178 protein-coding genes and 1 riboswitch (1 of these 179 running past the window's edge) are annotated in these 230,686 nt (G+C 37.4%); of the genes, 78 read left to right on the top strand and 100 right to left on the bottom strand.

Annotated elements, in window-relative coordinates; all coding sequences use genetic code 11:
- Positions 1-93 precede the first annotated feature (93 nt).
- Together MUB18_RS11480 and MUB18_RS11485 are read right to left on the bottom strand one after the other, a co-directional pair.
- Entirely contained in the window at positions 94-585 is a 492-nt protein-coding gene (locus MUB18_RS11480) for a hypothetical protein (protein WP_248753165.1), read from the bottom strand.
- A 68-nt stretch (positions 586-653) separates the two neighbouring features.
- On the bottom strand, positions 654-1,634 hold the full coding sequence (locus MUB18_RS11485; protein WP_248753166.1) for a hypothetical protein: 981 nt from the start codon (positions 1,632-1,634) through the stop codon (positions 654-656).
- Positions 1,635-1,927: 293 nt separating this feature from the next.
- Between MUB18_RS11485 and MUB18_RS11490 the strand changes: the two genes are divergently transcribed.
- Together MUB18_RS11490 and MUB18_RS11495 are read left to right on the top strand one after the other, a co-directional pair.
- On the top strand, positions 1,928-2,977 hold the full coding sequence (locus MUB18_RS11490) for an alpha-L-fucosidase (protein WP_248753167.1): 1,050 nt from the start codon (positions 1,928-1,930) through the stop codon (positions 2,975-2,977).
- 350 nt (positions 2,978-3,327) lie between these two features.
- Positions 3,328-6,462: a GH92 family glycosyl hydrolase gene (locus MUB18_RS11495; RefSeq protein WP_248753168.1), complete on the top strand. Its 3,135-nt coding sequence runs from the start codon at positions 3,328-3,330 to the stop codon at positions 6,460-6,462.
- 98 nt (positions 6,463-6,560) lie between these two features.
- Here MUB18_RS11495 and MUB18_RS11500 read toward each other — a convergent pair whose 3' ends face one another.
- Complete coding sequence (locus MUB18_RS11500; protein WP_248753169.1) at positions 6,561-7,439, bottom strand: AraC family transcriptional regulator; 879 nt, start codon at positions 7,437-7,439, stop codon at positions 6,561-6,563.
- A 182-nt stretch (positions 7,440-7,621) separates the two neighbouring features.
- Here MUB18_RS11500 and MUB18_RS11505 point away from each other — a divergent pair, with 182 nt between their 5' ends.
- Positions 7,622-9,112: an alpha-L-fucosidase gene (locus tag MUB18_RS11505; protein ID WP_248753170.1), complete on the top strand. Its 1,491-nt coding sequence runs from the start codon at positions 7,622-7,624 to the stop codon at positions 9,110-9,112.
- A gap of 62 nt (positions 9,113-9,174) precedes the next feature.
- The gene (locus MUB18_RS11510; RefSeq protein WP_248753171.1) at positions 9,175-10,191 is read left to right on the top strand and encodes a zinc-binding alcohol dehydrogenase family protein; all 1,017 of its coding nucleotides are present in this window, start codon (positions 9,175-9,177) and stop codon (positions 10,189-10,191) included.
- 87 nt (positions 10,192-10,278) lie between these two features.
- Here the strand turns inward: MUB18_RS11510 and MUB18_RS11515 are convergent, their stop codons facing one another.
- Both MUB18_RS11515 and MUB18_RS11520 read right to left on the bottom strand, forming a co-directional pair.
- Positions 10,279-11,943, bottom strand: coding sequence for a RagB/SusD family nutrient uptake outer membrane protein (locus tag MUB18_RS11515; protein ID WP_248753172.1), 1,665 nt, complete (start codon positions 11,941-11,943; stop codon positions 10,279-10,281).
- A gap of 12 nt (positions 11,944-11,955) precedes the next feature.
- Positions 11,956-15,105, bottom strand: a complete 3,150-nt coding sequence (locus tag MUB18_RS11520; protein ID WP_248753173.1) for a SusC/RagA family TonB-linked outer membrane protein — start codon at positions 15,103-15,105, stop codon at positions 11,956-11,958.
- Positions 15,106-15,421: 316 nt separating this feature from the next.
- Here MUB18_RS11520 and MUB18_RS11525 point away from each other — a divergent pair, with 316 nt between their 5' ends.
- On the top strand, positions 15,422-17,665 hold the full coding sequence (locus tag MUB18_RS11525; RefSeq protein WP_248753174.1) for an alpha-L-fucosidase: 2,244 nt from the start codon (positions 15,422-15,424) through the stop codon (positions 17,663-17,665).
- Positions 17,666-17,811: 146 nt separating this feature from the next.
- On the opposite strand, the gene MUB18_RS11530 is transcribed toward MUB18_RS11525, so the two are convergent.
- Positions 17,812-20,055, bottom strand: a complete 2,244-nt coding sequence (locus MUB18_RS11530; RefSeq protein WP_248753175.1) for a glycosyl hydrolase family 95 catalytic domain-containing protein — start codon at positions 20,053-20,055, stop codon at positions 17,812-17,814.
- Between the two features lie 131 nt (positions 20,056-20,186).
- Complete coding sequence (locus MUB18_RS11535) at positions 20,187-21,053, bottom strand: AraC family transcriptional regulator (RefSeq protein ID WP_248753176.1); 867 nt, start codon at positions 21,051-21,053, stop codon at positions 20,187-20,189.
- Positions 21,054-21,295: 242 nt separating this feature from the next.
- On the opposite strand from MUB18_RS11535, the gene MUB18_RS11540 reads away from it, so the two are divergent.
- The 7 genes from MUB18_RS11540 to MUB18_RS11570 all read left to right on the top strand — a co-directional run bounded on the left by MUB18_RS11540 (position 21,296) and on the right by MUB18_RS11570 (position 32,790).
- Positions 21,296-24,259, top strand: coding sequence for a glycoside hydrolase family 2 protein (locus MUB18_RS11540; RefSeq protein WP_248753177.1), 2,964 nt, complete (start codon positions 21,296-21,298; stop codon positions 24,257-24,259).
- 18 nt (positions 24,260-24,277) lie between these two features.
- Positions 24,278-25,909 carry a sodium:solute symporter family transporter gene (locus MUB18_RS11545; RefSeq protein WP_248753178.1) on the top strand — a complete coding sequence of 544 codons (1,632 nt, stop codon included), beginning with the start codon at positions 24,278-24,280 and terminating at the stop codon, positions 25,907-25,909.
- A 32-nt stretch (positions 25,910-25,941) separates the two neighbouring features.
- Complete coding sequence (locus tag MUB18_RS11550) at positions 25,942-26,649, top strand: RraA family protein (protein ID WP_132770214.1); 708 nt, start codon at positions 25,942-25,944, stop codon at positions 26,647-26,649.
- 84 nt (positions 26,650-26,733) lie between these two features.
- Positions 26,734-29,634, top strand: coding sequence for a glycoside hydrolase family 2 protein (locus MUB18_RS11555; RefSeq protein WP_248753179.1), 2,901 nt, complete (start codon positions 26,734-26,736; stop codon positions 29,632-29,634).
- Between the two features lie 158 nt (positions 29,635-29,792).
- Positions 29,793-30,959 (top strand): mandelate racemase/muconate lactonizing enzyme family protein, encoded by a 1,167-nt coding sequence (locus tag MUB18_RS11560; protein WP_248753180.1) that lies wholly within the window; start codon positions 29,793-29,795, stop codon positions 30,957-30,959.
- An 8-nt stretch (positions 30,960-30,967) separates the two neighbouring features.
- Entirely contained in the window at positions 30,968-31,756 is a 789-nt protein-coding gene (locus tag MUB18_RS11565) for an SDR family NAD(P)-dependent oxidoreductase (protein WP_248753181.1), read from the top strand.
- Between the two features lie 194 nt (positions 31,757-31,950).
- Positions 31,951-32,790, top strand: coding sequence for an SMP-30/gluconolactonase/LRE family protein (locus MUB18_RS11570; protein WP_248753182.1), 840 nt, complete (start codon positions 31,951-31,953; stop codon positions 32,788-32,790).
- Between the two features lie 86 nt (positions 32,791-32,876).
- On the opposite strand, the gene MUB18_RS11575 is transcribed toward MUB18_RS11570, so the two are convergent.
- Entirely contained in the window at positions 32,877-33,776 is a 900-nt protein-coding gene (locus MUB18_RS11575) for an AraC family transcriptional regulator (protein WP_248753183.1), read from the bottom strand.
- 295 nt (positions 33,777-34,071) lie between these two features.
- Here MUB18_RS11575 and MUB18_RS11580 point away from each other — a divergent pair, with 295 nt between their 5' ends.
- The 9 genes from MUB18_RS11580 (at position 34,072) to MUB18_RS11620 (ending at position 45,538) form a co-directional block, all read left to right on the top strand.
- A complete protein-coding gene (locus MUB18_RS11580; RefSeq protein ID WP_248753184.1) occupies positions 34,072-34,980 on the top strand; it encodes a helix-turn-helix domain-containing protein in 909 nt (302 codons plus the stop codon).
- Positions 34,981-35,046: 66 nt separating this feature from the next.
- The gene (locus MUB18_RS11585; RefSeq protein WP_248753185.1) at positions 35,047-36,357 is read left to right on the top strand and encodes a sugar porter family MFS transporter; all 1,311 of its coding nucleotides are present in this window, start codon (positions 35,047-35,049) and stop codon (positions 36,355-36,357) included.
- A gap of 115 nt (positions 36,358-36,472) precedes the next feature.
- On the top strand, positions 36,473-37,261 hold the full coding sequence (locus MUB18_RS11590) for an SDR family NAD(P)-dependent oxidoreductase (RefSeq protein ID WP_248753186.1): 789 nt from the start codon (positions 36,473-36,475) through the stop codon (positions 37,259-37,261).
- Positions 37,262-37,264: 3 nt separating this feature from the next.
- The gene (gene dgoD, locus MUB18_RS11595) at positions 37,265-38,413 is read left to right on the top strand and encodes a galactonate dehydratase (RefSeq protein ID WP_248753187.1); all 1,149 of its coding nucleotides are present in this window, start codon (positions 37,265-37,267) and stop codon (positions 38,411-38,413) included.
- Positions 38,414-38,431: 18 nt separating this feature from the next.
- Positions 38,432-39,193 (top strand): HpcH/HpaI aldolase family protein, encoded by a 762-nt coding sequence (locus MUB18_RS11600; RefSeq protein WP_248753188.1) that lies wholly within the window; start codon positions 38,432-38,434, stop codon positions 39,191-39,193.
- 727 nt (positions 39,194-39,920) lie between these two features.
- Positions 39,921-43,103, top strand: a complete 3,183-nt coding sequence (locus MUB18_RS11605; RefSeq protein WP_248753189.1) for a SusC/RagA family TonB-linked outer membrane protein — start codon at positions 39,921-39,923, stop codon at positions 43,101-43,103.
- A gap of 44 nt (positions 43,104-43,147) precedes the next feature.
- Entirely contained in the window at positions 43,148-43,705 is a 558-nt protein-coding gene (locus MUB18_RS11610) for a RagB/SusD family nutrient uptake outer membrane protein (protein ID WP_248753190.1), read from the top strand.
- Entirely contained in the window at positions 43,698-44,972 is a 1,275-nt protein-coding gene (locus tag MUB18_RS11615; protein WP_248753191.1) for a RagB/SusD family nutrient uptake outer membrane protein, read from the top strand. The genes MUB18_RS11610 and MUB18_RS11615 overlap by 8 nt, the downstream gene beginning before the upstream one ends.
- Positions 44,973-44,995: 23 nt before the next feature.
- Positions 44,996-45,538 carry a DUF5018-related domain-containing protein gene (locus MUB18_RS11620; protein WP_248753192.1) on the top strand — a complete coding sequence of 181 codons (543 nt, stop codon included), beginning with the start codon at positions 44,996-44,998 and terminating at the stop codon, positions 45,536-45,538.
- 330 nt (positions 45,539-45,868) lie between these two features.
- On the opposite strand, the gene MUB18_RS11625 is transcribed toward MUB18_RS11620, so the two are convergent.
- From MUB18_RS11625 to MUB18_RS11675, 11 genes are all read right to left on the bottom strand, one after another.
- On the bottom strand, positions 45,869-46,597 hold the full coding sequence (locus MUB18_RS11625; protein ID WP_248753193.1) for an HAD hydrolase-like protein: 729 nt from the start codon (positions 46,595-46,597) through the stop codon (positions 45,869-45,871).
- Complete coding sequence (locus tag MUB18_RS11630; RefSeq protein ID WP_248753194.1) at positions 46,590-47,843, bottom strand: MFS transporter; 1,254 nt, start codon at positions 47,841-47,843, stop codon at positions 46,590-46,592. Before MUB18_RS11630 ends, MUB18_RS11625 begins: the two co-directional genes overlap by 8 nt.
- 6 nt (positions 47,844-47,849) lie before the next feature.
- Entirely contained in the window at positions 47,850-48,935 is a 1,086-nt protein-coding gene (locus tag MUB18_RS11635; RefSeq protein WP_248753195.1) for a zinc-binding dehydrogenase, read from the bottom strand.
- Between the two features lie 193 nt (positions 48,936-49,128).
- Positions 49,129-50,691, bottom strand: a complete 1,563-nt coding sequence (locus tag MUB18_RS11640) for an ABC transporter permease/substrate-binding protein (RefSeq protein ID WP_248753196.1) — start codon at positions 50,689-50,691, stop codon at positions 49,129-49,131.
- The gene (locus MUB18_RS11645) at positions 50,688-51,605 is read right to left on the bottom strand and encodes an ABC transporter ATP-binding protein (protein ID WP_248753197.1); all 918 of its coding nucleotides are present in this window, start codon (positions 51,603-51,605) and stop codon (positions 50,688-50,690) included. Before MUB18_RS11645 ends, MUB18_RS11640 begins: the two co-directional genes overlap by 4 nt.
- Before the next feature lie 10 nt (positions 51,606-51,615).
- Entirely contained in the window at positions 51,616-52,803 is a 1,188-nt protein-coding gene (gene egtB / locus MUB18_RS11650; protein WP_248753198.1) for an ergothioneine biosynthesis protein EgtB, read from the bottom strand.
- Between the two features lie 11 nt (positions 52,804-52,814).
- Positions 52,815-53,804 (bottom strand): L-histidine N(alpha)-methyltransferase, encoded by a 990-nt coding sequence (locus tag MUB18_RS11655; RefSeq protein WP_248753199.1) that lies wholly within the window; start codon positions 53,802-53,804, stop codon positions 52,815-52,817.
- Positions 53,805-54,005: 201 nt separating this feature from the next.
- Entirely contained in the window at positions 54,006-55,172 is a 1,167-nt protein-coding gene (locus MUB18_RS11660; protein WP_248753200.1) for a PepSY-associated TM helix domain-containing protein, read from the bottom strand.
- Between the two features lie 2 nt (positions 55,173-55,174).
- Positions 55,175-57,520, bottom strand: coding sequence for a TonB-dependent receptor (locus MUB18_RS11665; protein WP_248753201.1), 2,346 nt, complete (start codon positions 57,518-57,520; stop codon positions 55,175-55,177).
- Positions 57,521-57,735: 215 nt separating this feature from the next.
- Positions 57,736-58,431, bottom strand: coding sequence for a hypothetical protein (locus MUB18_RS11670; RefSeq protein ID WP_248753202.1), 696 nt, complete (start codon positions 58,429-58,431; stop codon positions 57,736-57,738).
- Entirely contained in the window at positions 58,412-58,561 is a 150-nt protein-coding gene (locus tag MUB18_RS11675; protein ID WP_248753203.1) for a hypothetical protein, read from the bottom strand. The genes MUB18_RS11670 and MUB18_RS11675 overlap by 20 nt, the downstream gene beginning before the upstream one ends.
- 528 nt (positions 58,562-59,089) lie before the next feature.
- Here MUB18_RS11675 and MUB18_RS11680 point away from each other — a divergent pair.
- Positions 59,090-60,454, top strand: a complete 1,365-nt coding sequence (locus MUB18_RS11680) for a sulfatase-like hydrolase/transferase (protein ID WP_248753204.1) — start codon at positions 59,090-59,092, stop codon at positions 60,452-60,454.
- A 401-nt stretch (positions 60,455-60,855) separates the two neighbouring features.
- Positions 60,856-62,328, top strand: a complete 1,473-nt coding sequence (locus MUB18_RS11685) for a glycoside hydrolase family 76 protein (protein ID WP_248753205.1) — start codon at positions 60,856-60,858, stop codon at positions 62,326-62,328.
- Positions 62,329-62,378: 50 nt separating this feature from the next.
- Here MUB18_RS11685 and MUB18_RS11690 read toward each other — a convergent pair whose 3' ends face one another.
- Both MUB18_RS11690 and MUB18_RS11695 read right to left on the bottom strand, forming a co-directional pair.
- Positions 62,379-63,155 (bottom strand): response regulator, encoded by a 777-nt coding sequence (locus MUB18_RS11690; protein WP_094772470.1) that lies wholly within the window; start codon positions 63,153-63,155, stop codon positions 62,379-62,381.
- A complete protein-coding gene (locus MUB18_RS11695) occupies positions 63,152-66,310 on the bottom strand; it encodes a sensor histidine kinase (RefSeq protein ID WP_248753206.1) in 3,159 nt (1,052 codons plus the stop codon). Before MUB18_RS11695 ends, MUB18_RS11690 begins: the two co-directional genes overlap by 4 nt.
- Positions 66,311-66,538: 228 nt before the next feature.
- Between MUB18_RS11695 and MUB18_RS11700 the strand changes: the two genes are divergently transcribed.
- The 8 genes from MUB18_RS11700 to MUB18_RS11735 all read left to right on the top strand — a co-directional run bounded on the left by MUB18_RS11700 (position 66,539) and on the right by MUB18_RS11735 (position 81,867).
- Positions 66,539-67,699, top strand: a complete 1,161-nt coding sequence (locus MUB18_RS11700; RefSeq protein ID WP_248753207.1) for an aldose epimerase family protein — start codon at positions 66,539-66,541, stop codon at positions 67,697-67,699.
- A 300-nt stretch (positions 67,700-67,999) separates the two neighbouring features.
- On the top strand, positions 68,000-70,048 hold the full coding sequence (locus MUB18_RS11705; RefSeq protein ID WP_248753208.1) for a beta-L-arabinofuranosidase domain-containing protein: 2,049 nt from the start codon (positions 68,000-68,002) through the stop codon (positions 70,046-70,048).
- Positions 70,049-70,078: 30 nt separating this feature from the next.
- Positions 70,079-71,929, top strand: a complete 1,851-nt coding sequence (locus MUB18_RS11710) for a glycoside hydrolase family 2 protein (protein ID WP_317233161.1) — start codon at positions 70,079-70,081, stop codon at positions 71,927-71,929.
- Positions 71,930-72,162: 233 nt separating this feature from the next.
- Positions 72,163-73,260 carry a family 43 glycosylhydrolase gene (locus MUB18_RS11715; RefSeq protein WP_248753209.1) on the top strand — a complete coding sequence of 366 codons (1,098 nt, stop codon included), beginning with the start codon at positions 72,163-72,165 and terminating at the stop codon, positions 73,258-73,260.
- A gap of 893 nt (positions 73,261-74,153) precedes the next feature.
- Positions 74,154-75,617 (top strand): IPT/TIG domain-containing protein, encoded by a 1,464-nt coding sequence (locus tag MUB18_RS11720; protein WP_248753210.1) that lies wholly within the window; start codon positions 74,154-74,156, stop codon positions 75,615-75,617.
- A 15-nt stretch (positions 75,618-75,632) separates the two neighbouring features.
- Complete coding sequence (locus tag MUB18_RS11725; protein WP_248753211.1) at positions 75,633-78,779, top strand: SusC/RagA family TonB-linked outer membrane protein; 3,147 nt, start codon at positions 75,633-75,635, stop codon at positions 78,777-78,779.
- 11 nt (positions 78,780-78,790) lie between these two features.
- Positions 78,791-80,845, top strand: coding sequence for a RagB/SusD family nutrient uptake outer membrane protein (locus tag MUB18_RS11730; RefSeq protein ID WP_248753212.1), 2,055 nt, complete (start codon positions 78,791-78,793; stop codon positions 80,843-80,845).
- Between the two features lie 38 nt (positions 80,846-80,883).
- Positions 80,884-81,867: a DUF4973 domain-containing protein gene (locus MUB18_RS11735; RefSeq protein WP_248753213.1), complete on the top strand. Its 984-nt coding sequence runs from the start codon at positions 80,884-80,886 to the stop codon at positions 81,865-81,867.
- A gap of 245 nt (positions 81,868-82,112) precedes the next feature.
- On the opposite strand, the gene MUB18_RS11740 is transcribed toward MUB18_RS11735, so the two are convergent.
- Positions 82,113-83,090, bottom strand: coding sequence for a hypothetical protein (locus MUB18_RS11740; protein WP_248753214.1), 978 nt, complete (start codon positions 83,088-83,090; stop codon positions 82,113-82,115).
- 352 nt (positions 83,091-83,442) lie between these two features.
- On the opposite strand from MUB18_RS11740, the gene MUB18_RS11745 reads away from it, so the two are divergent.
- The gene (locus tag MUB18_RS11745) at positions 83,443-85,899 is read left to right on the top strand and encodes a mechanosensitive ion channel family protein (RefSeq protein WP_248753215.1); all 2,457 of its coding nucleotides are present in this window, start codon (positions 83,443-83,445) and stop codon (positions 85,897-85,899) included.
- Between the two features lie 104 nt (positions 85,900-86,003).
- Here the strand turns inward: MUB18_RS11745 and MUB18_RS11750 are convergent, their stop codons facing one another.
- Positions 86,004-86,747, bottom strand: a complete 744-nt coding sequence (locus MUB18_RS11750) for a DUF1080 domain-containing protein (RefSeq protein ID WP_094772479.1) — start codon at positions 86,745-86,747, stop codon at positions 86,004-86,006.
- 589 nt (positions 86,748-87,336) lie between these two features.
- On the opposite strand from MUB18_RS11750, the gene MUB18_RS11755 reads away from it, so the two are divergent.
- Together MUB18_RS11755 and MUB18_RS11760 are read left to right on the top strand one after the other, a co-directional pair.
- On the top strand, positions 87,337-87,987 hold the full coding sequence (locus tag MUB18_RS11755; protein ID WP_248753216.1) for a DUF2625 family protein: 651 nt from the start codon (positions 87,337-87,339) through the stop codon (positions 87,985-87,987).
- Between the two features lie 403 nt (positions 87,988-88,390).
- Positions 88,391-89,017 carry a methyltransferase gene (locus MUB18_RS11760; RefSeq protein ID WP_248753217.1) on the top strand — a complete coding sequence of 209 codons (627 nt, stop codon included), beginning with the start codon at positions 88,391-88,393 and terminating at the stop codon, positions 89,015-89,017.
- Between the two features lie 21 nt (positions 89,018-89,038).
- Here the strand turns inward: MUB18_RS11760 and MUB18_RS11765 are convergent, their stop codons facing one another.
- A complete protein-coding gene (locus tag MUB18_RS11765) occupies positions 89,039-89,806 on the bottom strand; it encodes a methyltransferase domain-containing protein (RefSeq protein ID WP_248753218.1) in 768 nt (255 codons plus the stop codon).
- Positions 89,807-90,219: 413 nt separating this feature from the next.
- Between MUB18_RS11765 and MUB18_RS11770 the strand changes: the two genes are divergently transcribed.
- A complete protein-coding gene (locus tag MUB18_RS11770; protein WP_094772482.1) occupies positions 90,220-90,663 on the top strand; it encodes an Hsp20/alpha crystallin family protein in 444 nt (147 codons plus the stop codon).
- Between the two features lie 50 nt (positions 90,664-90,713).
- On the opposite strand, the gene MUB18_RS11775 is transcribed toward MUB18_RS11770, so the two are convergent.
- Entirely contained in the window at positions 90,714-91,154 is a 441-nt protein-coding gene (locus MUB18_RS11775) for an acyl-CoA thioesterase (protein ID WP_248753219.1), read from the bottom strand.
- Positions 91,155-91,291: 137 nt separating this feature from the next.
- Between MUB18_RS11775 and MUB18_RS11780 the strand changes: the two genes are divergently transcribed.
- The 4 genes from MUB18_RS11780 (at position 91,292) to MUB18_RS11795 (ending at position 95,009) form a co-directional block, all read left to right on the top strand.
- Positions 91,292-91,798 carry an RNA polymerase sigma factor gene (locus tag MUB18_RS11780; protein ID WP_094772483.1) on the top strand — a complete coding sequence of 169 codons (507 nt, stop codon included), beginning with the start codon at positions 91,292-91,294 and terminating at the stop codon, positions 91,796-91,798.
- Complete coding sequence (locus MUB18_RS11785) at positions 91,788-92,438, top strand: hypothetical protein (RefSeq protein WP_248753220.1); 651 nt, start codon at positions 91,788-91,790, stop codon at positions 92,436-92,438. Before MUB18_RS11780 ends, MUB18_RS11785 begins: the two co-directional genes overlap by 11 nt.
- A 97-nt stretch (positions 92,439-92,535) precedes the next feature.
- Positions 92,536-94,191 (top strand): ABC1 kinase family protein, encoded by a 1,656-nt coding sequence (locus tag MUB18_RS11790; RefSeq protein WP_248753221.1) that lies wholly within the window; start codon positions 92,536-92,538, stop codon positions 94,189-94,191.
- Positions 94,192-94,220: 29 nt separating this feature from the next.
- Entirely contained in the window at positions 94,221-95,009 is a 789-nt protein-coding gene (locus tag MUB18_RS11795) for an SDR family oxidoreductase (RefSeq protein WP_248753222.1), read from the top strand.
- Positions 95,010-95,070: 61 nt separating this feature from the next.
- On the opposite strand, the gene MUB18_RS11800 is transcribed toward MUB18_RS11795, so the two are convergent.
- From MUB18_RS11800 to MUB18_RS11815, 4 genes are all read right to left on the bottom strand, one after another.
- Positions 95,071-95,664 (bottom strand): YceI family protein, encoded by a 594-nt coding sequence (locus MUB18_RS11800; protein ID WP_248753223.1) that lies wholly within the window; start codon positions 95,662-95,664, stop codon positions 95,071-95,073.
- A gap of 134 nt (positions 95,665-95,798) precedes the next feature.
- Entirely contained in the window at positions 95,799-96,380 is a 582-nt protein-coding gene (locus tag MUB18_RS11805) for a Crp/Fnr family transcriptional regulator (RefSeq protein WP_094772487.1), read from the bottom strand.
- 24 nt (positions 96,381-96,404) lie between these two features.
- Positions 96,405-97,112: an FkbM family methyltransferase gene (locus tag MUB18_RS11810; protein ID WP_248753224.1), complete on the bottom strand. Its 708-nt coding sequence runs from the start codon at positions 97,110-97,112 to the stop codon at positions 96,405-96,407.
- A gap of 70 nt (positions 97,113-97,182) precedes the next feature.
- Positions 97,183-97,827 (bottom strand): YiiX/YebB-like N1pC/P60 family cysteine hydrolase, encoded by a 645-nt coding sequence (locus MUB18_RS11815; RefSeq protein WP_248753225.1) that lies wholly within the window; start codon positions 97,825-97,827, stop codon positions 97,183-97,185.
- 59 nt (positions 97,828-97,886) lie between these two features.
- Between MUB18_RS11815 and MUB18_RS11820 the strand changes: the two genes are divergently transcribed.
- The 6 genes from MUB18_RS11820 to MUB18_RS11845 all read left to right on the top strand — a co-directional run bounded on the left by MUB18_RS11820 (position 97,887) and on the right by MUB18_RS11845 (position 102,496).
- Positions 97,887-98,405, top strand: a complete 519-nt coding sequence (locus MUB18_RS11820) for a hypothetical protein (RefSeq protein WP_248753226.1) — start codon at positions 97,887-97,889, stop codon at positions 98,403-98,405.
- A 176-nt stretch (positions 98,406-98,581) separates the two neighbouring features.
- Positions 98,582-98,875 carry a hypothetical protein gene (locus MUB18_RS11825; protein WP_248753227.1) on the top strand — a complete coding sequence of 98 codons (294 nt, stop codon included), beginning with the start codon at positions 98,582-98,584 and terminating at the stop codon, positions 98,873-98,875.
- Between the two features lie 2 nt (positions 98,876-98,877).
- Positions 98,878-99,252, top strand: coding sequence for a hypothetical protein (locus MUB18_RS11830; RefSeq protein ID WP_248753228.1), 375 nt, complete (start codon positions 98,878-98,880; stop codon positions 99,250-99,252).
- Positions 99,252-100,394 carry a glutathionylspermidine synthase family protein gene (locus MUB18_RS11835; RefSeq protein WP_248753229.1) on the top strand — a complete coding sequence of 381 codons (1,143 nt, stop codon included), beginning with the start codon at positions 99,252-99,254 and terminating at the stop codon, positions 100,392-100,394. The genes MUB18_RS11830 and MUB18_RS11835 overlap by 1 nt, the downstream gene beginning before the upstream one ends.
- 261 nt (positions 100,395-100,655) lie before the next feature.
- Positions 100,656-101,549 carry a Fic family protein gene (locus tag MUB18_RS11840; protein WP_045754166.1) on the top strand — a complete coding sequence of 298 codons (894 nt, stop codon included), beginning with the start codon at positions 100,656-100,658 and terminating at the stop codon, positions 101,547-101,549.
- A 500-nt stretch (positions 101,550-102,049) separates the two neighbouring features.
- Entirely contained in the window at positions 102,050-102,496 is a 447-nt protein-coding gene (locus MUB18_RS11845) for a DoxX family protein (RefSeq protein WP_248753230.1), read from the top strand.
- Between the two features lie 106 nt (positions 102,497-102,602).
- On the opposite strand, the gene purL is transcribed toward MUB18_RS11845, so the two are convergent.
- Positions 102,603-106,277 carry a phosphoribosylformylglycinamidine synthase gene (gene purL / locus MUB18_RS11850; protein WP_248753231.1) on the bottom strand — a complete coding sequence of 1,225 codons (3,675 nt, stop codon included), beginning with the start codon at positions 106,275-106,277 and terminating at the stop codon, positions 102,603-102,605.
- 377 nt (positions 106,278-106,654) lie between these two features.
- On the opposite strand from purL, the gene pheT reads away from it, so the two are divergent.
- From pheT to MUB18_RS11885, 7 genes are all read left to right on the top strand, one after another.
- Entirely contained in the window at positions 106,655-109,051 is a 2,397-nt protein-coding gene (pheT, locus tag MUB18_RS11855; protein ID WP_248753232.1) for a phenylalanine--tRNA ligase subunit beta, read from the top strand.
- Between the two features lie 36 nt (positions 109,052-109,087).
- Positions 109,088-109,396, top strand: a complete 309-nt coding sequence (locus MUB18_RS11860) for a hypothetical protein (protein ID WP_045754170.1) — start codon at positions 109,088-109,090, stop codon at positions 109,394-109,396.
- Positions 109,397-109,451: 55 nt separating this feature from the next.
- The gene (locus MUB18_RS11865) at positions 109,452-109,742 is read left to right on the top strand and encodes a cell division protein ZapA (RefSeq protein ID WP_045754171.1); all 291 of its coding nucleotides are present in this window, start codon (positions 109,452-109,454) and stop codon (positions 109,740-109,742) included.
- 247 nt (positions 109,743-109,989) lie between these two features.
- On the top strand, positions 109,990-111,543 hold the full coding sequence (rny, locus tag MUB18_RS11870) for a ribonuclease Y (protein WP_045754146.1): 1,554 nt from the start codon (positions 109,990-109,992) through the stop codon (positions 111,541-111,543).
- Positions 111,544-111,682: 139 nt separating this feature from the next.
- Positions 111,683-112,207, top strand: a complete 525-nt coding sequence (locus MUB18_RS11875; protein ID WP_248753233.1) for a hypothetical protein — start codon at positions 111,683-111,685, stop codon at positions 112,205-112,207.
- Between the two features lie 988 nt (positions 112,208-113,195).
- On the top strand, positions 113,196-113,669 hold the full coding sequence (gene rlmH, locus MUB18_RS11880) for a 23S rRNA (pseudouridine(1915)-N(3))-methyltransferase RlmH (RefSeq protein WP_045754144.1): 474 nt from the start codon (positions 113,196-113,198) through the stop codon (positions 113,667-113,669).
- Between the two features lie 621 nt (positions 113,670-114,290).
- The gene (locus MUB18_RS11885; protein WP_248753234.1) at positions 114,291-114,692 is read left to right on the top strand and encodes a hypothetical protein; all 402 of its coding nucleotides are present in this window, start codon (positions 114,291-114,293) and stop codon (positions 114,690-114,692) included.
- An 869-nt stretch (positions 114,693-115,561) separates the two neighbouring features.
- Here the strand turns inward: MUB18_RS11885 and MUB18_RS11890 are convergent.
- The 4 genes from MUB18_RS11890 to MUB18_RS11905 form a co-directional block, all read right to left on the bottom strand.
- A complete protein-coding gene (locus tag MUB18_RS11890; RefSeq protein ID WP_108158941.1) occupies positions 115,562-116,014 on the bottom strand; it encodes an NUDIX domain-containing protein in 453 nt (150 codons plus the stop codon).
- An 11-nt stretch (positions 116,015-116,025) separates the two neighbouring features.
- On the bottom strand, positions 116,026-116,826 hold the full coding sequence (locus MUB18_RS11895; protein ID WP_084405338.1) for a DUF1080 domain-containing protein: 801 nt from the start codon (positions 116,824-116,826) through the stop codon (positions 116,026-116,028).
- A 2-nt stretch (positions 116,827-116,828) separates the two neighbouring features.
- Positions 116,829-117,575, bottom strand: a complete 747-nt coding sequence (locus MUB18_RS11900) for a hypothetical protein (RefSeq protein WP_248753235.1) — start codon at positions 117,573-117,575, stop codon at positions 116,829-116,831.
- A gap of 86 nt (positions 117,576-117,661) precedes the next feature.
- Positions 117,662-118,840 (bottom strand): DEAD/DEAH box helicase, encoded by a 1,179-nt coding sequence (locus MUB18_RS11905; protein WP_248753236.1) that lies wholly within the window; start codon positions 118,838-118,840, stop codon positions 117,662-117,664.
- A gap of 212 nt (positions 118,841-119,052) precedes the next feature.
- On the opposite strand from MUB18_RS11905, the gene MUB18_RS11910 reads away from it, so the two are divergent.
- Complete coding sequence (locus MUB18_RS11910) at positions 119,053-121,467, top strand: thiamine pyrophosphate-dependent enzyme (RefSeq protein WP_045753816.1); 2,415 nt, start codon at positions 119,053-119,055, stop codon at positions 121,465-121,467.
- Between the two features lie 21 nt (positions 121,468-121,488).
- Here MUB18_RS11910 and MUB18_RS11915 read toward each other — a convergent pair whose 3' ends face one another.
- The 5 genes from MUB18_RS11915 to MUB18_RS11935 form a co-directional block, all read right to left on the bottom strand.
- On the bottom strand, positions 121,489-122,349 hold the full coding sequence (locus MUB18_RS11915; RefSeq protein ID WP_248753237.1) for an ROK family protein: 861 nt from the start codon (positions 122,347-122,349) through the stop codon (positions 121,489-121,491).
- A complete protein-coding gene (aroC, locus tag MUB18_RS11920) occupies positions 122,339-123,442 on the bottom strand; it encodes a chorismate synthase (RefSeq protein ID WP_248753238.1) in 1,104 nt (367 codons plus the stop codon). The genes MUB18_RS11915 and aroC overlap by 11 nt, the downstream gene beginning before the upstream one ends.
- A 68-nt stretch (positions 123,443-123,510) precedes the next feature.
- Entirely contained in the window at positions 123,511-124,758 is a 1,248-nt protein-coding gene (gene aroA, locus MUB18_RS11925) for a 3-phosphoshikimate 1-carboxyvinyltransferase (RefSeq protein WP_248753239.1), read from the bottom strand.
- Positions 124,758-125,864, bottom strand: a complete 1,107-nt coding sequence (locus tag MUB18_RS11930; protein WP_045753820.1) for a chorismate mutase — start codon at positions 125,862-125,864, stop codon at positions 124,758-124,760. Before MUB18_RS11930 ends, aroA begins: the two co-directional genes overlap by 1 nt.
- A gap of 128 nt (positions 125,865-125,992) precedes the next feature.
- Complete coding sequence (locus MUB18_RS11935; protein ID WP_045753821.1) at positions 125,993-126,817, bottom strand: prephenate dehydratase; 825 nt, start codon at positions 126,815-126,817, stop codon at positions 125,993-125,995.
- A 539-nt stretch (positions 126,818-127,356) separates the two neighbouring features.
- Here MUB18_RS11935 and MUB18_RS11940 point away from each other — a divergent pair.
- Genes MUB18_RS11940 through MUB18_RS11955 form a run of 4 tightly spaced genes read left to right on the top strand, consistent with a single transcriptional unit; the run spans position 127,357 to position 130,170 of the window.
- Positions 127,357-127,845 carry a thermonuclease family protein gene (locus MUB18_RS11940; RefSeq protein WP_248753240.1) on the top strand — a complete coding sequence of 163 codons (489 nt, stop codon included), beginning with the start codon at positions 127,357-127,359 and terminating at the stop codon, positions 127,843-127,845.
- Positions 127,842-128,705, top strand: a complete 864-nt coding sequence (locus MUB18_RS11945) for an EamA family transporter (protein WP_248753241.1) — start codon at positions 127,842-127,844, stop codon at positions 128,703-128,705. Before MUB18_RS11940 ends, MUB18_RS11945 begins: the two co-directional genes overlap by 4 nt.
- The gene (locus tag MUB18_RS11950; protein ID WP_045753824.1) at positions 128,702-129,319 is read left to right on the top strand and encodes an IMPACT family protein; all 618 of its coding nucleotides are present in this window, start codon (positions 128,702-128,704) and stop codon (positions 129,317-129,319) included. The genes MUB18_RS11945 and MUB18_RS11950 overlap by 4 nt, the downstream gene beginning before the upstream one ends.
- Positions 129,316-130,170 carry a nucleoside phosphorylase gene (locus tag MUB18_RS11955; protein WP_248753242.1) on the top strand — a complete coding sequence of 285 codons (855 nt, stop codon included), beginning with the start codon at positions 129,316-129,318 and terminating at the stop codon, positions 130,168-130,170. The genes MUB18_RS11950 and MUB18_RS11955 overlap by 4 nt, the downstream gene beginning before the upstream one ends.
- 21 nt (positions 130,171-130,191) lie before the next feature.
- Here the strand turns inward: MUB18_RS11955 and rodA are convergent, their stop codons facing one another.
- The 13 genes from rodA to MUB18_RS12020 all read right to left on the bottom strand — a co-directional run bounded on the left by rodA (position 130,192) and on the right by MUB18_RS12020 (position 146,688).
- Positions 130,192-131,457, bottom strand: coding sequence for a rod shape-determining protein RodA (gene rodA, locus MUB18_RS11960; protein WP_248753243.1), 1,266 nt, complete (start codon positions 131,455-131,457; stop codon positions 130,192-130,194).
- Positions 131,450-133,426, bottom strand: coding sequence for a penicillin-binding protein 2 (gene mrdA, locus MUB18_RS11965; protein ID WP_248753244.1), 1,977 nt, complete (start codon positions 133,424-133,426; stop codon positions 131,450-131,452). Before mrdA ends, rodA begins: the two co-directional genes overlap by 8 nt.
- A 33-nt stretch (positions 133,427-133,459) precedes the next feature.
- Positions 133,460-133,975, bottom strand: coding sequence for a rod shape-determining protein MreD (locus MUB18_RS11970; protein ID WP_248753245.1), 516 nt, complete (start codon positions 133,973-133,975; stop codon positions 133,460-133,462).
- On the bottom strand, positions 133,968-134,810 hold the full coding sequence (mreC, locus tag MUB18_RS11975) for a rod shape-determining protein MreC (RefSeq protein ID WP_248753246.1): 843 nt from the start codon (positions 134,808-134,810) through the stop codon (positions 133,968-133,970). Before mreC ends, MUB18_RS11970 begins: the two co-directional genes overlap by 8 nt.
- Before the next feature lie 89 nt (positions 134,811-134,899).
- A complete protein-coding gene (locus tag MUB18_RS11980; protein WP_021191193.1) occupies positions 134,900-135,925 on the bottom strand; it encodes a rod shape-determining protein in 1,026 nt (341 codons plus the stop codon).
- A 171-nt stretch (positions 135,926-136,096) separates the two neighbouring features.
- On the bottom strand, positions 136,097-137,755 hold the full coding sequence (locus MUB18_RS11985) for a M1 family metallopeptidase (protein ID WP_248753247.1): 1,659 nt from the start codon (positions 137,753-137,755) through the stop codon (positions 136,097-136,099).
- 85 nt (positions 137,756-137,840) lie between these two features.
- Positions 137,841-139,496, bottom strand: coding sequence for a DNA polymerase/3'-5' exonuclease PolX (locus MUB18_RS11990; protein ID WP_045753880.1), 1,656 nt, complete (start codon positions 139,494-139,496; stop codon positions 137,841-137,843).
- Position 139,497: 1 nt separating this feature from the next.
- Entirely contained in the window at positions 139,498-140,817 is a 1,320-nt protein-coding gene (locus MUB18_RS11995) for an NAD(P)/FAD-dependent oxidoreductase (RefSeq protein ID WP_248753248.1), read from the bottom strand.
- Positions 140,818-141,083: 266 nt separating this feature from the next.
- Positions 141,084-141,413, bottom strand: coding sequence for a 2Fe-2S iron-sulfur cluster-binding protein (locus MUB18_RS12000; protein ID WP_248753249.1), 330 nt, complete (start codon positions 141,411-141,413; stop codon positions 141,084-141,086).
- A 2-nt stretch (positions 141,414-141,415) separates the two neighbouring features.
- Positions 141,416-142,420 carry an NAD(P)/FAD-dependent oxidoreductase gene (locus MUB18_RS12005; RefSeq protein WP_045753877.1) on the bottom strand — a complete coding sequence of 335 codons (1,005 nt, stop codon included), beginning with the start codon at positions 142,418-142,420 and terminating at the stop codon, positions 141,416-141,418.
- A 1-nt stretch (position 142,421) separates the two neighbouring features.
- A complete protein-coding gene (locus tag MUB18_RS12010; RefSeq protein ID WP_045753876.1) occupies positions 142,422-142,862 on the bottom strand; it encodes a MarR family winged helix-turn-helix transcriptional regulator in 441 nt (146 codons plus the stop codon).
- A 146-nt stretch (positions 142,863-143,008) separates the two neighbouring features.
- A complete protein-coding gene (gene secDF, locus MUB18_RS12015) occupies positions 143,009-145,975 on the bottom strand; it encodes a protein translocase subunit SecDF (RefSeq protein WP_248753250.1) in 2,967 nt (988 codons plus the stop codon).
- 239 nt (positions 145,976-146,214) lie between these two features.
- Positions 146,215-146,688, bottom strand: coding sequence for a hypothetical protein (locus MUB18_RS12020; RefSeq protein WP_045753874.1), 474 nt, complete (start codon positions 146,686-146,688; stop codon positions 146,215-146,217).
- Positions 146,689-147,343: 655 nt separating this feature from the next.
- Between MUB18_RS12020 and guaB the strand changes: the two genes are divergently transcribed.
- Positions 147,344-148,819 (top strand): IMP dehydrogenase, encoded by a 1,476-nt coding sequence (guaB, locus tag MUB18_RS12025; protein ID WP_045753873.1) that lies wholly within the window; start codon positions 147,344-147,346, stop codon positions 148,817-148,819.
- Between the two features lie 50 nt (positions 148,820-148,869).
- On the opposite strand, the gene ppk1 is transcribed toward guaB, so the two are convergent.
- The 6 genes from ppk1 to MUB18_RS12055 all read right to left on the bottom strand — a co-directional run bounded on the left by ppk1 (position 148,870) and on the right by MUB18_RS12055 (position 159,833).
- A complete protein-coding gene (gene ppk1 / locus MUB18_RS12030; RefSeq protein ID WP_248753251.1) occupies positions 148,870-150,939 on the bottom strand; it encodes a polyphosphate kinase 1 in 2,070 nt (689 codons plus the stop codon).
- 130 nt (positions 150,940-151,069) lie between these two features.
- Positions 151,070-157,009, bottom strand: coding sequence for an alpha-2-macroglobulin family protein (locus MUB18_RS12035; protein ID WP_248753252.1), 5,940 nt, complete (start codon positions 157,007-157,009; stop codon positions 151,070-151,072).
- A 224-nt stretch (positions 157,010-157,233) separates the two neighbouring features.
- Positions 157,234-157,611: a hypothetical protein gene (locus MUB18_RS12040; protein WP_248753253.1), complete on the bottom strand. Its 378-nt coding sequence runs from the start codon at positions 157,609-157,611 to the stop codon at positions 157,234-157,236.
- Positions 157,612-157,625: 14 nt separating this feature from the next.
- Positions 157,626-158,204 carry a DJ-1/PfpI family protein gene (locus tag MUB18_RS12045; protein ID WP_045756135.1) on the bottom strand — a complete coding sequence of 193 codons (579 nt, stop codon included), beginning with the start codon at positions 158,202-158,204 and terminating at the stop codon, positions 157,626-157,628.
- Positions 158,205-158,277: 73 nt separating this feature from the next.
- The gene (locus tag MUB18_RS12050; RefSeq protein WP_045756136.1) at positions 158,278-158,841 is read right to left on the bottom strand and encodes an NADPH-dependent FMN reductase; all 564 of its coding nucleotides are present in this window, start codon (positions 158,839-158,841) and stop codon (positions 158,278-158,280) included.
- Between the two features lie 86 nt (positions 158,842-158,927).
- The gene (locus tag MUB18_RS12055) at positions 158,928-159,833 is read right to left on the bottom strand and encodes a 1-aminocyclopropane-1-carboxylate deaminase/D-cysteine desulfhydrase (RefSeq protein ID WP_248753254.1); all 906 of its coding nucleotides are present in this window, start codon (positions 159,831-159,833) and stop codon (positions 158,928-158,930) included.
- Between the two features lie 55 nt (positions 159,834-159,888).
- On the opposite strand from MUB18_RS12055, the gene MUB18_RS12060 reads away from it, so the two are divergent.
- Together MUB18_RS12060 and MUB18_RS12065 are read left to right on the top strand one after the other, a co-directional pair.
- Positions 159,889-160,932: an RluA family pseudouridine synthase gene (locus MUB18_RS12060; RefSeq protein ID WP_094772498.1), complete on the top strand. Its 1,044-nt coding sequence runs from the start codon at positions 159,889-159,891 to the stop codon at positions 160,930-160,932.
- Positions 160,933-160,949: 17 nt separating this feature from the next.
- Positions 160,950-161,807, top strand: coding sequence for an aminotransferase class IV (locus tag MUB18_RS12065; protein WP_045752983.1), 858 nt, complete (start codon positions 160,950-160,952; stop codon positions 161,805-161,807).
- Positions 161,808-161,948: 141 nt separating this feature from the next.
- Here MUB18_RS12065 and MUB18_RS12070 read toward each other — a convergent pair whose 3' ends face one another.
- The 4 genes from MUB18_RS12070 to MUB18_RS12085 all read right to left on the bottom strand — a co-directional run bounded on the left by MUB18_RS12070 (position 161,949) and on the right by MUB18_RS12085 (position 166,169).
- On the bottom strand, positions 161,949-163,376 hold the full coding sequence (locus tag MUB18_RS12070) for an amino acid permease (protein WP_045752982.1): 1,428 nt from the start codon (positions 163,374-163,376) through the stop codon (positions 161,949-161,951).
- 285 nt (positions 163,377-163,661) lie between these two features.
- Complete coding sequence (locus tag MUB18_RS12075; protein WP_248753255.1) at positions 163,662-163,823, bottom strand: FeoB-associated Cys-rich membrane protein; 162 nt, start codon at positions 163,821-163,823, stop codon at positions 163,662-163,664.
- 6 nt (positions 163,824-163,829) lie between these two features.
- Entirely contained in the window at positions 163,830-165,929 is a 2,100-nt protein-coding gene (gene feoB / locus MUB18_RS12080) for a ferrous iron transport protein B (RefSeq protein ID WP_248753256.1), read from the bottom strand.
- Positions 165,930-166,169: a ferrous iron transport protein A gene (locus MUB18_RS12085; RefSeq protein ID WP_045752980.1), complete on the bottom strand. Its 240-nt coding sequence runs from the start codon at positions 166,167-166,169 to the stop codon at positions 165,930-165,932. It lies immediately after the preceding gene.
- Between the two features lie 106 nt (positions 166,170-166,275).
- Between MUB18_RS12085 and MUB18_RS12090 the strand changes: the two genes are divergently transcribed.
- Entirely contained in the window at positions 166,276-166,752 is a 477-nt protein-coding gene (locus tag MUB18_RS12090; protein WP_045752979.1) for a MarR family winged helix-turn-helix transcriptional regulator, read from the top strand.
- Here the strand turns inward: MUB18_RS12090 and MUB18_RS12095 are convergent.
- Positions 166,749-167,570 (bottom strand): ZIP family metal transporter, encoded by an 822-nt coding sequence (locus tag MUB18_RS12095; protein ID WP_248753257.1) that lies wholly within the window; start codon positions 167,568-167,570, stop codon positions 166,749-166,751. The two genes, MUB18_RS12090 and MUB18_RS12095, sit on opposite strands and share 4 nt — an antisense overlap.
- Complete coding sequence (locus tag MUB18_RS12100) at positions 167,567-168,151, bottom strand: phosphatase PAP2 family protein (RefSeq protein WP_045752977.1); 585 nt, start codon at positions 168,149-168,151, stop codon at positions 167,567-167,569. The genes MUB18_RS12095 and MUB18_RS12100 overlap by 4 nt, the downstream gene beginning before the upstream one ends.
- A 205-nt stretch (positions 168,152-168,356) precedes the next feature.
- Between MUB18_RS12100 and glmM the strand changes: the two genes are divergently transcribed.
- Positions 168,357-169,739 (top strand): phosphoglucosamine mutase, encoded by a 1,383-nt coding sequence (glmM, locus tag MUB18_RS12105; protein WP_045752976.1) that lies wholly within the window; start codon positions 168,357-168,359, stop codon positions 169,737-169,739.
- 128 nt (positions 169,740-169,867) lie between these two features.
- Here glmM and MUB18_RS12110 read toward each other — a convergent pair whose 3' ends face one another.
- Together MUB18_RS12110 and MUB18_RS12115 are read right to left on the bottom strand one after the other, a co-directional pair.
- Positions 169,868-170,551 (bottom strand): potassium channel family protein, encoded by a 684-nt coding sequence (locus tag MUB18_RS12110; protein ID WP_045752975.1) that lies wholly within the window; start codon positions 170,549-170,551, stop codon positions 169,868-169,870.
- 3 nt (positions 170,552-170,554) lie between these two features.
- Positions 170,555-171,949 (bottom strand): TrkH family potassium uptake protein, encoded by a 1,395-nt coding sequence (locus MUB18_RS12115; RefSeq protein ID WP_262917494.1) that lies wholly within the window; start codon positions 171,947-171,949, stop codon positions 170,555-170,557.
- Between the two features lie 199 nt (positions 171,950-172,148).
- Between MUB18_RS12115 and MUB18_RS12120 the strand changes: the two genes are divergently transcribed.
- Positions 172,149-173,444, top strand: a complete 1,296-nt coding sequence (locus MUB18_RS12120) for a DUF389 domain-containing protein (protein ID WP_248753259.1) — start codon at positions 172,149-172,151, stop codon at positions 173,442-173,444.
- A gap of 168 nt (positions 173,445-173,612) precedes the next feature.
- Here MUB18_RS12120 and MUB18_RS12125 read toward each other — a convergent pair whose 3' ends face one another.
- On the bottom strand, positions 173,613-173,882 hold the full coding sequence (locus tag MUB18_RS12125) for a hypothetical protein (RefSeq protein WP_045756159.1): 270 nt from the start codon (positions 173,880-173,882) through the stop codon (positions 173,613-173,615).
- An 86-nt stretch (positions 173,883-173,968) separates the two neighbouring features.
- Entirely contained in the window at positions 173,969-175,291 is a 1,323-nt protein-coding gene (locus tag MUB18_RS12130) for a mechanosensitive ion channel family protein (protein ID WP_248753260.1), read from the bottom strand.
- Positions 175,292-175,597: 306 nt separating this feature from the next.
- Here MUB18_RS12130 and MUB18_RS12135 point away from each other — a divergent pair, with 306 nt between their 5' ends.
- A complete protein-coding gene (locus MUB18_RS12135) occupies positions 175,598-177,022 on the top strand; it encodes an alanine/glycine:cation symporter family protein (RefSeq protein ID WP_248753261.1) in 1,425 nt (474 codons plus the stop codon).
- Positions 177,023-177,426: 404 nt separating this feature from the next.
- Here MUB18_RS12135 and MUB18_RS12140 read toward each other — a convergent pair whose 3' ends face one another.
- The 3 genes from MUB18_RS12140 to MUB18_RS12150 form a co-directional block, all read right to left on the bottom strand.
- Positions 177,427-177,765: a DUF1801 domain-containing protein gene (locus tag MUB18_RS12140; RefSeq protein WP_045752325.1), complete on the bottom strand. Its 339-nt coding sequence runs from the start codon at positions 177,763-177,765 to the stop codon at positions 177,427-177,429.
- 6 nt (positions 177,766-177,771) lie between these two features.
- Complete coding sequence (locus tag MUB18_RS12145) at positions 177,772-178,230, bottom strand: GyrI-like domain-containing protein (protein WP_248753262.1); 459 nt, start codon at positions 178,228-178,230, stop codon at positions 177,772-177,774.
- Between the two features lie 61 nt (positions 178,231-178,291).
- A complete protein-coding gene (locus tag MUB18_RS12150) occupies positions 178,292-179,005 on the bottom strand; it encodes a helix-turn-helix transcriptional regulator (protein ID WP_248753263.1) in 714 nt (237 codons plus the stop codon).
- 219 nt (positions 179,006-179,224) lie between these two features.
- Between MUB18_RS12150 and MUB18_RS12155 the strand changes: the two genes are divergently transcribed.
- Positions 179,225-180,064, top strand: coding sequence for a universal stress protein (locus tag MUB18_RS12155; RefSeq protein WP_248753264.1), 840 nt, complete (start codon positions 179,225-179,227; stop codon positions 180,062-180,064).
- Positions 180,065-180,117: 53 nt separating this feature from the next.
- Here MUB18_RS12155 and MUB18_RS12160 read toward each other — a convergent pair whose 3' ends face one another.
- The 3 genes from MUB18_RS12160 to MUB18_RS12170 all read right to left on the bottom strand — a co-directional run bounded on the left by MUB18_RS12160 (position 180,118) and on the right by MUB18_RS12170 (position 182,968).
- On the bottom strand, positions 180,118-180,798 hold the full coding sequence (locus MUB18_RS12160) for a potassium channel family protein (protein ID WP_045752322.1): 681 nt from the start codon (positions 180,796-180,798) through the stop codon (positions 180,118-180,120).
- Between the two features lie 40 nt (positions 180,799-180,838).
- Positions 180,839-182,023, bottom strand: a complete 1,185-nt coding sequence (gene nhaA, locus MUB18_RS12165; protein WP_248753265.1) for a Na+/H+ antiporter NhaA — start codon at positions 182,021-182,023, stop codon at positions 180,839-180,841.
- Positions 182,024-182,125: 102 nt separating this feature from the next.
- Positions 182,126-182,968: a helix-turn-helix domain-containing protein gene (locus MUB18_RS12170; RefSeq protein WP_248753266.1), complete on the bottom strand. Its 843-nt coding sequence runs from the start codon at positions 182,966-182,968 to the stop codon at positions 182,126-182,128.
- Between the two features lie 308 nt (positions 182,969-183,276).
- Between MUB18_RS12170 and MUB18_RS12175 the strand changes: the two genes are divergently transcribed.
- Positions 183,277-184,092, top strand: coding sequence for an undecaprenyl-diphosphate phosphatase (locus MUB18_RS12175; protein ID WP_248753267.1), 816 nt, complete (start codon positions 183,277-183,279; stop codon positions 184,090-184,092).
- Positions 184,093-184,180: 88 nt separating this feature from the next.
- On the opposite strand, the gene gltS is transcribed toward MUB18_RS12175, so the two are convergent.
- The 6 genes from gltS to MUB18_RS12205 form a co-directional block, all read right to left on the bottom strand.
- Positions 184,181-185,380, bottom strand: a complete 1,200-nt coding sequence (gene gltS, locus MUB18_RS12180) for a sodium/glutamate symporter (protein WP_094772517.1) — start codon at positions 185,378-185,380, stop codon at positions 184,181-184,183.
- A gap of 441 nt (positions 185,381-185,821) precedes the next feature.
- Positions 185,822-186,880 (bottom strand): ArsO family NAD(P)H-dependent flavin-containing monooxygenase, encoded by a 1,059-nt coding sequence (locus MUB18_RS12185; protein ID WP_248753268.1) that lies wholly within the window; start codon positions 186,878-186,880, stop codon positions 185,822-185,824.
- A gap of 216 nt (positions 186,881-187,096) precedes the next feature.
- The gene (gene arsB, locus MUB18_RS12190) at positions 187,097-188,128 is read right to left on the bottom strand and encodes an ACR3 family arsenite efflux transporter (protein WP_248753269.1); all 1,032 of its coding nucleotides are present in this window, start codon (positions 188,126-188,128) and stop codon (positions 187,097-187,099) included.
- Positions 188,129-188,137: 9 nt separating this feature from the next.
- Complete coding sequence (locus tag MUB18_RS12195) at positions 188,138-188,746, bottom strand: low molecular weight phosphatase family protein (RefSeq protein ID WP_248753270.1); 609 nt, start codon at positions 188,744-188,746, stop codon at positions 188,138-188,140.
- 13 nt (positions 188,747-188,759) lie between these two features.
- Positions 188,760-189,215 carry a DUF6428 family protein gene (locus MUB18_RS12200; protein WP_094772521.1) on the bottom strand — a complete coding sequence of 152 codons (456 nt, stop codon included), beginning with the start codon at positions 189,213-189,215 and terminating at the stop codon, positions 188,760-188,762.
- 101 nt (positions 189,216-189,316) lie between these two features.
- The gene (locus MUB18_RS12205; protein ID WP_248753271.1) at positions 189,317-189,643 is read right to left on the bottom strand and encodes an ArsR/SmtB family transcription factor; all 327 of its coding nucleotides are present in this window, start codon (positions 189,641-189,643) and stop codon (positions 189,317-189,319) included.
- Between the two features lie 135 nt (positions 189,644-189,778).
- Positions 189,779-189,846, top strand: a riboswitch (Fluoride riboswitch).
- A 396-nt stretch (positions 189,847-190,242) separates the two neighbouring features.
- Here MUB18_RS12205 and MUB18_RS12210 point away from each other — a divergent pair.
- Together MUB18_RS12210 and MUB18_RS12215 are read left to right on the top strand one after the other, a co-directional pair.
- Positions 190,243-191,628 carry a voltage-gated chloride channel family protein gene (locus MUB18_RS12210; protein WP_248753272.1) on the top strand — a complete coding sequence of 462 codons (1,386 nt, stop codon included), beginning with the start codon at positions 190,243-190,245 and terminating at the stop codon, positions 191,626-191,628.
- Between the two features lie 90 nt (positions 191,629-191,718).
- Positions 191,719-192,570, top strand: coding sequence for an AraC family transcriptional regulator (locus MUB18_RS12215; RefSeq protein WP_248753273.1), 852 nt, complete (start codon positions 191,719-191,721; stop codon positions 192,568-192,570).
- Here the strand turns inward: MUB18_RS12215 and MUB18_RS12220 are convergent.
- The gene (locus MUB18_RS12220; RefSeq protein WP_248753274.1) at positions 192,567-195,011 is read right to left on the bottom strand and encodes a TonB-dependent receptor; all 2,445 of its coding nucleotides are present in this window, start codon (positions 195,009-195,011) and stop codon (positions 192,567-192,569) included. The two genes, MUB18_RS12215 and MUB18_RS12220, sit on opposite strands and share 4 nt — an antisense overlap.
- Before the next feature lie 508 nt (positions 195,012-195,519).
- Between MUB18_RS12220 and MUB18_RS12225 the strand changes: the two genes are divergently transcribed.
- Positions 195,520-197,715, top strand: a complete 2,196-nt coding sequence (locus tag MUB18_RS12225; protein ID WP_248753275.1) for an inorganic phosphate transporter — start codon at positions 195,520-195,522, stop codon at positions 197,713-197,715.
- Between the two features lie 206 nt (positions 197,716-197,921).
- On the opposite strand, the gene MUB18_RS12230 is transcribed toward MUB18_RS12225, so the two are convergent.
- The 9 genes from MUB18_RS12230 to MUB18_RS12270 form a co-directional block, all read right to left on the bottom strand.
- The gene (locus MUB18_RS12230; protein ID WP_248753276.1) at positions 197,922-199,508 is read right to left on the bottom strand and encodes a M60 family metallopeptidase; all 1,587 of its coding nucleotides are present in this window, start codon (positions 199,506-199,508) and stop codon (positions 197,922-197,924) included.
- 179 nt (positions 199,509-199,687) lie between these two features.
- Positions 199,688-202,858, bottom strand: coding sequence for an efflux RND transporter permease subunit (locus MUB18_RS12235; RefSeq protein ID WP_248753277.1), 3,171 nt, complete (start codon positions 202,856-202,858; stop codon positions 199,688-199,690).
- Between the two features lie 33 nt (positions 202,859-202,891).
- A complete protein-coding gene (locus MUB18_RS12240) occupies positions 202,892-204,037 on the bottom strand; it encodes an efflux RND transporter periplasmic adaptor subunit (RefSeq protein ID WP_248753278.1) in 1,146 nt (381 codons plus the stop codon).
- A gap of 25 nt (positions 204,038-204,062) precedes the next feature.
- Positions 204,063-205,391, bottom strand: a complete 1,329-nt coding sequence (locus tag MUB18_RS12245) for a TolC family protein (RefSeq protein ID WP_084405238.1) — start codon at positions 205,389-205,391, stop codon at positions 204,063-204,065.
- 4 nt (positions 205,392-205,395) lie between these two features.
- Positions 205,396-205,983: a TetR/AcrR family transcriptional regulator gene (locus MUB18_RS12250; RefSeq protein ID WP_045752154.1), complete on the bottom strand. Its 588-nt coding sequence runs from the start codon at positions 205,981-205,983 to the stop codon at positions 205,396-205,398.
- Between the two features lie 297 nt (positions 205,984-206,280).
- On the bottom strand, positions 206,281-206,706 hold the full coding sequence (locus MUB18_RS12255; RefSeq protein WP_045752155.1) for a c-type cytochrome: 426 nt from the start codon (positions 206,704-206,706) through the stop codon (positions 206,281-206,283).
- A 1-nt stretch (position 206,707) separates the two neighbouring features.
- On the bottom strand, positions 206,708-207,355 hold the full coding sequence (locus MUB18_RS12260; protein ID WP_248753279.1) for an SCO family protein: 648 nt from the start codon (positions 207,353-207,355) through the stop codon (positions 206,708-206,710).
- Between the two features lies 1 nt (position 207,356).
- Positions 207,357-207,785 carry a hypothetical protein gene (locus MUB18_RS12265; protein WP_045755817.1) on the bottom strand — a complete coding sequence of 143 codons (429 nt, stop codon included), beginning with the start codon at positions 207,783-207,785 and terminating at the stop codon, positions 207,357-207,359.
- 61 nt (positions 207,786-207,846) lie between these two features.
- On the bottom strand, positions 207,847-208,326 hold the full coding sequence (locus tag MUB18_RS12270) for a DUF4442 domain-containing protein (RefSeq protein ID WP_045755818.1): 480 nt from the start codon (positions 208,324-208,326) through the stop codon (positions 207,847-207,849).
- A gap of 90 nt (positions 208,327-208,416) precedes the next feature.
- Between MUB18_RS12270 and MUB18_RS12275 the strand changes: the two genes are divergently transcribed.
- Positions 208,417-209,649: an MFS transporter gene (locus tag MUB18_RS12275; RefSeq protein ID WP_248753280.1), complete on the top strand. Its 1,233-nt coding sequence runs from the start codon at positions 208,417-208,419 to the stop codon at positions 209,647-209,649.
- 237 nt (positions 209,650-209,886) lie between these two features.
- Here MUB18_RS12275 and purN read toward each other — a convergent pair whose 3' ends face one another.
- Complete coding sequence (gene purN, locus MUB18_RS12280) at positions 209,887-210,459, bottom strand: phosphoribosylglycinamide formyltransferase (RefSeq protein ID WP_248753281.1); 573 nt, start codon at positions 210,457-210,459, stop codon at positions 209,887-209,889.
- Between the two features lie 147 nt (positions 210,460-210,606).
- On the opposite strand from purN, the gene MUB18_RS12285 reads away from it, so the two are divergent.
- Both MUB18_RS12285 and MUB18_RS12290 read left to right on the top strand, forming a co-directional pair.
- The gene (locus MUB18_RS12285) at positions 210,607-211,104 is read left to right on the top strand and encodes a TlpA family protein disulfide reductase (RefSeq protein WP_248753282.1); all 498 of its coding nucleotides are present in this window, start codon (positions 210,607-210,609) and stop codon (positions 211,102-211,104) included.
- Positions 211,105-211,202: 98 nt separating this feature from the next.
- Positions 211,203-213,113 (top strand): class II glutamine amidotransferase, encoded by a 1,911-nt coding sequence (locus MUB18_RS12290; protein ID WP_248753283.1) that lies wholly within the window; start codon positions 211,203-211,205, stop codon positions 213,111-213,113.
- A 75-nt stretch (positions 213,114-213,188) separates the two neighbouring features.
- Here MUB18_RS12290 and MUB18_RS12295 read toward each other — a convergent pair whose 3' ends face one another.
- From MUB18_RS12295 to MUB18_RS12320, 6 genes are all read right to left on the bottom strand, one after another.
- Positions 213,189-214,400 carry an MFS transporter gene (locus MUB18_RS12295; RefSeq protein WP_094773401.1) on the bottom strand — a complete coding sequence of 404 codons (1,212 nt, stop codon included), beginning with the start codon at positions 214,398-214,400 and terminating at the stop codon, positions 213,189-213,191.
- Positions 214,401-214,465: 65 nt separating this feature from the next.
- Complete coding sequence (locus MUB18_RS12300; RefSeq protein WP_045755824.1) at positions 214,466-215,425, bottom strand: metallophosphoesterase; 960 nt, start codon at positions 215,423-215,425, stop codon at positions 214,466-214,468.
- Positions 215,400-216,164, bottom strand: coding sequence for a 5'-nucleotidase C-terminal domain-containing protein (locus tag MUB18_RS12305; RefSeq protein ID WP_248753284.1), 765 nt, complete (start codon positions 216,162-216,164; stop codon positions 215,400-215,402). The genes MUB18_RS12300 and MUB18_RS12305 overlap by 26 nt, the downstream gene beginning before the upstream one ends.
- Positions 216,165-216,253: 89 nt before the next feature.
- Positions 216,254-217,321 carry an EamA family transporter gene (locus MUB18_RS12310; RefSeq protein WP_248753285.1) on the bottom strand — a complete coding sequence of 356 codons (1,068 nt, stop codon included), beginning with the start codon at positions 217,319-217,321 and terminating at the stop codon, positions 216,254-216,256.
- Between the two features lie 20 nt (positions 217,322-217,341).
- Positions 217,342-217,815, bottom strand: a complete 474-nt coding sequence (locus tag MUB18_RS12315; RefSeq protein ID WP_045755826.1) for an Lrp/AsnC family transcriptional regulator — start codon at positions 217,813-217,815, stop codon at positions 217,342-217,344.
- A 207-nt stretch (positions 217,816-218,022) separates the two neighbouring features.
- A complete protein-coding gene (locus tag MUB18_RS12320) occupies positions 218,023-218,541 on the bottom strand; it encodes an FUSC family protein (protein WP_045755827.1) in 519 nt (172 codons plus the stop codon).
- 161 nt (positions 218,542-218,702) lie between these two features.
- On the opposite strand from MUB18_RS12320, the gene MUB18_RS12325 reads away from it, so the two are divergent.
- From MUB18_RS12325 to MUB18_RS12330, 3 genes are all read left to right on the top strand, one after another.
- Positions 218,703-220,874, top strand: coding sequence for an FAD-binding and (Fe-S)-binding domain-containing protein (locus tag MUB18_RS12325; RefSeq protein ID WP_317233162.1), 2,172 nt, complete (start codon positions 218,703-218,705; stop codon positions 220,872-220,874).
- A complete protein-coding gene (locus MUB18_RS21915; RefSeq protein WP_317233163.1) occupies positions 220,858-221,622 on the top strand; it encodes a hypothetical protein in 765 nt (254 codons plus the stop codon). Before MUB18_RS12325 ends, MUB18_RS21915 begins: the two co-directional genes overlap by 17 nt.
- An 89-nt stretch (positions 221,623-221,711) precedes the next feature.
- Positions 221,712-222,347, top strand: a complete 636-nt coding sequence (locus tag MUB18_RS12330; RefSeq protein WP_045755829.1) for a hypothetical protein — start codon at positions 221,712-221,714, stop codon at positions 222,345-222,347.
- A 51-nt stretch (positions 222,348-222,398) separates the two neighbouring features.
- Here MUB18_RS12330 and MUB18_RS12335 read toward each other — a convergent pair whose 3' ends face one another.
- Positions 222,399-224,990 (bottom strand): DUF5686 and carboxypeptidase-like regulatory domain-containing protein, encoded by a 2,592-nt coding sequence (locus tag MUB18_RS12335; protein WP_094773335.1) that lies wholly within the window; start codon positions 224,988-224,990, stop codon positions 222,399-222,401.
- A gap of 313 nt (positions 224,991-225,303) precedes the next feature.
- A complete protein-coding gene (locus MUB18_RS12340; RefSeq protein WP_248753286.1) occupies positions 225,304-227,013 on the bottom strand; it encodes an RluA family pseudouridine synthase in 1,710 nt (569 codons plus the stop codon).
- A 144-nt stretch (positions 227,014-227,157) separates the two neighbouring features.
- Here MUB18_RS12340 and MUB18_RS12345 point away from each other — a divergent pair, with 144 nt between their 5' ends.
- The 3 genes from MUB18_RS12345 (at position 227,158) to MUB18_RS12355 (ending at position 229,315) form a co-directional block, all read left to right on the top strand.
- A complete protein-coding gene (locus MUB18_RS12345) occupies positions 227,158-227,628 on the top strand; it encodes a Dps family protein (protein ID WP_248753287.1) in 471 nt (156 codons plus the stop codon).
- A gap of 125 nt (positions 227,629-227,753) precedes the next feature.
- Positions 227,754-228,509, top strand: a complete 756-nt coding sequence (locus tag MUB18_RS12350; protein ID WP_045755832.1) for a hypothetical protein — start codon at positions 227,754-227,756, stop codon at positions 228,507-228,509.
- 5 nt (positions 228,510-228,514) lie between these two features.
- On the top strand, positions 228,515-229,315 hold the full coding sequence (locus MUB18_RS12355; protein ID WP_094773404.1) for a zinc-dependent peptidase: 801 nt from the start codon (positions 228,515-228,517) through the stop codon (positions 229,313-229,315).
- Positions 229,316-229,505: 190 nt separating this feature from the next.
- On the opposite strand, the gene MUB18_RS12360 is transcribed toward MUB18_RS12355, so the two are convergent.
- Positions 229,506-230,686, bottom strand: partial view of an ABC transporter ATP-binding protein gene (locus MUB18_RS12360; RefSeq protein ID WP_094773337.1) — the 3' portion only. It continues 595 nt past the right edge of the window; only the last 1,181 of its 1,776 coding nucleotides appear in the window; its start codon lies beyond the right edge, outside the window — the gene reads right to left on this strand; its stop codon occupies positions 229,506-229,508.

Consider the following 230,686-nt stretch of genomic DNA (forward strand, 5'->3'; position numbering starts at 1 on the left):
GTTGAATAGTGTATGAAAAAGCGACAGGATTTTTTATAAAAAAGAGAGCGGAATGAAATAACTCCATCCCGCTCTCTTTTTACAGAAGTTATCTTACTTAAGACTATCAACTTGTGTCGCATCTAATGCTTCAGCAATCCTTTTATAAGTGCCTGCTAGCGATCCGCCACCCGAGCAGTAATAATTTAAAACTCCATCATCTTCAGATTTTTCTGGTGCTATCGTTAAAGAAGTACCATCGAAAGTAAATAATACATTCTTTCCTTGAAGTGAGGCCTGATAAACTCCCTCTTTCACTTTGGTTGCATTTTTATCAAGTGTACAAGTCGGTTTTTTCTTGTCAGCACGAGATCTCACCTGTATCGTGATACTGCTGTCCTGTTCGCTTTTAATCGTGACACCAACCCAGTCAAACCCCTCTCTTCTTTTATCATATTCAGCAGTTACATAATTACCGTCTATGGTTAATGCAGGAGCCGTTTCAGTCGCTGCTGCCGGTGCTTGGGTTTTGGAAGTTGGTTGATTACAGCTGCTGAGTGTCAAAAGGAAAAATCCGGACACAATCATGCTTTTTAGAATATACATTTGAAGTGATTTTATAGTTGCTTTAGTAAAACAAAAGGCCGACCAAACTACGTCTAAATGAAAAAAAATTAAAATTCGCTAACCTTCTTGACTACCAATTTTCGGGAAGCCTCTCCATCTTTTAGTTCATACTCGATTTGACGTGTTTTACCTGTTGGTTTTGCGTTTGTATCACCATCTTTATATATCGGGAAACGCTGTGCCAGAGATGTTTCTACCATAGCGAACTCATCATGCCCTTGATAACCTTGATTTATCTTCGAATTTTCTGATACTGGTGGAAAGAATATTTGACTAATCGATTTACCATTGTTAACGGAATAAGCAATCACATTTCCGTAACTTCCGCTACCGTGAGATTGCGTATAAATAAGTAGCTCTGGATATCCATCTTGATTCATATCCTCAATTTCAGCATTGATAATCGTTTCTCCTGTTATATCATGGTTAAGCATTTTATTGTCAACACTAAGACCTGCAGGAGTAATACTTAATTGTTCTTTTCCAGCTTTCTTGATACTTTGTATATAGAAGGTGATACCTTGAAGACTTAAAGTTTTTTGATAGGAGGTTTTATCTATTTGCGTTGGATCAAGTGCTTCAGCATTTTTCTTGTATGTTCCAGCTAAAGATCCTCCGCCCGAACAGTAGAACTTTAATATTGCTGCATCAGCAGGATTTTCTGGTTTAATCGTCAAGCTAGTTGCATCAAATGTAAACAAGACCGCTTTTCCCTCTAAAGTTGCTCTGTATATGTTCTCAGTAGTTTTTGTTGCTTTTGCATCAAGTGTACAAGTTGGTTTTTTCTTGTCAGCACGCGATCTGACTTGTATTGTGATACTGCTGTCCTGTTCGCTTTTAATAGTTACACCAACCCAGTCAAATCCCTCCGCTCTTTGATCATAGTCGGCAGTCACATAATTGCCATCTATGGTTAATGAAGCTGCAGTTTCAGTTTCTTTAGCTTGAATTTTGGAATTTGGTTGGTTACAGCTGTTAAGTGTCAAAAGAAAAAATCCAGACACAACGATGCTTTTTATAATATACATTTAAAGTGATTTTATAGTTCTATATTATATAGCAAAAGACCTACCAGAAATAAAAAGTATGTAGGGTAAAAGGAGAATATCTTCATAGTACTACTTTTTTTTAATAGCCGAGGTAATATAGTGTCAAATCGGGTTAGTATTGTTGCAGTAAGTTGTTTTATATCCCATTAACTTTATGATCAATTCAATGATTATCTGTAAGCATAAATCTGTACAGATCGTATTCGTATTGTTGTGTATTGTTTTTTAAAGGTCTAATTGCAGATTGTATTGATTAAATATTAAAATAAGCTATGATTAATAAAAGTAAAGTACTGGTCACGATGCTATGGATCATGGGTTTTTCGGTTTTTGCACAAACGAAGGTATATTTACCGGCATCATCTACACAACCTAGTAAATATCAGCTGGAACAAATCAAACGTCAATATGGTATGTTCGTCCATTTTGGAATCAATACCTTTCATAATGAAGAGTGGACAGACGGATCTAAACCCGCTTCCTCCTATAATCCGACTGCTATTGATGCTAAGCAGTGGGTAGCTACCGCTAAAAATTCAGGAATGAAATATATAATCCTGGTAGCGAAACATCACGATGGTTTCTGTTTATGGGATAGTAAATATACCGAGTACGATGTTGCTAATTCAGGAAATAAGACAAACGTAGTAGAAGAAGTAGCCAAAGAATGTGAAAAACAAGGAATACGATTGGGACTTTATTATTCTTTATGGGATCGCAAAGAAAATGGAGATGTTAAAGATGTAAAAGCAGATTTTGCTTACAATAAATATATGCTGAACCAAATCAATGAACTATTGAATTTGGCACAAAAGCATACCAAGGTGGTCGAATTATGGTTAGATGGGGGCTGGGAAAAGGAGAACTACCGCTGGCCAGTACAACAGATCTATTCTAATGTAAAAGAGCGGGCACCTCAATGCCAGGTAGGGGTGAACTGGACTGTCGGTTCTCCACAAAATGTTGACCAACATCCTATACTTCCAGATGATCAGCAGGAATATTTCCCTATCCGTTATTTTCCAAGTGACTTCCGCTTAGGTGATCCGTATCTCCCAAAAAATCCAGATCCAAAATTGTTTGTTAATCAGTGTCAGGTATATTATATGCCATTCGAGACAACTGTAGTTTTAGGGAAGAGATGGTTTTATCATACTGATGATAATACGCCACGCCCTGTTACTGAGCTCGCTGATCTTTATCATAAAGCAACGGCTCAGCATAATATTTTGATATTAAACGTAGGACCTAATCGTGCAGGTCAGATTAAAGATTCGGATGTAGCAGTACTACAGCAATTAAAAGTAAATTTGGGTATATAACCAATCTATTACTTTTCACTATACATTCAATATTTCCAGTACAAAAATCAATCTTAATAATGAAATGTGTATTTTTATTAAATGCTAACATTATAAATACTGAATCATATTATTTTAGAATAACTTAACGTCAAATTAAATCTGGAGATCAGATTCTATTTTTAAATTCATGACTAAATTCTTGTAATAATAGGATGTAAGTGTATCTATTTTTATTATCAGAGTTAAAGTCTGTAGGTGGATGCAATTGCTGAAAATAGATTGATTGTTGGGTATTTCAATATTAAAATTGAATAAGAGCAAATTATGTAATCGTACTGTTATAGAAAGAAGCCAATAAATAAAGCTATATGACCAAACTAAATAAATTCTTCGTGACGGTGTGCATACTTATCCTTTTACTAGGACGATCTGCCGTCGCACAGGAAAACGTTATTTGGCAATTGGGTGTTACTGATGGATCGAGTGATGAGTTTGCCCTATCACCAAATGATTTTAAAAAGTTTTTAGCCTATGATATGGGTTATGAAGATAAACAATTCATTATCAGTAAAGATCAGACTGATGCTATACCCTATGTTTTACCTGGACCTGCAAGCGAATGGGGAGGCACTGGGCCAACCTCTGGTTTGCGAACTCATTTCTTAAATTTATATTATTGTTTGGATAAATCAACTGGTCAAACCCCCTATACACTAGAAGTTGATCTTGTCAATTCTGATCCAAAAAATCATCCAACCATTCAACTCTCGATTAATGGGAAAAACTATAATTATGATATTAACGGTGGCGCAGGATCTGGCGACCCTGGAGTAGGCGCTCTGGGTAAGAAGAAAATTATCATCGATCTCGATCCAACTCTATTAAGACAAGGATTTAATGGTGTAACCTTAACAGTCCTGAAAGGAGGTTGGGTTGAATTTGATTCTTTTCGCTTATTGGGACCTTTGACCACGAAACTTCTTAGTGATTTTGGAGCATTGGTAAAACAGGTAAAATTAGCAGATTTTGAATCAAACAGTCAGATGGGTCGGACTCAACAGGTTCTAATTGAAGTATTACGTTTTTATGATGCTCAAAATGTAAAAATATATATTGATGGGAAGGTTATATTTCAAGAAAAACTAGATCAGGGATTATCAACATTAGAGGTGCCCATTTCAGCAGTAAGTAAGCGCAAGAAAAGTATTTGTGAAATTTACATAAATGGAAAATTGACTGATCGTTTGCAACTGATTAGGGAACCAAAGCGTTTAGGTGGAGTATCAGATTATGTGAATACGATGATTGGGACTGCGCATTCACGTTGGATGATTGCCCCTGGTCCATGGATGCCATTTAGTATGGTCAAGATTAGCCCCGATAATCAAAATATAGGCTGGCAGGCCGGATATGAACCATCGATGGAATCGATCGGTACATTTAGTCACATTCACGAGTGGACGATGGCAGGGTTGGGAATATTTCCAACTTCGGGAATATTAGAAACGAAAGTGGGCGATCAGTATAATCCAGATTCTGGATATCGATCTCGAATTGATAAAATGACTGAACGTGCGCCACTAGGATCTTATCATGTGAAGTTGACTGACCATGATATAGATGTTGATATAACACAAACTACCCGTGCAAGTTTTCAGCGCTATACTTTCAATCAATCAGATACCGGACGAGTCATGATCGACCTGAAAGTCAATGGAGAGTATCAATATCAAATTTTAGATTACAAGATAAAAAAAATCTCAGATACTAAAATTATAGGATACAGCAGTCAGCTTTCAGAGAATGTGTGGTCTTCAGATGCCAAGCAGGATTATATCGTTCATTTTGCAATTGAATTTGATCGTCCTATCCTCAATTTTGGGACCTGGCAAGGAGACAAGAATAAGCTTGGACAGGATGGTGAGGGTTATCATGTCAATGAAGCCGGTATGTTTGTCGAATTCGATGTTCATAAGGAAAAATCAGTACAGTTGCGTACCGGTATTTCTTATATAAGCATCGAAAATGCTGAAGAAAACTTACGTGAAGAAATCAGTAAACCATTTAATTGGTCTTTTGATAAGATTGTTGCTCATCAGCATGAAGTCTGGAACGAATTACTCGGTCGATTACAGATATCTTCAACTGACTATCTGGAGAAAGAAAAATTCTATACAAATATGTATCGGGCATTAGCAAGTCGTAATACCTTTAGTGACATCAACGGACAATGGCGCGATTCACGTGAAGTCGTTCGCACGCTGAGCAATAAGCATGATTTAGCTTTAGGTTGTGATGCCTTCTGGAATACCTTTTGGAATCTGAATCAATTTTGGAATCTTGTCACCCCTGAGTGGTCAAGTAAATGGGTTAAGTCACAGCTAGCCATGTATGATGCTGATGGTTGGCTCGCCAAAGGACCCGCTGGTATGGAATACATCCCAGTGATGGTCGCTGAACATGAAATTCCATTAATAGTAGGAGCCTATCAAATGGGCATCCGCGATTATGATGTTGAAAAAGCCTACGAAGCGGTAAAAAAAATGCAAGTTACCAGTCCATCTAAGTTTGAAGGAGGTTTCGCTGGAAACCGCGATTTAGACGTCTATTTGAAATATCGGTATGTTCCCTCAGATTTGGGAAGATTTTCTAATTCAATGGAATATAGTTATGACGATTGGACAGTTGGTCAATTTGCTAAATCACTCCATAGAAAATCTGATTACGAATATTTCAATGATCGGGGCACATGGTGGAAAAATGCCATTGATACGGTAACGGGTTATGCGCGTATGAAAGATTCAAATGGCGATTGGTTAAAAGATTTTGATCCGTTCAAATCGGGAGCAAATCATCACTATGTGGAGGGAAATGCTTGGCAATTGACTTTTTTTGTACCACAGGATCTACCCGCACTTTCAAAATGGATTGGAGAAGATGTCTTATTAAAGCGTTTGGAATGGGGCTTCAGTGAAAGTGGAAAATGGCGATACAATGGTCCAAATGATCAATATTGGGATTATCCTGTTGTCCAAGGTAATCAGCAATCGATGCATTTTGCTTATATTTTTAATTATATGAACAAGCCTTGGTTAACTCAGAAATATAGTCGTTCCATCGCCGAACGTTATTACGGACAAGGAGTGTCTAATGCATATCTAGGAGATGAGGACCAAGGACAAATGAGTGCGTGGTATATCATGACAGCGATTGGTCTATTCCAAATGGACGGGGGCACCCGTAGTAATCCCATTTACGAAATTGGAAGCCCGATGTTTAAAGAAGTGAAAATTAAGTTGGATAATCAATATGGTAGAGGAAGTCAATTTTTGATTAAGGCCAATCATGCTAGCAAGAAAAATATCTATGTACAAGGAGCTATATTGAATGGGAAAAAACTAAATACCTTTTATTTTGATGCTTCAGAATTATTAAAAGGAGGGGAGTTAATTTTAGAAATGGGACCGCAGCCAAATAAGAAATGGGGGCTCATGAAATTTTAACATCATATTTTTTTTCATGCAGTAATCAAAATTTAGACATCGAGATGTGGGATTTGGATCGAGATGGTTTTTAATTTTTGCAGATTATAGTCTTTTATCTAAGATAATATTAATTTATTACGATATTCACGAGGTGTTGAGCCTTTAATTTTTTTAAAAAATTTGTTAAAATTTGATAGACTATTAAATCCGCAGTCATAAGCTAAATTGCTAACCCTATATTCTTCCTGAGTAAGTAATTTACAAGCATGACCGATGCGAACTTCATTAACAAATTCAACAAATGTTTTTTGTGTTCTGCTTTTGAAATATCGGCAAAAAGATTGTTTATTCATATGGATCATATCTGCTACATCTTCTAATAGGATTTCTTTAGAAAAATTATTGAAAATATACTTTAAAATGATATCCATCCGATCGTTATCTTTTAAGTGATAGGTATTGGTGTAACCCGCACCAGTAAGTAAATCATAATCTTTAGTTTGACTCAATACGTGAAGTATTTTTGTGAGCAATGTCAATCTCTGCAACACGTTTGTTTCCTCCGCTAATTCCATTAAAAGATTCCTGATTTGTAATTTTGTTTCTCCCTTAAATCGCATACAGCGTTTACTGAGTTGAAAAAAATCAGCAAGTGTCTTGACATTTCCAAACTGTGAAAAGATATCGAGTATTTTATCGGGATGAAAAAAAAGTGTGATCGATTTGGCCTTATTTTCATGATTAGATGAGATGAAATATTCCTTACTGTTGTGCCAGACATGTGGAATATTCGAACCCACTAAAATAAGGTCATCATGACCAAAACTCTCGACACTGTCTCCGATCATTCTAGTGCCCACACTCTCGACAACATAGTTTATCTGACATTCTTCATGAAAATGAAATAAGGTCGAAAAATAAGGTGAGGTGACAATTTTTGTATCAAATACACCATTTTCTTTACCCTCTAATATTTTAGCAGGAATCGGTTTCATAATTTTATATCACTTAAAATATTTAAAAGCAATGTTCTATTGCCTGAATATTAACGTGAGATTTTTCATTATGCTAATATAGCGCATATAATGGTGAATTGCCAATTGGTTTTTAATTTTTTTAGCAGCTACCTTAGTATTTATATATACTAGCTATAAATCCTTAATGATAAAGATATCAAATGATGAAATCAATTATAAAAAGTAAGCGTTACTCAACATGGGCAATTGGAAAAATTAGTCTTTTGTTATATATGATCCCTATACTTTCGACTGCCGTTTACGGACAAGATAAGCGTGATCTGTATCCCTTACAGTCTGATTTTGTTGATCTACGATTTGGTGTTATGATGCATTTTAATATGGGGACATTTACCGACGAAGAATGGGCATCTCCAGATCATGATCCGCAAAAATTTAATCCTACCCAACTTGACTGTAATCAATGGGCTGATGCATGTCTTGCAGCAGGAATGAAATATGCGATTCTGACAACAAAACATCACGATGGCTTTTGTTTATGGGATTCGAAATATACGGATTACGATGTAGCCAGTAGTCCCTATAAAAAAGATATTGTTAGAGAATATGTAGATGCATTTCGTAGTCGTGGTATAAAGCCTTGTTTGTATTTTTCCATTTGGGATCGGCATAATGGTGTAGAAAATGGAGGACAGGAAGAAGAAAAATTTGTCATGAACCAACTTACGGAATTATTAACAAACTATGGAGAGATTCCACAAATTATCTTTGATGGTTGGAATTGGAAAATGGGTCACAGTAGAATCTCTTATCAGCGTATTTATGACCATATAAAAAAATTGCAACCCAACTGCCTAGTATCAGAACACAATGGAAATAGCAATTTTCAGACGGATCTTATCTATTATGAAGGCCCCAAAGGAGTCTTCCCTCCAGGAAATAATATCTTTGCATCACAGATGGCTCTAACGATGACAAATGGTTGGTTTTGGCATACAGACTCACCTAAGAATGTGAAAAGTCTCGACTATACCCTTGACAAGTTACAGCGTCTAGAGCCATTGTATTGCAATTTTATGCTCAATGTAGCACCTAATCGCAACGGTCTTTTTGATAAAGAGGTGGTTGATCGCTTGGCTGAAATAGGAAAAAGATGGAATCCCAATATGAGTCGATTACCACTACCAACTCAGCCTAAGACTATCAATAACTATATCTTGCCAGCAGGTATCATAGCTTCTGCAGGTAAAGCAGTGACTCAACCAGCACCACCAGCCAATGAAGGATCTCCTATTGCCGCATTACTGACACAGACTAATGCTGAGGTTATGATTGATGGATGCAGCGATGAAATACCAGACAATGGTGGGTTTTCTGCATTCCAGACCTATTGGAAATTTGAGCCAAATCCATCTCGTTATCTTATTCTTGATCTTGGAATCTCCAAAGATATCAGTAAGCTTTATTATCTACCTGCACGATGGTTAGGGTATAATGGAGTGGTGACTAAATATCGTATTCTAACAAGCATAGATGGTAAAAATTATAAAAAGATCAATGAAGGAAAGTGGGGGAAAAATACCAATCTAAAGATTTCAGATTTTCTTTCAGTGAAAGCACGTTATGTGAAATTTGAAATTTTGGAATCTATTGATGAAGCTATTATAAGCGAAATAGGAGTCGGAAATTGATCTTAAGATCAATGATTGATAATCAATTTTTAGTTTAATGTATGATTTTTATAAAAGAAAAAATGAAAGCAATTATATTACAAGAGCCTGGCAAGTTTCAATATATGGAAAAGGAATATCCGACAGAATTGAAACCCGATGAAGTCCTATTGAAAATTAATAAAGTATCCATTTGCGGTACAGATTTGCATGCTTTTAATGGTAAACAACCGTTTTTTACGTATCCCCGAATTTTGGGACACGAAGTGTCTGCTGAAATCGTAGCTACTGGAGATGAAGTTAACCAATTTAATGTAGGAGATAAGTGTACTGTGGAACCCTACCGTAATCTTGTGAATGATCAGGCGGTCCATAGAGGTAAAACTAATTGTGGCATTACGCTAACGGTCTTGGGAGTGCATGAGGATGGAGCTATGCAAGAATATATCACGTATAAAGCGAGTAATGTACACCTTGCGAATGGACTTGAAGATGATCAAATTTCTCTAATTGAACCCTTTGCTGTTGCAGCACATGCAGTCGATCGAGCTAATATCATAGACAGTGATACTATTTTAGTAATTGGTGCAGGACCCATTGGCTTAGGTATTATTGCTATTGCACGCTTATTTGGGGTCAAAGTCGCTGTTTTAGATCTGTCAAAATTTAGACTAGATTTTGTGAAAAATAAATTCCCTGATGTGGCAACCATCGTCTTGTCTGATGATTTGGAAAAAGATATCAAAACATATTTCAATGGCGAACTTCCCACTGTAATATTCGATGCTACGGGAAATAAAAATTCAATGGAAAATTCATTTAACCTCATTGCCCATGGTGGTACGATCATTTTTGTCGGACTTTTTGTTGGACATGTTACCTTTGATGATCCTAATTTCCACAGAAAAGAAATTACATTAAAAGCCAGCCGTTCTGCTCGTGCAGTTGATTTTAAAAAAGTTATTCAACTGATGAAAGCAGGACTTATCAACACGGACGGATTTATTACCCATCGTATCCCATTTGATCATCTTATTGATAAATTTGATCATCTATACGATCCTGAAGAAAATCTTTTTAAAGCTGTCATCGATTTTTAAAATATAGAAAATATAAACAGAGGTATACTTCATGGTGAGAAAAGAGGTGCTATTCTATTAAGAATAGCACCTCTTTTTTTGTTAGATCTAATAATTGGGGTTTTGATGGCCCTTTAGATTTTTATTTTGATCGATAACCGATTGAGGTATCGGGAATAGGTAATTTTTGCTTGCGTCAAATTTTCTTGGAAGTCCAAATACTTGGATTTTGTTATATTTCAGTACACCATTTTCTTCTTTGATCGCAATACCATGCATCGGTTTATTCAGATTGACTTCCGCAATGCGCCATCTGAGGAGATCCCACCAACGTTTGTCTTCGAATGCTAATTCTACCCTGCGTTCACGGCGAATGATCTCGCGCATGGCATCTTTTGATAGTCCCGCTTGAAGATCTGGTATGTCTGCGCGCTTTCTGATTCTATTGATCGCAGCATAGACAGATCCGTCTGGACCAACGGCTTCATTTTGAGCTTCTGCATAATTTAATAATACCTCTCCAAATCGGAAAAAACTATAATTTTGCGGACTGGTATACCCATCCCAGCTTGGAGCTCCTAATGTAATTTTGTCACTCAAGCGTTTTCTTAAATAATAACCTGTCTGTGTCGCATCATCTTTATCCGCTAGATCGATCTCATTTTTACTGCCAATACCTTGACGCGTAAAGATGTTATCATTATACCAGAATGAACCATCATAAACAATGGATTCGTAAAAACGTTTTTCTCTGTTTTTGTAAGGATCTTGTGGATTATATCCAGAGGTTGGATCCGTGATCGGTTTACCATTGTCCATAGCATAATCATCAACTAATTCTTGAGTTGGATTGACTGCTCCCCAACTGGTTTCTGCTCCAGAAGCAGTAAAAGTAGGGCCAAATATACCTTCTATATTACCTCCGGTAGCACTTGATCCAGGGATATATTCCTTATACATAATGGATTCTTTACTCTCATTACCTTTTGTCAGGAAGAATGCGCCATATTGAGGATGTAGATCATAAGGAAGTTCATCCATAATTTTTTTATTGCTTGCGGCGGCATCAGCCCATTTATTAGCAAACAATTCACACCATCCTTTAATGACCATAGCACTACCTTTGGACATGCGTCCAGAGGCTGGTGTTGCTGGAAGATCGGCATAGGCTTCTGCACATTCTTTGGTGATGAAAGCTAACGTTTCATCAAAAGTATTTCTTGGTCTAAATATATCGTCGCCCTGTTGTGCACTATTCAATACATCTGTTATGATTGGTACACCACCATAAGCCATCCATAGCAAATGATAAAAATAAGCACGTAATACCCTTACTTCAGCGACACGTAGTTTCTTGTACTCTTCTGGGAGTGGGGAGGTTTCGATATTTTTAATGAATATATTACATTTTCGGATGATGTTGTAATTGCCCCAATTGTACATACCGCCTATTTCGCCGAAAGATAAATTATTTGGGGTGTACATTCCTTGTAAAACTTCCTGCTTACGGGAACTCACCCAGCCAAACCCACATACGGAATTGTCGGACCAGTTGTCAAAAGTCTCTGTCCATGTATTTCCAGAAGGTAAGTTTTTGTAAATATCATTTAAGAATAAGTCGGCAGCACCCTTATCTGTCCAGACGTTGCCATCAGAGAATCGATCACGGGGTTCAACTTCAAGCAGTGTGTCTGGTTTTTGACAAGATTGAAAGCTGTATGTAGAAAGAAGGCTAAAAGCCAACGCATATTTTAGTGTCTTTAATTTATTCATGTTGATGGAGATTTAAAAGTTGACATTTAGACCAAATGATACAACAGACTGTTGTGGATAATAGTTACCATTGGAAGCACTGATTTCGGGATCAAAATCTTTAATTTCTTTGCTCCACGTCAGTAAGTTTTGGCCAGAAGCATATACACGTACAGATTGAATGTTTTTGATCCAAGTTGATGGTAGTGTATAACCAAGTTCGATAGATTTTAGACGCAGATAGCTTCCGCTTCTCATCCAAAAACTTGATGTGCGACTGTTATTATCAGTTGGTGTGGGGGTAAGTCGTGGGTATTGAGCTTCTGTGTTTTCAGGCGTCCAATAATCCATTGTAGATTTCAATGCCGAACCAGAGTTGAAAAACGGATATGCCGCCTGTCCATTGATGTAGAAGTTTCTTCCTATTGCTCCTTGAAACAATATGTTGAGATCTATATTTTTGTATGAAATGGAAGGGGAGAATCCATAAATAACAATTGGGGTTGTTGGTTTACCGATTTCAACCTCATCATCAGGGGTAATTTTATTATCGCCATTGATATCTTCATACTTTATATCACCGGGTCTCAATGTCCCAAATTGCGCAACACCGTATTCAGAAGATTGAATGATACCATCACCATTTAAATCATCACTTGCCTGAAATAATCCTAATGAGCGGTAACCAAACTGAGTGCTTAGAGGTCTCCCTGTACGGCTTCTATTTGGATTGTTTTTAGTCACTTCATTTTCGAAAACTTCAACAAGCTTGTTCTTTGCAAAAGTGAAATTTCCTGCCAATTGTACTTTGATATCATCAGCAATCGTGAATCTGCTGATTGCGCTGAAATCAAAACCACGGTTTTTCATACGACCGGCATTGCGTTGCGCAACTCCAATACCGTATTCGGATGGAAGAAGTACTTGTGGCGCAGTAAGCATGTCGTTTCGGTCTTCAGTGAAATAATCGGCTTCTATACTGAATAAACCTTTATAGATCGATAACTCAAAACCAATATTAGTTTTTTTAGCAGTCTCCCAAGTGATATCAGGGTTTGCTTCTACTGTTTCATAAAGACCTTGTGTGGTTACACCTTCCAAGACAGCACTAGGAGTATAAGCAGCATATGACGATAAGTATTGAAAAAGAGCGAGGTTGCCATCAATATACGGTAAAGCACCGCTTATACCATACGAAGCACGTAATTTAAGATTGTCTAACCAAGCTGTTTGACCTTGCATAAACTTCTCATTTGATATACGCCAGCCCAATGATGCAGCAGGAAAGAAGTGATATCTTTTATCTGGAGCAAAGGCATAATGACCGTCCATTCTTCCGGATACTTCGAAAAGATAGCGGCTATCATAAGCATAATTTCCTCGGAATATAAAACCATTTTGCTTTGATTCACTTGATGATCCGCTATTACTTAAATCTGTAGCCACTGGGCTACCATTATTAATTTCAGGAATGTTAACGTTATAATTGCGACGGCCAGCAGCTAGATTTAAAAATTTTCCATTTCTGTATTCGTAAACAGCTGTAGCACTCACATCATGCTTACCAAATGTCTGTAAATAATTTAAAAAAGCCTGATAAGTAAGCGCTTGATTTTGTGCATAGCTCATGTCATAAGAAGGTTTTGCAGGACCATCTGTACCGGCTTGTGGGTAAGTGTAAGGATTCGTCTTGGTAACTACTGTATAATAGGGAATAGGAGTAAGCCATGTTTTTGATAGTCCGGCTCCATTTACATCGTTTAGATCATAACTGAAAACAGCTTTTGCGCTTAGACCTTTCAAAAATGGCAATTCTTGGTCGATACTAATCTGTGATAAAAGCACCTGCTTTTGACTCTCTGAAGAACCACTCTGGAATATGTTTCCATAGGCAGATCGACCAATGTAAGAGCCTGGTAATCCGTTGCTAAACAAAAGTGGTGCAGTCGGTGGTGTTCTATATAATTGATCAAAAATAGATGAAGCACTTTTTCCAGGGTATTTTTTTTCTTCTATACGACCGCTTAGATTAAGAGCAAATTTGGTTGTACTAGTCGCTTGTAGTTCAATGTTTGAAGTCATATTGTACCTTTTGAAACCCGTTGGTCCCCACATACCATCTTGGCTAATGTATCCTAAAGCTCCAAAATAGCGAATCTTTTCACTACCTCCAGAAATGGACAGATTATGACCCATGATCGGAGAATTTTTATTGATGAGTTCATTCAATACATCGTGATTTGGATATACGTCAGGATCTGAACCATCTCTATATTTATTCAGTTGTTCTTCGGTATATACTGGAGCAGCACCTACGTTGGCATTTGCTGCGTTGCGCATGGTTCCATATTCATAAGAATTGACCATTTTCGGAAGCATAGTAGGATTTTGTAATCCATAATAGCCATTATAAGATAGACTTACACGTCCAGCTTTTCCTTTTTTTGTAGTTACGAGTATAACGCCATTTGCTCCAGCAACACCGTAAGGTGCGACTGCGGCAGCATCTTTTAAAAATGTAAAGCTTTCCACACTATTAGGATCAAGTTGATTGAAGCTTCTTGGTACTCCATCTACGATGACCAATGGCGATGCATTACCAGTAGTACCAGTGCCTCGTATGAGAAGACTAGAACCATCTTGGCCAGGTTCACCACTATTCTGTTTAAAAATTACTCCAGGTACACGACCTCCAATAGCATTGCTTAAGTTGGCGACAGGTACACGTGTAATCTCCGCACCACTTAAGGTAGAAACAGCTGCGGTCAAAGATGTTTTCTTTTGTGTACCATATCCAACAACAACAACTTCATCAATTGCTTGCTCCGTTGATTGCAAGGTGATATTGAAGTTTCGGGTACTGCCAATCTTTACTTCTTGCTTGACATAGTTTAAATAAGAAATGGATAAGATAGACTGCTCATTTGGGGCGTTAAGGGAGAACTTTCCTTGCGCATCTGTTTGTATGCCAATAGGTGTTGTTTTAATCGCTACTGTTACTCCTTCTAAGGAAATACCTTTTTCATTGAAAACGGTACCTGTGATTTTGATCGCAGTCTGTCCATGAACAACATGAAAAGATAAAAAAAAATAGATTAAAGTTAGCAGGAGGTTAGTTCTCCTTAAGAGTATTCGAAATGGCTTAACGGTTCCATTCGAAATGCTGAATTGTGAATAATACATAAGTTGGTGATATAATTAGTTATGTAACAAATGTATCTACAGTGTTGGGGGTAAAAAATGTATAAATCGAGCAAAAACATGTAATAAAAATAGCCTATAAAGTGCATTAGAATACACTGCTAGTTGTTAACATGTAACTTGTTTAAATGGGTTATGCTCTTTAACTTTTATTTGATTTTAAATTGGTAATATAGACTTAGTATAAGTCAATTTAGTATTTATCTTTTCAATTTATAGCAAGTAAATTGCATGTTGAATAATTTGAAATGTCATTATTCAAAATCTAAAAAACTATGTTAATCAAATTATTGGAACCATGAATAAATCCATCCTATGTACAGCTATGTTAGGGCTTGCCTCTATATATAGTCATGCGCAAGTGAATAATAAGAAAATACCTGTTAAAAGCACCTATGAAATTGAGAGTACAGATAGTCCAGAAGATATCATATGGAAAGCCGTACATGTTGTGCCTACAGCAAATCAATATCAGGCTCTAAAAAATGAATTTATAGCTTTTATCCATTTTGGCCCTAATACATTTACGGAAATGGAATGGGGAAATGGTATGGAGGATCCTCAAGTTTTTGATCTTAAAACTTTGGATACCGATCAATGGTGTGAGGCTATGAAGGCTGCAGGAATGAAAAAAGTGATCATTACGGTGAAGCATCACGATGGTTTTGTGCTTTGGCAGAGTAGATATACAAAACATGGAATTATGTCTTCAGGATTTAAAGGTGGTCAAGGAGATGTATTGAAAGAATTAACCGCTTCTTGTCAGAAATATGGATTAAAACTGGGAATTTATTTGTCCCCTGCAGATCTTTTTCAGATTGAAAGTCCCGACGGACTTTATGGTAATTTAAGCGAATATACACAACGTACCGTTCCTCGTGAAGTAGCTGGAAGACCATTTAAAAATAAAACAAAGTTTAATTTTAAAGTGGACGATTATAATGAATATTTCTTAAATCAACTGTTTGAATTATTGACGGAGTATGGTCCGGTGCATGAAGTTTGGTTTGATGGTGCACACCCAAAGAGAAAAGGAGGCCAAACATATAATTATAATGCTTGGCGCGAGTTAATTAAAAAATTAGCTCCAGAAGCGGTCGTATTCGGAAAAGAAGGCATTAGATGGTGTGGAAATGAATCTGGAAACACTAGAAGTACCGAATGGAATGTAATTCCTTATCAAGAAGATCCAGCAATACTTCAAAATTTCAGTGATCTTATGGATGAGGATTTGGGAAGTAGAGAAAAGCTTTTTAAAGGAAAATTTCTTCATTATCAACCCGCAGAAACCAATACTTCAATTCGAGAAGGATGGTTTTATAGAGATGATACGCATCAGAAAGTGAGGAGTACAGACGATGTTTTTGACATTTATGAACGATCGGTTGGCGGTAATTCTATATTTCTGTTGAATATCCCTCCCAATAGGGAAGGAAAGTTTTCACCAGAAGATGTAAAGGTTTTACATGAAGTAGGAAGTCGTATTAAAGAAACATATGGTCATAATCTTTTACGAGGAGCAAAAGGAAGCAAAGAAGCATTAGATGACAATCTGGAGTCCTTTATTGTACTATCCGATAAAAGTCCAGAATTGATTTATACAACTCCAAAAGCTATAAAAATAAATCGTTTTGTGATGCAAGAAGCAGTAAGTACTCATGGAGAGCGTATAGAAAAGCATGCTTTAGACGCTTGGATTGATGGGAAATGGAAAGAGATCGCTCAGGCTACTAATGTAGGATACAAACGTATTCTTCGTTTTCCAGAAATAACAGCAGATAAATTCCGTATTCGAGTATTGGCTAGTCGGGCAACTCCAATAATCAGTGAGGTGTCGGCTCATTATGCTCCGGGAAGACCTCCACAACTGGTATTTAATCGCAGTATAGATGGTATGGTTGCTATTGATCCTATGAAAAGTGAATTTGGATGGAATCCTCATGGAGAGGATATTCTTAAAAATCTAAATACCAATTATCAAATACATTACACATTAGATGGTAGTCAGCCTACTGAACAGTCACCGGTATATAAACAAGAGATCTATGTAAAAGGCGGTCAGATAAAAGCTGTAGCCATCAGTGCAGATAAACGAATAGGTGCAGTTGCTGAAGAAACAATTGGTATTGCGAAAAAACTAGGACAAATTTTAGATTTTACTAGCGAAGATTCTAAGCATAGTGCAAAGATGGCTTTCGATGCAGATCCAAAAACTTATTGGCAGTCTAATAACGATGGTGCCACTCAGCATATTTCAATAGATCTTGGACAGCAGTATAATTTAACAGCATTTAGTTATACGCCACAAAAAGAGCATGGAAATGGTATGATGGCTAAGGGTATTTTAAAAATCAGTAATGATGGAAAAAATTGGAATGAAGTCGAGCGATTTGAATTTGGAAATCTAATTAATGATCCGACAAAACGAACGCATCGATTTTCTAAAAACATTCAAGCGAGGTACATTCAGGTTGAATCCACTGAAATAACGGGTGGAGGAAAACTGCTTACTATTGCTGAACTGGATTTTATTGAGCAATAGATTAGAGTTCGGTTCTAATGTTTTTAAAAACCAATAAATAACAGTTCTCGAGCTGTTATTTATTGGTTTTTTTTATTAGCATGGTACCATCTGTAAGGATTACAATGTTTAATTTTATTCAGGGATATATATAATTTTTATACAGATTATATCTGTTCCAATGCTATTTTTTCTCCAGATTTTAAGGTTATAGTGTATATATCACCTAGTTTATGGATCGTTTTTTTACTTTTTACTTTTAAAGCGTGTTCATATCTCAGTCTTAAGGTGCCTGTTTGTTCAGCTTTGATAGTCAGATTATCCAATTGACCATTTGTTATTGTAGCACTGATTATAAAGCCTCCTTCTGCCCTGAGGTCAGTAAAGGAAATGTTCCTCCAATTTGTTGGGATCGCTGGGAAAAGTTCGACATACCCCTGTTTACTCTGAAGCAGCAATTCATGTACACCTTGCGCAAATGCAAAGTTGCCTTCCAAGGTAAATGGACGGTAGGTAAAACCTGAATATTGTCCGCCCTTCTGGTCTCCATTGACATGAAAGGAATTAGTTGAACAAAAGTTATTTGCAAATTTTTGGAGATTAAGAACTGCTTGATCTGCTTCTTTTGCACGGGCATGTAAACAAGCCATCCAGCTGAAGGAATAACCTACCCAAGCACGAGTTCCTAATTTTTCTAAATGGCGTATTGATTTTGTAATCACATCTTGATCTTCTGCTTTATTAATATCCAACAGACCTAATGGATAAATCGATAAATAGGGAGACATATGACGGTGCGAATGTTCCATTGGGACATCAACTGCTACCAGTAATCCTGTTTCATTTTTTGCATAGTCTGGTAGCTGTGCCCGAATGATTTTCCATGCATTGGCCTCATCGTTTAGATCGCTTGCTTCACAGACTTCCGCTGCAGCTTCAAACAGGAAATGAGCAAGAGCTAGATCAAAATTAGTCCAATCTTTAAACCAGGCGTTTGTGCTGTTATCGTTGTATTCAGGACTTGAACTCAGTGGAAGATAACGTTTACCATTCCTTACCTCTGTGATGTTGAGAAGATAAGTAGCTGATTCAAGAATGTAAGGTAATGCTTTTTCTTTGAGAAATTTTTTGTCCATACTATACTTCCACTGCCAATAAAAGTGCTGAGCTGTCCAAGCACTCACAGTAGGGGAAAGTGCATATTGAATCCATCCGCCCATGGGGATTCCGCTTAATGTCAGAACGCCAGGAATGTTGAGGCCCTCTACTCCAAAATACTGTTTAGTGTAAGCTAAATTGGCAGGTCTGATTTTCCATAGCCAGTCTGTAAATGTTTCGGCTTCGGCAAGTCTATTTCCGGTATAGGTAGGCCAATAGCTGAGCTGTGTATTGAGATCATTATGAAAATCTCCTTTCCAGGGAGGTAATCCACCATTATCTGCTGTCCAAACTGCTTGAAGTGTAATCGCCGGTGCTCCTTTTCGAGCTGCAGCTCCGAGCTTGTACATTTCCAAATAATACTGTCTTTGCAATAATGCATCAGGTATGTTTACAGCCGATTGCTTCCAGTAGGCATGCCACCAGGAAAGATGAGTTTCTGTAAATTTGCTGGTGATTTTTGATTGAATCTCTTTAGTTAAGTTTGCTTTTTCATTATTGGATACGGTCCACATGCCAATAAGCTTATTGGGCGAAACTTCTTTCCACTCTAACAATACTTCATAAAATCGGTTTTCATAGGTAGGTTGGTGAATAAGTTGGCGCCGTAGTGATTTTGTTAGCTTTCCTTGTATATACCCAAGATGTGATAGACTTTGGCCATCAACTACAGATACCTCTCCACCATGATCAGGAACCATTGCATATTGATGTGGAAGTAATTTTGGAAGAGCCGCTTCTATATGTTGACCTGTGATTTCGAAATAACCTATTGGTTTATTTGCATGTATAAAACAAGTAAATATATTGCCATTATCAAAGCGAATCGTGTTGGTCGCAGTTTTTATATCCAGTATATTGGAGACAACTTTACCTAATGAAGCGAGATCAAAAGACATGGCTGCAGCAGGAAGTTTGGTTGGATAAGAGTTGTCCCCATAAGGATTGTCCCCCCATTTTTGCACTTCTGCATACTGTCCTCCGTCTAGCTTTTGCTGTACCCATTTGAAGTCATGTTGTTGAAGTTGAAATGCCTGACGTTCGTCCCATAAGTCGGCACGATCCAGAGAGAGTCTTAGGGTATTGTCTTTTTGCCATATAAGTGCGCCCAGCATTCCATTACCTAATGGAATCGCTTCATCCCAGCGACTAGCCAAATGATCTGACTGTAGATTGTGTTTACTGGACGGTTGGGCATATAGCGAATAGCTAATAATGGTCATTGTTAGGAACGTTAATAAAAATGATTTCATATTAAAGTTTTATGGTTTTGTACCTAGAATAATAAAAGGGGTAAATTTTGTTTGGATATTTATACATTGAATTGGAACAAAATCAACCTATTGAATATATTCTTTTACCTTCAATAGGTTGCAGTTAAGATTTACATATCCATTTCTTTGCGGTATTCTCTAGGACTTTTTTGCATAATAGTCTTAAAGAATTTATTAAAGTTAGTCAGGTTTTGATAACCACTTTGATAGCAGATTTCAGAAATCGAAAGTTGTTTATTCATCAATAATTTACACGCATGCCCTATACGCATTTCATTGACAAATTTGGAAAATGATTTTTGAGTATGGCGTTTAAAAAAACGACAAAATGCATTTGGGGTCATATTGACTAATTCTGCCGCCACTCCTAATGAGACTTCTTCACTGAAGTTCTGCATAACATAAATGTATACATTATTAATCCGATTGGTTTCTTGTTCGCTAAAACTAGGTTTGTATCCTTCTGAAGCTAAATTCTCACATTCATTTGCTTGATGAAGCAATTCAATAAGATTTAGAAATCCAGTGATTCTTGAAAAACTTTTTTTCTGAGCTAAACTTTTAATTAATTCGGTAGCTTTCTCTAAGGTTTGTCCGTGAAATCTTAATCCTCTTTTTGACCTTTTGATGAATTGTTGCATAGCACTAATGGTTGCTTGATCATCTGTAAGTCGAAGTAAAAAATCTGCTGGAAAATAGAGGACGATTGCTCTTGCACGTTCATCATGTTGAGGATTAAGAAAAATATCGTCATTACGCCAGATGTGAGGGATATTAGGCCCCATGAGGACAAGGTCACCAGCATTAAAACTATCAACATGATTGCCTACAACGCGTTTGCCATAACTTTCTAAAATCAGGACGAGTTCACATAATTCATGAAAATGTAAAGGATTGCTCAAAAACTCCTGATCGACTTGTTTAATCAGAATAGTTTTCTCATGAGGTGGAGATAGTTCAATAAATTGTTCTTTCATAAGAGGTTATGATCATATAATTGTGTTGCAAATATATGTAATAATTTTTCGAATGAAACAATACTGATTGATTTTGATTGATAGTAGTTATTAATAGGTGTAAAAAGTTTTATTTCGTGTGTATCAAGTTTTAGTTTGTTGTTCGTAGGAGCGATAACTTTGAATTATATGTACGCCTGTTCGTATCATAGAAAGTGATAGTAAATCTTTTATGTGTATAATAACCAATTTTTAGAATGAAGATGTTGAAATTAGTAGTGATATTTTTGTTTTTAGCTGTTTCTCATCTCGGTGTTTTGGGGCAGGAGTTCGCTTATGAGTTACCAAAAAAAACAAGCCAGGTCAAAAATCCTGTACTATCACTCAACGGAGAGTGGCAGTTTCAATTTGATAAGCAATCCGATTGGACACCAATACAAGTACCGGGGGAAGCCGTGATGCAAGGGTATGGAATAGAACATGACAAATCCTTTTTTTATAAAAGAAAGTTTACGCTTCCAAAAGATTTTAAGGGGAAAAAGATTGTTTTGAGATTTGATGGTGTCTATAGTCAAGCGACATTAAATATTAATGGAAAGATAATCAGAACCCATAAAGGTGGCTTTACACGCTGGGAAACGGATATCAGTCCTTATGTTAATTTTGATAAGGAAAATGAACTATTATTGGAAGTTAAAGATAAACTGGAGGATATATCTTACGCTTCGGGGTATGCACATCATCCGATTGGAGGGATATTAAGAGATGTTACCCTATTTGCAACTGCTACAAATAGTATACATGATTTTGGTGTTGAAACGGATTTAGATCAGCATTTTAAGGATGCTGTCTTACGATTAAATTATACGTTGGAAGAGGCGCAAGGAGTTACTGTTCATTATGCATTATATGACAGTAAGAATAACCTCGTTCCTGAGTCTGAACAACAATTTGTGGTAAACAAAGGTCACAATAGCAATAGTTTTCCAATAGCTAATCCTTTGAAATGGGATGCTGAACATCCTAATCTTTATCGTCTTGACGTTAAAATTAAAAAAGACGGTAATGATACGTATGCGTTTAGTAAAGCGATCGGATTTCGTGAAGTTAAGATTGTTGAAGACCAGATGTTTGTGAATGGGAAACCTGTTAAATTAAGAGGGGCTAATCGTCATGATGTTCATCCTACTTTAGGCCGTGTTAGTGTACCTTACTACGATAGTTTGGATGTTAAATTGTTTAAAGATGCTCATATTAATTTTGTAAGAACTTCACATTATCCGCCATCAGAACGATTTGTTGAATTCTGTAACCGCTATGGAATTTATGTAGAAGTAGAAACAGCTGTTTGTTTTGTTGATACCTATAGACAAAAGAATTATGCACCTGGCGCTACTCAAAATGATCCCAATCACACGGATCAATATCTGAGCCAATGTCGCGAAATGGTCAATACTTTTAGAACACATCCATCGGTTATTATCTGGTCTATTGGAAATGAATCTATCTACGGAAGTAATTTCAGAAAAAGTTGGGATCTGGTTAAAAATGCCGATCAAACCAGGCCTGTTATCTGGAGTTACCCAGGATCGCAATCTAGTGATGCGAAGATTTATGAAATATTGAGTATGCACTATCAGGATGTTAATGGTAACCTGACACAGTTTGGAAAGACAACCAAAGGATATGAAGGACATGGTATACCTGCTTTGTTTGATGAGTGGGCACATCCTGCTTGTTACACTTATCAAACCTTACGTGATGATCCGAATATTAGAGAATTTTGGGGAATCTCGATGGATATGATGTGGGGAAGGTTATTTCCGACCAAAGGTGGATTGGGTGGTGCGATCTGGGGATATGTAGATGATACGTTTAATATTCCGCAAAATTTAAAAAAAGGTACACCATTTTGGAATGAATTTGCAAAATCTGCTAAGCCAGAGGGATATCAAGGCCATGCTGTAGGATATGGAGAATGGGGTATTGTTGATGTGTGGAGAAGACTTAAACCTGAATTCTGGTCGACGAAGAAAGCACAGTCTCCCATTCGGATATTAAATGAGGGCAAGATCGTGAAAAAGTTTTCGGCTAATAAACAAATTCTATTTGATGTGTACAATCGGTATGATCACACCAATTTGAATGAAGTAAAATTAGCATATACTTATGAAGGACGTACGAAGACAATTGCCTTGCCTTCCATTGAACCCCATGCTAAAGGACAATTTGAATTACCGGCGGAAGAATGGAAAGAGGGTAGTGCAGTACGCTTAAACTTTATTGATCAGGAAGGTCGTGTCGTGGATACTTACGAATACTATTTTGGTGAACGACCTATCGATATGCCCGAAGCTTCACATAAAGGGAAACTTAAACTGGTGGAAAGTAAAGAAAATTTTATCATCAAGGGACATAATTTTGAAATACCTATTTCGAAGGAAACAGGGTTGATTGAAGGTGCAACTACTAATGGGAAGGTGTTTATCGAAAAAGGACCTTTCTTGAATATGGATGTAAACCTGAATCATTTAACGGGTGCAGAGATTAGAAAAAGTGCAAATAAATATTTGATTTACGATAAAGATTGGAAGAAAACTACTGTTAAGTGTGAAATAAAAGATGGAATTGCGTTTATTTCTATTGCTGGATCTTATCAGGGTTTACAAGTATATTTTGATATTATGATTAAGCAAGAGGGGGAAATGACAACTGCTTATCGAACTGTGGGAGAGCCTAATGGGTACTTGAGGGAGATCGGAGTAAAGTATTATATGCCTAATGATCTGGATCATCTGAAGTGGAAGAGAGATGGATATTGGAATTATTACCCGGAAGGAGAGTTCGCAGGGAATGAGGGTACTGCCGATCTTTATAAAAGTAAACAAGCGGATTATGGTGTGAAACCGACTCAAGGATGGGATCAAGACACGCATAATTATTATTACTGGTCCGATAGAGGTGCTCGAAGTGAACATCCATTGACCAATAAAGCAAAAAGTATGAAAGAGCATGCGTTTTATTACACCCTTTCTTCAGGGAAGTCATCCCGGGTTTCTGTGATAGCACCAAAGGGTGATGTTGCTTGTCGCATAGACCGTATGGAGGGTGAGCAAGTTATACTGTTTGTCAATAACAAATGGGATTATCCTGAAATTGCCTGGGGGAACTACTGCAAAACGTTAGAAGCGTCTCCATGTAACGGTGCTATAACCTTAAGATTTTAATTATAAAATTAACTACATATGTTAACTTGGATTGATCAATTGATCTATGTGCTGTACTTCATTCTTGTGGGTGGATATGGATATTATATCTATAAGAAAAAGGAGACTTCGGGCTCTTTAAGTCATGATTTTTTCCTCGCAGAGGGATCATTAGCATGGTGGGCGATTGGAGCGTCCATCATTGCTTCTAATATATCTGCAGAACAGTTTATCGGAATGTCTGGTTCCGGATTTGCCCTGGGGATTGCAATTGCTTCCTACGAATGGATGGCAGCCCTAGGTTTGATCATTGTCGCGGTATTCTTTTTGCCTATTTATCTGAGGAACAAGATTTATACGATGCCCGAATTTCTGAGAAAGCGGTTTGATAATCGGGTGAGTATGATCATGGCTGTGTTTTGGGTCTTGGTATATGTTTTTGTTAATCTTACATCAATCCTATATTTGGGAGCTTTGGCAATACATGCAATTGCGGATGTTCCATTTGTATGGTGTATCTGGATTTTGGCCATATTGGCTGGATTTATTGCCTTGGGGGGAATGAAAGTCATTGGTTATACGGATGTAGTACAGGTAGTCCTGTTAATTATCGGTGGCTTGACCACAACTTATATTGCACTAAGCTTGGTAGCTGATGCTGAAGGATTGTCAGGGTGGTGGAATGGCTTGAAAGTATTGAAAGCAGAGGTGCCTTCTCATTTTCATCTTTTTATTGAAAAAGGACAATTGACTAAACCCGATGGTGGTGATGCTTACATGGATCTACCGGGCTGGTCCGTGCTGATAGGTGGTATGTGGATTATGAATCTTTCTTATTGGGGTTGTAATCAGTATATAACACAACGGGCATTAGGAGCTAAAAATCTAGCCACTGCGCAACAGGGGATGTTATTTGCCGCATTTATGAAATTACTGATGCCTTTGATTGTCGTTTTACCAGGTATTGCTGCATTTTATCTGTATCAGAGTGGGAATAATCCGCTATTTCAAAACGGTATGATGGACGGAGATATCGTTAAGCCTGATAAAGCGTATCCATTACTGTTATCGATTTTGCCTACTGGATTTAAAGGAATGGCTTTTGCCGCATTGACGGCAGCTATTGTGGCTTCATTAGCTGGCAAAGTGAATAGTATTGCGACAATTGTATCGCTGGATATTTATAAAAATACGCAAACCAAACCGATTGAAGAGTCTTTTTTAGTCAAATTGGGTAAAATCTCGGTTGTAGTTTCGCTATTTATTGGAGCTGCATTAGCACCATTATTAAGTAATCTGGATCAAGGGTTTCAATTTATTCAAGAATTTACGGGCTTTATAACACCTGGTGTACTGGCTATTTTCTTAATGGGTATTTTGACAAAATGGACAACTTCTAACGCCGCTATTGGTGGAGCGCTATCGACTTTCTTTTATTCGATTTTGTTTAAGAATGTATGGTTGGATCAGATGCCTTTTATGAATCGTATTCTTGTGGTTTTTGTCTGTACAGTGATCACGATGACGGTCATTAGTGTCTTTGATAAGAAAAGAAAAAAGCAGCAGGAATTGATCTTAGAGAAGGAAATGTTTGTGGTGTCAGATTTATTTAAAGTGGTTAGTTTGTTAATTATAGGCGTGTTGACCGCCTTGTATATCGTTTTTTGGTAATCAATAATAATAGCAATAATAAAAAATATAAAATGGAGACAAATTTGCAAGTAGAGTGGAACAATGATAAGGAATTATTCGCGCTGATCCGCAGAGAATTATTTACAGCAGTCATTGGTGATATTATGGATAAGATGGGGATGTACCATCAGTTTTTACCACCAAATATCCGTTCCATTCGTGACGATATGTTTGTTGTAGGAAGAGCAATGACTGTATTGGAAGCCGATGTGAGTTCATTGGGAGAGTCAACATCTAAAAATCCGGTTCTAGCTAAAACTTTTGGTTATATGCTGGAAGCTTTGGATGATCTTAAAGAGGATGAAATCTATATTTGTAGTGGTTCGTCACCAAGTTATGCTTTGTGGGGTGAAATCATGAGCGCACGAGCAAAAATGTTGGGTGCTGCTGGTGCGATTGTAAATGGTTATTCTAGAGATACGAATGGTATATTAGCACTAGATTTTCCTTGTTTCTCCATGGGCAATTATGCACAGGATCAAGCTCCTCGTGGCAAGGTGATTGATTGGAGAGTGCCCATATGCATCAACAATATTATGATTCAAGATGGAGATATTTTAATCGGAGATATTGATGGTGTTTGTTTAGTGCCGAAGGAGCATGAAGTCGAAGTTTTTACTCGGGCATTGGAAAAAGCTCGAAGTGAAAAAGTTGTTTTGAAAAAGGTTTTAGAGGGTATGGGTGCTAAAGAAGCTTTTGATACCTATGGTATCATGTAATAAGAAGCTTATTACTCATCAACGAACAATTTTTGAAATTATACATAAACCGAGCGTGTGAGCTCAAGATGTAATGTTATTCTGATGAATATAATAAAGATTAACGCAGTAATGGTTGTACTGCTACTGGGGTTTGGACACTTAGGTCTAGCGCAGCAAAGTGCTAACATAAAAATACTTTCTCCTTTACCTGCGAAGGTGGAAGGTATCGATCAACCGCAGATCTCATTAAATGGAGTATGGTCCTTTCGGGTTGAAAATGGAAAACCGACGACTATAAAAGTTCCTGGTGAATGGGAAATGCAAGGATATGAGGTTAAAGCGGGTGAAAAAGCGGTTTATGAAAAACAGATTTCTATTCCCGAATCTTGGAAAGATAAACGTATTGCTCTAAAATTTGATGCTGTTAGTTCAAATGCTGTGGTGAAAATGAATGGGCAATATATAGGAGAACATGAAGGAGGTTTTGTTGCTTTTGAAATGGATATTACGAAAGCAGTGAAGTCTGGTACTAACATCTTGACTGTTGAGGTACGTGCCAATACGATCAGTGATATTCTTTCGTGTGTGTCCCAGTACGCAGCGCATACGGTTGGCGGTATTTTGAGGAAAGTGACTTTATTTGCGCTTCCTGAGACTCATGTTGCTGATTTAGATGTGGAGGTTAAATTTGATCCTAAATATCAAGATGCTAAACTTCATTTGCAGGCACTTGTGGCTAATAATACATCCGGAAATCAAGATCTAGCTATTCAATATACGCTAAAAGATAAAAGTGGTAAAACTGTTTTTGAAAAGAAAACAGCTGAAAAATCGGCGACAGGAAATCAGACAATACCGTTTGATTTGGATATTCAGGTATCAAAGCCTAAGCATTGGACTGCTGAAAGTCCGTATTTGTATGAATTGACTACCTCATTGTTGAATGGAACTCAAGTGGTACAATCGAATGTACAAAAAGTTGGTTTCCGTGAGATTAAGATTCGAGGTCATGAATTGTTGGTTAATGGTCGTCCGGTTAAGTTGAAAGGGGTAAACCGTCATGCTGTACATCCGTTAATGGGTAGAGCATCTGATCCAGTTTTGGATAGAAAGGATGTTGAAGTGTTTTTAGCGGGTAATCTCAACTATATCCGTACTTCACACTACCCACCTTCTGAAGAGTTTTTAAATGCGGCAGATGAACTGGGCTTGTATGTAGAAAGTGAATCGGCTCTAAACTGGATACAGCACCATGCTTCACCTATCTGGCGTCATTGGAATTATCAAGATCCGAAATTTTTGCCTACAATGCTACGTGCAAATATGGATAATGTCGTGAGCAATAGAAAGCATCCATCGATCATCTTCTGGTCATTGGGTAATGAGTCTAGGTGGAGTGATTTATGGGCTGAAGTAAACAAGACCGTAAAAGCGTTGGATAAAACTCGGCCTACTGTATTTCATGATCAAACTTGGGGAAGTTTTAACAATGCTGGTAGTAAAGCTGATATTGCTAATTATCACTATCCGGGAATTAATGGACCAAAAGCTACAGATACAATGAGCAGACCTACTTTGTTTGGTGAATACGCGCATTTATCGGATTATAATAGAAGAGAACTATTGACGGACCCAGGGGTAAGAGATGCATTTAATGCACCAATGGTCACTTATTTTGACTCGATGTATGTTCATAAAGGGAATTTGGGCGGAGCAATTTGGAGCGGTATTGATGATACTTTCCATATGCCGGATGGAAGGATTGTAGGTTATGGACCTTGGGGACCAATTGATGGCTGGAGAAGAGAAAAACCAGAATATTTTGGGATGAAAAAAGCCTATTCTCCAGTACGTATTTCTAATTTAAAAAGTAATTCCAATAATATCACCTTCGATGTTGAAAATCGTTATGATTTCCGTTCATTAAAAGATGTGGAAATAAAAGTGATGGTTGATGGTAAATTAATTCCGGTAACTTCTAATCTGCAAGCTCGTTCAGCAGGTAAACTTATTGTTCCAAATGCTTCGGGTGTATTCAATAAGGTTGAAATTATTGTCAATGATGCTCGTGGTTTTGAGGTTGAACATGAGATTTTTGAAACGCCAAAAGCAGTAACAGTAAATGGAACACCTAAAGCATTAGCTTTGAAACAGGATTCGGCATTTGTTTATATTACCCAAGGAGATGTTGTGTATACGATCAGCAAAACTTATGGATTAATGACTGCTGCTAGAACTTATGGTGAACAAGTATTTTCTAAAGGACCATCTGTGGCTATTATTGCTGCAAATGCTGAGGATGGTGGAAAACCAAATGTAGCAGGGGAGACGTATCAAAATAATATATATCCGATCAAGCATTATGAACAGTACACTTTGTTTGCAACACAGGTACAGGCTCGCGATGATAAAGATAGTATCGTTGTCGATTTGAATCTGACGTATCAACAAGGTACAGGTAAGCAACAGTTCATTTTTACAAAAGAAGGTCTGTTTAAAACAAACTATGAAATGAATTATCAGGCTGGTGAAGTTTCTGTTTATCAGTATGGTTTAATGTTAGAACTACCTTTGCACTATGATGAACTTAAATGGTCTAGAAAAGGAGATTTCTCTTATTATCCCGAAACGCACATAGGTAGAAATCATGGTGTAGCGAAGTTAAATGCGAACAATGTATATGAGGTTGAAGCGCATGGAGAGCCGGTTGCGAAAGCTTGGAAGGATGATGCAAATACGATGGGATCAAATGATTTTAGGTCTACAAAGGCTAGGGTGATGACTGCTTCTTTAAAGACTGCTGATCGTAAACAGGTAAATCTATTAGCTACAGGCAAGCAAGCTTCCCGTACCTGGAAACAGGATGAACATATTCAATGGTTAGTTGCTGATTATACGAACAGTGGTTCTGAACCCTTTTATGGAAGTCCCTTTACAGACGGTCGGATTACACTTAAAAAAGGTGATGTGATAAAAGGAAGTATGATCTTACAGATTGATTAATACGTAACTTTAAATATAAAAATAAGCATAAACTCTCGCTAGAAGAGTTTATGCCTGAAAGAATGAAAATGGACTAGTTTTATAGTCTTTAAAAATTAAGAAGAGTGTAACGAGCTTAAGATGTCGTTGAAAAAATAGACTCATAAATATATATTCTAATGAAAATAGTGGATGTAAAAGTCTGGTTGGTAGAGGGAGTAAAATACAACTGGACACTATTAAAAATTTATACGGATACAGGTCATACTGGTGTTGGGGAAGCAACAAATTGGCCAGGAAGTCCTTTGGTGTTTGAAGCAGCAAAACATGTAGGTCAGCGTATCATCGGTTTAGATCCGATGCGGACTGACTTTATATGGACAAAGCTTTACCGTGATCTCAATTGGGTTGGTCCCTATGGTGCTAGTATGTGTGCCATCAGTGGAATAGATATGGCGCTCCTGGATTTAAAAGCTAAAGTGTTAGGTGTGCCTTGTTATGAATTGTTGGGAGGCGCTTTCCGTAAAGATATTTTGCTTTATGCTAATTATTGGTTCACTGGTGGGGGACATAATGGAGAAGATTATGCCGCACAAGCGCTTAAAGTAAAAGAAGCTGGTTTTACAGGCCTTAAATTTGATCCATTTGCACATACTAATTATTTATATGGAGAAGATCTTGCTCCTAATTTAACCTTGACTTCGGAGCAACAGGATTTAGCTTTTAATGTGAGTAAAGCTGTACGTGATGCGGTTGGTCCTGATTTTGATATGATGATCGAGACACATGCAATGTTGAATTATCGGGTTGCAGTGAAGATGGCACAACGCCTATCAGCATTAGATATTACCTGGTATGAAGAACCTGCAGGTCCGGAAAGCGCAGATACTTTACGAGCTATGCGTGAACGGATTCCTTCAAATGTATCGATTTGTGTCGGTGAACGTCACTATACAAGACATGGTATCCGACCTGTTTTGGAAAAAAATATCTGTGATATTATGATGCCCGATATTACCCGTTGTGGAGGACCATCCGAAATGAAGCGTATGGCAACGATGATGGAGGCCTATAATGTTTTATTAGCGCCACACAATCCAAATGGACCTTTGTCGACATTGGCAAGCGCACATGTATGTGCTTCTGTGCCTAACTTCTTTAGACAGGAATTTATGTTTAACGATGTTGCTTGGAGAGATACTGTTATCGATCATCCAATTGCGGATATGGTTCAAAATGGTGTACTTTCATTAAGTGACAGACCTGGATTAGGAGTGGATCTGGTAGAAGAGGAAATGGAAAAACATCCAGGAATATTAGAACCAAGACCTGGATTTTACGTTTAATAGTTACGATGGCATTATCAATTGATTTAAAAGGGAAGACTGTATTAGTCACGGGAGGGATATCTGGTATTGGATTGGGTACTTCTATCCGATTTGCTCAAGCCGGAGCACGCGTTATTGCATGCGCAGAGCAACCTGCTGATGGAGTGCAGGTACAATACTATCGACAACAGATGATGGTCTATACTGATGATGCAATTTATTATCAGGTGGATTTAACCCAGGCTATGGAGATTCAACTATTCGCAGATGAGTTGGTTCAAAGTTATGGAAAACTTGATGTAATCGTTTCTAATGCAGGAATGAATGTATTTGATACTGTTGAAAACTGTGATCAGGAAAAATGGGATCTCAATCAACATCTTAATCTTGAATCACATTGGCATGTGGGAAAAAAAATGAAGCCATTACTAGATCAAGCTGATCAAGGTGTTTTTATTATCATGACATCTAATCATGCTTATTCTTCTATGAAAGGTTGTTTTCCATACAATGTAGCTAAAGCAGGTTTACTAGCTATGGTGAAGGCCATGGCCATTGAATGGGCTCCTCATATTCGTACTGTCGGTATTGCACCAGGTTTTATTGATACACCTGGAAATCAAAAATGGTTTAATTCTTTCGATGATGCAGAGAAGGCAAGAGCTTCTACCATTGCGCTTCATCCTGTGAAACGTTTAGGAACCCCTGAGGAAATCGGTGCTTGGTGTGTGTTTTTAGCAAGCGATTATGCGGCGTTTGCTAATGGAACGACCTACCTTATTGATGGTGGCCGAAGTGCTTTGATGCAAGACTAAGGGTCGGATCAGGAATATTTTTGTTTGAGATGGCGTGCGGATTTAGGTAATTCTAGTGTATACAATAACTTTATACATTTATTTGATATTTTAATACATGGTAATCAGGTAATAAGTTCATTAATTTTGCTAATGATTTATTCTAGTTAACTGATAAAACTGAGCTAATGAGCTCTAAATAATCATCATATTTCATGAAAAAGGCTAAAGTATTGGTTAAGTCAACTTGCCAGTTGGGAGAGAGTATCGTATGGGATAACCGTAAAAACAGCTTGTATTGGGTAGATATTTTAGATAAACATATCTATAAATATAACTTAGGATCAGAAGGTGTAACGGTATGGAATACGGATAAATACATCAGCAAGATTGTACCAGATGGTCAAGATGGTTTTATTGTGGCTATGCAAGGTATGCTGGCTTATTGGGAAGAGAATACCAACATTGTAACGCCTATAATTGATATTCCTGAAGAGGATGGGAGTATCAGAACAAATGATGGAGGACTTGACCCTGACGGTAATCTTTGGATTGGAACAATGCATATGGACGCGTATCATGGACGTGGAAAATTATATTGTTATAAAGATCAAAGATTGCAGGTAATGCTTGATGCGGTTTCCATTCCTAACGGAATCGTTTGGAGTGGAGAATTGCCCTATACTTACTTTATTGATACATCTACGAATGAAATCCGCCGTTATGATTTTACAAAATTTCAAAGTGAACATATAAGTTATGAGGTGTTGTTAAAAATTCCGATAGCATACGGTTCTCCGGATGGCATGTGTATAGGTCCTGATGGTCATTTGTGGGTTGCGCACTGGGGTGGATATGGTGTATATTGTTGGGATATAAATACAGGAATACTTTTAGATAGAATATATGTTGATGCACCTCATGTTACATCTTGTACTTTTGGGGGGCCAAATAATCAAGATTTGTTTATTTCAACTGCGAGAGTGGGGCTAAATGAACAGCAACTTTTGCAGTATCCAAACAGTGGAGCTGTATTTCATTATAGGATCATATAATAAGATTGAAAACAACTTACCGCATTTTTTGAAAGTGTGATAAGTTGCTTTCTTCACTTTTATTATTAAAGTCGTAATTTATTCATCTATTCAATCGTTTTGTTGTACTGCAGCCGATAAATCTTGGGAGTAATTCCCATTTCTTTATTAAAGCTTCTTGAAAAGTGATAAGGGTCAAAATAACCCAGTTTAAAGGCAATTTCTTTTATTTTGTATGATGAATATTTTAGATATTGGCAAGCTTGTTCGAGTCGGATCCGATTATAATAAACCATTGGAGAGCTATTCATCTTTTCTGTAAAAAGTCTAGTAAGGTGCGAGGATGAGTAGCCCACAAAAGTTGATAATTCCTGTAGGGTGAGTTTCTTTTCTAAATTTTCTTTCATAATTAGAATGCTTTTATTAATAATGTTTTCGCTGTCGAGACGGTTGTTGCGATGATATTGCTCTTGGTATTTTAATGATGCCAAGAAGTACAGTAGTGTAAAACTAATGTATTCTAGTGTTTCTGCATGATAACCAAATTTGAGATTTTCATAAATATTATGGAAAAGATCGAGACTATGCTTTTTGCTTTGTGATCCCATATTTTTTAAAGAAAGCGGCTTTCCTTTTAAGGACTGTACAAAACCACTGTCGTTCCCTTTAAAATGTATCCAATAAATGCTCCATGGATTGGTATCTTTGCTTCCATAACTATGTGGTTCTCCTGCAGGTATAAGGTAGAAATGATCCGCAGATAGATACACTGTTCGGTCTTCATGTTTAATCCATCCTATTCCATGTGAACAGTAAATAATAATATGTTCGTTACAACCTTTTTCTCTGTTCCTAAGATGATGTTTAGCTTCTGGATAATACCCAATATGCGTGATAAAAAGACTTGTTTTAGCTGGATGCAATGAATGCATTTGGAGGATATCCAAAGGTAATGAAATAGCCTCTTCTCCCTTAAATCCTTCAGAAATAGAAATTTTTTTTATCATAATTAGTCTGATTGTTGTTCGATGGTCTTGTCATGTATTACAATTTAAACTATCGGTATGAACGATTATAATGTGTATTTTTAGTCCTATTTTTAGTTTATTTCTGAAGGATATAAAATCCCAGTACTCATCATAATCGGATCCCTAATTTTAAAGGTATCTTTATTAGGGATTATTCTTACCTTTGGTAATATGCTTATAGTCGTTTTGTTTTAACAAAGATAATATTGGTTTAACAAGAGCAGATAGAGTTAATTTTCATTTACATGGATTATTTTCTTTTTATGAATTTAAAATGAATGGTATTGAAAATAAAAAAGATGGTTTTGATGGTGAAGTTTGCGTTGTCGTTCCGCCTATTGTTGTTAAGCGAAATAGTTCAGAAAAAATTTCTGGTAATTTTTATATAACTGATATCGGTTATTTTCCTAAAGCTAAGTTTCACTTTCGACAACGAGAAAAAGGATGTGCTCAACATATTCTGATTCACTGTGTGGATGGTAGAGGTGAAGTTTCTATTGGCACAGACTTTTATCAAGTTCATGCTAATGAATATATTTTAATTCCAGCACATACTGCTCATACCTATCGAGCGGATTATAAAAATCCATGGACTATCTATTGGATACATGTTAATGGTAGACAAGCCAGTGAAATTGTCAACGGAATTTATAAAAATGTACTGATCGGCAAAAATGTATTAGTCTTTGGGGAGGAAATGAAATCTATTTTTGAGAAGATGTATACCCTGCTACTAAAAGGATATGGTCGTGAGATTATGGAGTGTATATCGATGACTTTACCTTATTTTTTGAGTGGATATCTTCATAGAGAAATAGCAAGTAACTGGAAGACGGAAACTAAAGGAGATATTATTAACAGCTCTATTTTATATTTAAAAACAAATTTTAATACTAAAATAAGTTTAAAGGAAATTGCAAATAATAGTAATCTTTCTGTTTCACATTTTTCAAAGCTATTTAAAATGCGAACAGGTTATTCTCCTATCGAATATCTCAACCATTTAAAAGTACAGAAGGCCTGTTATATGTTGCAGTTTTCGGATAGTAGAATATCAGAAATTTCTTTCGATCTAGGTTTTGAGGATCAGTATTATTTTTCAAGACTTTTTAAAGATCATATGGGTGTTTCGCCTTCTCATTACCGCAATAGTGTTAAAGTGGATGAGCATATAATCCATTAATTCACACGTATTATACATTCTTAAGTTTGTATCTCTTTCTAATTTAGTCGTTCTAAAACCAAGTTTATGAATGCTAGAGAAAATAAGGTATTACTATATAGTTTAATTGCTTCTTTGGGGGGCTTACTGTTTGGCTTTGATATTGCCATTTTTTCGGGAACTATACCTTTTATTGTGCCACATTTTAACCTTGAACCTAGTCAGTTGGGCTGGGTGGCAAGTTGTTTGTATGTTGGTTGTATCTTTGGAGCTATGGCCTTTGGACGAATCGCTCAAGGATTAGGAAGAAAGCCTTCTTTGATATTAGTATCTCTCATTTTCATTATATCCTCTGTTTTCATGGGAATAGCCAATACCATTGATAGTGTTATTTTTTGGCGTATAGTGGCGGGTTTTAGTGTAGGGGGAGCCTCTATTCTGTCACCACTGTACATTGCGGAAATAAGTCCGCAGAAGATCCGGGGTAAAATGGTTTCCTTAAATCAGATGGCTATTGTAATTGGAATTTTGTTGGCATATCTGTCCAATTATTTTCTTTCAGGAATAGAAGGGAATTGGCGATGGATGTTTATAAGTGGTGCAATTCCTGCAACCGCTTTTTTGATCGCATCATTTTATTTCCCAGAAAGTCCAAAATGGTTGATTTATAAGGGTAGACTTGCCGAAGGTAAACGTATTCTTGAAAATACCGTAGATGAGAAGGAATTGGTTAATGAGCTGGAATATTTACAGAGTCAAAATACAAAGGGAAAAGATTCTATCGGCGCGATCTATCGCTCCATCTTTCAAAAACCACATTCTTTTTTGTTATTGATAGCTATCGTAATCGCTGTTTTTCAGCAAATATCGGGCGCTAATGCGGTCTTGTTTTATGCACCAATTATTTTTGAAAAAGTTGGTATGGACGTTGAAAATCAATTGTTAATACAGATTTTGATTGGTTCGGTCAATCTGTTGTTTACATTGGTTGCTATTCGAACAGTCGATAAAGTTGGACGAAAAAAACTGATGATGATAGGTGCAGGTGCCATGGCAATTTTATTGCTCTTGATCGGGCTTTCTTTCCAGGGTGATTTCATTCCTCAAAAATTTGTAAGTGTACTTGTTCTTCTTTTTATAGGAACATATGCGGCGACATTGGCACCGGTTACCTGGGTTATTATTGCTGAAATTTTTCCTTTGAGAATACGTGAGCAGGCCATGTCCATTGCTTCTGCCTTTTTGTGGGTAGCATGTTTTGGAATTACTTATATTTTTCCAGTCATGATTGCCACATTGACCACATTTCAGACATTTACCATATTCGGTGGTTTATGTACGATCTATTTCTTATTCCTGTGGCTTTATGTGCCAGAAACTAAAAATAATCGGGTCTAACATCATTGAGATGTTTTAATTGGTGAAAATTTAAACTCCATGAGTTGAAAATATATTTAGCCTTCAGACGCTAAAGAATTATATAAATATTAATAAACAAGCACACATTATTTTAATGAACGAAGTAAAAGATAAAGTCGTCATCGTCACGGGGGCAGGGAAAGGTATTGGAGAGGGTATTGCAACATACTTCGCTGCATGTGGTGCTAAAGTCGTCATCGCTACCATCAGTAATCAGGAAGGTGAAGAACTACAAAAAAAACTAACTGATAAAGGTTATCAGGCTTATGCTGTACAAACTGATGTTTGTTCTGAAGAGAGTGTGATCAATATGGTTGCACAAACAGAACATTATTTTGGGTCGATTGATATATTGGTAAACAATGCCGGAATCACGTTATTTAAATCAATTTTGGAAGCTACAATAGAGGACTGGGATCGTGTTATTAATACGGATTTAAGAGGTGTATTTTTGTGTACTAAGTATGTTGCCCAAAGTATGATAAAGCACGCTAGCCATGGATCAATTATTAATATATCTTCTAATCATGCTTTCAGAACTTTGCCCGATACAGAAATGTATGCAGCAGCTAAAGGAGGGGTCAATGCCATGACAAGAAGTATGGCGCTAAGTCTCGGGAAATATGGAATTAGGGTTAACTGTGTATGTCCAGGGTTTACGGATACATACCACTATCAAAACTGGTTGGCCGATAAGGATAACCCATCACAAGTCGAGGCTGATGTTGTGAAATTGCATGCAACTGGTAAAATTTCGACACCATTAGATATTGCTCATATGGTTGCGTTTTTAGCTGGTGAAGCAAGTTCTAATATAACAGGAGGTGAATTTATGGTTGATGGAGGGTTGACTGCTGGTCTTTACCATGCGGATAAATTTTAATCTATGAAAATAACAGCATACGAGCTTTTTAAAGTACCGCCGAGATGGTTGTTTTTAAAAATTGTCACTGACGAGGGTATAATCGGTTGGGGTGAACCTGTTTTAGAAGGTAAGGCAGATACAGTAAGTGCCGCAGTGCGTGAGCTTATGGATACACTGATCGGTAAAAATCCGATGGATATTGAAGACCACTGGAATATGATGTATCGAGGTAGTTTTTATCGTGGAGGACCGATTCTCATGAGTGCAATAGCAGGCATAGATCAAGCACTTTGGGATATAAAAGGTAAATTTTATAATGCACCAACTTATGAATTACTTGGAGGGAAATGCCGTACCGAGATTGAAGTGTACTCATGGGTAGGTGGTGACGAACCACAGGTTATTTTGGAGGAAATTCAAAAGGTGGTTGATCTCGGTTTTCGGACCATCAAGATAAATGGCACTAATAGAATGCGCTATTTGGATTCTTATGCTGAAATCGATGCGCTTTTGGAGCGGATGGCTTTGATAAGAGAGCGCTTTGGTCATCAGATCAACGTCGGAATTGATTTTCATGGTCGGGTACACAAACCTATGGCTAAGATATTGGTTAAAAAATTGGAAGAGTACAATCCTATATTTATTGAAGAGCCACTGCTTTCTGAAAATATGGAAGGCATAGAGCAATTGGCAAAATTGACTCATATTCCTATTGCGTTGGGAGAGCGATTATTTTCACGCTGGGATTTTAAGAAAGTATTGGAGAGTCGCGCTGTTGATATTATTCAACCAGATCTTTCTCATGCTGGAGGCATTACGGAATGTCGGAAAATTGCTTCCATGGCCGAGGCTTATGATGTGGCCGTGGCTCCTCATTGTCCTCTAGGACCAATAGCACTTGCTGCCTGTCTGCAATTGGATGCTGTGGCTCACAATGCTGCGATACAGGAGCAGAGTCTGGGTATTCATTACAACACTTCTAACGATCTTCTCGACTATGTCTCGAATAGTGAGGTTTTTTCATATGAAAGAGGGATGGTAAAGATACCAAGTGGTCCCGGATTAGGTATCACGGTTGATGAAGATTATGTTAAAAAGATGAGCTTGATTGGTCATGACTGGCATAATCCAATATGGAGAAATGAGGATGGTTCAATAGCCGAATGGTAGTTAATAGAGAATAAAATTATGAGTTTTGAAGAGAAATTGAAAAATAAGGAAGTGGTGATCGGACCATTTTCTAAGACCTCGGATGCGGGGATGATCGAAGCGATGGGATATGCGGGTTTTGATTTTATAATCATTGATTTGGAACATGGACCTAATGATGTTTTAAATGCGCAAAATTTAGTTCGAGCGGCGGAGATCTCAAATACTTTTCCGATTATTAGAGTTGCAGAAAATGGCCCAACGGAGATTGGAAAAGCGCTCGATATTGGTGCTAAGGGAGTGCAAGTTCCACAGATTACGAATGCTTCTGAAGCACAGCAGGCCGTTCAGTATGCTAAATTTGCACCTTTAGGGATGCGTGGGGTTTGCCGTTTTGTACGTGCTGCCGCGTATTCCAATACCGATCGGTTTGAGTACTTTAAATCGGCAAATGACAACTATTTGATTTTGCAGTTGGAGGGGGCTGAAGCCATTCAGAATGTGGATGAAATTATTGAAGTGGAAGGTGTCGATGTTATTTTTATAGGTCCATATGATCTATCTCAGGCTTTAGGTGTAAGCGGTCAGATCAACCATCCTTTGGTATTGGAGGAGATGAAAATTATTATTGATAAATGTCGGACAAAGGGATTAGCAACCGGTGTATTTACGGACAACTTGAAAGATGCTAAATCTTGGATACAATTGGGTGTCAATTATATTTCTTATTCGGTAGATGTTGGTATTATTCAAGAAGCTTCGAAAGCGATTTTCCAAGAGCTGAACAGTTATTCGGAATAAAAGGAGTTTGGTACATGCACAGTTGAAATGATGACATCATTGTAGCGTCAGTGATAAATCAAAATAACGTACAGAGCAGATTGGATTCCTACTTATAAATGATATCTAGATATATCTTCAGATTCAGATAAAATAAACTGGGTAATGACCAAATATGACAGCCAATTCAACTCGCTTGGATAGGCTTTTTTTATTTGAAAAATGTAAAAACATGAGTTTTTTGTTAATTGCATTTAGTTATTTTTTTCTGCTACAGTTTACCATGTATTAAGTCGAAATGTTAGATGATTAAATAATAGCATTTTCATTTCGGGTAAAATACTTTTAATACAGGCTTTTTAAGTTGTAGTTTGACTATGTTCACACCTATATCTTTGTTATATATCAATTGTAGATCAGCTAGATAGGTTGTTTAGAATTATTTAGCACCTGCTGTTGATACTAACCAGGAATACTCAATTATAAAACCAAAAAATAAGCTATGAAAAAGACTCTGAACCAACTTTAGAAATGGGCGCATTCGCGATTCCATTTATCTCGCAATTATTATCAACAATGGAGAATTTGTAAAAGCTCTATAAGTTAGATAGACCCAAAGTAGGCTATTCTCTTAAAAAGTGTCAAAAATTTTTCTACCATTTTTAAATCTAAGTTTTCATAAATGAAAGCATAGTGAACTTTCTGTGCCTATTCAGAAAGCAATAACCAAATATCTAAATAGTATAAAATGAAAACAAAAAGTGCGCAAGCAGCTCCATTTTGGAGCTCATCTAAAAAAGTAGTGGGATTACTGAGTCTCTCGGCTGTTCTTTTTTGTTCTGCTGATATCCTGTTGGCAGAAAAAGCTCATGCAGGGATAAAACATAATCCCTCAAAAACAAATAGAACATTATCAAGTGATCATTTATCACATAACGATTATGCTATAGATAGTATAGTGATTGTTAAAGGGATCATATATGATTCGGATAAGAAACCGTTGGTAGCAGCTTCTGTAGTGGATAAATCAAATAGACAACGTGGTACCGTTACTGGTAATGATGGTAAGTTTGAGATTTCTGTTGCTGTAAATTCGGTTTTACAATTTAGTCATATTAATCACTTAAGCAAAGAGGTGGTTATAGCCGGAAGTGTATCCAATCTAGAAATTCAACTGGAGGAAGGAACACAGCAGTTGGAAGAAATTGTTGTTGTAGGTTTTGGAACAACTAGTATTCGTAAGAATACAACTGCTGTAGCTTCATTTAATGCAGAAAACGTTAAAGAATTACCTTTTGGTGATATGGGGTCTGCCTTACAGGGTCGAGTTGCAGGGGTTATTGTGCAACAAGGATCTGCTGAACCTGGTCAAAATGGAGCTAGTATATCGATTCGAGGTAATGGTACACCACTTTATGTCATTGATGGGTTTATTTCAACGAGTGCCAGATTTTTGACTCTGAACAAAACTGATATTAAATCAATGACCATATTAAAGGATGCTGCCTCTACAGCAGTATATGGTATGAATGCAGCAAACGGTGTTATTGTTGTTACAACTAAGCAGGGAGAAACCGGTAAATTAAGCGTTGATTATCAGGCTAATTTTGCATTTAACACGCCTTCATACCCTACTAAGAGAATGAATGCCTATCAATTTGCAACTGCTGTTAATAATTTGAACCAAGCATTAGGACAAGGGACCTATTCTTTTAGATCATTTGATGAATTGAATGAAATAGCTCAGAATTTAGATCACTATACAAATTGGGAAAAATCGCTTTTGCGGGATTATGCTCCGCAAAAGGAACAGACGATTTCTTTGAGTGGAGGAACGGAACGTTTGAGGTTTTTTGGAAGCTTAAATGCGCTAGATCAACAAGGGATTTATAAAGGAAATTCACTAGAGTATAATCGTTATAACTACCGCTCTAATGTGAGCAGTTCATTTGATAAAATTGGATTGACACTTGATTTTAATGTAAATGGATCTTTATTTAAAGAAAAATATCCACCTGCCGGCGCCGGAGTAATCTATTCCAGATTGCGTGATCGAAATCCATTTGAAAAACCCTTTACTTCGACAGGGCAGGTTTCGAATCAATTTGATAATCCAGCATTACAGTTGCAGAGTCCAGGATATATTAAGTTGAATACGGTATATAATCAATTGGCAGGAGCTCTAAAGTGGAAGATTCCCGGAGTAGATGGATTAAGCTTAGGGTTTAATGGTAACTATAATGTGGAAAGCCAGGATCGCGTGGATTGGGTGCAAACAGCAACCTACTACGATGAAGATGGTAATGAAACAAAAGAAGATCCAGCAAACATCGGAATCAGCAGATCATCATTCATGACCAGTCAATATGATTTAAATTTTCGTGCAGATTACAGTCAAACTTTTAAAGAAAAGCATAATATTGAAGCAACATTGGTTCATACCAGACAGCATTATTATACCAATTCATTGACCGCAGGATCTCGAGGATTTAATACTACTGAGATTCATCAGATACAAAAAGGCGATGCAAGTACAATTTCGGCATCTAATGGAGAAGGGATGCAAGCCTGGATGGGTTATGTAGGTCGTTTCCATTATGATTATGGTAGACGTTATATGGTTGAGTTTGCAGGCAGGTATGATGGATCTGATAATTTTGGAAAAGACTCACGGTGGGGTTTTTTCCCGTCTATATCAGGAGGATGGACAATTTCTGAAGAAAACTTCTTTAGCCCTATTAAAAGAGGAAAGGTGTTGAATTACTTGAAGTTAAGGGCTTCGTATGGTGAAATTGGTTTGAATGATGTTGATCACTGGAAGTATGCTTATTTGCCTACATATGATTATAACTCAAATGCCTATGTGGTCGATGGTAAGTTAGTGAATACCGTGACTCCCGGTCCAACTCCTAGTGCAAATATGACCTGGTATACTCGAACAAAGTATGACGTAGGTTTAGATTTCTTTTTATTCAATAATAAGATAGAAGGTAGTGTTGATTGGTTTTTTGAAAAAACTAAGGGCTTTTTATCGGCAGATAAATTTCGTTATACTGGGCCAATTGGTTATGAGCTTCCTTTGGTTGTCTCTGAGGCTGAGGATCGTATTGAAGGCTTTGACGGGGGATTAAAATATAAGACTAAGATTGGCCAAGTTGATTTGACTACAGGATTTAACTTCACTTATTATAAATCAATAGCTTTTAAAACAAATGAGGACAGTTTGACATTAATCAACCCACGTATTAGGCAACAGGGAAATGAAAAATATTATGTAGGTACGGGATACGTTGGTGCAGAGTTTTACACCAATCCTGAACAAATTCTTAATAATCCTAAACGTATCACATCTAGAGATTTGAGACCTGGTGACTTGCAGTATAGAGATGTGAATGGTGATGGTAAAATTGATGGGCAAGATCAGTCTCGATATGGCCATAATGCAAGTCCAAACTTTGTTTTTGGTTTTGATATCGGTGTCCGATATCAAGGTGTTAATGTTATGGCAACTGTTCAGGGCACAGGCCCCAGACAAACTTATATGAGCAATGTAGCAATGGGATCGGAGGGGGAAAGACGTTTAGATTTTGAATTTCAAAATGATAACTGGACTCCTGAGAATTTAAATGCAACATTTCCACGTGCCGGGAATGCAAGTTTAAATGATAATAACAATTACGCTTCATCAGACTTTTGGGCTAAAAAATCAAATTATGTGCGGCTCAAATCACTCACAGTATCTTATGATTTTAAGTATGCGGCATTAACTAGACAGGAATGGATTCGAAATCTCTCTGTATATGTATCAGGTGTTAATTTATTGGCGGTTGGTCCATCCGTTAAATATGGTGATCCAGAGGCAAACAACTTCGATGGATATAGTTATCCGATGATGAAAACTTATTCTTTTGGATTTCAATTAGGTTTCTAAACTTTAGTAATATAAAAATGAAAAAATATATAATAATTGGGATTATGAGTTTATCAATCTTTTCTTCCTGTAAAGATTTTTTAGATACAAAACCCTACGATAAAATTACGGGAGATCAAACTTGGGCTAGTGAAAATTTATCGACAGCCTTTATCTTTCAAATATATGCGGATGTTCTTGCTAACGACTCTTGGTTGGCATCCTATGCAACACCTAACTCAGCACGTTCTGAAAGTGTAACGAAAAATGCCATGACAGGTACTTTAAATGGTGCTTTTTGGTCTAAAGATCGTGCAGAATTGATGACAAAAAATGACGATTATGGTTGGTTGAATTATAATATTTTGTGGCGAATTCATACCGCGATGAAAAATATACAGGCAAGTGCCAACTTTTCAGAAGATTATAAAAAGAGATCTTTAGGCGAACTGTATTTTTTAAGAGCAACACATTATTTTGTATATGCTAAGTTGTTTGGTGGACTACAGATTATAGATAAAGAATTGAGTTTAGAGGATAATTTACAGATTCCACGAGCTTCTATAAAGGAAACTTATGACTTTATCATTTCAGATCTAGAGCAAGCAAGTAACTGTGTCTGAAAGAGGAAGAGCGAATGTTAAAGCTGCACAAGCTTTAATGATGAGAGTAGGATTGCAGGCGGCTGCTTATGTCGATGGTGGAACGCCTACGAGCAGTTATTATGATCAGGTACTTCTTGCTGGTCAAGCTTTGGGTTTAGATGCTTCAGGATCACAATTAAGCCCATACGCTAGTATGTTCAGATCTTATGAAACTGCAGTTACAGCATCAGAACTTATTTTGACCAGAGAGCGTAATAAAACCAATACCTCCTTGTATGATACTCCCATGCAATACCAAGGCCTATGGGCAAATGGAAAGTTTTCTGACTATGCAAAACAGCATTTTCCAATCAATGTGACAATGAATTTTTGGGGTATGGATGGAGGTGCCTGGCCCACTCAAGATCTTGTTGATGATTATTTGGTTGAAGATGTCGATGGAAGTATCAAATATTGGGAAGATGCATCTTATGTAGCAACAGGAAAAAATGTGGATGAAAAAATGTATTTCAGTAATACGAAGAAAAGAGACCAACGTTTTTATGCGACAGTTTTATATGATAGCTGTAAATATTTCAACGATCAAGTTCGGGTATTTTTTAGAAGAGATGGAAACGTGAGTAATGCAAATAGTAAGATAAATGAAGGTTCAGAGCAGGAGTACGGATATCGCGCAGGTAATACCGAGAACTATAATTCTTCCACAGGATATGCGATGTTGAAATATTTCTACACGCATGTAGTCAGTCTTCCAAGTCCTGGTGATCAAAAAATGGATTACCTATACTCCGTGCTTCGTTATGGGGAAGCTTATTTGAATATGGCAGAAGCATATCTGATGAAGGGTGATTTTGAGAATGCAAAAAAATATATGGCGACCACAATGATTAAGCATGGTGGTTTTAAACCTGATCGAGTTGTTTCTTATTTAGCGCCGTTAACAGGTAACAACTGGGATAATAGTTTATTTGAAGCATTTAAACGTGAGCGAAATGTAGAAATGGTTTATGAAAATAATGATTATTACTGGTCACTGTTACGTTGGGGGATGAGGTCCTCAGGTGGAGTCAAAAATGGCGAATATGCAAATAGCGGTTATGTTATTCCTGAATTACAAGGAGCATTGCGAGGAATTAGAATTTCTAGAGATGGAAAGAGTTATTCATTTTTTCAGGATAATAATGCGGTCGGTGAAGCTCGATTCTCTCCTAAACGTTATTTGTTGCCAATTAGAGAATCATTCCGCTTACAGTCAGGAGTAGAACAGAATCCAGGATGGGAATAGTATGAATAATAAATCAATTTGATATGAAAAAAATAATGAGAACAATGTTAAGCTTAACATTCATATGCTTTACATTAACAGGGTGTTTGAAAAGTGGTATGGAGGAATTGACTAATTCTAGTGATAAGGTTCTTTCCAGTATTGATTATACTTATCGATTTTTATACACGGATACCATACAAAAAGGAACAGCCAAACAAGAGATTCAGCAGGGGCGTATGTGCGAAGTCATTTTTAAAAAAAATACAGAAAAGATAACTGAAGGTGGATTGGATGGTTTTAAAACTACAATATCCTACGATATTAATTCTGTCTTGAAGGCCGGTCCTACAGGTTCGGTCACTAAATCCATGCTCTATAAAGAATTTGAAAAATTAATTAAAACAGATCAATTGAATAAGTTGTGGGTTTATATGACAATTTCAGATGTTGCCACTATAACAGGTGTAAAAGATGCACCTAAATTAGGTAGCGAAGGAAATTTTTCTACAGACCATATTTATAGAGTGAAAGCTGCTGATGGTTCCATAAAAGATTATTTAATAAAAACCGTTAAAGGATTTTAAAAAGTGAGTTAAAATAGAATTATCTAGTTTTGACTGATTAACAGTACCCGTTAGAAACTTCTCAAACGGGTACTGTTAATATGATATCATCATAGTCTCTAGATAATTAATTGCAGACACTAAATAATCTTTTTGATCTAAAGTTGATAGATGGTCGTATTGGATCAAACCTGGTTTAATTAGGCTTTGCCAGATGAAATTCGTTGTCTTTATCTGTACAAGAGTATTTCATTATTTAAAAATTGGAGACACCAAGGCCTCCGATTTTTAAAAATGATTTTCTGTTCATCATAATTTAGAAGATTATTTTTTTATCGTTAATAACGAATCTTACAAATGTTTGATGATATCAATATACGCCTTAGGCTCTTTAATAAATTGATCATGTGGATAAGCTGTTAGTTCGCTTTCCTTGTGTGTGCCATAAAGAGAACCGACCGAATAGTATACATGTGCATGCTGTGCAGATAGTAAATCAGATGGAGTATCTCCGAGATTAATCACAGATTTACTATCCGCAATATGAAGCTTCTGCATAGCCAATTTGATCATATCCGGTGCTGGCCGACCGTGCTCCACATCGCTACTGGAGATAGAGCAATTAATGATATTAGCATTGGTATTTTTGGCACACAGGTAATTCTGGTCTAAATCTTTTTCCCAACCTAATTGTTGTAAGATAATGTCCGTCACGATACGATAAAAACCGGTAGTTAACGCTATTTTAATATCTTGCTGTCTGCAAAATTCAAATACCTCAAGAACGCCCTCATAAGGTTTGGCGCCAATTGTTTTGTAATGATTTTCCAATGTATGACAGAATAGTTGGTAAGACTTATTTACCTGATCACGATAAGAAGGGTGATCAATACCAATCGCCTCTTTCCAGATCGTTTCAAATACTAAGATCTTTGACCAGCCCATCATACTGTTTATTTTTTCAGAAGATACTTCGATATTTGTTGCTTTAATAGCATCCAAGAAACATTTTTCTACTTCATTGTGGTCTTGAACTGTTGTTCCTGCCATGTCAAATATGGCTAATTTTACTTTACTCATGTTTATTAATAGATGTTTGCGGTTTTACAAAAGATATAATGATTGCGCACAAAGCACAAATGATGGCTACAACAAGAAAAATATTTGAAGTATTGCCAGTAGAGTCAATAATTTTTCCAAAGATGGGTTCACCAATTGCAGCAAATACATAGGCAAACATGTTCATTACCCCTATACCCGTACCAACAAGTTTTGTTCCTAGTATATCCGGACTTAATGTCCAAAAGTTGGCTTGTGGACCATAAACAAAAAAGCCAGCAGCAAACATGAGTATCGAAGCAAATATATGATGCGGCGTGGGGATGAAATAAATGAGGAGGGCGATGGCACAGCTGCATAACATACCCATCCTAATTGATTTACTCCGATTTTTATGGAATAAGAGATCAGATATATACCCAAAGGAGATAGCACCGACCGCCATACCTATAGGTATCAATAGCGTAAGCCAAAGATTACCAGTAGATTCTTTGTAATTATTGCCTAAAAAATGAATGGGAACCCAAAAGATCAGCCCATACCTTGCCATGCTTTGAAATCCGATCGCAACGGATGCAATTAGAAATTTTTTATTTCCAAATACTTCTATATAAGATTCTTTCCAGTCTAGCTTGCCTATGTGATCCTGCTTGTTGACAGCAGACTCTAATGTAAATCCTTTTAGACTAGGGTGGCTACGTGCTATGATTAAGAACAGTATAAGTGCAAAAAAGAGAAAAAGTATAGGATATCGGAAGAGTGTACGCCAGCTTTGCTCTTGATGCACTAATAATAAGGCCATAAAAAAGGTAAGTACAGATGAACTACCTGCTGCCATAGTATAAAAACCAAATGCTTTACCTCTTTCATTACTGTTCCACCAATTAGAAATTAACTTACTTCCAGCCCCCCATGCCATGGACTGGAAATAACCATTTAAGGTCCACAGAATTAATATTGACTCATAAGACGCGGCGAAGCTGATCGCCATATTACAGACGATCGAGAAGAAGCCTCCCATTAAAATCATGATCTTTGGACTAAGTCGATCTGCCAGATTTCCATTAATCAACTGACCTATGGCATATCCCATTAACATCGAGAAACTAATCCAACCGATCTGTTGGTAGCTGATACCCAGCTCTGCCGACATGCCCTTAGCTGCCCATCCAAAATTGTGTCTTCCCGTATAGAAAAATAAATAACAGAACATGGTGATAAAAAGCATCTTCCATTGTTCTTTTCTGAAGTTTTGTTGTATCTGCATCTTCGGCTATCTAAGATCCATATTGATGCCTACACGTATCGGTTTATTAACAACTGCATAGTCAAATGCTTCATTCACCTGATCTAAGGAGAATTCTTTCTCAATAAGATCGAGGAATGGATATTTTTGCCAATTCTCATTAATGAAATCTACTGCTTCGGAAAAGTCATCATAGTTATAATTATGTAGCCCTCTGATCGTTAATATCCTTCTGATCATTTGTTCAGCATCTAGTTGAAGCTTACGTTGATTGAATACTGCACCTATAAATACAGCAGTGCCATTGATACCTAATTGTGCTACTCCAGTTTCCATAGCTTCAGTAGAACCGCTCATATCGATAAAACAATCAACACCATCTGCAGTATTGGTTAAATCAGTAGGTTGATCCATTTTTGAATTAAATATTTCTGTTGCCCCAAACCTTTTTGCTAACGTTAAACGCATGTCGTCAATATCTGTTACCACAATCTGAGAAGCTCCGCTCTCTTTGCACATAGCTGTACAAACTAAGCCCAATAGGCCCATACCTGAGATTAACACCCTTTTACCCTTTATTTTGCCCGCCAGTCTAATGGCACCAGCAGCGGTTGCAATGGCACAATTGATGGTTGCTGCAATTGGAGCCGGCAATTCTTTTGGTAGAATTCGAATATACGTATGGCGTCGCAATATAATATGAGAAGCTAAACCACCATGAAAAGTATCTTGTTCCGTGATTTGTCGATGTCCATATTTATATAGGTAATCATTTTTTTGGGGAGTATCAGGATTATAGACAGCCGTATGAGGGTCACTTGCAAATACGGTCCAAGTAATGGTATCCCCTATAGCAAGCTGCTTTCCTGTAGCGTCATTTAATAAAGAGTTTGCATTCAATTCAATTATTGTCCCTACAATCTCATGCCCTAATATCGTAGGGCAGGGTTCTTGTCTTAAACCACAAAATGTATGAAGATCACTGCCACAAAGTGTAGCATAATTTATTTTAACCAGTATTTCGCCATCTTCAAGAGTGGGTATCTTACTTGATACTGCCCGAAGTAGTTGATGAGGTTTTTCAAAAACAAAAAAATTTCCTTGTATAGCCATGATAGTATGGTAAATATAACTTAAAAAGTTTTACAATACTAAACATTGTTTATAAATACTATATTTAATATATATTAAGTTTATATTAAATAGTTGATTTTTGCCTTTATGTTATTGGCCCTAATAGATTGGAAAAAGGGATTTTTATAATGCAGCCATCCAATGCATACCCCTATATCGTATAAATATGATTTCAATAAGATAAATATGATTTTAAATCAGAAATACTTTTTATCCTTTGATCATGAGCATCTTTATTTCGCATCATCAAAGCGTATGCATTATTAAAACCGATCGGTTTTAACCATTTTATACCATATTTATCTTTAAATTCTTGTTGAACATAATCATATGTTTTTTCCGGGTTTTGGGTCACCTCTTTCATATTTTCTTGTGTCGTATTTAAGAGGACCAATAGTCCAGTACCGGTATACTCCGGATAGAGATCGATTGCATCATTCATGAGCGCATCAAAGCAAATTTTAGTACCCCCTAATCCTGTTTTTGTTTCCACGGCATAGGAGGTATGTCCTTCAATTAGCATTTTGTATAGTGCCGCAAGAATATACTGTTCTCCAAAAATTTTAGAACCAATTCTTATCTTTCCTGCATTACGTTGGCCGGCACCTTTATATAGATGTATGGACTTTAAAAAGTCTTGTGCTACTTTTTCCGGTGTTTGCTGTAGAAAATCAGTTTTATAATTCATTTCTGTCATCAAGGAATCATTGATCTTACCCGCTAATAGATCAATAACAGGTTCTAAATCTGGATATTTTAGTAATGTTTTTGATTTAATGATTGGTGCAGCATAGTAAGGTGGAAATATTTTTTTATCATCTTCTAATACGTTAAGGTCAAATGCCTTTATTCGTCCGTCTGTCGAATAGCCACTAATCACATCCAATTTACCTTCATGGATAGCTTTGTACATAATCGCATCACTGATAATTTTTGGATTCATGTACAAGCCATATACCGCACGTAAGCCGAGATCACCATCTTGTCTACCCATAAACTCTGGAGTAAAACCTGCTTTTAATTTGTTTGATGTAGGGGAGGGCCAAAAATAAGATGCAAGAGCAATTATGGTTATCAATGAGCCTATTACACGCCATCGATTTAAATTTCTAAATTTTAAACGTTGCAAAAAAGCGATAGTCTGATCCAAAAAAATGGCCAGAAATGCTGCCGGAATTGCGCCCGCTAATATCATATTACTATTGTTGAGTGATATACCTCCGAAGATAAATTCACCCAGCCCACCAGCGCCAACAAATGAAGCCAAAGTTGCAACTCCTACATTGATCACCGTAGCGGTTCTGATTCCAGCAAGTATGACGGGCATTGCCAAGGGGAATTGTACTTTAAATAATAATTGGCGTGAATTCATACCCATCGCTTTTCCTGCTTCCATCACATTGGTACTAACTCCAGTAATGCCTGTATACGTGTTTCGAATAATTGGCAACAGCGCATAAATCAATAATGCTACAATTGCAGGAATTGCTCCTATACCAAAAAAAGGAATCATAAAACCGAGCAATGCAATACTCGGTACTGTTTGTAAAATGCCTGCTATACCCAATATAAAATGGGCTAGTTTTTTCTTTCTTGATATCAATATACCGAGTGGAATACCCACAATAATAGCAAGCAAGAGCGATGAAAAGGTCAATCCCAGATGCTGTATGACCTGCATGAACAGTTTTTCATGTTGCTCGACAACAAAGGTCCAAAAGTTTTGTTTCATCATGCTATTTGCATTTTTCTGTAAGCAGCAAATGCTTTTGAAAGTTTTTCATAACGATCAAAGTCATGCTTATCCCTGCTCAAATGTTGTAAAGCCGACCATACGGTTGATCGTGCTGAAAAGCTTGGTTGTATGATATCCTCAATAAGGAGCATCGTCTCAAGATCTGCTAGGGTTGTTACTTTATGTTCTAACAATAATCTATTGCTAGCAAAAAAATCACTTACAAAATTATTTTTAGGATGATAGATCATTTCTTTTGGAGTCCCAATTTGAAGGATTTTTCCCTTGTCCATTAAAGCGATTCGATGACCAAGTTCAAAAGCCTCCTGCACATCGTGAGTCACTAAAATAGTCGTTTTATTTTTTAATTCATCCAGCGATTTAAACGCGGTATGAATTTCGGATTTAGTAATATTGTCCAATGCACCAAATGGCTCATCCATTAAAAGGACAGGTGTATTGGCAATTAAGGCTCTGATGATCCCTACCCGTTGTTGTTGTCCACCACTTAATTCATGTGGATATCGGATTAACATATCCGTAGAAAGATGCAATTTATGCATCAATTCATATGTACGGTTTTGAATATGTTTTTTATCCCATTTCAATAGCTTTGGAACTGTGGCGATATTTTCTTGAATGGTATAATGTGGAAACAACCCCGTATGTTGCATGATAAATCCTATTCCCATCCTGAGATCTTCCATTTTTTTATCCCGTATATTTTGACCATTGATCGAGATATGACCCGTATCCGTTTCGATGAGCCGATTGATCATTTTGAGCGTCGTTGTTTTACCGCATCCGCTAGTTCCTAAAAGAATCAAGATTTCTTGGTCAAAAGCTTCAAAGGATATTCCATCGACAACAGATCGTCCTTCATAATGCTTTGAAATAGACTCTACTTTAATCATAAGTTATCATTCATTTTGCAAGTCTTATACCAGTAAATTGCCATTGATGATGAGCGTGAAAGAAATTTCGATATGTCTTTCTACTGTGCCCTCGCGAGGTAGCTTCTGAGGCCCCTCTTAAAACCATTTGGTTGACCATAAATTTGCCATTGTATTCACCTACTGCACCTGCTTCCTTTTTGAATCCAGGATAGGGAAGATAAGCACTTCCGGTCCATTCCCAGCGTTCGCCCCAGTTTAGCAGATCAGCGGAGATTTCCCATTCCGCTTCTGTCGGCAAACGCATTCCTTTCCAATTCGCATAAGCAGTAGCTTCATAAAAGTTCACATGGTTGACAGGAGCATTCAGATCCAGTTCTTGTAAACCAGCAAGTGTATAATGCATCCATTGATGATCAATTTGATGCCAATATAAAGGTGATCTTCGCTGAGAGGTTTTTACCCAATCCCAACCCTCGGCATGCCAATGATTAAATTCAAGATAACCACCAGCTTCCATAAATTCTAGATATTCGCGATTACTAACCAAGCGATTCGCAATTTCAAAATCTGCAAGATATACACGATGCCGCCCAAGTTCATTGTCAAAGCAAAAACCTGTACCTTCAAATCCGATTTCGTATATACCTTCACGGAAGTTTATCATTTCCATAGCCTTCAATTCAGCTGTGGGAGAAATGTTATCTTGCAAATAAGGAGGGAAAAGTGGATTATGACCTAAGATATATTTAATATCGGTGATGAGCAATTCTTGATGTTGTTGCTCATGATTGAGTCCCAGTTCTAATAAAATAGCAATAGGTTCTGATAAATGAAATTTTTGATCAAAAAATAGCTGCATCTGTTCATCAACATATGATCTATATTGATAAATATCAGCTACCGAAGGACGACTCAAATTTCCACGATCTGTTCTGATCACACGCGCACCTACAGTCTCATAATAACTATTGAAAACATAATTATACTGTGGATCGAAAGCTTGGTATCCGGTAAAGTATGGAATTAATAAAAAAGTTTCAAAAAACCATGTAGTATGACCAAGATGCCATTTTGGAGGACTTACATCGGCAATGGGTTGTACCACATAGTCTTCGATAGCTAAAGGAGCGCAAATATGGACAGAATGATTTCTGATCGTCCTATATTTTTCTTCTAAATCGATGATGTGCTTGCTTAATGTATCTGCTGTTTTCATGTTACAATTTTTTATTTGACTTGCCAAATGACATCTACAAACCAATGTTTTGAATCGTACAGGTCCTTTACAGGACTAAAACCTGCTTGATGAGCAAGCTGTCGAATATCGTTATCGGAGAATTTCTGAGATATTTCCATATAGATCGGTTCATTTTCTACGAAGGAAATGTGCTGATTATCTATGATTACTTGTTGTGCCGCAAGACTGATGAGATAACTTCGACAGGCACCGCTGAGCGGATCATAGGTTTGATAATGCTCGAATAGATTCAGATCAAAATTAGCTTCCAGTTCCCGATTGATGCGTGCAAGAAGATTTAAGTTAAATTTTGCCGTAATGCCGGTAGGGTCATCGTAAGCATTTAATATGGTTTGAGGGTGTTTCTTTAAATCAAAACCAATGAACAGGTAATCGCCTACGTTAAGTTTTTGCCGCAATGAGGCACAAAACTGTGCGGCTTCTTCCAGTTCCATATTACCAATATTGCTTCCTAAAAACAAAACCACTTTGCGTCTTGAAGATAATGCCATAGCTTGATCGATCATCTCAAAATATTCACCTTTAAGACAAGTGATTTCAAGATTTGGTATGGATTTGTTGAGATTTGTTTTTAAAAGAGACAAAATATTTCCTGATATATCGATAGGCATATAACTGAAATTGACATCTTGATCGGTCAGATGTCTCAGTAAGTAAGAAGATTTCATGGCATCACCGGCACCCAATTCAATCAGATCAAAAGGCTCCTCATCAGCTTTTATAAAATGAGCAATATCTGCCGTTTTATTTTTGAATATATCGAGTTCGCAATCGGTCAAATAATAGGTTTGCATAGCCATAATTTGCTGAAAGAGATCATCGCCAATGCTATCGTAGAAGTATTTGGAAGATAATTTCTTCGGAGTGCTTCCTAAATCGTCTAGCACTTCCTGACGAAATCTTTGAATAGTATTAGGAATATTATTTTGGTGGTATTCGCTTTGCAGACCAAATTTCATTATGTCGTAAATTTTAATTTGTTATCAATGAAAAGTTCGATGGTTTCTATCGTTCTACTGTTATAACATATGAAAACTATGACTTGTTTGCAATATCGGATATTGTTAAAAAAGTAAAGCCATTTTTTCAAGGGCTTTATACGACTTAATTTGAACTATTATAATTTTAGGAAAGATAATCAGTCGGTTTTTATGATATTTTTATTTGGCTTTTGCTATCTTTTTTTTCTTTTTCTTCATTTTATTGATCCAAATAATAGTACCGGTAATTGGTAGCGAGGCACAGATCAAACCCACGATAAATGTTAGGATTTTGGTTAACATTCCGCCATAACTTCCTACATGAAGATCATAATTCATTGCACCAATTTTATCACCGATCGGAGCATTTTGAGATTGTTTCAGTTTTTCAATTTGACCGCTTGTTTGATTAAAATAATACCAAATGAATTCTCCAGTACGCTCCTCAGAAAACCGTACTTGTATATCCTGAGATTCGGCAATTGATTTGCGTAAGCGGATTGACATCATCTCTGCTTGAGGATGTTTGGATAAGGTGTAATGCAGGGCATTATCTATAGTTTTTGATTGATTTTGAGGTACATAATCAAAGTTGTTTTGTGGTGGTAGTTTTTTTGTATCCCCCAGATGATTGAAAGCATTCACATAAAATTCTTTAAAAGAAGGGAAAGTAAACGCAATACCTGTTGTTGCAATTAGAAGAGCAAAGATTAAACTATAAAGTCCCAAAATCTGATGCAAATCATAATTTAATCGCTTCCATTTCACGTTGAAATCAAACAAGATCTTTCTTTTTAGTTTTTTAAAACTCCATTTTTTGGGCCACCATAAAACAATACCTGATAGCAGAGTAATAATAAATATAATAATGGAAATTCCTACGACCCAATGACCGATCTTTTTTCCGAGCAGTAGATTCATATGCAACTGCAATATCACTTGGAAAAATTCAGTTTTGGAATTTTCGACGACTTGTACCTCACCGGAATAAGGATTGACAAATACCCGCTTATGATAAGTGAAATACTGATGATGACCAATACCATGTTCATTCGTCTTTACAGCCCGGAAAACCCATGTTCTGTTTGGAGAAAGATAAAGATCTGCACGGCTGATATTTTCACCTTCAGGTAAAGCTTTTTGAGCAATGTCTATCAGTTGGGTAAGGGGTAGGAGCTTACTATGATCCGATTGCGGTTCATGCGTATAATATTTTTGCGGATAGATGATTAATTTAAGCTCGTCATAGAATACATAAAAACAGCCAGATAAGCTTACAATGAAAACGACCAGACCTGTAAACAAGCCTAGCCATTTGTGTAACCATAGTATACCTTTTTTAATCATTCTTAAAACTGGTAATAAAGATTCACCGAAGTCACAGTACCGCTTCCTTTCACATACTCTGCATCTAAAGCACGATATTGACTCACTGTCGGGTAGTAAGATGTGTTGAATAAATTTTCTATTCCTAAACCTATTCTCCAGTTTTTATTCAATTTATAGTTACCCGATAAATTGAAAAGATCTACATGACTGATAGGTCCTTCACTATTGTTGTATTTTCCTTTATCATTAAGCGCAAATCGACCCCTAGACCCTGTATGTATCCAAAACAATTGTATGTTTAATTGTTGGTTGGGTTTATAGTTAATAAATCCTGTTGCTTTTGGTGGTGCAATGCGGGAGCCATTCAGATAAATTTTACTGCCATCATCCATTTTTGCTTTTCCTTCCACATAAGCATAACTACCACCTAAACTTAACTGTTGACTAAGCTGAGCATCTATTGCGATTTCATAACCTTTTACCTCTTCAGGCTCACGTTGTGGCATGAGAAATCCACCGACATCAACTAAGTTTACACCTAAATCCGAAGTACTGATATAATAAGAAGCTGATACATTGAATATGCTGAAACGACTAGAAAAACCCGCTTCATAATTATTGGTAATGATAGGATCTGTTTCTAGATTTCCGATCGTATTTTCTGTAGCTCTGCGTAAGATACGGCCCAATTCATTGATGGCAAAGGCTTGTGAAAAACTCACAAAGGGATTGAAATAATCGTATTTTGTATACCGTAAACCGGCATTGAACATCGTCGCCTTATAAGGAATATTTCCACCACTCACCATAATGCTACCTTCGCCATTAGCACCTGTAGCGATCGTATTGAAATCATGGATCTTGACAGTCGCATTTTCATAGCGAACGCCTCCTTTGAAGATTAGATTTTCAACTAGATCTGCTTTTAGCTGTACATATGGTGCAAAGTTAACCATATTCATTTTAGGAATGTATACACGGCCATCTGTCAAATCTTGATAGGTGACATCTTTTAATAAATCCAAACCATAGGTTATTTCGGTCGGGATAGTAAAAAGTTGAAATGGTGTATTTAAATTGACTCTTAATCCTTTTTTATTCGAGTTGATCATCGTTTGGCCAGGACCATACCAAGCCGTTCCGCTAGCAACATACCTATTCATGGATCTAAATGAATTCAAATAAGCTGTTACATCTAATTGTGTGGATTGAAAGAGATTATTTTTGGAGTAGCTCAGCATGGCATTGTGATTGTAAGGCGTGCCAGCAGGTTTACCTGGTTCTTCGCCCACGACCCCAATGGTAGGCGATTGACCGTACACACCATTTTTACTGATATATTGAGCTCGTTGTGTGCTCCCGTAATAGTTATAGAATCCGGTCAAGGTACTGCTTGAGTCAATTTTATAACCAATTTTCGCAAATCCATTATATTGATAAGAGTTCGATAGACCATCTGTTTGTCCGAGCGGGAGACCATCGGAATCCCTTTGTAAACCAGTGTAATCTACAGATCCGGATACGGTGTAGCTCCACCTTTTCACTTGACCTAATAATTGTTGCGAAAATCTATACCCGATCGTTTCTTTTGGATCAAATGGATTGATTGATGTCCCCAATTGGGTTTGCCCGCCTATCTTTTTACCATCGCTGTTTTTTTTCGTGATATAATTGATGATACCTCCACCTGAACCATTACCATAAATGGAAGTAGCACCTTTTATCACTTCGATACGTTCAATTACACTGGGGTCGATAGTTCGTAGGTCACGTGCTCCATTCATAAGGGGTGTTGATTGTGGGATTCCATCAATTAATATGAGCACAGCACGTCCACGTAGTGTTTGTCCCGAATTGGTTGCTTTATTGGTAGAAGTGCCCAGCCCAGGAATCGCATTTCCTAATACCGAGGCCAAGTTATTGGTAATATTAGTCTGCGCTTGAATATCTTGTTGGTTCAGAATCGTAATAGAGGAGGGGATAGTCGAAATGCTTTCTGGTTTTCGACCTGCTGTCACCACAATCTCATCAAGTACATGCGTGCTTGCCACTAAAATAATGTTTAAAGCATCATGAAGCATCTGGTTTGATATTTTGAGCGTTTGCTCACGAAAACCCACAGCAGAAACCGATAGTTTTTGATTCACAATTTTTTCATTCGTTGTCCTTAGCAAACCACTTGTATCCGTACTTCCTAGAAACTGTTGATTAAGAAGGATTGTGGCACCAGCAATTGGATTACCTTTTTCTGTTTTGACATGTATAAGCATCTGTTGGGCTTCACATATGAAAACAAATAGCTGAAAGGCCGCAAACAGTAGGAGATATTTCCATCTTTCTTGGATGGATCTGAATGAAATAAGCATCTGTATTGTTCTATATTAATTTAGATTTGTTCTAAACAGAGGCAAATATACAATCTATTTGATTCGAGTAAAATTTTTTTTCATTTTTTTTGGTCAATAATGTGATTTTTTTTAGGCTATTAAAAAAGGTTGCTCTAAAATACGATGATTTAGAGCGACCTTTTTTGTTTGTACCGACATTGATATTGGCATTCTTTATTTTATAGTTTGGTTTCCTATATCCATTGTCTATAAGCTTTTTTAAGCTTGATGATGATCAGTGTAACAAACCCTAAAAATGCAAAAATAGCGTAGCCTATTCCAATTTCAGTTTGGGTATCTGGATTCACGAGACTCACGACAATATAGCTTAATGCCGAAGTGACCAGATACGTAATACCTCCTGCGAGTCCACCTGCTATTCCAGCTGATGAAGGAAAACGACCCAGGCAGTACCCAAAATAGTTATTGAATATAAACCCTGCAGTCACATGGATGAGAAAAGCAAATAACGATAAGGTGTAAATATTGGTGGCATATGGTGATATGAAGATCATCACAACGATAAAACCTATTTGTAGATAATTAGCCATTTGTAATTTTGGCAACAAAGATTTCTGGATAAGGGCTCGCCCTATAAATCCACCTGACATCCATGCAAGTCCCATCAGTAATGAAATATAGCCGGTCGTAATAGAACTAAAGCCTAGGTTGTGCTCGATAAAGAACGGTCCACTGAGATTATAAAACATGACCAATCCATAACTTATACCACACATCAATACACCGAAGGTAAAATCTTTGGTTTGAAGCATGGTTTTAAATTCGGTCACTAAATAATTCAGTTGTAGCGGGTTCTTTTTACGTATAGTTTCGGCAGAAAAAATTAGTTCCAATACAAATAGAATAGCACTATATGCTGCCAGCAACATAAAGTTCGAGCGCCATCTGCGGCATTGATGGTAAATAGATATCGGTAGCCAAACCTGAAATCGGTACTAATGCAAAAGCAATTAGTGTAGGTGCAAATGATTTTTTTGAATGTATAGTATTGCTTCGCATGTAACTCTTTTTATTGAAAAAATGAGGTGGGTAGATAAAGGGAAACCCATGTTGGGCAAAGGTATAAAATTCAACAATGACGTGTACTTGTTTTTACTTCAAGTGCAGCGTTACATGATCTATAAAAGCAATTGAATGGCCTATATAAATTTTATGGTATATAGGGTGTTAGATGATTTGTTGTTAATTATAGTGTTGATAATGAGTGTTATGATTTTTTTTTATGCTGATTGATAATCGTTTTAAGACCTTTGTTAATCAGCATCCTGATAAAGAAAAGACATCCTTTCTTACCATTTGTTTGACATTTAAATGATGTTATTTGCGGTTATGATGCTATTACTAATATGCTTGGATATATTGATTATTGAACATAATTTATGAAAATATCCAGCGATATCGTTTTCGTATTTAATATCTATATTTATATCAATCAGCTTAATTTATTAATAATATTCATTTATACTTGTACGATCAACAGCACCATTGGACTGCTATTATGATTAATTTAAACCAGAACTCATTATTATGAACATCTTGTTGCGCTTCAAAGAATGGTTATTATTGATAGGCATATGCTTTAGTTTCTTATCATACGGGCAAAAACAACCCCCTAATATTATATTTATATTGACCGATGATATGGGGTATTCCGATTTAGGTTCTTATGGCAGTCCGAATATTCAGACTCCATTCTTAGATTCATTAGCAAGCAAAGGTGTACGGGCTACAAATTATGTTGTTTCCACTCCTTCATGTACACCCTCTCGCGCATCGCTATTGACCGGGCGCTATGCTTCTCGCTATAACTTGCCTCAGCCGATCGGTCCTGGTTCTGATTTAGGTCTACCTGATGCTGAGGTAACGATCGCTGAAATGTTAAAACAGCGGGGCTATCGAACAGCTTTGGTAGGAAAATGGCATCTTGGTGATAAAGCAGAATCGCTACCCAATGCACAAGGATTTGATTTCTTTTACGGTATGCTATATAGCCACGATTACCGTGCTCCATATGTCAAAACGGATACAGTGATTAAACTTTTTAGAAATCGTACTCCTGAAGTATTTGCACCTGATGACTCAGATCTTAGTCAACATTATCATCGTGAAGCGCTTCAATTTATCAATAAGCAAAAAAAAGATAAACCGTTCTTTTTGTATTATGCCCATAATTTTCCACATCTTCCATTGGCATTTTCAAACAAGAAAAATCCTTATGCTAATGCACAAAATGCAGGTCCCCTTGGGGCGGTGTTGTATGAGCTGGATCAATATATTGCTCAATTATGGCACGCATTAGAAGCGAAAGGTCTGGATAAAAATACCATATTGATGTTTTCAAGTGATAATGGACCTTGGATAGAATATCCAGCACGTATGGCAGATGATGGCGAGACGAAAAACTGGCATGTCGGAACTGCAGGAGTATTTAAAGGCTCGAAAGCGCTGACTTATGAAGGCGGTGCGCGCGTCCCTTTTATTGTTTTCGGAAAGGGGATCATTCCTCAAGGAAAAGTTATTCGTTCTTCTATCAGCAATCTAGATATTTTACCAACTATTGCTTCTTGGACAGGATCTTCTTTACCAGATAGAAAATTGGATGGACAATCGATTCGTACTTTGCTAGAAGGCAAGGATCCTGATTTACATTATAATCACAGACCGATATTTTTGGTCAATTACGGTAAGCCAGAGGCAGTAAAGGTTGGCGATTGGAAATACAGGATTGTCAAACAGCGAACCAATTTGATATCAGGTAAAACCGAAGAAACGGTTGAAGAATTGTTTAATGTTGCGTGGGATCCTAGCGAACGGACCAATTTGATCCATCAATATCCAGAAAAAATGGCAGAGCTGAAAACGGTATTTGCTTCTTTTGATCAAACAGAATAATTTTTCAGCACCAAATAGTACCTCAAATGATATCACGCAGCTCTATAATCATTTTTCGTGTAGCAAAAATTATTCAGATTATGCTACTTTCTGTGGAGTCCGCCCAGATATACTGCATCCATCTTTTTGGATAATTAGATCGTTAGTAACTGATTTTTCAACATCTTAATGCGTTAATAGTATCAAAAAATCAATCAAATGAAATAAAATCTTTGTTACATCATGTTGTGTTTTTGCTCTTTTCAATACGTTATTGCATAATATACAATGGAGTTATTGTTTTATTTTATATATGTACTCCTTTTTAGCCTTAAAATTAATCGACTATACTTATCTTGTTCTAGAATTCAATGCGCACATCATGGGCAAAATTCTGACTACATATAAACCAGATACTTCTTATGAAATTTTTAAGAAAGCTACCAAGCATCTTGACCTATGCTATACTGTTTGTACAGTTTTGTTTTTTAATGCCTACACATGCCGCGTTACCAACGGGCAGAAATGGCAACATTATACCAGATCTACAAACTCAAAATTTATTACGTTCGATTCAACTTGTTGACAAATCTGTTTCCACCTATTTTTCAGGTGATGAGATGACCATGGCTAGATTTTACAATCCGGACACGAAAGAGCATTCTACAGAAAGAGGTAGTGTTTGGATGTATACGGCATCTATCGAAGCGGTCAATGCTGTCTTGACAAGTCTCAAGCTCCAAAAGGAAAACGGTAATACAATTTTGTATGATCAACATTATAATCGTTATGTCGATTTGCTCAAGAAACTATTTAATAATGCTGATTATTATCTAGGCACTTTTACGCTGACTTCATTTACACAAGAAAAAGAGTGGACCGTTTACGCCGTAGACCGTGTTCGGGAAAAAGGCAAAGCGAATGTTAGCGGTATATTGAATGTCTATGATGATCAAATGTGGCTTGTGCGTGAATTATTAGATGCCTATCACCTTACCAATGATCAGGTCTTTTTAGAGAAGGCTGAGTATTTGACGGCATATGTGCTTGATGGTTGGGATAGTACGCTAGATGAAAAAGGTAAAGAACATGGTGGTATTCCTTGGGGTCCTGGTTATGTAACGAAGCATGCCTGCAGCAATGGCCCCATGGTTAGCCCTTTAGTATGGCTGCATGAAATCTATAAGAACAAGTCCGATCAGATCGAACATCGCTATATCGATACAAAAGATATAAAATCACGACGTTCCAAAATGGTCAGTAAAGGTGATTATTATTTGAGTTTTGCACAAAAAGTCTACGATTGGCAAAAACGTTATCTTTTAAACAATCAAGGTGTTTATACAGATATGATGGGAGATTGCTCTCCAGATTGTTCTATTGCGTATGAAACTGTTCATGGAACAAGATACCGAGCAAATACATTCTTGAAAACTGCTGTCGGTCCCTCATTTTCCTATAACAGCGGGACCATGATTTCTGGAGCTGCAGATCTATATCGTGTAACAAAATCAAAAAAATACCGGGAAGATGCACAGTTATTATGTCAGGCTAGTTTTCAGTATTTTGCCAAAATCGGAAAACAGATTCCAGCATATTATACTTACGAATCCTCGGGATTCAACAATTGGTTTAACGGTATCCTACTCCGAGGATTCTTTAATAATTATCGTCATGATAAAAAAGCGGGAAGTTACATGGAGTCTTTTCAAAAGAATCTGGATTATGGTTATGAGCACTTCCTGAAGGATGGTTTTTTACCAACAGATTTATTAGCGGGCTGGGATGCAGATAAAAACAAGAATAATGTGGAAGCGATGTTCATGTTTACCTATGCAGCCCAATATGCCATATTATCGCAATATGAAGTAGAAAAAAAGAACAAAACTAAATAAACATCAAAAAATACCTCATGCGTTTCACATGAGGTCTTTTTTGTATTTGGTTAAGAATGCAGTTTTTGCTGATCTAAGAATTCAGATGGACTTACTCCAAATTGCTTTTGAAAGTTACGTGAAAAATGAGTGGCAGAGCTGTAACCCAGTAAATTGGAGATTTCATAGATTTTGAATTTTCGTTGTGCTAGCAATTCTGCGGCTTTTCGCAGCCGGGTCAGGTTAATTAATTCATTAGGAGATAGGCTCGAAACAACATTGATTTTTCGATAGAGTGTTGGTCTGCTCATGCACAAGATATCGGCCATGCGGTCCACATTGAATTTCGGATCCTCCAAGTGAAGCTGAATAATATCATCCACTTTCTGTAGAAATTCCTGATCACTTGGATTTTGTCCGATACTTTGTATCTGTGATAGCGGATTACTCACGAAAAAAGCTTTTACTTTAAGCCTATTTTTTAGCAGACTAGCGATTTGAGCCTTTAGAAAAGCAGGCGAAAATGGCTTTTCAATGTAAGCATCAGCACCAAACTCCAAGCCTTGTATTTTCGATTCGATGCTGTTTTTCGCCGTCAGTAAGATGACCGGAATATGCGAGTATGCCATATTTTCTTTGATATGTTGACACAATTCATATCCATCCATTTCCGGCATCATCACATCGCTAATAATTAAATCAAAATTATCCGATTCCATCAGTTTCAAGGCTTCTACACCATTGTTGCTGGTTTGAACATGGTATTCTTCACAGAGATCATCCGCAATAAATTCCAGCAATTCTTGATGATCGTCGATTAATAAGATATTGGCTTTTGCATTTTTCATGATGATATTGAGCTTTGATTTAAAGGTATTGTTAATACAAATATGTTGAGGCAAGATTCGTCCGTGTGATAGACTATTGTACCTTGATGCTTTAAGGTGAGTGATTTTGTTAGGGCAAGTCCCAGTCCACTTCCAGAAATGCTTTTACTTCGCTTTACGCGATTAAAAGGTTCAAAAATGTGATCTTGATCTGCAGTAGGAATAATCGGACCATCATTCTTGATAGTCAGTATAAATGCATTTTTGTATGGATCACTTTTCAAACAAATTGTGATGTGTCGATCCGCATATTTTAATGCATTGTTAAGCAGATTATAACAAATTTTCTCGAAAGCATCCCGATCAATGAAAGCCGTGATATTTGGATCAATATCCTGATTAAGGACCCGGTTTTGGGCGATCAAGGTGATCAAAAAGTTATTGATGATTTCCTGTAAGATGAGACTGACATGTTGTGAATCAAAGTTTAATTTAAATCCTTCAGCCTCTACTTTTCTGAAATCCAATAATTGATTGCTCAGATCGATGAGCTTATTCGTATTATTTTCCATCGTCTGCAACAGTTTATCTATCGCAGGATTGCGGTCCACTTTATCCATTAATTTTTCCAATGGTGCTTTGATCAGCGTTAAGGGTGTTCGAATTTCATGGGCAACATCGGTATAAAAATTGATTTTAGATCGATACAATTCATGATCTCTAAGATTTTGTATGGTCAAGATATGTTGCCTGTTGCGCTGTTTTATTTTTTCATTAAAATGATGGATGATAAAAGCGACCAGTCCAATGATAATAAGTCCATATATGAAATATGCAGGTAGGCTTGCCCAGATGGGCGGCAATATTTCTATTTTTAACGTTTTAAGTTGTGGAATTGCTAGCCCATTGGGATCTTCAGCTTTAATCATAAACGTATATTTTCCTGGCGCCAGTTTGGTAAAATATGCGCGTGGATTCCCTTTGATATGATTCCATTTGTCATCTACTCCCTCCATTTTATAGCTGTAGCTTATAGAGTGCGGAGCCTGGTAATGTAGAGCTGCAAAATCGAGGCTAAACGAAGATTCGTCGTGCTTCAGCTGAATATTTTCTGTAAATAAAATTGATTTTTTCAGAATCGTAGAATCATCTGTCTGGTTTACTTCTCGATTATTGACCGTAAGATCTGTAATAAAAATAGGAGTTGTTGTGGAATAATTGATGGCATTGAGCCGCTCTGGTCTAAATCGAATCAAACCATTGATGGAGCCAAAATAGAAGTTTCCATTTTCATCATCGAACGATGAATTGTAATTGAATTGAAGCGTTGGTAAACCAGACTCCATATTATAAGTTCTTATTTTTTGATTTTTGGGATTATATCTAACCAATCCTTTTGAAGTCGCGATCCACATATTGTTTTGGTTATCTTCCAAAAATGATAAGATAACATTGCTGGGCATTCCATTTTGCATATTGATGCATTTAAATCCATTGTTATGGATTTCTTTCTTGGCCACTCCACCCTCTGTAGCGATCCAAAGCTGCCTGTTGGAATCTTCAAATAAACTATTGATCCGATTGTTCGGTAGTGCTTTTGGGTCATTGCTTTGATGCGTATAATGTTTAAAGTATTTGGTCTTCGGGTTATAGCAAAATAAACCATCACGCCAAGTTCCAATCCAAATATTACCTTCAAAATCTTCCAATATACATGTATAAAAAATATAAGCAGGTACATTTTTGATTAAGAAAAATTGCTTGGTATCCAAGTCAAACCGGTAGAGGCCACGTGTCGAAGCGGCTAAAATATCACCATTTTTTGTTTGATAAAGATGAAATATAAAATTACTTTCAAGTTCAGAATTTCGATAACTATTTCGATCTAAATGGTGAGTAACCTGTAATCTTTTTAGATCAAATATATCAAGACCATTGACAAAAGCGCCAATTAATAATTGATCTTTAATTGGTAGTAGTCCATGAATATTATTATTCGCCAATGCACTATTTTGACTGGTGAAATTTTGGATCGTATGGGTTGAAAGATCCCATTTTGAGATTCCTCCGTTTTCAGTACCCATCCAAATATTTCCCTGTTTGTCTTTTTTTATCGCTCGTACAACAGATCCTTGCAGGTTTGATGGTTGATCACCAGGTAAAATTTTCTCAATGATACTATTATGTGCATGATAATAATTGAGACCACCAAAATAAGTACCTAGCCATATCCCTTTATCTTTGTCTTGAAGTATATTATAGATCGCATCATCAGAAATCCCCCATTGATTATGCTTTTCCTTTCGTAAATTTAGGAATGTTTGAGTCGCTATTTGATAGATAAATAATCCAGATTCGGTGGCAAACCAATATTCATGATCATTTGGTTGTATAATATCGCGCACATACAAAAATTGTTTCAATTGCTTATGACCTAGTATAGACGTGATGTTTTTTTGTTTTCCATCATATAAAAAAACACCTGCTTTTGAAGTTCCGATCAATAATTCTCCGGTTTTTGTTTCGACGATTTTCTCGATGCTATACCAATCTTTCTTTTCAAATGTACTGGTAAAGTCTAGAAGTATATGAAGTTTGTCCCGTTCATCAACTTCATAGATCACGCCTTCCGGAGTGCCAAAGTATAATTTTCCTGTACGTGTGCTGCATATCGAGGTGATGTATAGATCTGAATGGGTGATTTGTTTTGTTTTCTTGTTCACGAGGTTATGCACATATAACATACCATTGGAAATAAACCATAGTCTGTGCTTACGATCAGTGGTGATCACCGGGACTTCCGTACTTCGAAATTTCTCATCCAATATTTTAAATCTTTCATAAATCGGATCATAAGAATAAATTCCTTGATCCGTACCGATCCACATGTTCTTTTGATCATCTTCTTTGAGAGAAATAATTGAATTGCTCCCAAGACTATGTGGATTTTGCTGGGATGAGGTAAACTGTTTAAAGCTATTTCCATCAAAACGATTTAAACCATCTTTAGTACCAAACCATAAAAATCCATAACTATCTTGCATACTGCAGATCACTGCATTATTAGACAATCCTTCATTTATTTGGTAATGATTGAAATAATAAGGTTGAGCATAGGTATTCGTACAAAATAAAAGATAGGCCAAATAAAGAAGCAACAGTTTAATTTTTATCATGTCTATAATTGGTAATTGATACAAAACAGCAACATTATGAAACGATTTCGATGATCAATATTTTCTAAATTTAGGATTTTAGTACTTGCAAAGATGAAGATAAAAAATATAAAAGTAAATCATAACTTTTATATACAATTATTTCATTTATTGATCAACTAAATCGCTTAACTTGATCAATAGTATTCCCATTATAAACCTTAATCAAGCCATCAAAATAAAGTAAATATGAAGATAAAAATAAAGTATATCGGTGTGGTCAGTATCCTTTTTGTTGTAGTAGGGTGTCAGCAAAAGAATGCCACTAAGGCTAAGGATGAACCCGCGATGACTATGCACATGGATAGCAACGCATTTGCAGGGAAAATAAATGATCAAGAGGTGCATTTATTTGAATTGAAAAATAAACAGGGAGTGCAGGCCTATTTGACCAATTTTGGAGCCCGTATTGTCGGTCTTTGGGTACCGGATAAACAGGGTAATTTGCGGGATGTCGTTTTAGGTTTTGCAAAAGCAAGTGATTATCATAACCCGGCCGAACCGTATTTTGGAACAATTGTCGGTCCATTTGGAAACCGGATCGCAAAAGGAACGTTTCAATTGGATGGACATGCTTACCAATTAGCCGTTAACAATGGTGTCAATACTTTACACGGCGGTTTTAATGGCGTTCATTTTGCCAATTGGACAGTAAAAGCTAAAAATGATTCATCGATCACATTTGCCTATACTTTACCAGATCGATCAGAAGGATTTCCTGGAAATATAGCGATGCAAGTAACCTACGCTCTAAATGAACAAAATGAATTGACTATTGCTTATCAGGCACAGTCGGATAAGAAAACAGTAATAAACCTCACCAATCATGCATATTTTAACTTAAATGGAGAAGGTAGTGGCTCCATATTAAATCATCAGATTAAACTATATGCTGATGAATTTACACCCGTTGATAGCACGTTGATTCCAACAGGAAAACTGGAGAAAGTAATCGGAACACCTTTTGACTTTACCGTCAAAAAAGCAATTGGTCGAGATATGAATGCTCATGATCGCCAGCTGTCTTATGGAAAGGGATATGATCATAATTTTGTTTTAAATAAACAAAAAGAAGGAGACTGGTATAAGGCAGCTCAAGTGGTAGGCGATCAATCCGGAATTGTGATGGATATTTTGACCGAAGAACCAGGAATTCAATTTTATAGTGGCAATTTTATGAATGAAAAAGTCCAGTTAAAAAATGGTAAAAAAGACTCGTTCAGAACGGCATTTTGTTTAGAGCCACAACATTTTCCAGATTCCCCCAATCAACCTAATTTTCCTTCAACAGTGTTACTTCCCGGTCAGATCTATAAGACAAAATCGCTGTATCGATTTTCCCTTCAGTGATGAGCGCTGTTTTTTCAATCATCGAACCAAACACTTTTCCTATAAAGGAAAGTGCTTTTTCAGGTATTCATTGGAAAAGGTTTTACCTGATATCAGCAAATGATACAAATACGCACATTATTGAGAAGATAAGCAAGCTAAATTGCCCTGTTAAATCTTAAATTTGGATAACCAGTAATTAAACACAGTAACCTAATAAGAGGTCCATTATTATTACTCATATACCAGTATTAAAAATGTGTGGAGTAGGAACATAGAATAACTTAAAAACGAGTTGTTGGTTCCAAAATTAAACTTGTTATGATCACAAAAAAAATAGTTTTTTTAGTTTTTTCAGTATGTATTTGGATTTCGACATCCGCTCAAAAAGGATCTGTTGCAGTTGTTGAACAGTTGCCTGTAAACGGGAAAAACAGCAATTATATCAATAATAGGTTACCACTAAAGCAAAATGTACTACTCAAAATTCCTGTAGGTAATATTGTTCCTATGGGTTGGCTGGGTAAATATTTAGCATTGCAAAAAGAGGGATTGACAGGGCATTTAGGAGAGATCAGTGCTTGGTTGTCCAAGAAAAATAATGCCTGGTTGAGTCCCGATGGCAAAGGTGATTTTGGATGGGAAGAAGTTCCCTATTGGTTAAAAGGGTATGCGCATCTGGGCTATATCTTAAAAGATCCTAAAATTTTGGCTGAATCTAAAATTTGGTTAGAAGGCGCTATTCAAAGTCAGCGTCCCGATGGCTACTTTGGTCCTTTGATCCTAAGGAACAATAAGCCCGATTTATGGGGCAATATGATCATGCTTTGGTGCCTACAATCTTATTATGAATACAGTCCTGATCCTCGGGTACTCGATCTGATGACCAAATATTTCAAATGGCAGCTGCAACTTCCAGATAGCTTCTTTTTAAAGGATTATTGGGAGAATAGCCGTGGCGGAGACAATTTGCTGTCCGTATACTGGTTATACAATCGCACCCAAGGAAATGAATGGCTGATGCAATTGGCTGATAAAATTCACCGCAATACCGCAAATTGGAAACAGATGAATGATTTACCCAATTGGCATAATGTGAATGTTGCACAATGTTTTCGTGAGCCAGCAACTTATTATTTAAAAAGTCAATCTCCAGATGATTTGAAAGCTACCTACGACAATTTTCATTTTGTCAGACAGGTGTTTGGGCAGGTACCTGGTGGTATGTTTGGAGCGGATGAAAATGCCCGTCCAGGTTATACCGATCCACGACAAGGAGTCGAAACCTGTGGGATGGTCGAGCAGATGGCTTCCAATGAAATTTTACTAGGTATCACTGGAGATCCTTTTTGGGCAGATCACGCAGAAGATGTCGCATTCAACACCTATCCTGCAGCAGTAACCGCAGATTTTAAGGCATTACGTTATATTACAAGTCCCAATATGAGTTTGAGCGATAGTCGCAACCATGCTCCGGGGATTGATAATAGTGGACCATTTTTGATGATGAATCCCTTTAGTTCCAGATGTTGCCAGCATAATCATAGCCAAGGTTGGCCCTACTATGCCGAACACCTATATATGGGCACAAATGATAATGGGGTCGCAGCAGTGCTTTATGCAGCATCCAAAGCAGACGTGAAAGTCGCTAATAATCAACGTGTACATATTCAGCAAGAAACCAATTATCCATTCGACGAGACGATTTCATTTAAAATAACAACAACGTCCAAGCAAGTAGAGTTTCCCTTTTATCTGCGCATTCCTGCCTGGACAAAAGATATGAAGCTTAAAATCAATGGTAAAACTACTGATATCGTCGGCAATGGAAAGTATATCAAAGTAGATCGTATGTGGAAAGATGGTGATCTGATGGAGTTGGTCTTGCCTATGGAAATCCAAGTTAAACAATGGGCTGCAAATAAAAACTCGGTCAGTATCAATCGAGGACCGTTGACCTACGCTTTGAAAATAAAAGAAAATTATATACAGAAAGACAGTAAGCAATCGGCTATAGGGGATTCCAAATGGCAAGAGACTGCTGATCCGTCCAAATGGCCTTCTTTTGAAATACTTCCGCAGAGCGATTGGAACTATGGGTTAGTACCCGAGCAATTGACAGATTTAAAGCAATTAAAAGTTGTAAAAAAAGCATGGCCAAAAGATGGATTTCCCTTTGAAGCCCATGCTGTACCCATTTCAATTCTGGTGAAAGCGAAGATAATACCCGAATGGAAGATCGATGCGCATGGACTGACTGCTGTGTTGCCTCTCAGTCCAGTAAGTACCGAAACAAAAATACAGGAAGTGGAATTGATTCCAATGGGAGCAGCACGATTACGGATCGCAGCTTTTCCAACTGTAAAATAGTAATAGATAGATTTTAATGATTACACCTTTATGATGATGAAGAAAACCTTATTATTTGCAAGCTTATTGATGACCGTACAGATGAACTTTGCACAAGATTGGAAACCTGCAGGTTCGCGTATTTTAACTTCTTGGGGAGAACAAGTGAATGTTCAAAAACCTCATCCCGAATATCCAAGACCACAGCTTGTGCGCTCAAACAATTGGCAAAATCTAAATGGACTTTGGAAGTATGCCATCACAGCTGTTGGTGCCACGGAAATTCCAACCCAATGGGAAGGTGATATCTTGGTGCCTTTTGCCGTTGAATCAGCGTTGTCTGGTGTAGGAAAAGAAGTAGGTAAGGATAAAGCATTGTGGTATAGCAATAGCATTACTTTAGATAAAGCGGTTCAAAAAAATAAAGTTCTATTACATTTTGGTGCGGTAGATTGGCAGTGTGATGTATTTGTCAATAAACAATTGGTCGGCAGACATGAAGGTGGATTCGATCCCTTTACGATGGATATTTCTACATTTCTTAAAAAAGGAACCAAACAAGATATTGTTATTCGGGTATGGGATCCGACAGATGATGGCCCTCAACCGCGCGGAAAACAGGTGAATCATCCCAATGGAATCTGGTACACCCCAGTGACGGGGATATGGCAAACGGTTTGGTTAGAGAGTGTTCCACAAAGTCACATCGTCAGTACCAAGCAAACTCCGGACTTAGATGAAGGAAATTTGACATTTGAGGCTTTAGTGGCCGTCAGCCAACCAGGTGACCAGATTAAAGTAAAAGCCTTAGATGGTAATCGGGTTATGCAGGAACAATCGGGTGAACCCAACCAGGCGTTTACCATGGCTATTCCAAATGCTGAATCGTGGTCTCCTTCCAATCCAAAGCTTTATGATCTAGAAATTCAACTGCTACGAAAAGGTAAGCTGATCGATCAGGTAAAAAGTTATTTTGCGATGCGTAAGATATCGATGCAAAAGGATAAAGACGGTATTCAACGATTAATGCTTAATAATAAATTTACATTTCAATATGGACCTTTGGATCAAGGTTGGTGGCCAGACGGCTTGCATACTGCACCATCTGATGAAGCGTTAAAATTTGATGTCGTCAAGACTAAGGAAATGGGATTTAATATGATCCGAAAACATATTAAGGTGGAGCCAGCACGTTGGTACCGTCACTGCGACAGTATTGGTATGTTGGTGTGGCAAGATATGCCAAGTGGTGATCTTGGAGGCAATAACTGGGATATGCAACCGGGAAAAATTTCAGGAGGTGATCGTGACAAAACCCGATCAGCAATATCAGAACAATATTATCGCAAAGAATGGAAAGCGATTATGGAAGTGTTGCATAACTTCCCAAGTATTGTCATCTGGGTACCTTTCAATGAAGCATGGGGACAATTTAAGACTAAGGAAATTACAGAATGGACCATGGCAAATGACCCCTCTCGTTTGGTCAACAGTGCTAGCGGTGGCAATTTCATGGAAACAGGACATATACTCGACATCCACAATTATCCTGATGCCGCCATGCCCGATCCGTCTTTATTTGGAGCCAACCAAGTATTAGCATTAGGAGAATTTGGCGGCTTAGGTTTACCCGTAGAAGGTCATTCTTGGCAGCAAAAGGACAACTGGGGGTATCAAAGTTTTAAAAACAAAACAGAGCTATTGGACCGGTATAAAAGACTCATCCATGATTTAAACCGCTTAATTCCAATGGGATTATCAGCTGCCGTTTATACACAGACCACAGATGTAGAAGTGGAAACAAATGGGCTCATGACCTATGATCGGAAAGTAATGAAAATGCCAGAAAGTGAACTGAAGGCAATTCATAAGCCGCTATATGATTTTGTACTTAAACGTTAGTGTTATCGTTCAACTCACCTGAATATTATGAAGTTAAAGCATGCTCATATACGTGGGTGGATTTTAAATCTACAGCTATCTTAGGTGAGTACTTCATCAAAATAGGAGCAGACAAGGAAAAAAAGTAAAACAGATTTAGATAGGTTGGTTTGTAGGACCTTGCGCATACCTGTATGCAGCAAGGTTCTTTTTTTGACCACGTATTTTAAGACATCAAATAAATCAGGGATCATATGAATCAAGCAAATATTATCGGGCGTTGTTTAGTCGTTATTGTTTATTTTTCGATTTCATGCAGTAGCTTAGGACATAGGGAACGAAATTCAACAGATAGCAAGATTACGAGCAAGGGTGGTGCGACATATCTGAATCCAGTATTTGAACCCATACTTGCAGATCCAACGGTGATCAAGGAACCTGAGACCCCTTATTTCTATGCATATGGCACCGCAGATAATTGGGGAGATCAACGCGGAGAACGTCTCGTATCTATACTGCAATCCAAAGATCTAGTTCATTGGAAATGGATAGGCACCGCCTTTCAACAGAAACCATCTTGGAAAACTTCAGGAGGAATCTGGGCCCCTGATGTTGTCAAGGTAAAAAACAAATACCTGCTTTACTATGCCTTTTCCACTTGGGGAGACCCCAATCCGGGCATTGGTGTTGCGGTTGCAGATCGACCCGTTGGTCCATTCTTAGATCAGGGTAAACTATTCGATAGTCAGGAGATTCAGGTTCCCAATTCTATAGATCCACATTTTTTTGCCGATCAGGGTACTAATTATCTTTTCTGGGGAAGTTTTAGCGATGCCCATACGCAAGGCACGTATGGAATTCCACTTACACAGGACGGACTACATGTTTCTGATTTACAGCAAAAGTTTAAGATAGCTGCTGGAGATTTTGAAGCTGTTATGATTCACAAACGAAAAGGGTATTACTATTTCTTTGGTTCAAAAGGTTCTTGTTGTGAAGGGGCTAAGAGCACTTATCATATGATGGTGGGACGTTCAAAAAAATTGCAAGGCCCTTATTATGACAAAGAGGGGCGAGATTTAAAAAACAGGGGTGCTGGCACACTATTGCTTCAGGGTAATGACCATTTTGTGGGCACGGGCCACAATTCAAGGATCATCACCGATGACAGCGGTATCGACTGGATGCTGTACCATGGTATAGATCCCAAGCAAAGTCGAGTTTCTTCAGGAGGTAATAGGCGAGTTTTACTTTTAGATCAGATCAGGTGGTTCGCAGATTGGCCCGTAGTGGAAAATCAGACCAGTAGTCATATGACCAGAGCAGCACCTTTTTTTAAATCGATATTATAATCGGTATGTACCAACATGATCGATGACCCCTTCGTCGATTTTCAAAAGCAACAAGCTTATGCATATGGTCGATGTGCTCAAAACAGATGAATGAAATGCCTGTTTTGGTTATGTTCAATTAAATAAAGCTCGAGCTTTCATCTAGAATGATTAAAGACAATATTCAGGGTTTCCAGCATCCATTTCCTTCTCAATAATAGGGAAATGGATTTTTATTTTATACAGGGTTTTACCTCTCATGGATAGGTATGATACTAATAAGCAGACTATTGAGATAAATTGATAGTATCAATTTTATTACATTGATTATTTTTGATTAATCAATTATAGAATTAAACCTTCTGAAATCCATTTAGAGATTTATTTATGCCGTAAGCTATTTGTTATGAACAAGAAGCAACTTTTATAGATGTATATGCCGCTTTTTTGGACGCAGGCATATGCTGTAAAAAACGAGTATGAATCAGTACACTGATCTGATTTTGAGGAGATTAATTTTTGAAAGGAAATTACAAAAATAACAGATTATAAATCGTCGAGTTGAAGCCGTTATCAGGTCTTTTTTTTAACATCACAAGCTAATACCATTTAGCTTTATAGTATTAACCAATTATGCAGATATCAATTTTAAACGCCTCTTGGATAAGAGCTTTGTCGATACGGTCATACGTTCGTCCCAAAGAAGATGAAATAAAATTGTTTATGACACCACCTTAATATCAGCATATCACACCATAGTGAGTACATCTTTCATTTATATGAATGATTTATTCACTCATCAGATCATACGAAGATAAGTTTTTATCCTCGATCATCGGGTTTGTTAGGAAGAAAGTAAAATGATATGGCCATTCCTCAAAACTCGAACATAAATTTTAACCAAATTATATTTTATGATAACTAACCAATTTATTAAAAGCAATAGGTGGTTCCTCAGCACTCTGCTATGGGCATTTATGGTCCTTAGTTTTGGATTAGTGGGCTGTAAGGATGATAATAAGAACGTCATCGAGACCATACCCTTTGATCCATCTAAACCTGTCGTGGTATCCGATTTTAGTCCTAAATCGGGAGGTATGGGGCAACGCCTCGTGATCTATGGGCAAAATTTTGGAAATGACCCGACCCATGTACACGTACTTATTGGCGGAAAAGAGGCAAAAGTAATCAGTGTACTCGGAGAGTCACTCTACTGCCTAGTTCCAAGACAAGCCTTTCATGGCGACATTGAGGTCCGGGTCGGAGATCCAGCTCAACAGGTTGTAGGCAAATCTGCAAAACCTTTTGACTATCAACGCAAAATGGTTGTGTCTACCGTGATAGGGTACCGAAACTCACGTGGTGATGAACCATGGAGGGACGGGAAATTTAAAGATGCCGACCAAAGTAAAATGGCGAGTGGATTCTGGGAGCCTTCTTTTATGAAATTTGATCCCGTCAATCCCAAGCATCTTTGGATGACATTTGACAACAATAATGGACTTTACTTGATCAATTTTGAGGATAGTACCGTAACCAAAAAGCGTTCAGATTTTGACCGTCCCCGTAGTATCGATTTTACGATTGATCATAAATACATGATTATAGCAGAAGACCGCGGTGGAGAAAATGACCGTGCGACGTACAGATTGTCGCGTGATCGACAATGGCAGGATAGAGAAGTACTCACCACCTATCGGCAGTGCAATGGAGCCTCTGTTCATCCCGTTAATGGAGAAATGTACTTCAATAGCTACGAGAAGGGACAATTTTTTCGCTTCGATCTCAATAAATATTTTAATCAAGGACTCGGTGTCAAAGATTTTGAACAGTTATTTGTCGTTCACGATCCGCAATGGGAATATAAGATTTTGATCCATCCGACAGGCAACTACGCATACATTGTGGTCATCAACCAGCACTATATTCTTCGTGTGGATTACAATTGGGACAAAAAACAATTCAATCAACCGTATTTGGTTTGTGGACAACTTAGAGGAGCAGGTTATGAAGATGCGGTAGGTTCATCTGCCCGACTGAGAAATCCTTATCAGGGAGTCTTTGTCAAAAATCCAAAATATGTCGCTGATGGCAAAACCGATGAATATGATTTCTATTTTACAGATCAACAGAATCATGCTATCCGTATCCTGAAACCAGATGGGAGTGTGACCACTTTTGCAGGACGAGGTAGTTCCAGTATAAATGCTAATCCATATGGTTATGTGGATGGAGATCTGAGGCAGGAAGCACGTTTTGACAGACCTTCCGGTATCGCTTATAATGAAGCCGAAGGTGCATTTTACATTGGAGATCAATCAAATCGCCGAATACGTAAAATAGCACTTGAAGAAATGGATCAAAGTATTAACGAATAATCAGTGGTTTTCATAATGAAAAAATTTTTAATAATAGCGATGTTATTGCTCGGCTTTACCTGTAGTCTGTTGGCTCAAGAGATTGTCGAGATAACCGGTGTCGTCACTGATGCCCAAAAACAACCCTTAATAGGAGTGAGTATTTTTGTAACCGATTCACCTGGATTAGGTACGGTTACAGATAGCAATGGTCGGTATAAAATCAAAGTAGAAAGATATAAACGATTGACATTTTCGTATATCGGATATATCAAACAAGACGTGCTGATCAAAGATGTTTTTGCTATAAATATGACACTGGAAAAATCAGAAACCAGCGTGCTGGATGAAGTTGTGATAACAGGAACAGGTACCCAAAAACAATTGACCTCTACAGGAGCTGTCAGTAGTGTAAATGTCAATGACTTAAAGTCCAATCCCACTTCGAGCCTTTCTAATGCATTAGCAGGAAATGTACCAGGGGTAATGGCCATGATGCAATCTGGACAACCAGGCAAAAATATTTCCGAATTCTGGATTCGTGGTATTTCCACGTTTGGCGGTGGCACAGGTGCTTTGGTTTTAGTGGATAATATTGAGCGTAATATCAACGATATCAATATTGAAGATATCGAATCCTTTTCCGTATTGAAAGATGCTGCCGTAACCGCAATATATGGTTCCAGAGGAGCAAATGGAGTAATTCTGATCACGACTAAACGAGGTAAAGAGGGGAAAATCAATATCAATTTTAAAGATGAAACCATTTATAATACCCGTACGATCACCCCTCAATTTGAAGATGGTGTTACCTACGCTAATCTTTTAAATGAATCGCGTATCACCCGTAATCAGGCACCCATTTATCAGCCTGAGGAATTAGAAATTTTACGATTGGGCTTGGATCCAGATTTATATCCAAATGTAGATTGGCAAGATCTGTTGCTCAAAGATGGTGCGATGACCTATAGAGCCAATCTCAATATGAGCGGTGGTGGACCCACAGCGCGTTATTTTGCTTCAGGTAGTTATGTTGAAGAAGGTGGGATGTATAAGATCGATGAAACCTTGCGCAATGATTATAACACCAATGCAAACTTTAAACGCTGGAACTATCGTTTGAATACCGACTTTAATATCACCAAAACAACGGTCGCTAAAGTTGGTGTCGCAGGATCTCTAGACAAACGAAACAGTCCCGGCATGGGCGATGATGACTTCTGGGGTGTACTGTTTGGATATTCACCCATCCGTACCCCAGTGATGTATTCCAATGGCTATGTACCTGCTATAGGCACTGGTAACCAAACGAATCCATGGGTAGTCGCCACGCAGACCGGTTTTAATGAAAATTGGACCAATAGTATTCAGACCAATGTTTCCATCGAACAAAATTTCGATTTTATTACCAAAGGACTTCGGGCCAGAGGGATAGTCGGATTTGATACCAACAATAAAAGCAATATATCTCGCCGTAAATGGCCTGAGCAGTGGCGTGCCGAACGTGCGCGTGATGAAAATGGGAACCTCATTTTTACGCATGTGTCCAATCCCAGCGAAATGTTTCAAATGAGTAGTGCAGAAGGTGAAAGACGTGAATTTCTGGATTTAATGTTCAACTATGACCGGAGCTTTGGTCACCATAATATTGGCGGAGTGATTCGATTTACACGAGACGCATTGGTCAATACTGTAAACATCGGTGGCGATATCAAAAATGGAATTTCCAGACGCAATCAGGCGTTAGCAGGGAGGGTCACCTATAACTGGAAAAATAGATACATCACCGATTTCAATTTTGGTTACACCGGTTCTGAAAATTTCGCTATTGGACAGCAGTATGGTTTTTTTCCAGCAGTTTCTGCGGCCTGGAATATATCAGAAGAACCCTTCATCAAGGAAAACTTGGATTGGGTCAATATGTTTAAGATCCGTTATTCGTGGGGTCGTGTCGGCAATGATCAACTGAGAGTTAATGGCAATCAGGAGCGATTCCCTTATTTATACACTATTGAAGAGATCTGGCGCAGGAATAGTGACGGAAGCTTTGCTTTAGATGGTGCAGGCAACAGGATCCCAGATGGAGGCTATCAATGGGCTGACTATGGGTTCAATAGATACTATCAAGGAATGAAATATGCACAAGTAGCCTCACCTTATGTGACATGGGAAATGGCAACAAAACAAAATCTAGGATTCGATATCTCCCTATTTAAAGATAAGATTATTGCCAACCTTGATTTCTTCGATGAAGAGCGTACAGGAATCTATATGGAACGTAGATTTTTACCTGCGATCGTGGGGCTGGAGAGTACACCCCGAGCCAATGTAGGTGCGGTGCAGTCACGAGGATTCGACGGAAGATTTGAGTATAAGCAAACTCTTGGAGCATTCCATATTACCGCAAGAAGTAACATCACCTACAGCAAAAATGTCATTTTGGAGAAAGACGAAGAGAATAATGTATATGGTTATCAGAATGAACGCGGTTTTCGTGTCGATCAAGCTAAAGGATTAGTGGCCTTAGGTCTTTTCAAGGATTATGATGATATCCGCAACAGTCCGACCCAAACTTTCGGAAATTATCAGCCCGGAGACTTGAAATATAAGGACATCAATGGCGATGGAGTGATTGATGATGGCGACCGCGTGCCTATTGGCGCTACCAGAAGGCCAAATTTGATTTATGGTATCGGTGCTTCGGTCAGTTGGAAATCAATTGATCTGAATGTACATTTTCAAGGAGCAGGAAAATCTACTTTTTCCACCTACGGAAAGACCGTATATGCATTTAGTGAAGGGGAGTGGGGCCAAGTGATGAAAGGAGTAATGGGCGATAACCGTTGGATTTCTGCAGATATCTCTGGAGATCCAGCTACTGAAAACCCCAATGCCTCTTATCCACGTTTAAGTTATGGTCAAAACCCAAATAACTTTAGGGAGTCTACCTATTGGCTTAGAAACGGTCAATACCTTCGTCTCAAAACATTGGATATCGGTTACTCCATACCCAAGTCATTGGCTAATCAAATCAAGACCAATAACATCCGTATCTTTTTTGTTGGAAGCAATTTGCTGACTTGGTCAAAATTTAAGCTTTGGGATCCTGAACTTGCCAGCCCAAGAGGAGAAGACTATCCGCTGCCTAAATCATTTACGTTAGGTATCAATGTTAACTTATAAATTGAAGAGAAATGCAAAAGAAGATATATTCCATGGTATTATTGGTGCTATGCACCAGTATAATTTCCTCCTGTAAAAAAAATTACCTCGAATCTGATCAATACTTCAAAGATCGGATCACGATTGAAAAAGTCTTTAAAAGTAAAGTTTATACAGAAGAATGGTTAGCGCACGTTTTTGAAGAATTAAAGGGTGAGAATGTTGATGTTGCCAGTAAAGGACTGACACCGCATAATTTTGCCGATGATATGTACTATGGTGATCGGGATCGGGATTTTGACCCTTCAAAGAACGAGCTTTCTTATAACATGTTCAAAATGGGGCTTTATACTGAAAATGATAAACAAAGCAGTTGGACCCAGTGTTATCGAGGTATTCGCAATGCAACTACCTTTATTCATCATGTATATATGAATACAGAGATGACTGCAGCCGAGATTGAGGATTATCGGGGCCAAGCTCGTTTTGGCAGAGCCTATCTGTATTGGCTGCTCTTACGCAAATATGGTCCCATTCCCTTATTGCCCGATCAAGGAATCGATTATACAGAAAGCTATGACCAGATTGCTACAGCACGCAGTACTTATGAAGAGTGTGCGACATTCATCGCAGATGAGCTATTGCTTGCTGCAAAAGAAATGGAAAAATTGGGCATGAATCGTGGTCAAGATGGTTCCGCTCGTCCGAGTTGCGGGGCAGCATTGGCCACACGTGCCAAAGTCTTGCTCTATGCTGCCAGTCCGTTAGCAAATGGAAACACATCAAGTTTTGCATCCAGATTAATCGATGACACGGGCAAAAAGTTGCTGTCAGCTGATTATCAAGAAGAAAAATGGGCAAAGGCTGCAGCCGCAGCTAGAGATGTCATTGAGCTGGGCGTATATAGACTGTATTGGGTTCCGATTCAACAAACTGGCGACGATGCAACCGTTGTACCACCCAAAGACAATAATTTTTCAGAAAAAAATTGGCCAGAAGGTTGGGCAAATATCGATCCCGCCAAATCCTATGCGCAAGTGTTTGACGGTACCCTGCAAGCCTCCGGAAATCCGGAACTGATCTTCACAAGAGGTAACAATCAAGACGGTGAGAGTATTGCAGCTATGGTCATCCATCAGTTGCCGCGTTCTGCAACCGGATGGAATACCCATGGGCTCACGCAAAAGCTTGTCGATGCCTATTATATGAATGATGGGAAAGACGCTCCCGGTAAAGATATTGAGATCGGACGTGGTAATGGATCAAATCGTTTAAGCGGTTATGTATCAGCTGATGACTATAAATCAGGGAAATATAAGCCCTTGAGAGAAGGAGTTTCGTTACAATATGCCAATAGAGAGCCACGCTTCTATGCTTCTGTTGCTTACAATGGTAGCTTCTGGACCTTGCTCAATGAAACCTTGGAACGCAACCGCAATCAGCAAGTATTTTATTATCGTGATGATACCAAGGGCAATGGATTCAATTCTTCCAATGCCTATTGGTTAAGAACGGGTTTTGGAGTGAAAAAATTTGTTCATCCTAGTGATACCTACGAAGGTGGAAGTGCAGCCCGTGTCATTTCAAAAGCCGAACCGGCCATTCGTTACGCGGATATTTTGTTGGGCTATGCTGAGGCGTTAAATGAACTCAGTGGTTCCTACAATATTCCATCATGGCGAGGTGCAACGTATGCGATCAGTCGGGATATCAGCCAGATGCAGCGCGGTATTCATCCGGTTCGAATTCGGGGTGGTGTCCCTGATTATCCCGCTCCGGTATATAGCAGCAAAGTGGAGTTAAGAAAAGCACTAAAGCGGGAACGTTTTATTGAATTGATGGGAGAGGGCCAGCGCTACTACGATCTCCGTCGATGGATGGATGCGCCGATTGAAGAAGCTTTACCTATTTATGGCTGCAACATCTTGATGAATGCTCAGGAACGGGACCTCTTTCATAGACCCGTAGCCGTTTGGACACTTAAAACAACCTTTGCCGATAAAATGTGGTTTTGGCCGATCAGTCACAGTGAACTGAAACGTAACAAACGACTCACACAAAATCCGGGTTGGACTTACAATGATTAAAGATAGATGAGCTTGAACTTATAAAAATAAATTGTCCCATGAAGAAAATATATATACAACTCTTGCTACTCGCTATACTGCTCGTATTTAGCCGATGCAATGATGAGTGGAAAGATGAACAATTTGAAAATTTTGTTTCATTTAAGGCCCCTTTGACAAGTGAAGGTGTCTCTAATATCTATGTGCGGTATAAAGGAGATCAGAAGACGACTTTCATGTTGCCGATGATCGTTAGTGGATCGACCATCAATGATCAAAATATGACCGTTCAAATTCGTGTAGATACCGATACATTGAAAGTGCTAAATTATGAACGCTTTCAAAATAGAGCGGATTTTTATTATCGCGAGCTCACCAGTCAATACTTTTCCATGGCTCCAACAGTCCATATAAAATCAGGTGAAAGCACTGCTTTAATGCCGATCGACTTTACGCTCAAGAATATTGATATGGTCGATAAATGGGTGCTCCCGCTAACCATCGTGGATGATCCCTCCAACAGTTATCAAGTTAATCCAAGAAAGCACTACCGAAAAGCCTTATTGCGGATCTACCCCTTTAACAATTACTCAGGAACTTATAGCGGAACTGCATTAAAAACAAATATGGAGGGCTATGAAAATGAAACGCCAATCGTTAAAAGTGAAATTCGCAGTTATGTAGTTGATGAAAATACCATTTTCTTTTACGCAGGAAATATCGATGAGGAACGACAAGATCGGGGTAAATATAAAATTTATGCCACTTTTAATGAAACTGGTGGGGTGAGCTTTCATGCTGATAATCCCAATATCAATTTTAAAGTGAATAAAGATGCTAGCTATACGATTTCAGAACAGAAGGATGCGGTACGCCCTTATCTATTGCATCGCTACATCGCCATCAATAATATCGACTATCAATTTACCGATTATACCATGGTTCCAAATGTTGATATTAAATATAAAGTAACGGGTTCATTGATTTTACAGCGCCGATTGAATACCGAGATTCCTGACGAAGATCAGTCAATCGAATGGTAAAAAGAAAGACTAGACGGGTCAAGGGGAAAAAGATTTTGGTGATTTAGTTTGTAGGGAATGCGGAGTGTAAAAGCTTCGCATTTTTTGTTTCAGGTTCGCGATCAGTTCTGATAGGAGCCTATAGATTTCACCAGGCTACCACTTGACTAGATCTGAATAGTAGTGGCCTGGTGAAAATGGAATGGATTTTTTAATCAAAAACATGAAGTTTTTAAACATGTGCTTAAAACTTGCTCGAATATGCGCTATCGATTTAGGATCGGTTCGTTTGTCTGTGCCAGACGCTGTGAACCATTATTGGCAGGACAAGAGATATCATCCGTTGCGTCATAGATTAATGTTTGACCTTCCTTTATCAATCCTTCCGGCACATAAATTTGAATACGTGTTACACTGTAACCACTCGGGAAATATCGAATATAGTAACCATCTGGATGTAAAGTCCAAATTCCGCTTGGCGTATCTGTTCTTGGAGGAGCCATACCCGCCAAAATTGCATACTGCTCAAACTCTTCATAAGAGTAATTGCCAGAAGATACGAGATTTCTGATGTTATTTTCTGCTTCAAAGACGGCACGTAGCGATGCTGGTAATTGATCTTTTGCAGCTTGCATAGCATCAAAAGGTAAAATCCCCAATGCACCTCCCTCCAGTTGCAGTAACTGTTTTGGTGTGAGCAAGATTAAGGCAGTTTCCTTGACAGATCCTGCATAGTCAATAAATTTAGTTCGTGCAATGATGGTCCATAAAAGCATTTGAATATCACTTTGCTCAACCTCAGGGTGTTGTTCTGCACTTTTGAGTATCGCCACCACGACATCTCTTTTTTTGCCTAATGTAGGAGCATACATGTAACCATCACCTGATGATGGGGCGTGCGTACCAGCTTTCAGACAATAACTTTTGTTGGTCATCTCATAATGACCTGCCTGTAGGATAAAACCATCCTTCCCATTACGGGATAGTTTCTGTAAAGGTTTGTATATCGCATCTTGTTGAAAATCTGGCATCTGTTCTCCCTTTCGGTCCACATCTTCAAAATTTGTCGTGATCGCTTCTGGTTCCTTTAAGAGTTTATCCAAACCTAAAACTTGCGCTCCCTTGCTCGTTGCAGCCTTACTTACTTTATTGAGTAAGCCACCAAATTGTGCCGATGCAGCATGTGTGCTGAATATTAAACAACAGGAAACTGATATTTTTAATACCGTTTTCAGAATTTTCATAAGGATTATATTTTAGTTAGGTTTATTTTTTGGTAAAGTACTTCTTTAGTCATATATAGATCGTATCATTTTATATCATAAAAATAATTTCTGGCATTCAAAATCAATATTGTCATTACAACTTTTCGAAACATATATCTATGATAATAGATTATAAATCTAGTGATATTTTTTTGTGAAATAAAAAACTGTCCCGATAATTACTGGTCACAATATCAAGTATCAGCGTTAGAAAAGACAGTAGAATGCGATTGCTATCTTTAATAATCTGAAAAATATTTCTTAGTTTTATTTAGTCCGATTGCGGATCATCGTCACCAAATACTGAAATCTGTTACCTAAATGTCCCCTCATGAAAAAAATATTTGCATCCTATTGTTATCTTGTTTTTTTAGGCTTCTTTTTTTTATCACCAATCTCTCTGGTAAGAGGTCAGGACAGTATGCATATAAGACGAGATACGTTAAAGGCAGATTTTGTGACCCAGATGGGAACCTTTTTTAAAGAATCTTCAAAGAAAAGCTTGATAGATCTGGAACAAGATCGAGCAATCATTAGGCAGAATAAGATTTTTGAAGAAATCAAAATTATTTCGAGGCAGGCTGGCGCATTTTTGAAAAAGGGATTTGATACCGTTTCTCTAAAGTTGGAATTGGATCAGATTGCCGCTTGGCACAAATTATCTCAAGATGGGGTGTTTGAAAATAAAGGTTCCTCACAAACCTCTCGAAATTTAACAACGACTTTTAATATATTAAATGCGTTGCAAATGGAAGTTAAAGGTTATAAGCGAAATGTAGATCATTATCAATCACAGTTAGTCAATTATCGATTACAGATCGACTCGCTGACTAATGACAAATCGTTATTCACCCTATCCCACGATTCCTTGGAGTTAAGTTTGTATTTGAGCAGACTTAAGATATTGGCTAAAGAAATATCGCCTGTTAACGAAAAGCTCAGTCAAAATATTAATGGAATACAGATCGTACAAAACCTTGTCAATCTCGAACTTCTGAAATTGGAAACAGATATGGATGAAATTCGTTATTATCAGCAGCAGATTTCAGATAAAAGTTTTGCCAAAGAATTTGCTTCCCTTTGGGAAAAAAGTAAGTACGATCGTCCTCTCGAAGAAATATTTCATTTTTCCATCCTGAAAGCAAAGCTGCTCATGGCTTATTATATAAAAGCAAATTGGGGAAAGCTTATGGTTTTATTCATCAGTATTGGAATGGTGATTTTATACTTATTTTCATTAAAAAATGGAATAAGAGAGCAAAGTGGTGCTGATGCTGGAAATAGTATGTTGCTAAGTGCTCCAATTTGTTCGGGAACTGCTATCGCTTTAGCCATAGGGCAATTTTTATTTACCGATCCGCCCTTTGTGTTTTCAACCATTATTTTGTTTACTACCGCTTTATTGATCACTATTATTTTTCGTCATCATATCTCAAAATATTGGATGGTCATCTGGTTATCGATATTGACCCTCTATTTATTGGCAGCAATGGATAATTTTATCTTACAGGTCTCTCGTCCGGAACGTTGGGGAATGATCATCATAGCCGTATTTGGTACTCTGATAGGCGTATTGGCACTGTTTTTTAAAAAACAACATCGCACACTTCAGGAGCAATGGATTTTGTTTCCCATCTGTTTGATGGTGATTATGGAGGTGATGTCAATTGCTTTAAATATTTTTGGTCGGCTTAATATTGCGAAGGTCTTGATGGTTTCTGGTTTACTGAATGTCGTAGTTGCCATTGTTTTTCTTTGGGTGATACGTTTAGTAAACGAAGGATTAACCTATGCTTCTATGATCTATAAAAAGCAAGAAAGAAGATTATTCTATATCAATTATAATAGGGTAGGGAAACGGGCTCCCGTATTTTTTTATACCATCCTGATAGCAGGTTGGTTTATATTGTTTGGACGCAATTTTTATGAATTCAAATTACTTGCTGAACCATTTAATGAATTATTTTATAGTGAGCATCAATTAGGGAGTTATACATTTTCTCTATATAATATCCTCATTTTCTTTTTGATTATGTTCAGTGCAACCATGCTTTCAAAAGTGGTTTCTTTTTTTGCCTCAGATCCACAGTGGAGAAACCACGATGAAAGAAAGGAAAACAAGTTTCATATCGGAAGCTGGATCCTCTTGGTTAGGATCAGTATCATCGTATTGGGACTTTTCTTGGCTTTTGCTGCAGTTGGCATACCTGTGCAGCAAATTACGTTGATTATCGGCGCACTAGGAGTCGGTGTTGGATTTGGACTGCAAACACTTGTTAACAATTTAGTGAGCGGTCTTATTATTGCTTTTGAAAAACCAGTGAATGTCGATGATCTGATCGAAATTAGCGGACAGTCAGGTAAGGTCAAGTCGATCGGGTTTAGAAGCAGTGTCATTGCCACGGCCGATGGCGCAGACCTCATCATGCCCAATGGAGACTTATTAAATTCTCATGTGATCAACTGGACACTGGGTGGCATGAGGAAGCGTGTTCATATACGGGTGGAAGTGCAATATGGGACAGACTTGGAAAAGGTCAGGACATTATTATTAGATAGTATGGAGCTAGATGACCAGATCTTAAAAAATCCTGCGCCAGACATACAGTTCGGAGAAGTTTCTGCCCAATTTGTTGCCTTGGAAATCTATTTTTGGGTGAAAACGATAAAAGATTCGGGACAGGTGAAAAGTAATTTGATTGCTACTATCAACAAGATTTTTCAAGCAAATGGAATACATTTAGCGGTCCCTGCACAAGATATTTATTTGAAAAATCCGTCATCATGAAATTCTGATCACAAAATGAAAGATAGCAATGATCTCACTGTATGTAAAAAAAAAGAGCTGCATGTATGAAACGCAACTCTTTTTGTGCAATTATTTCTTGACCATTAGAGCGGTCTGATCCATATGTTTCTAAAGTTGACGAGATCACCGTGATCTTGTAGTACAATTGGACCTGGACCATGCACCAACCTTTTTGGCATGCCGATATATTCTGTAGTACCCTCGATCTGTGTATTATATTGTACTACAACTCCGTTATGTAGCAATGTCACCATACCCTTCTTGATCAGAACACCATCCGTATTAAAACGAGGAGCGGTATATAAGATATCATACGTATGCCATTCGCCAGCCGGTTTGACAGCAGTCACAAGAGGAGGTTGTTGCTTGTAAACGGAGCCCGCCTGACCATTGACGTAAGTAGGATTGTTGTTATTGTCCAAAACTTGAATTTCATAATGACCCTGTAAAAATATACCACTATTTCCACGTCCTTGCCCTTGGCCTTTAATTACTTCTGGGCTTTTCCATTCGACATGTAATTGAAAATCTTCAAAGTTCTGTTTGGTCTGGATATCTCCCGTATGTGGAGTAGATATCAAAACCCCATTTTTGACTTGCCAAGGTGCCTGTTGACTTGTATTTTTAGAACTCACCCATTGGTTCAGGTTAGCGCCATCGAAAAGAACAATAGCATCTGAAGGGGCTTGATTAGCAGCAGTCGTGACCGTGCGTAGCGTAGGCGTGTAAAATTCGGTATCTTCAGGTTGAAATTTGGTTTGAGCGTACGTTAATGTACTCATTAAACTCAAGCAAAAAATACCGCTGATCTGGAATATCTTGTTCATACTGTTATAGATTGATTTAACGTAAATATAGGTATTCGGAGATAAAAATTGAAAAGTTCAATAAATCGAGAGTTTAAAGACATCCATGTTAAATAAACTCTTCTTTTTTCTAAATGTCAGAAAGATAGTCCCATCATCGGTGCACGTCAAAAAGCATTCTCGCTAAAATTGTAAAATGTTAATGTTATTTGATTTTCAGGTTGTTATGTGCGAGTTAGGTGAAAAAACAAAAGGTTTTCAAACGGGGAGAATGAAAACCTTTATAACCAATTATAAACCTAAATTATGATGATACAAATATAGTGTTATTTATACACTAAGTCAAATCTTTTTTAATATTTTTTTAAAAAAGATTTGTCATCCCTCTTAAATTGTGGTTTTAAACGTCCAGAAGCAGCTAATAATCTATTTATAACCATGTTTTACCGTGATATTCGTTTCTTTTTTATTTCTTTGTATTACTGAATACAGATCGCTACATCGGTTTTTTTAATTCCTGCGGTAAATGAGTTCGTTCAATTTACAGTTTTAAAAGGCATAGTAGGAGGTAAGTGATATGGGTAGATAGGGATTGGTTTAAAGAATATGGATGATGAAGACGTTAAAAGATTTAATAAATAAGGAAGAGTTTGGTTGGGGATTGGTAAAAACGTGGATGAAAGGATCGAAGAATAACTTTGAGATTTTGCCAAAAAATCCAAAACGTGCCGATGAGGAATTGTTACGCTTGCAGATATCCACGAAGTCTCCAGTTGGTGCCATCGTATTTGAGACAGGAGGGATCCTTATTGACCATGGTTGGTTACGGATTTTAGGTTCAGGTTCCACTAAACTCAATAGAGGTATTATGGAATGGAATAAAGGAAAAACATATGTCAACGAAGGAGAAAAGGGCGGCTACCTATTCATTGCAGATGATATTATCGGAGGATATTATGCCATCAATGCAGGTGAGCTGGGCGATGATATAGGTAAAATATATTATTTTGCTCCCCACACTTCCACTTGGGAAAGCTTAGCTTGCGGTTATGCGGACTTTGTCAACTGGTCTTTAAATGGTGATCTGGATTTATTTTATCAAGGCTACAAATGGGAGTCATGGAAGCAGGATATTGCCAACGTTAATGGAGATCAAGTCTATGCACATTTGACCGCGGAGGAGCAAACCAGTGCGCAGTCCAGCCAGAGAAAATTGGTTCCCACAGAGCATCAGGTCAAGCTCGCATTGCAAGCAATATAATGTACAGCAAAAGGTTTTTTCAATTTTAATTCCAGACAGCAATAACTCCCCTAATTTTCAAATCGTAGATGATTGTTGGATGACCATTTTTTTTTCTAAAATATATCGAGGCCTTTTAAAAGATTGAGTTGTCTTGGCAAGGAGTAAATGATGTGTTAAGGTGCAAAAAAATGGATTTATATGAAAAAACAAAAGGTTTTCAAACGGGGAGAATGAAAACCTTTATAACCAATTATAAACCTAAATTATGATGATACAAATATAGTGTTATTTTTACACTAAGCAAAAGTTTTTTTTATTTTTTTTTATCCTGCTACTTTTATCTTGATAGGCGTTTCTAATTATTTTAATTGATATATCGCGATCATGTCGTATTTTAGATCTATTCAGCGTAGTAATATTTATGAATAAAAAAATAGAAAATCCCTCGGTGGATCAACAGTTGAATTGGACTTTAGACCCAGCATATTGGAATTCAAAATGGCAAGACAATCAAATCGGTTGGGATATTGGATATGCTTCTCCAGCGATATGTGCCTATATGGACCAGTATCCAAATAAAGATGCTCAGATCCTGATTGCAGGCTGTGGCAATGCGTACGAAGCCGCATATCTACTTGAGCATGGTTTTAAGCATATCACTTTAATTGATTTTGCTCCTGAGGCAATCAAAAGGGTCGCTGCTAAATTTGCAGATCATGCAACAGTAAACGTGGTCTGCACAGATTTTTTTGAACATGAAGGGCAATATGACCTGTTGTTGGAACAAACCTTTTTTTGTGCTATTGCGCCAGATCGGCGTGCCGACTATGTACAAAAAGTATCCTCCTTGCTCAAGCCAGATGGTAGGCTCGTCGGTGTACTTTTTGATCAATTATTTGCAAATCCAGGTCCTCCATTTGGCGGAGATCTTGTATCCTATCAAAGACTATTTGCTCCTCACTTTATATTACAGACCATGGAAAAGTGCTATAATAGTATAAAACCCAGAGCAGGTAAAGAGGTTTTTATTAATTTTTTGAAAAGATAATCCGTGAATAGCATCATTGGATTATGGTTTTCTCCCATACAGTAAAAGTCGCTTAAAAGCATACATAGCAGGAAATTGAGAAAATTTTAGTTCAATACGTTTTTTATATTCAGCAATAAATTCTTCCTTTTGATCGCCCTGCAATCGATCCATATAAGGAATTAAGGCAGATCCAGATATAAAGTCCAATAGATCTTGTGCATGTTCTGCTAGGATTGGGTAGACCTTTTGAATGATCTGCATGTGGGTCAGTCCGCCATGAAACATGATCGTGGCGTATTCATCGATGCTCAGCATCGGCGATTCTCTTTTCCAGCTCTGTAAGTAACTTTTAAAAGGCTCTTCATCGACCAGTTTCAATAAGATTTGATTTAAGACGTTATCCGATTGCATGGGCATTTGAATAGCTATTTGACCGTGCGGATTCAGTAGCGCTATCAGCTTTGGAAATAGTACATCATGCTGATCGGACCATTGTAAAGCAGCATTGCTGAATATCAAGTCCCATTTTTCCTTACTGTCCACAACATCTTCGGTCGCAGCCTCTTTAAAGGATAATCTGTCGTGCACAAATTGTTTCGACTCAGCAAGCATAGCTTCAGAAGAATCAACACCTGTAAATTGTGCCGTTTTAAGCTTGCTTGCTAAAATAGAAGTCTGTTCGCCGGTACCGCAACCGATATCGATCGCCTGTTGTTGTTGCTCTGGGGTAATGAAAGCAATTAAATCATAGAAAGGTTGATATCGGATATCTTTAAACTGATTATAAATTTCGGGATTCCAGTTCATGTTTTGCAAATTATTTTTGACCAATGTACGGATACCTTGATAAAATAAGGGAGGGTTTTCCAGATCTAAGAATTCATCATACCATCATTATTTCCTCATATGTGTACCACTTCCATTATAAGTTTGAAAATCAATTTTTGTTTGTTCCGCAATACTATTTCCATTACAATAAACATAAGATCGTTGCTCGCAAGCATGAAAGAAATGCTTTATATATATAGTGAGGCGATTGATTAGTAGGTTGTTGTCATTTTTAGGAATATAATGAAATGACAAAATGTCTTTTTAGAAAATATTTTTAAGACATTTTGTCCACATTGGGTTGTTTTTATAATTTGGTATGGGAATTGAAATATGCTTATAAATTGATATAAAAAAAAATAATACATAACTAATAAAAGGAGGATAAAAAAATGGCATTAATTAAATTTCCAACAAAAAGTTTGAATACAGATTCTGTAAATCCATTTGTAAGTACAGTATTTGATAATTTGTTTAATGATTCTTTTATTTCAGATCGATTAATCTCTCGCGTTCCTGCGGTTAATATTTCTGAAACAGAAAAAGCGTTTCGTATTGAACTAGCAGCTCCAGGACTGTCGAAGTCAGATTTTAAGATCAATGTGGATAAAAAAATTATCACCATTTCTGCAGATAAAAAAGAAGAATCAGTAAGTGATGAGAAATTATTTAGTAAAAGAGAGTTTAATTATACCTCTTTTTCAAGATCGTTTGCATTGCCTGAAACCGTAGATCACAGTAATATTGATGCGCTGTATGAAGACGGTGTACTCGTAGTGACAGTAGGTAAAAAAGAAGATTCAATTGTAGCAAAACGGTTAATAGAAGTTAAGTAATAGGTGTTTATTAAAAAAAAGCTTGCAGGATGATTTCTGCAAGCTTTTTTTTATGCGTTTATTTCTACGTAATCGTCCGACTTTGGTATTTTCTTGATAAAATTGCTCCATTCATTTGGGATTGGGGTTAACTTTCTTTTTTCTAAATCTAACCAGGCCCCATCCACAATTACGGTAGCACTTTTGGTGCCATCGGCTTTAAATACAACATGTCGGAATGAAAAGCGACTGTTCGTTACATTATATTGCGTCAATTCCACTTCAACATAGATCTCCTCGTCAAGATGAATTTCTCTATGATAAAGTAGTTCTTCTCTAAATAAAATGGGGCCGATTTGATGGATAGCAAATTGATTAAGCGATAATCCGATCCCGTTTAGCATATTGCTTCTCGCTTGAGCACAAAAATCTGCATAAGCAGAATGGCGTAAATGTCGATTTGGATCGATTTGGGCCCATAGTACCTGACCTCTAAAAAATACTTTATCCATATGATGATATTTTTTTGATTTAAACTAAAGTAGTGAATAAAATAATATTATTTTCATAGCTGTATTGTAACATTTAACAAAATGCTGCACTAATCCTGTATAGTATATTTTTTTAAGGCAAAGAGTCTAAATAGTTAATGGTAAAGCCAGACGAACAACAATTTTTGAAACAAATAGAAAAAAATAAAGGTGCTATCATCAAAGTGTCGCGTATGTATATGGACAATTTGGAGGATCAGCAAGATTTATTTCAAGAAATTGTGATGCAATTATGGCGATCATATGGTTCTTTTCGACAAGAAAGCTTGTTCTCGACCTGGTTATATCGTGTCGCTATCAATACCGCCCTCATGTACTTCAAGAAAGAAAAAAGAAGACCAGATCAGCACGAGTTGACTTTGGATATTGATGTGGAAGAAGAGTTTGATACAGAAAGAAAGGAAGAGCAGCTGCGTTATTTTTATCAGGCTGTGCAGCATATCAATCCCGTAGAAAAAGCATTGATTTTTCTATTTTTGGAGGGGCAAAGCCATCGTGAGATCGCTGTCAATCTCGGTATCTCTGAAGTCAATGCGCGTGTAAAATTGAATAGAACAAAAGAAAAGTTGCAACAGATTATTAAAACACAAGGTTATGAATTTTGATGAATTAAAAGAACAATGGAATAATCAAACTGAAAATAATTTCGAGGTTGATCCCAATCTTAGTCACTATAAATCAGTGGGAAGTATACTTGTGAAATTAAGGAAGAATATAAAGACGGAATTTATATCCTGGCTATGTGCGATTATTTTTTTATTGGTATTACCCAATTTAGAAGTGTACCAGATTACAGGATATGTGAAGGTCGCCTACTATTGCATCTTATTTCAGATGTGTCTATCCAGTATGTTTTATTATAAAAAGTTTTTCTATTTCTATAAATCGACCAAACAGTTTGAACTGTTGAGCTCTCGGGAAAATTTGCTGAAATTATATTACGATTTAAAGTTTTCTATCGAAACCTACAAGATGTCATCCTACTTGTTATTGCCGCAGGGTCTCCTGATCTGTTTTATTTTTTTCTCGCTCGGTCACTCTGCAGAGTGGGTGGATAAGATTTATCATTTCGGAGAAACCTGGAAAAATGATTCGTCCTTTATTATTTTCTTGGTGCTAGGGATTTTTGCAGGTTTAGTTTCTTTAGTTATTTGCATTGAGTCTATGAGTTACTATTATTATGCTAAATATTTAAAGATGATCAAAAATAATATAGATGCTTTGGAAGAAGAGGTGGATCTTTAAAAAATACTTTTAACACGTTGATGACTGATCATGTTGCAATAAATTAGATATGTAGGCAGGGTTTTTGTAACTTGAAGAAATTATCGAAGATGGTTTTATGATGCAGAATTCAGCTAAGAAATTACAACGAAGTTCCCATATTATTAGCGTGCTAGCGAAATATGGCTTTCGTGATATATTAAATAGACTTCCTTGGAATACCAATAAAACTTCCTTAGAAATCGGGATAGATGTCACAAACATCTCGGTTTATAGACGAATTCGTATGGCTTTAGAAGAATTGGGCCCTGCATTTGTTAAATTGGGCCAATCTGCCTCCACACGAGAAGGGCTATTACCTCAAGAACTGATCGAAGAATTGCGATTCTTAGAAGATCGTGTCGACCCCTTTACCATAGATATCAGAAGCTATATAGAAGAAGAACTGGAAATCAATTTTGATGAACATTTTTCGACTATAGAGCCAGAACCCTTTGCTGCGGCATCTATTTCTCAAGTCTACAGGGCAAAACTGATCGACGGTCAAGATGTGGTGGTAAAAGTGAGAAGACCTCAGGTTGATGAAGTCTTAAAAACAGACTTGTCCCTCATGCGTGATATCGCCCGCATATTAGTGGGGTACAGTGAACCGCTACATAATCTCAACTTACCTTTGATCGTTGATTCCTTTGCTGCGACTTTAATACAGGAGATTTCTTTATTGAATGAGCGGTATAATATCGAACGATTTGCTAAAAATTTTAAGGGCAATGATAAAATTACTGTACCCAAAGTTTACCCTCAGATAAGTTCCGATCGGATTTTGACCATGGAGTTTATAGATGGTGTGAAAGTGACCGATAAGGATCAATTGAAGTCCATGGGCCTGGATCTGGAAGAGATCGTGGATAATGGTATCAATCTTTATTTGGAACAAGTGATCGTACATGGTTTTTTCCATGGAGATCCTCATCCCGGTAACTTAATGGTGCTCCCCAATGGAAAACTGGCCTTTATTGATTTTGGAAATATGGGCAAATTGTTGTCTATCGACCGACAAAACTTAGAAGAATTTATCCAAGCTGCGGTTTCTTCCAATGCTGTCCATCTCGCAGACACCATAGAAGATGTTGCTATTGTAAGTAGTATTCCCGATCGTGCCCGTTTTGAACGCTCGTTATATGAGATTTTTGACCTTATTGATAATGTTTCGTTAGGCGATATCAGTCTAGAGTTTTTATTTGATAAATTATGGGCGATCATAGGTGATAACCGGCTTTATTTTCCAGAATACATCTATCAATTAATCCGTGGTATATCATTGATGGAGGGTATCGGTCGCCAGCTCAATCCGCATCTAAATATTATGAAAAGTATCAAGCCATTTGCCAACCGTATTATGCGGGAGCGGATGGATCCGAGGTACCTGTTTGAAAAAGGAAAAAATAAAGCCTTTTCATTTGTTCGTGATATTGAAAAACTACCGGACGATCTCAGAAGTTTATTTAGACAGATCAAACTCGGTAATTTTACCCTCAACCATCATTTGATCAGCGCCAAGTCTTTTACTCAAATATTGAGAAAGGGAGTCAATCGGATCGTCATCGGTATTATGGTTTTATCCCTCAATATGCTGGCTGGGATGGTTATAATAGCACATGTCGAACCCAAATTTTTAGGCATTCCCATCTGGGCATGGGTATTTTTAGCAACTTCTTTTTCGCTGTCCATTTACCTATTTGTCGCCATGGTCCGTGCCAAAAATCGAGACTAGTTTAAATCAGTTTGAAATGAAAAAATAATATGATAGATATCAATTTAGAAAATAAAAAAGCATTAGTTGGAGCCAGTTCTGGAGGAATAGGCTGTGCTATTGCGCAGCAGCTCGCCTTACATGGCGCTTCGGTAACCCTAATGGCTAGAAATGAAGATAAATTAAAAATAGCATTAGCCACCTTAGATCGCAGTAGGGGACAGACACATCGTTATCTTGTTGTTGATTTTAATAATTTCGAAGAATATAAGATCGCCATATCTCATTACTTTAATGATCATGTGGTTGATATTTTAATCAATAATACCCATGGACCAAAAGCAGGGACCATTGCTGCACAATCCTTAGAAGACTATCAGCGTGCGTTTGATCTGTTGTTTAAGACACATTGTTACACCACCGAGTTAGCATTGCCCCATATGAAAAATAAGGGATTTGGTCGTATTATCAATGTATCCTCGTTGACGGTAAAAGAACCGATGTCCAATCTGGTTTTGTCCAATACAGTCCGTACAGCATTGATGAGTTGGAGTAAATCATTGGCAAAGGATGTCGCAGCAGACCATATTACGGTGAATAGCATATTGACAGGTCTTTTTGATACCGCGCGTATTCAGTCGTTGACACAGATGGATGCCGACCGTCTCGATATTTCATACGATGAAGCTCTGGCTTTGCGGTTGAAGCAAGTACCGATGAATCGATTGGGTAAACCAGAAGAGTATGGTTACCTCGTAGCTTTTATCTGTTCTCAATATGCCAATTATCTCACCGGATCAAATATCCCTCTAGACGGCGGGATGTTAAATGGCTTTTAAAATAAAAATAGCCTTTAAGGGACTCCTTAAAGGCTATTTTTATTATTATAAAAAATTATTTTTAGTTCAAGACCAATTCGGTGTTGACAGTGATGGCTACATTTGCAGATACTGCTTCTACACCCGAAGGTAATTTATCATTATATTTCATTCCAAAATCAAAACGGTTTATAGTCGTTTTAGCTGTGAAACCAGCACGTGTTTTTCCCCACGGATCGGTAATGATTCCACCATTTTGAGTAACCTCAAAAGTCACTTGTTTCGTCACATCTCTGATGGTCAGATCAGCTATTAATACATATTTTCCTTTTTTGCCCGGTTTAAAAGAAACAGATTTCAATTTCATTGTCGGGTATTTTTCCGCACTGAAAAAATCATCAGATTTCAAGTGGCCGTCACGCGCATCAACACGTGTATCAATACTGTTGACATCAATAGTAAAATCTATTTTAGCATTATTAAAGTTTTCTTTGTTAGGAGCATCGATTGTGCCCGAAACTTTGGTAAATTCACCATCAACAAAACTAATACCGAGGTGGTTGACATCAAATCTGGCATTCGTATGTGCAGGGTCTGCTGTCCATTTAACCTGTGCTACGGCGCCATTGATCATTAAGGCTGCAGCTACTACAATTTTGAAAAAATTATTCATCATCTTATCTTTTATCTTTATTTAACAGCAAGGTGGTATAAATTGTTTTTATGATCCACAAACCAGCTGTTTGATTTACTTCAACAAAGATCAGCAATAGAAAGCTTTAAAAAATTGATCTACATCAATAAATAGCTTTATTTGCCCGGTTTGAGGATTTGTCTTTTCAATCGACTTAGGAACTCTTGGGTCACACCAATATACGATGCCAACTGCAAGTTAGAAATTCTGGGATATATTTTCGGGTAGCGCTTTATAAAATCCAGATACCGCTCTTGCGCTGTAAATCCCAGTGCTGCGATGATGCGATGCTGAGAAGCTACCTGAGACCGCTGTGCCATAATGCGAAATAGGCGTTCAACCTGCGTGCAGTTGAGAAACAGCTGTTCCTTTTGTTCTTTGGAGATGATGAATACTTCTGAGTCCTCCAAAGCCTGAATATATAATTGAGCCGGTTCTTGCTCATTGAAACTTGCAATATCCGAAATCCACCATTCCTCTATCGCAAAATATAAAATATGCTCTTCGCCATTAGGAGTTAAGTAGAAAATCTTAAAACAACCTTTTTTGACAAAGCCTTCAAAATTACAGATCTCTCCGGCACGGAGAATAAAACTCTTTTTCTTGACATGAGTGGAGGTATAGCTGGAGGTGATCTGTTCCAGCTGTTCATCCGTTACGGATATTCTTTTTTTAATATATGCTCTAAAAATTTCCATGTAGTGATTAAGTCTGCGATACGCTTAGTCAAGGACCTTTATAAAAGAAATCTCCTCTAAGGTATCTGAAACTCCAAAAATTTGGTAGCCGTGGCGGTGTAATGAATCTAATAGTAATTGCGTTTTCTCCATTCCATTATCAAAAAAACGTTCGTGTATTTCTAGTAAAATTTGTTTGACTTGAATGGATGAATCTAAGATACTATCGATCACGCAATATTCCGATCCTTCAATATCCATTTTCAATACATCGATATAGGTATGGTTATTTTCCGATGCGATATCGACGATTGATTTCATCTGTACTTCCACCATGTTATGCTCATCGACATTGGGATGGTTGATAATAGAACCAGATACATGATCTTTATTTTTAGGCAGATTGAAATGTGTTATTCCCGTTTTATTGTCCAATCCAACAGGATGAAAATGAAATTTTGGCGAAAGATCTGTCCGTTGTGCTATCCATTCAATGGACTTTGGGGTAGGATCATAACCAAATACATGACAATTGTGTTTTTGTATCAGGGTATCGTCAAAAGAAGTATCTTGTCCTATGCCAAACGAGTAGACTATAGAATCAGCATCTAACAGTTCGGGATTAACGTAAAATCCACCGTACGAATTACCGTACCATACATGAGGGCATTTATGCTCGATTTTAAAGGATGTTATTTTTCCAGAAAGTATTTTATACTGCTTCTTTAACGTATTGATCAGGCTTTGCCTCATATAATTTCTATCTTTAATGGTGCTTGTAAGTTACGATAAAAATTAATTTTAAATGAAATCGAAATTTAATTTACAGCGTGAGATCGCCAATTTTTACTAATTTTTCCGATGCCGCCAGTCCGTTGGGATTGCAACCCAATTCTCCTTCAGGCACTTCCAGTCCCTGCTTCTGATAAAAATCTCTCCAAAAACTGTCGATTTGACCTGTCGCTGGGTTTATAAAAGTCATGGGTTCTAATTGAAAAATATGCCCATGGCGAAAAGCTCTCTCGATAAAGTCGGAACAGTAAAAACTGCTATCGTTCAAGATGTAGCTCCAATTGTACGGTTTTCCCAGCAGCAGTTTTGCTGTGGTAATGGCTTCTGGTATCGTATGTTGATACGCTTCCTTTAGACGGTAAACCACTAAGTGGTTATGCTCTTTTTTTTGAGTCTGGTAGAAACTGTCAATCCCTTCACGGATAGATCCTTTTTTGGAACTTGCATGTAAGACAAAGAAATTGCCCTGATCATATTCCAAGAGTCCAATATGGTCAAAAGAACTATTTGTATCACGTTGTGTGACCCGATTGATGGCACCAGACAAATGCTCCTGTTCGGCTTCGACAAAAATTAAATCACCATTTTTAAGGTTGGTCAGTTTCAGATGCTGGGCGAAACCCAATGAGCTGATCAGAATCAATAAAATACCTAAAACTACGGATTGTATTTTCATGGCCTAAAGGTACAAGCTATTTGATAGAAATAGATTCATTACCTAAAAATAAGTGGCTAATGAGAGAATCTTTGTATCTTTGCAAGATGGGAAAAATGTACAATGATGTGGTGGAGTTATTACCAGAACTGATTCATTGCTTCAATAATCATTTGATGTTTGATAGCTTAGAAGAAGAAGATGTAATTTCTTTTCTTCCGATCGAAGATGAGGAGGTTGCACGAGAATTTGTCGCACACACCAATAAAGTTTTAGCCGATCATTTTGAAGTAGAAGATGGTGAATTATGTTATCCGGAGGATAGTTATCTCGATAAGATAGATAACCCTATTTTCTTTTGGAAAGATTATTTAGGCTGTTTTTTCAATTTTGAATTGGTGGAGGATTTATTAGAGCGAGAAGATATGAAAGGGACTAGTTTTGGGACATTTCGTATCACTCAAATTGCCTATATCAATGAGGTGAACAAACGCATTAAAAAAAGACGTCTGAATGGAATCAACCTCGAATATCGGGTGATCCCTACGCCGTTAGATAGCCATAAACACTGGAATCGGACATACGATAAAGAATGTTAATTTTTGTCGTATCAAGGAATGGAGAGGATGCTCATATCCATCTGACCTTTTTGGTCTAGGTATCTTATCCTAATTTCTTACTTGATGCGGATGTCAGCTAAACGTATAGGCATAGCGTATCCAGTTCATGGTTAACAGCTCTTTTTAAGTATCTTTATACACAAAACTCAATTGAAATGAAATATATTTTTTTCGGATTGTCAATCTCGATATTGATGAGCTGTTCCGAAGCTAATCAAGAAAAACCATTAGAGCAATTGGATAAGAAATCAGCGCGTGAAGTTGTTTTGGTTACGGAGACAAAAGGCGATTCGGTTTTACATATCACCAAACAGCATATTTGGTTTAATGGTGAAAAGATTGCGGACAAAAGTGATACCATCATCACAGCTAAGCGCGTCAATACCTGGAGTGTGGGAGATACAGCTCAAACATTGAGTGAAGTACCGATCTATGTAACTGTTCAATAAATATGAGAAAAAAAGCATCTTCAACGATCAAGTTGGTCCTGATTACTTCCGTATTGGCTTCATGTGGTCAGCAGCCTGTTGCACCAGCAGAGGAAACGAAGCAACGCGTTTTTATGCGTGCCGATTCTACAGCACCTTACACCGAAGTGACCAAAGATTATCGCGATCAGCACCGCACAGGAGGAGGGATGGGCTCATCACTTTTATGGTTTATGGCTTTTAGACATATTGGTGCAGGTCTGGGCTATTCAAATAACAATCTGAACCCAAGTTCTGTATCGGGTACCAATGCAAAGAAAGCGGCTGCATATCAAGCAAAGAGAGGTGGATTTGGCAACACTGCAGCGTCATCTCAGTCATCTTCTTTCGGTTCATAATGAAACTCAAAAAGCTCACGATCGATCCCAATTGGAAATCCAGATTGACTGCCATTGGATATGGTTATCATACGGACAACGATGAACCCTATTGGATCGAGGATTATTATTACGAGATCACCAATAGCGAAGCGGATTCCATTTATCAAGCAACGGCCGAAGTGTGGGACATGTGCCTCAAAGCGGTTGAACACGTGATGGCCAACAAGCTATATCATCTCTTTCATATTCCCAGTCATATGGTACACCATATCGAACAATCGTGGGAAAATGAATCTCCCTCGATTTATGGTCGCTTTGATTTTGCATACGACTCGGTCAAAAGAAAATTGAAGCTGTTGGAATTTAATGCCGATACACCAACCTCTTTATTTGAATGTGGAATCGTCCAATGGAACTGGAAAAATCATTATTTTTCTGAATCCACCGATCAGTTCAACAGCGTACATGAGCAGCTTATAGCGAGCTGGAAAGAGATCAAACCCTATCTAAAAGGAGATGTACTTTACTTTTCATGTGCGAAAGAAACATTAGAGGATTTGACCAATGTCGAATATTTGAGGGATACCGCTATTCAGGCAGGTATACAGACACAATTGATTTATATCGATGATATTGGTTGGAATGGTCATGCTTTTATAGATTTGGAGGGTGAATCGATTACCTCCATTTTTAAGTTATATCCCTGGGAGTGGATGGTTCATGAAGAGTTTGGCCATCATATCGTAAATGATATCCATAGAACACAATGGATAGAACCTTCATGGAAAATGATCCTTTCCAATAAGGCGATTTTACCCATTTTGTGGGAATTGTTTCCGCATCACCCCAACTTATTGGCTGCCTATTTTGAGCCCCAGAGAACGCTTAAAAATTACATCAAAAAACCGATCTTATCGAGAGAAGGTGCCAATATTGATCTCTACTATGATAAAGAACTGATCTATGCGACGCCAGGGGATTATGGACAGGAAGGTTATATTTATCAAGAATTAGCTACTTTACACAAAGAAGAATCTGGTTTTTCTATTATAGGAAGTTGGATTATTGGGCAAGAGCCCTGTGGAATCAGTTTTCGGGAGTCTACGATGCCCATCACAACGGATAAAAGTCGATTTGTACCACATATCATCAAGCATTAAAAACCTCGATATTTTTAGCGTTAAAACCATTGCCACTGCTTATATCTGAAAAGGGTTAATGAAGTAGTGCAGGCACAAAAAACGCGCATAATCGGAGTTTTTTAAATTGAGGGCAATGATATCTATGGATGCGAGGCTATTTTATTCCTCCATATATTTATCATTTAAACTTCTTAACACTTGCCGCTATCGGCAATAAAATCACTGTTTAAAATACTTTTTTATTGTATATTTGCCGATAACGGCATTTATCATAAAATTATGAATTATATTTCAGTAAGTGAATTTGCGAAAAAATGGAGTATTCCAGAAAGAACTATTCGTAATTACTGTGCTATAGGCAGAATTAAAGGAGCATTCTTAACTGGTAAAACTTGGAATATTCCAGAGGATGCTCTGATATCTGAAAAAGGGCGTAAGAAAAAAATCAGTGACAACATTTTACTCAATCATCTGAAAGAGCAAAAACAAATGAAGCTGAAAGGCGGAATTTACCATCGTACACAGATCGATTTAACTTATAATTCGAATCGTATTGAAGGTAGTAAACTAACCCACGATCAAACTCGATATATCTTCGAAACCAACACCATTGGAGCATCTACAGAAAGTGTTAATGTCGATGATATTATAGAAACAACAAATCATTTTCGCTGTATTGACTTCATTATTGATAAAGGTAAAACCAAGCTGACAGAATCTTTAATTAAAGAATTACATTATCTTTTAAAGTCAGGTACTTCCGATAGTCGAAAAGATTGGTTTAATGTTGGTGAATACAAGAAACTTCCGAACGAAGTTGGGGGCAATGAGACTTGCCCTCCAAAAGAAGTTTCAATAAAAATGAAAGAATTGCTTTCACGTTATCATGATATTGAAAAGAAAACTTTTGAAGATATTATCGATTTTCATTATAAATTTGAAGTAATCCATCCTTTTCAAGATGGTAATGGTCGTATTGGTCGTTTGATTATGTTTAAGGAATGTCTAGCCAACAATATTGTTCCATTTATAATCGATGAAGAGATCAAATTGTTTTATTACAGAGGCTTACAAGAATGGACAAATATAAAAGAGTATTTATTAGATACTTGTCTTACCGCTCAGGATCATTACAAAACTATTCTTCAATATTTTGAAATTGAGTTCCAATAAATTAAGCGTGACCATGCTCATAATTCTTTTTTAAGGCATTTATAGAGTTGATTTTTTTAACTTCACTTTATACCTACTATATGGAGTACGCTCTTGAGTCAATTTAACTAGTTCGCGCTCCAAGCGGAGCCTTATTACAATACTTGCAGAAAGTGGATTAAAAAGACCTTTTATTTATTTTTTCAGATTACCGAAGATTTCCTCGTATTCTTCAAATCGATGTGCCCTTATGGGTCTTATATAAGGTTCCGTATTAAAATACAGTAAGAGGCATGGCGCTATTTGTTTATACTTGTCCACATACTCATACCTGATGAGTTCACCATTGTTAATACGCTGTTTAATTTTATTGTGATAGGGATACATTTCTTTCCTTCGCTCAGGTGGACAATATACTGGATCTAATTGATATGAAGGTAATGAGATGTCAAAAATGATAAAAAACAAAAACGGTTATGATTTGTTCTAGTCATAAATACCAATAAGAAAAGGAGAATATTATGAACCTTATTCACAAAATCGAACACTGGGGAGATACCCATCATCCCAGATGGATAGATTATCTACGGATATTAGTAGGTATTTTGATCCTAATCAAAGGACTTAGTTTTGTAGGCGATCTTGATCGCGTCAGTTCCTTGGTGCAGCAAGTGAATTATACCATCTATATATGGGGAGGTGTGCACTATATTGTTTTTGCTCAAATTGTCGGTGGTTTGTTTATCATTTTTGGTTTCCAAACCCGATTAGCGACAATTGTCTTGTTGCCCATTTTATTTGGAGCAGTTTTCTTTATTAACTTAACAAATGGATTTAGTTTTTTAAACGGGGAACTGTGGCTATCTGTTGTTGTCTTGCTTATGCTCATATTATTTCTGGTGATGGGATCGGGTAAATATTCACTAGACAATTTGATGAATAAACCAGGTTACAACAGGGAAATTTAAGCAGAGTTACCAACCACATGATCTAAACATGTATATCGTGAAGGATATAAAAAAAACCTCCTGCAATTTTTTGCAGGAGGTTTTTTTATCAAGATGTTATTTTAAACTATTTTTTATTTTCTGCGATCCAGTTGCGCGCATTAACAAATGCCTCTAACCATGGCGTTACTTCATCTTGACGTCCTTTTGGATAGTTAGCCCAATTCCATTGGAATGTAGAACGCTCAATATGTGGCATAGTGACCAAATGGCGACCCGTTTTATCGCAAAGCATTGCTGTATTATAATCAGAGTCATTCGGGTTTGCCGGATATGCTTCGTAAGCATATTTTGCTACGATTTGGTAAGCGGACTCCTCCTGAGGCAAATTGAATTTTCCTTCACCATGTGAAATCCATACCCCTAAAGTTGTACCCGCTAAGGTTGATAACATGATCGAGTTATTTTCTTGAACGGTAACCGATACGAAATTGGACTCATGCTTCTGTGAGGTATTGTGGATCAATTTACCATGAACCTCATGTTCAGGATTGATCAATTCCAGTTCCATAAACAATTGACATCCGTTACAGATACCTACTGACATCGTATCAGGGCGGTTGAAGAAATTTTCTAACGCTGTTTTAGCTTTTTCATTATATAAAAATGCACCAGCCCATCCTTTTGCTGACCCTAATACATCAGAATTGGAGAACCCACCAACAGCACCGATAAATTGGATGTCTTCTAGGTTTTCGCGTCCCGAAATTAAATCCGTCATGTGGACATCTTTCACATCAAATCCTGCTAGGAACATGGCGTTAGCCATTTCTCGTTCAGAGTTGGAACCTTTCTCACGGATAATAGCCGCTTTTGGTCTAGGCTTTGATTGGTCTAGTGCAGGTTGCAATCCCGTGAAATGATTCGGGAATACAAAATTCAATGGTTGATTTTTGTAATTGTTATAACGCTCTTGTGCCGTTCCATTTTTAGATTGTTTTGAATCCAATAGGAAAGAAGTTTTATACCACGTATCACGTGTTTCGATTACATTGAAAGTAAATGTATCCGCATTATTTTTAAATGAAACTTCTGTGCCAGCGATCGCTTCACCAATTTTCACCGCTTCAACTCCAGCCGCAGTCAATGTGCTTTCAAAAATAGCATCATCTTTTGCTTGTAAAACAACAGCGATATTTTCATTAAACAATGCTTTTACCGTATCAGCCTCACCTAAGCCTGACAAATCATAATTTGCGGCTAAATCAACGTCGGCAAATGTCAATTCCAATAAAGTCGTGATCAAACCACCAGAACCAATATCATGACCTGCTTCAATTTGTCCTGCTTTAATTAGATCTTGGATGGTATTAAATGCTGTTTTGAAATAGGCTCCATCTTGAATCGTTGGCACTTCTTTACCAATTTTGTTTAAGATCTGAGCAAATGAAGAACCCCCTAATTTGAAACTATCTTTTGATAGATTGATATAATAGATCGATCCCGAATTTTTGTTTAATACAGGTTCAATAACTTGTGTAATATCGGTACAATTACCAGCTGCAGAAACAATCAAAGTACCAGGCGCGATCACATGGTCACCGTTCGGGTATTTTTGTTTCATCGATAGCGAATCTTTTCCAGTCGGGATATTGATTCCTAATTCTAAAGCAAAATCAGAACAAGCTTTTACAGCTTTATATAGACGCGCATCTTCACCCTCATTGTTACAAGCCCACATCCAGTTTGCCGAAAGTGATACACCTGCAAGGCCATTTTTAATAGGAGCAAACACTAAGTTTGACAAAGATTCGGCAATAGCCGTTCTACTTGCAGCTGCTGGGTCGATAATTGCTGCCACAGGAGAGTGCCCTACAGTGGTGGCCACACCTTCCTTACCTTTATAATCTAATGCCATTACCCCAACGTTATTCAGTGGTAATTGCAATGGACCGACGCACTGCTGTTTCGCTACACGACCACCAACACAGCGGTCTACTTTATTAGTTAACCAGTCCTTAGATGCCACTGCTTCCAGTTGTAGGACTTGATTTAAGTAAGTTGGAATATTTTCGGTACTGTAGTTTACATCTTCATAATTTCTGACAATTGTCTTGTCGCTCATGATTGTTTTTGGAGACGAACCAAAGAAATCTTCCAAGGCATAATCCATTGGTTTTTCACCCGTTGTTTTGGATTCGAAAGTAAAGCGGTGATCGCCCGTTACATCACCCACGGTATACATCGGTGAGCGTTCACGGTCAGCAACACGTTTTAATGTTTCGATATCTTTTTCACCAATGACCAATCCCATTCTTTCCTGAGATTCATTGCCGATGATTTCTTTCGCCGAAAGGGTAGGGTCACCTACAGGTAAAGCGTCCAAATCAATTAAACCTCCAGTTTCCTCAACAAGTTCTGAAAGACAATTTAAGTGACCACCTGCACCATGATCGTGAATAGATACAATTGGATTATGATCAGATTCCACCATACCACGAACTGCATTTGCAGCACGTTTTTGCATTTCTGGATTTGAACGTTGAATCGCATTCAACTCGATGCCCGAACCGAAAGCTCCTGTATCTGCAGAAGAAACGGCTGCTCCACCCATACCGATACGGTAATTTTCGCCACCTAGAATAACAATTTTGTCACCAACTTTTGGCGTATGTTTCTTAGCCTGATCCAATTTACCGTAACCAATACCACCAGCCTGCATGATTACTTTGTCAAAACCTAATTTGCGCGCATCTTCTTCATGTTCGAATGTTAATACCGAACCTGTGATCAAAGGCTGGCCAAATTTATTTCCAAAGTCGGAAGCACCATTTGATGCTTTGATTAAAATATCCATCGGAGTTTGGTACAACCAAGGGCGTTCTTCCATCGCTTGCTCCCAAGGGCGGTTTTCTTCCAGACGAGAGTAAGAAGTCATGTAAACGGCAGTTCCAGCCAAAGGTAAAGAACCTTGACCCCCAGCTAAGCGGTCGCGGATTTCACCTCCAGAACCCGTTGCGGCACCTGAGAATGGTTCTACGGTCGTTGGGAAATTATGTGTTTCCGCTTTTACGGAAAGAACAGAATCAAATTCCTTTTCAGCATAAAAATCAGGTTTATCTGCCGATTGTGGTGCAAATTGTGTGATCCGTGGGCCTTTAACAAAAGCAACGTTGTCTTTATATGCCGAAACGATCTCATTAGGATTGGTTTCGGATGTTTTCTTAATCAGTTTGAATAATGAAGTCGGCTGTTCTTCGCCATCGATAATAAAAGTACCGTTGAATATTTTGTGACGACAGTGTTCGGAGTTTGCCTGTGAAAAAGCAAATACTTCAGAGTCGGTCAACTTACGGTCTAGTTTTGTCGCTAAGTCCGAAAGATACTGTACTTCCTCCGGATTTAAAGAAAGGCCTTCTTGTTTATTATAAGCATCGATATCCTCAATTTCCAGAATAGATTCTGGCGCAATATCGATGGTGTACATTTCTTGTGTCAATGCCTCATATTTTTGAGAAATCATTGGATCGAAATCATGAAAATCAGCTTGTACTTTTCGGAATTCTTCTATTCGAATGATGCCTTCAATACCCATGTTTTGGGTGATCTCCACAGCATTTGTACTCCAGGGAGTAATCATAGCTGCACGAGGACCAACATAATAATCGTTTAGAGTTTCTTTTTCGATTTTGTTAGCGTTTCCAAATAGCCAGTTTAGTTTAGAGATATCATTGGTAGATAAATCTTGTAGGGTTTGCACACCGTAAACGATGTCGCTTGGGTTCACAAAGAAATGAATCATTATAACTGTAAGTTTTTGAACGTTCTTCAAATTAAAGTACAAATTTACGTTAATCCTTTGACTTATCGGGAATCAAAAGTGCTAAATAATCGTAAAATTTATTTTTCTGATACCGTCATCTTATTTTCCCTTAAACTTGATCTATTCGACCGGTCGATATGTTGACTAATTTAAGGTGTTTGCATGGTAAAATTAGCGAAATATACGCCTCCTGATGTATGGATTTCTACTATAAAAGTGAAAATAATCCAATTGATCGACGATAAAAACACACAAGGGCTGAGGCGAAAACGATAAATATGACTTGATAAGACTGCAATTATATTGCGAATCAGAGCAAATTTATCTAAGTTTGTGCGTAAAATCAGATTCTAAAAATGAATATTTCATATAAGTGGCTTAAAGATCATATTGATATCGATACCAAACCAGAGGAGTTATCTTTAATTCTAACGAACGTTGGGCTGGAGGTAGAGGTATTAGATGTGGTGCAAAGTATACCTGGAGGATTAGCGGGATTGGTCATCGGCGAAGTGAAATCTTGTGAACAACACCCCAATGCAGATAAATTGAAAGTGACGACGGTTGATGTCGGTCAAGCAGATTTATTACACATTGTGTGTGGTGCTCCAAACGTTGCAGTAGGTCAAAAAGTGATTGTCGCAACTGTTGGTTCCACTGTTCACCCAACAAGTGGCGAGCCCTTTAAAATCAATAAATCAAAAATTCGTGGTGAAGTTTCTGAAGGAATGCTTTGTGGTGAAGATGAAGTTGGCTTGGGCAATTCACATGCCGGCATCGTCGAGTTGCCATTGGATGCTCAGGTAGGTACACTTGTTAAAGATTTTTATCATATAGAGGACGACTATCGTTATGAAATTGGTTTAACACCAAATCGTGCAGATGCAGCTTCACACCTTGGAGTGGCTCGTGATATTGCCGCTTTCTATAGAAAAGAAATGAAAGCTTCTGATCTTTCTTTATTTAAAGAAGGAACAGGGATCAACACGGAGGTTGTTGTTGAAAATCATGCAGGAAGTCCACGTTACTCAGGTATCAATATCTCAGGAGTACAAGTAAAAGAATCCCCTGATTGGTTAAAGGAACGCTTGAATGTCATCGGTATCCGTCCGATTAACAATATTGTAGATGTTACGAATTTTATCTTGCATGATCTTGGACAACCCTTGCATGCCTTTGATCAAGACAAGATCGCAGGTAATAAGATCGTTGTGCGACAAGCAAAGCAAGACGAGCTGTTCACGACATTGGACGCTGTAGAGCGCAAACTATCCGCAGAAGATCTTGTTATTGCCGATGCTGAAAAGCCAATGTGTATTGCCGGTGTTTTCGGTGGTGCTCATTCAGGTGTGTCGGAGTCTACGACAAATATATTTTTAGAGTCCGCCTATTTTAATGCCGTTTCTGTTCGTAAAACAGCGAAACGTCATCAATTAAAAACAGATTCTTCATTCCGATATGAAAGAGGAACAGATCCGAATATCACGGTAAATGCACTCAAAAAAGCAGCTATCCTGATTCAAGAAGTGGCTGGTGGACATATTAGTTCTCAGATCACAGATCTTTACCCATCAGAAATAACACCTTTTGCTTTTCATGTAAGCTATCCTAATGTACGTCGATTGATCGGTCAGGATATCCCAGATGAGGAGATCAAATCCATTATAGTAGCCTTGGGTATCGGTATCGAGCAAGAATCAACCGATGGTCTGGATGTTTTAGTTCCAGCTTACCGTGTAGATGTCACCCGTGAAGTGGATGTTATCGAAGAAGTATTGCGTATTTATGGATATAATAACGTGGAATTAAAACCACAGATCAAATCTTCCTTAAATACGTCTGAAAAGCCAGATAAAGAAGTTGTTTTAAATCAATTGGCAGATCTGTTAATTGCCAATGGTTTTAGAGAGACCCTTTCAAACTCGTTAACAAAGTTAGATTATGCAGATGACGAAGCTACAGCTGTTCGTCTATGCAATCCGCTGAGTTCAGACTTGGATACCATGCGTCAAAATACGTTGTTTTCTGCTTTGACAACGGTTTCATACAATCAAAAAAGAAGAAATTCGGATTTAAAAATCTTTGAATTTGGAAAGACTTATGCGATTGATGGCGAAGGGTACAAAGAAAAGCAGCATTTGTCTATTGCTATCAGTGGTAAACTGGAAGTGGAGCAATGGAACAACAGCAAGCAATCTGTTAATTTCTATAATCTCAAAGCGGTCGTTGATCTGATCTTAAAAAGATTAAAAATCGAAGGACTTCAATTGGAAGATGCGCCTGCCGATCATTATGCCTATGGCCTCAGTTATTTGAAAGGTACAAAAGCATTGGTCACCTTTGGTGCGGTATCCACTGCAGCATTGACAAAAGCGGATGTAGAAGGACAGGTGTTTTTTGCAGATTTTGACTGGGATCAACTCTTGAAGATCATCCGTAAAAATGTCATCAAATTTAAAGAGGTATCTAAGTTTCCTGCGGTGAAACGCGACCTATCGCTGTTAATTGATGAAGCTGTTACCTTCAAGCAACTGGAAACAATAGCGTATAAGACCGAGCGTAAACTGTTGAAAGAAGTCAAAGTATTTGATGTTTATAAAGGAGATAAAATTCCTGCAGGCAAAAAATCTTATGCTTTAAGTTTTATGATCGAAGATGATGAAAAAACTTTAATGGACAAACAAATTGACGCAATAGTTCAAAAATTAATTCTTAACTTTGAGAAAGAAGTAAGCGCAGAAGTGCGTGGTTAATTTGAATAATAAGATTTAATTGTATAAATTTAATATATGGCAGCATTATCTTCACAAATGAATATTATCGTTGAGAAAACGAAAAATTTAATTCAAATGTGCGAAGTCTTGCAAGAAGAGAATGATTTACTTAAATTAGAGGTTCAATCACTTCAAGTTGCTTTTAATACGTGTAGCGATAAGAACAAGCAAATGGAAGAACAGATGAAAGCAATGGCAGTTGCTCGTTCTTTAGATAGTTCTGAAGCTGACAAAGATGCAATTAATGAAAAAATACTTGACACAAAGCAAAAAATTAACGATTTTGTGCGAGAAATAGACAAATGTATTAGTTTGTTGAAGTAAGTCGATCGAGTAGCATAAGGATAACTTACTAATACAACGTAAAGCTCAAATAACAATGGGAGAGATTTCCATCAAAATAAATATCGCTGATCGCGTGTATCCGCTTCGTGTAGATATAGCAGAGGAGGAAATTATCCGCCATGCAGCGAAATTGATTAATGAAAAAGTAAAAGAGTTACAGGATAGTTATACTGTTCGTGATAAGCAAGATTTATTGTCGATGTGTGTGCTTCAATATGCAACAGGAATGTTGAAAGCGGAGCGACAGGTACAGACACAAGATCAAGGTTTAGAGCAATCGGTTCATGAACTGGATCAACTATTATCTAATTTCTTTACAAAATAATCGTTCTTTATAGCGCTTTACTAAACGAATTTGCCGCAATTGAATTCGGGTTGTCACTATTTTAAACTTAACGCTTCAATATTACAGGCGAAAAGATGTAGGTCATTTTGCGTAAGCCATCTGGACCATGATCATAGCCTAATTATGTATATTAGAAGTTTAATAATATTAGATACCCGGTATTTAATTGCGGTTTTTTTTTGAAAATTATAAATAAATAAACTACATATAAACAATTAATAAATACATGGACATCGCAATTTATATCATACTTTCTCTGATTGTTGGTATTGCAATTGGCCGTTATCTTTTAGCTCTTATGTTTACTAAACAAACACAAGAAGCTCAAGAAAAGGTGAAAAGCATTATAAAAGAAGCCGATCAAGAAGCAGAACATCTGAAAAAGAAAAAACTATTAGAAGCAAAAGAAAAGTTTCTACAGTTGAAATCAGAGCATGAAAAAGAGGTCAGCCAACGCAATAATACCATCAGTCAAAAGGAAAATACCTTACGTCAGAAAGAACAATCAGTCAACCAGAAGCTTGAAAACTTAAACCGTGAAAAGCAAGAATTAGACGCTACACGCAAGCAACTTGAAAAGCTTGTTGAAGTCAATGAAAGTAAGTCTGAAGAAGTCGAGCAGATCAAATTACAACATATCAAGCAATTAGAAGGTATTGCTGGGGTGACCGCTGAAGAAGCTAAAAACCAATTGGTAGATTCACTACGCGAAGAAGCTCGCTCTCAAGCGATTAGTCAAATTAAAGATATCGTTGACGAAGCTAAATTGACAGCAACTAAAGAAGCAAAGAAAGTCGTTATCCAGACCATACAACGTACGGCAACTGAATCTGCGATTGAAAACACCGTTTCGATTTTTAATATTGAAAATGATGAAATCAAAGGACGTATTATCGGACGTGAAGGACGTAATATCCGTGCTTTAGAAGCAGCAACCGGTGTTGAGATCATTGTAGACGATACACCTGAAGCCATTATTTTATCTGGTTTTGATCCAGTACGTCGTGAAATCGCACGTTTAGCTTTACATCGTTTGGTCACAGATGGACGTATCCACCCGGCACGTATCGAAGAGGTCGTCGCAAAAACACGTACGCAGATTGAAGACGAAATTGTGGAAATTGGTGAACGTACAGCTATTGACTTAGGTATTCACGGTTTACATCCGGAATTGATCCGTATGGTAGGCCGTATGCGTTACCGTTCTTCTTATGGACAGAATCTATTGCAACACTCACGTGAGGTCGCAAATTTTGCCGCAACAATGGCTGCAGAATTGGGCTTAAATGTGAAACACGCAAAACGAGCTGGTCTTTTACACGATATTGGTAAAGTGCCTGACGATAATCCTGAATTGCCACACGCGATTTTAGGGATGCAGTTGGCCGAAAAATACAAGGAGCATCCTGATGTGTGCAACGCAATCGGTGCCCACCATGATGAAGTCGAGATGACTGCTATGATTTCACCAATTGTTCAAGCTTGTGATGCGATCTCTGGAGCGCGTCCAGGAGCACGCCGTGAAGTGGTAGAGAGTTATATCAAACGTCTTAAAGAATTAGAAGATCTAGCATTATCATATCCAGGAGTTGAAAAAACTTTTGCGATACAAGCAGGGCGTGAACTACGCGTTATTGTTGAAAGTGAGAAGATATCAGATGCGCAAGCAGAGATTTTAGCCGCTGATATTTCAAACCGGATTCAGACCGAGATGACCTATCCAGGTCAAATCAAAGTAACTGTTATCCGTGAAATCCGTTCGGTCGCATACGCGAAATAACGCGAATGTCAACATATCAAGTACAAAAGCCTCAACATCGTTGAGGCTTTTGCTTTTAATAGCGCTTTAGGTCTATATTTCAATTTTTATTTTTAGTATTTTTGCTGTATTATTTGGCAAAAACTGTAATCTCGATTAAATGAAGAAAAAACAAGCTCCCGTACCAGAAGTCAAAAGGCCCGTTGATCAATATTTTGATCATTTAGATGCTAATTTTCAAGATCCTACCAATAGGATGATTCAAATTATATTTTTACCGCTATTTTTTTTCGGCTTGATGGGGATGATCTGGATGATTCCATTTCCACAATTTGATTTTTTAGTCAAACTGGGCTGGCACACCTTTTTGAATTGGGGATCTTTCTTTATTGCAATTGTTATTTACTACTATTTAAAGCTTTCTCCGACCTTATCGTATGCCGTATTGCTCTGCATTGGTATCATGAGTTATTTTATTGTACAGCTCGAATATATAGAGCGTGATGGAGGTCCAGGTGTATTGTTGGTTTCTACGATAATCACTTTAATTTCACTACTTGTATTATGGGTAGGGAAGTCCAAGGAAAAAAATACGATTTCGTTCAAACAGTTTTGGTTGTTTCTGACGGTAGGGCCTATTTGGTTATGGCACTTTGCTTTTCAGAGGATCAAACTTAAATATTAAAAGTTTTTGAGCGATCTTAAAAGCCTTGTTGTTTCAGTACAACAAGGCTTTTTTTATGCATGATATGGCACATGGAATTGATGCTTCTATCATCTATTTTCCGCAACTCTTGCTCACTTATAGGGCATACGAGCACGAGTTATATTTTAGTTGATGTGCTTATTAATTTAAGTTTCTTTCCGTCGCACGATACAAAAATGAGGTGAAGTTGGATTCCTTTTTAGCTTTAGGAAGTCCCTTGTTGATAAAGTGCGATCGCGATTTCAAAAAGTTGATCACACTGTTGGGAAGAAGCGATCCATTACGGCCAGCAAGCGATCACTTGTTATACATCTTGGGTTACTTATTTCGAAAAGGGATTCCCTTGTTGTAAAACTCGGATCAATCCTATCCCGAGATCGACAGCAAATTCAGGATTCGTAATCCGAAATTTTAAAATAGCATTCCCTTATTGGAAAATAGGGTTCGGTTTTTTAGAAGTTCCGATCACTATTTCATAAACTTGGATCCAAGTTTATAAAACTTTGTTCCCTTTTTAGATATTCGCGTGTTAAGTTTATAAATCTTCATGCACTATTTTATAAAAAGGTGCAGCAAGTTGTTAAGGATGGGATGCCCAAAACGAAAAAGTAATCCAAGAAAGGGGGAGCTTAGCCTTGAAAATGGCCTCTATAAGCCTTTAAGCATGTTTCTTTATTCAGATATCTGATCATAAAGGCAGTTTCATGATTACGTTTTTTTAATTGTTATGCTAACTTTTAGCTGTCTTAAACGATGGTGATCTTGTTATCTAAAGTTTGATGAAGATCAGTGACTATGCTATTTTATAGGGTAATAGCTGAACAAAAACTTTTCTGCTACTTGTGGTTAATAATCCCGTAAATCTAAAATATTTAAACAAAGCGTGAAGTTAATTTGTTTAATAAAGTGGAAGTTTTATGATAGAATAATCAAAAAATAAGTCATTTTTGTAGAAAGAGGATGATTTATGAAAATAACGTTGCTGTGCATTGGGAAAACAGATGAAAAATATTTGATTGAAGGTATTGAAAAATATTTGAAGCGATTAAAGTTTTATATTACCTTTAACTTGGTCGTTATTCCTGATATCAAGAATAGCAAAAATTTGACCCAAGAGCAGCAGAAAGAGAAAGAAGCACAGCTTTTGCAAAAGTATATCACTTCTCATGATACGGTGGTCTTACTGGATGAGTTTGGAAAGGAATATCGTTCTTTGGAATTTGCATCCTATCTGGAAAAGCACATGGTTCAGAGCACGCAGCATCTTATTTTTATCATAGGTGGACCTTATGGTTTCGATGATCAGATCTATCAGCGTGCAAATCAGAAAATATCATTGTCAAAAATGACCTTTTCACATCAGATGATCCGTTTGTTTTTTGTTGAGCAGACGTATCGCGCATTTTCAATATTAAAAGGTGAGCCATATCATCATGAATAATTATGGAAATTATTTAATTTGAGCATCTACTAAAGAAAGGAGTTAATATGTTACCAAGTAAAAGAGATTATAACTTTAAAAGCGATGATAGTAATTCCCGTATCACCAAAATTATTATTATTGTCGGCATTATCCTCGTATTGCTATTGGCTTATTTTACATAGCATATCGGGGAGTACCATGTTTATAGAAAAGTTCTAGATGTATATTTAGAACTTTTTTTATTTGATGGTTATCCCATATTTGGTGACCAATTAAATAAGCGTACCATATACTCAAATCAGCTCTATCCATAATCATAAATTGGGTTAGAGACTTAATGATCGATACTCAGAATAAAGGCAGTTGAATGGCTTAAATCACCAAGGTGATCCTGATCAAAACGAATCTGGCGTACCGTAATTCTTTAGCATAGAGCAGATGGATCATACACTGTTTCTAGGGTAAAAAGAAGATGCCCTAATAGCAACTATAACCTGAATATATAGTCGAAAAATATGTGTTGAAATTAAAATTGTACCAACAACTATCCTTCTTTTTCTTCCTAAATCCTATAGCCCATTTTCTAGTTTTTGTGGTTGTCTTTTTAGTTGCGCTAGGAGCGGGGATCATGAAAACGCCATGACTGCCGAAAGCTGGCTCAAGTTGGGGCAGATCTATACCAGCTCCATACCAGATTCGGACACTGTATTACCGAAAGCCGTCTATACACCGCTTCTGCACCGCCTATTTCCCGTCCCTGACCCGGGAAATGGACGGTGCAGGGACTGTGCAATTGCGGAGCAGGGACAAGAAAGTTTAAAACAAGGTACGAACAAGGTTAAAACAAAGTACGAATCAGATCCAAATAACTTGACATTTTTGCTGTCCATTTTGAAGCAAAATAGAGCTTTCAAATGGGCCAAGAGTGTACCGTTAGTGTACGGGTTATTCACGGGTAGTGTACCAATACGGTACCAAGAGTGTACGGGAAAGCTACTAAGAAGGTACCAAAGAGCTACTAAAAGCTACTCAGGTCAGTAGCTTGGCTGAAGGTCAAGAGGGGAGTCTCGGCAAGCACAGCAGTACGGTTGTTCAGGTATAGATCAAGCATGCGTAGTGCATATGCTAAGTAATGATAAAGCATAGATAGTGCGTAAAACGGTACCCATTGATACACTATCTATGCACTATCAACGCTTTATCTATGCTTCATTTATACTTGATCTTTACCTTAAAGGTGCTTCATTTGAAATAAGAAGTTTTAAGCTGTTAAGTTTTATTTATCATACATGAGGGTGTTTTTGTGATGATCATCTCGTAAATCGCTTAAAATGCTTGTGAGATAAAAAGATGGGGGATATTGATGATGTCTAAATCAGTGGACTGTGCACAGGTATGAAATTTAAGATATCCTTTCTGCAGCTCAGGAATAAGGCGAAATTGACCGATTGGGGTGAGAAAATTTAAGCGGTGGATCAGATTTGAAAAGCAGTATTGTTTGTGCAACTAAATTGGCTGAATGGTCAAGTTGAAGGGAGTTGTTATTTTTGGTATTCTAAAAGGCGTATTACCAAATGTGTTAATATATTTTCTGATAAAGAAAATCTGCTCCATGTCAGGATTTTACAAAATACAGCGACGTTACTCTTTAAGTATTTACTTGTGAAATTTGTCGGTGTATAATTGATTTCTATAAAAAAATAGGCGATACTGGGAGTATCGCCATAAAATCACACTAACTATTAAAAAACCTATAGAACTAGGAATTTGCAAATTTGATTATACCAAAACGTCATGCTTTCACATGATGAGTAATCTTAAAAAAAAATAAACGTATTCGGTTTCTTTTACAAAAGATGTTTCTCTTGTTGGTCAACGTAAATTTAATGAATTTTTTTAAAAATGCAAATTTATTTTTTATCTCTATAAAAAACATTCCAGGCGACCTGATCGGTTTTAAAAGTTAGGCTCATTTCTTGTAAATCATCGATTTTTACCCAACGGAAAGATTGTGCTTTACCGTCTTCATATTCCTGTCCTTCAAAATCAAATTCTTGGCTTGTCGTTCGGATCGCGATGGGGCTGGTATTCTTAATTAAATAGTAAATGGATATAATTTGACTTTCATTGAAACTTGATTTTTCGTAAAAATCGGTCGTATAAATATGTGATATGACTTCAATATCAAAGTTACACTCTTCTTGATACTCTCTTTTTAAAGCATCAAGTAATCCTTCTCCATATTCTAAACCTCCTCCGGGAAATTTGGTAAAAGATACGTTTTCAGTTTTCTCATCGCTGATGAGCACTTCATTATTATCATTGATCAAAATTCCGTACACTCTTACATTAAAAGGAAACATGCGTTATTGTTTTATTTTTTTGATAAATCTTTCAGGTAAATATTTCTAAACTCGACAGGTTGGCCTTCACTTTGCAATGCGATAAAGCCTTGCTTCAGCTTTTTGCCGTCTATTTTTATTCTAGGGTCGTATCGGTTTGCCACTCCACCGCCGATGGTCGGTTCGCTATATTGAAGTACGGTATCGCCATTGATGATATGGGTAATCAACGAATCACCAAGGACAATTAATTCAGCCTTCACCCATTGATCTCCATCATATGTTTTAGATGATGAATCGAGGCAATGTGATTCCAGTTTTTTGCCTTGATACACAATATCTGTCCCTGGGGAACACATATTGCCCGTTGGCCTTGGCTGACCGTCACTTAGCCCTCCTAGAAATTGCATTTCAACCGATATTGGCCAATCCTGCTCTTTGGGCATAGTCTTTGGATCTTGTGAATGAAACATCAGACCACTATTGCGCAAGGTGTAAGAGGGTGCTCCTTTTTGCAGATCGCCGTAAAACCTATATTCCAATTTGACATGATAATGGGAGTAGGGGGTATCGTAATAAAGATGACCATACTGCTCATTGAAATCGCCATAACCATCATAATTGACTTGGATGACCTTGTCTTTTACACGAAAAGTATGGGCAAAGTTTTCTCCGACCTCATGATGATGGATTTTGACTGTCCAGTTATCCAGATTTTTGCCATTAAATAAACTGATCCACTCCTTCTTTTGCTGTTTTGCGGGACTTGACTGTGTCGTACATGCAGCAGTGAACATGCAGAGGCCAATGGGTAATATATGTTTTAGTTTCATTGTTATAAAGGCATAAAACCATTTTCTACGGTATGTTCATCGATCCCCATATAAGAGTAATGTCTCGGTAAAAACCAAGATATAGACGACATAATCTGTTTAAAATCTTGTTCGGTTTGAAACATATCGGGCGTAATATTGAACACTAAATCTTGGCTTACCAAATTTTCATCTTCATAATTTCTAGCAATCAGCATCACCTTAGGATCTTTTATCCCCATGTTGACTAAGTATTCCCTGAGGTTATGACGTAAGTCCTGGGGAAGAATGGTATCCGATGGTTGACCGACTAAGATTTTTTCATCTTTATCAATATGTGGCTTTTCCGTTTTTTGGGAGAATATCGACTCATCGGTATAAAATTCTTCATTTAAGAAATAATTGACAAGGTCGCCATAGGAGAAGATCCAATCGGGCTGTTCTTGATGCGTATTGATGGCAAGTCCCATTCCTTTTTTCAACAGGAAGCTTTTCAATTTATGTTTGATCACAAATGCTTGGAAATTTTGATCTTTAGGTGCATTTTCCAATTGGAAGTATGGATAGCCATCGGGACCAATAATCAATTCTGATGGGGCCAATTGGAAGGTTGCTTCATCAATGTTCGCTAAGAAGTCCGCCACCCATTTTTCATCACGCTCTTGAAAAGGAACTTCTAGTAAAGAGTTAATGTTAATCGTCTTTGACAAGTTTCCCAATAGATTTTCGTTGGAATCCTCACTGTCGTTAAATAAATGTATCGTGCTCATATAAAATTTGAATCCTTGTAATGGTGAGTAAAAATAGTCAATTTATTAGGAATGGGGTACACGGAATGCTTAACAATTTGAATTTCTTATTTTTTTCGTCTATTTCCCTTTTTCAGTTCACTGGTTGAAATCATTTGATCCCAGCTTAATACGTACGGATGTTGGTCGTCGATTTTGATTTGTTTATGCAATAGCAATTGAAGTTGAATCCATTTATGATTATCCTCGGCATCACAAAAGGTGTAAGCTTTACCTGAAAACCCATTTCGGCCAGTTCGCCCGATGCGATGTAGGTATAGGGCCTCTTGGTCTGGGACTTCATAATTGATCACCATGGGGAGATTTTCAATATCGACCCCGCGAGCCAGCAGGTCGGTTGCCACCAAGACCTGAATGTCCTTGGCTTTGAAGGCATTCAATACGTGGGTTCTATTTTTTTGTGACTTATCGCCATATAGTGCTTCTGCCAGGATACCGTCTTTTCTTAACTCTTGAACAATGCGCTCTACGCCATGAGTAGTGCGGCTGAAAATCAACATCTGCTCCTGCGGATTTAAGTCAATTAAATATTTGATCAACTTTTTTTTATTGCTTTTATCCACATAAAATACCCGTTCTTCGATAGCTGTATTTTTGATTTCTTTTTTGATCTCAATTTTAAGCGGATTTTTGAGTGTTTTATTTGCGATGCGTAAAATATCGTTTGGAAGCGTGGCTGAGAAAAAGAGGTTTTGTCTTTCGCTTGGTAATGCTTGCAGAATTTGATTGACTTCTTTCATAAAACCGAGTTCCAGCATTTGATCAAATTCATCAATAACAAGGGTCTTGACCGAATAAAAGGAAATGATGCCTTGAGCGAATAGATCCAACAGGCGACCGGGTGTAGCTATGATCAGGGTTGGATGCTGTGATAGCGCTTCGATCTGCTGATCATAAGCTTGACCGCCACAGATGGAGACGGTGGAGATGTGGTTTCCTTGTGTGAGTGCTGTTATTCTTGCTTGTGTCTGTAGGGCCAGTTCGCGTGTAGGGTTTAAAATTAAGGTTTGATCTTGAAGCGATGCTTCCTGTGTGTGGTACCGATGTAAGATCGGTATGGCAAAGGCTTCGGTTTTCCCTGTGCCGGTGGGGGCGATACTGATAAGATCTTGTCGGCGTAATATCTGTGGAATAGCAAGCTCCTGAATGGGGGTCAGATCGGTAAAACCCGACTGCGTTAAAATAGATAAAAGATGGGAGTGAATGTGAAGATCTTGAAATTTCAATTTTTTATGCGTTGATTTTATCAAAGATATGATTTCGAGATTAAATTATTAAAAATCTTTAGAAGAGTAACTACAAGCGAATTGTAAGTGCTAATTCGTTAATACAAATATTTATATGGTATAAATAGATATCTTCAATTTTTTATTAAAGTTAATAATGATTATTTTAGAATATTATTTTTATTAAATTTGTTGGAAACTGAAAATATAATATGTTGGAAACCACATTAGACCAAGGCAGTGATTTAAGTTCGAAACTAAGTTTTGATGACTTTAGAAAGATCATTGTTGAAGATTATAGGGTTGCAGTAGAGAGCAGATATGTTAGTCTATTGGGGCGTAAGGAAGTCTTAACCGGGAAAGCAAAATTTGGCATTTTTGGAGATGGCAAAGAGCTGGCACAGATTGCCGTTTCTAAAGTCTTTCAAAAAGGGGATTGGCGCTCGGGGTATTATCGAGATCAGACACTCGCTTTTGCAAGTGGGATGACCACTATCTACCAGTTTTTCTCTCAATTGTATGCACATCCAGATGTCGAGAAAGATCCTTCTTCTGCTGGCCGTCAGATGAATTGCCATTTTTCAGTTCGTGTGATCGATGAAGATGGTAATTGGCTGGATCAAACGCAGCAAAAAAATACCTTTTCGGATATTTCAACGACTGGTGGTCAAATGGCGCGTATCCTAGGGCTTGGGCTGGCTTCAAAATTATATCGAGAAAATCCGAATCTATCTTATTTGAAGTATTTTTCAAATGGAGGAAATGAAGTGGTTTTTTGTTCTATCGGAAATGCGTCCACTTCTGAAGGTGTATTCTTCGAAGTGGTCAATGCAGTAGGAGTAAAACAAATACCTGTCGTGATCTCCGTATGGGATGATGGATATGGGATTTCAGTTCCTAATGAGGTACAAACGACCAAAGGTGATATATCTGAAATATTAAAAGGATTTCAAAAAGAAAATGGATCTAATGGTTTTGAAATATTTAAGGTAAAGGGCTGGGACTATCCTGGACTTTGCCAAACCTATGAACGTGCTGCAAAATATGCGCGTGAAAATCATACGCCTTGTATCGTACACGTGATCGAATTGACCCAGCCGCAAGGTCATTCTTCTTCAGGCTCGCATGAGCGCTATAAATCAAAAGAACGTCTGGATTGGGAATTGGAAAACGATTGTATTGTAAAAATGCAAAAGTGGTTGATCGATTCGGATATTGCCACGGCAGAACAATTGAAAGCGATCGAAGAAGAGGCAAAGGAATTTGTTCGCAAGGAGCAGCGCCGTGCCTGGTCGGATTACAATAAGGCCTTGGCCGTAGATGCTTCTCAGGCGATCGCATTATTGAGTCAAATCGATGATGAAGCGGTCGAATTGCCGCTCAAGCAATTGCAGTCTCTAACCGAACCTTCGCTAAAAGAGGTGTACAGCACTGTACGTAAGGTGATTCGTGAATTGAAAGGGAAAGATATTGATGGTAAGGCGACTTTGTTGGCTTGGTATAAGCAACAGCAGCAGGTCAATGAAAAAAGATATAACTCAAAATTGTTTACCACTGGTCATCAGGGACCGGACCACGTTGAAGTGGTCGAACCGTTTTATTCGGACGACGCCAAGATCATCGATGGACGGGAGATCCTGAACATTTGTTTTGAACAGAATTTTCTTCGTGATGAACGATTGATCGCCTTTGGTGAGGATGTGGGTAAAATTGGTGATGTGAACCAAGGTTTTGCCGGGCTACAAGAAAAGTTTGGTGAACATCGGGTATTTGATACCGGAATTAGGGAGAATTCGATTATTGGGAAAGGAATAGGATTGGCTATTAGAGGTCTTAAACCTATTGCTGAGATTCAGTATTTAGATTACCTGCTATACGGCATTACGGTGGCGAGTGATGATCTCGCGAGCTTAAGTTACCGCACGTTTGGTGGTCAAAAAGCACCTGTTATCATTCGTACACGTGGCCATCGTTTGGAAGGTATCTGGCATTCGGGATCACCGATGTCCATGATCTTGGGCACATTGAGAGGTCTGCATATCTGTGTACCACGCAATATGACGCAAGCGGCAGGGATGTACAATACCTTATTTAGATCGGATGAACCTGCATTGGTGATCGAGTGTTTAAATGGATACCGATTAAAAGAACGTTTACCTCATAATATCGGTGATTTTACGGTACCCATCGGCTATGCTGAACGTATTAGAGAGGGCCAGGATATCACCATCGTATCTTATGGGTCTACTTTGCGTGTGGTGGAAGAAGCAGCGATGGAACTGGATCGATTGGGGATAAGTGTGGAAATCATTGACGCACAAACTTTGCAACCTTTTGATCGAGCGCATTTAAGTGCCGAATCTTTAAAAAAGACAAATAAATTATTGGTTGTAGATGAGGATGTACCTGGTGGTGCGTCGGCGTTTATAATGCAACAGATATTGGAAGAACAAAATGGCTATTATTTATTAGATAGCCAACCTCGTACATTAAGTGCCCGAGCACATCGTCCTCCGTATGGTTCTGATGGAGATTATTTTACGAAACCTTCGAGCGATGATATTGTAGAAGTGGTTTTTGAAATGATGAATGAGGGTAATCCAGATAAATATCCCGCACTGTTTTAAACAGCGTGGGATATTTAGTTTTTAGGAGAACTGTGCTGCTGCTCCAATAATAGCAGCTTCTTCTCCTAGAATTGCTGTCTTGATATGGAATGCTTCAATTTCATTTTTCTTGCTTGCCATTAATAGAGGCAAGGCTTTGGCAATATTTCCTCCGATGACAAAATCGGTACAATGATATTTTTTACTGAAAAAATCAAGAAAATCAATCAAATGGGTGCTGTATTCATCACATATGATGTTGAATGCAGGTTTATCTTGATGTTCGGTGATTATTTGTTTTAGACCTGTGACTTCAATATTGGTCAGTTCTTTAAATCTTCTTATAAACCATCTGGTCACCAAGAATTCTTCAAAGATCAAACCCTGATACGGTGTATTCCAAAGATCTGCATCAAATGATTTTTCTCCCTTATTCCAAACGGCTGAACCTAATCCTGTTCCTAGGGTGATCCCCAGTACTCTTTGTTTTGTATGGAGATGTTGAGCAAAAACTTCTCCTTGGAGAAATGCAGCGGCATCGTTGATAAAGTGTATGTTTTGTTCCGGTATTCCGATCAATGTGGATAGAGGTGCTTTGATATTCATTTTGTACAGGTCGTCGTATTTACTCTGTCCTGTCATCATAGAAACGCCATTTTCATAATCAAAAGGTCCTGGCATAGCAATACCAATATGTTTGACATTTGAACCACCTGCTGCCACACAACTGTTGATTGTGTTTGCCCAAGTAAGGAAAATCGATTTAGCATTTTCTTGTGAAAAAACGTGGTTTCTAACCACGTTTTCTGAAATAATTTTCCAATCTAATTTATTCACTATGGCGACGCTGATGTGTGTGCCGCCAATATCCACTCCTAAAATGAATTCACTTTTATCTGACATTTTTGTAACTAGATTGTTTTAATAAATGATCAGCAATAACCAATGCAGCCATTGCTTCAACAATAATAACGGCACGTGAGACGACACAAGGATCATGTCTTCCTTTTCCTTGTACTGTAGCTTCATTACCATTTGAGTCTATGGTTTGTTGATCTCTCATGATGGTCGCAACAGGCTTGAATGCGGTTTTAAACGTGATATCCATTCCATTTGAAATACCACCTTGTATTCCTCCGGAAAAATTAGTGTGCGTTTTAGTCTGATTAATATCGTGCTCGTCGGAAATAAAAAGATCGTTATGTTGTGATCCTAATAATTCTGAACCTGCAAAACCAGACCCATATTCGAATCCGTGGACGGCATTGATGCTCATCATGGCTTTTGCCAGGTCTGCATGTAGTTTATCAAATACAGGTTCACCCAGTCCAACGGGCACATTTCTGATAATCGTCGAGATGCGGCCACCTACTGTATCACCTGATTTACGGACAGCATCGATGTATTCAATCATTTCTTTTGCTGTTGCGGGATCAGCACATCGTGCAATATTAGATTCTCTCAGATCTAACAAGGCGTTTAAGTCTTTTGTATCGAGATTTGGAGATTCAATTTTGCCGACGCCAGACACGTGTGCAAAAATTTCTATTCCATGCTGCTTTAAGAAAGATTTTGCAATGGCACCGGCCGCTACTCGAGCAGCGGTTTCTCTTGCCGAAGAACGTCCTCCACCGCGATAGTCACGATGACCATATTTCATATGGTAGGTGTAATCTGCATGTGAGGGTCTAAAAATATCTTTTATATGTGAGTAATCTTTCGATCGTTGATCTTCATTCGGAATGAGTATGGCAATGGGTGTTCCTGTTGACTTTCCCTCAAATACACCTGAAAGAATTTGAGCGGTATCACTCTCTTTTCTTTGTGTTGTTATTTTGGATTGACCAGGCTTGCGTTTATCCAGTTCTGATTGTATAAACTCCTCATCAATAGCGATATTTGGAGGACAACCATCTAAAATAACACCAATCGCTTTTCCGTGAGATTCCCCAAACGTGCTTATTCTAAATAAATCGCCAAATGAATTTCCTGCCATGATTTAATATAATTTCTATAAATATAGGTAAAACCGCAATAATAGGAGCATTATTGCGGTTTTTTTTGCTAAGTAATGATAAATTTATGCTCAGCTAAATGTTTCCAAAAATCTGGATAAGATTTTTCCACAACATGCGGCTCCTCAATTTGAATGCTTTTGAAAATTAAAGCAAGAGGGGCAAATGCCATTGCCATTCTATGATCTTCATAGGTGGCAAAAGAAACCGCTGTGGGTTCGAAGACTCCATCCGTTTTGATGTGATAGGTTGTTCCGTCTTCTATTAATTTTGCACCGAATTTAGCAATTTCAGTTTTCAGAGCTAAAATACGATCTGTTTCTTTGATTTTTAACGTTTCAAGACCAGTTAAAGAGATGTCGCGTCGTAATGCCGCAGCGACCACCACTACGGTCTGGGCCAAATCTGGACATTCTTTCATATCGAAAAATGTCTTTCCAGAAGGTTCACTTATTTTGGTGAGGTGCAATCCATCTTTTTCAAATGCGGATGCCACACCAAAATGGCTCATGATTTCTACAATAGCGATATCGCCTTGTAGACTATTTTTTTTGAGACCAGGAAGCGTGATCGATCCAGAATTGGACAGAGCTACGATCGCATACCAATAAGATGCGGCACTCCAATCTGGTTCCACATATATCGTTGCCTCTTTTGTTTCTTGATGAGGGATGTGAATGGTATTGTTGATCCATTCGTTTTTAATGCCAACTTCTTTGAGCATATTTAAGGTCATCGTCACATAAGGTCTTGAAGTCAGCTCGCCTTCAATTTCTAGCGTTAGACCTTTTTTCAAAGATGCTGCGATGAGTAGTAAAGCCGATAGGTATTGACTACTGATATTTCCTTTGATCGCAATTTTATCCTTACCTTGAAACATGCCACCTTCTATTTTAAGAGGAGGGAAGCCTGATTTTGCTTCATAGTGGACATCAGCACCAACGGTTTTTAACGCATCTACCAAAATTCCAATGGGTCTTTGCTGCATGCGTTCGGAACCTGTTAGAATAAAATTTCCTTTGATCAAATTGAGGTAAGCCGTCAAGAAACGCATCGCTGTTCCTGCAGGGCCAATATCGATTTTAGTCACACCAGATGTTGCATGAGCAGCGGTTTGAAGCGCCTCTCTTAATGTGACCGTATCAAAAGCCTGCGAAAGATTTTCTATTTGTACTTTCCCTTTTCCCAATGCTTGAATAATAAGGGCACGGTTACTTTCTGATTTTGAACCAGTCAGTTGAACCGTACCATTAATACTTTTGGATGGGTGAGTAAGTGTAATCACCTGTTGACTCATTATGCCTCCGCAGTAGGTTGAGTATTCATAATTGCATTTTGCTTACGAATCGATTCGTTGTGTAGTAATTCTAAGAACTTTACTGCAAAATCATTGCTCAACGTTAATGCCTCAGCAAGCTGGGTACGTTTTTGAACGATTTCATCCCAACGGTTTACTTGTAGGATCGTGACACTATTATCACGTTTATATTCACCGATTTTTTCAGCGATTTTCATACGTTCACCAATTTTTTGAATGATGAGATCATCTAATTTATCAATATTGGTACGCAACTCTGCAAGTTTATCTTCAAAAGCTGGATTGTCTGAATCTGCTTTACGTAAGTTTAAATGATCGATCAAATCAGCAAGAGCAGCTGGTGTTACTTGTTGTTTGGCATCAGTCCAAGCTACTGAAGGATCGATATGCGATTCAATAATCAAACCTTGTAAGTCCATATCCATTGCTTTTTGAGAAATGTATGGCAACAGTTCACGGTTACCACAGATGTGACTTGGGTCATTGATAATAGGTAAATCTGGGCATAAAGATTTTAACTGGATGGCAAGATCCCACATCGGTTCATTACGGAAAGCCGATTTTTCGTAAGATGAGAAGCCTCTGTGAATAGCACCTAATCTTTTGATTCCCGCACGGTTGATACGCTCTAAAGCACCAAACCATAATGATAAATCAGGGTTGACTGGGTTTTTAACAAATACAGGGATATCAACTCCAACTAATGCATCAGCGATTTCTTGAACTGTAAAAGGATTTGCCGTAGAACGTGCACCGATCCATAATACATCTACACCAGCAGCTAAAGCTTCTTCTACGTGCTTGGCAGTCGCTACTTCTGTTGCTGTCAATAGACCAGTTTCAGCTTTTGCTCTTTTCAACCATTCTAAACCAATAGAACCAATACCTTCAAATTCTCCTGGACGAGTACGTGGTTTCCATATACCTGCACGTAAAATGTTTACTTTACCGGTATTTGCTAATAAATGTGCTGTTGATACTAATTGATCTTCTGTTTCAGCACTACAAGGGCCTGCGATAATTAATGGCTTGTCTCCTGTATCTAACCAAGATTTTAAAGGGACGATATCTAATGTGTTTTTCATTGCTATGTAATTTTATTTTTGAGTGGTTATGAAACGATCATAATCATTTATTCCTTCCTTTTCGAGAGCTTTTGATGATGATGGTTTCAGCGCTATTTTGAGTTTTACTTTTTTAATTTATTTACGATTTAGATGCGGTCATTTTTGACATATTCGCCCATAATATTAAAATTGATACTATGTTTTAATACTTTACGGATAGCGGCATCATAATCTGACTGTTTTTTCCATTCGACATCAACGAAAAAATCATATTCGTTTCTTTTCCCGATGACAGGCATGGACTGAATCTTGCTCAGATTAATATTTTGATCAGCAAAGCATTGTAGAATAGAGGCTAAAGACCCTACTGAATTGCCCGTCTGAAAAGATAATGATGCTTTATTGGCATTGGCCTGCTCCTCTACATCATTGGATAATACCAAAAATCGGGTACTATTCTTTTTGTTGGTTTCAATCTTGGCTTCTAATATATTGAGGCCATATGTTTTTGCGGCAAGAGTACCTGCAATAGCAGCTGTATCGGTCAATTTTTGATTGGCTACTTTGGCTGCCGAAGCGGCAGTATCCGAACTTTCTGAAATTTTTACATCTGGCAATTCTTGTAAGAACTCTTCGCATTGACGAATAGCCATTTGATGTGACTCGATAAATTTGATATCAGCAAGTTTAACGCCGGGTAGGGCTAATAAATTTTGATGAATACTCAAAGCAATTTCACCCACAATATTGAATTTATAATCTCTTAACAGATTATAATTGGGCAATATGCTTCCTGCAATTGAATTTTCAATGGCCATGACAACATAATCAACTTTTTTCTGCTTTAATAATTCGCAGGTCTTTTTGAAAGTATCGCATTCTATCGTTTCGATGTCTTCACCAAAATACTTCAGTGATGCTTCCTCATGAAAGGAAGCTTTTACTCCCTGTATTGCAATTTTTAAACCCATTGTCTGTTTTATATGTTCTTAGAAAAAGCAAAAGTTCCGATTGTTGACCGGAACTTTTGCTTTTTAATATCTTGTGATGATTACAAATTCGTTCCAGCTCTTATTGTCTAAAATAAAAGTAATTAAAAAAATATGTAGTCGTCATTTTCATTATTTGTTCGTTTCGATGTTTCAAATATACGCATGTTTTTTAATAATACAAGAGAAAAAATAAATATTTTTAATCTATTTATTTTATTCAATTTTTGATATAAAAATAGGCTTCATTTTAATCGAATTTTAGGTTAACTTTTTAATCATTTATTTTGTCAAATAATGTGTTTAAATATATTTAAATACATTATTGATGGTTTTTTAACCTTTATTTTACCTTCAAAAAACATTATTTTTACCATTTTTATATGGCATTTTTTATTAATTTTTTAGTTGTTTTTACCATTAAAAATGGTCTATTTTTAAGGTTATTATATCTGTTTTAAGTCAAAAATTGTTATCATAATTCGTATTTTTGTCTACTATATATCGCAATTTATACAACAATGTTTAAGCTCATAATCGCTCATTTCCTAATTTTTATCTTTTCATACAGCTTCGTAATCGGAAGCGTTAAGGATGATCCCCGCTATTTTAAAGTAAAAAGAGTCATCGATGGCGACACTTTTGTCATTGTCGATCGGCAGCATCAGGATGTAAAAGTTCGTTTAATTGGTGTAGATGCTCCTGAAACACGTAAAACGAGAAAAAAGCCCGTAGGCTACTATGGTCAAGAGTCAAAAGCATACCTCAAAAAACTGATTGATCAAAAAACTGTCCAATTGGTATTTGACGTGGGTAAAAAGGATCAATACGGCAGATGGCTTTCTTATGTGTATGTCAATCGCACATTTGTCAATGCTGATCTGGTGAAAAAAGGTTATGCGGTGACGTATACGGTGCCGCCTAATGTGAAATATGCGGAATATTTCGTAAAATTGGAACAAAAGGCCCGAATACAGGAAATGGGACTTTGGAAATATAAGAATTTATGATTTTTGTCCTTTTAAGTGTTCTGTGTAGTGTTGCTGTTGCCGTACTGCTCAAGTATGCAAAACTCCAGCAGATCAGTACAAAGCAAATGATTGTCTGGAACTATCCGGTAGCAGCAATACTGACGTATTTTGTGTTGCAACCCAGGCTCGCAGATATTCACGTCGAGCAGACGCCTTGGCAGTTGTATATTCCTCTAGCGATTTTATTGCCGACTCTTTTTATTTTTATAGCACTGACTATTCAGTATACAGGATTGGTCAAGGCAGAGATCGCACAGCGGCTGTCTTTGTTTATTCCTTTAATGGCTTCTTTTATTCTTTTTTCTGAAGTGATTTCGTGGAATAAAGGAATCGGTATTTTAGTCGGTTTAGCCGCCATTGTCTGTTCCATTGGCTGGCAAAAGGGGAATGTAAAGCAAAGGAATAAAGTGGGAAGTATAGCCTATCCTTTACTTGTTTTTGTTGGGATGGGTGTTATCGATATTCTTTTTAAACAGATCGCGCTCCATCAATCTGTACCTTATATTACGGCGATGTTTATGGTGTTTCTAATCGCGATGTTTGTCGCCTTTTTATTCATGATTTATTTTTTGGCAGTTGAAAAGCAAGCATTTTCTGTTAAATCTTTGGTTTTGGGAATTGTACTGGGTTTTTTCAACTTTGGGAATATTTTATTTTATATGAAAGCACACCGCGCAATTCCAGAAAATCCTTCTATTGTATTTACAGGTATGAATATTGGCGTGATTTCAGTAGGAGCGGTAGTCGGTGTTTTATTATTTAAAGAAAAGCTAAGTGTGATCAATAAAATTGGTTTGGCACTGGCTATTATATCGGTTTTAATTATAACATATTTGTGAGTTTATTTGAAGATACATATCGTACTATTGAAAAAAGTGCAGAGGGAATATTTCGGGATAAGGGAAGTAAATTTATTGCTTATGCATATCCTTTCACCCATGAAGAGCAGCTCAAGGAAATTATTGTGGAGTTGAAAGCGCTGCATCCTAAGGCGCGCCACCATTGCTGGGCATACCGGATGAGCCCGGATCGTACGGTCTTTCGATTGAATGATGATGGTGAACCTTCGGGGACAGCAGGCAGGCCTATTTTAAATGTGCTGCTCTCACAGGATGTAACCAATATTATTGTGGTGGTCGTCCGTTATTTTGGAGGAACACTCTTGGGGGTACCTGGTTTGATCAATGCTTATAAAACAGCGACACAAGAGGTCTTGTCCGTGGCCGAAATTGTAGAGAAAACAGTCAACGATATTTATAAGATTGAGTTCGATTATTTAGCGATGAATGATGTGATGCGTGTGGTCAAAGAAGAAAATATCGATATCAGTAAACAAGTTTTTGATAATACCTGTTATATGGAGGTGGAAGTGCGAAAAATGCAGGTCAATTCGGTCGTTTCACGTTTTGATAAAATTGAAAATTGTAAACTCTCTTATTTGCGAACGATATGATAAATGATTCAGAATTAATATTGAACAAAGATGGTAGTATCTACCACCTCAATCTGATGCCGGAAGACATTGCCGATACGATTATTACAGTCGGCGATCCCGATCGTGTGACGAAAGTATCTCAGTATTTTGACCGTATCGAATTGCAAAAAGGGAAGCGGGAGTTTATCACCCATACCGGATATATTGGTCATAAACGTATTTCTGTGATCTCGACAGGGATAGGGACCGATAATATTGACATTGTCTTTAATGAGCTCGATGCCTTGGTCAATATAGATTTTGTTTCTAAAGGATTGAAATCAAAATTAACCAGTCTAAATATTATTCGGATCGGAACTTCTGGTGCCGTTCAGTCGGATATTGAGATGGGAACAATTTTGGCATCTTCGTTTGGGGTAGGTTTTGACGCGCTTATGCAATATTATATCAAACCTTATTCGGCTGCGGAGAAAAAACTGGAAAAGGCCGTATGGGATGCTTTTCCTAATTTATACCTCAAACCTTATGTTGCAGAGGCCAGCGCATCTTTATTAGCGCAGTATGCGCATGATTTACCTCAAGGTGTGACGATGACCGCTCCGGGATTTTATGCGCCTCAGGGGCGGAATGTACGTTCGGAAAATACCTTTCCCAATTTAATTCAATTGGCAAATACATTCCAATCTGAAGATTTACGGATTACAAATTTAGAAATGGAGACCGCGGGAATCTATGCGTTGTCGCGTATGTTTGGACATCATGCCTTATCCATTAATGCCATTTTAGCGAGCCGAGTGGCGGGACATTTTAGTACTGAACCCGAAAAAGTAGTCGATCGCGCCATAAAATTGGTCTTGGAACGCTTTTAATCCAATAGAAAAGGAGTGGTTTTAAACGACTCCTTTTCTATTGGAATCAAATTTTAGCATAATGAAGAGCAAGATGGTGAAACTCCATAAGGACGATCCTCCATAGCTAATGAACGGTAAAGGAATACCAATAACAGGTACTATCCCGATGGTCATGCCGATATTGATAAAGAAGTGGAAAAAGAGGATGGAAGCCACACCATATGCATAAATACGGGCAAAGGCCGAACGCTGTCGTTCTGCAATATGTATGATGCGGAGCAACAATGTCAGATAAATGCCGATCAGAAATAAGGAGCCTACAAATCCCCATTCCTCGCCCACCGTACAGAAAATAAAATCAGTACTCTGCTCGGGAACGAAGTTATATTTGGTCTGTGTACCTTGCAGATATCCTTTTCCCCAAAGCTGACCGGAACCAATTGCTATCTTAGATTGATTTAAATTGTAACCCTGTCCTCTTGGATCATCCATTTTTCCCAGGATGATATCGATACGATTTCTTTGATGTGACTGTAAAACATGATTATAGACTAGATCCACGGATAATATAAATACCGCAGACGCAGCAAAAATAATCCCGATATTGATTAAGTTTTTCCGCTTTTTTCTAAATGTCCACATAAAGAATGCTGCCAGTACAGCGAGTATACCAATTAAGATCCAGGCATTGACCAAAAGCGCCATGACAAACAAAACAATACACAGGCCTCCGAAAATAAGCAAACTGTTATTGACATATCCTTCGCGATAGAATACAAAGATAAGGGAAAAGAAGGCGAGGGCAGAACCTGTATCGGGCTGGAGCATAACCAGGAATACCGGAAATAATACAATACCAGCACCAATGGCTAACGTATGCATATTTGGATTTTTATTGCTCTGAGAACTCAAATAATTGGCCAGCAATAGACAGGTCGCCAGTTTTCCAAATTCGGAGGGTTGAAGCCTGAAACTCCCGATAGGGATCCATGCTTGATTTCCTCCAACATTTCTACCGATGACCAGTACGGCAATTAGGAGTAAAACAACTACTGCATAGATAACTGGAGATGCAGAACTGAAAAACTTGGCATCTATAATTAATATAGTAATGCCAATGATCAATGCAGAAGCAATATACATGGATTGCTTACCATAGTTGGTGGCCATATTAAACAAGCCCGGATTTTCTGGATCATATACTGCTGCATGAATATTGAACCAACCGATCAAACATAAAGCCAACCAGAGCGAAATGGTTAACCAGTCTATTTTTCCGAAAAAACTGTTTTTTTGGTTATTCATGACTTCTATTTACGGCACTATGATGAACGATTGTCTCCCTTGTTGTTACTGCAGCAATGCGGTTGACGCTTTTTGTGGTATCTTTTTTGGATTTAGTTGAATCCGTTGTTTTTTTTATTTCCGCTTTTTTAGGATCTGCCTTTGGAGCAGGCATAAAATTAGCATTGTAAATACGGTCTTGTATATGTTTCGGCATCGTAATGGTGTCCTTGATGTATTTTTCAACCATCATACTGGCGATGGGGCCTGCCCATACACCACCATAGCCTGCATTTTCAACAAATACCGCAATGGCTATTTTAGGATTATCGCGTGGAGCGAAAGCGAAAAATACAGCGTGATCTTTACCATGTGGGTTTTGTGCTGTCCCTGTCTTTCCGCACATTTCAAGACCTGCAATTCGATTGGCAAAAGCAGTTCCCTCGCCCATGTTGACAGCTCGGCTCAATCCTTCGATTACCGGCGTATAATATTTAGCATCGACGCCTGCTGATATTTTTTCAGTAAACTCTTTTTTCACGATCTTTCTATCCCCGATAGCTTTGATGAGATGCGGACGATAATAAAACCCTCTGTTGGCTACAATAGCCATGATATTGGCCATTTGAAGAGGAGTGACACCCATTTCACCTTGGCCGATCGATAGGGAGATGTTAAAAGATGAACGCCACTTGTCATTTCCGTAGCTTTTAGTGAAATGATCAGATTTATATAATAAACCACCTTTTTCACCAGGTAAATCAATACCTAAGCGATGACCGATACCAAATTTGGAAATGGCTTCATACCAAAGATCGTAAGCCTTTGGCCCTGATAGACCTCTGGAATCAATCATTTTGGCATAGGTATAGCCATAATAAGTATTACAAGATACTTGTATAGACCTGATCAAAGAAGTCGCTCCGTGGTAATGGGTACAGCGCATAAAACCTCTTCCGCCGCCATAGCTATAACCGTGAGGGCAAAAGAACGTGGTGTTTTCATCAATCACGCCAGCCTGTTGAGCCGTTAGGGCTGCAACGACCTTAAATACGGACCCAGGAGGGTAGGATGCCTGAATAGGACGATTAAATAAAGGATTACTCTCGTTATTTAATAATTTCATTAAATTGTTGCCTGTTTCACGGCCGACCATATCATTCGGGTTGTAACTTGGACTGCTGATATAGGCAAGGACTTCACCCGTTGAAGGCTCAATGGCCACAATGGATCCTAACTTATTTTTCATCAGTTTCTCTCCCAAGATCTGCAGTTCCTTGTCCAATGAAGAAACCAATCCTTCTCCCGAAACAGCTAAGGTATCGTACCGACCCTCCATAAATACGCCTTTGGGTCTATTGAGCGCATCGACCATCAGATTTTTGACGCCTCTTTTTCCTCTTAATAGGTCTTCATACGAGCGCTCGACACCACTTCTTCCTATATAGTCTCCAGGACGGTAGAAACCGTTTGATTTTTCAATATCTTTTTCGTTTACTTCATTGACATAACCCAAAAACTGGGCAGCAATACTATCCGGATAACTACGGACGGTTCTATTTTGCACATAAAATCCTCTAAAGCGGTAGAGGTATTCTTGCAAATGTGCATAGGTCCGGGAAGATAATTGTTTTTCAAATATAGAAGCACGATAAGGCGAATGGGCTCGTGCTTTATCCATGCGTTTAATAAAACCTTCCTTATCAATTTCGATGAGTTGACATAATAATGCCGTATCTATATCTTTTGCTTCTCTCGGCGTAACCATGAGGTCATATACGGGTTCATTTTGCACCAGAACTTGTCCGGTACGATCTAGAATAACTCCGCGAGCCGGATAGACAACAACCTTACGCATAACATTGCTATTGGCCGAATGAATGTAAGAATCGTCAATGATCTGGAGATAAAATAGTCGAGCGATTATTAATAATGCAATACTAATAATAATGCCTTGAATGACAAATTTACGTGCGAAAAAACTGTTCATAGACTCTTTATCCTTTGTTTAGCAATGGAACTCTTAAATTCTGCTCTTTCTTTTATAGAAAAGAAAACTGAAAATGAGCAGAATAGCCATTGTAAAGATACAACTTAAACCAATAGTTGCTAATGTGTATTGAAACTGTTTGAAACTAAATGTTTCTAATAAAACCAGAACAAAGTGGTGAATCAGTGTTCCAAAAAAGGTATAGGATAGGAACCATTTAAAATTCATTTCACCCAATATGGGGGTAATGAATGTATCCATATCATTTTCAATCGTAATTTTCATGAAGAATACCCGATAGGCTGCCAGTGCTACACAAGCTGCGGCATTGACACCAAGTGTATCATAAAAAGCATCAACTGTCAAACCCGTTAAAAATGCAATTGTAAAGAGTAGAAAATTGGATATTCCAGTAGGAAGCAAAAAAATAAATAGAATGTACGGGAAAGGGCTTGCCAGATTATAATAGCCAATATTTTTGAATAAAAATACTTGCATGGCAATAAGTACCAAAAATCGAATGATATTAAATAGTAATATTCTAGCCATTATCCTGATTCGTTTCTTCTAATTGTTTTAACTCTTTTGCAAATAAATCTTTTACTACGTAGACATGGTGTAGGTTGGAGAAATTGGTACTTAACAGGATGCGTAAATCCAGAAAAGAATCTCCTGATGATATTCCAGTCTCGACCACAGCTCCAACAAGAATGCCTTTTGGAAAGTGCCCCGAATAGCCGGATGTATAAACTTTTTCAGCTGTCTTCACTTTTACATGATTGGGGATTTCTTTGACCATTGCAAAACGATAATCGACATTACTTCCCCATACCAAAGAACCAAACACCTCGGTGTTGGCTAATGTTACAGATATTTTGGTGTCTGGATGTAAGAGTGACTGTACTGTTGAAAAGTGGGGGGTCACATTGAGCACAATGCCGACTACACCATTTGGAGCCAGTACACCCATTCCTTTTTCGATGCCGGCTAGGGAACCTTTGTTGATAGTCAGGTAATTGCTTTTTTGATGAATACTATTGTTCGTTACACTTGCAATGATAAATTCATATCGACCAAATTCGCTACTGTCAATAACAGGGCTTTTTGCCATCGCGACAGTATCTGTGGTTAAGTAATTCTCCAGCTGCGTTCTTAGACTTGCATTTTCTTTGACCAATTGATCATTGGTTTCGGTAAGTGATAAGTAGCTTTTCCATGAATTTACTTTTTCATAGATATGCCCAATAATATGATTGGATGAATTGAGCGCACTAGCACGCTGGAAAGTATTGTTAGTAACAACCAGAAACACTGAAAATCCAAAAAATAGGATAAACCAAAAAAATGCGTTATAACGTCTCAGAAATAACCAGAGGTTTCTCATTGTTTATTAATTATTACTTTGCTATTTAATAAAGAAGCGATATAGTGAAAAATCAACTATATCGCATATAAAATTTTATGTTGTGGCAATTATGATTGCATTAAGAATTTAAATCTTCCGATATTCTTTAATGCGATGCCTGTACCGCGGACTACTGCACGAAGAGGATCTTCTGCAATATGAACTGGTAATTTTGTTTTGGCTTGAATTCTACGATCTAATCCTCTTAAAAGTGCTCCACCACCTGTCAGGTAAATACCTGTCTGGTAAATATCTGCGGACAATTCCGGAGGAGTGATTTCTAAAGCTTTTAAAATTGCTTCTTCAATTTTCGAAATGGATTTATCTAAACAATGGGCAATTTCTGTATAGGAAACTGTAATTTGTTTGGGGATACCAGTCATCAGATCGCGACCTTGAACGGCGAAATCTTCAGGTGGATCTTGCAATTCTGGAAGTGCGGCTCCAACTTCGATTTTAATCTTCTCAGCTGTACGCTCACCGATCATGATATTGTGCTGTCTACGGATATATTGTACGATATCAGAATCGAAGTTATCTCCCGCAACGCGGATCGACTGGTCACAAACAATACCGGAAAGGGCAATCACGGCAATCTCTGTGGTTCCACCACCGATATCAATAATCATGTTACCCATGGGCTCTTCCACATCAATCCCAATACCTACTGCGGCTGCCATCGGTTCGTGGATCAGATATACTTCTTTTGCTCCTGCAATTTCTGCAGAATCCCGTACGGCACGTTTCTCTACTTCAGTAATTCCTGAGGGGATACAGACCACCATTCTTAGCGAAGGAAAGAACCAGCTTTTTCCATTATTGACCAATTTTACCATTCCGCGAATCAAGTGCTCTGCGGCTGTAAAATCTGCAATAACACCATCACGAAGCGGACGTACTGTTTTTATATTATCGTGTGTCTTTCCCTCCATTTGCATTGCCTGACGTCCGATTGCAATTACTTTGTTTGTCGTACGATCAAAAGCCACAATTGAAGGTTCATCAACTACTACTTTGTCATTATAGATGATTAAGGTATTTGCGGTACCTAAATCGATGGCAACTTCTTGTGTAAACCAGTTAAATAAACCCATTTGCTGTATTGTAAACTACTTTTTATGAATATGCAAACCTACTAAAAATTATTAGTTTTTGAAGGTAAGTCTTGATTTTTTTTATTGATAAATTAGAACTCGTTTGAGGAGCTGTAAGATGATAACAAGTAAACGTTTAATAAGGCATTTTCTTATGTTTTTACTTCGAAATTAATTTTTCTGTACGTCAATGTAGTAATTAAAAGTGTCAATCTTTACATTTTTTTTTGTTAGATTGGGAATATCTAATGTTTGATCGTCGTTAGTGATATTAATTGCTTTTAAAGTATTATTTGAAGTCCCGATATAGATCGGCATCTGAAAATTGGCGACTGTATTTTTCCATTTAGCTTGAACTTTTCCATCTTTTGTCTCTGAAATGTACAGCACAGGAATGGAAGTAGTCTTGACATATTGCTCAAAAATAGAACTGAAATTTATACCCGATTCTTGATTGATGTAATGCACAATATCATCATAATTAACTTGTTGATGATAAAACTTAGCGTTTAATCCTCTCAGAATAGCTCGCCATTTATCATCATCTGCTATGATGGTTCTAATCATGTTGTGCAGGACACCGCCTTTATTGTACATATCTCCGGAGCCTTCGTTATTGACATGATATTGACCTTGTATGGGTTTATCATTTTGAATGGCTCTTCGATTGCCATAAATATATTGCTGCCCCGCTTTTTTACCGAAATAATAATCGATATACAGGGATTCGGAATAATTGGTGAAACTTTCATGAATCCACATATCAGCAATATCTGCTGCTGTTATATTATTGCCAAACCACTCGTGCCCAGCTTCATGGATAATGATAAAATCCCATTTCAACCCCCATCCTGTACCCGAACCATCTCTGCCCAGATAACCATTCAAAAATCGGTTGCCGTAGGCAATGCCGCTTTGGTGCTCCATGCCGAGGTGCGATGTTTCGATCAGTTTGAAACTGTCTTCATAAAAAGGGTAGGGGCCAAACCAGTATTCAAATGCTTTTAACATCGGTTTTACATTGGCCTCAAAATGCGGTTTTGCCCGATCTATATTTTCGCGCAATACATAATAATCGATATCCAATTTTCCCTTTTCGCCCTGATAGCTATCTTGAAAATGAACATAGTCACCGATATTGATGGCGATATTGTAATTGTTAATGGGGCTGGAAACAAACCAGTTGAATTTAGATTTTTTCTGACCGATGCTTTCCATATTTCGTAATCGACCATTAGAGATATTCATCAGTCCTTTGGGTACTGTTACCGAGATCAATACGCTATCCGGTTCATCCGACTGATGATCTTTATTGGGCCACCATAGACTCGCTCCAATACCTTGGTTTGCGCTCGCTACCCAAGGCTTATTATTGCTGTCTTTCTTCCAATCAAATCCGCCGTCCCATGGGGCACGATTGGCTTGATGTGGCGTGCCCGAGAAATATACTTGGATAGAATCTAAGGTATTGGCTTTTATGGGCATAGGGAAATCGATAAACACGGCATTAAATTCGCGGGAATACCTTAACTTTTTGCCCCGATAAATAATTTTTTCAATAGCCATATTATCAAAGAGATCAATCTGTATGCGATTGAAATCCTGTATGGTTTTAAATTTAATGAGATTGCTGCCAGAAATGCTTCGTGTGGGGATGTCGACATCAACATCGAGGTGATAATAGGTGACATCATAGCAGGTCCTTAAAGGGGTCAATTGGCCTCTTAAAGAATCTTTACGAGAAAATTCAGTTTTGTTTGATAATAATTGCCCGTTGACTAGACAAGGATAGAAAAAAAATAGTGCAATTAAATAGAATAGATTTTTCAACGCTTTTGATATTGATGTAAACGTTAAATATAAGAGAATTTACCTAGTTTAAAAAATAGGAACACTTTTTAAACCTAGGTATCGTCTATCTTTTTTTGTTAAAAAAGCTTTCAATTTCGGCTAAAGTAAAGCTATTAAGACAGTTTTTGGCACTTAATCCACCTTTTCGTGCCACAAATATTCCATAATGCATATCCAATAAACCTTCGGTACGGTGCGCATCTGGATTGATGGATAATAGTACACCTTTTTCTAAGGCATAACGATGCCACCGCCAATCTAAATCCAGGCGTAATGGATTGGCATTGATTTCAATCACAACGTTGTGGGCAGCACAGGCATCAATTATTTTTTTATAATCCAATGGATAGCCTGATCTGCTTAATAAAAGTCGTCCGGTAGGATGTCCCAATATCGTGGTATAGGGATTTTCTATGGCTTTTAACAAACGGGCGGTTGCTTTTTCTTCGTCCATTTTGAGATTGGAGTGGACAGAAGCGACGACAAAATCAAAGCCAGCAAGAATCTCATCGGGATAATCTAAGGAACCATCGGCTAAAATATCGGACTCAATGCCTTTAAATATTTTAAAGGGCGCCAGTTGCTGATTGAGCTGATCGATTTCTTCCCATTGTTTTTGTACACGGTCTATCGGCAGACCATTGGCATATACAGCAGTTTTGGAGTGGTCACAGATTCCGAAATAGCTAAGTCCTAATTCTTCTTTCGCGTAACGAGCCATTTCAGCTAAGGTATGTACCCCGTCGCTGTAGGTAGAGTGGTTATGCAAAGTGCCTTTCAGATCATCGAAATTGATCAATCTGGGTAGTTGATGGTTTTTGGCCAAAAACACCTCATCCAGACCTTCTCGAAGTTCGGGTTCAATATAATCCAAGCCTTGTACCGCATAGAGCTCTTCTTCCGAATTTAAAGCCGTTATCAACTTTTCATCTAATAGTTCCAAGTGTTTTTTGGAACCTGTAGTTAAGATCAGATGTTGGTAAAATTCTGTTGTTGTGGAGAGGTAGAGGTGAAAGGAAAACCCAAGTTCATCTCGGAATGAGATATACTCCAGCTCTTCATTTACCTGATCAGGATAATGCGCATGTAGATAGGCCAAGGTGCTATCTCGATCTGCGCTTAATAGGATATCGACCGAACTTAATACTTCACATTTTCTACGGAATTCTCCAGTAAAGGAAATGAGGGCAGGAGATAGGCTATTTTCAAGTGCTGTAATGACGGCTTCTGCACTCTTCAGCACTCTTGCATATAAAAACCATCCTTGGTTGGATATGGAAAATTCAATGGATTTTTTAATATCCTCTTGTGTTTTCAGTCCAAAACCTTTGGCTTCTATCAGTCGATTTTCGTTGCAGGCATATAAAAGCTCACCCACACTCTCAATCTGAAGGTCTGTCCAGATAATTTGTATTTTTTTGGGACCTAAGCCTTTTATGTTAAGCATTTCCAGAATTCCTTCTGGGGTAATGCTTAACATCGCATCTAACTCATCGAATGAGCCAGTTTCGGCTAATTTTTTAACCTTTTCTGCCGTGCTTTTCCCGATTCCGGGTTGGCTGCTGATCTCTTCTAAAGAAGCGGTTTCAAGCAGAAAGGGTAGTTTATCTAACTTAAAGGATGCACTGGCAATTGCTTTTATTCGGAAAGGATTTTCATTATGCAATTCCATCAGCTGGCTACATAATTTGAATTTTTTAGCAATTGTCTTGTTATCCATTTTAGTTGTTTTCTATGACTTGATTATCGTTTTTTACTTCTGGAGCAGGTTGATTGTACTTGTAAAAGATTAATCGAACACCTGAGTTTTTAGTGAAAAATTTCACTGTCCAGTTGATAAAGGTAATGACTTTGTTTCTAAAACCAAAAATAGACATTAAGTGAACAAACATCCAAACGATCCAGCCGAAGAATCCGTTAAAATGGATTTTACCCATATCCACCACCGCTTTGGCACGGCCAATAGTCGCCATGGAACCTTTGTCGAAGTAGGAGAATTTCTCATTTGAACGTTGGCCCATCACATTGCTAATGTGTTGTGCAACGTATTTACCTTGTTGCTGTGCTACAGGGGCTACACCTGGCAATCCACGAGGTAGATCATCGGTAATAAATGCGGATACGTCGCCAATTGCATAGACATTTTCCATATCTAAGACACGGCATTGATCATCTGTCTGGATACGGTTACCACGTTGGATATTTTCTTTTTTGAAGCCTTCTGGAAATTGACCTGCAACTCCAGCACCCCAGATCACTGTCTTTGTTTCGATCGCGCTACCATCACCAAAAGAGATTGCAGTGCCATCAAATCCTGTTACAGAAACATTTAATAATATTTTAACACCTAATGCTTTTAGGTATTTTTCCGAATCTTCGGAAGATTTTTCAGACAAATTAGCTAACACTTTACTTTGGCCTTCGACCAAGTAAACGTTCATTTCTTCTTTGCGTAATTCGGGATAATCTTTTTCTAAGATGTTATTTCTGATCTCAGCAATTGCACCGGAAAGCTCAACACCTGTGGGACCTCCACCGACAATGACAAAGTTTAAAAATGGTTTACGCTCCTCTGGATTTGCAATTTGAACTGCTTTTTCCAGATTTTGTAACACATAGCTACGGATATTCAATGCTTCCTGAATGCTTTTCATCGGTAAGGCATATTTTGCGATTTGCTGATTACCAAAGAAATTGGTCGTAGCTCCTGTGGCAACGACTAAAAAATCATATTCAAAATCACCAATATTGGTTTGAACCGTTTTATTGATCGCATCGATATGATTGACTTCTGCAATTCGGAAACTAAAATTCTCCTGAGATTTGAACATCTTACGGATAGGGAATGAGATCGAATCTGCAGACAATGTACCTGTAGCTACTTGATACATTAAGGGTTGGAAAGTATGAAAATTATTTCGATCTAATAATAGTACTTCTACTTCCTTATTTTTTAACTTTTTAGCAACTTCAATTCCACCAAAACCAGCACCAATAATGACCACTCTTGGGAATTTTCTATCTGAACGATTGCTTAGCATATTATTTGAAATTTATATAAAATATTCGGAAACGTGTAATCCTTCTGCAAATATCTTAATTTTTCATTCAAAAAACTAAAATATCTTTATATATACTTGCTTTTTATTGTCATATTTATGGAGAACAAGCTGTTTTTTTATTTTGTTTATTTTATTACTACTTGTTAATCAGTGTCTTGCAAACAGAATTAATTGCATAGTTCATTAATTCTGTTTGCGTGGATATTTTAAAAATTGGGTGTAAAAAGTACACTTTGAATAATTTCTTATTGTAATGCACCTTTTATTTTAATACTTAAGCCTTCATTTTCGTTGGTTAATCTCAGTTGGCAAGCGAGTCGGCTATCGTCGTCGGCATCTGGTAAAGTATCTAGCATATCGAGCTCCTGATCTTGAGGTTCTGATAAATGTTCTCCTCCTGATTTGATCTGTACATGGCAGGTGGCGCAAAGAGCCATTCCTCCACAAGTGGCTAAGACCTCATACTCGGATGCTTTTAACAATTCCATTAAAGATAAGTTGACATCCGTAGGAACTTCAATTTTTTGAACGGTACCATCCCGATCTTCAATTTCTATTTCAATAATATTGTCCATAACTAAAAAGTATTGATGCCGTTTACAGTGGTATATTTGAAACTTAGTTTTTGTTCGGGATACACATATTTAAAAGCACTTTGTGCCATTAATGCCGCTTCATGGTATCCGCATAAAATCAATTTTAATTTACCTGGATAGGTATTGATATCTCCAATGGCATAGATGCGTTCGATATTGGTTGAGTAATCATATGTATTGACCTCAATCGCATTTTTTTCAATCTGTAGACCCCAGTCTGCAATCGGTCCCAGTTTTGGTGTTAAACCAAATAACGGTATAAAATAATCGGCCTCCATGCGGACTTCTTCTTTCTGTTTATTGATCGCGATGACATGCGATAGACGATCTGAGCCATGCACATCTGCCAGATTGTGAGACAATAACAGATTGATCGCTCCTTTTTGAGCAAGCTCGAAAACCTTGTCGGCAGAGTCTGGTGCTCCTCGGAAAGAATCACTGCGATGTATTAATGTCAATTCTTTTGCGATATCAGCTAAATAGATCGCCCAGTCTAAGGCAGAGTCTCCACCACCGGCTATGATAATCTTTTTATCGCGATAAGTCTCTGGATTTTTGACCATATAATCAACACCTTTTCTTTCGTATTGGGCTAAATGGGGCAACTCGGGCTTACGAGGCTCAAAACATCCTAAACCACCTGCTATAACGACAACTTGACAATGTATGCGTGTTCCTTCGGAGCTAATAACGATATATGAACCATCATCTTGTTTTTCGAGACCTTCCACACGTTCTCCAAGTGTAAATGTGGGATGGAATGGCTCGATTTGTTTCATTTGATTGTCAATCAGTTCCTGTGCTCGTATCGTGGGATACCCCGGTATATCGTATATCGGCTTATGTGGATAGATTTCGGAGAGCTGACCACCGACTTGAGGTAAAACATCAATAAGATGACATCTCATCTTTAATAAACCTGCTTCAAATACAGCAAATAGACCTACTGGTCCAGCTCCTATAATACAAATGTCCGTTGTAATCATATCAAATTTTATTACTTAAGTTGTTATAAATTTTATCCAGTATACGCGTGAATGCAGTAAAGTCATCATCGGTTAAATTTTCCCAAGCCTTCATGCGGATGTTTGCAACGATTGGAGAGTAGGCTTCTACTTTTTTTCGACCTTCATCTGTCAAATGCAAATAGATACTGCGGCGATCAGAGGGATGAATGACACGTTCTGTCAATCCTTTTTTTATTAATAGGTCAACAATACGGGTCAGGGTAGGCTGATCTTTACAACACTTTTCAGCGAGTTCTTTTTGCAATAGATCATCATTTTCATAAAGTGTTTTCATGATGGTCCATTGATCTACCGTGATGTCAAAGTCATTTTCAGTAAAAGAATTTTGTGCAAATTGTTTTACTTTTTTTGCTGTTCTTTCTAAAATGAAAGAGTATCGGTTGAATTTTTCGTCTTGCATTTAAATATTTGTATACTAATATTTAGTACAACAAATATAATCAATAAATACTTCGTGCAACAAGTATTATGTGAATATATTGTAAAATAAAAAAAGGCTTTCGGATCAATTTCCGAAAGCCTTTTACAAATTATGATAATTTTAAATTATGGAGTCACTGGTTCTGCCTTCTTAGGAGCGTCTGCCAAGTGTTTTCCTTTACTCAAATCGTATACTGCTGGTGCAGCTAAGAATATCGATGAATAAGTACCTACAATAATACCAATTAAGATGGCGAAAGAGAATCCTCTGATCACTTCACCACCGAAAATGAATAATACGGCTAATACGAATACAATAGTCAACGACGTAATCACTGTTCTACTTAATGTGGTATTGATCGCGTGGTTGATCGTTTCACCAAAATCTTTATTTAAAGCATTTGGTTTATTTACATCTTCACGGATACGGTCAAATACAACTACTGTATCATTGACAGAATACCCTAATACCGTTAAAATAGCGGCAATAAAATGCTGGTCAATATCTAATGAAAATGGAACGATACCATCTAAAATAGAGAACAAGCCCAATACAATAATGGCATCATGAATGGTTGCGATAGCAGCCCCTGCTGAATATTGCCATTTACGGAAACGTACTAAAATATAGACTGCAATGATCAATAAGGCAAAGATAGTGGCATAAATTGATCTTGCTTTCATATCTGTAGCGATACTCGGTCCAACTTTCTGAGAAGAAAGAATCTCATATTTATTGCCTGCATCTACTTTAGATAATCCTTCGGTCAATTTAGTCAATACTTCTTTATCTGCTTCGTCAGAGGTTTCTTCAATATGGTAAGTTGTTGTTACTCGAACTTGATTTGAGGCTCCAAAGACTTTAACTTCAGTTGTTTTCTGGAAAGCATCATCCAAATTTTGACGAACAGCTTCCAAATCAACAGGTTTATCGTAACGAATAGTATAGGTACGTCCACCTTGGAAATCGACCCCTTGACTAAATCCTTTAATGAAGATCGATGCAAAACAAGCGATAACGACAACAATAGAAACGATGTAAAGTCCTTTTCTTTTCTTGATGAATTGGAAATTGGCATTTTGCAATGTTTTCGCAGACCAAGGGAAGGAAACTTTAATTTTCATGTCACGCTCCAACATCCACTCAAAAATAATACGAGTCAGGAAGATACCGGTGAATAATGAGGTGATAATACCTACCATTAATGTGGTTGCAAATCCTAAAATCGGACCTGTTCCGAAGAAGAATAATACTAAACCAACTAAGAAGGTTGTAATCTGTGAATCTAAGATTGAAGGTAATGCGTGTTTGTAACCATCGGCAACAGCTTGACGGATTGACTTGCCACCTGCTAATTCTTCACGAATACGCTCGTAAATCAGTACGTTGGCATCCACCGCGGTACCCATTGTCAATACGATACCCGCGATACCAGGTAATGTCAGTACAGCATTTAATGATGCTAATACCCCCATGATAAAGAATACGTTTACAAGAACAGCAACGTTTGCTATCAAACCTGCAGTATTGTAATACGCGATCATGAATACAAGAACCAATACGATACCGATCACTGCTGAATTTACACCCGAATCAATTGCCGATTGTCCTAAAGTAGGACCTACAATTGCCTCTTCAACGATTTTAGCAGTTGTTGGTAAACGACCAGCTTTCAATACGTTTGCTAAATCTTTGGTGTCTTCTACGGTAAATGAACCTGAGATGGATGAATTACCACCAGCGATCTCTTCATTCACACCGGGTGCTGAATATACGACATTGTCAAGCACGATAGCGATCGATTGGTGACCTTGTGCTGCTTTAGCGGTAATTTTTTTCCATTCACGAGCACCTTCGCTGTTCATTTGCATGGAAACAACGGGTTCGTTTCTTTCATTAAACTCGTCACGAGCATTGGTAATAACGTCACCTGTTAAAACAGGTCCATTATCGACACCTGCAGGTCTGATGGCATATAAAGAAAGGATATTGGGTGTTTTAGCTTCTGGTTTTACCGACCATAGCAATTTTAAATTTCCTGGAATAATCGATTTAACCTCAGGTCTGTTTAAAAAAGCATTTACTTTTGCGGTATCTTTTAGATCTGCACTACCCACCATTGCTCCAGGCATCAAAGCCATCTGTTGATTCTCGCCCATGTAAACAGCAGGTCTCAACACATCAAACAATGGGTTATCTTGCGATAATTTTGTCGTAGCACTATCTTTCGTGTTTTTATTTGCACCTAAGTTCGCCAATAAATCATCTGATTTTTTAGTCGAATCTGTTGTTGCTTTATCCTCCGTAGGAGCTACTTTTAAAGTTGTAGATAAAGTTTTGTTGATGTTTTCCAACAAAGGATACACTTCCTGATTAGCATGAGTTTCGTAAAACTCTAACTTGGCCGATCCCTGTAATAATTTACGGACACGCTGCTCATCATTCACACCTGGTAATTCAATTAAAATACGGTTTGTACCTTGTTGAATCTGGATGTTAGGAGAAGCAACTCCAAACTTATCAATACGTGTACGAAGTACTTTGTATGAATTTTGGATAGCATTATCAGCTTCTTTTTGTAAAAAAGATTCCAATTGTCTATCAGAGTCCCCCGCTTTGATTAAAGATGCATTATCTTTAGTCGCGAAATAAGTTGAGAGTGGAGTCGTACTACCCGTAGCTTTATATTCTTCAATGAATAAATTTACTAGAGATTGTTGACTTGTTTTACTTTTCGAAATTGCAGCTGAAAGTGCCGCATTGAATTTCTCGTCTTTAGGATTATCTGCTAAGTTACGAATCAACTCATCGATTGAGATTTCCATCGTCACGTTCATACCTCCTTTTAGATCCAGTCCTAAAGCCAATTCTTGTGCTTTAGCTTCTCTGTAGGTGTATTTTGCAAAACCTAAATTGTAAACAACCTCGCCAGCGATAGAGTCTAGGTACGATTTTTCACGTGCCATATCTCCTTGTGCATAATTCTCAGCATCACGCTCAACTTTGCGGGTTACAAAAGTGAATGATAGGGCGTATAGACATGCTATAGATACCGCTATCACCAAAAATTTAATCAGCCCTTTACCTTGCATCGTCTGTTTTTAGTGTATTAGTTTGATATTATATGATATAATTGATAACTCATTCTTGTTTGAAAATTACAATTCTCCAAGAATGCCAAAGGTATAAAAATTTTGTAAAATGAAAAGCTTTATTTGATTAAGCTTATGATAAAAAGCGATTAATTTACAATCAATAGGTTACGCTATTTACTTTAAATAGAAAAAGCCTCCCTTTTGGGGAGGCTTTTTTATGCATCATGCAATTCTACCTATCTTAATGTATATTTAATACCGAAAGAAAAAGTCGATGCATCAAAATCATTACCGTGATTTAATCTCCAATCTGGTTTCCAATCTGCGTGAAGACCGATAGGTGCTGCAGGAATTTTAAATTCCAAACCTAATTGTGGACGTAAAGCTACCCAAGTTTGGTTATCGCCAGCATCAATAAATGATAACTGTGCACCAATACCTGCATACCAACCTAAACCGTTAGTGCCTGAGAATGGTCTTGCATATTGGTAATCAGCTCCAACTGCAACAACATGGTCATCAAACATAATTTGTGCTTGACCATTATTTGCACCACCCATAGATTGTTTGTATTGAACACCCCATAAATCACCTACTGTACCATCAAATACAACACCGATAGCCGCGCGTTGTGGTGATTGAGCTTTAGCCTCTTGTGCTCCTAATGCTAATATGGCAACTGCAGCCATTGATAGTAATACTTTTTTCATAATATGTGTTTTTAAATTCAATTCAGACTTAGTCTGCAAATAGCTTGCCAAAAGTTGTAACTAGAGATTGAGGACAAGAAAAAATAAGGGGATGCAAAAGAATGTTGAAGGATGCTGCTAACGATCTTGATTAAGGTAATATTGTGACAATGAGTTATTAAGTTGGTTTTTTGAGGTAAGATCATTGCGATAATCGGCATGATGTCACCAACGATTTTCATTTTTTTTCTTTATAAAAATTGATCCATTGTTATTGGAACACAACAAGAAGTCTATAGATATACCTAATAAATACACAGGATCAGCGATGCGGATCTCTGGAGTGGGGCCATAGATAGAGCAATATTCATCTAAAAACACAGGGTCGTTTGATATGGATGATCTAGACCATAAAATATGAGCGATTTGCTCGCTTATATAATACGATATTAAAAAGCCATGGATGGTCTATAGAATTATGTAGAAGTGGTATTAGGTTGAAAAAATATTGTGGTAGATCTGTTTGTCTTTTTAAAATGTTATTATTTTATCTAGCCAGCTATGTTAAGCTTAAGTTATATTAATCATTTCAATGTAATTAGTCAAAATAATTTTCGTTTTTCATGAATTATTCTTAATTTTGCCTGGCAAATAGAAAACCCAATACATATTTGCCATGCAATTAGATCCACAAAAATTCGTAGCAGAAGGACTTACCTACGACGACGTATTATTAATTCCAGCTTATTCTGAAGTTTTACCACGTGATGTCGATACAAGTACTTTCTTGACAAAAAAAATCAAATTAAATATTCCATTAGTTTCTGCGGCAATGGATACGGTGACGGGTGCTGATCTAGCGATTGCGATTGCACAAGCGGGCGGTATTGGTATGTTGCATAAAAACATGACGATCGCAGAGCAGGCGGCAGAAGTACGTAAAGTAAAGCGTTCGGAAAGCGGCATGATCCAAGATCCGGTTACGTTATTGGAAACAGCAACAGTGGGTGATGCTTTCAAAATTATGAAAGATCATAAAATTGGTGGTATTCCGGTAATCGATGTTGAGGGTAGGTTAGTTGGAATCGTGACCAATCGTGACTTACGTTTCCAAAAAGTCATGAGTCAGCCGATTGCCTCATTGATGACGAAAGATAATCTGGTAACCGCTCCTGAGGGTACCGATCTAGTAAGAGCAGAAGAGATCTTGCAAGACCATAAAATCGAAAAACTTCCAGTTGTGAATCATGAAGGTATCCTGAAAGGATTGATTACTTTTAAAGATATTCAAAAATACAAGCATTATCCTAATGCTGCTAAAGATACGCACGGACGTTTATTAGTCGGTGGGGCAGTTGGAGTCACTCCTGATACATTAGATCGTGTAGAGGCTTTAGTAAAGGCTGGTGTGGACGTAATTACGATAGATACTGCTCATGGTCACTCAAAAGGTGTTATCGATAAATTGAAATTGGTGAAGGCAACATTCCCTGATCTACAGGTAATCGTTGGAAATATTGCTACTGGTGCAGCTGCAACAGCGTTAGCTGAAGCGGGTGCAGACGCGGTAAAAGTTGGTATCGGACCTGGATCAATCTGTACCACACGTATCATCGCAGGTGTTGGTGTACCTCAACTGTACGCGATCTATGAAGTAGCACAGGCACTAAAAGGCACTGGAGTTCCTTTGATCGCAGATGGTGGTATCAAACAAACTGGTGATATCGCTAAAGCAATTGCTGCTGGCGCTTATACCATCATGGCTGGTTCATTATTTGCAGGAGTGGAAGAAGCTCCGGGAGAGACGATCATTTATGAAGGACGTAAATTTAAGTCATACCGCGGGATGGGATCTATCGAGGCCATGGAAAAAGGATCTAAAGATCGTTATTTCCAAGATGTTGAAGATGATATCAAGAAATTAGTTCCAGAAGGTATCGTTGGTCGTGTTCCATATAAAGGAACCTTAGCTGAGGTGGTGTACCAATACATGGGCGGATTGAAGGCATCAATGGGCTACTGTGGAGCTGCAACTATCTCGAAGTTGCAAGAAGCACAATTTGTACGTATCACAGGTGCGGGATTGCGCGAATCGCATCCACATAATATTTCGATTACAAAAGAAGCTCCTAACTACAACAGTAGAGGTTAATACCGAATAAACAAAAAAAGGTCAGCAAATATAAGCTGACCTTTTTTTGTTTATACTTCATCTGTTTTTCTTCTCAGATAGTTATAGATTTCAATTTGTGAACGACAAGGTTCCTTGTCATTTGTAACGTATCGGTTGTTCAGTTCATTGTTTAAAATACGGGCCTTTACATTATCACGCAGCTGGATCTGCAACATATCTTTGATTTCATCCCTGATTTTTTTACTGTTGATTTTGACGGCTGCTTCTATGCGATGATCCAAATTTCTAGTCATCCAATCTGCCGAAGAGATATAGGTCACTTCTTTGCCAGCAGCATAGAAATACATGACCCGAGCATGCTCTAAAAATTCGTCAACAATACTGATCGCGTTGATTGGTTTTTTAAATTTTGTCTGATTGGTTGCGCAGTAAATCCCTCGTACGATCAGATCAATCTGTACCCCAGCTTCTGCAGCATCGTATAATTTTTTGATCAGAATACGGTCGCTGAGCGAATTTACTTTTAAGATGATACGTGCTTTTCGTCCCGCTTTCACTTCCTCAATTTCTTTATCGATATAGTGAATGATTCCATTGCGCATATCTGTCGGACAGATGAGCAGGCTATTGCAATTTTTAATGACCTCAGCGGGATTGCTTTTTGGTTTTTTTAGGAAATGAAAGACTTTGTTAATATCTGCCATGACGCTTCTATTGCTGGTCAGTAAACAGTAATCGCCATAGAGCTTGGCTGTCTTTTCATTGATGTTGCCCGTACTTACAAAACCATATTGAATGGTTTTGGCACCTACTCTCTTTTTAATGATACAGAGCTTGGCATGTACCTTTTTATTAGGAACACCTGTTAAAACTCGAATACCTTCAAGTTCTAGTTTTTCTTTCCAATATAGATTGTTCTCTTCGTCAAACCGTGCTTGTAGTTCAAGCATAACGGTGACGTCTTTACCATTTCTAGCGGCATTGATCAGTGCGTTGACGATTTTACTATTGGAGGCAAGTCGATAGGCAGTGATTTGAATGGTCTTGACATCTGGATCCATTGCTGCCTCGCGCAGTAGATCGATCACGGGGCGGAAAGTGTGGTATGGAAACGAAAGCAGGATATCTTTTTTGATGATAATATCTGTAATCCGCTGTGTTTTGTTCAGTTGAGGATGTGTAAATCCAGGATTTGTAATGGGCAGGTTGGGTTGCTTAAAAACATTTGGAAAGTCCATAAAATGTTTGAAATTATGAATTTTCTGACCCGGTATAATATTATCTTTTTTTGTTAACTGTAATTTCTTGATTAAAAATTCCACCAGCTTTGGATCCATTTCTTTATCAAAAATAAAGCGGGTCGTTTTACCTTTTCTCCTATTTTTGATGCCTTTGGATATTTTTTCAGCCAGTGTGGTATTGATATCATTGTCTAGGTCAAACTCTGCATCTTTAGTGATTTTAAAGACATGTGCATGAAATTCATCGAATCCAAAATAAGAAAAGATATAGGGAAGATTGAATTTGATGATATCCTCTAATAAGATAATATGTTTTTCCTTTGCCGATGCAGGTAGGATTACAAAACGTCCGTTTAAGGTCGTCGGGATTTCGATAATTGCAAATTTTGTTTCATATTCCCATTCTCGTTTGCTCATGGAGATACCCAGATAAAGACTTTTATCTCGAAGATAGGGCATAGGGCGGCTATCATCCAGCAATAATGGGATGACGTTAGATTCGACTTCTTCTGAGTAAAAGTTACGAACAAATTCTTCCTGTTTGAGGTTGAGTTGGCTGGCATCTTTGATGTAAACATGCTGTTGTGCCATTTCTTTTTGTATCAACGCCCAAAAATTATCAAATTTTTTCTGCTGTTTAATGACAATGGTATTGACCTCATCGAGTATGATCTGTGGATCTTCAAAAAAGGAGGTGTTCGCTTCCTTGTCTTTGATATCGATTGCGCGTTTTAAGCCCGGTATGCGTACTCTAAAAAATTCGTCCAGGTTATTGGAAAAGATTCCTAAGAATTTGATTTTCGAAGGTAGAGGGACTGTTTCATCAGCAGCTTCTTGTAGCACTCTGCTATTAAAACTTAACCAGCTTACATCTCTAGGAATGAATTTTCTTGCCATATTTTTTTAATACTTCTTTTTATTCGATTAGCCTCAAATGTAAATTTACTTAATTAATGTAGTATTTTAATAGTATTAAATAATTGTTAAATCTACGTGTAGTAACAACTCTTTAATACTATTAATGGGTCTATTGACCTGTTATACGGACCTGAATTCCCGTTGAATGGGATGACATTTCTGGTGCATATAGATTTTGGATACTAGTGATTCCATTTGAAAATATACCCGCATTATTTGCTTTCAATTCGTATTCAAATACATAGCTTCCCTGTGGTAAATAGTCGATAAAGAAATTCGTTGCGGCATCTTTTGTGCTTTCATAATAACCAAAACCTTGTTTGTATTGATAGGTTGACGTGACATTGGTGGGTTCAAATCCGGATGCGCGCATATCTTTTAGATGGATGAATGACAGACTTCTATCAGTCTTTATCGTAATACGTACTTTGACAATATCTCCCAGTTGAATGGGTGTTGCAGCTGTTATGGGTACGAGTACTTCTTTCAACTGTACAATTTTCTTGAGATATAAATCTTTTTGTAAGTTAATGGTGGAAGAGGCGGACTGTATCTGATCTAATTGCTCAAAATACTGATAATACAGACCTCCCAGTGCAATACCTGGACTTGTTTTTGAAATCTCTACGTGACCAAGTGCTGGTTTAATTTCTTTTTTCAGCCAACTTTCTTTTATATAACCAGAACCAATTTGTTTTGATATCTGAATGTTATCTAATGGCTTTCCTGCTACTTTTATCGTCATTGCTTCTGGAGCATCTAACCAGTTTTCACCATAGTTGATTAAGGCATCAACAGCTGCAACCGTCGCTTTGGTTGAATTCCAGTGACGCACTTGCTTATTTTTGATCAGCCAGATCTTCATGTTTTCAATGGCTTTTTTATCTTGGCTTACTTCGTCAAACGCTTGTATCAATTGGGACTGTGTCTCGATTGGTGCTTCGTACCAAGACCAGCCGGCCTGATTTTGATTCCAGTACATGCCTTTTTCGACTGATTCAACAGATTTTTGTTGCAATTGTTTGATGACCAGTGCAGCGGATTCTTTTAAGTTGTAGCGGTTTAAAATTAGGGCTACTTTGGCTTGTGTAGCTATACTATAGTTAAGCTTGTCCTTATCGATCTCCTTTATAAAATAGGCAATAGCTGCTTCCAATGGTGCATTTTTCTCCACAGCAGGAGAGCTGCTTCTGACCAGTAGATATTCGATACCTTGATCAATACTCGGTTTCAGCTTATTGTCTTGCTGGTAACGAGACCAATGATATAAAATCTCATTGTCTAAAAATGCGATGCCTTTTGTCATAATCGGTTTAACAGTATTTGTTAAATCAAATTCGGCAATGATTCCTTTGGCATGCAATTTATTGATCCCATTAAGAATATAGGTCGAGATGTGGAAACTTTCATTGCCTCCGGGGTACCATGAAAAACCACCGCGTGCTGACTGTAAGGCCGCCAGTTTGGCTATATCGGTAGTCAAGGTGTTTTTAAGCGTATTTTGATCAAACAGAAGCGCAATATTCTTCATGGTTTCTTCTTCATTAATTGCTTCTTGTAACCAAGGTGTTTCTTGGATCAGGATCGCTTTCAATTCTTCATTGATGCGTAATTTTGATTGCAGCTGCTGCTGATCTTTCCATCGGTCAAACACAAGCTTTATTTTTGGATGCTGATTGACCAGATGGGCAGAAAATGAGTTGAGATAGAATTTACTAAAAATAGATTCCGATGATTCATATGGGTATTCATTGACATAGGGTAGAGCAAATAAGGCATGGTAGATCGGATTGCTCGTTAACTCCAATGTATAGCGATACGGTTCGGCTGTGGTCGAAGTATGTTGTAAATTTTTCATTTCAAATGACTTCGACTGCCCTTCTCTGACAGCTATAGGTAGTGTTTCTGTAACCAGCATGCTGTTTTTTAAAACCGGGATAGTCGATTCTTCACCATCAGAGAAATTACCGCCTTGTGCCACGATACGGTAGGTGATTGCTTCCATATTTTTAGGAACCGTTATTTCCCAACTGGTACGCTCACTTCCTTTGGCGGTGACCATGATTTGTTTTACAGGTATTTTCACCGTTAATGGAGTCATCGTCATGGCATCAAACAGTTCTAGGGTAACGGATGTTTTTAAATCATGTGTAGATAAGTTATTGACTTGAGCTTTGATTGTTATCTGATCGGCTTCTCTGAAGAATCGGGGCATATTGGGTACGATCATCAGATCTTTTTGTGTTTCGACAAAATCTGTATAGTTGCCGATAGCCAGTTCTTTACTGTGCGCGATTGCCATAAACTTCCAACGGGTTAAACTTTCTGGAGAATCAAAGCTGAATGCAGCATGCCCATCTTTATCTGTGCGAAGTTGAGGTAAGAAAAATACAGTCTCCTGTAGATTTTTACGGATCTGAATGGGGTTTTCGTCTTTATTTGTATTGATCTGCTGTTGACCGCCTGCTGCTACTACCACTACTTCTTCCAGCAAAGGAGATGCTGCATCCGAAGATTGGTCGGCACTCTGTGTGATGGCCTTATCGGCAAGCATTTTAGCTTCTGGCACGATGCTCATTGCTTTGTTAGATAATGCTCCTCTGATCATAATCGATCCTGTAGAGGACATGCGTCTGGTACGGCTAAAATCATCGTTATTGATATTGAATCCAAAATTCTTAAATCGATCGTAATCCAATGCCGTACTAAAATTAAACTCTGCGAAATTTTGGATTGCAGTACTTCTACTCAGATTATTGTAATACGACCAACCTCGATAGGATGGATAAGAATAGGGGTTAAGATAAAATGAAAAATCATTGCTTGTCACATCTTTAAGCTTATCCAGGGATGCATCGTACATATTGACCAACAGTTCCGAAGCAATCTGCTCGCCTTTTTTTCCTTTAATGACCAATTCCCAAGTCTCTTTTTGTCCGGGATAGAGTTTGTTTCTAAAGGTCTTTGTTTCAATGACAAGCGCAGGGATATCTTGCTTTACAGGCAATACAACAGTTTTGCTGAAGAGCTGACCATTTTTAAGTCCTGTGAAATTTAAGATCAAGCTATTCTTATTTGTTTTAGGGATCTTAATTTGAAAACTTGTTTTCGTTTTTGAAATGACTTTAAAGTCTATTTGTTCATCTTCGGAAGAAGTCATGTTCAGCTGCAGGAAATCAAAATCCGTCTTGAGCGTTATTTTAGCCAGATCTGAGATTTGATAATTCGGCTTATCAGCTGCAACCATCAACGGAGATTTTTCATCTGACTGCAGGTTATCGTTGGTGATTTCCATAAAACGTTCACTGCGGATCGTATCTTCAACAACAATTGAAATTGCCTCCAATTTATATTTACCGACTAGATCAGTCTGATTAGGAAGTTTGATCTTATTGGATCTTGCGAGATCAAACTCCGTTTCATAAACAACGGTATAGCTGTCTTCCTTTTTATATTCGCTACCATAGGGTTCATATGGAAATTTTGCTAGAAATTCGTTCTCAGGTATACTATTGTAGTAACTAAAATCATGCGTGATATAAAATGATGGCGACACGATAAGACGTGGGTTTTCTATTCTTTTTTTCAGCATAAATTTACCCGATGCTGGAACTTTTTGTCCAGATAGATTAAGTGCAGTGATGGTGATCGAATCCAGAGCACGAGCATCACTTTGCTCAGGACCATCTATCAAAAGTGTAAAGGGAATATTTCCAATCGTTAGGCTGGTTGTACTTTCGTTGGTTTCACCATTAGCATCCATAATGGAAGCTTCGATATGGAAGGATTGTGTATATCTCAACTTACTGTCAAACTCTTCGGGTATCTCACTTTTAAAATTAATCTTAAAGTTTCCTTCATTATCCGTTTTTATGGTATCGACCTGGATGATCTCACTCAGCGTACGGTTTATTATTCGATCGTAGACATCATAAGGTCTCATTCTATTTTCTACTTTGTTGATGGAATAAGCAACAGTAGCATTGGATACTGCAACTCCGCTAAAAGTTTTCGCCTTTCCTGTGATGGATATGGAGTCGCCCAATGATTTTTTATCTTTAAACTCATCAAAAGTTACTTCAAATTTTGGACGTTTATACTCCTCCACGCTGAAGTTATAGTTTTGATTGATCCCATCGCCTGTAATTCGGATATCATATTGACCGGTGATATTGCCTGTGTTTAGGACAAAGGAACCTGCTACTGAACCAAATTCATTGGTAACCAGTGTCTTTTCGTCAACACGTTGATTGTTGGTATCGTAAAGTCCTACGATGACGCGTTTGTCTGGTGTAGTGGCATATTTCGTCTTGTCGTAATTCTTGTATACAATCGTTTTGAAATAGACAATCTGACCAGGTCTATAGATGGATCGGTCGGTGAATACTTTTGCATCGTAACGGGTCTCTTCATGGTCCTTCACTGTCGGATAATAATACGAATTGAAAGGAATGAACACCGGTTCATCGTTAATTCTTAAAAATAAGTTTCTATTTTGGTTTTTATTGTTAAAAATACCATTCTTGTCTGTGCTTTCAGCTACTTGTAGATCAAATTTATCTTGACGTAGGTTGTAAAATTTCAAAGAGGCATTTGCTTGCTGTGCACCTGTCTCGCGATCTACGATCAGTACAACTTGATCTTCTTGCAGCATTGCATACTTACTGTAATTTAACTTTAAGTAACCGTAGCAGTCCTGTGCGTTATAGCCCTTTTCTAGTGGAGAAGAGGCGTAGACAATGGTATAAGTACCTGCTTCTAGTGCTGGAAGCAACAAAGTTGTTTCGTGACCTACCTGATCTTTAAAATCTTTGACTTCAAAAATGCCTTCTTTTACGGTAATATTATGCTGGATGAAGGTGTTGATATTGTCCCACAGTGTACTGTCATTAGCTCGACGTATGTCTGACTGAAATTGATCTAAAATATTTTTTGGACGTATTATTTTATAGTAGATTTTATTGGTGTTCTGGTGTGTGACCTTCATCAAAGCTTCTTTATTTGCGGTAGTAGTTGCTTTAGATTCGAGTGTTATAACGGGTTTAAAGATGTTTTGACGAATCGAGGTGAGGTAATCTTTTGTGCTTACACTGTCGGCAAGAGGTAAGTATGTTTCTATCTTTTTTAATAAGATATCGATATGTTGCTGCTGATTGACTGCGACGGTATTTGCCTTATTTTTGTAGATGTTGATGTTATCTACGATCATGATTTCTTTAAGTGCCGTATGCTTATAGGTTGCGATCCAATTTTCTAAAACCTGTACTCTAGAAGAATCTTGGGTGTTTTTCCTCCGTAATAATTGGTATTTATTGAATAGATAAGCATCCGTATTTTTACCTTCATGGATGTTGACTAGATCTTGGTATAAGCTATCCACTTTTTGGGTATTGCGATCTGCTTTATTTCGAGATAAAGAAATTTGGTAGGGTTGATTTTCTTGCAGTAGATCAATATAATCGTAGACAGCAATGTCATATAGCGTCGGTAGGTAAGAGGGATTTGGCGACTCAATGAGTTTGATCCATTTACCTTTAGGCTCCTGCAAGAGCATGTCTTTTTCTATTAGGGCATTTTTATATAAAGATTTGATCTTCTCTTCAAATTGTTTACTTGTCCAAAAAGTAAAATCTTCTTTCGTACCGCCTTGTACTTCCGTACGTTGATTGATGCTGTAATAATTAGTGATAAAATAATCGTTATAATTACGAGCTTGTTGAATGGTTAAAATAGCTTGCGCAGTTTTATTCTTAAGCTGTTTAATTTTGAGATCAAATTCTTGAATGACTTTTAACTTGATATCCGAATCATCTGAGGTTTGTATGTTTACCTTTTGGCGATATAAAAAAGCTTTTACTTGCTCATCATACCAATCTTTTTTCACAGCCTCGTCTTCGATTTTAGTCAGGATAGGGGATATTTCTTTCCAAAATTGATTGTCAGCTAAACTATCTATCTGCTTCCAGAGTAGTGATAGATTATGTTTCTTTTGTGCGTCTGCGTGTGATATGCACAATAATGTGAGGATGAAAAGGAGTATTTTTCTCATGATAAAGCCTATAGAAAATAAAAAAAGAGAATACGATCTGTATTCTCTTTAAACTTAGATAAATTTACTTGGATATACAATACAATTGCATGGATATCAATACCAGTAATTTTGGATGAAATAGTGCTCGTCGATATTTCACGATCCGATCTGCGTGTGAGGCATCTCGTGAGCTGTTTAGTTTCTTTCTGAGGATTACTCAATTTAAATCCTCATGTTGTTTGTTATTTATTTGTTCCTGATTTTTTGGAGATCTGAATGGCTTGAAACTGCTTTCCATCATAGTGTGGAGCCTCTACGGTAAGGGAAGTAGGATAGGGGGCGTTTTTATCAAAAAAGTAAGCCGTTGTGGAACTTCCATAATCGTTTACAGGGAGCACATCAATACATGCCTGATAGTCTGCTTGCGCTGGATTACCGACTGAAATCGCATATATGCGAATGATGCCACCTTTATTTTGCTCATTTCTGACAAATGCCACTTCCTTAAAATCACCAGGAAGATCTTCAATACTTTTTTGTGTAAAGGAATCCTTGAGCATAAATGCTAAGATTGCTAGAATGGGTATGATGATTAACCATACCCTTTTATTTTTTTTCATTAAACGGAATGTAGTTATAGTGATATGGTAATTCCTAATAGTTTGTAAAACTCCTTTAGGATAGCTTGGTGACCAGGCCACGCTGGTGAAGTAACCAAATTGCCATCAACGATGGCTTGATCTGCAGGGATATTTTTCCATGTTCCTCCTGCCAGTTCAATATCTGGTCCTACTGCGACGTAGGCTGTCAGTGTACGACCTTGAAGTACTTTGGCTGCTGTCAATACTTGGATACCGTGACAGATCGCAGCTACTGGCTTATTGTGGTCAAAGAAATATTTCGTTATTTCTAAGACGCGTTTGTTTAAACGGATATACTCTGCCGAACGACCGCCCGCGATATAAAGACCATCATATTCTTCCAATTGTATCCCATCAAAATCTTTATTGATTGCAAAATTGTGTCCACGCAACTCTTTATAGGTTTGATCTCCTGTAAAATCATGGACAGCAGTAGGTACTACATCTCCTTTTTTGCGATCTGGCGCAACGGCATCGACATGAATACCCACTGCACCCATCGCCTGAAAAGGAACCATCGCTTCGTAGTCTTCTACGAAATCACCGACAAGTAATAATATTTTCTTTGCCATAAATTTATATTTTAATACTTCCAAGATACAAAAAAAGTCACAGATGACTATGACTTTTTCTGTTAAGTTTTGATTAATCTAAAGAAGCTGCTTTCTCTTTAAGCGCACGTTTGGTCGCTCGTACTTTAGCCTCCAATTTGCTTCTATACTCGATATTGGTCACGCCTTTACCGGCTTCAAAATTACTTCCAAAATGGGGTAATGAAAAGGAGTCTAGTACTTCTGCGCCATCCCATGCAATTCTATTAACCGCTGTGGTCAGGACAGTAGATCCACCCATCGGCCCAGGACTGGTAGCCAGTAAAAAAACAGGCTTGCCATTGAATGTTTTGCGATCTGAAATGCGTGAAACCCAATCAATGATATTTTTATAGCCCACATTATAGGATCCATTATATTCTGCTATTGATATGAGCAAGAAATCGGCTTCATCGATTTTAGCAGCAAAATCAAGTGCTAACTGCGGAATCCCAGATTCGATTTCCCTATCGATCGAATATAAGGGCATCTCGTAATCATTTAAATCTAAAATATCGATGACATCGTCTACTTCTTTGTAGTATTTGGAAACTGAAGTAACAAATGTTTTGTTAATGGAATTTCTGCTATTACTAGCAGCAAATGCTAATATTTTCATGCTATAGTTAAATTTTGATGTTCAAACGTACAGTATTATTTTTATGATTTTGTCAAATCAATGTTGAAACGTCTAAAAGTATGTATTTATTGACCTAGATCAAGATTAAAGCGTTCGTACATCCCTAAGAAACCGGTCAGACCTCCCGTGTGGATGACCAGTATGCGGTCATCTGTTTTAAAATAATCTTGTGCGATTAAATCATCGAGAGCAAAGAAAAGTTTACCGGTATAAGTAGGTTCAATCATGATCCCTGTACGCGAGACAAAGTGTTCAACAAATTGGATCAGCTGCGGTTTGGTTTTTGCATATCCTCCAAAATGATAATCGGTATGTAAGGTTACGGGAGAGGCGTGGGGATGTATTTTTTGAATTTCATCTTGAATAAAATCTCCTCCTTTCAAAACTGGAATGCCATGCACCTGTGTTGGCAAGCCTGCTGTTGATACGGCATGTTGAATGCCTGCAATTGTTGTTCCTGTTCCGCAGGCACAGAAGATATGATCGTAGGTGTCCTGTAGGGAAGATACAATTTCTTCACATCCCTGTGAACCAAGAGTGCCATGTCCACCTTCGTCAATGAAATAAGCTTGGGGATCTTGATGGAAATGTGTCTCGAAAAGTGCGGATTTGTGTTTATAATCGGAGCGATCGGTATAGATGAGCTCCATCCCGAATAATCTGCACATGGCAAGGACTGGATTATTTATTCCAATATCGGCACGTAAGAAAGCTGTTGTTTTGAAATCAAAGGTGGCACCTGCACAAGCTGTTGCCAAAATATGATTAGACCATGCACCTCCAAAGGTGACCAAATGATTTTTATTTTGTGCTAATGCAGCCTGAATATTGAACTTTAATTTTCGCCATTTATTACCAGATATAAAGGGATGAATCAGATCATCGCGCTTTATGCTGACCTCTATAGACTTTTTTTGCCAGTCTGGAAGGCTTATTTTCTGCTCGGGGCTATAAAAATTAAAAGATATCATACACTATTATGTACAAAGTTAGTAGATTTTGTATGAATTAGGTTATTTTTGTACGATGGCTGAAAATTTAGAGTTACAAGAGCAAGATGATCAAGAGTTATTTGAGCATTTGCGTATAGAGGTAGATAAAGGACAAGCGTTACTGCGCATCGATAAATTTCTGATGAATAGAGTAGAGAATGCATCTCGAAATAAAATTCAGGCTGCTATTGAAGCGGAGTCCGTATTAGTAAACGAAAAGCCTGTAAAGGCAAGTTATAAAGTGAGACCGCTTGATGTCATCACTGTAGTCTTGCCAGATCCCCCAAGAGATACCGAAGTTTATCCAGAAGATATTCCTTTGGATATTATTCATGAAGATAATGATGTTTTGATTGTCAATAAAGAGTCGGGTATGGTCGTTCATCCTGGTTTTAATAATTATACTGGAACATTGGTCAATGCTTTAACGCATCATATTCAACAATTACCACAGTTGCCCGGCAATTCGGATCGTCCAGGCTTAGTGCATCGGATCGATAAAGATACTTCAGGATTATTGGTGATCGCTAAGAACGAAAAATCAATGACGCACCTAGCGAAACAATTTTTTGATCACAGCATCACCCGAAAATATATTGCGTTGGTCTGGGGAGATATTAAAGAAGATGGTACTATAACGGGCTATATCGGACGTCATCAAAAAGATAGACGTATCATGGCAATGTATGATAACGAAGCCAACGGACGCTGGTCGGTGACTCATTATCGGGTGCTGGAACGTTTGGGATATGTGACGTTGATCGAGTGTCAATTGGAGACTGGAAGAACACACCAGATCCGTGCACACATGCAGTCGATTGGACATCCTTTATTTAACGATGCTATGTATGGAGGTGACAAGATTATTAAAGGAACAGTCTTTACAAAATATAAGCAGTTTGTAGAAAATTGTTTTAAAATATTACCTCGTCAAGCTCTTCATGCACAGGTAATTGGATTTGTGCATCCAAGTACGAAAGAAAATGTTAAATTTGAAGTACCATTGCCAGAAGATTTTCGTTTAGGATTAGAGAAATGGCGCAATTATGCAGCTTTATCAAAACCAACTGAGGAATAATAATACGTATACTTACGATGCCAACAACATATATCAATTTTAACGGTAACATAGTACCAGAAGAACAAGAAATTTTCTCTATCGAAAATAGAGCAGCACGTTATGGCGATGGCTTGTTTGAAACGATGCTGTTTAAAGATGGTGAAATTAGGTTCTTAAACTTTCATGTGGAAAGATTACAAAAAGGAATGACGGCTTTGCATCTTGAAGATGCCAATCTGTTTGATGAATTTTTCTTTCGCTCAAAAGTTGAAGAACTGATACGTAAAAATAATATGGTCGGTCAGCTCGTTCGTATCCGCTTGACCGTGTTTCGGAATGGTGGTGGTTTATACAGTCCCACTACGAATAAACCTTCCTATGTCTTTCAAGTGTCCAGACCTGAGCCCAATCTAAAGGATAAAAAGGTAGGCTTGATCGTCGATTTATATACGGAATATAAAAAACCATTTAGTGATTTATCGAAAATTAAATCCCTAAATTCTCAGATTTATGTTTTAGCTGGTATCCACAAGAAAAAGATGGGTTTTGACGATGTGCTGTTGTTGAACCAAGAAGGATTTCTTTGTGAAGCGCTGAGTTCAAATATATTTGTACATTATGAGAAGACGCTCTATACGCCTGCTCTATCTGAAGGATGTATTGAAGGGGTCATGAGACGTGTTGTGATCGATATGGCAATAGATGAGGGGATAGAAGTGGTAGAGGCTCAAATAAGTCCACAGATCATGAAGGAAGCTGAAGAGATTTTCTTGACGAATGCTGTTCAAGGTGTACAGTGGGTAATGGGATATAAGCAAAAAAGATATTTTAATAAGATATCCAGAATATTGCAAAATAAATTGCAAAGCTGGAATTATAATGATGCGGAATAGCGGTATATAATAGCTGTTTTTTAAACAATTAAGCTCCTAAAATAATCTATATTTTAGGAGCTTAATTGTTTTATGGATCTAAAGGTATGGCTATTTTATTTATCGTGCTCGCATCTATTGGCGACGATAGATCACAATAGACTATTTTTTAGATTTATTTCTCTTGACCAAGAGGTAAGAGAAATAGAGAAGGACCATCCAGATGGGGATCAATTCTACCGGAACTTTCATCCCTGTGATCCACATAATAAAAAGCACTGCGATTAAAAACAGGATGCAGATGTAATTGCTAAGGGGATATAGAAAGGATGGAAATTTGGTCTTGATGCTTCGCTGTATTTTATCTTTCTTAAAGTAAAAATGCGTGATGGTAATCATCACCCAATTGATAATTAATGAGGATACTACTAATGACATTAAAATTTCCAGCGCATCTTGCGGCATGATTTTATTGATCACCACGCAGATGGCGGCAAATAATGCTGAAACAAGGATCGCATTGACAGGAACATGATTTTTACTTAACTTATTTAGAAACTTTGGCGCATTTCCCTGACTTGCTAAACCATAAAGCATTCTACTATTGCTGTAAACACTGCTGTTATAGACAGATAAAGCAGCCGTTAATACAATTAAATTCAATACATTGGCTATTAAACTTGTTGCATACACCGTTTTTCCAAATATGGAAAATTGAAAACTTTTTAACGAGTCAAATACGGTCACAAAGGGGCTTGTGTCGGCAGTGATCTGTTGCCATGGCGATAGTGCAAATAAGATAATCAGGGCTCCGACATAAAAGATCAAAATCCTGTAGATCACCTGATTGGTTGCTTTTGGAATATTCTTCTCTGGATTTTCAGCCTCTGCAGCGGTTATACCGACTAATTCTAGACCTCCAAATGAAAACATGATCAACGCTATTGCTGCCAGTAGTCCTTCATAGGTACCTTCACTATTTTGAGATAGCCATCCTTTTGGAAAAAAGCCACCATCATTATACAAGTTGCTGATCGACGATTGTGGGCTTCCTGTACCACTGATCAGTAGGTAAGATCCGAATACGATCATCGCAATGATGGCAATGACTTTGACGATGGAAAACCAAAATTCGGCTTCTCCGTACACCTTGACAGAAGCGAGGTTGAGCGCATTAATAATAAAGAAGAAGAATAGGCTAGAAGTCCAGAGTGGTATTTCGGGCCACCAAAATTGGATGTAAACACCTATAGCGGTCAATTCAGCCATGCTGACCAATATATACAGTACCCAATAATTCCAGCCAGAAGCATATCCAGCAAATGATCCCAGATATTTATTGGCGAAAAAGCTAAAACTTCCAGAGACAGGTTCTTCAACAACCATTTCACCAAGTTGACGCATAATGAAAAATGCGATAATACCTGCTAATGCATAACCTAAGATGACAGAAGGACCGGCTAGTATAGCAGCCTTACCAATACCTAGGAATAGTCCCGTTCCAATTGCACCGCCTAAGGCGATCAGTTGAATGTGTCGATTTTGGAGACCTCTTTTTAATTCGTTATTTTCTTTTGGAGTTTGATCCACGTATTTGTTTTTTTATAAAGTGAATATACGGGCTAATTTTTAGATAAGCTAATATAGTATTTATCTAGAAATAATAAGACATGAAGTGTGTATGTTGACACGTGATCAGATCAATTATGGCCTATTATTATTCAAAATTGATGATGTACCGATCTAAAAGTAGGGTTGTTAGGGAGACCATATGGAATGCAAAAACCGTTGACATCTGATATGAACAACGGTTTTTGCTGATTGACAAATATCTTATTGCAAGGTGTAAAACCCAGGCAATATTGACGTTATGAATTATTTTTTTTCTTGAACATCGGGTTGCTTCATATCGCAACCACAACCTTTTCCACAGCTTTTCTTACCACTAAATGAAGCACGCATGGATTTTGAAAAATAGATTACTGCCGCAATAATAATTGCTCCAACGATGATATATTGAATAATTAAATTTGTCATAATATATTATTTTAATGCCTGATAGGCGATCAAAGCTGCGATATAAGCCAAGCCTGTCATAAAACCCAGTTGTATCAAGGTCCATTTCCATGATGCGGTTTCTTTTTTTACAATTGCAATTGTACTCATACATTGCATGGCGAAAGCGTAAAATAGTAACAGGGAAACTCCTGATGCAAGATTATATGCCGGTAGGCCTGTATTTCTGTTTACCTCAGCTCGCATTTTACTTAATATGGTTCTTTTAGAAGCGTCGTCTTCAATATCTGCATCATCACCAATACTATACACTGTAGCCATGGTCCCAACAAACACCTCACGTGCTGCAAATGACGATATCAGACCAATTCCCATTTTCCAATCATAGCCCAATGGTTCTACAATAGGCTCAATTACCATGCCCAGATAACCTAAATAGGAGTGTTCTACTTTGTAAGAGGAGATTTCATGATCGAGGTCTTCATCGGATAGGTTAGGGTTATTTTGCGTGACGATCTCTTCTGCATTTTTAAATTTGTCGCCAGGCCCAAAACTTCCGAGCGCCCATAGGATGACTGAAATGGCTAAAATAATTTTACCGGCACCAAAAACAAAACTGGATGATTTGTCCCAAACGTTTAAGAACAGATTCTTCCAATCCGGGAATTTATAGGTCGGCAATTCAAAAATCAAAAATGACTTATGTTTTGTTTTAATGATTTTATTGAGCAACCATGCTGATCCCAATGCAGCTAAAATACCTAAGATATAAAGCGCAAAAAGAATCATTCCCTGAATATTAAAACCTAAAAATTTGGTATCAGGGATCACTAATCCAATGATCACGATATAGATCGGTAGTCGTGCAGAACAGGTCATAAACGGCGTCACAAGCATCGTTACCAAGCGTTCTTTGCTGTTTTCAATATTACGTGCAGACATCACTGCTGGCACAGCACAGGCAACACCTGAAATCAAAGGGATGACAGATTTTCCGTTTAGTCCAAAAGGTCTCAACCAACGATCCATCAAGAATACGACACGGCTCATATAACCTGTTTCTTCCATTAGGGAGATAAAGATGTAGAGGATGACAATCTGAGGAACAAAAATAACAATCCCACCAATACCCTTAATAATACCATTGGACAGCAAATCAGGAAGAGGTCCTGCAGGCAATGTGCTCTGTACATATGCCGCCAAATCCGCAAATTGAGTATCAATGAAATCCATCGCTGGACCCGACCAGTTATAGATCCCCTGGAAGATCAAAAATAGGACTCCAAAGAAAATCAGGTAGCCCAAAACCGGGTGTAGGAGAATTTTGTCAATACCATTGGTTACGCTTTTTAAATCTAGATCTTTTAAAACGATGGTACTTAAAGCCTGTTCCAGATTTTTGTTTCGCTGTACAGATTCTTGTTTTTGAAGTACTTGTGGACTGACGTTGTGATTTTTTCTAATATTTGCTAATGCTGCATTTTTTTCATCTGAGAGAAACTCTACGTTGCCTTTGGCTAAATATTGCCATGTGCTGTATTCGTTTTCCAGTGGAAATAGCTTTTTTGCTTCGTTTACCGCTAAAGTGTATTCGGTAGGGATATCAAAATTGCCAATATATAATGGGGGTACAGCATCAAAAGCAGCGATCAGTTTGTCAATCCCTGCGCCGGTTCGCGCATTGGTCTGAAAAACCTTCGTTTTTAACAATAGTTCCAGTTTAGCAATATCAATCTGAATTCCTTTGGCCTTTGCCTCATCGATCATGTTGATGACGAAGATGGCAGGTAGGCCCAGTTCTCGTGCTTGTTGATAAAGTATGATCGATCTTTTTAAATTGGAAGGTTCTCCAACGACAACGATTAAATTTGGCTTTAATTTGTTGTTTTGATCGACAAGAATATTAAAGACTACCTCTTCATCCAACGAGTTTGGAAATAAAGTGTAGGTACCCGGTAAATCAATGATTTTATATGTTTTGTTGTTCGCAGTTAATGAGCCTTCGCGTTTTTCAACAGTAATACCAGGATAGTTTCCAACTTTCTGATTGAGTTTTGTAATACGATTAAACAGGGATGTTTTACCCACATTTGGATTCCCCAAAAGTGCAATAATAGGATTGTTCATTTATTTTGGATCGATAATGATTACCTTGGCTTCAGATTTTCTGATAGCAATCAATGAGTTACTAGCAATTATGTTTAGACACATTGGACCATTTAATGGGGCAATATGTTTGACTTCAATTTCGGTCCCAGGGAGGAATCCCATTTCATAAAACTTAGCGGGAATGTCATTCGAATTCAAATCAACTATGATCGCTCTTTGTCCCTTTTTTAGCTTGTCTAAACTAGATTTATCGCGCATTATTTCTGTGAATATGTAATTTTCAAATATAAGAATTTAATCTGATTTAGAATGATTCTAATATAATTCTTATACATTTATGATAAATATGTGATATATTTAAAATATGAAAATTGATGAAGCCATACAAGTGAATAAATTTAGTACGGAGTGGCAACGCGCCACTGTTAACCTATTGTACACAAGTAACTGGGTAACTGCGCTTTTAGAGAAGCGGGCGGAACAGAAGCAAATTACATTACGTCAATTCAACGTCTTACGGATATTACGAGGGCAATTTCCGACTCCTGTTACTAATAATTTGATAAAATCAAGGATGTTGACCAATACGCCTGATATATCCAGATTGATAGATCGATTGGTTATTAAAGGATTGGTCGATCGCTGTAAGTCCAATGCCGATAAGCGTGCTGTCAATCTGTTGATCACAGAGGCTGGGCTCAACGTCTTGGAAGAATTGGAACAAGATATGCTGCTGAATGATATATTGCCCAATCATCTTTCAGAATCGGAATGTCTCCAATTGAACGAACTTTTAGATAAATTTAGAGGAAGCCCAGATCCTGAAATAAAAAATATTTAATGATGATGATCCTCATGATCATGACTGTGATCATGATCATGATTTATTTCTTGTGGATGATCGCCAGAAGAATGACTGTGGTCATGTCCATCAAATAGAAAATTCATCAGTGCTATTGCAACTCCAACAAAAACAGCGATCATTTTCTTCTTATTGAATTTATGGTGATCTGCAGATCCCGATTCAAATAATATCGTTGTTGATATATGTAAAAATATACCAATGACGACAGCCATGATTTTATCAAAATACTGTTGAATATTGCCAATTTCTCCTGTACTGATCGCTTTGCTGAAGGAGAAACCCAGTGGGGTCATCGCCGCAAAAACAATTAAAAGTGTCGTAATACTCCTTTTGGAAAGATGTGTGCTGATGAGCAAACTCCCCAATGCGAATGCTGCTGGAATATGGTGGATCGCGATACCAAAAACCAACTCTGTTTGATGGGTTGCCGCCAATGGCATACCTTCTAAAAAGGCATGTAGACATAAACTGATCATAATGCCCATGGGGAAAGCATGATGATGTCCTTCTTCATGATGCAGATGGCCATGCTCGATACCTTGAGAAAACTGCTCTAAGATGAGTTGAAACAAAAAACCACCTAAGACATATATCCCTAATATTTCTGCATCCGTAGTACGTGTCTGATATACATGAGGTATCAGGTGCAAAACGGTGATTGCAAATAGATATGCACCACTAAAGGATAGTATTAATTTTAGTAAATTCGTATTATTTCTTTTGACAAAGAAGACCGCCAAACCACTCGCTAATGCGGAGAAAAATAGAATACTGACTAAGATGATTGCGCTCATTTGGCTATTACAGGATTAAAGAATTCTGGTTTTATTTTTTTAAAGATATATCCCATTGCTAAACCGATCAATATCCCTAAAATGGCTCCACATAAAATATCAAATGGATAGTGAACACCCACATAAATCTGCGATATGGAAATTAATGTCGCCCATGTGATACATAACCACATCGCATGTTTCCATTTTCTTCTGAATAATACGATCCAGAAAAATGCTAGAGCAAAATGATTGGTCGCATGTGAAGACGTGAAACTAAAACCTGAACCACATCTCACCCGAATATTGACCTCTTGTTTAAATACAATATCATTGCATGGTCTTACGCGCTTAATTGATTTTTTAATCAAATGGGATGATACTGCATCCGATGCTCCAAATGTAGCCAATGTCATGACGACAATCAGGATACCTGTCTTACCGTAGGTCTTGATGAAGAAAATAACCAAAAACAAGTATAAAGGTGCCCAAGTATATGGATTTCTTAAAATAGGAAGTAGCCAATCGAAAATCGGATTACTTAATCCTTGATTGATGGCTAAAAAAATTTCTTGATCTATATGTACTATTTGGTCAATCATGTTGATGTATTAAAATTGAAATTATTTTGATAACAGTTCGTCGCGATCTGAATTCAAATGTATAAATAATTTCAATTTGATGCCGATATATATGTAAAAGAAACAATGTTGCAACAAAAGTAGTATAATTATTTTACAAAAGGAAACGCTTTATTATAAATATTAGGACTATTGTTTTATTTTTACAGAATAAACGTAATTTAACATGACTTTAATTAAATCAATATCTGGTATTAGAGGTACCATTGGTGGTCGTTCTGGAGAAGGGTTGACACCTATCGATATCGTGAAATTCACCGCAGCATATGGTAAAATCATCGTGAATCAAACTGGGATCAACAAAATTGTTGTCGGTCGTGATGCACGAGTTTCTGGTGAAATGGTCAGTAATTTGGTTATCGGTACCTTACAGAGTATTGGTGTAGATGTGATCGATTTGGGTCTTTCGACAACTCCGACAGTAGAGATTGCTGTTCCTAAAGAAAATGCAGGAGGAGGAATCATCTTAACGGCTTCCCATAATCCTGGTCAGTGGAATGCTTTAAAACTGTTAAATGCAAAAGGAGAATTTATCAATGATGCAGAAGGTAAGGAAGTATTGGCTTTAGGTGAAAGCTTAGACTTTGATTTTGCAGGATTTGAAGAGCTTGGTCAAGTGACTAAAGATAACAGCTATATGCAAAAACATATTGATGATGTATTAGCATTGGATTTGGTCGATGCGGAGGCTGTGAAAAACGCACATTTTAAAATTGCGGTAGATGCTGTTAATAGTACAGGTGGACTGTTTATCCCAGCTTTGTTAGAAGCACTGGGTGTGGAGACTATCTATAAAATACATTGTGAGCCTGATGGAAAATTTCAGCATAATCCAGAGCCATTGAAAGAAAATCTGACGGATCTTTCTAAAGCGGTATTGGAAAATGGTGCCGATCTGGGTATTGCTGTGGATCCAGACGTAGATCGTTTGGTATTTATGATGGAAGATGGTGATTTATTTGGAGAAGAATACACGTTGGTAGCTGTCTCAGACTATATTTTACAACATACAAAAGGAAATACAGTTTCTAATTTATCTTCAACAAGAGCGTTGCGTGATGTCACTGTGAAACATGGTGGGCAATATTTTGCTGCTGCTGTTGGTGAGGTAAATGTCGTGACTAAGATGAAAGAAGTACATGCTGTGATTGGTGGAGAGGGCAACGGTGGTGTGATCTATCCTGCATCGCACTATGGCCGCGATTCGCTAGTAGGTGTAGCGATCTTTTTAACGCACTTAGCAAAATTGGGTAAAAAAGTATCTGAATACCGAGCAGAATTACCACAGTATTTCATGTCGAAAAATAAGATTACATTAACTCCTGAATTGGATATTGATGGTCTTTTGGCGAAAATGGAAGAAAAATATAAGCATGAAGAGCACTCTACGATTGATGGATTAAAAATAGATTTTGAGAACGAGTGGGTGCATTTGCGTAAATCCAATACAGAGCCGATCATTCGTATCTATTCTGAAGGCCCAACAGCAGAGGCTGCAGAATCGATCGCTCAAAAAATCATAGCGGAGATCGAAGAAATCATTAAATAAAGTAATTTACACTAAAAGCAGAGAGCCTTTTTATTGATCATAAAAAGGCTCTCTGCTTTTAGTGTATGCCACTATTTCCACATTCGTTAAAACAGTAAGGGAAGGAATTTATTTTATTTTTGGAGCGTTTATTTTAAGAATTTCTTGAGGTCTTCGTTGTTTCCATATAACGCCAATATATCACCGTCTTGAATGATTGTTTTAGGATCTGGTATACCGTGTAAGACAGTGGAAACCATTTTATTTTCTCCGAATATATTTTTTTGTTCGGTTTTCTTAATAATGGTCAGGACCAGTATACTGAACTTTTCTCTAAATCCAATTTCCAAAATATTTCTACCTACATATTTTTTAGGCGCCACCGCTTCAATGATACTATAATTTGCATTCAGCTCAAAGGATTCGATAAGTCCGTTCAAACATAATTTTTTTGCCCATCGTTCGGCGGTTTCTTCTTCTGGATGCACAATTTCGCTAACGCCAATAGCGGTAAGAACTTTTTCATGAAGTGGATTGATCGCTCTACTAATAAGGCGTTTTACAAAATGATTTTTACATAGTGCAGTTACCATTATATTAGCCCCTTCGTTTTCCCCAATTGCCACGATTACTATATCCGTATTTTTCAGCGGGAGACTTGTAAATGCAGTTTCGTCTGTTGCATCAATACAGATGGTATTGGTGATCTTATCTTTTAGCATATTGACCTTTTCCATACGGTTGTCAACACCCATGACCTCATTGCCTTGTATTGTTAATTTCTCTGCTAGAGATGCGCCAAAACTTCCTAATCCGATTACGATAAATTTCATATATTATATAATAGTCATTTCTTCCGTTGGATAACGGTAATTTGTAAATTTAATCTTTTTGAATACTGATACCAGTATCGACAGCATGGTTACTCTTCCGATAAACATAATCGTAATGATGACCAACTTACTTGCTGTACTTAGCCCCGCTGTGATCCCCAAAGTTAGACCGACGGTACTATAAGCTGAAAAACATTCAAAAGCAATATCTAAAAGATTCAGTTTAGGATCGAAAGTTGCAATTAGAAATACGCCAATACCAATGACCAATAAAGAAAGCGTCATGGCAGCAAAAGCTCTTCTAATAGTTCTTTCTGATATTTCGCGTTGAAATACCTCAATTCTATCTCTGCCTTTTGCTAATGATATAAAGTTAAAGATTGCCAATGCAAAGGTACTTGTTTTGATACCACCTCCCGTAGAATTTGGAGAAGCTCCGATCCACATTAACAAAATGATCAATAGGGTGGAAGAAAAGTACAGCTCATGAAAATTAATGGAATTGTAGCCAGCTGTCCGTGGAGTCGTTGCGGTAAAAAGGGCCGTTACGATTTTGCCCACTCCATGATGTGCAGCTAGTACATGATCATATTCTTTAATATATAGAATTAAAGTACCAATTACGATAAGTAAAAAAGTAGTAATCAGATTCACTTTACTATTAATCGTTAGTACCCTAGGAATGTAATGATCTTGTTTTTTTGTGATCCACATGATCATTCGGTTAAGAAGATGTTTTAAGTATTTGACTACATTAATAACGATCGGAAACCCAAGACCACCAAATACGAATAATAGGATTATAATTACTTGTAGTGGATAGTTATAGAGATAAGGAGTTTCCATCATCCCCAATGGTAATGTCGAAAAGCCTGCATTGCAGAAAGATGAAATGGAGTGAAATACCGCAAAGAAAATACGGTGCTCCCATTGTGGTATCAGCGTACTATCCAATGTTGTATAAATCAATAGAGCTCCAACTCCTTCCACGATAAAGGTGATCAATAATATTCGTTTTAGCATCGTAAATACTTCTCCGACTCGCTCGGCATTCATAAAGTCTTTGGTTGCTAATTGATTTTCATAAGAAGAACCCCCTTTGAAAAAAAAACTGAAATAACTGGAAAAAGTAAGTATACCCAATCCTCCAGCCTGTATGAGCATCAAGATAATGATCTGTCCAAATAGCGTAAAATGACTGCTGGTGTCCACAACAATTAGTCCTGTAACACACACTGCGCTAGTAGATGTAAATAGGGCATCTATGAAAGACAGATCCTTATTGAGTGAAATGGGCAGCATTAACAATATTGTTCCACCAAGGATTAACATCATAAAACTTAATATAAAAAGCTGGGTAGGGGTTAAAGTGGATCGTTTCAAATAAGAGTGCTTCATTTCAAGAATTTGGAGGAAATCAGTCACAAATCTATAAAATTATGTCCAATTATAGTTTTCTTTTTTAGAATATAAAGAGTTGCTGTAAAGTGAATACTTTTATTTCTATTTACATGGTTATAAAGTTTACAGAATATGTTATATTGTATTCAAAATAATCCTTTTTATAAGGTACGTAAGGTCATAAAAAACATATATTTTGAATAAATTACAAGAGTTTTTAAATCTGCATCAAGGAGAGGATCAGAAGGATAAGGTGTTAGAGAATGTAACGGCTAATATTTCTTTTCGTGGAGCTAATTTATGGATATTGGCATGTGCTATTGTGATTGCATCAGTAGGGTTAAATGTCAATTCTACAGCGGTTATTATTGGAGCAATGTTGATATCACCGCTCATGGGACCTATAGTTGGTGCCGGTTTTGCTTTGGGAACATATGATTTTGGATTATTAAAAAAATCCTTAAAAAACTTAATCATAGCGACGCTAGTTAGTTTAATAGTGTCGTTTATATATTTTTCTCTTAGTCCTTTTAAAGAAGCTCAATCCGAGTTACTTGCGCGGACATCTCCTAATATATACGATGTATTGATTGCATTTTTTGGAGGTATGGTGGGGGTTATCGCAATCACTAGGGTAGAGAAAGGAAATCCGATACCTGGCGTAGCTATTGCGACTGCATTGATGCCACCGCTGTGTACAGCAGGTTATGGGCTGGCCATCGGCAGTCTATCTTATTTCGGAGGTGCTATGTATCTCTATATGATCAATTGCTTTTTTATCTGTATATCGACTTTTCTTATTGTCAAATTTCTAAAATACCCTAGCGTCAGTTTTTTAAATGAAGGGAAGAAAAAGCGTATTACAAGAACGATTACCTTGTTAATTTTGGTGATGATCATTCCTAGTTTTTATTTGGCATATGCTTTATTGCAACAGAAGAAGTTTACACAACAAGTCAATAGTTTTATCCAAAATGAACTTGTAGAAAAGGGATATACCTTGATTTATGAAAAAACACAGTTTAACAGTCGTCCCAAAAAAATCGAACTCGCTTTTTTGGATAAGAAATTTTCAAAATCTGAGCTAGTTGAACTCAAAAGTAAACTCGATCTATATCATATTAATAATACAGAATTGCTGATCCGTCAAGATAGTACTGATTTGAAGCGTGATATATTAGCTGAAATCAGTAGGCGTTCGGAAAATGTATCGGAAAAAGATATCGCTATTCAAAATCTTCGAAAAGAACTTGCAACTTATAAGTTTGATGATCAGGAATTAATTCAGGAAATAACAACGTTATTTCCAACGTTAACTCCTTTTTCGATCGGAAAGCAGCTAGCGGTGAATACCGTTGATAGTACCAAAATGGAAACGATATTATTTTATAATAGCAAAGAAAAACTAGATAGTAAAGAGCTCGCAAAACTTAAAAATTGGTTGAACATCAAAATTAAAGGTTCCGATATTAAGATCTTGAAGGGAGAGTAGCATTGAAAGTACTCGTCCAGTATCAACTACTGGACGAGTACTGTAGAGACAATTTTTAAATCGGATGTTTAGTCGCCTTTTCTAAATTTGTTATTTACATATTCGTTAAATCTATATGGCACATTTTACTTCTGTTCTAAAAAAAGACGATGCGAACTGATGCTATTGTTAATCCTGATCTTTTAGATTGCTACCTATGAAAATCTCGTTTTTTTCATGTGATGATAAGGATAGAAAACGTTGATATTGTTTGAGAAAATCACTAATAATCTCATTTTTGGTAAAATATTGAATATCATATCCCTGACGTTCATCTCCAAAATAAGTCATAGGAACATGGGTTTTCATTGTACCGATTTCTGGTGCATTTTTTTCCTCAAGTAAGAAGTCTGATATTTCTTCAAGTTGGCTACCGACCCCACATTGAAAATCAGTCATAGCATCGTGTTTTATTTCAATTTCTACAGATGAAGGACTACTTAATATAATTTTCTCACGATAAAAAAATCAATAGTTGCATTATGCTATGGTTTTAACATTGATGGAGAATGCTTCTGATTTAAATGCTTCCGAAGATCATCTGATGCAGGCAGTTCAAAAACCTCTAGATCAAAATACTTAATAGCGGCAAATAGATGATCGAAAATATCGGACATGGTATCCTCAAAAAATGACCATTGTGTTCCTTTTGTAAACATATAAAGTTCCAAGGGAAGTCCATGTTCATTGGGAGCTAATTGACGAACCAATAATGTCAACTGCTGATGAATATCTGGATTTTGCACGGCATAAGCTTTAATGTAGGCTCTGAATAATCCAATATTGGTCATCCTTCTACCATTTACAAGAACCGTGGGGTCTACTTTGTTTTGTTCGTTGTACTCTTTTATTTCTTTTTCCCTTTTTTCTATATAAGGAGCTAAAAGTGCAATTTTTTTAAGCTCTTGGATTTCTTCATTGCTGAGATAACGAATCGTCGATATTTTGATGTTGATAGATCTCTTGATCCTCCGACCGCCACTTTCTTGCATACCCCTGTAGTTTTTGAAGGAATCACTGAGTAATGTATAGGTCGGTATCGTGACGATCGTTTTATCCCAGTTTTGTACGCGGACATTGTTCAGATTTATTTGTAGGATATCGCCATCGACCCCATATTTTGGCATTTCTATCCAGTCTCCCACGCGAACCGAATCGTTTGCTGACACCTGTATGCTCGCTACGAATCCGAGTATGGTGTCTTTAAAAACCAACATCAATATAGCAGATGCAGCTCCGAGAGAGACCAGAAATGACCAAGGAGAGTTGCCTGTAACTGCAGAAACAATAAGAGTTCCAACGACAAAGATTAGGAAGATCTGCAATACTTGGAGATAACTATCAACAGGCTTATCCAAAAATGCTTTTGAAGAACGCAATATATCTCTCAAAGTTTTTAATAGCGCATTTGCTACACCGTAGATAGCAAAAATCATCAGTATTCCGAGCAGTTTGGTAATGATATCGATGAATGAAGGGAACCCAATAAAAATATAGGGTAGCAACTGTTGAGCTATTGCTATTAGTATCAAACGGCTTAAATGGATCTGTACCTTATTTTCAAGTAACTTGTCATCCCAGTTGTTTTTACTTTTTTTAATAAATCCGGTAACGATTGAATTGAAAAAAAAACGCAAAATATAATCTAAAAATAGTAAGAGTATAAAAGTTGCGATTATGAGAAAGGTAGCACTTAAGATGTGTGCATTTTTGTCGTGAACTCCTATTGATTCCACGAGATTGAATGTCAATTGATAAATTGAACTTGTTGTTTTTTCCGTAATGTTAATGATGTTTGCTTTTTCCATATTAACAAACAAATGTACGAAAAATAAATAGTAGCGTTTTAAAACTCCTATTTACAACTCTACCTCGTACATCTAAACACATATTCCTGCTCTTCACATATAGCTTTCTCTTGCCAAAATTACGGTTGAACCTTTAATAATATCGAATAATAAATAATGGTTATAATAAACAACCATAGTGCAAAAGGAAGGAAATTTGATATTCATTAAAATGAAATGACATGATAAAAAAGAATAAAATAAACGATTTTTCATCATAGTTTACTTATTTTAGAGACTTTTCAAAACTATAAATACGACTAAATTATGCAGCAAATCATCGATCTCATCTATAATATTGTCTGGTCGAAGGCCTTGATATACCTCTGTCTTTTAACTGGTGTGTATTTTACGATTCGGTTTAAATTTCCACAATTACTGTACTTCAAACAGATGATAAAACTATTATTTGTGAAAAATAACGACAACAAAGGAATTTCATCTTTCCAAGCTTTCTCATTAGCTATTTCGGGTCGCGTTGGCACAGGAAATATTGCTGGTGTTGCAACAGCTATAGGAATGGGAGGGCCAGGTGCGATATTTTGGATGTGGGTCATTGCTTTTTTAGGAAGCTCATCGGCCATTATTGAAGCTACTTTAGGACAATTATATAAAGAAACCAAAGATGGGGAGTTTCGCGGAGGCCCTGCCTATTATATTGAAAAAGGACTGAATAATAAAGTGTTTGCATGGATTTTTGCTTTAGTGACCATCATCAGTACAGGCTTTTTATTGCCAAGTGTACAGAGCAATAGCATCGCTGTGGCTGTAAAAAGCGCCTTTAACTTATCTCCAGTCATTATGGGTATATTCATCAGTTTTGTTTTAGGAATAATTATTATAGGAGGTGTAAAACGAATCAGTAAAGTAGCCGAATATGTCGTACCCTTTATGGCCGGACTTTATATTTTGATGGCTATTGTTATTATCGGATTAAATTTTCAGGAGATTCCAGATGTTTTACGCCTGATTTTTTCATCTGCATTCAGTACAGATGCCACCTTTGGTGGTATTGTAGGGGCGGCTATATCCTGGGGGGTGAAGCGTGGCATCTATAGTAATGAAGCCGGACAAGGTACTGCTCCACACGCAGCTGCAGCAGCTCAAGTATCTCATCCCATTAAGCAGGGTTTGGTACAGGGATTTTCAGTTTACATAGATACGCTGTTTGTGTGTACCGCAACTGCATTTATGATCTTATTCACTGGAATGTATAACGTACAGGCAACGGATGGCTCCTTTATCGTTAACAATATTCCTGGAGTGGCTATAGGTGCAGAATTTACACAGTATGCAGTGAGTGCCCATTTTCCTCTATTGGGTAGTGGTTTTGTAGCAGTAGCACTTACCTTGTTTGCATTTACAACCATAATGGCGTATTACTATATTGCAGAAAGCAATCTTAGTTTTATGTTGCGTAGTAGAAAATCTATATTTCTATTGTGGGGACTTCGATTGATGATTTTATTTTCAGTTTTTATTGGTTGTCTAACAACAGCAAAAATGGCGTGGGATTTAGGTGATATTGGTGTAGGCCTTATGGCCTGGCTCAATCTTGTAGCCATTATACTTCTGCACAATAAAGTACTGTTACTATTCAAAGATTATGAAAAACAAAAAAAGAGAGGTAAAGATCCTGTATTTGATAATACCATTTACAAGATAAAAAATGTCAGTGAATGGGATAATTAATTGATCGCATAGAACATTCATACAGCGATAAAATTATCACTATAATTCAACTCTTTAGCTGTTCCAATAATGATGCCGACAACATTTTTTATATGCCAGTGTATTCTATACCTAATAGATTTTCCCTTCTACCTATACTGACATCGGAAGTTGAAAATAGAGTGCCAACTTTCGTAAGCTACTTTTATTAAAATACATTTTGCTTTCATTTGATGTCTAATCAATATGTTCTATTTTGATATGAGTATGAATTGCTCACTGGCATGAACGACGAGAATTATCTGATGACGCTCTTTAGTTTAACATTTCCCTTTTGGTTTCTTTACTTTTTAATGGCTATCATTTTACTTTTATTATAGATAGGATTGCTTGCTGTTTTTAATTTTTATCATACCAGTCCTATATCATGCTAAAGCTTGCTGTAAGATATTTTCAATCGTCACTTTTGGTAGATCTAGGTTTGGGTTTAATCGCAAAATCTTCATGCGACTGCGGTGGCCTGCTTCCAGCTCAGTGTGTTCAAGATATTTTCCTTCAGCAAAAAGAATATAGGGTTCGTCTGTTTTCTTATCTGTCCATAAATAGCAAACTATTTTTTGCTTAAAGCAGAAGCAGGGCATTCCCCACTTTTGGGTTTCAGTCATATTTTTATCCTGATTAAGGATAATATATCTTAATGCAAGTAAACAGCCCCTTACTGGTTCTTCTTTGGTTAGATAGTAATTATTTAGTTGCTCGATCATACACTCTTATTTTACTGCAATAAAAAAATCAATTTCTGCATGGGGTGGGTCAAGTGCCTTTTCTCCAAAGACTTCAAAATCTGCAGTAAATACTCGATTTAGATCTAATTTCCAGATTTCCTGCCATTTATTTACGATCAAACCGTTCATTAAATTTCCTTTGGCAGTTAGTTTCAAATAGTTTCCGCCGTCAATTGATTTCCATACCATTGCTTTTGGAATTGTCGATAAACTTTTTACTTTACATCCAATTATTGTCGTGTATGGCTCAGTATGGTCACTTACATAATCCGTGTATACGGAATATATCGTGTTGTCAATCTTATTTGGAATTGCCTCCAAAATATTCTCCTTGATAAATCTTCTCCATAAATCGCTAATATCTGTAATGGCCAGACCGTTTTCATTTGTTGTTCTGATAGAAATGCCAATCAATTTAAATGGCTCAATGGTAATTTTTTTCATGTATTAATTATTTAGTACGTGACAAAACTACTATGGTCCTGCGACAACCTTATGTCAAGGGCTATGAAATAGATTTCTTTTTGCAGATTTCAAAATATTCCTGCATCGTCATATCATTTGGCTCAAACTCTTCGTTTAGGGTGAACAGATCTAAAATTCTATCAATACGGAATGTTCTAAAATCCTTTCTTAAACGACAGTAGGCGATAAGTAACCAATTTTCCTGTGTGCTGTACATTGCAAAAGGTTCAATGCTTCTTTCAGTAGATTGTTTGTTTTCTGAAGACTGATATTTGATTTTAATAAGTTTAAAATTTGTCATAGCCAGCTGTATGGTTGACAGAAAATGGCTAGTTCTGTTATTATTGGAATTTATTCTGAACAGCACGCGATCGGAAAGTAAATTTGATTTATCTTTTGTATTATTTCTGAGTACAGATTTAATTTTATTTATGGCTTCCGAATACTCCTTAACGAAGGAACTGTCTTTATTTTTTAGGATCAGCTGTTCTGCTGTAATCAATGCATAGGCTTCACTTTCAGTAAACATTATAGGAGAAACACGATAGCCCTCCATTAAAGAATAACCTTTTCCCTCCTCAACCAATATAGGTACACCGGCCATTTCTAAAGCTTTTATATCCCTATAGATTGTCCTTTTCGTCACAAGGAATTTTTCGGCTAATTCAGAAGCTTTAGTAAGACGTTTGGTTTGCAATTGGGTCAGGATCGCTGTTAGTCGGGAGAGCCTTTTGATATCTTTGCCATTATCCATTTATAATTTTGAGCTTTACTATTATTGATTTGCCATCATTCATCTATGATCAAATCAAAAATATCAAATAAAGTTGTTTAAATGCAATACTTTAAAATCAAAATAAATGAAAAAGTAGGAGTATTGATTCAAATCAAATTTTTTAAAACAATGTTTGCACGCTATTGTTTTAAAAATAAGATTACATTTTTTGATAAACCGATTGTATAATTTAATAATATGGAGACAATTATATTTTTAACCGACTTTTCTATTGCCGCCCGGCATGCCTTTGATCAGCTACTTACTATAGCTAAACGGACAAAAATTAACAATGTGATCATTTATCATTCGCTGGCTTATTTTAATAGCAAATTTTATAATACCGGAGATTTCATGCTTCCTCCCCCAGTAATTGATGAAATGGAAATAGAGGATGTGAAAGGAAAATTGCGCCTTCTTAAACAAGAACTTTTAACAGTATCCCCGATAACAGAGGTGAGTGCACATTACGACTTATTGACCGTTATGGATGGTGTTCTGCGAATTTCTGAAAATGAGAAGATTGACCTTATCGTTGTTGGTTTGAGAGGAAGTGACGATGGGGGAAAAAATAGTGTAGGATCAACAACCGTTGATCTCATCGAATCACATGCCTTTAATCTATTGCTGGTTCCAGAAATGAATCCGGCACATCTTTATAAAAAAGCACTTTTAGCTGTAGATTTATCACATTTGCATGAAAGGCTACCTGTAAAAACGATATTTCAGATGCAGGAGCTCTTGAGTTTAGAATGGCATGTCGTCAATGTTAGTGTCCTAGGTCAGCAGTCTGCTGCTCAACTTATAGAAGAGCAGTCATTTTTACATTCAAGTTTAGACAGTCTTGAGCCTATTTATTCCTATCTGGAAGGAGAGGATATCGTTTCGAAAATTAACACCTATGTAGAAGATCATCACATAGACCTCTTAGTTACAGCACCTCGGAAATTAGGCTTTTTAGCCACTTTATTTCGTAAAAGTGCTTCTAAAAAGTTGGCTGTTCACACCCGAGTGCCCATATTGATGTTGGTTCCTTAGAGACAGTATTAAATGCTGCCGCTTTGGATACGAGAGCGACCCTATATGGTATATTATACCTGATTTGATTTGCCATTATTAGAGACTAATCTCGCTATGACTACTGCTGGGTATAATATTCCAATTACGGACAACATCACTGATAGCATTCGGGCCGACATTCCGTCCGGATAGATATCGCCATATCCTACTGTTGTAAGGGAAACTAAACTGTAGTAAATATATACGGAATAATCCATGTCATTATTTGCTAACAGCACATTTCCGGTAATCGATTTTCCTGTGTGTATGTTTAAAATTTCAAAAGCAAAAGCTCCCATCAAAGCAAATAACAAATACACATTTATAGCACCGATGATTCGGTACTTATTCGTATTGGTGTCCCTGAAAAGTAATCGAATATTAATAAGTATAAATTGACTCATATTGATAAGCCCTGCCAGTCGTTCGATCAGGTAGTATTCTTTTGGTGTATCGTCAAATCTGATCAGCTGTAGGATTAAATGAGCAAAAAACAAGAGTGATGATAGATAAATACTCCACCTTTCTTTACTGGAAAAAATTCCAATAAAATACAATACCAAAAATAAAACATTTAGTATAATGATATTTGCAAAACCTTGTTCCAGTAGAATAGGCATGACAAATACCATAAACATCAACATAACCAGCAAGGTTACGAAACTAGCATCAGAAAGCCAGTAGTTCTTTATTTTATGAAGTGTATGTTTCAAAATTATTTTTTAAAAAGTATCGTCTCAGTCAGATCTTGTATTAAAGCTGTTCAGTTGATCTTTTATTACCGAAACTTTTCAATAAAAAATATCCAATTAATCCAGCTAAAACTGATGAAATCAGAATAGATAACTTCGCTTCATTAACATACAAAGGATTTTCATAAGATAATATGGAAATAAAGATAGACATTGTAAAACCAATACCGGCTAATAATCCAATTCCTATTATATGTTTTAAATTACTACCTTCCGGTAGGCTGCTAATTTTTAATTTAGAGCAGATGAAGGCCATCAAAAATATCCCTAAAGGTTTTCCTAGTAAAAGTCCAAGGCTGATACCGAGACCCAACGGAGCTATTAAGCCATGAATCATTTCGCTTTGAATGGTAATATTGGTGTTTGCAAAGGCAAATATGGGAATAATTAAAAAATTGACAGGTTTTACCAGAGCATGCTCTAATCGCTCTAATGGTGATTCGATTGCCGTATCGTTAGTTGGTATCGTCATGGCAACCAATACGCCCGCAACAGTAGCGTGAATACCTGAATGGTGTATGAAATACCAAATAAATACACCGGGAATAAGGTACAAGTAGGGATTTAAGATATTTAATCTATTCATAATGACTAGAATAGTAAGACCAATTCCGGCATATATCAGATAAGTAATTTCAATACCAGAAGAGTAAAATAATGCAATTACTAAAATTGCGATCAAATCGTCCACAATCGCCAGAGCGGCTAAGAAGATTTTTAAGCTTGCTGGTATTTTGTTTCCAAGCAGCGTTATAACAGCCAAAGCAAATGCAATATCTGTAGCCATCGGAATGCCCCAACCAGAAGCAGTGTCTGTTCCTGCGTTTATACTCAAATAAATCAGCGCAGGAATAACTGCTCCACCTATTGCGCAGAGGATAGGTAATGAAGCCTTCTTAGGAGAGGACAATTCGCCTTCTACAATCTCTCTTTTAATTTCTAAGCCTACCAGCAAGAAGAAGATTGCCATTAAACCATCATTAATCCAAAGGAGCACGCTATATTTTAAATGGACAGCAGTTGATTCATATCCCAATTCCCAATCTAAAAGCGCCTGAAGAGATGATCCGAGTGATGTGTTTGCAATGATTAATGAAATAATGACACAGATAAATAATAGTATTCCGCCAGCATTACTAGATTTGAAAAAATCTTTAAAAACATTTAGATTAATTCCTTTTTCCATAATTTCAATTGTAAAAGTTCAGTACAAAAATACAAATCATTGGAACCTCCAACTAGTAAAAAAGAGACATAAATACACCATAGCGATTCGTAATTTAGTGAATCAGTTCCAGGAATAGTGTTTCGGAGAAACACCTAAATATTGTTTGAAATCTTTAAAAAAATGATTGTAATCGTAATAGCCTCCCTCAAAAGGTGCCATATTTAATGGAGTAGGCATTTCTCTTTCATACATTTCATAGGTGTATATGAAGCGTTGAAGTGAAATATACTTCTTTGGTGTAATGCCAAGATATCGAAGGAAATTTCTTTGTAACCATTTTTGATTTACATTTTCACCTAATAACATCACCAGTTGAGAAACCGTTAGATTGCCTTTATATGTGTCTATAACCGTTATTGAAGATTTCAGAATAGGAGGTAAAAAATCATTTATTTTTAATTGTTCAAGCGCGCTATTCCAGACGTGAAGTTTATCTTCTATATTATTCTTGGTATACATCTCTTTAATGATAGAAGACCATTTCGTATCGACGACATCTTCAAAACTGCATACGGTATTATTTGTTAGCGCAGTGCTATTGATATTAAAGATGGAATAAAATGAGGCCGGATTAAAACGAATGACTATAATATATGCTAAACCATCGGGTATTTCCCACTGCATATCTTTAATTATTCCGCAACATAACCAAACGGATTTTAATTTGATCAGGTCACCCTTTTTTCTTAATATAGTTTCATTCGACAAGCTAGGCATAAAAATAAGCGAAGGAATACCATCATTGAACAGGGGCTGGTTTTTTTCTAGATCTTTACATGGAAATACATAAGTTCCTAATATGTATTTATTAGAGCAATTTTTAGAAAGTAAGCTGTCGTTTAAAGAATGTTGTCTTTGACTAAGCTCATTTTTTTTGATTCGATTTAATAATTTTATTGGCATATTTATATGTTTCAATCTATTGTTAGATTACTTTGACAAGGTGGGGTATTTAATACTTATTTTATAGCAATAATCATACCCATAAGGGAATATCTAATGTATATTTTAACAAGGTTTGTTCTACTAAAATGATCAGTAATAAGAGTATTATACATTAATTTTTGTTCGCTTAATACAATCTGTTATTCAGTGTATTAATCTTTAGCATGTTTCTTGAAATTGGACCAGACCAACTTAGATAAATCAATATTTATGATACTTGAAAAAATATGGTTACATTGGAACCTTAATTTAAAAAGAATTACATAATGAGTGAATCGATCAAAGCTATTATTGTTGGAATTGTACAAGGATTAACAGAATTTTTACCCGTTTCATCTTCCGGGCATATCGTTATTGCCCAACAGTTACTAGGTCTTCAATTCGATTCGGAGGAAAATTTATTGTTTGCTATTGTTTTACATTTAGCTACAGCTTTGAGTACTATTGTAATTTTTAGGAAGGACATTTTGAAAATAATCAAAGGAATATTTCAGTTTAAATGGAATGAGGAAACAAAATATTCTTGGTATATCGTACTTTCAATGATTCCTGCCACGTTTGTAGGTTTTTTTCTAAAAGATACGCTAGAAGAACTCTTCTCCAATTTATTAATTGTGGGCATGATGCTTTTAGTTACGAGTTGTCTCCTATACTTTGCAAATAGAGCTAAAAATACGAGTAAGTCGATAGGTACTAAAGAGGCTGTCATCATAGGACTTGCTCAATCGTGTGCTGCATTACTTCCTGGTTTATCTAGGTCTGGCTCTACTATTTCAACATCCATCTTATTGGGAGTTGATAAATCTGCAGCCGCACGTTTTTCTTTCCTCATGGTTTTGCCCTTGATACTTGGAGCTTCAGCCAAGATGGTATTAGATTTAAATGTTGAACATCAGTCTTTAGCATCTTTAACGATTAAACCATTTTCCTTGTTATTAGGATTTATTGCTGCATTTGTTTCCGGTTTGATTGCATGTACATGGATGATTAATATTGTGAAAAAAGCTAAACTAACCTATTTTGCTATTTATTGCTTTACAGTAGGAATTACAGTCATTACCTATGCGTTTTTTTATTCTTAATATTTAGCTGCTTAAGTCAATAATTGGACGTTAACGCCCAATTATTGACTTCATGTATTGCGTATAGAAGTAAACTATGTATACTACCCTATGATATATAGCTTACAAATAGTTTTATAAACAAATTATTTAAGATATCGACAAAGAAAGCTCCAACCATAGGAACGATTAAAAACGCTTTGTGTGATGGGCCGTATTTATCCGTTATTGATTGCATATTCGCCACAGCTGTTGGGGTTGCTCCTAAGCCAAATCCGCAGTGTCCAGCACTTAATACAATAGCATCATAATCACTTCCCATAACTTTAAAAGTAATAAACATCGCAAAAAAGACCAGTAAAATAGTTTGTAATACTAAGATGATCAGTACTTGAGAGGCTAAGCCCTGCAACTGCCATAATTGTAGAGACATGAGTGCGATGGTCAAAAAAAGGTATAAGCCTGTATTTCCTAGTACATCCACAGCATGATCATTGACGATATATTTTGATGTTCTATTAATGGTATTGCGAATGATTACTCCAACGAACAAGCACCATACAAAATTTGGAAGTTCAATCCACGAACCTTTTCCGTATTCATAGAGTATCTGGCCTAATGTCAAGCAGATAGCAAACATGGTTAATGTTTCAATCATATTCCGCACATTGATTCTTCTTTTCGAGGCAGGACTTTCGAACAATTCCACTGGAAGTTCTTTTTCTTGAATTTCATTTGTAGGTCTTATATTTTTTTTCTTTAATAAGACTTTTGCAACAGGCCCACCTATTAGTCCTCCCATAACCAACCCATAGGTTGCACAAGCCATTGCAAGCTCCATTGCTCCATTTATCTGGAAAGTATCCGTCAGATTTTGTGCCCATGCAGCTCCTGTTCCATGGCCTCCAGTCAACGTTATTGAACCAGCGATCAATCCATAGCTTGGGTTTATGCCAAGCATTGAAGCTATAGATATACCAAATATATTTTGAACGATTATAAATGCTCCCGTCAGAACGACAAATATGAATAAGGGTTTTCCGCCTTTTTTAAGCTTTTCAAATTCCGCACTTAATCCAATTGATGTGAAGAAAAAGAGCATCATGGTTGTCTGAAGTGAAGATTCGAATGAAAAGCTAAGATCCATAGTTACATGCAGGATGTAGAGTATAATGGCAATAAAAAATCCTCCAACAACTGGTTCAGGAATATTGTAGTTTCTGAAAAAACTCACTTTCTTAACAATAAAAAATCCTAAAAGCAATACTAAGCATGCGCACGCTAATGTTTCAAACAATCCAAAAGTCATAAATCTATTTTAAGTGTGGTATTCTAAATCTCAAAAAGAACTAAAGGTAGAAATATAAAATAGGAACTCCTATTTACATCTCTCGTTTTTTTGAAAATAACCTTTTTTAGCATTAAAAATAGGATTTGTTTAAATAGTTATTCCTTTGCTTCAATGTTGTATAGGACCTCCTTCACTTGGATTCTGAGACTAAAGGTCCTAACCTTTATCCATAGTTGCCTTCATAAATATTACAGCTTCTTTGTCGTTTAATTTTTTCGATGCAAAAGTCTATTTCACTAGTTTTAGGATGTGTGCATTTAAAATATTTACTATACCTATTTAAAATTAGAAGGAATTGAATTTATTTAACCATATTAGTTTTTAGATTAGGGAGGATTTGTTGTTTTATTTTAAGTTTTATGATAGTGCAAGATATCGCGTTTTTGAAGCATAAGTTTATCACTTTTTACTAGCTAAGTATTCCTTGATTTCATTTACTGTATTCTTTGCTGATCTGCCTACGCCGATAAGTGTAGCAGATGCAAAGCCGGTCCAATTTCCATATCCAACTAACCAAAGTCCAGAGACAGCATCTACTCTAGTTCCTATGGTTTCAATTCTTCCATTAGGATCTGTAATACCTAAGTTTTCAAGATGCTGAGTAGCGTACCTAAAACCGGTACACCAAACTATAGCATCAAATTTTTCTGTTTCCCCTGATTCCCATTGTACACCAGTACTGAAAATAGAATTTATACGACCTTTGCTATGTAGAACATTTCTTTTCCTTGCCTCGACGACTGATGGTACCATGACAATACTGGATAGATTATATAAGGTTGGGTCAACTGGTTTTCCTTCTTTTTGCGCATGATACATTGTAGTTGCAGTATCAAATAAAACACGTCCGTCTACATCATCAGGAAGAAAAGTAGGATTTTCAAGTGTAGACCATTCAGTTTGTGCTACTTTGGATATTTCGGCAAGTAGTTGTGCTCCAGAATTACCACCGCCTATTATTAATACTTTTTTATCTTTAAAAATATCAGGTTTTTGGTAAACACTAGAATGAATTTGAGCACCCTGAAACAATTTCTGTCCTTCTACTATTGGAACAAAGGGAGCTGACCAGGTTCCTGTTGCTGAAATCACAACCTTGGCGTGATATTCACCATCTGATGTCTGTAAGTTAAAACCTTTGTCCATTTTATTTACTGCTATAACTTTTGTTGACCTTTTAACCGGTATCATATATTTTTTTTCATATGCACCCAAGTATTCTATGGTTTCGGATCTTGAAGGGAATCTTTCTGCAGATTCAGGCATTAACCAGCCAGGTAAAGAACTGAACTGTGAAGGAGAAAACAATGTCAAAGAGTCCCAGGCATGAAGCCATGCGCCACCTGACTGTTCTTGGTCATCGAGAAGGGTGTAATGGAGCTCTGTCCGTCGTAAAAAGTATCCACAGGCTAGGGCACTTTGTCCTCCACCAATCACTATTACATCATAATTCTTCATTTTGTTTAATTTGAATGATTAATAATCTACAATTTACGTTATCTACAATACTTTTAGAATTTATAGTCAAATAAGAAGTTTGGGTGATGAAAATTTTGCAGAAAACCAACAATTCTTAATTAGATCTACAGTGATATTCCTATCTCTGACAAAGGATAAGTATTATTTTAAAAATTAGAGGTTATCAATTGTGAAAACCCCTAATCAGCAATAATTTTACCTGTAGTATTTCTTTTTTAGCCAAAGACTGGCGCGGACTAATAATATTAATACTGGTACTTCAATCAATGGACCTATAACACCCACAAATGCTTGCGGAGAATGTATTCCAAATACTGCTATGGCAACTGCAATAGCAAGCTCAAAATTATTTCCGGTAGCTGTAAATGAAATAGCCGTATTCTTATCATAATCTACATGCATAGATTTATTCATGAAGAAACTGATAAAGAACATCAAGACAAAATAAATGATCAATGGTACGGCGACTTTTACCACCTGCATAGGTAGCTGTACGATCTGTTCTCCTTTTAAGCTAAACATCAACACAATTGTAAATAATAGGGCATATAAAGTGAATGGAGAAATAAAAGGTATAAATTTGCGATTATACCAATTTTCACCTTTTATTTTTGAAAGATACTTATGACTTAAAAATCCTGCAAAAAAAGGAATCCCTAAATAGATGAGCACACTCTTTATGACTTCGCTCATTTCTATTGAAATCGCATATTCTGCAAAGCCAAAATAGGATGGTAAAACATTGATAAATAGCCATACAAATATACTATAGAACAGTATTTGAAAAATACTGTTTAACGCGATAAGAAGTGCGGCATATTCTCTATTTCCTTTAGCCAAATCATTCCATACGATCACCATAGCAATACAGCGTGCAAGTCCTATAAGAATTAAACCAACCATATAATCCGGTTCATCTCTTAAAAAAATCACTGCTAGGATAAACATTAAGATAGGACCCACAAACCAGTTCAGGACAAGAGATAAACTCAGTACCTTTTTATCTTTGAATGCCAGTGGCAATAAATTATAATTTACTTTAGCGAGTGGAGGATACATCATGATTATTAATCCGATAGCCAATGGAATATTGGTCGCGCCTATTGATAATTTATCCATTACATCAGAAATACCAGGGAATATATTTCCTATAAGTACTCCAACTCCCATGGCAAGGAAGATCCAGAGTGTTAGATACCGATCAAGAAACTTCATTTTTACTTCCATCGCGATTTATTATTTAATCTGTGAAAAGACATAAAACATCTCGGAAGCGATCTCTAAACTTCTGCTGCTATAGACTTCATCCTGCTGTTCAGTATTGTCAGAAATTTTTGGATCTTCGAAAGTAATCGGTATACGTTTTTCTGCTCCAACGATAAAAGGACATCCTCCATCTGCCTGTGAACAGGTCATAATAGCCGCAAAATTTGATTTAGGATTGAACGATGAATCGTACTTTTTAGAAAAACCAATGATCGGCAATGCATTTTGGTCATATTTTAATGCATATACCGGATTTGATCCCTCGGAGATGGTCATAACTTCGATTCCCTGATGGGCAAAGGTTTGTGCAACTTTAGGAAACATTGCAGTATCTTCGGTACCACCTGAATAACATATTACTCCAGGTATTTTGTAATGTGCAGAAGCTATTTGCGCCCATACTTGAGATAGGTGACTTCGTCTTGAATTGTGAGTACAGATGAAATTGATATTGATATCTAAGCCATTGGTCACTTTACCTTGTATATAGTCAACTAAGGGTTGCAATATAGTTTTGCGCTCTTGATTGATTTCTAATTTTATAATATCAGAAATTGTATTTACTAGTTTTGCGTTCATAGTAATATGTTAATTAACAACAGCCTGAGCCTGGTGTGCAACTATTTGATTTTGATTCAACAACAGTTAATTGGCTAGGAATACCACAAGCATCTTGAGCCAAACATGCTGTCTTTTTATTCGTTAAAACGAAATTTTTACCATTGAATTCCAAACCATATTTCCCGATCGTGCTACTTTGATATTCTACTTCAATTTCATGATCTCCAATATTAAGTTTTGTTTCTGATAGTTCGATGATATGTAAAAGTTTCCCAGGTTTTAATCGGTGTTCATAGTCATCCGCATTCCACAATTGAAAATTTACAGTGTTTTCTGTACGAGTAACTCCACCACAATCAATAAAAGTTTTATTGATCTGACCTACTTCAGTAACGTGGAAATGTTCAGGTACAAAAGTTCCATCTTCTAATTGGAATTCAACATTTTCTAATGTTGGAAGGATTTGTTTGATTTCTGATAATTTCATGATTTTTTATATTAGTTTATCGTTATATTACGATGTTTGTATGTGAAAAAAATTACTTCTGCTTGTATGTAGGCTAAACAATTAGTGGCTCTTAGCAGACCTTAACAACATTTTTGATTATTTACGGATAAGATTATATTACCAAAATAGGCTTTTAATAATCCAAATGCTTTTTCGTCTATACAGTAGCAAATGGATGTCCCTTCGATATTTCCCTTTATTAGACCGGCATTTTTTAATTCTTTCAAATGCTGTGAAATCGTGGACTGCGCTAGCGGTAACTCATCAACAATATCACTACAGATACACGTATTGACTTTTAAAAGATATTCTATTATAGCAATACGAGCAGGATGGCCAAGTGCCTTAGCGATGTTTGCGATATGGTTTTGCTGATCCGTAAAGTGTATTGTTTTTGTAGTTCCCATATTCTAATATAAATACCATCGCAATATTACGATTAATATTTTAAAAAGCTATATTTATTTAAAAATTTCTAATCAATTTTTCATGTCATTGCTAATGCATATTGCATCAGTAAAGAATATTTGTTAGATTTGTTTAAACAAAAAGGAAATGGTGTTCTTCCTTAACCAACCGCCCTCAAAAAGCTGATGACGCCTGATTAAAATTAAATGTTCAACATTTTAATCAGGTTTATTATGTTTTTAAAATCCGAAATCCACCACAATAGTAATTTTGAGTTATCAGGTCTCACTCTGCAAATTTGTAGAAGCCAATGCAATCAGCAATATTTCTATTTTTACATTATATCATTTTGTAAGGCTTTAACATATATGAGTTTCAATATTCTTGTGTCTGTAATCGCTATCGTAATCGAAGTGCTTTGGCAAAAAGTTTCTATGACTTTAGTAACAACCTCAATAAAATGGAACAGTAAAAGGATATAATCTCTAAAAAAATATAATAACATTCGAAATATGAATATCACTAAAATTATCATCCAGGAAAGTTTGGCTTCATACAGCAAACAAGTTTCACCTAAATTTAAAAACTGATAAAAAATATGATGAGAATAGAACATATCAGCATTTTGCGACAACTGGTCAGGTGGAGCATTATTGTGATCCCGATATCGATTGCTATTGGAAGTACTGTAGCATTTTTTCTATGGATCTTGAATTTAGCAATACATTATAGATTTGAGCATACTTATCTTTTATATCTGTTGCCAGTAGCTGGGCTTGTTATTCATTTACTTTACCAATCTATAGGAAAGTCTTCTGAGAGAGGTAATAACCTCATAATGGATGAAATACATCAACCTGGAGGAGGTGTACCAAAGCGAATGGCTCCCATTGTACTTTTCGCGACAGTCATTACACATCTTTTCGGAGGTTCAGCCGGCCGAGAGGGGACTGCAGTCCAGATCGGGGGAAGTATTGCCCAAATGTTTGGAAAATGGTTTCGCCTCAATCAAAGAGATATGAGCATTGTGCTAACGGCCGGAATAGCCGCAGGTTTCGGGGCAGTATTTGGAACTCCTGTCGCAGGTGCTATATTTGCGTTGGAGGTATTGGCTATAGGTAAAATTAAATATGATGCCCTGCTTCCATGCCTCATAGCTGGTACCGTTGGCGATATAACAGTATCGGCCTGGAAGATACACCATACCCATTATCATATTGATGCTATTTCCCCGTCTGGACAAACTTTTTGGCTTTCAGAATACGTATCCTTTGATATGCTGTTGCTGGGAAAAATTATAATAGCTTCCATTGCATTTGGATTGGCCAGTTTTATGTTTGCTGAAATGGCCCACCGAATCAAAGCAGGTATGGTAGGTTTAGTCTCAAAAAAATGGCTTATTCCCATGATTGGAGGTTGCATTATTATTCTATTGACGCGTGTCACTGGTAAGCCCGACTACTTGAGCTTAGGTGTAGATCCCGAATACCAAGGAGCTGTAACTATTCAATCAGCATTCCAATCTGGTGGTTCCGATACATGGAGCTGGTTGTGGAAAACCATTTACACTACCATTACATTGGGTACAGGTTTTAAAGGTGGAGAAGTAACGCCGCTATTTTACATTGGAGCGACGTTGGGCAACACGCTTTCCGAGCTTATGAATGCACCAGTAGGTTTATTTGCAGCGCTTGGATTTATTGCCGTTTTTTCTGGGGCAACCAATACACCGCTTGCCTGTACATTAATGGGGGTGGAGCTTTTTGGCGGTGAATATACTCTCTATTATGCCATTGCCTGTTGTACCGCCTATTTCTTCAGTGGACACTCAGGTATATACAGTGCTCAGCGTATAGAAGTACCCAAAATATTCGATTCCTATTTTTCATCGGATACAACTTTATCCGAATCAGGTAAAAGGAGGGATGATTTTCTACAATATCATATCAGCAACTTTAAAAAAATGGTGAAAAAAAATAAATAGCCCTGTGATTCGAATGAATCTATGAATATATCTTTAATTTTTAGATTGATGATAATGACAATAGTATCATTATTAATTTGATTTTATAATATGCAATTTCGCAAGATTATTCACTATAATTGGTTAATGGCGATGGATAAAAAAAAGATAGCAATAAAAGATAAACTGGAAGTTCAAAGGCTAATTAAAGTTGTTGATTTTGACCTGTCCAAAAATATAACAAGACCGCATAAGCATAATGGTTATCTGGAGTTAGTATTTCTGTCTTCCACTTCAGGGAACCATATCATAGACGGTAGAGAATCCATTATAGAGACACCATGCTTACTCATCATCCAGAAGGACAATGTGCATCATTGGGAGCTGGTCAATCCGGTAAAGGGTTTTGTGCTATTGATAAAAGATGCTTTTGTGAGCCAAAGTTTGGATCTTGAAATCAATAGATTGGTCAATACTATTTGTCGATATGATACGATATACTTTGATAAACCTGATATTTTTGAAAATCTCTTAAGAATTTTAGCTGTGGAGGATAATAAAATTTGCCAAGAAGGCTTGTTTAAAGCTTTCTTGGCAAAAGTATTAGAATATAAAGCCAGTTCAAAACAGGCTAAATCTACGCAGCAAAATCTTTATGACCGATTCTGTGACTTACTCAACAAGGAGATCAGAGTGGTAAACCACGTCGCTTACTACGCTTCTCAGTTGAATACGAGCCCACAAAACCTCAGTGCTAACTGCAAGACCAATGCTGATCTAACGGCTTCGCAGGTATTAGCAGGATATATCATCAAGGAAGCCAAAAGACTGTTGTTCTACACGGCAAATTCGATATCAGAGGTTGCATTTGACTTAGGTTTTTCTGATAAATCAAATTTTTCTAAGTACTTTAAGCGTTATACAGGTATGACTCCTTCTGAATTCAAAAAACAAGAAAACTAGAATTCTTTTTCTCCAAATTCGCTTTTCGGAAGTTTAAATAACTTATTCAGTTTATGCATATTGAAGCTTAGATTAAGCAAAACTATATTTTTTTCATAAATGTAGTTTGTCGTGGTATAGAAGTCATGGGAGTAGGTGGTAATCCGTTGTTCGTTTACACCCCAGTCACCGAGTTCAATAAATTGCCATTGCAATTGAGCCGTGAGTGCTCCCTTCCAAAAAGCTTTACTTAAATTAAAGTTCGGTACGATAAATCGGGAATCCATACCCTGTACTGTGGGTTTTTCTGATAAATAATTGATCTGCAGTCCTGTACTCCAGTTTTTTAAGAAATCAGCTTGAATGCCGGCATTAATGGAATATACCCAGTCCTGATTTGTTCTGGTATCTTGATCATTTAATACCTGTCCAGAAATTTTGTAGTGATATACATTAAGTCCGCCATTCACCTTTAACCATGAAATCAATCGAATTTCGCCACCGATGTCTGCACCATATCGAGAGGCATAATCGGCATTGGTAAAAACACGGTGGAGAATGGTATCTGCATATACGGAATTTACTCTTTGGATCGGATTTTTAGTGTGTTGGTAATAACCGTTCAAAAAAACACTTCCTGTTTTTAGTTTTTTGATCAGTCCAGTTTCAGTATTTACCGTGAACTCCGGTAATAATTCCGGATCGCCTTGTTCTAGAGTTTCGGAGTGTTCCCGTTCTGGAATAGGATTCAGTTCAAAGTTATTGTTACGTTGCACCCGTCTGGATGCTGCTACTTTCCATGACCAACCGGATCCCAAATCGTGCATTAAATTAAAGGTTGGGTATAATTGATGGATAGCATATGGATATTTCTGATTGTTATGCAGTAAATATAAATCGCGTTGGTAATATTCGTAGCGGAGACCTAGAGACAGCTGGATAGCTGAAAATTGCTGATTATACTGTGTGAAAATAGCATGTACACGGTTGGTCGCGGTTAGTTTACCGGTAAATTCTGGAACTAATTGTTGGTTGCTGCTACCATTTTGAGAAGCGTAATAGTCGAAACTTCCTTTTTGATTATCGTTTCTTAGCTGGTAACCGGTCGATAACTCCTGATGATCAGATTTCCAGGTGTGCTGTAGGGAAAGTCTTAATCCATGAAGTGGATTTTTATACTTATTGTGGGTCCACTGTACTGTATCTACATCACGTTCGATATTTCCATTTTTGGTTGAGCCATAAATATGAGCATATTCGTAGATAACACCCATTTGAAGGGAATTAGCGGTGTTGATTTTATATTCATAATTAAAATCAAACATGTAAAATTCTCCTTGTTTATTCTGGAGATTAGAATTGAAATAGTCTGTTCGTGCTATTTCCTCTCCTGTAGATGGACGGATGGTCCTGTTATTATAGTAAATATCGGCAAGTCGATCTTGAAATTTTCGGGAAGCTAGTATACCTAAGCTCACAGCATGTTTGTCGGATAGATCATAAGTACCATTCAACCTAATGCCAAAGTTGTATTTATCAAAACTTCTTTCACCTTTTGAAGGGAAAAAGGTCTGACGGTCTCCAATGACTGTATTGACATCACCTTCCCGAAATCCAGCATTGTCATTTCTGAGATAATTTGCAGCAGCATTTAATGCTAATTTTTTCTTTTTGTATTGGAAACCAATGTCGCCTCCAAAACGCTTTTGCGGTTCACGATTATGATAGTCATCTATACTCGGTAAACCGGCTTGAAGATTGACTAACCAGGAAAATCCAGCGGCAGTAGATTTTTTTGTTTTTAGATTGATGATGCCACCTTTGCCATCCGGATCAAACTGGGCGGTGGGACTGGTGATATATTCTACTTCGGTGACATCGTTGGCCGCTATTTGATTTAAGATAGTTCCAGGATCCAGGAAAGAGGGTTTCCCATTTATTAATACAATGACACCCGTATTACCACGCATACTGATATGGCCACTCGCATCAACCGATGCAGAAGGTAAATTTTTTACAATATCCAATGCAGTGCCACCAGTGGCATTTTTGTATTGACTTGCCATATACGCCTGTCTATCACTACTGTGTTTTTGTGTTGCTGTATTAGCAATAATGGTTACTTCTTGAAGATTTTGTCCAGCTGCAGCCAGTAATAGAGTTCCAATATGGATTTTCTTTTGGTCCTTGATTTCAATAGACCGGTGTATTTGTTTGTAACCGATGAATTTGACATTGATTTTGTATTTTCCCTTCTTGATATTGGAAAATCGAAAAGCTCCAAGTGAATCTGTCATCATTCCATCGATTACTTTGTTGTCGACATCGAGTAGACCGATACTGGCATAAGGTATTGGACTGTTTGACAAGGAGTCTTTAACCTGACCGGAAAGCTTTATGCTCTGGGCAATTCCAAATTGAACTGTTAATAGAAAGTAAAGTGCAATTAAATATCTAATCATCTGGCTTAAGTTTGCCCAAAAGTAGAAAAGATAAAAAGTTTTCCATTCTGGATTGAATATTATACCCTAATTTTTTCAAATGCACTTTTTTTATCTGGTATGTGCCCTCATTTACCCTAATTTGATTTTAAGAAGTATGATCTTTATCGGAATTATAATAGGTTTTAAACGTAATATAAAGATTTAGGTCATATCTAATATTGATTGACTTTTCACATTCATTGATAGCGATGTTGGTATCTATAAAAATATACTGTGACAACTGTCATGAAAATTTTCTCATAAACTTTAGTACACCGATCTTCTCTATGACAATATGAAGTAGGTATAAAGTATATACATTTTAAATTCATGTAGTTAATCTTATTCAATATTAACAAAATCAACACTTAACATTAACTTAATATATGGCTCACCTTTTGTTCATACCTTTGCAAAAATAATAACTATGGACAATTATTTATATCTCGTAATTATTACGCTGATCACTTTAGGGATTATCGACCTCATGGTCGGCGTAACCAATGATGCTGTCAATTTCTTAAATTCGGCCATTGGCTCCAAAGCTATTTCTTTCCGCCTGATTATGATTCTCGCTAGTGCGGGTATATTGTCTGGGGCGGTTTTTTCAAGTGGAATGATGGAGATTGCACGAAGTGGAATTTACGTTCCTGGTATGTTCAGTTTTAATGATGTTATAGTTATCTTCCTCGCCGTCATGATTACAGACATCATACTCCTTGATGTATTTAACTATTTCGGACTCCCGACCTCTACAACAGTATCCATCGTCTTTGAGCTCCTAGGAGCCGCGGTCTGTCTTGGACTCTATAAAATAGTAAGTACTACAGGCGATTGGTCAACGCTTTCACAATATATTAATACAGAGAAGGCTTCCGAGATTGTCGTCAGCATCCTGTTATCCGTGGTGCTGTCCTTCACTGTGGGGATGGCGGTACAATACTTTTCTCGACTTATATTCACGTTTCAGTACGAACGTAAGATCAAATCATTCGGGGTTATATTTGGTGGTATCGCCTTAGCCTCCATTAGTTATTTTATTCTTATTAAAGGAATGAAAACTGTTTCTTTCATTGATAAAGCAACAAAGGAGTGGATTAACACACACGAGCTACAGTTAATATTGGGAAGCTTTGTGCTGTTCACGGTCTTTAGTTTTATCCTGATAAGATTAAAAATGAACATCCTTAAGGTTATTATCGGTGTTGGTACATTCGCCTTAGCTTTATCTTTTGCAGGGAATGATCTGGTCAACTTTATCGGCGTACCGGTAGCAGCTATTCAGGCCATCGGTTTCTTTCAGGCATCTGGCGGCAATCCGGACACCTATATGATGTCAGAATTAGCTTCTGCGGATATTGTTGCCCCAGCTTGGATATTATTTATCGCGGGTGGTATCATGATGATTACCTTATGGACATCAAAAAAAGCGAAGACGGTTATCGAAACCGAAATGAGTCTAAGCAGTCAGGATGGAGGTTCCGAAAAGTTCGAACCGAATACCCTGTCGCGTTGGATAGTACGAGGCTTTGTAAATATTGGAGGAGCGATCAGCTATCTGATGCCACGCACCCTGCGATCGCGTTTAGATAGCCGTTTCGAAAATACTTCCTTAGGCAAAAAGAATAAGGAGGAGGAGCCGATGTTTGATATGGTGCGTGCCTCTGTCAACCTGATGGTGGCCAGCAGCCTTATTGCCTTAGGAACATCGATGAAGCTTCCTCTTTCTACAACTTACGTCACATTTATGGTTGCTATGGGTACTGCTTTTGCTGATCGAGCTTGGGATAGAGAAAGTGCCGTATACCGTGTCTCTGGTGTATTCCATGTCATCGGAGGATGGTTTCTTACCGCTGCTACTGCTTTTGCGGGTGCATTTATCATCGCTTATTTACTTAAAATAGGAGGGATTATTACCTTTGTTGGTGCACTTATATTCTTGGCGATACTTTTAGTATTTAACGCTAAAAGCCATAAAAAGAAGGTCGCAGCACAGGCAGAGCGTAAATTGAAACTAGGCAGAGAAGATATCCATACCTTACAGCAGGTTTCCGACGCTAGTGCCAATCAGATCAGTGAAGTTTTTGCCAAGTCCAATATCTTCTATAAAGAGATTGTGGACGGTCTCAACAAGAACGATTTGACGACGCTTTCGATGAACAAAAAATTGATAAAGAAATTCTTGCGTGATCTGGATTCGACCAACGACAACCTCTACAATTTTATCCGCAACCTGGACGACACATCTGTAAAAGGGAGTAGGTTCTACATTATTTCATTAGGCTATCTACAAGATATAGTAGAGAACCTTTACGTTATTGCTGGCAATGCACACAATCATGTCGATAATAACCATAAACTGCTCAAGGAATATCAAGGCAATGATCTGCGGCAGGTCGCCGATGAGCTTGGTAACTGGTACGCCGAAGTGTATAATTTATATAAGCGCCGTGACTTTCTAAAGCTTGATTCAACGATGAAACAACGTGATCAGCTGCAGGAGGTCATTAACAATCTTTTGGACAAGCAGATTGATCACATCCGGACAACAGAAAATAGTCCTAAGAACAGTAAATTGTACTTCTCTATTTTATTAGAAACAAACGAGCTGATCAGCTCTACGTTTAAACTATTACGTTTATTTAAGGAGTTTGAAGAGTTCAAAATCAATAATAAAAAATAAAACTAGCGTCAACTAATCATCTAAAGCCCGATATATTATCGGGCTTTTTCTTTATTTGAAATGATTGCTTCTTCTCCTATGTGTTGTGAGGTACGTGTCTAAATAATTCCGCATTAGATGATAAATGTGAATTATTTACATTCAGATTTAGTATGTAAAGAAATATAGAATTCACAGTTAGCAATATATTTTTGAATAAGATAAGATTAATCCGTTAACTTAGATATATCCATACTTGGTTTGGGAAGGTTCAACTGTTTAATTTCCTGTTTACACTTATCGACCATTTCCTGAGTCATTTCATAAGTATAATTGCCATAATCATCATAAGTAAATTTTCCGACATAGAAGAAGCCATAAAGGTCAAAGAAATCGGATAGATCAAGTTTTGCAACCTTTGATGCTGTTTTTACAAAATTCAATTGATGTACCGCAGGGTTGTTTCCGCGATCGCCCATGACTTGACCGCCACCACGTCTGCTTCTACGTTCTGGATTCTGTTGGCGAAAAGCTTCAAATAGATCGGGATAAAAATTAGGATTATGACCTTGATTTGCGAAGTACAATTGAAGTTGCCAGAAAGGAACTAAACGATTGAATACATCCGGATCTTGTAGGTAACTGATCTTGCGATTGATAATACTTTCTCTTGATTTTTTGTAATTATTTTGTGCCGAAAGACGGCTTTTATTGCCATAAGAAGTGGTGACATACAGAGAGAAAATATTGTTGCTCACTTCGCCCAATCCTCCCCAATTTAAGTAAGGTCTTAATTGATGCACGTGTCCTACTTCATGTGAAAAACCCCAACATGGATCTCCTTTGATCACTCGGGCCGGATCTACAACTAGTGGCATCGCATTGCCCGGGTCTGTACCCATATAAGCGACCCCATCACCATCACGAAACATATAATAATTATAGTTTACGCGCGATAGAATTTTGTTTTCAGGGACTTTGTTATATTTAATAAGTCCCATAATCCGGTGCTGCCTGTAAATCAAGGAATCATAATTACTGATCAATTCGACACCTTTTCCATAAGCATATTTTTTAATATCGGCAGTAGGGTAGGCGATCTGAATGTGGCGACCTTTGGCATCTATAATCGGATACACAGCTTGATCTACTAATCTGTTCCAATCTTCATCGTTGTTTTTCGTAATATCAAAGTAACCATTGACTGCGCTACCCATAAAATGTACTTGGATTGCTTTCTCATTTTTAGGATCTTCAGAGAAATAGTCGATATAGGCCAAACCATCAAAATCTTTGACATCAATGATGTTGATACCATTCTTGAGTTTGAATTCTTGCTTAACAATGCCCCATCCTTTGGGATCTTTGGTCGGATCCATTCCTTCAGGAGCTCTGCGGTTCCAATTCGGAATGATCAATTTAACATCATGATCAGCAGAAATATGGTCTGCCGATATAATATGACGACCTACAGGAAGATAGATGCCGGTCATGTTTTCATATTTGCTATAACCATCACCAATCATTAAGCTATGTCCCAATGTTGAGGTGCTGAGGATAGCTTTGTATTCAGCAAACCTATAAGTTTGATCGTATTGATTTTTAAGTATGGCAATCGCGACCTCTTTGACTTGCGGATTTTTGATTTTGTTGAGATCATTTTTTTTAATTCCTTTTCTGAGCTTAAGAGCTAAGGGGCTTTCAAATACTTGTAAATCTTGATACGCATCTGCATAATCTTTAGCAGATTGGGCATGTAGTGTTGTTGTCATTGCTCCAGTAAGCAATAGCAAAGTGAGAAATTTTAATTTCATGATTTTGATTAGGTTTAATGAGCTAAATTACAGATTTGTTAGTATCAATATCAAGGTTACCATGTAAGAATGTTGTGATGATAGAGTAATGTAAAGTTTGGATACGCGAAATAAAAAAAAGAAAGCCTTTCAAATTGAATTGAAAGGCTTTCTTTGTCCTGTTGAGTTTGTTTTAATGTCTAGTGAGCAGACAAGTTTTTCGCTTTTTCTTCATCAAAATTAGCCTCTAATTCTGCTAATTTTTTCTTACCATAAGCTAATCGTGTGATCACAACGAACAATACGGGAACGATAAATATCGCTAATACAGTCGCTGCAGTCATACCACCAAATACGGTCCATCCAATCGTCTGACGTGAAATCGCTCCAGCACCTTTTGAGAGCATTAAGGGTATGATACCTAATATAAACGCAAATGATGTCATGATAATCGGACGAAGACGAAGTTTAACCGCATCAAGCGTTGCGTCGTACAAGTTCATACCGATATCAACACGTTCCTTGGCAAACTCCACGATCAAAATGGCATTTTTAGCGGCCAAACCAATGATGGCAACTAAACCAATTTGAGCATAGATATTATTATCCAACGCAGGAATCAAAGTTAACGTTAAAATCGCTCCAAACACCCCTAGAGGTACCGATAGTAAAATCGAGAATGGCACAGACCAACTTTCGTAGAGTGCAGCCAATAATAAGAATACAAACAAAATACAAAGACCGAAAATCATAATCGTCATATTTCCAGATTTGGTCTCTTGTAAAGCCAATCCTGAGAAATCATACGAATATCCGTTTGGTAATGTTTCTGCAGCAACCTCCTGAAGAGCTCTAATGGCATCACCAGAAGAATAACCTGGAGCTGCACTACCACTCACCTCGATACTTCTAAAGATATTATAGTGATTGATAATAGCAGGGTTTTGTACCAAATTCCAAGTAACCAATGAACCTAAAGGAACGGATTCGCCACGACTATTGTTGACATATAGTTTGTTGATATCTTCAATATTCATGCGGTAATTTTGATCCGCCTGTGATACTACCCTAAAGTTACGTCCATATCTGGTAAAATCATTGATATATGATGATCCCAAGTAGGCCGATATAGTGGAGTAGATGGTCGAAACCGGAACGCCCATTTTTTTAGCTTGCTCTCTATTAACAGATAACTTGTAATTTGGAGTTTTTGTATTAAATAGGGTATAAGCCATTCCAATCTCTGGTCTTTGATTAGCTGCTGCTAAAAATTTACCAACAACGCCTTCAAAAACTTTGATATCTACGGTTTGTTGATCCTGAATCATTAAACTGAAACCACCGGATGTACCTAATCCTGGAATAGCAGGAGGAGTTACAGCAAGTACGCGAGCTTTGGTATAACCTGCATATTTACCCATGATACCACCTGTAATTTGATTTGCTGTACGTGCTCTTTCACCCCAAGGTTTTAACGAAACGAAGACCGTTGCTACGTTTGGTTGGAAAGCACGGTTCAAAATATTAATACCTGCAATGGCGGTAATATCTTTTATCTCCGGATAATCTTTACGTAACTCTTGTTCTACTTCATGTAGAATTTCTTTTGTACGAGTTGAAGAGGATCCCTCTGGAAGAGTGATACCAGCGAAGAACATACCATTGTCTTCACCAGGGATAAATCCAGTTGGTTTTTTGTTGAACATATATCCTGTACCGATGAAGATACAGAGTAAAATGATAAGCGCCATAGGTGCTTTTTTGATACAATATCTGACACCGCGTGAATATTTGTTCGTTACTCTTTCGAACCAGATGTTAAACTTGTAAAAGAACTTGTTGAGCCCCTTAGCTTCAGCATGAACTGCTGTTGGTCTTAACATGATCGAACATAAAGCTGGAGTCAAAGACAAGGCAATAAATGCCGATAACATAACCGATACGGCAATGGTAATGGAGAATTGTTGGTACAATTGTCCCACCATACCCGGGATAAACCCTACGGGTACGAATACAGCCGAAAGAATCAAAGCAATCGCAATAACGGGAGCAGTAATGTCTTTCATGGCGCGACGTGTTGCATCTGCTGCTGACATTTTATAATGGTCAATATAATGCTGTACCGCCTCGACGACCACAATCGCATCATCCACCACGATTCCAATCGCAAGTACGAATGCCAGTAAAGTCAAGTTATTGATCGAGAAACCAAACAATAAGAAGAAAATAAAAGTACCTACAATAGATACAGGGATCGCTAATACCGGAATTAGAGTTGCTCTCCATGATTGTAGGAAGAAAAATACCACTAATGTTACCAATAGTAAGGCTTCGATCAAGGTATGGATAACGGATTCGATAGAAGCATTTACAACGGAAATGGTTTCATAACCTACGACATAATCAACATCATCAGGAAATGATTTTTTCAAACGTTCCAATGCGGAATAGATACCTTCTGCCGATTGAACAGCATTACCTCCTGGCGTTTGAGATACCATCATACCCGAAGATGTCATCCCATTTACACGTGTACTGGTCGCATAACTAAATTGACCTAATTCAACTCGGGCTACATCTTTTAATAAAACAATCGATCCATCCGTATTTGATTTCACAATAATATCTTCAAAATCTTCTACTGAAGATAAATCTGAATCTGTGATCACTGGATATTCAAATACCTGATCCGATTTTTGAGGAGAAGAACCTACTGATCCTCCCGGGATTCTTAAGTTTTGTTCACCAATAGCTGCAGATACATCAGCAGGAGTTAGTCTTAAACTGGTTAATTTATTTGCATCTAACCACACACGCATGGAGAATGGTTGCCCAAATGCGGTCACCTCACCAACACCATTGACACGTAATAATGCATCTTTAATGTATAAATTGGCATAGTTATCTAAAAATTTTGCATCACGTGTACCCTTTGGAGATACCAGAGAAACCAACATCAAGATATCGGTATTTGCTTTACGCGTTGTAACTCCTAGACGTTTAACGGCCTCAGGTAGTGCAGGTTCGGCAATACCGACACGGTTTTGTACATCCAGTGTCGCAATATCAATATCAGTACCTACTTCAAAGGTTACTGTAATCTGTGATTGACCATTTGATGTACTATTAGAAGACATGTAAAGCATGCCTGGAGTACCATTAATTTGACTCTCGATTGGAGTCGTTACTGTCTGTTCGACAGTTTGGGCATCCGCTCCGGTATAGTTCGCTGTGACCGATACGGTTGGCGGCGCTACGGATGGATACTGACTGATCGGCAAAGACACAATTGAAATTCCTCCTACGATCAAAATCAATAGGGAAATAACAATGGCTGTGACGGGTCTTTTTATAAAAACTTCTGAAATCATATGTTTTTGTATATCTTATAAAATCTGTGAAAATTATTTTTTTGCAGCACTTGCATCTGGCGCTCCAGCAGGAGCTTCAGCAACTTTTACTCCTGTTTGCACATTCATAATACCGTCAACAACAATTTTTTCACCGACTTTAAGTCCTGATTTTACGACTACTTTATCGCCTAGTTTTATACCTAACTCCACTTTACGTTGTTCCGCTTTACTGCTATCGCCAACTACGTATACATTAAATACACCTAATTGATCTTGAATAGCTTTATATGGAATAATCACTTCTTCTGTAGCAGAATTCGTTTTAACGTTTAACGAAAGATTCATGCCTGCTCTCAAAATATTGCTTGCATTGTCAAAATTAGCACGTACTTTAATTGTTCCTGTCTGTGGGTCTACAGCGCGGTCAATCGTTGTGATTCGACCAGAAGAAGCGTATTCAGTACCATCTGGCAATACAGCATTGATCTGAGCTGCAGAACCTGATTTTTGTAAATTGACAAATTGCGGAATATCACGCTCGCTTACTTGAATTTCTACTGCAACTGGGTTGACAGATGATAGCGTATTTAGACGCGTAGTACCAGGATTGACCAAAGCTCCAAGACGTACTTCCGATATACCGACAATACCCGCAAAAGGAGCACGGATGGTCGAACGATTTAAATTTGTTTGAGCTGTCGTTACCGCGGCTTGAGCGCCCAAAATTTGGGCTTTTTGATTGGCCACATCTGTTTTCGCGTAGTCCAATGTTTGTTTCGCGATCGCATCTTTGTCTGCTAATGCTTGGTAGCGGTTTAAATCTGTTTGTACACGATCCAAATTGGATTGCGCAATTCTCAGATTGGCTCTCGCCTGATCTAAAGCTGCGGTATAGCGTGTGCCATCTATTTCATATAGTTTTTGACCTTTGGAGACAGACGCTCCATCAGTGACAAATATTTTTGTTACATAACCAGAAACTTCAGCAAATAATTCGGCTTCATTCAAAGGTTTTACAGTAGCTGGATAAGTTTGGTTGCCCGTAACGATCTCTTCAGTGGCTGTAGCAAGTGATACAGGTACAACACGCTCTGCTTGCTGCGCAGCATGTTGTTTCTGCGCATCTTTATTGCCACATGACTGCCAAATTAGCGTAGTTCCAATAAAAAAAGCGGCTAATAAATGTTTTTTATTCATGATATTCTTGGTTTCTAAATGTTGTTTATTTTGTATCTACAGTTCCTAAAGCTTTTTGAACATCTAACTTGCTGGAAAGAAGTGCATAAAGCGCATTTAAATAATTCAATTGACTCGTCTTGAGATCAGTCTCCGCTGTCATTAAGTCCAAATAAGTTTTGATCCCTTCGTCATATTGCAATTTAATGGTGTCGTATACTTCTTTAGATAGATCGACATTATCTTTTGACGTTTTCCAGTCAATTAAATTAGCATTGTAGGATGCTGTAGCAAGCGCATATTCCGTATTGATTTGGTTTTTCAAATCCTCCATGCTTAAATCAATTCTACTCTCGCGAAGTTTTGATTGATAGATCTGATGTTTTCTCTTAAATCCTTGAAAGATTGGGATCGAGACCGATAAACCCGCCACAGAACTTGGGAAATTGTCTTTATATAGATCTTTAAATTTGTTGTCTCTATAATTGAAAGCATAATTGTAAAATGCACTTACATTTGGTAAGTAAGTCCATTTATAATATTGAGTTTCCAATTCCTGCATTTTTTTAGACGTTTGCAATTGTTGGAATTCGATTCTGTTGGTCACGCTTGCGGATGAAGTCGTGTCAATCAAAATCTGGTTTTCCATATCGGCATTCTCAAAAGATAAAGTAATGTCAGCTTGGTGATCCACGGCTAACAAATTTTTTAAATAATCGTATTTGTAGCGGCGCAGTTCAATGGTACGTTTCTCGTCAGCATTGGCATTGCTTAATGCAATCTGTGCTCTCTTGAAATCGGTTTTATCAACCATCCCCACTTCGTACCGTACTTTGGCATCGTTATATTGCTTTTGAAGTCGAGTAATATTTTCACGTACGATTTTGATCTGCTCTTCACTCGTCAAGATATCATAATACGCTTTACTCACTTCAACGACCGTATTGATCTTTTGATTTTCTGTATTTTGTTTATTGGATTGACGGATGAGTGTCGCTGCTTTTGAAGCTTGCATCAATGCAGGATTCAAAATCTGTTGATCAGCCTGCAGGGTCAGGGCACTCGCATTTTTTTGTCCTAGCGCAATGTTTTGACCACCTATAAAAGAAGTTGGTACCTTTACATTGTAGTTATAAGAACCATTCGCATTGACCTGAGGCAACCAGCCAGATAAGGCAATGTCAATATCTTTTTCGCCAATTTCTTCATCAATTGCAGCCTGCTTAAGACTAATCTTATTATTAAGGGCATAGTCAATAAGTTGCTGCAAATTTGCTCTAGCAGGTAATGCCTCATTGCCTGTTTGTTGGGCATAACTAACATTCCATACGGTCGTTAGGGCTGCCAAAGAGAAGGCTATTTGTCTAAACTTCATATAATTATTTATTTTTAACTCCATCCCAAATGATTTCTACAACATCCGAGATACTTTCATTTGATTTTAATTTATTGTGCTTTACTCCTTTAATTGCTGATACAGCAGTTCCAAAGAATATACAAGCGAGTACTTCAACATTGGTGTTTTTAAGTTCACCTATTTTAATACCTTCTGTTAAAAATTTGAGGATACTGCTCTGACCACTAATCGATTCGTTCGTTTCGTAACTGTTCACTTTATAATATGGAGAAGAGTAAAATTGTTCAAAAAAACTAAACATTTCTACGTTTTCTCGATAAAATTTGACAAACCCCTTCCATATGTGAAAAAAAGTTTCCTTATACGTTAATTCCTCCTGGATGGACTCAAAAATTGATTCATGGAGTGCGTCTCCGCAATATTGAAACAAGCTGACGATCAAATCATCTTTTGAAGGAAAGTAATGGTATATGGTGCCGATTGCGACATCAGCATCTTGAGCGATTTTACTCATTGCTGTGCCATGAAAACCATGATCTTTGATCAACCTTAAGGTGGTCTCAAATATGGAAATCACTTTTGAATTATTTTTTGTGTATTGAACGTTCATTCGGTTCCAAATGTAGAAATTTTAATTAGATCTATCTGTCAAAATAATGTAATGAAAAGATGAATTTTATTCATTATAGCCATCTCCATCGCGATGCAGGAAATGTTAACGTAAATTTAACATCAGTTAGTTTGCTAATCATTTTGTATGATCTATATTTGCACATCATAATTTAGGTTTATAATTGGTTAGTAAAGGTTTTCATTCTCCCCGTTTGAAAACCTTTCTTTTTTATTTTTAGCCATAAAAAAAGCCTAGTTTATAAAAACTAAGCTTCTTTATAGATATTTAACGTACTTACTTACAATTTTTCAAATCTTCTTGTACTTCTTCAAGACTGAATATTTTATCTTGTTTTGCAAAATTAGTGGTTATGTAAGTCAAAACATAAGCAATATCAATATCTGTTAACGTTTCGTTTGCAGGCATAATCGTATTAAAGGTTTTTCCTGCAACAGTTATTTCTTCCTGTAAACCATTTCTGACGATACAGGATAGACGTTCCCTATTTTTCGTTAAAAAATCAACATCCGTTAAGGGGGGATATAAAAGCCCTAGACCTTCACCCTTATCCCCATGACAATTTTTACAGTGATTGATATATATTTTTTGTCCATTCACAGCATATTGTGCAGTTTTAATGTCCTCACCAGATTGACAGCCGCTCATGGCACTAAAAATATAGATGGAAACTAGTACACCTAAACTATATATTTTGGTCATTTTACTTTTCTTGTAATAGGATCGCAAGCTCTTTTTGTAATTTGGCCACTTGCTCGTCATTTGTTCCATCATATGCACCACGGATACGTTTTTGTTTATCGATTAAGACCAGATAGCCTTGATGATCGTAACCTCCTGGAGCATTTTTGTCTTCAGCAGTATAAACGAGATACTGATTAGCGATTCCATAGATGTCCGCCTTTGAGCCTGTCACAAAATTCCAATGATCGTTGCTAACGCCCAATTTATGAGCATATTCTTTTAATACATGAGGTTGGTCATATTTAAAATCAATGCTATGGGAGAGGAAATAAACTTGATCACTATCTTTATATTGCTCATAGACCTTCAACAGATTTCTATTCATGGTAGGGCAGATACTTGGACAGTGTGTGAAAAAGAAATTCGCGATATATACTTTATTATCGTAATTCTTGTCCGTGATATAAGTACTATCTTGATTTAAAAATTTAAACGCGGGTATGGTATGATAAAGCGTATCCGTAATGGTTTTACCATCAACAATTTTTTCAACAGGTTCACGTTGACCATAGATCGGAAGAGTAGCTGTATTGGATTGGCAGCTAGAAATTCCCAATGCCGCAAGTGCTAAGAAGAATGAAGCACGAATATGAAATGATTTGATCATACTAATACTTGTTTAAGATTTCTTGTTTTTCTTTTGATACACGATCAAATACAGCTTTCATATCTTTAACTTTAGTTAATTCGCGATTGGCGTAATCTACTGTGGTAGAATCTGCACTGTACCCTTTCATCCAGTCCATCATGTGATCTGTAGCTTCTTCAAGATTCTTTTTTAACTGGGTTAACTCTTGACGAGTTTGAGTTGTATCAAGCGCCGGCTTAGCTGTTTTGATTGCTTTAAGATGCGTTAAGATAGAGTCGATCGTAACAGCATCTTTGTCAAATACGCTTACTTGTGGCATGATCTCATCATGAATTTTCATGGTTTCTTCTTGCGTTTTAGCTAAATCATTTTGGTTATTGGTGTTTGAGCTATTGTTACATGAAGTAATAGCAAAAGCTGATGCAATTAAGAAAGCTAATTTTTTCATATCGAAATATTTTGTCTGTTATAGACAAAGATACCAAATAGATCAGGAAGATAATAGCTAATTATACCCTTGTGTATGTAAAATTCAAGTCACGAATGTAGATTTCATTCTTGGCTATGGCACATATTTCATTTTGATCGTTGACAATTTCGACAGAAAACGTTTTGATCATCCTTCCTCTACTTTTTAAGGTATCCATACAAGCATTGAAATCAGAATCATCGATTTTGATCGAAAATTTAAGATTGGTCAAGCCAGGCTTTTTATATTCAATAGATGCTGATTTGAGCCAAGCTACAGTTTTTTTAAAGCCATGAGCCTGCAGTCGCTGGTCGATTAGTATGGCATAAAAGGGATCGACTGCTGAAAATATCGTTCCACCAAATATGGTATTGTTAGTGTTTTTATTAAAAATACTTTTGATGATTTTAACGTCGACACCTTGAAAATCAGGATAAATTCGTTGAACCCATATCCGCTGGAATAAAAAAGGAGGGTAGATTCTCAATAACCATTTTAGAGATTTCGGACTATACAACATCGTGCAAAGGTAATACAATAAATTAAAAATCGTTTGCTATTTAACTTGTAAAAATGCTTGTACAATGATACTTTTATAAAAAATTGAATTATGACTAACCAATCAAATTCGCACACAAACAGGAATGTTTGGATCATTGTTCTTGTGGCATCGTTGGGGTATTTTGTGGATATCTACGATCTGATTATTTTTTCGATTGTACGGGTCAAATCATTTGAAGAAATAGGTGTATCACCCCAAGATATGCGAGCCGAAGGTGAGTTTGTATTGAATATGCAGATGGGGGGCTTATTGATTGGTGGTGTGATATGGGGAATTATAGGGGATAAGTTTGGTCGACTGAAAGTCTTATTTGGTTCTATTTTATTATATTCCTTGGCCAATATCTATAATGGTTTTGTTCAGGATGTGATGACATACGGTATTATTCGTTTTGTTGCGGGTATCGGATTGGCAGGTGAATTAGGTGCCGGAATTACATTGGTCAGTGAAAGTATGCACAAGTCAAAACGTGGTTACGGAACTATGTTGGTGGCAACAGTAGGTGTACTGGGTGCGGTACTCGGATATTTCATATCTGAACAGTTTGATTGGCGTACGGCCTATTTTGTCGGTGGTGGGATGGGGCTGCTGCTCTTACTAATGCGCGTAGGAGCGCTGGAATCTGGTTTGTTTAAAACAGCAGAAAGTAAGACGGTCGCTAAAGGCAAATTCAGTATGCTTTTTACGGATAAACACAGATTTAAGAGATATCTATACTGCTTATGTATTGGATTGCCCATTTGGTTTGTCGTAGGTGTATTAGTCACCCAAGCTCCGGAGATCGGAAAAGCGCTGCACGCTCCCGCAACATTGAGCGCTGGAAAAGGGGTATTGTTTACTTATCTTGGTATTTCGTTGGGTGATCTGCTGGCCGGTTTATTGGCGCAAGTATTAAAATCTCGAAAAAAAGTGGTATTAATATGTCAAATGGTGATTTTGATCAGTGCATCCTGGTATCTGCTAAGTGATGGTTTATCGGAAACCAGATTTGTCTGGTTATGCTTTTTTATGGGGCTGGGGATTGGATATTGGGCTACTTTTGTAACGATCTCCGCAGAACAGTTCGGTACCAATTTGAGAGCCACAGTTGCGACCACTGCACCTAATTTTGTCCGTGGCGCGCTGATCCCTTCGACCATGTTGTATGGGATTCTTGTGAATCACTGGGGGATCATCATTGCGGCTTTTGTCATGATCTTTTTTCTTTCAGGAATCGCCATCTATGCGCTAACACAACTGGAAGAAAGTTTTGATAAAGATCTAAACTATCTGGAAGAGTAGTATAGATTAACGCTTTGGACATTTACTGCATCGATTACCTTTTTTATATTTCTTACAACATTTTTTAAAACATGCACATGAAAAAGGAGAGAATGGACTTGATGCTTTTGTATCTGCACAAAAATCCATTTTCTCCTTTGAAAGCGTATCTTGAAATCCTAATCCTTGCAATTCTAAAGTATCCATAGCGCAAAGATACATATTATTTATAAGCAGTCTAAATAAAAAAGTGTTAAATTACATTTTTTTAAGTAAGTTGTCGATGACTTTAGGGTACTGCTGATGCTCCAGTTGCTGTCCTTTGAACTTAATCACCTCTAAGGTGTCTTGCGGTTCTACTTTAAATCGCCCTTGATAAATGACTTCCCCTTCATCAAAATGCTCATTAGCAAAATGAATGGTTATACCATGCTCTGTTTCCTTGTTTGCCAATACAGCTTTATGGACATGATCGCCATACATACCTTTTCCACCGTATTTAGGTAATAGCGCTGGATGTATATTGATGATCTTATTGGGAAAAGCTTGTAATAAATGGGGTGGAACTAACCAAAGGAATCCTGCAAGTACAATTAAGTCGATGTTTAAATTTTTTAGCATTTTAACAATTTCGTCCGATTTGAAAAACTCTTCACGGTCAAATACATGTACAGGTATTTCAAAATTGTCAGCTCTCTGGATGACATAAGCATCGGCATTATTACTCAATACAATAGCGATCTCGGCATCTTCAGAATATTTAAAATACTCCATTATTTTTTGGGCGTTGGAACCAGAACCTGAAGCAAATATGGCAATACGTTTTTTCACAGTTTAATTGTGTTAAGTGACGTTCTAAAAAAATTTAATCAATCAAACTTACGTTATTTTTTGTAAATAAACTAACATAATGGTGTCATGTGTACAATTTGTCTCGTATATTTAACCTGATTCAATAGCATTTTATTTTTTGATCTCATGAGGACATTTACATTTCTATTCATTACATTTTTAGTATTATCAGCACAGCATGCCAGCGCTCAGGCACCGCATCAGATACCTAATTTTTTCCTGCAGGAGTTATATACAGGAAAGGATTTTAAACCTGCAGATCTACCCAAAGATGGTCTTATTGTGTTTAATTATTATGATACTGGATGCAGTCATTGTCAAAAAATGGGAGCAGGGATCGCAGAGCAGATGAGCACTTTTAAGCGTATTAAATTTTACTTCGTCGCCATGAATGACCGTGAATATGTCGATGGATTTATCAATATGTTTGCTAAGAAGTTGAAACCAGAGTCCAAAGTATCTTTTATTAGGGATCCCGACGGGCAATTTATCTCTTTGTTCAACCCCACACAGACCCCTTCACTTTATATCTATGACGCCAAAACAAAAAAATTATTGAAACATTTAGATGGTGTAGATGATGTTAAAGTGTTGCAAGTCGCTTTGCAACAGCTAGCCAGATAGTTTTGCTTGTCTTCTAGTTGTAATTTTTAAAAACAGGAGTCTTTTTTTGATACAACTAATTATAATTATTTGCTATTTTTGCGACATCAAATCAAGATATGAGCGACTCAATTAAACACGAGTGCGGTATAGCACTTATTCGACTGTTAAAGCCCCTTTCTTATTACCAGGAAAAATACGGTACGCCTTACTACGGCATAAACAAATTGTACTTATTGATGGAAAAACAGCACAACCGTGGCCAAGATGGCGCGGGTATTGCAACCATTAAATTCGATGTCAAGCCAGGAAATCGATACATTTCTCGTTACAGAGCGATGGGATCCAGTGCTGTAGCTGATATCTTCGAATATGTACAAAAGAAGTTTGCTTCGGTGCAAAAGGCTTATCCAGAGGAATCTAAGGATACGCAATGGTTAAAAGATAATGTTAGTTTTACCGGAGAGGTATTGCTAGGCCACTTGCGTTATGGTACTCATGGAAAAAATAGCATTGAAAGCTGTCATCCTTTTTTAAGACAAAATAACTGGATGTCTCGCAATTTGGTTGTTGCTGGAAACTTTAATATGACAAATGTTGACGAGTTATTGCAACAATTGTATGAATTGGGTCAGCATCCCAAAGAAAAAGCAGATACAGTCACTGTGCTAGAAAAAATCGGACATTTCTTAGATGATGAAAACCAAGACTTATTCGATAAGTTTAAGCAAGAAGGGTATTCAAATATTGAAATCAGTTCGCTAATTGCTCAAAATTTAGATGTTCCGAAAATTTTAACTCGTTCGGCAAAAACTTGGGATGGTGGCTACACGATTGCCGGTATATTTGGACATGGAGATGCATTTGTCATGCGTGATCCAGCCGGTATCCGTCCAGCTTTTTATTATAAAGATGATGAGGTACTTGTCGTTGCTTCGGAAAGACCGGTTATTCAGACAGCATTTAATATCTCAATAGATAAAGTTCAGGAAATTAAACCTGGTCATGCCTTAATCGCCAAGAAAGATGGTACCGTGACCGAGGAAATGTTTAGAGAGCCTGTTGAACAAAAATCATGTTCTTTCGAACGTATTTATTTCTCTAGAGGTTCTGATGCAGATATTTACAAAGAACGTAAGCAACTGGGACGTCTTTTGTGTCCACAGGTGCTAAGCGCAATTGACAATAATATTAAGAATACCGTATTTTCTTTCATCCCTAATACAGCTGAAGTTTCCTACTATGGTTTGATGGATGGTATCAATACTTACGTAAGAGATTTTCAAAAAGATGCACTACTCAATAGAGCGGATAAAATTGAAGATGGCGAATTGGAAGATATTTTAAGCATTCACCCTCGTTTTGAGAAACTGAATGTCAAGGATGCCAAACTGCGCACTTTCATTACACAAGATGCCGATCGTACAGATATGGTACAGCATGTGTATGATACGACCTATGGTATTGTGAAAGATCATGAAGATACTATCGTAGCGATTGATGATTCCATTGTAAGAGGAACAACCTTAAAACAAAGTATCTTAACGATTTTAGATCGTTTGAATCCTAAAAAGATTGTTATCGTATCTTCGGCGCCGCAGATCCGTTATCCAGATTGTTATGGTATCGATATGTCTAGAATGGGCGAGTTTGTCGCATTTGAGGCTGCAGTTTCTTTATTAAGAAAACGTGGATTGGCACATATAATTGATGAAGTCTATCAGAAATGTTTGGTTTCCATAACAGCTGATATTGATGATATAGACAATTACGTTAAAGAAATTTACGAACCTTTTACTGATGAAGAGATTTCAAATGAGATCGCAAGAATCATTACACCTCATCACTTAAAAGCAGAAGTAAAAGTCATTTTCCAGACATTGGACAACTTGCATATTGCATGTCCTGATCATAAAGGAGATTGGTATTTCTCAGGTAATTACCCAACACCAGGAGGTAATAAAGTTGTTAATAAGGCTTTCATGAACTGGGTAGAAGGTAAAAATGTAAGAGCTTACTTCAGTAGTTAATAAGCTTTGTCCATAAAAACAAGAAAGGCTGATATCCTAGGATATCAGCCTTTCTTGTTTTTATATAGATCTTTTTTACATACGTTTTAAAATAAAGAAGAATCCAGCTGCAGTACAGGCTAGTACTGCTGAGGTAGCCCACCAAAGGGTTGTGAAGCCAAAAGAGCCCACGATATTGGTTCCTAAGAGCGGCGAAAAAATATTTGCAGCAGAGAAAGCCAATGAATTGAATCCCATGTAAGCACCCTGCGTTTTGGGTGTTGATCGATTGATAGTGGCTGTCGCCATAAAAGGCAAGGTCAGCATTTCACCAATGCCAAATACAAAGAATGTAACATAAAGCATGAATAACCCAGCATGTATATTGAACATGGCATAAGAAATGGAACAAAAAAGTGTCCCGATAACTAACGTTTTGGTAATCGTTAATTTGTGTTCTGCAATATGTACGATAAACATCTCCAATAATACGATAATCAAACCGCTCCATCCCATCAAAAATCCGATCTCATGTTCATTGAGGTGATGGACTTCACGATAGAAGATAGGAAGGGTTGATATCAGTTGGAAAAAGCATAACGAAAATATACAGCACAGGATATTAAAGATAATAAAGGGCCCATCTTGATAAGGGTTTCGTTCTTTTTTATTGTGTGATGTAGTCGTGATCGGTGCAGCCCTCAAAGCCTTTAGGTTGTTTTTTTCTTTCTTATAAAAGAAGAGAAAAAATACAATAGCCGCCGCCGCTGCTGCCATGGCATTTCCATAGAATATCCAATCAAAAGATATACCTGCCAAAAAACCTCCTACAGCAGGACCGATCGAAAAGCCAAGGTTAACGGCCAATCGATTTAAAGAGAACGCTCGCGTTATATTTTCGGGTTTAGCATAACTGGCTACAGAAACTGAGTTGGCAGGCCTAAACGCATCAAAGACGGCACTCAATACAAAAATCATGATGCCTAAGGACTCTACAGTTTTAAAATAGGGTGTGATCAGAAACAAAGGAGCTGCTAAGGTTAAACTGAACAGTTGGACTTTGAAGCTACCAAATCGATCTGTGAGCCACCCGCCCACATAAGAGCCACACACAGATCCAAAACCGAAACACATCAGCACAAGACCCACTTGTTTGATATTAAAATGAAGAGCTTGGGTCATATAGATCCCTAAAAATGGGATCACCATACTTCCCATTCTATTGATCAACATCACGATGGCGAGCAGCCATGCGGAGCGGGATAGTCCTTTAAAGGATCCGATGTATATAGATAAAAGTTTTTTCAAGTGAATATGTAAAAAGCCAAAAGAATACATCGTATCCCTTTGGCTAGTTTAAAAAAATAGTTATGCTACACCAATTGTGATGCTGCTATCGTATCATTGACTTCATACGTGGAAGCGATGAGGTTCTTTTTGCCCGTCGAAGGTTCAAAAATAATATCGATTCGTCCCAAGTTGATACCTGCAAAGCCAACCTGATTGACCGCTGTTTTTGTTCCCTTTAAGTTGGTTACAAAAGTAGGTTCTTTCAAGAAGGTATGCGTATGCCCACCAATGATCACATCAATATCGCTTGTTTGAGCTGCTAGCACCAGATCCGATACCTTATCACTCTCATACTGGTAGCCCAAGTGCGATAAACAGATAACCAGATCACATTTATGCTTTTCCTTAAGCTCTTTGACCACCCGATTGGCAACGGCTATCGGATCGAGGTATTTCATCCCTTTGAAGTTATTGGGATCGACCAGCCCTTCAATATCTACACCAAGACCAAATACACCTATTTTGACACCTGCTTTCTTAAATAACGTATAATCTTGAGTTTTTCCTTCCAAAACAGTACCCGTAAAGTCATAGTTTGCCGTTAAGAAAGGAAATTTAGCATGGTCCAGATATTTGACCAGTCCATTTAAACCATTATCAAATTCATGATTACCAAAAGTACCCGCATCATACCCTAATTTAGTCATGAGGTCAAGTTCTAATTTTCCACCAAATAAGTTGAAATAGGGGGTACCTTGAAACATATCGCCAGCATCCAGCAATAAGACGTGAGCTTCCTCAGCTCTGACTTTTTTGATAAGTGTGCTTCTGCGTGCAACTCCTGCTAGACCCTGATATCTTCCGCCATCCATTGGAAACGGTTCTATTCTACTATGCACATCATTGGTATGTAGAATGGTCAATTTTATTTTTTTAGAACCTGCAAGCGAGGTCAGTGGCAAACCACCCAAGGTGGCAACAGCGGAAAAACCAGCTGCTGTTTTCAGAAAGCTTCTTCTATTTAATGACTTTAACTCTTCCATCTAATTGCATATTAATTTTTTGACCTTTTTTAGTAAAGCTAGCGATATATTCCATTAGACTTTCTCTCACTTTTTGTGGGTAGTCTGTTCTTTTAAGTGCATGGGTAAATAAATCTAAATTGTCACCTCCATTGGCTAAATAATCATAAGTAGCGACTTTATAGATTTTATGAAGATCCAGATCTTTTCCTTGCACCTGAATATTTACTGGCTTTTTGTCCTGTATGGATAACGTTATACCGGTGACCGGCTGTCCACCAGTTGCAGCAATGAAATTGGCCAGTTGCTGAATCTGTTCTCCATTGAGTTCCATTACGGTCAATTGATTTTCAAAAGGCATGACCTCAAATACACTTTCAATGGTAATATCTCCAGCCTTTATTTCGTTACGAATGCCTCCTTTAGTAGCAAATGCGATGTCTGCTTGATTGTTAACTTTTGCACTAGCCACTAGTAATGCTTGAGTAAAGAAATTTCCCATTAAAGTTTCAGGAGCTTTTTCTTTTGTCAATGCAACTTCGGAAAATCCAATGATGCGATTCATCTCTGCCTGCATCTGCTTTTTGTAGGGCGTATAAATCGCTACGATCGTGCCATCATCAACGGTGTTTTTATTGATTTCATATTGTTTGAAGTCCTTTTGGATAGGACTTAATTTTTTGCTGCAAGATGTGCTCAGTAGGATAGCTAAAAACCCGAGGGCTACATATTGAAGTTGATGTAAAGTTCGTTTCATCATGTAATAAGTGTTTTCGGTACAAATGTAGATAATAAAAGCCTAACATTTTGTTAAGCTTTTATTATGAGTATGCAAAAGAAGGCGTTTTTTTAATTGGCAACTTCTGTTTTTTTAATATCTTTTCTGATCACTGCATCTCTTTGATTTCTCAATCGTATCGATTTTCTACGATCTGCAATTGTCGTTTTCGTGATTTTTGCGACCATCTTATTGTTCTTATATAACTTCCAGTTCATCAACAGAACGGAAACCAATATGATCACCAAACCTATGACCTGTGTCGAAGTGACCGCATGACTACTGAAAAAGTAACTTAGTACTAATGCAACAATAGGATTGACATATGCATAGGTACTCACTTCGGTCGCAGGTCTTACCGATAGCAACCAGATGTAAGAACTAAATGCCAAGATCGATCCAAACACAATTAAGTACGATATATTGAACCAATCGATAGGAGTGACCTGTTGAAAGCTGAAACGGGCAAATTCACCGTTTAAGCTAGCTACAACTGTAAATAGCACCCCTGCTGTAATCATCTGCCATGCCGTCTTTACGGAAACATGTAGATCCTCTTGTTCTTCTTTTTGGCTTTTCTTTTGGTATTTAGAGTATAAAGAACCTGCCGTCCAAGCGATCGAACCGAGCACCATAATCACTAAGGCAATCACGGTTATTTCTTTATTGGCTGATGATTTGCTGGCAATGATCTGCTCTACAAAGAGTAAAATAACACCGCAAAAACCTAAGATCAAACCCGCAATGGTCGATTTGCTGCTAAAATTTTCTTTCCATTTTGGTTTATCCAAAATAACAAACCAAATTGCAGCCGCTGCCGCAATAATTGCCGCTACACCACCCGAGACGTATTGCTCAGCCCAAATAAGGCCACCCATATCAATAAACAAAAGTAAAAATCCAACAACAATAGAATCGCGGATCGCTCTTTTGTTGAATATTTTATAACCTTTCAATACACAATACCCCATCAACAATATGCTTGCTGTAATAAACCTAAATGAGCCTAAAATGAATGGTGGGAAACTGTGAAGCGCCTTTTCAATAAAGAAAAAAGTTGACCCCCATACAATATACACCACAGCATATGCGAGTATGACCATTAAAGGGCTTGCTTGTTGTACTTTATTATTTAACATCTCTAAATTCCTTTCCTAAATTATTCCGGTATAACTAACTGTTGTTCTTCTTTTACTGTTTGTAAGACAATGGTGGTACGCGTTGAAATGATTCCTTCAATTTTACCCAATGTATTACGCATCAGATCCACTAAAGCAGTAGAATCAGCTGTTCTAACTTTGATAAGGTAACCATCGTCTCCAGCGATATCGTGGACTTCCTGCACTTCAGGTATCTCGGCTAGAAGAATCCCAACTTTCTGCTCTCCAATGATATCGTTTGCTTTGATAAATATAAACGATAATAGTTTTTGATCGATTGCCGCTGGATTTATTTTAGCATTATATTGTAAGATTACATTTTTCTGCTCTAATTTTTTAACACGCTCTAAAATTGCAGAAGGAGCCATACTGAGCTCTCTTGCAATATCGGCGTTGTTGATACGTGCATTGTCCTGCATTAAACGCAAGATTTTGTAATCTACATGATCTAAATTATATTCTACTTTTGTCATATCGAGTGCAAAGGTAAGTATATTTCGAATTATATTCAAATAATTTGATAAAAATCAGAATATAATTCTATTTAAGATCTTTTCTATTGGTTTGTAAATAGCCTATTTTGGTAGCTGGAGGACTAACTTAATATTGTAACATGTTGTTTTTTAGTCGATTACGTTTGATTTGAATTATCTTTGGCAATTGTGCTATCTCATCGAACATTATTCGCCAAAGGTTTCCATGGAATATTTTTCCCGTAATATCTTAATCATATAACTCGTACTCAGGGTGACGAGCAAGCCTACCACACAACCGATAGTGACACAGGCAAAGCGATCGAGGGCCGCAATGTACGATTTTAACTGATGCTCATGAACCACAACAATAATCATAGCCACCATCGCTGTACGTGCTACACTTAAGATATTAAAGAGTCTGCAGATCGCGACAGATGTAATCACCCCCAAAAGCATGGACCACATCTGAGGAAGATTGGTAAAGTAAAAAAGTATACCCGTGGCTGAACCTATAAAATTGGACTTTGTTCTATCAAAAGCAATCTTAGTGGCTTCGGTATCATCTGGAGATATAACTAATACAATGGAAATTAAGGTCCATATGGCCGAATATTCAGGAAAGCTGATATACAAGAAGTAGCCAATAGAAAAACCAATCAAAATACGGATCAAATAGATGATGAAGTCGGAGTGTAGGCTATATCGCATCAGTGTTTTACGCATCTTAATATGTTTTTTTGCAAAAGTACATCTTATTTGTAGAATCAAAAATCATTATGGTTGCGTTTTTATGCGTGTTTCATATTGTTTTTTCATTTTCTTGCAAGATCAATTCTTTTGATTACTTAAAATAGTTAGCTTTGTTTATATAAATTATACCAACTGTGAAGGAAAATATTTCTTTAGATCAATTATCGCAATCTTTGACAGGAGACTTGTACTATGATGATTCTGCATATCACCATACGATCCGCATTGCCTATTCTACGGATGCGTCCGTCTATCAGGAATTGCCACTAGCTGTCGCGATACCGAAAAATACCGAAGACATTAAAATTTTACTCCAGTTTGCTTCTGCAAACGGCATCACGATTATTCCAAGGACAGCAGGCACCTCTTTGGCTGGTCAGGTTGTTGGAAATGGTATTGTTATGGATATCTCCAAACACTTTAACAAGATCCTTGAACTTAATGTCGCAGAACGGTGGGTGAGGGTTCAGCCTGGCGTGATTCGTGATGATCTTAATCATTATCTCAAACCGTTTGGTTTCATGTTTGGTCCAGAGACTTCAACAGCAAGTAGAGCGATGATTGGTGGTATGATTGGCAATAATTCTTCAGGGTTACATTCTATCGTATGGGGCGATACGAGACAAAATTTAGTATCTGCAGACGTGATATTGGACGATCAGTCGGAGGTCGTATTTGAAGCTTTGGATGAAGCTTCTTATTTCAAGAAATTAATTCAGAAGGATAGGGAAGGATCAATCTATCGTAGACTGAATGCCTTATTGACGGAAGAAGAAAATATACAGGCGATAACACAAGGATATCCGAAACGCTCGATCACAAGACGCAATACCGGATATGCATTGGATATGCTATCTGATAAAACGGTACCATTTAATATGTGCAGATTGCTCGCCGGTTCGGAAGGTACACTCGCTATAGTCACGGAAGCTAAACTGCAATTATTGCCATTACCGCCTAAAGAATTAGGTCTTCTTTGTATTCACTTTGAAGATATGATCGCGTGTATGAAAGGAAATGTGATCGCTTTGTCACATCATCCCGAAGCTTCGGAACTTGTCGATAAGTACATCATGGATTTTACGGTTGGGCATCCAACGTATCAATATAATCGCTTTTTTATTGAAGGTGATCCCAAAGCTCTACTTATTGTCGAGTTTAGAGGAGATACTCCAGAAGAAGTGGAAGCTAAGGCGATGGCATTAAAAGCGGAGTTGATGGAAAAGCAATTGGGTTATGCATATCCCTACATCACCGGAGATCAAACTAATTTGGTTTGGGATGTCCGTAAAGCTGGATTGGGCTTGATCCGTAACCTTCCTGGAGATAGTCAGCCCGTCAATTTAATTGAAGATTGTGCCGTTTCTCCCGAAGACTTACCTGCATATGTGGCCGATATTCAAGATTTATTGATTGCAGAAGGAGTCCATGCCTCTTATTATGCCCATGCCGGAGCGGGGGAGCTCCATATTGAACCTTTTGTCAATCTAAAAACAGAGGAAGGTATCAAAACTTTTCGTTCCATTTTAGAGAAAACAACAGATCTAGTTCTCAAATACAATGGTTCTTTAAGTGGTGAGCATGGTGACGGTCGATTGAGGGGCGAATTTATTGAGAAAGTTTTAGGAAAAAAAGTGTACAGCCTGATCGAGGAAGTGAAGGAGATTTTTGATCCTAAAGGGGTATTCAATGCTCATAAAATCGTGAATACGCCACCAATGGATACCTATCTTCGCTACGATAATAATAAGAATACAACACAGATTAAGACTTATTTTGATTTTTCAAAAGAGGAGAGTATCCTGCGTCTGGCAGAAAAATGTTCTGGCTCTGGGGACTGCCGAAAGACAGAGATCACGGGAGGAACGATGTGTCCTTCTTTTATGGCCACACGTGATGAAAAAGATACGACACGTGCACGTGCCAATATGCTGCGTCAGTTTTTGACAAACTCAACCAAAGACAATCGTTTTGACCATGAAGAATTAAAAGAAGTCATGGACTTGTGCCTATCTTGTAAAGGCTGTAAAACCGAATGCCCTTCTAGTGTTGATGTCGCTAAGATGAAAGCTGAATTTTTGCAGCACTATTACGATGAACATGGTGTTCCTTTTCGAGCGAGAGTGATTGCAAATTTTACAGAGTCACAGAAATTAGGATCACTGGTAGCGCCATTATACAACTTTGTTGTCAAAAATGACTTTTTAGCGGGCCTTGTAAAAAAAAACCATTGGTTTTGCCCCGAAGAGATCACTACCGTTGGTCGCTGGTACTACATTGTCACAATGGGTGAAAAAGCAACCTGAGCATACCCATTTAAAACGAAAGGTGTATTTATTTGCTGATGAATTTACCGAATACAACGATGCAGAAATTGGTATGACCGCTTACAAATTGCTTACCGCATTGGGGTATGAAGTGATCATCCCGAAGCATATTCAAAGCGGCAGGACATATCTTTCAAAAGGATTGGTCAAAGAAGCAAAAAAGATAGCGAATAAAAATATTAATTTTTTGAAAGATCTGATTACTGAAGAGACCCCTTTATTAGGAATAGAACCTTCGGGTATTATTACCTTTAGAGATGAATATCTTGCTTTGGTTGAACCTGAATTATACGAAGATGCGGCAAGACTTGCAAAAAATGCACTGATGTTTGATGAGTTCTTATTAAAAGAGATTCAGGCTGGACGTATTCATAAAGAGCAGTTCAGTGCTGAGAATAAGATCATCAAGCTTCATGGTCATTGCTATCAAAAGGCATTTCATTTGGTTGAAACAACCGAAAAGGTCTTGTCATTTCCCATGAATTATAAAGTTGAGGTCATCCCTTCTGGCTGTTGCGGTATGGCGGGTTCATTTGGATACGAAAAAGAACATTATGAAATCTCGATGAAAGTTGCAGAATTGGTCCTACTGCCTACCATACGCAGTACCGATACGAATACCTGGATTGCGGCAGCTGGTACATCTTGTCGGCACCAGATAAAAGATGGAGTAGGGCGCCATTCTTATCATCCTGTGGAAATTTTGTATGATGCTTTAATTAAGTAAAAAACAAACCTGCTATTTTATATGTTTATCAGTAAAAATCGCTAATTTTAGTAAACGATTTTTACTGATAAACATAATTACTGAAAACGATGAGAAAAATAAATCAAATTGCTGTTCTGTCTGCGTTAGCATTTGCAACAGCATGTGGTAACACGAATCAAAATCAACAGGGAGGTGATCAATCAAAAAAGAATAATACTCCGATAGTAGATCTTACTATAGATGGTCCTGTGACCAATAATAAGCATCTTTTCTTACGTATTGTGGATGATGTAAAAACGGACTCCAGCCGTATTTACACTGCTCGAAGTGTTTTTAAGGGTGATACTGTTGGATTCAAGGTCGAAGTCGTTAATTTGATCCCTGCGGGAATTATAAATGATCAGCCCAGTGATGATGTAGGATTCACAAAAGGAAAAATTAAAATTTCTTCAATAGGTGCAGAAAGTGACAATTTTATTAAAGCTTTGGGTACGATCTATGAAATACCTGCCTCAGGCTCGTTTTCAAACACCACATTAGTACCCACTGTATTCTCTTCCAATAAAGTAAATGTTGATCTTGATAAAACAGCGACGTATAGTTTTAAACTCTTTTTAGATCAAAAATCAGGAGAGCCGGCGGAGATGTTTTTTAATGTTGATACGTACAAGAAATCAGTAGAGTTTCAGGAAAAAGATCCTAAATTCCGCGCTCCATTTATTGCAGCTTTGCAGGGTAAATAGCGTAAGTTAAAAAAAAGAGGCTTTCTAATTTAGAAAGCCTCTTTTTGTTTTTTAGAAATCAAATTTAATACGCGCCCTAATACCTGACTTAGGAGCACCTGGATGATTTAGATAATTTAATCTTCGAACATAATCAACACGCAATATTTTAAAAATATTGGATAATCCTGCACTTGCTTCCATGTAAGGTTCAGTTCCAAAAGTATACGATGACTGCTCATTGTTTGCATTCTTTTGGAAGTCAAATACCTGATCCGAATGATCTGGATTGTTCTCATCCCGCAACCCCCCGTAAACTGCTTTGAAACTAAACACTTCACGAAGTTTCAATTTTTTAATCACTGGAATTTTATTCAATAAGAATCCATTCATATAATATTGAACATTTGCAGACACATGATGATCACTCACAAATTCCAAAAAGTTCATTAAGTTGTAAGAGTTCAACTGATAAGCATACGTCTGGTTGGCGCGATGTATGGTTAAGAATGGAAAAGGAATTCCCTTTCCAACAATATAAGTACCTGCTACGTCTACATCTGCATAACCAAATTGACTTAAATAAAATCTTTTGAAAGCACCAACGTTAAAGTTGTGGTAACTGTATTCCCCTTTAAACACATCTTTAAGTCCCGCTGTATAATTGAAATTGAATATCGGGTACTTATTGAAAATAGGCGTACGGTATAACTTGCCTTGATAAAACTGTTCATGAGGAGCATAGCGCACGTTTAACGATAACTCTGTTGAGTTGATCTCGTTGAATACTTTTGTCTGTCCATCTTGATCAATGATCTGATATCTTAATGTTCCTGCTGGTGATTGTTTTGTTGCGTTGAAGCCTAATCCAACACTTAAACGATTTTCAAATTCTTTTCTATAATCGATACGATATACATCATTATAGATATAGTTTTCATTATCGCCTCTTTTAAAGGATAGCAAAAAGTTGTCCTCTTGAATAAATTCTAAGGCTTGCCCCGGAATCTTTGTATCCCGCTGGAAAGAAGCTCTGATATAATGTTGAGGAAAAGAATAGACAGATTTATTGTTGAATGCATAAGTGCCACTTAGAAAGTATTTCCATTTCTCATCTTTAAAACCATAGGCTGCATACGATTCGGCATAAAATCTTTTACTGAAAGATTCTGTTGTTCGGCCACCGACACGCAGTCTAAATCCCTCAACCGGATTGAAACTATAGAATGTATTCACAGGTCCTATCTCAACAGGTCCAGCTTGTTTGTATCCTGAAAAAACTAAAGCTGCAATATCCATAAAGGTTTTGAAAGAAGGAATCTGTTGCAGGGTGTCGATATTGTGATAGATATTGAGCTCATTTTTAGTCAAAGGTATCTGGCGTTGCGCATCAAATAATTTGCGTGTACCCTTTCCGTCGGATATATTATAGGCAATTACCGTTTCTGGACCGCTATAAATACTATCGGGCTGTGCGATTCCTGTTTTGTAATTTTTATAATTCACCGTCCGATTACCGCGTATACCTGTTCCTTTATCTGTTAAGGAAAAGTCAATGCCCAATGTACTTTGGCTCAAATAAAATCTTTTGCTTTCATCTTGATCAAACTTAAGCTCAATATTCATATCTCGAACAAAGTTTAGGTTGATATCATCTGCGACAGTCATATTAGCTCCTTGCACAGCATAATTGCCATCTAAGGTGATATACAGTTGTCCTTTGAACAGCATATCAGCTTTATTCCTAGGGAAAAAACTAAGCTCGACTAACCAAGGCTGTTGCGTTTTGATCGTATCCGTGATAAAAAACTTATAGAAGGTCGGCGAGGAATTGGCAATAGGACTTAAAAATTGATTAGTCACCAGCGTGATATTGTTATCGTAAATATCAACTGATTCGTATAATTTATTGAAATAAGCACTAAGACCATCATTGTCTATAAATTTGGGGTCAAACTGCGCGCGCTGTTCACCAACTATATATTGTTTTGTCTTTTTGGGATCTTTACGAAAGTAAACTTTTGATAGTTTCTCTTCCATGAAGGCTGGCAATAAGTATTTATTCGCTGTTTTTGCAGAATCATCCAGTTCAAAAAGGAACTGATAATTTTTAAATATTTTTTTATTTACAAATTTTTCAGATAAGTTGCTGAGACCTAAAGAAATTTTTTCATATTGATCATACTGTGCAAACTCTTGTCCTGTCAATCTATTTTTGTTTTTATTTTCGATTACCTTGCGGATAAGGGCGACAGCAGGATTTTCCTTATTTGTATATTTTCTCTTTTTTGCTCTGACAACGACCTCATCAAGCGTATTGTCTTGCGCTTCCATCAATATTTCAATCTGCTGCGTCTCGTCGTTTGTCACAAATACATCTTTATAGTCGTAACCAATGCTCGATACACGGATTTTTGTGTAACTCATTGGGAATTTTAAAGTAAAGCGACCAGATTCTTGAGTAGACATCGCACTACCTGGCGAAGAGGGAGCTCCAACAACCGCTACTGTTGCATAAGCTATAGGTTCTTTCGTTTTACTATCCTTGACAATACCCTGTACAGTTTTAAGCTGCCCTAATGCAACAGTTATACTCAGAAACATAACTGTAACAAGTAAAAATAGTATTTTTGTAATTGCGCTGGTACTCCGTTGGTATTCCATAATTTTACATTAATGATATCACAAATTATGAATACGTGTTATGACACAATCTTAATTTCTGACTTTTTAACTTAAATGTTCTAATAAGTTGTATGCAAAAGAAATAAAAAATTAAGAATTAATAAAACATTTGCAATTTTTTAACAAGACTATTTTTTACAGATAACTTTCTAACGAATTGAAATTCAGTCAATTTGTTTTATTGTCAGAATAAATTGACTGTAATTTTACTTCTTTATGATGAATTTAAAGATGAATATATCTGTTTTATTTGACTATTGTAACAAAAAGGTCAGTTCAATTGTTTGATATTTTAAAAATTTGGTTCTACGTAGAAATGAATGCGTTCATTCGTGACGGGATGATTGAATGCGATGTATGCAGCATGTAGGTGCAAGCGATTCGCCTTTTGACCATAAAGATCATCCCCTACGATGGGGCAATTCATACCGCTGGGGTGTGCAGAGTGGAGGCGGAGCTGATGCGTACGTCCTGTGAGCGGAAAATACCGCACCTTTGTTTTGCCGGCTACAACAGCAATTTTCTCCCATCTTGTAACTGCTTTTTTTCCATGTTCATAGCAGACTAGCTGCCGGGGCCTATCGTCTAAATCTACGCGTATAGGCAATGATATCATACCAGCATCTTCGGTGATAATGCCGTCTAGTAAGGCAATATATTGTTTGACGATGGTGTGGTTGATAAACTGGCTTTGTATGATCTTATGCGCCTCTTTATTTTTTGCTAAAACAAGAATTCCCGATGTCGACATATCCAGTCGATGCACGATTAACGGTCCAGCATCTGGATATTTTTTGATCATGCGGGTGTAGACCGAATCTTGGACATGGATACCCGGGACGGATAAGAACTCCTCAGGCTTGTTGATGATCACCAAACTTTCATCTTCATAAATAATAGGAAGCGCTATATTTTCATCTGGGTTTTCAAGCATTGGATTTTTATCCACAAGTAATCCCTGTAGCATATATCCAAGTATGGGCTCACATTTATTTCGACAAGCAGGGTAATAGTGTAAATGCCTACGTACCTCAGCCGAAGGAGATTGGCCCCACCAGAATTCCGCAAGTGCGATCGGTTTATACTGATTTAAATAAGCATATTGTAGTAATTTTGGGGCAGCACATTCTCCCGATCCTGCAGGTGGCTGTAACTTATTAAAAGCCTTAAAAATGTCCATGACATTTTTACTTTCGCCATTTGCATTTAGAAAATTATACTGGGCGAATAATTGATTTTGGAGTCGAGAAGAACGTTTTCTACGTTCTTCTTTTAGATCTGCGATGGTATCAATGTAATCTTGTAAAGGCTGTTCCGCAGCAGCCATATCCAGTTGATACTGCTTCTGGAAAACATGGAGTTCATACTTGTCTCGTAAGCTCTGTTTAATCAGATCTTGCTCAAGTAATGCGTATGAGACTGCAGATAGAACCGATTTTGAATGATCTCGAAGAAGTTTTCTTTCTTTCTTTTGAGTTTTTAGCTTTTCCTTAAATTGTATTAATTGCTGATCGAGGTTGATTTTAGTTTCCTCAAGTGCACGTTTGAGTTCAATGCCCTTTTCACTCCCTTCCAATACAGCTATTTGTTTATTGAGGTCATTTAAATGATCTTCTTCTAACAGAAAAAATGAATTTTCAGTCAGCATATCAAATACCGGAGGAACAAAATAGCGATGGTCGTTTTTTCCGGCCAATTTTCCCGAAAATCCAGCTAAAAAACCAATTTTTTTATTCTGATCCTGAACAACTAAAACACCAAACATCTTTCCAATAGCCTGTCCTTCCATTTTAGGTTCCAAACCAAAGTTGTGGATCCATTCCTGCTGCGTGAGAATATATTGCTGAACATATTCACTTGCCTTTTTTGCCAATAAATGTGGTTCGTAGCAGAAAGGAAAAGTGAAATGGGTAGGCAAGGGTATCGCATTGATCTCTTCATCAAATTCATGAAAGTATATATCCTTGCTCAAACAATTATCCATCATTATTGTTGTTCTCATTATAAAGGCAAAAGTACAAAAATGATGTTATTTTTATGACAATATAAATGCTTAATTCATGGACTTTAACCCAGTATTTTATTAATATTGTATATGAAATAACGATAATTTTAATTATTAAAGTAAATAGTAAAATAATTCATTATGAAAGCAAAAATTGGTATTAAAGAAGCAGACTTAGCTAAAGTATCCGCTATTTTGAATAATCTATTGGCTGATGAGAGTGTAGTATATCAAAAAACAAGAAACGCACATTGGAATGTCGAAGGACCAGATTTTCATGCAGCACATTTATTTTTAGAGTCTCAATACGATCAGTTAGCTGAGATTATTGACGAAGTCGCTGAGCGTATCCGTCAACTCGGACACTATGCTGTAGGATCATATGCTAAATATTTAGAATTAACGCACTTGACTGAAACAAAGTATGAGCATACAGATAGTAAAGGTTTTTTTAAGGAATTGTTGTCAGACCATGAGTCTATTATCATGAGTATAAGAGGAAACTTGGATGCGGTGGAGAAAGCAGGTGATCAAGCAACTGAAGATTTTTTAGTAGGCGTACTGGCGCAGCATGAAAAACTAGCGTGGATGTTACGTGCACATGTGTCGTAGGATACAAACTGTTATATAAAAAAACAGTAATCAATTTGGTTACTGTTTTTTTTTATGCCTACTAATAAAGACTGCATGATAATTGTTCAAGTAGTTTCATTATTTAAATTTGTTTTTTTGTGTGTATGCGTAACTATTTTATTCTGATCGCTTTTTTATTTCTTTTCACTTCCTGTGCCGAATCTTTAGTGGTACAATCCACGGGAGTTTTGCAGAATGCTGCTCGGGTACACCATTTGAAAAATGGTGATCGGGAGATTATTTATATTCCCATGCGTCATCTCGGTAAGCGTAATTATTACGATTATATCCAACGTCAAGTTGATTCGCTCCAACAGCAAGGTTTTGTAGTGTTTTATGAAAGTATCGCTTATCAAGTGGATAGTGCACAGCAACGGGATCTGTATGATCGCAAGTTTAGAAAATTAGTTGGCCATACAGTCGGCAGTACCAAAACCTATGAAAAGACATCTGATACAACCAAAGTATTGATGGCCCCTATGTATAAAAATCTTGGAAGCAGAATCATTCAACAACCGGAGTATTCGTTTTTTAAAGTAGACTATAATACCGCTGTGGTAGCCGATATACCCAAAAATGTCCTACTCGATGAATTTGAATATACGTACGGAGATATTGTTTTGGAGCCATGCGATTGGAAGACGCCTCTCCATGAACCCTACAGCTGTAAAGCTGCAAAAGGAAAGTTAAAAAGGATTTTTGATCGTCAATTTATTATGAAAAGAAGAGAAGAAAATTTAGCAGCTTTAGTTGCAGATGCTGCACAAAAGAAAATTCTGATTATGTTTGGGGCCGCGCACTATAAAGGATTCTTAAAGCATCTGCAAGAGCGTGATCCAAATTGGAAAATTGTAAAATAAAATATATGGAGAAATTGTTTATCATCATATTGGTACCAGCTGTTATTTATCTAGTTTATTATTTGTTAAATAAAACGCACAAAAATAGTAAAGCCATCAGACGAGTTTTAAGTAAAGAGGGAAAAGCTATTTTATTGAAAGAAGTACAATACTATCAACATCTCGATGATGCGGATAAAATCGAATTTGAAGAACGCTGTTTACGTTTTTTAGATCAGGTTAGTGTTGAAGGTGTGGGTGTCGAAGTTTCATTAAAAGATTATATGTTAGTTGCCGCGAGTGCGATCATACCTGTTTTTGCATTTAAGAAATGGGAGTATGCCAATCTAACGACTGTGCTGCTCTATCCCAATACCTTTAATCAAGAATATCAGTTTGAAGGCAATGAGGAAAGAAGAATTTTAGGTATGGTGGGAGAGGGTTCTATGAATGGTCAAATGATTTTATCCAAGGCAGCACTGGAAGCAGGTTTTCTTAATACAAAAGATGGGCAAAATACCGCTATCCATGAATTCGTTCATTTGTTGGATAAGACAGATGGTGAGGTGGATGGTCTACCCGAATTTTTAGTTGATCATACTTATACCTTAGCGTGGTTGGAAATGATACGAAAAGAAATTTTGAAAATCCAAGATGGCAAATCGGATATCAATCCATATGGTATTACCAATCGAGCTGAATTTTTTGCTGTGGTTTCGGAGTATTTTTTTGAGAACCCAGATCGTTTAAAAAGCCATCATCCTGAACTTTATAAGGCATTGAGCACTATTTTTAAGCAGGACTTAAGTTTTGATTCATCCATGTAAATGACGAGCTTACCTACGCTTTATGTGCACATGTAATTGTAAAGTTGCTGAGCATCTGTAGCCTGTGGGTAATTGACTGTCTTTTCCTTCGGTGAACATCAGGTATTAAAAAATAAAACGCCCTTCAACATGATATGGAAGGGCGTTTTTTATGGTCCAATTGCCTGAGCAAAAACCACTTTAGAAGCGCTTAAATTGCTTCCAGAAGTTGCTTTTCATGCAATTCAAAATATTGACCTTTTAAGTTCATCAGTTCTTCATGTGATCCTTCTTCCGCAATTTTTCCCTGATCTAAGACGATGATTTTATCCGCATTCTTGATTGTGGATACACGATGCGCGATAAAAACACAGGTCTTGCCCTTCATGATACGGCTTAGCGATGTGAGTATCTGTTCTTCAGTCTTGGTATCGACGGCTGATAAACAATCGTCGAATATTAAGATTTTAGGTTCTTTAATTAAAGCACGCGCGATAGACACCCGCTGTTTCTGACCACCAGATAAGGTAATACCACGTTCGCCAACAGAAGTTTCAAAACCTTGATCAAAGCCTATTATATTCTCGTACACAGCAGCATCCTTCGCCGCTTGCTCAACTTGTTGCTGTGTAAAATGATCCAGTCCAAATGCGATATTATTACTAATCGTGTCGGAAAATAAAAAGACCTCCTGAGGTACAAACCCCGTTTGCTGTCTCAGATCTTGATAATCTAAGTCCTTAATGGATACATCATCATACTTGATACTGCCTTTTTCAATATCAAACATCCTCAACAATAAGTTGGCTAAAGTCGATTTGCCGGAGCCCGTTTTACCAATGATTGCTAAGGTTTGACCTGCAGGGATATGAAACGATAGATCTTTGATCGCCTGAATACCTGTTTCAGGATAGGTGAATGATATATGTTCGACTTTAAGGTCTCCGCTGAGTGTTTTTTTCGTCGTGCCATTGATAATGGGTGAGTTGGTATTCAAAAATTCATTGATTCGCTTTTGCGAAGCCGAAGCCCGCTGTACCAAAGAAGTAACCCAAGCCAGAGACATGGCAGGGAAAGTCAATTGATTGACATAGATAATAAACTCGGCGATATTTCCAGCTGTGATGGTACCTTTCGCGACTTCCAAGCCACCCACATAAATGGTGATAATGGTACTTAGACCTATAAGCAATAAGATCAAAGGAAAAAAAACAGCTTGCACCTTTACCAGCGACAGTGCTGTATTGCGATAGATGGTGCTCTCGTCTTCAAAAGCATCCATTTTATATTTTTCTCGATTGTAGGTCTTGATCACCCTGATACCGGCAAAGTTTTCCTGCACAAACGAAGCAAGACGAGCCAATTGTTTTTGAATTTTTTCACTCCTTTTGT

Origin of the sequence: Sphingobacterium sp. PCS056 (assembly GCF_023273895.1) — a bacterium.
Taxonomy (GTDB): Bacteria; Bacteroidota; Bacteroidia; order Sphingobacteriales; family Sphingobacteriaceae; genus Sphingobacterium.

Coding starts and splice junctions, on each gene's coding strand:
- secDF (WP_248753250.1), bottom strand. CDS start 145,975: ATGCAAGGTAAAGGGCTGATTAAATTTTTGGTGATAGCGGTATCTATA.
- MUB18_RS11860 (WP_045754170.1), top strand. CDS start 109,088: ATGGCAGCATTATCTTCACAAATGAATATTATCGTTGAGAAAACGAAA.
- MUB18_RS12250 (WP_045752154.1), bottom strand. CDS start 205,983: ATGAACGTTCAATACACAAAAAATAATTCAAAAGTGATTTCCATATTT.
- MUB18_RS12355 (WP_094773404.1), top strand. CDS start 228,515: ATGGAGAAATTGTTTATCATCATATTGGTACCAGCTGTTATTTATCTA.
- MUB18_RS11735 (WP_248753213.1), top strand. CDS start 80,884: ATGAAGAAAATATATATACAACTCTTGCTACTCGCTATACTGCTCGTA.
- MUB18_RS11710 (WP_317233161.1), top strand. CDS start 70,079: ATGATGATGAAGAAAACCTTATTATTTGCAAGCTTATTGATGACCGTA.
- MUB18_RS11575 (WP_248753183.1), bottom strand. CDS start 33,776: ATGATAAAAAAAATTTCTATTTCTGAAGGATTTAAGGGAGAAGAGGCT.
- MUB18_RS12245 (WP_084405238.1), bottom strand. CDS start 205,391: ATGAAGTTTAGACAAATAGCCTTCTCTTTGGCAGCCCTAACGACCGTA.
- MUB18_RS11835 (WP_248753229.1), top strand. CDS start 99,252: ATGAAACTCAAAAAGCTCACGATCGATCCCAATTGGAAATCCAGATTG.
- MUB18_RS11580 (WP_248753184.1), top strand. CDS start 34,072: ATGAATGGTATTGAAAATAAAAAAGATGGTTTTGATGGTGAAGTTTGC.
- MUB18_RS11530 (WP_248753175.1), bottom strand. CDS start 20,055: ATGAAATCATTTTTATTAACGTTCCTAACAATGACCATTATTAGCTAT.
- MUB18_RS12145 (WP_248753262.1), bottom strand. CDS start 178,230: ATGAAAAAAATTACCATTGAGCCATTTAAATTGATTGGCATTTCTATC.
- MUB18_RS12185 (WP_248753268.1), bottom strand. CDS start 186,880: ATGAAGAATTATGATGTAATAGTGATTGGTGGAGGACAAAGTGCCCTA.
- MUB18_RS12255 (WP_045752155.1), bottom strand. CDS start 206,706: ATGACCAAAATATATAGTTTAGGTGTACTAGTTTCCATCTATATTTTT.
- MUB18_RS11790 (WP_248753221.1), top strand. CDS start 92,536: ATGATGCAGAATTCAGCTAAGAAATTACAACGAAGTTCCCATATTATT.
- MUB18_RS11570 (WP_248753182.1), top strand. CDS start 31,951: ATGAAAAAGGCTAAAGTATTGGTTAAGTCAACTTGCCAGTTGGGAGAG.
- MUB18_RS12300 (WP_045755824.1), bottom strand. CDS start 215,425: ATGGAAGAGTTAAAGTCATTAAATAGAAGAAGCTTTCTGAAAACAGCA.
- MUB18_RS12205 (WP_248753271.1), bottom strand. CDS start 189,643: ATGGGAACTACAAAAACAATACACTTTACGGATCAGCAAAACCATATC.
- MUB18_RS12330 (WP_045755829.1), top strand. CDS start 221,712: ATGAGAAAAATAAATCAAATTGCTGTTCTGTCTGCGTTAGCATTTGCA.
- MUB18_RS11560 (WP_248753180.1), top strand. CDS start 29,793: ATGAAAATAGTGGATGTAAAAGTCTGGTTGGTAGAGGGAGTAAAATAC.
- MUB18_RS12155 (WP_248753264.1), top strand. CDS start 179,225: ATGGAGACAATTATATTTTTAACCGACTTTTCTATTGCCGCCCGGCAT.
- MUB18_RS12340 (WP_248753286.1), bottom strand. CDS start 227,013: ATGAGAACAACAATAATGATGGATAATTGTTTGAGCAAGGATATATAC.
- MUB18_RS11910 (WP_045753816.1), top strand. CDS start 119,053: ATGTTGGAAACCACATTAGACCAAGGCAGTGATTTAAGTTCGAAACTA.
- MUB18_RS12000 (WP_248753249.1), bottom strand. CDS start 141,413: ATGGACAATATTATTGAAATAGAAATTGAAGATCGGGATGGTACCGTT.
- MUB18_RS12095 (WP_248753257.1), bottom strand. CDS start 167,570: ATGAGCGCAATCATCTTAGTCAGTATTCTATTTTTCTCCGCATTAGCG.
- MUB18_RS11480 (WP_248753165.1), bottom strand. CDS start 585: ATGTATATTCTAAAAAGCATGATTGTGTCCGGATTTTTCCTTTTGACA.
- MUB18_RS11900 (WP_248753235.1), bottom strand. CDS start 117,575: ATGAGCACGATACATTTATTTAACGACAGTGAGGATTCCAACGAAAAT.
- MUB18_RS11800 (WP_248753223.1), bottom strand. CDS start 95,664: ATGATGAATAATTTTTTCAAAATTGTAGTAGCTGCAGCCTTAATGATC.
- MUB18_RS12240 (WP_248753278.1), bottom strand. CDS start 204,037: ATGAATAAAAAACATTTATTAGCCGCTTTTTTTATTGGAACTACGCTA.
- MUB18_RS12170 (WP_248753266.1), bottom strand. CDS start 182,968: ATGCCAATAAAATTATTAAATCGAATCAAAAAAAATGAGCTTAGTCAA.
- MUB18_RS11640 (WP_248753196.1), bottom strand. CDS start 50,691: ATGATGAAACAAAACTTTTGGACCTTTGTTGTCGAGCAACATGAAAAA.
- MUB18_RS11885 (WP_248753234.1), top strand. CDS start 114,291: ATGACTGCCGAAAGCTGGCTCAAGTTGGGGCAGATCTATACCAGCTCC.
- MUB18_RS11740 (WP_248753214.1), bottom strand. CDS start 83,090: ATGAAAATTCTGAAAACGGTATTAAAAATATCAGTTTCCTGTTGTTTA.
- MUB18_RS11540 (WP_248753177.1), top strand. CDS start 21,296: ATGTTGAAATTAGTAGTGATATTTTTGTTTTTAGCTGTTTCTCATCTC.
- MUB18_RS12175 (WP_248753267.1), top strand. CDS start 183,277: ATGAGTGAATCGATCAAAGCTATTATTGTTGGAATTGTACAAGGATTA.
- gltS (WP_094772517.1), bottom strand. CDS start 185,380: ATGACTTTTGGATTGTTTGAAACATTAGCGTGCGCATGCTTAGTATTG.
- MUB18_RS12050 (WP_045756136.1), bottom strand. CDS start 158,841: ATGAAAATATTAGCATTTGCTGCTAGTAATAGCAGAAATTCCATTAAC.
- MUB18_RS11545 (WP_248753178.1), top strand. CDS start 24,278: ATGTTAACTTGGATTGATCAATTGATCTATGTGCTGTACTTCATTCTT.
- nhaA (WP_248753265.1), bottom strand. CDS start 182,023: ATGGAAAAAGGAATTAATCTAAATGTTTTTAAAGATTTTTTCAAATCT.
- MUB18_RS12220 (WP_248753274.1), bottom strand. CDS start 195,011: ATGATTAGATATTTAATTGCACTTTACTTTCTATTAACAGTTCAATTT.
- MUB18_RS11980 (WP_021191193.1), bottom strand. CDS start 135,925: ATGGGTTTATTTAACTGGTTTACACAAGAAGTTGCCATCGATTTAGGT.
- MUB18_RS12290 (WP_248753283.1), top strand. CDS start 211,203: ATGAGCGACTCAATTAAACACGAGTGCGGTATAGCACTTATTCGACTG.
- MUB18_RS12040 (WP_248753253.1), bottom strand. CDS start 157,611: ATGAAAAAAAATAAAAGGGTATGGTTAATCATCATACCCATTCTAGCA.
- guaB (WP_045753873.1), top strand. CDS start 147,344: ATGCAATTAGATCCACAAAAATTCGTAGCAGAAGGACTTACCTACGAC.
- MUB18_RS11515 (WP_248753172.1), bottom strand. CDS start 11,943: ATGAATAAATTAAAGACACTAAAATATGCGTTGGCTTTTAGCCTTCTT.
- egtB (WP_248753198.1), bottom strand. CDS start 52,803: ATGAAAACAGCAGATACATTAAGCAAGCACATCATCGATTTAGAAGAA.
- MUB18_RS11940 (WP_248753240.1), top strand. CDS start 127,357: ATGTTTAAGCTCATAATCGCTCATTTCCTAATTTTTATCTTTTCATAC.
- dgoD (WP_248753187.1), top strand. CDS start 37,265: ATGAAAATAACAGCATACGAGCTTTTTAAAGTACCGCCGAGATGGTTG.
- MUB18_RS11915 (WP_248753237.1), bottom strand. CDS start 122,349: ATGTCAGATAAAAGTGAATTCATTTTAGGAGTGGATATTGGCGGCACA.
- MUB18_RS11720 (WP_248753210.1), top strand. CDS start 74,154: ATGATAACTAACCAATTTATTAAAAGCAATAGGTGGTTCCTCAGCACT.
- MUB18_RS11505 (WP_248753170.1), top strand. CDS start 7,622: ATGATGAAATCAATTATAAAAAGTAAGCGTTACTCAACATGGGCAATT.
- MUB18_RS11490 (WP_248753167.1), top strand. CDS start 1,928: ATGATTAATAAAAGTAAAGTACTGGTCACGATGCTATGGATCATGGGT.
- MUB18_RS12235 (WP_248753277.1), bottom strand. CDS start 202,858: ATGATTTCAGAAGTTTTTATAAAAAGACCCGTCACAGCCATTGTTATT.
- MUB18_RS11810 (WP_248753224.1), bottom strand. CDS start 97,112: ATGAGGCAAAGCCTGATCAATACGTTAAAGAAGCAGTATAAAATACTT.
- MUB18_RS11555 (WP_248753179.1), top strand. CDS start 26,734: ATGAATATAATAAAGATTAACGCAGTAATGGTTGTACTGCTACTGGGG.
- MUB18_RS11895 (WP_084405338.1), bottom strand. CDS start 116,826: ATGAAACTAAAACATATATTACCCATTGGCCTCTGCATGTTCACTGCT.
- MUB18_RS12345 (WP_248753287.1), top strand. CDS start 227,158: ATGAAAGCAAAAATTGGTATTAAAGAAGCAGACTTAGCTAAAGTATCC.
- MUB18_RS11715 (WP_248753209.1), top strand. CDS start 72,163: ATGAATCAAGCAAATATTATCGGGCGTTGTTTAGTCGTTATTGTTTAT.
- MUB18_RS11725 (WP_248753211.1), top strand. CDS start 75,633: ATGAAAAAATTTTTAATAATAGCGATGTTATTGCTCGGCTTTACCTGT.
- MUB18_RS11630 (WP_248753194.1), bottom strand. CDS start 47,843: ATGCAGATACAACAAAACTTCAGAAAAGAACAATGGAAGATGCTTTTT.
- MUB18_RS12285 (WP_248753282.1), top strand. CDS start 210,607: ATGAGGACATTTACATTTCTATTCATTACATTTTTAGTATTATCAGCA.
- MUB18_RS11765 (WP_248753218.1), bottom strand. CDS start 89,806: ATGAACTGGAATCCCGAAATTTATAATCAGTTTAAAGATATCCGATAT.
- MUB18_RS11825 (WP_248753227.1), top strand. CDS start 98,582: ATGAAATATATTTTTTTCGGATTGTCAATCTCGATATTGATGAGCTGT.
- MUB18_RS11565 (WP_248753181.1), top strand. CDS start 30,968: ATGGCATTATCAATTGATTTAAAAGGGAAGACTGTATTAGTCACGGGA.
- MUB18_RS11890 (WP_108158941.1), bottom strand. CDS start 116,014: ATGTTTCCTTTTAATGTAAGAGTGTACGGAATTTTGATCAATGATAAT.
- MUB18_RS12055 (WP_248753254.1), bottom strand. CDS start 159,833: ATGATATCTTTTAATTTTTATAGCCCCGAGCAGAAAATAAGCCTTCCA.
- MUB18_RS12005 (WP_045753877.1), bottom strand. CDS start 142,420: ATGATTACAACGGACATTTGTATTATAGGAGCTGGACCAGTAGGTCTA.
- MUB18_RS11935 (WP_045753821.1), bottom strand. CDS start 126,817: ATGGGTTTAAAAATTGCAATACAGGGAGTAAAAGCTTCCTTTCATGAG.
- MUB18_RS12260 (WP_248753279.1), bottom strand. CDS start 207,355: ATGATCAAATCATTTCATATTCGTGCTTCATTCTTCTTAGCACTTGCG.
- arsB (WP_248753269.1), bottom strand. CDS start 188,128: ATGGAAGTAAAAATGAAGTTTCTTGATCGGTATCTAACACTCTGGATC.
- MUB18_RS12150 (WP_248753263.1), bottom strand. CDS start 179,005: ATGGATAATGGCAAAGATATCAAAAGGCTCTCCCGACTAACAGCGATC.
- MUB18_RS12200 (WP_094772521.1), bottom strand. CDS start 189,215: ATGAAATTATCAGAAATCAAACAAATCCTTCCAACATTAGAAAATGTT.
- MUB18_RS12020 (WP_045753874.1), bottom strand. CDS start 146,688: ATGAAAAAAGTATTACTATCAATGGCTGCAGTTGCCATATTAGCATTA.
- MUB18_RS11745 (WP_248753215.1), top strand. CDS start 83,443: ATGAAAAAAATATTTGCATCCTATTGTTATCTTGTTTTTTTAGGCTTC.
- MUB18_RS11875 (WP_248753233.1), top strand. CDS start 111,683: ATGAAGAAAAAACAAGCTCCCGTACCAGAAGTCAAAAGGCCCGTTGAT.
- MUB18_RS12335 (WP_094773335.1), bottom strand. CDS start 224,990: ATGGAATACCAACGGAGTACCAGCGCAATTACAAAAATACTATTTTTA.
- rodA (WP_248753243.1), bottom strand. CDS start 131,457: ATGAATAACCAAAAAAACAGTTTTTTCGGAAAAATAGACTGGTTAACC.
- aroA (WP_248753239.1), bottom strand. CDS start 124,758: ATGAGTCAACAGGTGATTACACTTACTCACCCATCCAAAAGTATTAAT.
- MUB18_RS12210 (WP_248753272.1), top strand. CDS start 190,243: ATGATGAGAATAGAACATATCAGCATTTTGCGACAACTGGTCAGGTGG.
- aroC (WP_248753238.1), bottom strand. CDS start 123,442: ATGGCAGGAAATTCATTTGGCGATTTATTTAGAATAAGCACGTTTGGG.
- MUB18_RS11645 (WP_248753197.1), bottom strand. CDS start 51,605: ATGATTAAAGTAGAGTCTATTTCAAAGCATTATGAAGGACGATCTGTT.
- MUB18_RS11520 (WP_248753173.1), bottom strand. CDS start 15,105: ATGTATTATTCACAATTCAGCATTTCGAATGGAACCGTTAAGCCATTT.
- purL (WP_248753231.1), bottom strand. CDS start 106,277: ATGATTCATTTCTTTGTGAACCCAAGCGACATCGTTTACGGTGTGCAA.
- MUB18_RS11770 (WP_094772482.1), top strand. CDS start 90,220: ATGGCATTAATTAAATTTCCAACAAAAAGTTTGAATACAGATTCTGTA.
- MUB18_RS11675 (WP_248753203.1), bottom strand. CDS start 58,561: ATGCGAAGCAATACTATACATTCAAAAAAATCATTTGCACCTACACTA.
- MUB18_RS12075 (WP_248753255.1), bottom strand. CDS start 163,823: ATGACAAATTTAATTATTCAATATATCATCGTTGGAGCAATTATTATT.
- MUB18_RS11820 (WP_248753226.1), top strand. CDS start 97,887: ATGAGAGAATCTTTGTATCTTTGCAAGATGGGAAAAATGTACAATGAT.
- MUB18_RS11685 (WP_248753205.1), top strand. CDS start 60,856: ATGAAATTTTTAAGAAAGCTACCAAGCATCTTGACCTATGCTATACTG.
- MUB18_RS12125 (WP_045756159.1), bottom strand. CDS start 173,882: ATGACTGATTTTCAATGTGGGGTCGGTAGCCAACTTGAAGAAATATCA.
- MUB18_RS12225 (WP_248753275.1), top strand. CDS start 195,520: ATGGTCGGCGTAACCAATGATGCTGTCAATTTCTTAAATTCGGCCATT.
- MUB18_RS12270 (WP_045755818.1), bottom strand. CDS start 208,326: ATGTTGTATAGTCCGAAATCTCTAAAATGGTTATTGAGAATCTACCCT.
- MUB18_RS11795 (WP_248753222.1), top strand. CDS start 94,221: ATGATAGATATCAATTTAGAAAATAAAAAAGCATTAGTTGGAGCCAGT.
- ppk1 (WP_248753251.1), bottom strand. CDS start 150,939: ATGGCAAGAAAATTCATTCCTAGAGATGTAAGCTGGTTAAGTTTTAAT.
- MUB18_RS11510 (WP_248753171.1), top strand. CDS start 9,175: ATGAAAGCAATTATATTACAAGAGCCTGGCAAGTTTCAATATATGGAA.
- MUB18_RS11485 (WP_248753166.1), bottom strand. CDS start 1,634: ATGTATATTATAAAAAGCATCGTTGTGTCTGGATTTTTTCTTTTGACA.
- MUB18_RS11760 (WP_248753217.1), top strand. CDS start 88,391: ATGAATAAAAAAATAGAAAATCCCTCGGTGGATCAACAGTTGAATTGG.
- MUB18_RS11610 (WP_248753190.1), top strand. CDS start 43,148: ATGAGTTTATCAATCTTTTCTTCCTGTAAAGATTTTTTAGATACAAAA.
- MUB18_RS12230 (WP_248753276.1), bottom strand. CDS start 199,508: ATGAAATTAAAATTTCTCACTTTGCTATTGCTTACTGGAGCAATGACA.
- MUB18_RS12065 (WP_045752983.1), top strand. CDS start 160,950: ATGCCAACAACATATATCAATTTTAACGGTAACATAGTACCAGAAGAA.
- MUB18_RS12305 (WP_248753284.1), bottom strand. CDS start 216,164: ATGATGAAACGAACTTTACATCAACTTCAATATGTAGCCCTCGGGTTT.
- MUB18_RS12135 (WP_248753261.1), top strand. CDS start 175,598: ATGCAGCAAATCATCGATCTCATCTATAATATTGTCTGGTCGAAGGCC.
- glmM (WP_045752976.1), top strand. CDS start 168,357: ATGACTTTAATTAAATCAATATCTGGTATTAGAGGTACCATTGGTGGT.
- MUB18_RS11535 (WP_248753176.1), bottom strand. CDS start 21,053: ATGAAAGAACAATTTATTGAACTATCTCCACCTCATGAGAAAACTATT.
- MUB18_RS12060 (WP_094772498.1), top strand. CDS start 159,889: ATGGCTGAAAATTTAGAGTTACAAGAGCAAGATGATCAAGAGTTATTT.
- MUB18_RS11705 (WP_248753208.1), top strand. CDS start 68,000: ATGATCACAAAAAAAATAGTTTTTTTAGTTTTTTCAGTATGTATTTGG.
- MUB18_RS11690 (WP_094772470.1), bottom strand. CDS start 63,155: ATGAAAAATGCAAAAGCCAATATCTTATTAATCGACGATCATCAAGAA.
- MUB18_RS11785 (WP_248753220.1), top strand. CDS start 91,788: ATGAATTTTGATGAATTAAAAGAACAATGGAATAATCAAACTGAAAAT.
- MUB18_RS11805 (WP_094772487.1), bottom strand. CDS start 96,380: ATGGAAATTTTTAGAGCATATATTAAAAAAAGAATATCCGTAACGGAT.
- MUB18_RS11815 (WP_248753225.1), bottom strand. CDS start 97,827: ATGAAAATACAATCCGTAGTTTTAGGTATTTTATTGATTCTGATCAGC.
- MUB18_RS11990 (WP_045753880.1), bottom strand. CDS start 139,496: ATGGATAACAAGACAATTGCTAAAAAATTCAAATTATGTAGCCAGCTG.
- MUB18_RS12010 (WP_045753876.1), bottom strand. CDS start 142,862: ATGCAAGACGAAAAATTCAACCGATACTCTTTCATTTTAGAAAGAACA.
- mrdA (WP_248753244.1), bottom strand. CDS start 133,426: ATGAACAGTTTTTTCGCACGTAAATTTGTCATTCAAGGCATTATTATT.
- MUB18_RS11945 (WP_248753241.1), top strand. CDS start 127,842: ATGATTTTTGTCCTTTTAAGTGTTCTGTGTAGTGTTGCTGTTGCCGTA.
- MUB18_RS11670 (WP_248753202.1), bottom strand. CDS start 58,431: ATGTTGCTGGCAGCATATAGTGCTATTCTATTTGTATTGGAACTAATT.
- MUB18_RS11635 (WP_248753195.1), bottom strand. CDS start 48,935: ATGGCTATACAAGGAAATTTTTTTGTTTTTGAAAAACCTCATCAACTA.
- MUB18_RS11930 (WP_045753820.1), bottom strand. CDS start 125,864: ATGAAAAACACATTAGATATCGTCCCTTTAAAATCTTGGTTAGATACA.
- MUB18_RS11865 (WP_045754171.1), top strand. CDS start 109,452: ATGGGAGAGATTTCCATCAAAATAAATATCGCTGATCGCGTGTATCCG.
- MUB18_RS12275 (WP_248753280.1), top strand. CDS start 208,417: ATGACTAACCAATCAAATTCGCACACAAACAGGAATGTTTGGATCATT.
- MUB18_RS11620 (WP_248753192.1), top strand. CDS start 44,996: ATGAAAAAAATAATGAGAACAATGTTAAGCTTAACATTCATATGCTTT.
- MUB18_RS11840 (WP_045754166.1), top strand. CDS start 100,656: ATGAATTATATTTCAGTAAGTGAATTTGCGAAAAAATGGAGTATTCCA.
- MUB18_RS12130 (WP_248753260.1), bottom strand. CDS start 175,291: ATGGAAAAAGCAAACATCATTAACATTACGGAAAAAACAACAAGTTCA.
- MUB18_RS11655 (WP_248753199.1), bottom strand. CDS start 53,804: ATGAAATTTGGTCTGCAAAGCGAATACCACCAAAATAATATTCCTAAT.
- MUB18_RS11775 (WP_248753219.1), bottom strand. CDS start 91,154: ATGGATAAAGTATTTTTTAGAGGTCAGGTACTATGGGCCCAAATCGAT.
- MUB18_RS12195 (WP_248753270.1), bottom strand. CDS start 188,746: ATGAACGCAAAACTAGTAAATACAATTTCTGATATTATAAAATTAGAA.
- MUB18_RS12090 (WP_045752979.1), top strand. CDS start 166,276: ATGAAAATTGATGAAGCCATACAAGTGAATAAATTTAGTACGGAGTGG.
- MUB18_RS12045 (WP_045756135.1), bottom strand. CDS start 158,204: ATGGCAAAGAAAATATTATTACTTGTCGGTGATTTCGTAGAAGACTAC.
- MUB18_RS11665 (WP_248753201.1), bottom strand. CDS start 57,520: ATGCTTATTTCATTCAGATCCATCCAAGAAAGATGGAAATATCTCCTA.
- MUB18_RS12100 (WP_045752977.1), bottom strand. CDS start 168,151: ATGATTGACCAAATAGTACATATAGATCAAGAAATTTTTTTAGCCATC.
- MUB18_RS12265 (WP_045755817.1), bottom strand. CDS start 207,785: ATGAAAAAATTAGCTTTCTTAATTGCATCAGCTTTTGCTATTACTTCA.
- rny (WP_045754146.1), top strand. CDS start 109,990: ATGGACATCGCAATTTATATCATACTTTCTCTGATTGTTGGTATTGCA.
- MUB18_RS11755 (WP_248753216.1), top strand. CDS start 87,337: ATGATGAAGACGTTAAAAGATTTAATAAATAAGGAAGAGTTTGGTTGG.
- MUB18_RS12215 (WP_248753273.1), top strand. CDS start 191,719: ATGCAATTTCGCAAGATTATTCACTATAATTGGTTAATGGCGATGGAT.
- MUB18_RS11970 (WP_248753245.1), bottom strand. CDS start 133,975: ATGGCTAGAATATTACTATTTAATATCATTCGATTTTTGGTACTTATT.
- MUB18_RS12320 (WP_045755827.1), bottom strand. CDS start 218,541: ATGCGTAAAACACTGATGCGATATAGCCTACACTCCGACTTCATCATC.
- MUB18_RS12035 (WP_248753252.1), bottom strand. CDS start 157,009: ATGAGAAAAATACTCCTTTTCATCCTCACATTATTGTGCATATCACAC.
- MUB18_RS11525 (WP_248753174.1), top strand. CDS start 15,422: ATGAATAAATCCATCCTATGTACAGCTATGTTAGGGCTTGCCTCTATA.
- MUB18_RS12110 (WP_045752975.1), bottom strand. CDS start 170,551: ATGAAATTTATCGTAATCGGATTAGGAAGTTTTGGCGCATCTCTAGCA.
- MUB18_RS11585 (WP_248753185.1), top strand. CDS start 35,047: ATGAATGCTAGAGAAAATAAGGTATTACTATATAGTTTAATTGCTTCT.
- MUB18_RS12140 (WP_045752325.1), bottom strand. CDS start 177,765: ATGATCGAGCAACTAAATAATTACTATCTAACCAAAGAAGAACCAGTA.
- MUB18_RS11550 (WP_132770214.1), top strand. CDS start 25,942: ATGGAGACAAATTTGCAAGTAGAGTGGAACAATGATAAGGAATTATTC.
- MUB18_RS11845 (WP_248753230.1), top strand. CDS start 102,050: ATGAACCTTATTCACAAAATCGAACACTGGGGAGATACCCATCATCCC.
- MUB18_RS11955 (WP_248753242.1), top strand. CDS start 129,316: ATGATAAATGATTCAGAATTAATATTGAACAAAGATGGTAGTATCTAC.
- MUB18_RS12085 (WP_045752980.1), bottom strand. CDS start 166,169: ATGCGCGATAAATCTAGTTTAGACAAGCTAAAAAAGGGACAAAGAGCG.
- feoB (WP_248753256.1), bottom strand. CDS start 165,929: ATGAACAATCCTATTATTGCACTTTTGGGGAATCCAAATGTGGGTAAA.
- rlmH (WP_045754144.1), top strand. CDS start 113,196: ATGAAAATAACGTTGCTGTGCATTGGGAAAACAGATGAAAAATATTTG.
- MUB18_RS11780 (WP_094772483.1), top strand. CDS start 91,292: ATGGTAAAGCCAGACGAACAACAATTTTTGAAACAAATAGAAAAAAAT.
- MUB18_RS12315 (WP_045755826.1), bottom strand. CDS start 217,815: ATGACAAAAGTAGAATATAATTTAGATCATGTAGATTACAAAATCTTG.
- MUB18_RS11600 (WP_248753188.1), top strand. CDS start 38,432: ATGAGTTTTGAAGAGAAATTGAAAAATAAGGAAGTGGTGATCGGACCA.
- MUB18_RS12115 (WP_262917494.1), bottom strand. CDS start 171,949: ATGAAGCACTCTTATTTGAAACGATCCACTTTAACCCCTACCCAGCTT.
- MUB18_RS12310 (WP_248753285.1), bottom strand. CDS start 217,321: ATGTTAAATAATAAAGTACAACAAGCAAGCCCTTTAATGGTCATACTC.
- MUB18_RS11995 (WP_248753248.1), bottom strand. CDS start 140,817: ATGCTAAGCAATCGTTCAGATAGAAAATTCCCAAGAGTGGTCATTATT.
- MUB18_RS11500 (WP_248753169.1), bottom strand. CDS start 7,439: ATGAAACCGATTCCTGCTAAAATATTAGAGGGTAAAGAAAATGGTGTA.
- MUB18_RS11695 (WP_248753206.1), bottom strand. CDS start 66,310: ATGATAAAAATTAAACTGTTGCTTCTTTATTTGGCCTATCTTTTATTT.
- MUB18_RS11660 (WP_248753200.1), bottom strand. CDS start 55,172: ATGATTAAAAAAGGTATACTATGGTTACACAAATGGCTAGGCTTGTTT.
- mreC (WP_248753246.1), bottom strand. CDS start 134,810: ATGAGAAACCTCTGGTTATTTCTGAGACGTTATAACGCATTTTTTTGG.
- MUB18_RS11700 (WP_248753207.1), top strand. CDS start 66,539: ATGAAGATAAAAATAAAGTATATCGGTGTGGTCAGTATCCTTTTTGTT.
- MUB18_RS12350 (WP_045755832.1), top strand. CDS start 227,754: ATGCGTAACTATTTTATTCTGATCGCTTTTTTATTTCTTTTCACTTCC.
- MUB18_RS11680 (WP_248753204.1), top strand. CDS start 59,090: ATGAACATCTTGTTGCGCTTCAAAGAATGGTTATTATTGATAGGCATA.
- MUB18_RS11750 (WP_094772479.1), bottom strand. CDS start 86,747: ATGAACAAGATATTCCAGATCAGCGGTATTTTTTGCTTGAGTTTAATG.
- MUB18_RS11625 (WP_248753193.1), bottom strand. CDS start 46,597: ATGAGTAAAGTAAAATTAGCCATATTTGACATGGCAGGAACAACAGTT.
- MUB18_RS11495 (WP_248753168.1), top strand. CDS start 3,328: ATGACCAAACTAAATAAATTCTTCGTGACGGTGTGCATACTTATCCTT.
- MUB18_RS11605 (WP_248753189.1), top strand. CDS start 39,921: ATGAAAACAAAAAGTGCGCAAGCAGCTCCATTTTGGAGCTCATCTAAA.
- MUB18_RS11590 (WP_248753186.1), top strand. CDS start 36,473: ATGAACGAAGTAAAAGATAAAGTCGTCATCGTCACGGGGGCAGGGAAA.
- pheT (WP_248753232.1), top strand. CDS start 106,655: ATGAATATTTCATATAAGTGGCTTAAAGATCATATTGATATCGATACC.
- MUB18_RS11830 (WP_248753228.1), top strand. CDS start 98,878: ATGAGAAAAAAAGCATCTTCAACGATCAAGTTGGTCCTGATTACTTCC.
- MUB18_RS11730 (WP_248753212.1), top strand. CDS start 78,791: ATGCAAAAGAAGATATATTCCATGGTATTATTGGTGCTATGCACCAGT.